Raw genomic sequence first — 230,686 nt, 5'->3', positions numbered from 1 at the left:
GGAGTGTGAACCAAAGCAGCTCATGAGCCTCATCAAAGCCAAATGATTAACGAGCTTGCCAAAATATTGGTACTAAATAGCAGTTATGTGGAGAGAAAAGATAGACAAAACCAGCGAACATTGTAGCCGTAGCTATAAAATAAATAGGCTCAGGAATAATATTGACTCTGTACCTGACGGGTTCGACATAAAAAACCTTACGGTTTTTTTATGTCGTTAATGCCTATACGATAACAACTATTGTCGGTGGGGTAATGAAGATAAGACATTATCGTATAGGACTTATCTTTTACTTATTAAGTTTTGACTCTCTTTCTTTAGCTTCTTTATCCCATTTGGGCAGAATAGTTTTCGAAAAGTTAGCTTTTTCGGCTTCTAGCTTATCCATATTTAAGCCTATCGCTTTCTGTGCTTTTTCCTTAGTTGATATATCAGGGATAGCGACAGGCTGTTTGATGCCCATCTTGCCGAGTAATCGAGCCAGCTTCACCCTCGCATCAGCGGCCAAATCAATTGCTGTTCCTAGTACTCTTAACGCTTCTTCTGGATTGTGCATTGCTATACCATGTGAAGCAGTCGCATAATCCCAGCGCCATTGCGCATGTCTAATATCGTCTTGAATTGGCTTAAGATCTGCTTCAGATGCTCCCTCTTTAATCGCAGCGCCAGCTTCGTAGTGAGCGTGAACCAACTGAATTTCTACTCGATCTTTAAGTCCATTAATCATTGCTTGACGTTTTTGTACAACGTCTACCATCTGTTCTTTGCTCTGTTCGTGACAATTAGCACAGACCTGCTCGAAACGATCAAACGGATTACCGACTTGATGGTCGGTAAACTTACGCCCCTTATCATTGGTAATTTTAGGCATATGGCAATCGATACAAGTGACATTGTTTTGGCCATGAACGCCTGAACTCCATGTCTCATAATCTGGGTGCTGGGCTTTAAGCATGGGAGTTTTTGAGATTTGATGTGTCCAATCAACAAAATCTATAGAGTCGAAAAACTCTTCTACATTGTCGGCTTCAACGCCATTGTCCCATGGGAAAGCTGCTTTTTTACTACCCTTCTCAAAGTAATATTCAACGTGACACTGCCCACATACCATAGACTTTCTGTCAGTTTTCGATGCACTGTCCCACTCTTTACCTATCTTATCCATCGCACGTTGAGCAAAAGGCCTGGATACCCGAAGCTTAGACGAACCTGGCTCATGACAATCCTGACAACCAATAGTATTCACTATTTCTGCACCAGCTGAGCTCCAAGTATTATTAAAAAATCCATCCTCCCCTTGTTCGGTAATTAGTCGGGGAACGTCTGGACCTTTACATGACCAACAAGCCATAGGCTGCAGATCTTTATGCTCTGCATCCGGGCTACCTACCCTTAACGTTCCACGTACATCTGTGATCGCATATTGATGTCCTCTCGGAGTATCATAATCTCTAGAGAATGCGTAACCAGCCCACAATACGGCAAGATTTGGATTTGATTTTACTTCATCAATCTTCTTATCTTGCTCTATAGTCTTTTTCCAAGTTTTATATTGCTTTGGAAATTTCTTAGCGTATTGTTCACTTCGAGGATCTATTTCATCACCAGCCAAAGTTGAGGTAGAGATGCTAGCAATAACCATTGCTATCGCTGTAATTTTCAAATTTTTATTTAACATTTAACCACCTATTTAATTGATGTGGCTAAGTGTAAAACAGCGATAAAGTTAAAAATATTTGAAAGCGTTTACTCTTAAATTAAAAATAATATAATTAAACAGTTACTTTATTAGGTTCGACAACTAAAGCTATTATTAATAACCACTCATAATGCTAAAGAAAATAGAGGTAGAGTCTACCTCAATACATTTGTGTTTATTTTTCAGCCATTTAGAACAGTCAATTAAGCCACCCATTATTAATCAATATAAAGCACTACATGTAAATGATTACTCCCCTTTTGCCATCAAGAGTTCATACGCAGCTACGCCAATCGCAAACACGTCTGTTAACTTCAGTATTTGTGCTTCAACCCAACCACGGCGATGGTCGTAATTTTTGCCTGTGAATTTGTCATCACCACACACTTTTTGTTTCAACAGCATGCACGCCGGACTACTCGGCTACAACAATGATAATAAGGACTGATTGTTAAGTAAAAAGCTCAAGGCTAATCAGCGTACTTCTGGGACGGGGCATAACAACCTTTTACTTAAGCAATACCTAAAGCTTAGTAAGAGGCACAAAAACATGCATTAATGATGGGCGTCTATGATTAGTTATATGTATTATTTGCTTGTACTATTCTGAAGTCATATCACGAATCGTGGAAATGGTGATACTATTTCTTTATCATCCTAATATTTATGGCTTTTAAATGAATTTTTTAACAGAAGAGCTTAATAAAGCCCTCGCTGAATTAGCTTTAAATGGATTGGCTCAACCAGATAACGAGAAATTCATTACTGAATTTGCTAGCCAAAAGGCTGCTTTGCTCCGTGGAAACTTGAATATTAGCGGCGTCGAAATGCTCAAGTCACAAAGAAACGAATTTTCTGAATTTACTCAACTCAATGAATCTAGATGGCAAACTGGCTTCGACTTATTGGAAACTCATATACGAATTTGTATCGAGTCTGGGGTGGACTTGCACCGTAATATGCAAAATGGTAGTGAAAATGAAGACTTGTTCTTATTTACTGTTTTGCTTCGCCATCATGCTAGAGCATGTCACATTTCTAATGAAATATTATGTCTCTTAAAGAACGGATTTTCCGATGCTGCACATGCACGCTGGCGTGCATTACACGAAGTTAATGTGACGGCAATGTTTATTGATAAGCATGGTGAAGAATGTGCCAGGCGATTTGATGCTCATGAAATAATTGATTGCTATGACGGAATGAAAGAGCATAAGAAATTTGAACATCGATTGAATTCAAAAGCACCCGAACAAAGCATAATCGATAACTATAAAATAATGTTCGATGCTGCTAAGAAAGAATTTGGCAAAGGATTTGAAACTCATTACGGTTGGGCGGCGATATATTTTCCAGATAGGACTCCTAAAAGCGTTGGTTTCAGAGCTTTGGAACAAGACGTAGAGTTAGAGCATATGCGACCATATTATAAAATGGCAAGTCAAAACGTTCATGCTGGATCTAAAGGCACGAAGAGTCGACTTGCACTGAGTGAATGTGAAGATGATGTGTTGATTGTGGGACAGAGTAGTTCAGGCATGTGCGACCCTGCACATTCTACAGCCTTGAGCCTAATGCAGATTACTTTAACTTTGCTTAAGTTTAATCCGAATATTGATAACGTCGTGCTGATGAATTTACTTAGAAAGTACGCAGAAGATATTGGTGATGCATTCAAATTCGCTTTGGAAAAATCTAACTCCGATTAGTGATAACTGCATTTAGTTTGTACCATTTCTTACAATTTACAATCAATTACTCACTGACTGTTTTGAATCCCCTTATCTGGCGGCCAACAGACAACGTCACCGCTGTTTCTCACATCGAAATGAAACCATCCGATGTCGATTTCTAAAAACGTAATGTACAAAATACATAATAAGTGGATCAGAGTAAACCTTTACCCAACAAGCACTGGAGCCGAGGTTCAACGCAGCTGTAGCTAGTCACAGCAGCAATTATCAGCTGCTTACAATGACATCCCTAACAGCCCATGCTCTGCCCCAACACTATTAGCCACACTCACCAACCGCTGCTTTATCCCCTGCTCTATTCCTACACCCGCTTCAAGCAAGTCAGCAACCGCAATAAAAGCAGTCGTTTTTAAGCTATCGCAGTCATAAGAGTAAGCATAACCTGACTCGACGTTCCACTCTTTACCACTAGAAGCCGCAGCGCCCTTACCACTAGAAGCCTCAGCGCCCTTTTCACTAGCAGCACTCGCTTTCAGCGCATGCTCTTCAATCGTTCTAATCAAGGTAAACTCAAACGACAAGATACAGGCTTCATCACCAAACCAATCCGCCTTTAAGGCTTGGAAATTGATCCATATTTCCAGCTGAGTCAACAAAGGTTTAAGCGAACTGGAAAAGCGGCTATCAGCCAAAATCGTAATAGGAAGTTGCTCTTGCATATCAGTCTGGATCATCGGTTTTTATCGTCACTTTGCTCTGGTTTAAATCAATTGGTTTAATTCAAGCGCTATAAAGCTGATTCTGCTGGCTAATATCGCATGATGCAACCACTGTCGAATAAACTTTCAACGTAGACTTACAGAACACACCTATTCCCCATCGAAGTTGCCGAAGTACGTTGAAGAAATAGCCGTAATGCCCACACGGACGTGGTCATAGCTTTCGCGAGACAGGATGTCCCATCGGAAGCGTTAGGCGATTTCGAAATAAGTACGAGGGAAACAACTTCGTCTGGGGCGCTGAGGGATATCCAAAAGGGGGCAAGCGCTTTCCCCTTTTTGGTCAGGTGTGGGCGAAGCGCCACGACTTTAGTGGCCTTAGGCCATAAAAAACCCAATAAAAAACGCACCACTAAGGGTGCGTTTCATACAAATGACGTTACTGCCGACGGTAAGACAAGGAAGCCGATGGTTTTCGCCGCGGAGTTGACTCCAGTCAATGAGCAGCGAAAACCTGAGGCTGAAGCCGTATTACCGAGGTTAAGTAGTCATTTATTCGTAGTCAGAAATTGGCACACAAGCACAGAAAAGGTTTCTGTCACCAAACACATCATCAATACGATTAACCGTTGGCCAGAACTTATTCAACTTAACCGCTGCCGTTGGGAACACGGCTTCTTCACGACTGTAAGGACGTGAATCAAACGCTGGGTCCATGATGTCAGCTAGGGTATGCGGTGCATTGTGCAGCGGGTTATTGTCCGCTGGCCATTCACCGGCTTCTACCTTGGCAACTTCGCCGCGAATAGCCACCATCGCCTCGATGAATCTGTCTAGCTCAACTTTAGACTCAGACTCTGTTGGCTCAATCATTAAGGTTCCCGCAACTGGGAAGCTCATGGTTGGCGCATGGAAGCCGTAATCGTTAAGACGCTTAGCGATATCCATCTCAGTCACACCTGATGACTCTTTAAGTGGACGTAAATCGATGATGCACTCATGGGCAACACGGTCATTTCGGCCTGTATAAAGTACCGGGTAATGCTCAGACAGTTTCTTCATCATGTAGTTAGCGTTAAGCAGTGCCACTTGCGTTGACTCACGCAGACCCTTCTTACCGAGTAACTTGATGTACATCCAAGTGATAGGCAGGATACCTGCGCTACCAAATGGCGCAGCAGAAACGGCACCGTTGTTGTCTGACTCTAGACCATGCTTAACCACTGCGTGGCCAGATAGGAATGGCGCAAGGTGCTTTTTAACACCAATTGGGCCCATACCTGGTCCGCCGCCGCCATGTGGAATAGCGAAGGTTTTATGCAAGTTAAGGTGTGATACGTCAGCGCCGATAAAGCCAGGTGATGTTAGGCCTACCTGTGCGTTCATGTTGGCGCCATCAAGGTAAACTTGACCGCCGTGCTCATGAATCACCTCGCAGATCTCGCTAATGGTTTCTTCATACACACCGTGAGTCGATGGGTAGGTCACCATGATGCATGACAGGTTGTCAGCCACTTCTGCCGCTTTAGCACGTAGATCATCCATGTCGATGTTACCGGCTTTATCACAGGCGGTAACTACGATTTTCATGCCAGCAAGTTGTGCTGAAGCTGGGTTTGTACCGTGCGCAGACTGTGGGATCAAACAGATGTTTCTGTGTGCATCGCCACGAGACTCGTGGTATTGCTTAATCGCTAGCAGACCGGCGTATTCACCCTGTGCACCTGAGTTAGGTTGCAGTGATACCGCATCATAACCTGTGATATCCACCAACCAGGTCGATAGTTCTTCAAGCAGCTCGGCGTAACCTTGTGCTTGGTCTTGTGGGCAGAATGGGTGCATGTTACCAAACTCAGGCCAAGTGATAGGCATCATCTCGGTGGCTGCGTTTAGCTTCATGGTGCATGAACCCAGTGAGATCATTGAGTGGTTCAAGGCGAGATCTTTGTTCTCTAAGCGCTTGATGTAACGCATCATCTCTGTTTCGCTTTGGTAGCGATTAAACGTTGGATGAGTCAAGATGGCATCGGTGCGAACAAGCTCAGCCGGCACTGACGTGCTGCCGTTAGCAAGGATAGCTTCATCAAGTGCTGCCACATCTAGACCATGACCAGCACCTAAAATCACATCAAATAGCTCGGCAACATCGGTACGTAGCGTGGTTTCGCTGACGCTAACGCCCACAATGCCATCGCTATCGATACGTAGGTTAAGGCCAGCGGCTTCTGAACGAGCAACAACAGCAGCAACATCTAGCCCTTTGATAGAGAGCGTGTCGAACCAAGTGTTGTTAACCAGTTCCACGCCTTTAGCCGTTAGGCCTGCAGCGAGAATGTCAGCTAAACGGTGGATACGCTCGGCAATAACCTTAAGACCTTGTGGGCCATGGAATACTGCGTAGAACGACGCCATATTGGCCAGTAACACCTGTGCAGTACAGATGTTTGAGTTGGCTTTTTCGCGGCGGATATGTTGCTCACGAGTTTGCATTGCCATACGCAGTGCACGGTTACCGCGAGTATCTTGTGATACTCCGATAATACGGCCCGGTAAGGAGCGCTTGTAGGCATCACGCGATACAAAGAAGGCAGCGTGAGGACCACCAAAGCCCATTGGCACACCAAAACGCTGTGAGTTACCAAATACCACATCGGCGCCCATAGAGCCTGGAGATTTAAGCATCACTAGCGACATGATGTCGGCTGCCACTGATACAATCGCCTTTTTCTCATGCAACTTGGCAAACAACTCGCTGTGATCAACAATTTGACCATAACGGTTGGTGTACTGGAACAAGGCACCAAATAGTTCGTAGTTAGCGGCATCGGCTGCAGGGCCGACGATAACTTCAAAACCAAAACACTCAGCGCGGGTTTTTATTACATCTAGTGTTTGTGGGAATACATCGTCAGCAACAAAGTAGATGTTGGCTTTTTTAGCTTTAGAAACACGCTTAGACAACGCCATGGCTTCAGCCGCAGCAGTCGCTTCATCAAGCAATGATGAAGACGCAAGGTCAAGACCGGTAAGATCCATTGATAGCTGCTGGAAGTTCAAGATTGCTTCTAGGCGACCTTGAGCAATCTCTGGCTGGTATGGCGTGTAAGCAGTGTACCACCCCGGATTTTCAAGCACGTTACGCTGGATAACACTTGGTACTTCAGTACCGTGATAACCCATACCTATGTAGCTTTTGAAGACCTTGTTCTTATCCGCAATTTGACGAATATAAGCCATGCCTTCAGCTTCACCACATGAATCGCCAACGGCGAGGTCACGATTAAGCAGAATAGACTCTGGCACGATTTGTCCGGTCAAGTCTGCTAACGATTCAGCACCCACAAAATTCAGCATCTCTTGCTGCTGTTCGGCACCAGGACCGATATGACGGCTAAGAAATAATTCGTGCTGCTCTAACTGCGTAAGGGTTTCTTTGGTCATGAGTAACCTAGTTCCATATTTGCCAGTATCCTGCCTGTAGGGGGCGGTGCTACCGGTCTCGTTGTTTAGAATTCGATTGTTCTGTGGCATGTCTTATAGGTAAAAGGTGACATGCTTTATAACGAACAAAGCCCCAATCTTTAGCAGAGTGGGGCTTTGTTGATTATCGCGACTTACTCGTCGTCGATAACCGCTTGATAACCTTCGGCATCAAGCAGGTTTTCTAACTCAGCGGTGTCAGAAGGCATCACGCGGAAGAACCAACCATCACCAAATGCATCGCTGTTAACCAGCTCAGGAGAATCTTCTAGTGCTTCGTTAACGGCCAATACTTCACCTGTTAGAGGTGAGTAGATGTCAGATGCTGCTTTTACAGACTCTGCCACTGCGCAGTCTTCACCAGCGTTAACGTCGTCGCCAACTTCTGGAAGTTCAACGAACACCATGTCACCCAATAGCTCTTGAGCGTGCTCACTGATACCTACTGTGTAGCTACCGTCTTCTTCTTTACGAACCCACTCGTGAGAAGAAGCATATTTTAGTTCTGCTGGGATATTGCTCATTGGTCTTAATCCTTATTCGATTGTTCTAATTCTGTAATATTATAAGACGTTACACTGATTTATAAGGCTTTTATCAGTTTTGCGCTTAGGCGCAGCGGTTCATGCTTGCAGTAGATATTAACGCTAACCGTCTAGGGTATAAAGTGACGTATACGTCAACGTTACTACTTATACGCGATGTAACCACAAATTTTACGCTGACTTGCGCTATCCATCAATCAAAGCAAGTCAGCTTTATGCTTTTTCTACGATTAATACGTTAGTTAGTTCATCCTAATTTGCTAGTAGGCCTAAGTAACTCGTATAAATCCTAAAAATATTATGTGTTGTAGATGATAGACACTCATCTCAGCACACTTTTCTGCGATTAATACGCAGGTAGTTCGGTCTAATGTTAAGAGTCAGCGCTGTGACTGATGCTTTGAAAACACATCCGTCAGCACTGACGACAACACTCTTTACTAGAACCTAAACCGAAGTAACCAGTATTAATCCAGAAAGGTTAGAATGCTTGCTTACCGTTACGTACAAACGAAGGTGCAATCACTTTAACCGGTACACGCTTCTTACGCATCTCAACTTCTGCCACATCACCAATAGTGTTTGGTACACGTGCCATTGCGATTGAGTAGCCAAGTGTTGGCGAGAATGTACCACTAGTAATCGTACCTTGCTGCTCAACACCGTCGCTGTCGGTAAAGAATACTGACATACCGTGACGGATAACACCTTTAGCATCCATGATTAGACCGACTAACTTGTCAGCGCCTTCAGCTTTGATCTTCTCAAGTGCTTTACGACCGTTGAAGTCACGATCTTCTGGTGCCCAAGCAACCGTCCAGCCCATGTTTGCAGCAAGTGGGTTTACGCTTTCGTCCATATCTAGGCCGTAAAGGTTCATGCCCGCTTCAAGACGTAGCGTATCACGTGCGCCTAGCCCACATGGCTTAACGCCAGCGTCTAGGAAAGCTTGCCAAAGCGCTTCAGCTTCAGCTTCTGGCACGATAACTTCGTAACCGGTTTCGCCAGTGTAGCCTGTTGTTGCTATAAATAGTGAGTCAGCTTGTACGCCAAAGAATGGCTTCATGCCTTCAACGGCCGCGTTTTGCGTGTCGTTAAATACTGTCGCTGCTTTTGCTTTTGCGTTAGGGCCTTGAACAGCGATCATCGCCAGTTCAGGACGCTCTGTCACTTCAACACTGAAACCTTTAACTTGCTCGTTGATCCAAGCAAGATCTTTTTCGCGTGTCGCTGAGTTAACCACGATGCGGTACTGCGTATCTGAAAGGTAATAGGTAATCAGGTCGTCGATAACACCGCCATTGTGATCAAGCATGCCGCCGTATAGCGCTTTGCCTGGTACTTTTAGCTTGGCTACGTCGTTGGCTAGCAACTTACGTAAAAAGGCACAAGCGTCATCACCAATCACATCAACAACTGTCATGTGAGAAACGTCGAACATACCAGCGTCTTGACGCACAGCGTGGTGCTCTTCGATTTGAGAACCGTAGTTAAGTGGCATATCCCAACCATGGAAATCTACCATCTTGCCATTTGATTCTAGGTGCTTGTTAAAAAGTACAGTTTTGTTAGCCATTTTTATCCCTTCTTTGGGGTATTCAAGTCTGCAACTGGTGTAGGGTGCTAGTCACCAGATCAATTTGGTCGTATTAAAATGCGGCGAAATTATACCTTGAGTATTGCCTTTGTATACAAAAGAATTTTCTAATCCGAACAGTTTCGTCATTAGTTTTTCTCATGTTACACATGTAATTTATTTACACTAAAACGCTGCTTTGCTTGGATAAAATAACAAGCCTATGAAATTAAAGAGTTATTCACCTTTAGCTAAAACAGCTAAATGTTAATCTTATTCACTTTTACACAGTTCAGGTAGACTTTTCTTGTTGCCGAGAGCCTGTTGAATAAACAGTGTTTTCAATGGCGCAAAATTGTCGACCAGATTTAAACCAATATCGCGAATGGCTTTTTTGAGTGGATTACTGCCTTCAAATAGCCTCTTAAAGCCCTCCATTGCACTTATCATCTCTAGTGCTTCGGCTTTACGCCAGCGCTCTAGATTACGTAGATGACGATAATCGCCGATATCTTTGCCCTGCTCTTTAAGCTCACTCACGGTTTGCACTATGCTGGCAGCATCGAGGAAACCTAAGTTAACCCCTTGTCCAGCTAATGGATGAATGGTGTGCGCCGCATCCCCAGCCAGTACCAAACGGTGACGAGCGAAGTGGCGTGCATAGCGCATACGTAGCGGAAACGCTTGGCGGGCGCTTTCTAGCGAGCACATACCTAAACGACCGTCGAAGGCAGCGGTCAATGCCCGCTCAAACTGCACAGCATCTAATGCTTGTAGCTCTTTAGCTTTGTCTGGCGATACTGACCAGACAATAGAGCTGAGATCTTTTTCATATAAAGGTAGGAAAGCCAGCGGCCCTTCACTGTCGAATACTTGCCTTGCGGTGTCACCATGGGGCAGCTCGGTGCGAATGGTTGCGACCACAGCGTGATGGTTATAGTCCCAGAAGGTCATTGGGATCTTACACTGCTCGCGCACCCACGAATTAGCGCCATCGGCAGCAACCACCAATGCGGCGCTAAGGCTGTCGCCATTGTCTAAGGTTAACCAAGCTTCACGCTCGCCAAAGGCAATACGCTCTAGTCGTTGGTTTTCAATATAGGTCAGCTCATCGAACTCTGCCGCGCGTTCGGCGAGTGCAAAGGCGATGGCATCGTTCTCGATAATCGCCCCAAGGTGAGTTTCACCCAGCGATTGGGCATCGAAATCGATTTTACCTAAACTGTCTTTGTCCCAAACTTGCATCTTTTGGTAGGGGCTAATACGACTTGCCGCCAAGTACGGCCATGCGCCTATATTAGTCAGTAAATGTTGGCTGGCTTTGTTAATCGCACTGACTCTGAGTTTAGGTGCACCAGATACGGCGTGAGTTTGACCTGCGTCGATAACAACCACACTCACGCCTTTCATTGCCAAGCCTATGGCCGTCGCTAAACCAACCATACCGCCGCCAACAATGGCGACATCATAAGTTTTTGTGCTTAACATCTTTTACCCTTACTCTTTATAGCAATTTAAAATATCAACAAAGCTGACTCTCTCAGCCAAGTGGTTCAGCTAGTCGTCCAGCCCATGGCTTTACGGGCAACTGGCGCTTTAAGTGGCGGAAACCATGACAGTAAACGCAAACCGATATTACGACCTAACACTAACGGCCAGTGATCATTAGAGAAACCACGAACTAAGAACTCAATACTATTCATAGTGCTGTCTCTGTCGGCGTTACGACGAGCTAAGTAGTCATGGGTAATATGATTGATCCCCACATCAAGCTCGCAGCCATCGACATTAGTAAGCGCTTGCTCTATCACTTGCAACAAACTCACCACATCGCGTAGGCCTAAGTTAAAGCCCTGCCCCGCAATTGGGTGCAGTGTTTGCGCAGCATTGCCTAAAAATACGGTGCGATGGTAGATAGGCCGCTGCATATAAGACAGCATCAAGGGGTAACTAACGCGCTCGCCAATATCGACGAAGCGCCCTGCTCGGTAACCAAAAGTTGCCTGCAACTTTTCGATAAACTCAGCTTTAGGCGCTGCTAGCATCTGCTCGGCTTCATTAGGCGATAGCGCCCACACCATCGACAATCTATGCTCGCCATTTCTGTCTGCCATCGGCAGCAATGCTAATGGCCCACTTTGAGTAAAACGCTCATAAGCCCAGCCTTGGTGTGGCTGCTCAGTATGGATATTAGTAATGATAGCGCTTTGCTGAAAATCGACCTGTTCAAGTGGCTGGTTAAAAGCATGACGTACTTTGGAGTTAAGTCCGTCTGCGGCCACCAGCAGCTTAGCGGCAATTTTCTGGCCGCAACTTAAGGTAAGTAGTTGTTGATCGTCTTGCGCCTCTACTTCACTCAAGCTCGCAGGGCAATGTAATTGAATATCGCTTTGTTCAAGCTGGTTAAACAGCTGTTGACCGACCGCTTCTAGCTCAACCACCTGACCTAAATAAGGCAGCTGGAAGTCGTCACTGCTAAGCTCCGTCATGCCAAAATTGCCACGTTCAGAGATATGGATATGGTTGATTTCGCTGGCAAGCGCGGCAATATGTGGCCATATTTGCAATTTTTTTAACTGAAAAATAGAGCCGTGAGAAATCGCAATTGAGCGGGCGTCGAAACCAGGGTGCTCATCATTAGGGCGATGTGCTTCGATCAAGGCAATTTTCAGTGGCCGCCCCGCTTGCTTGGCAATATGTGTCAAGCCAAGCGCTAGAGTAGCGCCAGCCATTGCACCGCCGACAATAGCGATATCGACCTGTTCGACTGTAGTGGTGTTAGTCATGGAATATTTAACCCGATAACTGATTTAATGCTAGCTAGAAAGCAAAACCGCCATGGCATAAATGCGATGGCGGTTTGAATGACGAACGTTTAGTGCAAAACACCAAGATCAATTGGTTTGTCGTCTTCTATCGCTGGCCCAAATTCGGAGTAGCAGAGCAATGCGGCCATGCGGGTAAACTCCATTAATTCGATAAGTGCGGCTTCTGACTCTTCGTCTTCTGCAACGTCAAATTCAACTTGTGCGATTTCCGATAGGTCTTGAATCACTTCACGAACATCTTTTGAGGCTTTATTCAATTTAGGTTGAATAATGGCGATGCCAGTAAGGAAGCTCTGTACCCATAGCGATAGCGCTTCCACACGCTTTGCCAAAGTTTCTTCCTCTTCAGGAAGCATAGGGCTAAAACCAAAGTCAGTGTCGGATAGACGAGTCACTGCATCTTGATAAAGCTCTTCAACCATAGTTTGCAGTTTTGGCGGCAGTGCTTGACCATCATTCATCAGCTCTAATAGCGGCAGAGTCCAACCTTTAGAGGATTGTTCTACACCACCACAAATTAAGCCCACTAATGCGCCGTGAACTTCAACAGGGTGCTGACCAATTTCAGCTTCATTAAGTGCCGCAAGTAGGTTATCCATACGCAGCGTTGGTAGAGTCGCCATAAAGTCGTTTCCAGTGACAAGATTTACTGGTCTCATGCTAGCAGAAGTGACTGTTACGACCAAGAGTTGCCACCATAAAGTCAGCAAAAGTTTGTCGATTTAGCCACAAAAACAGCAATCAAGATCTGTTGCTGCATATACAATTGCAACTAACTGGTGATAAATGGTGATTTCTAGCGGTAACTTAAGTAACAGCTCAACTAGCACTAGCGCCCAAAGCGCTTCATGTTTGTACGCTAATGGCTATCTAAACAACAATTAATCTAAACTATTCCTGTTTAGTTGGATATCGTGTTGCACTTTGCTTTTTAGACCGATATAGTCCGCTCAAGTACACGGTTTAAGGATTCCTTTAGGAATGGGTAACAAGGCGATTGAAATTACCCTTATGGGGCGCACCTACTCTATCGCTTGTCCGGATGGACAAGAGACAGCACTTAGGCACGTCGCACATAATCTTGAAAAGCAGTTAATGTCGCTTAAAGCGCGCACTAACAATATCAGCCGTGAAGAAATTGCGATTATGGCAGCATTAAATACTGGTTATGAGCTGTTAGAAGAACAGCAGAAGAATCAAGATTATAACAAGCAGATGGATGAAAAAATCGGTTTGCTGCAGTCAACTTTAGAAGATGCGTTAGTTGAACGCTCTACGAAAAGCGATTAAAAAGGTTATAATCAGCTTCACTAAATTTTTGCGACAGCAAATTTAGCGATGAAAGAATTATTGTCGTAAGCCATTTAAAGGTCAATTGACCTGCTTACGAATGCAAGTTTTGCTCCCTGGGATACGCGCTAGCTGGCAATGTCCCTGTGCCGATATTTACAAACCCAGGGTGAACGTTTTACTGACATTGTGCAAGCTCGGCTCGTATCGAGAAGCCTTAGGAGGTATTCGTTTACCCGCCTTGAACCTACGGTTCAAGGGCTACGCCAGCGGTCGGTATTCTGGGGAGCAATTCAAATAAACAAAATAACCATCAACTTATGATGGTTTTTTTGTACCTAAAATTTACTGTATTCCCAATTTCCCCCCCCAGAATACCAACGTAGTCGGACTCTTTATCAATAGAGTGCGGGGAGCAATTCAAACAAACAAAATAACCATCAACTTATGATGGTTTTTTTGTACCTAAAATTTACTGTATTCCCAATTTCCCCCCCCCAGAATACCGACGTAGTCGGACTCTTTTATAAATAAAATGCGGGGAGCAATTCAATCAATAAAAAAGGGCTATCCTACCTGATAGCCCTTTTTTTATGCCTGCAATTTCTGCCCTGCCCCCCAGAATACCGACGTAGTCGGACTCTTTATAAGAAAATGCGGGGAGCAATTCTATTTCACCTGAAAGGCAATACTTTTTTGATGCCTTTTTTCTTCCTATAACTAGCATAAAACCGGATAATGTCTGGTAATTCCACATCAGTGATAGATTGCAACAATATCTAACATAGCCCCCCCAAAAAAAAAGCAATTATGACCTTGATTTCTTAACTTCTGATACAAATACCTACAAGTTACAATTTGCATAATCAGTCACCTATGTTACTTTAATTTTTTTATCCACAGCAAAGACTTATGTTCGACGAATTTAAAGTACAGCTAACTACATTTGACTGGAACGGGGTTTCAGGTTTAACCAATATTCTGATGGTTATTTTAACTGGATTACTTCTATACGGACTGAAGCAAGGCTCGAGTAATATTAAGGAGTCTTCGCTATCTCGAGACGCTGATATTCTAAGGTGGGCTATGACAGAGATGGATCTCTTGAAGCCTGCTATTCGAATTCTAACTGATGCTCACAAAACTCGTTCATTTTGCAACTGTCCTGGTGAACATATTAAACATTACGACTGCAGCTGGAATAAAGAAGAATTAGCCGCAGCACAAGAGGTAAGTGTTAAACTCCAGCGCATAGGTTATATGGCTCTTCATAACTTGATCTCAAGAAATCACTTTATGAATATTTGGGGCCCTATGTATCTATCCACATGGTACTCCCTAGAAGCTTGGGTAAAGCATAAAAGACTTGATTTAGATGAACCTTTAACTATTGAAAACGGTGCATATTCTCGCATTTATTTAGAGCAATTCGCTCATTATTGTGAGAAAAACATGCCTGAAGTGCTAGTCAATAACGAACGTAGAAGGTTTAATTTACCTACACTTTCTAATGAGAAAAGGAAGAAAGCGCGAGTGACTTCCAAAGTATTTAAATCAAAAAAAGAAAAACTCAATATTTAAAAAAGACTAATAGTCTTGCCCACTCCTATTCACACGGAAGCTAAATTCCAATAAAACAATTTAAAAACAAAAAGCTACAAAAGTTCAAAATGGCTTTCTATCGACATTGTACCACTTAGCTTTGGAATTATTGCTCATCATATCCAGAAACTCATTGGCCTCTAGAAAAAGGGGCTGATCTCTAAGCGACTTTTAGTGTAAAATCTCCTCTTTCGTCAGTCCAAAAGCCAAGTACACTTAGGCCCAAAGATAGGCCCAAAGAATAAACGATGTCGCAGACTCTGTTTTACCTGATGCCTAACGGCAAAAGTACCCAGCGCCATGAGCCATTATTGGCGTTGCAGCAGGTATACGATTTTGCCTGTGAATTGGCTCGACAGGCGTTTATTAATCAGCAATGGGTCTATATTCATTGCACTGACAAAGAACAAGCTTATGCCATCGATGAACTGTTATGGCAGTTAGCACCGCAATCTTTCGTGCCCCATAACCTTAAAGGTGAAGGCCCGACAGGCGGCGCCCCAGTTGAAATAGGCTTTGATCGGCTTGGGGCCAACAAAAATCGTCATGTTCTGATTAATCTTGCAGACCAAGTGCCGCAATTTGCGGTAAACTTTGTGCAGATTATCGACTTCGTTGCCAACGACGACAGCCATAAAGCGATCGCACGCGATCGCTACCGGCAATATCGCACTCTTGGGATAGCGTTAACGACCCAAGACTTGAGCAATACAACCAATTAATTTTAGTTTGAGATAAGCACGCTCCCATGGAAAAAACATATAACCCGCAGTCTATCGAACAGTCTCTTTACCAAAACTGGGAAGAGAAAGGTTACTTCAAGCCACACGGCGACGAGTCTCAAGGCAACTATTGCATCATGATCCCACCACCAAACGTGACGGGTAGCTTGCATATGGGCCACGCTTTCCAAGATACCATTATGGATACCTTGACCCGTTACCAGCGCATGAAGGGTAAAAACACCCTTTGGCAGGTCGGTACTGACCACGCAGGTATTGCCACACAGATGTTGGTTGAACGTAAAGTCGCAGCTGAAGAAGGTTTAAACCGTCACGACTTAGGCCGTGAAAACTTCATCGACCGTATCTGGGACTGGAAGAACGAGTCTGGTGGCACCATCACTAAACAACTACGTCGTCTTGGCGCGTCAGTTGATTGGGATCGTGAGCGCTTCACCATGGACGAAGGCATGTCTGAAGCGGTACAAGAAGTATTTGTTCGCCTGTATGAAGACGACCTTATCTACCGTGGTAAGCGCCTAGTTAACTGGGATCCTAAGCTGCACACTGCAATTTCAGATTTAGAAGTTGAAAACAAAGAAAAACAAGGCAGCATGTGGCATTTCCGCTACCCGCTTGCAGAAGGCGCCTTGACCAGCGATGGTAAAGATTACTTAGAGATCGCCACCACCCGTCCTGAAACCATGTTAGGTGATAGTGCGGTTGCCGTGCATCCAGAAGATGAGCGTTACGCTTCACTGATTGGTAAGTTCATCCACCTACCGATTGTAAACCGTCTTATCCCGATTGTTGCTGACGATTACGTCGACATGGAGTTTGGTACTGGTTGTGTGAAAATCACCCCTGCACACGACTTTAACGATTACGAAGTCGGTAAGCGCCACGAACTGCCTATGTACAACATTTTGACTTTTGACGCGGCTATCCGCTCATCTGCTGAAGTCGTTAACACCGATGGCACGGCCAATAATGAATTAGACGCTGCGCTACCTGAGCGTTACGCTGGCCTTGATCGTTTTGAAGCGCGTAAAGCGGTTGTTGCCGAGCTTGAGACTTTAGGTCTGTTAGGCAAAATTGATCCACATGGATTGAAAGTCCCTTACGGCGATCGCTCTGGTGTGGTTATTGAGCCACTACTTACCGACCAATGGTATGTATCGGTTGCTCCTATGGCGAAAACCGCGATGGAAGCGGTTGATAACGGCGACATTAAGTTTGTGCCACAGCAATATGAGAACATGTACAACTCTTGGATGCGTGACATTCAAGACTGGTGTATCTCGCGCCAGCTTTGGTGGGGACACCGCATTCCAGCTTGGTATGACGAAGCCGGTAAAGTTTATGTTGGCCGTGATGAAGCGGAAGTTCGTGCAAAGCACAAACTTGCAGATTCAGTAGTACTACGCCAAGACAACGATGTACTCGATACTTGGTTTAGCTCTGCGTTATGGACCTTCTCTACACTTGGCTGGCCAAAAGACACCGCTGAGCTTAAAGCGTTCCACCCAACTGACGTGCTAGTCACTGGCTTTGACATCATCTTCTTCTGGGTTGCCCGCATGATCATGATGACCATGCATTTCATCAAAGATGAAAACGGTAAGCCGCAGGTGCCATTTAAAACCGTGTACGTGACCGGGCTTATCCGTGATGAAGTCGGCAATAAGATGTCGAAATCTAAAGGTAACGTACTTGACCCATTAGATATGATTGACGGTATCGATCTTGAAGCATTAGTGGAAAAACGTACCGGCAACATGATGCAGCCTAAGATGGCAGCCAAAATTGAAAAGAGTACCCGTAAAGAGTTCTCTGATGGCATTGAAGCACACGGTACTGATGCACTACGCTTTACCCTAGCGTCTATGGCGTCTACTGGCCGCGATATCAACTGGGACATGAAACGTCTTGATGGTTACCGCAGCTTCTGTAATAAAATCTGGAACGCATCTCGCTACGTGTTGATGAACACTGAAGTGCAAACAGAAGACGCTGCTGATGATGCTGTTGGCGAAGCATTAGATTGTGGCCAAATTCTTGTTGATGGCAAGCCGGGAGAAATGGAACTGTCGATTGCTGATCGCTGGATCATAGGTCTGTTTAACGAAACGGTTAAAACCTATGACGAGCATATGGCAAACTACCGTTTCGATCTTGCAGCGAACACTATCTACGAGTTCACTTGGAACCAGTTCTGTGATTGGTACCTAGAACTCACCAAGCCTGTGATGCAAAACGGTACTGACGCCCAGCTACGTGGTACACGCCATACATTGGTGAACGTGCTTGAGCAGATGCAGCGCCTAATGCACCCAATGATGCCTTACCTAACTGAAACTATCTGGCAACGCGTTAAGCCGCTGGCCGGTGTTGAAGGTGACACCTTAATGCTTGCCGCATTCCCTGAGTACCAAGCTGATAAAGTTGACACTCAAGCGATGGAAGATCTTGAGTGGGTTAAGCAGGTGATTACTGCGGTACGTAACATTCGCGCCGAACTTAACATTGCGCCATCTAAACCACTAAATGCACTACTTCGTGGTGTGAGCAAGCAAGACAAAGCCCGTCTTGCAGCGAACCAGACCTTCTTCAAGACACTGGCTAAACTTGAGTCTATGACGATTCTAGCGGACGGTGAAACAGCGCCAATGTCGACCACACAGCTTGTGGGTGACATGGAGCTACTCATACCAATGGCGGGTCTTATCGATGTCGCTAAAGAAGTAGCCCGTATCGACAAGCTACTTGAAAAAGCCGCTGCTGAGTTTAAGCGTATTGAAGGTAAGCTTTCTAACCAAGGTTTTGTGGCCAAAGCGCCAGCAGCCGTGATTGAGAAAGAGCGTGCCAAGCAAGCTGAATATCAACGTGATATTGAAAAGCTTACTGAGCAAAAAGCTGAATTGGCGAAATTGGAAGGTTAAGCATTTCTGCTGGGGAAACTCAGCTAAAGTAACGCAAAAAAGGCAACCTTCGGGTTGCCCTTTTTATTCGCTAATATGAGGTACTAGAAGTAACAAAACCATATACTCACTTCCAGCTAGTTAGATAGGCAATAACACTTGATGTCAGATTAAAAAGAATAAGTCCCTTTATATGATTAGCTCCTTAGGGTCTGTTGATTCCTTTTAAGGCTATTGCCCATACTGCTGAGATATTTACAGAATGCTTCAGTTGCATTAAGTTTAAGTCAAGCTATGTTAATTAGTAATGGCTGAACAAAAACTATCGAACTGAATAATTTTAAGGACGTGACTTTATGGATACCAATAAACTGTTACTGATCATCATCGCAATATTACTGCCGCCAGTGGCAGTATTTCTAAAAAGTGGCGTAGGTAAAGATCTGCTTATCAATATCATTTTGTGTCTACTTTTCTTTATCCCAGGATTACTGCATGCACTGTGGGTTGTCACCAAGTAGCGCTTACCTCATGTAGCGATAATAGATAACCGATTTGAGCCCCATAAACTTGGGGCTTTTTGATGGCCTGTCAGCGATTTATTTAACGCCATTAATTCCATTTAGGAATACATTAAATCAATAACATTCATTTTTTTAATTAACGAGTCAGGAGTAAACTTTAGTCAGTTCTAAACAGCATTCAAAATCAGGTTCGTTATGCCCCTTAGCTTCAGCGCTATCCAATCTAAACTCTGTAAACTGTTTTTGCTGCTAGCCCAAGTTAGCTTTTTTTGCTTATTTGCTTACAGCTGCCAGCAACTTGCTAGCTGGTTGCATTCTCCGTTACCCGGCAGCGTGATAGGACTCGCCATTCTGCTGTTATTACTCTGCGGTAAAGTCATTCCAGAAAAAGCGGTAAACAGTGGCGCGGCTTGGTTGATTGGCGACCTGCTGCTATTTTTCATTCCACCGGTAGTCGCCGTTCTAAAATACGAAGACATATTAGAACAATATGGCGTCACGCTGATCAGCTCGATGTTAGCAGCAAGCTGCTTAGTATTGCTTGGCACTGCGTTTACCGTAGATAGATTATTTAATTTTGAACGTAAACTAAAGTTACAAAAACAGCGTAAGCATGCGCAGTTACTAAGGGCTCCTGTAAAAATAGCGCCAACACATACGGCTTCAGGAGTATCTTTATGAACCTCACGCTATTAGCGCTACTTTGCCTAGCATTAACCTTAGGCTGTTATTATGGCAGTAAAGCGCTTTATCGCCGCAAGCAACGGGTATGGTTTGCCCCCATTTTGCTCGCTCCATTGGCCATTTTAGTCACCGTGGTGATATTAAAAATTCCGCTTGCGAGTTACTTTCAATATACCCACTGGCTCGCCGCACTGTTAGCACCTGCGACTATCGCCTTTGCAGTGCCGATTTACCGCGAGCGCCAGCTGATAAAGCAATACCCTATTACCTTAAGCGTTGGTGTGATTGTTGGGCTTTTACTTGGGTTAGCCACCTCTTGGTTATTGATGCAGTTAACCACCATGCCCACAGAGCTTTCCAATAGCTTAATGGTGCGTTCGGTCTCAACGCCATTTGCAATAGAGGCAACGGGAGCATTTGGCGGTATACCTGAGCTTACCGCTATGCTGGTTTTATTAACCGGTATTATGGGAATGCTGATCTGTGAGCCACTGTTTAAAGTGGCCAAAATTCGCAGTGCTGTTGCAAAAGGAGTAGCCCTTGGCGCTTCAGCTCACGGTGCGGGGGCAGCAAAAGCCAGTGAAATAGGTAGACAAGAGGGAGTTATTGCCAGTTTAACCATGATATTCACGGGCATTGCAATGGTGCTCATGGCGCCGTTATTTGCCTCAGTTATTGGATAATACTTATTAGTCCAAACCATCGGCTTTCATTAAACTCTATTGCATAAAGCTTCAACATTTACTGCTATGCGCTTGTTGTTACAGCAACTCTATGGTGCCTTCCTTTCGCTCAATAGCATGAGTTCCTCTCAAACAGCCATTAACGCATTGGTGTTTGTCACCAAATTAGGTAAAGTGTCGACTGCAATCACAAGCTTGCAGCGTTTTGGCAAAGATTCTTACGTTCAATCTACCCAGAACCAACAAAAAATGCTTCTTCAATACGAAAGCAATAATAAATATAAATAATTAAAACAATGAAAGGAAAGTTATGAGCGAGTCAAAAGATGCTTACGCAGATAACGACCTACGGGAAGTCAAACAGCTGGGAATGTGGGCCTCGATTGCCAGCTTAAGCTACGTATTTTGGATAGTTGGCGGCATGGAGCTGGTTGAGCGAGTCGCTTATTATGGAGTAAAAGCCAGTGCGGGTCTTTATGCAAAAGCACCAGTTTCTGAAGGCGGCCTTGGGATCACCTTAAGTGACTATGGCCTAATCATCGGCATCTGGGCGTTAATGCAAACCTTCGTACCAGTATTTACTGGTGGTATCTCCGATAGGGTCGGCTATAAAGAAACGATTTTTGCCTCTACGTTAGTTAAGATTGCCGGCTACCTGGTGATGGCACTATTCCCAAGTTTCTGGGGTTTCATGTTCGGTGCAATCCTACTTGCCAGTGGTACAGGTATTTTCAAACCAGGGATTCAAGGCACCTTAGTCCTGGCAACGGGGCGGCAAAGCACCTCGATGGCCTGGGGGATTTTCTACCAAGTAGTGAATATTGGTGGCTTCTTAGGTCCGCTAGTAGCAGTGCACATGCGCCAGCTTTCTTGGGATAACGTCTTCTATGCGTGTGCTGCGATTATCTCGCTTAACTTCCTTTTCTTACTGGCTTATAAAGAGCCTGGTAAAGAGGAGCGTTTGGAGCGCAACCGTAAAATAAAATCGGGTGAGATTAAGCAAGATGCACTATGGCGCGACGCACTGCATGAGCTTAAGAAGCCGGTTGTGATCTACTACATGTTAGTATTTGCTGGATTCTGGTTCTTGTTTAATTCACTGTTTGACGTATTACCTATTCATATCGCCGAATGGGTTGATACCAGTGTGATTGTAACCTCACTATTTGGTCCTGAAGGTACCTCTAATGGTTTCTTCCAGTTCTGGCTCGGCCTAGACAACTCAGGGACTAAAGTGATGCCGGAAGGCATGCTTAACCTCAATGCGGGTATGATCATGACCTCGTGTTTCTTGGTAGCAGCGCTCACCGCGAAGTACCGCATCACTTCAGCGATGTTAGCGGGCTGCTTATTAAGTATTTTCGCCTTTATACTCATTGGCGCCACGAATGCGGCGTGGATGATGGTGTTGGCGATTGCCATGTTCTCGTTCGGCGAAATGATGATTAGTCCGAAGAAAAATGAGTTCATGGGTAACATTGCCCCTGAAGGCAAAAAGGCCATGTATCTTGGCTTTGTTATGTTGCCGCAAGGTATTGGCTGGACATTAGAAGGCTTCTTTGCCCCTAAGTTATACGAAATGTTTGCCTCTAAGGAAGTGTTCTCTTTGCAGTTACTTGAAGAGCGTGGCATGAGCGCCAGCGATGTAGCTGCCATCCCCCAAGGCGAGGCTTTCACTACCCTGGTTGCCTATACTGGCGAGTCAGCACAAGCATTAACAACGCTGCTTTATAACACGCATGACATCGGCATGGCGTGGTACATTATTGCAGCAATTGGCACTATCTCAGCGGTAGGGATCTACCTCTACGGTAAATGGTTGTACAGGCTACAGCAGGCCTAATTAATCAGTATCAAGATTAATTTACAAAAAAGCTGACATGAATGTCAGCTTTTTTATTTTCTAGCCCAATAAACTTACGCCGCTTTTAACGATGGCGTCGCCTCGGTTACCACAGGTACACTTGCAGCAAATCGTACTTTACCAACCGGTAAAATCACTCTGCCATACTCAGCATTAAGCACTTGCGCCATAGCGAAGTAAATAGCGCTTAAACCACAGAAAATACCTTCAAAGCCAGCGATGGTGCCGATAAGCTCACTGCCGGTAAAGTCACGTGCAGCCAACAGGAAAAACAGTATGGTTAACGAACCAAATACGATCTGTTTCGCCAGTGGGTAACGCATTGAACCGATAAACATAAAGCCGGTGAACATGCCCCATAACGCTAAGTACCAGCCCATGAAGCTTGCAGGACTTGCTGCTAAGCCCATTTTAGGCATCACAATAAGCGCAACTAAAGTTAACCAGAATAAACCATAGGAAGTAAACGCTGTAGTACCGAAGGTATCACCACGTTTGAAGCACATCATGCCCACTAGTACTTGTCCAATGCCACCATAGAATATGCCCATAGCTAGGATCATTGAGTCAATAGGGAAAAAACCAGCGTTATGGATATTAAGCAAAACGGTAGTCATGCCGAAACCCATTAGGCCAAGTGGCGCAGGATTTGCCAACGAATTTGTATGCTGTGTAGACATTAAGTTCCCCTACAGGAGGTGGTCAATCAAATAGGTAGCGGTTGCGGTTAACCGCACTAGATTAACAATGGTTAATCTTAGCGCCGCGGATTCTAGAGTAAGCGATAACAGCAAGCAATCTTCCAGCCCCCACGCAAATGACGAACAGAAAACCCAAATAATAGAATGTTACCATTTAAAATCAAAGGTTTACACTGAGACGCTGCGCAATTCCTTTACCCAGGCCCACCTGAGTGACCCATCCCTCACTTATTCATAAAAGTGGATCTTCCTCACAACCTCACCGAGTTAGCACTTTAGCAAATGGTGTTATTCGTTGGTTTTCGTGGTTAATTATTGCGCTTGCTCACAAACTCATACATTAATCTCTATTCAGACAGAAAGATGATTTGCATCAAAAAAGGGAGCCCGAAGGCTCCCAAGAGGTTCAATTGCAGCGAGAAGCAGGGGATCTCGCCACGGGTGATACTTTTATAATTTTAAGTTAGTGGGCGCCTCCAGCATGCATCTTATCGATACCGTAAGTCTTACCTTCAGCGTGACAAGTCGCGCAAGATTCTACAGGTAGATTAGCAGTCGATGAAGGTTCGCCATCAACGACAGCACCGTTACTCTTGAAGTGAGCCATTGCGGCCGCATCAGAGTGAGCATGACAAGTACGGCAAGCTTCAGCTGTTGGACTAATGAATGTTGTTGCCGTGCTATCAACTGCAATTGCTCGTTTACCTGAAGCTAGACCACCATCTGCAGCAAACAGCTCAACACCATCTTTGTGACAAGCAGAACATTTAGTTGCTACCGCCGGATACCCTTTAGTTTCCATATTTGCGTCAATATGAATCGCAGGGAAACCACGGTTGTCATCCCAAAGTCCTGAATGGAAACGGTGAGCGACGGCAAACAAGTCACGAGTATTGTAGTTCAGACCTTCAATTGGCTTGAAGATAGGATTGCCATCGGCATCTACTTCATCAGTCTTATACTCAGGTTGTACATGGTAAGACCCACCCCAAGTATCGTTATGACACCCAACACACTGGTCAAAACGTTCATCACCGTAATGTTTCGCAATACCTAAAGAGGTATGACAAGTATTACATTTAGCTTCGTCGGCGGTCACGCGTGCGGGGTCACTGAAGCGAGAAATGTTAGCATCACTGCCATCAGCATTAGCCAAGTTCCAATATGCTGGAGCCATGGTAATAGCAACGTAACCAACGTCATATTGCGCCTCACCATTTGCATCTAAGCATTCAATGAGTGCGCCTTCAGAGTCGGCACACACTGAGAATTGCGGCGTAATAGCAATGCTCTTACCATCGAGATCATAGTTGTCTAATTGGGTAACAACCAGCTTACCAGCACTTGCAGCAACACCACTAAGATTAACAGATGCGCTGCCGAAGTAAGTGCCATTTGCATCCACCCAGCCAGTTTTCATTACGTCATACTTGGTAAAGCCTGTGAACTCAAACCCGTCGGCAACAGGGGCACCATCAATTGAAACATCAAAGGTCACCACGATTTCATCGTGTACTTCGTCATGCTCAGGAATTATCGTGCCATAGCTTTCTTTCTCAGGAATCGTGACTGTTTGCGCATCTTCAGTGTAACTAACATTTGAAACTGAAATTTCGATAGAATCAGTCGCCATCGCACGCACGCCAACTTTATGCGCTAGTACAGGGCTTAAGCTACCTGCACTATGACAACCAGAACAAGCCGCATCGCTTTCAGGTACGATGCCCTTGTGGCCTTCACCAGTTTCGAAGTTAACGTCGGTATGACAAGAGACACAGGCTTCAGCGTAAACGTTGTCGTTCCACTGGCTGCCATTGTCATGACAAGTGGTACATTCATTTAACTCTGATGGGAAACCTATTTCAGCAAACTCTTCTTTAGCTTCGCCTGTAAGATCAAGGTGGTGGCCGGCATGCAGCGTATGGATCATCGCGTTCCAGTTGGCGTTCCAACCTTTTTCTGGATCAGCTTCACCGCCCGCATAAGCTGGGTTATGACAAGCGACGCAGTTCTCAACTTTTTGATAGTTATGGTGAGCACCGATGTTGGCAATACGAATGTCAGTGACTGCATATCCGTCCATCTGGCTATGACACTTAATACATGCCGCATTGGAAACAGAGTCTTTTTCTGAAACAGCAAGCTCACCCGTAGCTGGAATGAAATCAACGGGTGTTGATAGCAGCTTGTCTGAAATACCAACACCATTGGCATCCACTACGTTATAAGTACGTACCATTACGCGGAATAGGTTATTGGCATCACCATCAGCGAGCACGACAGGAGCATTACCTTCATGCTCCCAAGTACCCATATAAGTACCCGGATTGGCTTCATCCTCTACCAAGGTACATGCATCAACTTCTGCACCACCTCGAGCAGTGGCTTTTCCTGTTGGCGTACAGTACATACTAGAACCAAACTCATTGGCTAATGCATTGTTCTGCCAGAGAATTGGGGCACCGGTATTCGTTTCATTGGCCGCTTGATTCATCACATAAAGCGCCACTTTATCTAAACCGGTAAAAGGCATTGCTTCGCCTTTACTATCTTTGCCTGTTACTGTGAACTTAATTGAAAAGTCATCGCTGCCGACCACGACTATGTCAGCTGGAGCGAGTGTCAGTACAAAGTCAGCAGCACTGGCAACGGTATCGACAGTAATTCCAGCTGGCGTTCCTGGAGTACCTGGAGTTCCTGGTTCACCAGGTGCACCATCTTTACCATCATCGCCATCACTACAACCTGTTAAACCCATGGCAGTGACTAGTGCCATCGCCAATAAAGACTTCTTATGTGTTCTCATCATCTTATCCCTTTATAGGTATTATTTTGCTGCATACGCAGTAAATTGAATATAAAAGAATGCGAGATATGTGAAACAATTTTGTTTACAGCTTGTGATTAGAATTTAAAGATTCAATTAATGAAATTCCAATTAGTGAAAATGGCAATTTCATTAATTGAAATTAACATAGACTGCATGTATGAAGTGACTAATAAGTGTGGAGTAGATCTGCAACTATTTGAATCAATATTTCTCTTTGACCTATAGTGTAGCGGCGGTTTTTAGCCTCTTGCTCTACAATAAAATACTGAGGTGATAGCATATCACCGTGCAATAGACTCACTTGCTCTTTAGGCAGTGATTCGGTTCTCAGAGAAGGAATACTATTACAAACACCAGCCTCCACAGCGGGCAAAAATGCGATACTTCCCATGGTCATCAGATGACAAAACCATGCCTCTCGACTGGCAACTTTATCGACACTCTTAAGCTCAACCCTTGCATTGCGACAATACATTTCTAGTGGATCGACCTTATCATTAAACCCTTTACTTTCGAGGTATAAAAATGGTTGTTGAGCGATCTGCTCTAGCGTGATATTAGGCATGTACTGCCATATAGGATGCTGCACCCTAGCGGCAATGTGCACATTATCGACCGAGCCAAGTAACTCACATTCCAACTCAGAGGTCATTGAAGTATCAAACCCGATGCCAAAATCCAATTCACCGTTATGGATTCGTTCCGCCGTATGACTGTCCCAGCAATGTAAGCGAACTTTCCCCATCGCCTCTTGTTCTGCATATTCACTAATCGCCACGGCTAAACTACTCATGATGCTCTGAGTGACTGCAATATTGAGCGAGGGTATTTGCGTTATTTTGTCCTCGTCAAAGGCCACTTGCTCAATATAGTTAACAACTCGGTAGAAGCCGCAAATAGGTTCATATAAAGCCTCGGCTAAGGGAGTGGGCTTTAATCCTTGCAGGCGACGGTAAAAAAGCTCATCGTTAAAAGTAATACGCAATTGAGTTAAGCAGCGACTCACCTTAGGTGCTGATACCTGCAGCTCACTAGCGGTGGTATTTGCATGGCCGTTCTCATACAAAGTCTTAAACACGATAAGGCAAAAAATATCTAATTCAGAGAGCTTTTTTAGAGATTCATTTAACATGATGCATAACGTCTAGTTGAATACTTAATTATAGGTATAGCATAGCGACAGGCAAGAAAGCGTGTTCCACGCCGTTGCGAACAAGTTAAAGTTCAATAACTTGGCTTAGGTCACAGCACGAAAAAGCAGCAGGTATCAATGCTAAATTAAACATTAATAGAGAGTTAAACCAGCTCAATGATAAATTGAAGTGGATAAGCATAAAGCAGTAATCTGCTGACGGCGAGATCAACTTAAGGTTATATTTAGATAGCCAAGCAATCCGTTCGCATCCGTATTCGCAGATGGATAACAAAGACGATTGCTTAACTGCAAATTTCGGCGGTTGAGAGCACTCTGCTTTGACCTGCTAATAGTTGCGAGTCTAGCACTATCTCGCCAACAGAAATTCGATGCAGTCCAATTACTGGGTTACGAAAACGACCAAACATGCGTTTTATTTGGTGGTAACGCCCCTCCATCAGTGTCACTAACGCGGTATGGGGATCCACAATCTCGAGTTTAGCTGGCAAGGTGGTGATATCTTCAAACTCAAAATACATCCCCTCATGGAAAGCTTGAATGTAGCTTGCATCTATTGGGTTTTCCAAACTTACACGGTAAAGCTTGGCTACCTTATGCTCAGGTGACATCAATCGCTTTGACCAACGACCATCATTAGTTAACAGGAGTAAGCCTGACGTATTGAGATCTAACCGGCCGACGATATGTAACTGCTGTTTGTCAGGGTGGCTTAGTAGGTCGATGACCGTTTTATGCTTGTCATCAACAGTGGCACTCACCACCCCCACAGGTTTATGCAACATCAGATAAATCGGTGTATTGGCCTGTAGGACTTCACCTTCTAACGTGATGTGGGAAAACTCATCAACAATCTGATCGATATCTCTGGCTATCTCACCATCGACTTTAACAAGGCCTTTAGCCAGTAGCACTCTAACGTGTTTGCGACTAACCCTTTTGGTTGCGCTGATGAACCTATCTAGCCGGGCTCGTTTAGATTCCATAATATTATCCGTTTAGCGGCACAATTTTATAGGCACAACGCCGAGCACCTTCGATAATATGCTCTTCTCGGCTAATGCTAGCATCTTGTTGCAATAGACTTTGAAACAGTTGTAGCTCAGAGCGACAAAAGTTAAGGCATGACGATGCAGCAGCGCAAATGGGGCAATGATTCTCTAGCAACCAAAAGACACCGTCACCAGTTTCGACGCTAGCCATATAGCCCTCTTCGGTGCGCAGTTTAGCAAGTACAGCTAATTTGGCAGGAAGATCGATAGCATCATCTAAAGCTGATTGATAAAGCTTAAAAGAAGCATCCTCTCTATGGGCGATAAGTTGCTCTAAGCCTTGCTCACCAAAAATCGTTTTTACAGAATCGATCAGCTGCACCGTAAGCTCTTCATGGCGGTCTGAAAAATGGCTATTACTTTTTGGAGTTAATGACCAATAACGTGTCGGCCTGCCTCGAGTGGCCTTTTTATCTTCAAATATCACATCACTATTGTCTTCTAGGCTTTGAAGGTGTTGACGCACTCCCATAGTTGTTAAGCCGAGCTCGGAGGCGATGACTTTCGCGGTCAACTCCCCTTGGGTCTTTAACATCTGCAATATTTTGTCGCTGGTCTTCATAGTTTCCCCTTAACGCTTAGTGCACATTATTACTGAATCAGCTCTTATGTAAACTTTTTTCTTTACTTTATTATGTAAAGATATTACTTTACTTAAAACTTAATAAACAAAAAGGTTTACTTAAATGGAATTAGTTATTGTTAGCGGAAGCCAAAGAAAGGACTCGCAAAGCGCCAAAGTTGCTCAATACTTAATGCAACAGATGCTGCCGAGTCATACAGTGAAACACATTGAACTGTGCCAATATCAACTGCCTTTTTGGGATGGCGATCCCGAGAGTAAAACAACCGACGGCAGTCGCTGGCCGTTTATCTCACATCAAGTAAAACGTGCTGATGCACTAATACTGATCACCCCTGAGTGGGGCGGAATGGCATCGCCACTGATGAAAAACTTTCTATTAATGTGTGATAACCAAGATACGGCGCACAAACCTGCGTTGTTAGTCTCAGTAGTAAGCGGCATTAGTGGTGCCTACCCCATTGCAGAATTGAGAATGAATGCGTTAAAAAACAATAAGCTGGTTGCAACACCTGATCACCTCATTATTCGTAATGTCGAGCAGGTATTAAATACTGAGCAAGCCATTGATGATCGTGATAAGCATTTACGTGAACGCATCGACTACTGTCTGTACATGTTGGCGCAATACAGCGAGGCTTTATCCGTTATTCGCACTAATCATCAAGATAAGCCCTACCCTAAGCAACAAGAGTACAGTTACGGCATGTAATACCTAAGTTAACCCAAAGAGCAACAGCAAGGAGCACATTATGATGCATCTAGAACATTTAAATTTAGTGGTAAAAGATATCCCAACAACGCTAGCCTTTTATCAAGCAATTTTCCCTCACTGGAAAACCCGTGGCGGCGGTGTTAGTCAGTGGTATGGAGTGGATCGGAACTGGGTGCACTTTGGTGATGACTATCAATATCTGACTTTCAATGACGATGGTGTTGGCAACAACCGAGACTTAACAGGCCACCAAGTTGGGCTGGCTCATTTTGCTTTTGTGGTGGACGATCTTGACGGCGTCATTGCGCGACTAGCCGCCATTGGCCATCCCGTCGATAAAGACGGCGCAGAAGACCCTTTTCGCCGCAATGCCTATTACATTGACCCTGATGGTTATGAAGTAGAGTTTGTGCAATACCTTAGCGATGTTCCCCGAGAGCGAAATCGCTACTGATAATCAAAACCAACGATGTCACAACAATGAGCCTAATCAACTCATTTTTCTAACCCATGAACTGGGCGCTATTCGCAATATCCAATGTAGTATTGCCCATGGCCAGCTCGGTACAAAACTATTGGCTTTTTCAGCCTCTATGGCTTTAACCATGGCGCGGCAGCCGACGTTGGTATCGACAATAAAAGGCACCTTCTCTACGTGGTCGTTGATTTCGCTGCGGATAAAACCAGGGTGAATACAGCTGACACTAATCGGCGTGTGCATCACATCAATGCGGATCCCTTCAGTCAACGAAGTCACTGCAGCCTTGGTCGCCGCATAAACTGTCATCGCTCGCCTAAAACCCCGCACTGCACTCACCGAAGAGATAGTCACCAAATGACCTGAGTTTTGCGCTCTAAAAATCTGCATAGCTGCTTCTGCTTGAGCAATTAATGCAACAAAATTGGTCTCAGCGGTTTGTTTATTTGCATCAAAGTGACCAGTACCGATTGAGGCTCCTTTTCCCATACCAGCATTAATGATAATCCTGTCTATGCCTGCAAGCTCCTTATTAAAGGCATCAAACACTTCGAATACTTGCTGATGATTCGTGACATTTAGGGGCTTTATCGAGATTTTAATAGAGGGGTTAATCGTTTCAAGTTCGATTTTTAAGGCTTCCAGCCTGTCCATTCGACGCGCGCATAACGCCAAGTCTCGCCCTTTTTGCGCAAACTCAAGGGCCATACCACGGCCAAGGCCGGAACTGGCACCAGTGATCAAAATTGTTTTTCTAATTGTCATTTGATTCTGCTAGCAACTGTTATTTAACGCTAAGCTACTGTTGAACGGTCAGAATGTAAACAGATGTTTGAACCTTAATTATAGCTAAGCGTATCCTAAAGCCCGCTCTACGCAAACCAAATCGCAGCAGCAAACAACAAAGCATAAAATAGAAAGCCAACAATGAAGGCGCTATTAAAAGGATCCCTTTTCTGTATTTTCCGACGCTGAAAAAAGCTGCTTGGTGCTAAGGGGTAGCAGGTCTTACCAAAAGTGAATATACGGATCACGACTGCCCCAGTAAAATACAAGACAAAAGAGAGTACTAAATCCCACACAACCCAAAACGCAAGTTCCATTGCAAATACAAACATCGCTTCTCCTTAGCCTCTCTTATGTCGATTGGTGCCCGTGATGAACAAACTGCTTTAGCAGTATTTATGAGCTCTAGCTTGGTGCCATATGAAGTAAGAAAAGTCCAAAGGCACTAAAAAAAGCAATGCCAATACACAGCATTGCTGTTAGTGTTTTCGATTGCGACACCGATTCTATTAGCGCAAATTCAGTCTGCATTTCCAGCAGATCATTTAGCTCAAAACTGGCATATTTAGATGTCAGTAGCTCTTTTTTTCCTTTGTCGGTTGTTGGCATATCACTACTCCTTGATGACCCTAAAAACCTTACCGACTCACTAGGTTAATGTCAGGTTAAAGTTAATTAACATTACATTTACTCAATTTTAAGTTTTGAATTTATTTAAATGAGTGAAATGAACTTAGTGTAGTGGTTAGTGAATTCAGCACGTTATCGTTAATTAGATTGAAAAGCACTTACAAGGCAAACTTTAAGCGTAATTCGATATTAGCTAAGCCGTGTGTTTACTGGACTTTCAACTACAGTTGTTCGAAATAGAGTGAAAGATAGATGGGGTATTTCACTATGATCTCGTACCACCATACATTAGCGCTAGTCGACAACAATTCAGTCGCCCAATTTGCCTTGAACAAAGCACTGCAACTTGCCTGTAAAACCAAAGCTAAGGTCACAGCCTTAAAAGTGGAGAAACCTTATAACAACTTCCTCAACCGCTTAGGTCTAATCCCTGATAATGCGCTCGATCCAATGTTATTTGTCAACAAGCTACTCAGTAAGTATCAACGGCTAGGAGTCGAAGTCGAGGTTAAGCAAATTAAGAACACCAAAGACCACATTGCGATTCTTAATGAGACCAATGCTAGCGACTATGATTTAGTGATGATAAATAATCAGCACCATAACACTATAGTCAGTGAATTTTTGCCTAGCTGCGAAGAGCACTTACTGCGAGAAAGCAATCTACCAATTTTAATCGTCGGTAATAAGTCATGGCAAAAGCAGGGACACATTTTAACCGCATTAGAAACGGCCGGCTCTAACATTGCTCATAGAGAATTGAATCAGGATTTGCTAGAAGATAGCCAGCAATTAGCGAGTCTACTAGAAAATGACATACACCTGCTCAATTGTTATCAACTGGAAAACTGGAGCATGTCCATCAAACGTGAGGCAAATTTCATCAGCGATGAAGAACAAAGAAGTCAGCATTGGGGGCATTTGGTTGACTCAGCAAAAGCCTACCAACTTGACAGTGACCATCTACACCTTGAACAGGGACTTCCCGATCACGTCATCCCTGTAATCGCCAGCAGGTGTAACGCCAATTTGCTAGTGATTGGCGCAGGTGAACATCACGGCTTTATCAGCGATTTAAAAGGTCACACCTCATCGGTAATCATCGATCAATTAAAGTGCGACATTCTAGCGATAAAGCCAGTTAGCCACTAATAAGTTAACTTATCATTCACCACAGTCACAACCTACATCCGCGCGACTATCGACTAGTTAGTCGTCTCTTTCACTTTGGTTTTCTGCCACTATGGCTGAGTCGGCTTGTGCCCAAAAATCGACTCGAAACTGGGTATCAGCCGTGAGTAACTCAACTTTATGCCAATACTGCGGTGGCGAGATAGCAGTTTGCCCGACCTCTATCAGTAGTTCGGTTTCTACCTCTGCTCGCCTATCCTTAAAGCCATAAAATTTAACCGTGCCGCTTAACACGTGGATCTGCCCATATACCCGCTCTACTTGAAGATGCTCGGTTCAGAGGCATTGTGCCAGTTCAATTCTAGGCGCATTAGCGTAGAAATGGTTATTCCCTTTTAAGTCAGTGCAACAACGAAGTGGGCTGGCACAAAGCCTTCTACGATGGGTTTTAATCGACTTTACTCTGTGTTATTGATATTACTAAGGGAACGACCATTAATGGCAATCAATGTCTTGATTAAAGTCGATTAAACTCCCACTGAATCCTGCATCTTCAAGTAGAACAGGTATATACTCCTGCCTTAGTGTTATGCAGATGCAGGAACATCTTCGGCACTGTATTCTTATCAAATAGCGGTGTTGATTTATAATTAACAAAATCTTTCGGTATCGTTGCCATAGTCTGTTTTAATCCCTTTATCATTATCGCACTTTGCTTCAATATAGCGTGATTAAGCCTGAGTTAATCAACTATATGCAAACTTAGGCCAATTGCTAGCGAAGCTGGCACCCAAGTATCAAACGAACGAGCCCCAATGAATTCTGAATATAGCTACACCACACAGTACACCTTAGATAAAAGTCACTTCAGTGAGTGCTTTGATGAATCTGTCACTATAGATACATCGATACGTGCATATCGAAAGGCCATCATCTTTTCCCTTGTTGGTGTGCTATTACTACTAACGGGGATCAATGCCTACGCCTCATGGTTTTTGATCGCTTTAGGGGTTTTAGAAGCGCTAAATATCCGCTACAAAAAACCGTGGTGGCTACTGCGCCAGATGATGAGTAAGGCAGCCAACAACGAAGTGACCTTAACCATAGATGAACAAGGTGTCTCCAATGACTCATTTTATGTGAAAGGCACCATTTTTTGGCAAGATATCGTTTCAGTCAAAGAGACTGAGCAAGGCTTTTTAATTAAGCAAGCAAAAAGCGTCAGCTACCTATCAAAACGTAGTCTTGATGAAACAGCAACAGCCTTTGTCAGGCAAAAAGGAGCCGCGCTGAACTGAATACTTTGTGCAGAGAAACAGCCAAATAGCAGTTTCTCATGCTGCAGTTTAATTTGCTACAACAAAGACATTAGCAGCTATTTGTACTGCCGCTGCTTAGGGGCATTTGATCTTTCTCGGTTGTTTTGCCGTAGTTTATTGGCTATTTCAACAAGGCGGCTATGCCGTTTAGTTATTCTCCACAAATAACCTGCAACACAGTAAAAATAGCCAAGAAGCGCGATCCTTCGGGTTCGTTTTAATGCTTTTATTTTTTCCAACATGAATGCGTTACCCACTTTATTTAGTGAGTTTAAACTTAGTAAGATCAACAGCTCCTAATACAATTTTTATAACAAGTGGCCTCTAGTACTCGAAAGTAACGCCTGTAAGCTTGTGTCAATGTGAGGCCAATCACAAATAATGCAACCATTCAAAAATAAATCACCACTAACGCCTTGGTTACATTGACTGTAAAATGGCAAAAACACAGCCTAAATATTTACAAATAGCAAAAAAAACAGCCGTAACGCATATTTACATAAATTGAAAAGTATCCAAGTAAACCTTGTTTATTCAATAACCTAAACTTCCCGATTACTCAGCATTCTTATTCAGTTAATGACTTAAGTATTTTTGACGGAAAGTAACTGACTGCGGGCCTGCTTGTTTTGTGACCTGTATCACTTTGCAACAAATCTCCTCTCATTCATGTTGCCATTAGCAAATAGTGATACTCTATATTCTCATTTGTTAATTTTGTAATCATAAGTCGATATCAATCTATGCATTATTTATTGGCGCTAATCTTAAGCATTAGCTTCTTAACAACCACAGCCCATGCTAGCAACAGCAGTGAGGGTTGCGATAACAACAGCGACTGCATTGAAGTGGGTCGTTGGGATATCGGTATTGCACTTGGTTATGGTGAAAAGTCCAACCCTCTCAAAGACTTTGATGATATTCCTCTTTATGCCATTCCTACTATTGCTTACTATGGCGACCAATGGTTTTTTGATAATGGTAATATCGGTTACACTCTCACCGAAGGCGAGAATTACACCGTTAACCTAGTGGGAACTTTTAGTACAGACCGCGCATTCTTCTATCGCTGGGATCCTTCTAATATTTTTCTACTAAAAGGTAATAGTGTCGAACGTGCAACGACAAATGGCCCTTCAATAATGGCCACTAACAGCGAGCCGGAAATCGATACAAGTGAATTAACAAATAGAAACTTTACTTATCTTGGCGGAGCAGAGGCTTTTCTTTACACAAGATTTGGTATAGTGAAAGCCTCTGTTGCACACGATCTTTTTAATGTGCATAACGGAACAGAAGCTCAGCTAAAATGGCTTTATAATATTCCGCTAGATAGCTGGAATTTTGAATTTTCAGCTGTGTTAGACTGGAAGAGTGAACAAGTCGTTGACTATTACTACGGTATCAGGCCGAGCGAAAGCCCCTATTGGAGCGAGATATACCAAGCCGAGTCTGCTTTGAATCAAAGTATCGAATTTACAGGACAATATGTGTTAACTGAGAATTGGAATTTACTGCTTGTTGCCCGCTATACCGACATTGCCGATGCAATTGTTGATAGTCCATTAGTCGAGAAAGATTACACAACTACCTATTTTGTAGGCGCAGCATACAGGTTTTAATATCAGTGCTATCGCTAACTAAAAAATTATCTATTCCCTTACTTTTCTGCTCCATGTTGAGCGGCTATGCTGTCGCCGATGAAGGTGAAGATGAGCCGTTGGCAGCAACTCTAAGCCTATCTCCTGAGATCTGTATTACTAGCGCAGATGAAGAAACCTGCAATACTGAAGTTGTACTGGGGTGGGAATTGTTACGCGAACGTCCTATTTGCATTCTTTCTGATTACAAAGAACTAAAAAAATGGTGCAACAGTTCACCAGATGTTAACTCTTTAGCGGTGAATATCAGTGCAAACAAAGATATTCAGTTTGTCATGATAGACAAAGATACCCACGAGACACTTGCAGGTGTAAAATTAAAAGTTACCCAAGCTTCGTCACCTCAGGTTAGGCGACGCTACCGCAACCCATGGAGTTTATTCTAATGACCAACTCTCAATCTACGCATAGAGTCCTACTCGTAGAAGATGACATTCGTCTGGCCAACTTGATCGTAGATTACTTAAAGTCGCATGGAATGCACGTCGAAGTCGAACGTCGCGGAGACACAGTCTTAACCCGTCTCATCAACTATAAACCTGACATCATCCTGTTAGACATTATGTTGCCTGGTATGGATGGTTTAACGCTCTGTGAGAAGCTACCCGATTACTTTGCTGGCCCTATCTTATTGATGAGTGCATTAGGTTCAAACGAAGACCAAATTAAAGGCCTAGAGCTAGGGGCTGATGATTATGTGGTTAAACCGGTCGACCCAGCACTGTTAGTTGCCAGAATTAATAATCTGCTGCGTCGCCAGGCTAAGCCGCCGCAGGTTGAATCTCACTGCTTAAGCTTTGGTAAACTAAGTATCGATCCTCACACTCAAGCCATTCGCTTGGGCGAGACCGAAGTTGATCTTACCAGCCATGAATTTGAACTATTGTGGTTACTCGCTTCGCAAGCAGGCCAAGTCATGAGCCGCCAGTATATCTATCAATATTTGCTAAATATCGACTTTGACGGTAAAGATAGAAAGATAGATGTGCGTATTTCGCGTTTAAGAAAGAAACTCGGTGACAACATAGAAACACCTTTTAGGATCAAAACAGTTTGGGGACAGGGATATCTATTCGCACCGGAAGCATGGAATAACTAACTTTCAAGTTAGTCACAAATGAAGCGTCTATTTTTAAGCTTATATTTATTGTTAAGCCTTGGCTTTCTGGGTATAGGTTGGACGCTAGATAGTCTTTGGAAAAAGAATGTCGATCAAGAAGGTGCGCTAGACGCACCTTTAGTTGCTTTAGCGCAAGTGCTGAGCAAACTCCCCCATGCTCAACGACATGAGATGCTAAAAAGCATCAATACTAACCCCAAATTCCCGCTAGCATTACTCGATGCCGATCAAGTTGCATTCTCAGAAGATCAAATGGTGCAAACCAATGCCGTGATCGCCACCCCATATGACATCAACCATGAGCTACAATTTATTGCGGTAGGCGAGCAGATCTTAATGGCAGGGCCGATAGAGCTCGACCCTGACGCAAGTTTACGGGGTCTTTATAATATATTCTTTTATTTGTCCTTAGCTTTTGTAGCCCTTATCTGGGTCTGGCCACTATCTAAAGATTTGAAAACACTGCGCAATGCAACCAAAGAGTTTGGTCAAGCCAAATGGAATACCCGCATTAAGCTGACTAAGCGCTCACAAGTATTACCGCTAGCGACAACGTTTAATGATATGGCAGCACACATAAGTGCATTGATTGAAAACCAAAAACACCTTTCAAATGCAGTGTCTCATGAAATACGAACGCCGCTTGCCCGTCTTAAATTCGCCCTAGCATTGATCCCACAATATTGCCTACCGAAGTCAGATCCTCAACGTCGCCAAGCCTTTCTCGATGAGATGCAACTCGATATCAAGGAGATGGAAAACCTGCTGCAAGAGCTACTTACCTACGCAAGCTTAGAGAGCCAAAGAGAAGGGCTACAGTTTGAACGTTGTGAGTTAAACAGTCTCGCAAAACAAACTATCAGTCGTCTGCAAACACATCATTCAACGCCTATAGAGTTAATTGAAACAGATATAGCCGTACAGGTTATGGCAGAACCATCATTAATTGAGCGTGCTTTACAGAATCTAATTACCAATGCCCAGCGATTTTGCGTCGACAAAATCGCCGTTGAAATAAGTGTGCAAGCTGAACAGGTTCTATTATCGGTAACTGATGATGGTGAAGGGATTTTGCAGCAGGATCAGCTCAAAATTTTTGAACCCTTTTATCGCAGTGAAACCAGCACTAATGGTAATAAGGGCCATGGTTTAGGGTTAGCCATTATCAAGCGAATAATGGAGCGACATCAAGGCAGAGTTACACTAGAGAGTCAGCCAGGTTTTACCCAATTCACGCTAATTTGGCATAAGCCATAGCGCCAGCAATGGACTCAAGTCGTAATCCACTAGTCTAATTTAAAATCTTTTGAATCGAATGTCTCAGCGGTGTGTTCTTGAAAATCTAAACTCGGGTTTACCTTCGCTCTCTCTTCAACCAGCTGTGCCTTTCTAGCTTTTAGCATTGCAAGTTGGCGGCGACGCTTACGCTGCTTACACAGCCTAATGACATCAAATTTTTGCGCATCAGAAAACTCGAGCCACTTGAACCGTTCGTCTCGATTACGTAAACATCCTTTACAATATCCCCTAGCATCACTTTGGCAAACACCAATACAGGGACTGGGGATTTCAAAAAACTCTAACTGTTCCATACCCTAAACATATACTATGTAAGGATTAATACCAATTCCATTAGCTACATTAGCACTGCCTATCTAACTAAAATGACTATACTTAACCTTTAACCAAATACATTCATCGCACTAAGTAATCCAAAGTTGTAGGCTAGTAGGACAAAGGCGTTGCCACCTAAAATGAGAGGTTCGAGAATGAACAGACTAAAACGTATTCTATTCACCTGCGCAATATCAATACCGCTATTAGCTCAGCTTGGCTGCAGCTCTACCCCAAAAAATGATTACGACCTCAACTATAATTTTGCTCCGCTAAAGAGTTTTAGCCAGATTAATCCAACACAAACGGCCGATCCTTTAAGTGCCGCTAGAATACAGCACTTGATTGCAACAGCTCTTACAACTCAGGGCTTTGTTCAACAAGATGATAATGCTGACTTTCTAGTCACTTATGGATTTAGAGTTGATGATAAGCCGAAGGATTCCGGTTTTTCAATTGGCCTAGGCGCGGGCTCATGGGGCAGTTCAAGTGGTGGCAGTATCGGCACCACTGTCGATGTACCTGTAGGCAGTGATACGGCTAATATTCAAACTATTCAGATTGATATTCTCGACCCACAGACAAAGCTACTTATTTGGCGAGGTAGCGATAAATTTAGCTTCGATGATGGCGGGAAAGAGAAAGCGCAAGAAACCAATGCAACAGTCAGCAAGATTTTGGCTCAATTCCCACCACAGAAAAAGCAGTAAGCGTAAACCCGCTGCCATTCAGGCACAAAAAAGGACGCCAAAGCGTCCTTTTTTCTTCACCATAGGTGGAGATTAGTGAGCGTGTGCAGCGCTTGCTTCTGCAGTAGAGTCGGCTTTTTCAATATCTAATAGCTCAACTTCAAATACTAACGTTGAATTAGCAGGGATCGTTGCAGTATCACGATCGCCATATGCTAAGTTAGCAGGAATAACGAACTTGTACTTAGAACCCACAGACATTAGCTGTACGCCTTCAGTCCAACCAGGAATAACACGATTAAGTGGGAATGTTGCAGGCTCGCCGCGCGCCACTGAGCTATCGAACTCAGTTCCGTCAGTTAGTGTACCAACATAATGGACTTTAACAGTGTCAGCAGCTACAGGCTTCTCACCAGTACCTTCAGTGAGTACTTCGTACTGTAAACCAGACTCAGTCGTCGTCACGCCTTCTTTGGCTTTGTTTGTTTCCAAATAAGCAGTGCTTTCAGCTAAGCTCTTTTCTGCAAGAATTGCAGCTTGTGCTTGGCGCTTCTCATTTAGCTTTTCATCAAGGCTCTGCAATACTGTCTGCATCTCTTCTTGAGTAAGCTTAAGCTCGCTATTCAAGCCTTCGCTGAAACCTGTCACGATAAGGTCTCTGTCTACTGCTAAGCCAAGCTCTTCTTGTTCTTTAATGTGACCAGCCATGTATGTGCCAATTGACGCACCAACGCTGTAAGCTTCTTTTTGCGCTTCGGTTTTCAATTCGACTGCGGCCGGAGCAGCAACAGCTTCTTGCTCTTGATTGCACGCAGTAAGGCCAACAACGGCCAAAGCCACTAGTGAATATTTATAAAGAGATTTCATTTAAAGCTTCCTCAGCATCTACACGTGGTTACTATAACCTTTACTTTTATTAGGCGAACCACTTTATACTAGTTAAATAGGTTATTCCAATCTGATTAAACAAAAGCGGCACGGCTGTGATTAAAGCCACTTTTCCAATACAGATTAATATATTACATACTTTAGCTGTCTTTAGCCTGAATGACTGACACACTAGTATGAACAAAGATTCATTAAGAAGACAACAAAGGGCAAAGCAAGTTCATCGTATATTGATTACAATTGTTACTTAAACTGCTTTTGTTTACTTTTAGCTTACTGTTAGCAGACAACCTTCGCTTATTGCGCAATATTGTTCAACAAGTTGCAAGCGCGGCTATCCCCAAACATTGCAAGGCGTTGTATACTCCAGCGCTAATTAAGATCGTCATAAGCAAGTACATTGAGTACTTGCCAATCCATCAGAGGTTAACGTGGATAACATAGAACACCGAGTTGAAGAGCTAGAGATGAAGTTGGCATTCCAAGATGGCACTATCGAAGAGCTCAACCAGCAAGTCATAAAACTAAACGATGTCGTCGCACTACAACAAGAGCAGCTGCGTTTATTATTGAACAAACTTCAGTCTGTTGAGCCAAGTAATATGGCGTCCCAAGCTGACGAAACGCCACCGCCACATTATTAAATACACGAAGTTAACCAGCGAAGTTTTCTGTTCAGCAGTAGCCCTTGCTATATTTAAGTGACAAAGGGGTTATTTGCATTCATCTTCGGTTCAGATTCGATATGGTATATATAGCGGTATATAGATGAAGTTTGTAAGTTTATATTAATTTGCATGTCTGAATTCTTTTATCATTTATAATGCATTTTAGCGCTCACATCTATTTTCCAAACAAGCAAACAAGGAAGCCAATGCTAGTAGCAGACATTACCGAGGCGTTAGCATGAAAAGTATCTTGCTGCTAACGACTATGATGCTAAGCCTCAGTGGGTGTGCATTTAATAGCGTATTCATCAACTATCCGTCCCAAATTGCACCGGTAAAAGCGCAACTTAATTCTGCAACGCCGCAACAAGCTGCAAAAATTGTTGAGTCTGAAATAACCAGCGCCGATGGTTTACTGTATGCGCAAGAGGCAGGACGTTCGGCTCAGATAGCTGGTGACTTTGAGGCCAGTAAATCCTTTTATCAAGATGCCGTTAATGCCTACCGAGTGTTTGATGATAAAGCAAAGCTCAGCCTAACTGATGCTGGAGCCACCGCAACCAGTATATTCATCAATGATAATGTGATCCCATACCGTGGCCCAGGTTATGAGAGGGTAATGCTGCATCAATACCAAGCACTTAACTATCTCTTCAGTGGTGATGCTGAGGGAGCATTAGTCGAGGTGCGTCGCAGTAATGAACTACAGAGCTCTGAACAGGCTCGTTATCAAAAGTCCAATAAATCTGTGCAAGCAATGGCAAATGGCACCATCGATGCTGAAGTCAATAAACTTGGCAAGGCCGCTGGCAGTACCACCAGTTCATTTTTAAATGCCTATAGTTATTACACTACAGGCATGTTGCACGAGGTCTTAGGTGAACCCAATGATGCCTATATTGATTACCGAAAAGCAGCACAGATTTCACCGAATAATCCATACTTGCAAAGAGACTTAGTCAGATTAGCTAAGCAGCTTTCAATGCCACAGTATGACGAATTTAAAAAACGTTGGGGTGACGCCGTACTTCCGAAAAAAGATGAAGGACAAGTTATCATCATGCTCGAGCGAGGATTTGTACCGGAGAAACAAAGTCTCACAGTGCCTTTTACCATTCATGGTAATTGGCAAACCGCTTCGCTGGCGACATACTTCCCAACCAAGCAATCGGTCAAGCCTGGTCGCATACAAGGACTTGGGACAGTGCTTATTGCAGCGCCTATTGCCAATATAGATTCATTGGCCATCACCGCGCTCAAAGAGGATCTTCCTGCTGCATTAGTCAGACAAGCTGCCCGAGTATATGCCAAGTCTGAAATGGCACGCAGTGTTGAAAGTGATAGCAAACGTCGAAATAATCAAACTGATTACGCCTCAATTGCTATGCAGATTTTTAACGTTATATCAGAGCAAGCCGATAGGCGCAGTTGGCTGACCTTGCCTGAGCAAGCACAAATTGCCCGAAGTTATGTTAAGGCTGGCAGCTATTCGGTTAAGCTCGACAATGCTGTAGCAAATACGATTAAAGTTGAAACTGGCCGCACCACACTTATATGGGCCATTGATACTGGCAATTACACCCGTTTTTATTCAATAATCATTTAGCAATCACTTGTATGGAATTTACTATGAAACATTTAAAAGTTATTTTTATTCTCGCGGCAGTTATTGGCTTGTCTGCGTGTCAGTCAAAAGTTGAGTACGGTGATGCCACTGAAGTGGAAACCGTCAATGAGAACTTCGGTTCAACTGACCTACAAGCTATTTCAGCTAAAATGGTCGATAGCATGCTGACCTTTCCACCCGTTGTAGCGATTACCGCTAACGACCGTCCAATCATCTTTGTTGATAAGATTAAAAACAAAACCTCTGAGCATATCGATACAGAATCTGTCACAGATTCAATCAGCAACAAGCTGCTTCGTTCTGGCAAATTCCGCTTCATTGACATGACCAAAGTTGACTCTGTTCGTAAGCAGTTAGATTACCAGAACAATTCAGGCATGGTTGACCCATCAACGGCGATAAGCTTTGGTCGTCAAATAGGTGCACAGTACATGCTATACGGCAACCTATCTAGCATTGTGAAGCAAGATGGCAGCACTAAAGATGTTTACTACAAGATGACTATGCGTTTGATGGATCTAGAAACTGGCCTGATTGAATGGTCTGATGAAAAAGAGATCCGCAAAGTTAAGTCTAAATCGTTCTTAGGAATGTAATATAAGTCAGCACTCGCTAACTAAGTAATTAAAGCCAGCATCTCGCTGGCTTTTTTATTTAAACTTCTGCACATCGAAGAAATAAGGTACCGTATGCAACTTATCCAATTCGCCTATTAGAAGGACGCTGTTTTGAAGCTGTTTTATACTGTACTGGTTGCTCTACTCTCTATCGTGCTAAGTGCATGCAACTCGACACCACGAGAGCCTATATCAGCTCGAGACGGTACAGCATACATTAGCCAACAGTCAGCCATGCAGCGCTCTGCTAGGATCTCGGATGTAAAATATGATTTAGCCTTTAGCTTAACCGGCGAAAGTCGATTTTCAGCATCCACGATTGTTAACTTCAACCTAAGTGACACAAGCAAAGCACTCACACTCGATCTAAACCAAGCTACCATTAGCCATTTTAGTATTAATGGTAAAAAGGTGTACCCAAACTACAACGGCAGTTATATCACTTTAAACCCGGGCTTATTGAGTACAGGTAATAACACCGTTGAAGTGCAATTTAGTCGAGAGCACAGCACCAACGGCGAAGGATTGCATCGCTTTGTCGATCCAATCGATGGCAAGGTTTATCTATATTCTCATTTTGAACCTGCTGCAGCGCAGCAGATGTTTGCCGTGTTTGACCAACCAGATCTAAAAGCAAACTTTACGCTCTCTGTCACAGCACCAAAAGCGTGGACTGTCATTAGTGCTATGCGTGAGTCCTCAATTACTGAGCTTGGGGATACTCGCCAATGGCAATTCCCGCAATCTCCTAAGTTGAGTCCTTACAACTTCTCAATGCATGCAGGCCCTTACCAGCAGTGGGCCGATAATAGTGGCCCCTATCCGCTTCGCTTATTTGCGCGTCAATCTGTCGCAGATCAAGTCACACCTCAAGACTGGTTTACTTATACTCAACAAGGGCTTGAGTTTTTCGACAGTTATTTCGGCATCCCTTATCCATTTAAAAAATACGACCAAGTATTAGTACCAGACTTCCTTTATGGTGCCATGGAAAATGCTGCAGCAATCACCTTTAGCGAAAGTCGTTTTCTGTTCAATAGCGAAATGACTGCCGCGCAGAAACAGCGTTTAGCCGGTGTCATCATGCATGAAATGGCTCACCAATGGTTTGGTAACTTGGTCACAATGAAGTGGTGGAACGGCCTATGGCTCAATGAAAGCTTCGCTTCATTTATGGGGACTTTGGCTACTGCTGAGGCCACAGAGTTTAGCCATGCATGGCGTACTTTTTATGCCAATAACAAGCAAAGTGCTTACCACTTAGATAGCCAAACTAGCACTCACCCTATCGAAGTCCCCGTTGCGAGTAGCCAAAATGCCTTTGATAATATAGATGCGATCACCTACTCAAAAGGTGCCTCAGCACTAAAGCAACTAAACCATTTGTTAGGCGAGAAAGCTTTTCAGAAAGGTGTGCAAGATTACCTACAGCAATACAGCTATCAAAATGCCGAGCTCAATGATTTCATTAAAAGTCTAGGAAATGCAGCGAATAAAAATCTCACCACTTGGAGTCAACAATGGCTTTATGAAGCTGGGGTGAATAGCATTAAAGCCGATTTCAGCTGTGAAAATGGCCGCATTACACAGTTTAACCTGACGCAGTCAGCTCCTAATAGTGCCCTATCGACCTTGCGTGAACAACGGGTTCAAATAGGTTTATTTACTCAAGGGCGTAGCCGTCTGCATCATAATATTAGTATGCCTGTGACCTATAAAGGTGCCACGACTAAGGTCACTCGTTTAATTGGTTTACACTGCCCAGATCTTGTCTACCCTAACTATCAAGATTGGGGGTTCGTTAAGGTCAACCTTGATCCTGTATCTTTCAAGACCGCAAAACAAAATTTGCGCCTTGTGAAAGATCCATTGCTACGTTCCATGCTCTGGCAAAGCTTGTGGGATAGTGTTGAAGATGGCAGCTTATCTCTGAACGATTATATCGGTGCCGTGCTGGTCAATTTACCAGGAGAAGCAGACCAAACCATTGTAGGGCAAGTGCTTAAGAGTTTATCAAAAACTCGGAGTTATCTCGACAAGATGGATCCGAGCAATCAACGTTTTGCCAAGCAAGCCATCAGGGCCATTGAACAGATGAGCCTTCGAAAAGTAATGATAAAAAGTGATAGCAGAGACTTTCAGCGTCGCTGGTTTGAAAACTATGTCAGTTTTGCACGCAGTAAAGATGCACTCAATCATATCGATGCGCTACTCAGCGATAAAGCCAGTATCAAGGGGTTAGTGCTAGATCAAGATCTTCGCTGGTTGATGATCGCTCATTTAAATCGCTACGATCATCCAACGGCTATGTACTGGTTGCGAAAAGAGCGCGGTGTCGACAACAGTGATGCAGGACAAAAATCAGCTCTTGCAGCCGAAGTGTCTCGCCCTGACGCGCTGAAAAAACGTCAGTGGCTAACTCGCATCCAGCAACAAACAAACCTGCCTTTTTCTAAGCAGCGCAGTATCATTGAAAACCTATACCCTAGTGAACAAAAAGCACTGAGCGCAGTTACGGCGGATCAACGCCTAGCAACACTCGCTAAGCTAGACAGTGAGAAAGGGCCAGTATTTATGCGTAGTTATGCCAAATACCTTATCCCAACAAACTGCAGCTACGCCAATGAAAGCGCATTGCAAAACCTGCAAAGCAACAGTCAACTCTCTGATGGCACAGATAGAGCGCTAAAAGAGGCTATTGGACAAGAACAGAAATGTTTACTGATAAAGTCAAAGATGAGCCATTGATAAACTATAGCCTCACTATAAAGTTTCTCTAGATACCAAAAAGCCACCTTAACGGTGGCTTTCTTATTCAGTTAATCAATTAAACGAATAAGTCTTTAATATTTTTCAAATCACCTTTCCCTTCAGCTAGCTCCTCAGCTGAAAGCCCGGCAACTTCATGAGGAAACACCAACCACTCTTCAGACTCGTGAATAAAGTAATCAGGTGTTAGTGGTACAGAAGTATTTTTAGGCTTGTAGTATGGGCAAGCAATACGCACATCTTTTGGCATGTTCAAACGCATCAAGTCACTTAACTTATCTTTAAGCGCGTGAACACTGCGACCTGAATCAAACACGTCATCAACAATCAATAAACCATCGTCTGCGTTAGCATTCTCAACGATATAGTGTAAGCCATGTACTTTGATCTGCTTGCTCTGCTGGTTAATACCATAGTAAGAAGAAGTACGAACGGCAATGTGGTCAGTTTCTACTTTTTTAAAGTCAAAAAACTCTTGCACAGCAATCCCTATCGGCGCGCCACCACGCCATATACCCACAATAAATTGTGGACGAAATCCACTTTCATAAACCTGTGCTGCTAAGCGAAAAGAATCTTCTAGTAATTCTTGCGCCGTTATAAAGCGTTTATCTGACATCTGACCGTCCCCATCTTGGTATAGTTATCTTATTTTGGGTCTCAAAAATGCAGTTGCTAGCCACTATTCCAAACTCTGAAATAGGCTCTCGCTAGCGAAGTCCTAGCGCAACTGTTTAAAGTGTAGGCACCCACCCGATTTTGGAGGCGAATTTTATACTAAAAACTGCACTAATGCTGCAAAAATGGCGCAAAGTTGTGGCTTATGCCAATCAAATTGAATATGTACTCTAAAGATTGCCACCATTAAATAGATCTATATTAGTGATAGCGGTGAGCAATATACTCTTATGCTGATAGGATTCATTGCAGTATAACGAAAGCACTTCACCCGGGCCGGTGCAGTGGACACTTACCATAAAAACGGCCACCTGAAGGCAGCCATTTATTAAATATCTATAGCCGTTCTACTTGAAGCTGCTCGTTTCAGAGGCTGTGTGCCAGTGCAATTCTAACCGCATTAACGTAGAAATGCTTACTCCTTTTTAAGTGACTGTAACAATGAAGTGGGCTGGCACAAAGCCTTCTGCGATGGGCTTTAATGGGCTTTACTCAGTGTTATTGATTTACCAAGGGAGTGACCATTAGTAGCAATCAATGCCGTGATCAATACCAATTGCATTAAGTATTTGACCAGTTCAGAGCCCCTCAGTCTTTTCAATTCAAAGCGCATTGGTAAAGAAATGGTTGTTCCCTTTTAAGCCAATGCAAAGCAGAAGTGGAAAGACTGAGGAACTCACGTAGTGCGGCTGAGGTTAAACAAATTGGCAAACGCTGTATGATTCGCTATGGGATTTGGATATAGAATAACTATTAGCTCAAATCCCACTACTTTCCTACAGCGTTTTGAATTCCCGCTGAATGGTCAAACTTTTAATACAATTGGTATAAAGCCCATAAAATTCCCACTGAATTCTGCATCTCCAGGTAGAACGGGGATATTTTATTTTTTAAGACACTTTGCCTAAGTCAGCTCTTCCAAGCTAGGCGTGCCCGCTTTAGTGACCAGTGAATGATTACGCGCTATATCTTCCACAAACCCGCGGGTCATAATGGTATCGACATAACGCCAATCACTGCGAACTTCGTCGTGTGTGAAGGTTAACGTCAACATTCCGCGATTCATTAAGTTTGCGTATTTAAGGCTATCGACAAGCCCAAGAATTGCCTCTTCTGTCGCGGGTATATCTTTAGCTTCAATTCCTAAGTAATACTCGAGCCCAGGTGATGATACTGAGCTTGTTGCAAACTCAACCCCGACCACATCGCCAGCAGCATCTTTGAGCTCATTGGCCCAAGCGTTATGGGTATCACCCGCTATCACGACAAGGTTTTTCGCCAATGACTTTGCGGTTGCCAAAATAACTTCACGCTCATAGGCATATCCATCCCAAGCATCTAAGTTGTAAGGAATAGAAGGTAGTTGCAACAGCGCCATCGCTTCAGGGGTTAGCTTATCGCCATAAGACTGCAGATACTTGAGCTCATCAGCGGTCAATGTCGGATCGCCTGCCTGTGCTCTTGCTGCAAAGCCTGCTAGTGCGGCTAATTGACCAAATTCAGGAATAGACAATTGCTGCGTTGCTATTGCTGCAGGAAGCATCATCTGTCCCATAAGCACTTGTTGCCCGAGCACTTGCCATTTGGCGGTTGAGGTCAATAGCGTCGACTGTAGCCACGTTTGCTGCTCTTGCCCAAGCATCGTTCTATTGGTGTCGGTAACATCGGCCATAAAGCGTGCGCTATCTAGCCCACCCGTAGCAGGATCCATATAGTCTGGGTATTCAAGGGGTTTATCTCGACCTAGCAGTCTTGTATCTAGCATGTGCAGATCGACAAGATCACCAAATTGAAAGCTGCGATAGATCTCTTCGTGATTCCCTTCTCGCCAAGGACGAATCGGTAACCACTCGAAATAAGCCTGTAATGCCCCCTCTTTGCGCGCATCAAAATCACCTTCATTGTCATTGTGATTCTCAGCCCCTTCACGCCAGCTATCATTAGCCACTTCGTGATCATCCCAAACCGTTATAAAGGCGGTTTGGGCATGCAATTTCTGTAAACTCAAATCACTGCGGTATTGCCCATAGCGAGTACGGTAATCTGCTAAGCTAAATAGTTCGCCTTCAGGTAATACTTCACGTCCAAGCTCTGCGGCTCGTTCGCTGGCATATTCTCCACGAGCATATTCGTAGATATAGTCACCTAGATGGATAACCGCATCCAAATCATCCATTCTTGATGCCATCTCATAGACATTAAAGTAGCCTGCAGGGAAATTAGCACATGATAGAACGGCAAATTTTGCTTGCGCGAGTGCACCTTGAGGTAATGTTTTAGCCATACCTGGAGGAGACATATTGCTACCAGCCTTAAAACGGTAGAAATATTGGGTTCCAGCCTCAAGCCCAGTCGCATCAATTTTTACAGTGTAATCTCGGTCGCTATTAGTGACCATCTCACCATTAGTCACTACCTGACTAAAACTACTATCGGTGGCGACTTCCCAGGATACTTTGATATCACCAGCGGACAATGGCGACACACGACTCCACAAAATAATCGCATCATGGCTCGGGTCACCACTGGCTACACCGTGTAGAAACTCAGCAGCTATAACGTTTTCGTCGTCATCATCGCTGCTGCAGCCCATCAGGCCGTATGATACAACTGCAGCGCCTACGCCTTTGGCTGACATAGCAAGAAAATCTCTTCGTGAGAAAGGTCGTTTCATTATTATTATTCCCTTAATTTTATTTTAGTGGTACGAGGTCTAATGAGTCAGGATGGTAAATAGCCACTATTACACATCTGTGACATTTTGGTAAAGCTTTTGTTAACAGTAAGATTTCAAGTCTATTCATAGCAATCAATATAAGAATTTGATCTACTCAGAGCTGTTTTGGGCAAACTGATTCAAGGCGAACAACTGAAAGAACGGGTACTCCCTTGTGAAGTTGTCCAGCACAGAAATAGGCAGCCCAAAACGCTCCAGATTGGCGAGTTTTTGCGAGAAGATGTTTATACTGATTGGTCTGACTGTAAATTTGAGGCAAAAAAAAGCTCACCGATTAAGGTGAGCTTTATCGATAAGGTTGAGTTTTAGATTAGTTTTCTACTACTAGCGAAAATTCATTATTTGTATCGTTTAGAATCGCAACGCCTAAACATTCTCCAGCAGGATCCGTTAGCATGATACGATCACCGAGCTTCCAAAATGTTTCAGTGTAAACCGCATCTTTGGCAAGCGAAGCATACGCACTGCCGCTTTTTTTACCAGAGTCTCGACTTACCCAGTAAACATCCACGTTATTGTCTGTTGTATTAGTAATTGTCAGTCCTGTCGCGTTACCAGCGCCACTGCTGTAGCTTTGTGCTAAATTACAGCTACCAATAGTGCCTTTTGCTGGCCAATATGGCATGTATGGTTCAATTTCATAAGTCACTGCCATTGGATCTGGTAAAGCGACACTGCAATTACTACCCACACACACTGACAAATAGGCATCGATAATGTCTGAGCCTGCGAAACTGTCGCCAGCGGCAATGTAGTATTTGCCCACTACTGGGTTAGTAATGGTTACGCTCTCCTCGTTACTATCTTTAGTGACCGATTGAGCCGTTGCAGCATTAGCGTCACTAGGGTGAAAAGCTGCGCCTTGATTCACATATAAATCAATGTCAGCAGAACCACTAGAGGTGCTAAAGGTTATTGAATCTGTACCAGCAGCAACATCAACAACATACAAGCGGCCACTACGACCAGTTAGCTCTGTAAATTCACCAACTGTAATAGAAGTTACACTTGCCACATAATCAGAGCGTAGTTGACCTTGATACCAAGCTTCAAAATCAGCCTGACTGTCTGTCGCCACCTGCGCCAATAATGACTTTAACTCATTCCATTCACCCGCACGCATCTGGGTTAGTATCTGGGTGACAATGGCTGGTTTTTGTTCAAGTAAGAACGTTACCACCAATTGCCCCCAGGAGTAGGCATTAGCAGCACCGTTAAAGACTTGTTGTAAGCTGTATTTAGTCGTCTCGCTTGCGGTGGTCATGTTTTGGTAAGGGTTATTGTAATGAATACCAATGTACTCAGCTAAACCTTCGCTCCACCAACTAAAACCTTTAGATTCGTCATATTCACCCTCTTTGTTATAACGGGCATCTAACGCATGGGTATACTCATGATCCAGAGAGCGAATTTTGTACCTACCACCATTCCACTCAAGTGCATTAAAGGTAAACACATCCGAGCGATGTAACCAATCAGTGGCTTCCGATTCAAAGTAAATACCACTGCCATTGTCATTATTAAAAAGATGCTCAACCCATAATTTATGATTGCGCCGACTTGAGAAAATATTAACGTTAGTGATGTCATTTTTATCACCTTCGACAATATCACCGAATGCAGGCGAGATTGCAGCGCTCAAGGTGGTATCAAAACGTGCTTTAGTGTCCCTTAATGAACGACACACCTCATCAGTTTGTGCTGCAGTTAAATCCTGGGCACGTACCTGAACATCCACTTCATCGCAGCGCTTGCTACTGTTAAATAAAGTGGTACTGGTATAAAGCGTGGCATCGACAGCGGCATCACTGGCGCTTGCGTCGACTAGAATATGGTAACGACCAGGCTCTACATTATCGATGACGCAATATTCATACTCACCGCTAGTGTAATTTGATACGCAGTCAAACTCACCACTCTCACCGCTGGACGCTTCATTGGTTGCTCTAACATAAAGCGCTGGATTACCAATATTTTTCCCCGCTTCACCGGCCATTAGCCCAACGATCAAAGTGGGAGCAGCCTCGGTAACATCAACAAAATATGCGCGTGGCTCAGTCAGTGTAATATGCTTGATTGCAGAGTTAAGAGAGATTAAACCTGCAGCTGGAGTTTCAGGAATAACAGGATCCGGCACGACAGGATCTGGCACTACTGGGGTACAGGAACTGGAGTATCATCTCCACCGCCTCCACCACAAGCCGTCAACGTTAAACACAACGCGATACTGAGTCCTGATAATCGAAAAGGCATACTCTAACTCCCTACAAGTAATTATTGTTTTTATTAGTGAGGCTATCTTGGAAGAATCTGCGTTCATCCCAAAACAACACAAGATATACAATATACTAACAAAGTGAATACAATATACCAATAAGATTGAATTGTAATAATACTAATGAAAGGAGCGGTTCAGAAAAGGGAAACAGAGATAGACCCAAAAAAGATGATGCAGTCGATAGCACTATAAGATTATCGCCGCGAGTGGATTGTACACAATACAGGAGCATGATCGGTGCTATGACTGTCCCGCGCATACTGAGGGTTAATCAGATGGCGGTCTTCAGTATGGTAGTCGGTAACTTCTGCGGTGCTGGTATGAAAATGGGGGTTAAAGTCTTGAGACAATAAAATATAATCGAGTACGTTTCCCTGAGCGCCGTAATAATGGGTAGCTTGCCTTTGAGAAGGCATCGAATTCTCATCTGAAATATTTTCAGCATTGACTTCAGCCTCTCGCTGGTAATACAGCTGATAAGAATCAGACAGAGGATAGCTTGCTAGTTCCCCACTCCCCTCTCTTTCGAATCGCAACTCTTGAGCCAATAACAAAGACAGCGGTTGATGACTCAAAGAATCATTAAAGTCCCCCAATAATATCATTGCATTCTGGGTTTCAATTCGTCGCAGCATCATAGTATGAAATAACAACGCCGCTTCAGTGCCCCTCTGAATACCTGATGCCCATTGGCCAAGCACATTACGTCCGAGTAACTCACCAAAGTTAGCTTTTCCGCTATGCTTTACAGTCATACTTTGCGCGGGCGGCAACTCATCTAATGATGCTCTTTTGGATTTTAGGTGTACGACATAGATATCGCAGTGGCCAATGTCTGGCAATACAACGGTGACCCTAAGAGGCTTACGACTGTATTTAAACGACTCTTCTAGCCCCAGTGCTTTGGCATAATCGCTATCAACGTCAACTGCCTGCACATCTTCAAAGGCAAATTTCGAAGCGATAGCAACCACAGGGTCTCGGCAGATAAAATCATCAACGATAGTCGGTTCATCAACAACTGCAAAATGCTCAAGCCCGGCTTCGCGAGCCTGATTCGCTAAAGCGTCTGCAGAGAAAACTTCTTGAAAACCAATAATGTCAGGCTGGTTTTCAGCAAGGAAGTTTGCTAACCAAAGCTGTTTCTTAGCCCACTGTTCCCCACTATAGATATTCTCAAAATCATAGTAAGCAAGCGGCGGTTCGATATAATTGAACAAGTTGAAACTCGCAACTTTAACTTGAAATATTGTTTCATTTTGCTGAGCATTATTGTCCACCGAACGCTCCCTTACTGGGTTTAGTGGCTAGCAGGTTTATCACCTTTTAGCTTGAGAAATAGTTGCATCATTATCACTGCCAATGCCCCTGCAATAACGCCAAAAATAGAGTTTAAAATACTCGGTGTAACAAATGATAATACTGGGCCAACAACTGATAGGCTTTCAATATGCGCAGCAGCTTGGCTTATGCGCTCGCTAACCCAGTGCAGGCCATGAGTTAAGATCCCACCGCCAACCATAAACATGGCGATGGTGCCGACTACAGATAACGTTTTCATTAAATAGGGCGCTGAGTTGAGTAACATGAAGCCAAATCGACGCTTAAAACGGGCAGTTAAACTTTCCCCTTGGCGCTGACTTAAATACAAGCCAGCATCGTCAATTTTCACAATCCCCGCCACCAAGCCATATACACCAATGGTCATGACGATAGCAATCACGCTGAGAGTAAAGAACTGGGTGGTTAAGCTTTTATCAGCCACAATACCGAGCGTGATGGCTATGATTTCAGCAGAGAGTACAAAGTCGGTTCTGATGGCGCCTTTTATTTTTCTCCGCTCATACTCTTTAAGGTCGCCAATCACCTCTTCGGGTAAGGCCTCTGCGGCTGCTTGGCCTTGCTGCTTTACTTGGTAACTATGATAAATTTTCTCGAAGCCTTCATAGCAAAGGAATAAGCCGCCAAACATCAACAAGGGCGTGACAGCCCAAGGAATAAATGCGCTAATCAGCATAGCTGCAGGGACTAATATACACTTATTTTTAAATGAACCCACTGCCACAGCCCAAACAACAGGCAATTCTCTATCAGCTGAAACGCCAGTAACCTGCTGGGCATTCAGCGCTAAATCATCGCCTAGCACACCTGCAGTTTTACGCGCTGCAATTTTACTCATCGCCGCCACATCATCCAAAATGGTGGCTATATCATCTAACAAGAGACTATGGCGTCAATAGCTAGTTTTAAGCTTTTGGCGCTTCCCACAAAACACCATCTCTTAGCATCGAATTTAGGATCACAACCATCTTTCTTACGCATGCAATAATCGCGACTTTCTTAGGTTTTCCTGCGGCAACGAGTCGCTGATAAGTCTCTTTAAAAACGGGGTTGGATTGTATTGCTGACATCATTGCCATGTACAAAACGGTTCTAACTTGATGTCGCCCTCCCTGGATTTTTCTATGGCCTTTAAAGCGTCCACTTTCTTTATTCATCGGTGCTACACCAACCAACGAACTGGCTTCTTTGTTATTAATATAGCCAAGCTCTGGTAGGTTACTGATAATGGATGCTGCGGCAATTTTACCTATTCCTTTCATGCTTTGCAGGATAAGGTTTTTAGCTTGATAGTCAGCGTTCGATTCGATGAGTTTAACGATTTTATCTTCTATCTTCGTTATCTGATTTTTGAAGACCGTTAAGATTGGCTTGATCGTCATTGCAAGCTCTTGAGGGAGAATTTGAAGCCGATTCTTTTCCATCGTTTGCATGACCAAAAGCTGGCTCCGCCTTCCTACGAGATCGCTCATAGCCTGCATGACATCAGGCTTTAGCGTTGATAGCCTAGGTTTAATCGCTTCACTGTAATGAGCTATCAGCTGTGCGTCTAGCTTATCTGTTTTAGCGCGTTGGCCTATTGCTCCAGCAAAGCGTTTAATGTGAACCGGATTGGCTATCACGAAGGGTAAATTGGCGTTAGCACAAGCCATGATAAAGGGCATCTCAAGACGTCCTGTCGCTTCAATGACAATACGCTCAGGATGGTACTTTTTAATGAGGCGCACTGCTTCTTTAATCCCTTTTTCATCGTTAGAAACGGTGAAATAGATATCTAGTGGTCGAATATAAATGTCGAGTTGGTACTTACCAGTATCGACACCAACGTTAATGTTTTGATTAGTTTTTGATTTCATAATAAGCTAACTCTTGCTTGCAAATGCGGGTTCGAGACCCAGTAGACTATTCGAGTATTTTGCTTGGAGTCGTTTGTCGCGTTCTTTCTTGTTATCGGTCTCTCGATAGAGGATCCATCATTCAATCGAACTACGACAAATGAAAGCTTTAGTTGCAGCTAAAGCCTGGGTCTCACATTACCCGAAACTGGGAATTAAGTGTAATTAGGTGGGTTTATTATCCATACAAGGTTAATAGGCTTGCCCCTGCCATAGTGACTCCTTTAATCAACTTGCACTGCCACCACATTTCAAAGGCTCAAACAGTGCAAAAAAATCCATCTACAAAGTTACTTTAGCTCGCTAACACTTAGCTAAAGTAATCAACCCTCATTATCGCTTCGAGCCAAGCTAATCATGATATGCCAAGCTTGTCACTTTAAACACAAATTTCAGGCACGCTTTAGCCGTTTAAAGCGTATACTAACGCCATATTTTTAATATTTGCCTTTAAAAAGGATTTCGTTATGACTCAAGATGAAATGAAAAAAGCCGCAGGATGGGCTGCATTACAATATGTTGAAAAAGATAGCATTGTTGGTGTAGGTACCGGCTCAACCGTTAATCACTTTATTGATGCCCTTGCGACCATGAAAGCGGACATTGACGGCGCCGTATCAAGCTCTGAAGCTTCTACCGAGAAAATGAAATCTCTTGGTATTCCAGTATATGATCTTAACAGTGTTGATGACCTGTCAGTTTATGTTGATGGCGCTGACGAAATTAACGGCCATATGGATATGATAAAAGGTGGCGGTGCTGCACTGACTCGTGAAAAGATCGTTGCTGCAGTGGCTGATAAGTTTATCTGTATTGTTGATAACACCAAGCAGGTCGACATTCTAGGTGAGTTCCCACTACCAGTTGAAGTTATTCCAATGGCACGCTCATATGTGGCACGTCAGCTAGTTAAACTTGGCGGCGATCCGGTATACCGTGAAGGCGTGGTGACAGATAACGGCAATATTATTTTAGATGTCTACAACATGAAAATCATGACCCCAAAAGAGCTTGAAGAACAGATCAACGCTATTGTTGGTGTGGTCACCAATGGTTTATTTGCCATGCGCGGCGCTGATGTGTTGCTAGTGGGTACGCCAGAAGGTGTTAAGACAGTTAAGTAATTGGCGCTAGCTCATTATCAACTTACGTAAAAAGCCACGGACTTTTCAGTCTGTGGCTTTTTATTTCTAACCAACAAGCTAAAGATTATTCGACTTGGGCTGTCTCGCCATTGTTTTCAAGTTCAGCTTCAGCTTTGTCGATATTCAACGCCTCTAAGTTCGCAGCGATATCTTCAGCAGCGGTTTCAGCATTGATATCTTCATCAATCTTTAAAATTTTTCCATCTTCGCCAATGTAAAAAGTAACCCGACTCGCTACCCGAACAAAGTTAAGCACATCATAAGCTTTGGCTGTTTCTTTAGTAGGATCGCTTAACATGGGAAAGTCAGCTTTTTGCTCTTTAGCAAATGCTTGGTTATCTTCTAGCTCGTCAACACTTGCCATCATATAGACCGCATTGTACTCGCGGATAAGATGCCCTTTTTGCACCAGTGATTTACATTCAAGCGTGCATCCATGAGTATTAGCCATTGGGTACCAGGCCAATACCAAAGTTTGCTTGCCTTTGTAATCACTTAGTTGGTAAAAGTGCCCGTCAGTTGCTTGTAGCTTGAAATTTGGTGCGGTATCACCAACCTTTAAATCGGTTGCTGTCGCTGCCAGCGGCAGTACTAACGCTGCGGCTAAAAGTATCTTTGATAATTGTTTAATCATAGTTTCCACCTAATATTCCTTGTGTCGCCTTTCATTGTTATAGCACTTATTACAGCTGACAAATATACGCATAACAATCTAAAAGGATCACCTACAGTCGAGCTCTTTTAAGATAAGCACTCAAATGCTAAATCGTAAGCCTTACCTAAATCTACAGTCTTTGGTCTGCAGGACTTCAATTCAGCGTGCTTCTTGTCGGACGCGCGTAATGTTGCAGGGTGAATAAAATCTATTTCAACATTACACCTTGCAAGCATCGCACCTTCCATTAAAAAGGTACCCGCACCACCAGCACCCTGTCCTGTTGTGGCGCGTCGGTTCAGTACCACTTTATCAATACTATTGCTGCCGATATGCGTATTTACTTGTTCGATAAAGACTGCAACATCAGCTTGGGCTGGGTTTTTAGGTAAACTAAACTTTGTTACTTTAGGGGCGACTAAGCTATGACTGGCACGCTCCCCAGCTAGGGTCACAACTCTAACTTCATTCGCTTTTAAGAAAAGCCCTGCAATAATCACTTTATCTCTCCTAAGCTCGCGCTAAAAATAAAAACGCCAGCTATCAAGAACTGGCGTTTGTCGGAATACTTTCTCGGGATACTAGATTTTACTTAGTTGCTCTTGAGTTCACCGAAGAATCGATAATGACGCCTTTATCATCAACATCAAGCGCAACTTTGACGCGCATATCGTAATCTTTCATCGACTTAAATTCTTCAGGAACGGGCTCGCCAGTTAGCTCTATAAAGGTCAATAATGGCGCAAACATCTTCATATAATCCACAGACATTGCCAATAAGCCATTATTTGCTACAGCTTCAGTCGTCAGCTTATCGGCAACAGCTTCGCCTTTATCGCCAAAGTACAACACCAAATGATTGCCTTTAACAGCCATTTTAGCGGTAATATTCATCTCTGGTGGCATAGGTAACACATCGTTTAATACCACAGCACTGCCGTCTGTTGGCAATTGAATATCAGCCAATTCAGGGGCGAATGGTTTAACCATATTAAAGAGCATCGCTGGATTATCAGCCGACAGTGTCACAACCGCATCTAAGCTTTCAATCTCTGGAGCATCAACATCTTCACTGATTTTATAATCAATAACCGACAGACCAACGCCTTTAACGCCATTCGCCATCCCCGTCATCATGCCAAGCATTGCCGGGCTTTGCTGACTCATCTGTGCTTGCATCTCTTGCAGCGGCGCACATTGGTATTGTGGGGTTAGCATCTCATCCCAAATAGCCTGTAATGAAGGTACCATTTGGTTTACGTCGATCCCCAATCCAAAGCTAAATACACTGTTATTGATATCTTGCACATATGCAGGAATATAACCGCGCATCTTTTGATAGGCATCAAGCATAACTTGGTTGTTACTTTCGAAAACCACTCTGTAGCTTAGCGAGCTTTCGCTATCTGAGATTGCCAGTTCATCATAACCCGCTACAGTGCGAGGCCAATTTGAAGCAATGGATGATAACTCTTGGCTACAGGTTGCAGAGCGAAGTTCTATAAACGGATCTTCATCCGCCATCGCAAATAGCTTTGTCAGTTGGCGAGCCAGTTGATTACCATCGGTGCTGGTAAGCGCTGTGATAATTTCTTGATGATTGATGTAGCTTATACCCTCATCAGTAAAACCATGCTTTGCTATGATATCTTCAATAATCTTAGCATCGACAATAGAGCGTTCAACAGGCGTGACTCCAAGTGCCGTTTCAAGCAGAGCCGCTTCACTAAACGAGGTATCTATGGTCATGGTTAACATAGAGTTGTTAACTGCAACCACCAAATTTATCTGCTCCTCATCTGTCGCTTCTGTCAGCGGATAGCTGCGATAGTTAACCCCTTTCAGTTGACCCGCAACATGGACTAAACCACTTTCACCTTCGGCTTTATCCAGCAGCGCCCATATAGCCTCAGCATTGGCCACTTCTATTTTAAGTACCGGCAATGCGCCCAATGTGTAAAAGTAGCTGCGAATGTTTTCAGCAAGGCCAAAAGTGTTGATAAACGTTTCGCCATCTTGCATTGCAGCTAAATAGGACTTGGTTAAGCTAAGGAAAAACTGCGCTCGCGGATCATCTTCAGCTTCCCACTCGCCCAAGGAGTTAGCACCTGACTGCTTATAAGCATCAGATAAGGAGTTAATATAAGACTTAATCGGGAAAGGCTGTAACTGCGCCGAAAATATCGGTGTATCAGCGGGAATATATGCCATAACCGCGTTATCACTCGCAGAGACATCATCCCCTTGTTGACTGTACCAATATCCACCTGCACCCACAGCGACTAACGCAGCAACTAACATCTTATTCATTTAAAAACTCCATTTAATAATTCCATCAATCCCATCATCAATGCGATTGCTATATCTTGTCACCATCGCGCAAGAATCACCAAGCAACGACAGTCTAATAAAATTCTTGGTTCATAGTACAGCATTACACGGCAAATTCTATCAGCTAGCCATTTGATTCAGCACTAAATTATACCAACTAGCATAAGAAGTTGCTCTACTCAGAGTGCTTTTGCGAACTCATTCAAGGCAGGCTATCTAAAGTGAGTAATGACATAATGGTTATTCCCCTATGAATTTGTTCGTTGCCGAAGTAGGCAGCAAAAACACCCTAACAGGCGAATTTCAGCGCTTTTGCTCCTGCGTTAATCAGCTTGAAGGTAGAACAACGATGCCCTTAACGCATTAACTTACCTCAAAACCACTAATACCAATCAGTATAAGAAGTTGATCTACTCAGAGCGTTTTTGGCACGCTAATTCAAGGCGGATAAATGACATAATGGTTGTTCCCTTATGAGGTTATTCAACGCAGAAGTAGCAAGCCAAAAACACTCCTACAGGCGAGTTTTAGCGGCTTTGATGCTGCGTTAATGAACTTGAACCTAGTTTAACTATGCTCTTCATTCATTGCTAACCACATGGATGTGGTGAATGTCATTAATGCAGGAGCATTTAATGACCTTACCTCAAAGCCGCTAAACTCTCGCTGAGCGATCAAATCTTTATACTGATTAGTATTACAGCTGAATACGGCCAAATTTTTCTTAATCTATTTGTCGCTTGCTGAATTAAGTCGTGTAGTCGCAGCACTCAGTGCTTTCAATGAGATGCATGAGTAAAAGTACTTTAATGATATTTTTGGAAAGCTTGTCAGGAAAAGTGATAAGCCCCCAGATAGCCACATCAGGCTACCTGGGGGATTACTCGCTTTGGATAAGCAGGCGCTAGCAAGCCAATCTAAGCACTCAATTAAAGCGCTGACGTTGCACTAATTGAGCTTGGTTTGTTGGGTTACTGACAGCTCCGCCTGCAACATTTAGATGAATGTTCAAATAGGAGAATATACATTTATCTCAACTATAAAAACCATCCAGTGGAAGCCTAAATGCCACTAAACCTAATCAGGTTTGATACGGAACAGCTCCTAAAACCATCTACGGGAACGATGAACTATAGCCTAAAAAAAACAGCTGTGCATAACCTTGTGAGTAAAAATGTACAAATATTCAAACAAAAGTGTGAAAACCAACTAAAGTCTTTTTATTTTATAGTGTTAAAGTATTAGCCAGTGCCCAACTCACACAGAAGAAAGGCACTAAAATGTACTCATGTACCACTTGAGCTGATCTTAAAGTGCCCCACAGCTAGATTGCTAAATATCGTAGTGCAGCCCACACTCACGTTTCATACCATTAAATCTCGTTTCCTCTTCTGTCATTCCCAGTTCAAGTGGTTTACTTGAGTGAGTATCACCGACAGAAACATAGCCTTGATCCCACAATGGATGGTAAGGCAAATCAAACTCGCTGAGGTATTCATGTACCTGTTTATTGCTCCACTCGATAATAGGTAGCACCTTATATCGCTTACCGTGAATAGCGAGTACTTGTAGTGCTTCGCGAGTGCTCGACTGCGAACGTCTAAGCCCTGCAAACCAAGTGCCGACCTCTAACTCTTTAAGCGCACGTTGCATAGGTTCAACTTTGTTGATCTGGTTATAGCGATCGAGCCCGTCAATACCTTGCAGCCACAAAAAACCAAACTTTGCCTCTTGCCAAGCCGCGCTCAATGGAGAGGCATAAACTTTAAGGTTCAGCTTTAACCGCTCTGTCAGTTCATCAATGAACTTATAAGTCTGGCTAAATAAATACCCAGTATCGGTGAGAATAACAGGGATATCCGGCTTTTCCGTACTTATCATATGCAGCATAACGGCGGCTTGAATGCCAAAGCTCGATGACAACGCAGCCTTACCGGGTAAGTACTCAAGCGCCCAACGAACTCTATGTTGCGGGGTCAATTCATCAAGAAAAGCATTGACCCTTTCCAGTTCCGCACGCTGCTCTATTTCTGGCGCTGAAAGCAAAGCTGCCAACGCCTCTTTAGAGATAACAGAATCTATCGGCAGATCAGCCATGAAAATCCTTAGCAGCATCTATTACTGCGGTCACGACACCGCTGCGAACGGTATAGTTACCAAATGTCTCACCCGTTTCTCGCTCGGCAACATAGCGTGCAAACAGGCTATCTAACTCAGCAAGAATTTCTGCTTCCTGAATATTCTCCCGGTACAGCTTATTTAGACGTGTTCCTTCAAAACTCGCTCCTAAATAAAGGTTATAACGACCAGGCGCCTTACCCACCAAACCTATTTCAGCAGCAAATGGACGTGCACAACCGTTAGGGCAACCCGTCATGCGGATCACAATACCTTGATCTAAGAAACCATGCTTATCTTGCAGCGCTTCCACTTTCGTTAAAAAGTCAGGGAAGTAGCGCTCGGCCTCAGCCATCGCTAGCGCACACGTTGGCAGTGCCACACAAGCAATTGAGTGACCACGAGTTTCGGTTATGAGCTTACCCATCAACCCGTGTTGCCTTGCCAACGCTTCAATTTTATCTTTATCTGCTGCGGGAACACCTGCAATAATAATATTCTGATTAGAGGTCATGCGGAAATCACCTTGGTGAATTTTTGCAATCTCTCTTAGTCCTGTTTGTAGCGGTTGACCCGGCAAGTCTTTAACACGCCCACCTTCAATAAATAGCGTTAAATGCCAGTTGTCATCAACGCCCTGCTTCCAACCATATCTATCGCCGCGATCACCGATTACAACATCACGCTTTGGTTCAAATTTAATTCCAGTACGCTTTTCAACTTCCGCTTTAAAGGCATCATAGCCGTGTTTCACAATCGTGTACTTAAGACGAGACAGCTTACGATTTTCTCGGTTACCCCAGTCACGCTGTACGGTCATCACAGCTTCGGCAAACTTAAGCGTATCTTCTGCTTTGATGTAACCAAAGTCATCAGCTAAGCGTGGGAAAGTGGCAACTTCACCATGAGTCGAGCCCATTCCGCCACCAGCAACCATATTAAAGCCAACTAATTCACCCTCTTCAGCAACAGCCACAAAGCCTAAATCATTGGTGTAAACATCAACATCGTTATCTGGCGGTACTGCGACAGCCATCTTAAATTTTCTTGGCAGGTAAGTCTTACCGTAAACAGGCTCAACCTCTTCCCCCTCAGTGGTGACTAACTTCTCATCGTCTAACCAGATTTCAGCGTAGGCTTTTGTATGTGGCAGCATGTTGTCTGACAATTGCTTCGCATAAGCATAAGCTTGCTGATGTAACTTAGATTCAACCGGGTTTGGGTTGCACATCACATTACGGTTTACGTCACCACAAGCTGCGATCGAATCCAATGCTTCACGGTCAAGGTCTTGAATAATCGTCTTCAAGTTACGCTTTGGAATACCATGATATTGAAATGTCTGACGCGTCGTTAAACGAATGCTGTTTGAGCTGGTTAGGTTTGAAGCAATATCATCAACTGCTAACCATTGTTGTGGCGAACACACGCCACCAGCAACACGAGCACGCAACATAAAGCTATACAATGGCTCTAGCTTTTGCTCTTTACGTTCATTACGCAGATCACGGTCATCTTGTTGATAGAATCCATGGAACTTAATTAACTGTTGATCGCCTTCACTAAACGCACCCGTTACCGCGGTGTCTAAACCTTCTTGAATGGTGCCACGTAGATAATCGCTGTCAGTCTTTAAATATTCGTTTACTGCTAACTTCTTCTCACTCATAGCAAGATACTCTCTATTATTCTTTTCTATTGCTGCTGGTAAATCGGTACCAGCACCTCATCAATGCGTTCTGTTTGCTCAAGTGGAAATTAGTAAACGTCTTTTTGGTAACGCTTTGCTGCGCGCAGAGTCTCTAAGTACTCTTCTGCTTGCTCTGTTGTTTTGCCGCCAAACTTGACCACCACATCGAGTAGCGCTTGATGCACATCTTTTGCCATACGCTCCGCGTCGCCACAGACATAGAAATGCGCACCAGACTCAAGCCACTGCCACAAAGCTTCACCTTGTTCAGCAATCTTATGTTGCACATACACTTTATGTTCTTGATCACGAGAGAAAGCTAAATCGATACGAGAAAGTTCACCGCTTTGCAGATACTGCTGCCACTCAGTTTGATAAAGGAAGTCTTGTTCAAAGTGTGGGTTACCAAATATCAGCCATGCATTACCTTCAATGCCTTCAGCAGAACGCTGCTGCATAAATGCTCTAAACGGTGCAACACCGGTTCCAGGTCCAACCATAATGACTGGTGTTTCTGGATTTTCAGGCAGACGGAAATGGTTATTTGGTTCAAGATAAACTTGCACTTGTTGACCCTCTTCCGCACTGGCTAGGAATTGAGATGCTCCACCAAAACGCGCCACACCATCACGCTCATCTTCAACAAGAGCTACCGTTAGGTGCACTTCAGATTCCACTTCAGCTTGGCTAGAAGCGATAGAGTAGAGTCTCGGAGTGATCCCACGAAGTAAGCCAACTAGCTGTTCAGCCGTCACTTTAGCTGGATGCTGACGCACTAAATCTGCCACTTGATTGTTATTGACGTATTCACGAACCCGTGCTTTGTCGTTACTGATCTCAAGCAAGACTTTACTTTGACTGAGCTCAGCCCAACCAGTCACTAGTCCGGGATAGAGCTGAGTTAGCTCCTTCTTATTAATCAGCGCATCACGCAAACTTAAATTGTCGCTACCTAAGGCCACTTGCTCGTCACCGTTTAAGCTCAAGCTTTCAAGCAGTTCATTAACTAATTGCTCACTGTTGGTGAACCATACGCCTAATGCGTCGCCTGCTTGATAACTAATCCCCGATTCACCCAGCTCTATTTCAACATGGCGTACATCGCGGTCAGAATCTCGACCCGTTAGCTTTTGGCTTACTAATAACTCAGCAGTGTAAGGCTTTTGCTTGGTAAAGCTTGAAGTGGCAGAGCTTGCTGTACTGCCGATTGACACCACACTAGCACCAGCACTCGTAATCAGTGGCTTAACAGCCTCAAGAACACTTTCCTGCCAAGCTGCAGCCAGCTCTTCATAATCAACATCACACTCAATAAGCGGTGAAATAGACGTCGCACCGAGTGCTGCAAGACGAGCATCAAAGTCTTTACCCGTTTGGCAGAAGAACTCATAGCTTGAATCACCTAATGCCAATACGGAGTAATTAAGGTTATCTAATTTAGGGGCACGTTTTGATGACAAAAATTTGTGCAGTTCGATAGCATCATCAGGTGCATCGCCTTCACCATGAGTGCTGACAACCAATAACAGTAAGGTTTCTTGCTTTAGCTGGCGCGCTTTGTAATCGCCCATTGAAACCAAGTTAACAGCGTAACCTTGCGCTTGTGCTTTTTCAGCAAGCTCTGACGCCACACCGCGACCGTTACCAGTCTGGCTACCATATAAAATAGTAATCGTTTGCTCTGCACTTGCTTGCGGTACAGCAGATGTTCCTTGTTCAGAAGTCGCTGCAAGGTAACCGCTTACCCATGCAAGTTGAACGGCACTCAGTTCAGCAGTGAGCTGCTTTAGCTTATCGACCTGCCCAGAAGACAAAGGTGATGCGAGTGATGAAAGCTCTTTTAACAACATTAGGACGGCCCAGTATCAGTATAATGCTGGCAAGCTTAGCGCCTCGCTAAGAAAGTAAAAAAGAATAAAAGATGATTTTTAATTCCATTTTGGAATATACAAAGATTGAAAATTAAGCTACAAAAGTATCTGACATTTGAATGAATTCACTTTTAGTGGGCTTGATGACAGCAAACTTCTATCTAAAAGTGTGGCCTAGCGCAAATTTTTCAGTCTGACCAGTACCATAAACACGATATTGAAAAATATGCACTTGTGTCTAAATTCAGAGTCGCCACAATATGCAGCCTTACATATAAAAAATGACATCTGTCCCTACGAATGTCCTCAACTGAGAGGTTAACCTTTGTGAAGTTAGGTATCCCCAAAGAAAGTCACGCCGGAGAAAGTCGAGTTGCACTTATTCCAGCCAATGTGGCCCGACTCCTAAAAAAGAATGTGCAAGTGCTAGTTGAAAGCAATGCTGGAAGTAAAGCCGGGTTTACCGATGAAGACTATATCGCAGCAGGGGCAACTGTTGCCTCCCGCGAACAAGTCTTAAGTGACGCGGATGTAATTACTGTTGTTAACGCCAAAGGCGAGCAGCTTGCAGAGCTCAAGACAAGCATCAAACCAGAACAGATTATCATCGGCATGATGGATCCTCTGGCGCAACCAAAGAATGCTCAAGCCATTGCAGAGACGGGGGCTACAGCGGTTGCGCTTGAGCTTGTACCGCGTATTACACGTGCGCAAAGCATGGACATCCTCTCGTCTATGGCCACTATTGCAGGTTACAAGGCTGTGCTTTTGGCAGCCCATAAAGCACCACGTTTGTTCCCAATGATGATGACAGCAGCAGGTACCCTCAAACCTGCACGCGCTTTCATTATGGGTGTCGGTGTTGCAGGGCTTCAAGCTTGTGCAACCGCTAAGCGTTTAGGCGCAGTGGTTGAAGCTTATGATATCCGCCCTGCAGCCCGTGAGCAGATCATCTCTGTGGGCGCAAAACCGGTAGAGCTAGATTTAGAAGCAGAGAATACGGAAACCAAAGGTGGTTACGCCGCCGAGCAAAGCGATGACTTCTTAAAACGTCAACAGCAAGCAATGGCCAATGTGTTAGCGCAGCAGGATATTGTTATTACCACCGCCGCGATTCCAGGTCGAAAAGCACCTATCTTGATCACTAAAGAGATGGTTGATGGTATGAAAAGTGGCACCATCATTGTAGATCTAGCCGCTGAAACTGGCGGAAACTGTGAACTAACAGAAGTCGATAAAGAGGTGATTTACAAAGGTGTGACCATTCTAGGTCCATCAAATGTGCCAGGCAGCGCGGCAAATCACGCCAGCCAAATGTACGGCACTAACATTGAAAACCTACTTAAACTGATTGTCGACAACGATGGTGTATTACATCTCGATTTCGACGATGAGATTGTTCATGACACTGTCGTAGCGCACAAAGGCGAAGTGGCAAGTGCCCGTCTACGCGATCTTTTAGGACTACCAGCGCAGGAACCAACACCTGAAGCTGCTACACCGGAGGCTAAATAAATGGAAATTTTACTTTTACTGACCCTATTTATGGTCGCGGTATTCCTCGGCGTCGAGATGATCACCAAAGTACCGCCAACACTGCATACACCATTGATGTCTGGCTCAAACGCGATCTCAGGGATCTCATTAGTTGGTGCACTCTTATCAGCAGGTTCTGGCGCTGGAATTTGGGTCAACGTGTTTGGTTTTATCGCCGTGGTACTTGCCACAATTAATGTTGTTGGTGGCTACATGGTGACTAACCGCATGCTAGCTATGTTCAAAAGGAAATAAGCCACTATGAGTACGACGATTATTTATCTCGCCTATTTGGTGGCTGCGAGCTTATTTATCTTAGGGATAAAAGGCCTGACCAAACCCCGTACGGCAGTGAGAGGTAACCAACTTTCAGCGCTGGGTATGTTCATCGCTGTAGTAGTCACCTTATTAGATCAAAGCATTTTAAGCTATGAGTGGATCATTGCTGGTGTATTACTCGGTGGCACCATTGGCGCTGTCATGGCGACCAAAATCCAAGTGACTTCCATGCCACAAATGGTTGCGATGCTAAATGGTTTTGGTGGCGGTGCATCGCTATTTATTGCATTAGCAAACTTTCTTGACCCTGAGTCAGCCACTCATACCGTTGCACTAATATCTATTAGCGCAACAGTGATTATTGGTGCGGTGACGCTTTCAGGTTCGTTTATCGCATTTGCTAAGCTGCAAGAGCTTATCTCCGGTAACCCGATAAAGGTGCCAGGCAATAAGATCTTCAATGCCTTGCTGCTGATAAGTGCTGTTGGTTTAGCCATTGCTATTGTGATGGACCCAAGCAACATCAACCTGATTTACGCACTGGTTGCTGTATCTCTGGTACTCGGTTTACTGTTAGTTATCCCTATTGGCGGCGCAGACATGCCGGTAGTGATAGCACTGCTTAACTCATATTCGGGTATAGCAGCGGCAACCACTGGTTTTATTACAGGTAATACAGTACTGATTATTTCGGGTTCACTGGTTGGCGCATCAGGAATTATTCTGACGCAGATTATGTGTAAAGCGATGAACCGCTCGCTATTTAACGTGCTATTTGGCGTGATGGCAGAAGGCGGCGAAACAGTTGATGCTGATGAAGTTTACGCAGGTAAAGTGACTTCTTCATCACCAGAAGAGGTCGCGATGCTACTAGAAACAGCTGAGCGTGTCGTCATCGTTCCTGGTTACGGCCTTGCGATGGCACAAGCGCAACATGCAGTGCGTGAATTGGCATCTGTCATGGAAGCCCGTGGCACCAATGTGCTCTATGCTATTCACCCCGTCGCCGGACGCATGCCGGGGCACATGAACGTGCTACTGGCAGAAGCTGAAGTGCCTTATGAGCAGTTAATTGAGATGGATGAGATTAACCCGCAGTTTGAGCAAACTGATGTAGCGATTGTTATTGGTGCCAATGATGTTACCAACCCTATGGCACGCGAAGATAAAGGTAGCCCAATTTACGGCATGCCAATTCTTAACGTCGACAAGGCGAGAACTGTGGTAGTGGTCAAGCGTTCACTTAGCCCAGGCTTTGCTGGCTTGCCTAACCCGCTATTTGCAATGGATAACTCAGTCATGCTGTTTGGCGATGGTAAAAAAGCCATTGTTGAATTAACGCAAAGCTTGAAAGAAGCTGACTAAGGCAATATACAAATCTAAAAAGACCGCATTCGCGGTCTTTTTTTTAATCATAGCTTCATCTTAATTTGTTAAGCTTATGTACAAAATCAGACATAATACCAATCAGTATAAGAAGTTGATCTACTCAGAGCGTTTTTGGCCAGCTCATTCAAGGCTGGCTAATCCAAAGTGAATAATGACACAATGGTTATTCCCTTATGAGTTTATTCGTTGCCGAAGTAGGCAGTCAAAATACTCCTTATCAGAGAGTGGTAGCGGCTTGGATGCTGCGTTAGTGAACTTGAACCTAGCTTAACTATGTTCTTCATTGCGAACAACATGGCCAAGCATGTTCCTGACATGCTTAAGGCATTCCTCCCTCCTTGGAGGCCAGATACCAGCTGGTTCGAGAGTAAGGATGCTCGAAGCTAGAAAAATGCAGGAGCGATTATCGAGAGTCACGCAAGAGCAGTTACCGAGCAACATTTAAAGACCTTGCCTTAAAGCTGCTAAACTTTCGCAGAGTGATCTTTATACTGATTGGTATAAAGTAATGTTTACTTATACTAACTCCTATACTCATGGAACAGATGCTGCGCTTATCTAAGAAGAATAATATGAATCTAAATTTCATTTCCACGCTCTCCGTCAGTTTAATGCTGCTGACCCCGTTAAGTGTTGTTCAGGCCAATGATGAGCCAGCGAAAACGGCTCCTGTTACCAATGAAGCAGCCCAACTGCCAACGACATATCAATGGAGTGATAACTGGGGCATAGGTATTGGTATGCGCCGCGGTGATATTCCTTATGCCACAGAAGAAGATGAGGTGTATGACACACTGCCACTTATCTATTTTCAAAATGACTATTTCTACATAAACGGTATGGAAGCTGCTGGCCACATTTGGAAGAACGATAACCACCAAATCAACCTTTATACCCGTTTTCGTTTTGTTGATATCCCGCAAGAACTGCAAAATGACACCCAGTCTCAAGCATTCGATTTCGGGCTACAGTACCGCTTTGTTAAAGATCAGTGGGATGTCGACTTGGCCTTCCTTTCTGATTCGAATAAACGCAGCTATGGTTATAGCCGAACACAATACCTTTGGGAGTCTGAAGACTGGCGCTTAATACCTTACGCTGAATTTCAATGGAAAAGTGCTGACTTTAATCAGTTCTATTATGGTTTAGACCAATATGACGTTGGCGGTGGAGTGAGTTTTAATGCAGGTATCAAAGCTCGATACCATGTGATTAGCAATCTATATCTACTCGGCCAGTTCGGTGTTGGCCGCCTGGAAGATGATGTTTATCATCTGCCCAGTATTAACAACCGTTTTCAATATGAGTCCTTCTTTGGTTTCGGCTTTTTCCCCGAGTCAAAGAAAAAGAGCTATTCAGCTAAACCCGCCATAACTAAACAGGAAAAGCCGACTGAATACCTACGTATTGCTCACGGTTGGGCAACACCATCAAACCTGAACGCCATACTCAAATGGCAGACAAAAACAGACCCTTATAATAACCAGATGACTTCTGCATTCTATGGTACACAGTTAACCGATACCCTGTTTACTCTACCAATCGATTTGTACTTAACCCCAGGCATAGTTTGGCACCATGACTCTGAAGTACAGGATAATATTGCTGAAGCCATTATCGCCGTAAAAGCTTATTACACTTTCGAGATTGGTCCGCGCTTTAGACTCGGTGTGGCCGAAGGTTTATCCTATGCCAGTACTGTGACCTATATAGAATCGAGTGAGCTTGCAGAGAAAGATTACAAACCATCGAAGCTGCTTAACTACTTAGACTTCTCTTTAGATGTCAATGTGGGTGATATTTTCAATTCAAGGGATATGGAAAACCTCTGGTTTGGTTACAGTATTCATCACCGCTCCGGCATCTTTGAATCAAGTTCAGCCTTTGGCCGCATAAGTGGTGGTAGTAACTATCAATCGCTTTACCTGCAATGGCATTTCTAAACGTTTTGAATAGTTAAATAAGGCCGCATTATGCGGCCTTATTTATCTTTGTACGCATTGCCTTTTATCGAGAAACCTTCACTTCAGGAGAGTTAAGCAGTGCCAAAATGGGGTTCGCTGACATCACTCGAGCCTTAAGCAATAAACCTATGATGAGGCCTGCAATAAAGCCACCAATGTGCGCCCAATAAGCAACCCCGCCTTGTGCCGCCCATGCGCCAAACAGGTTTATCAATAACCAAATAGCAAAGAATACCATTGGAGAGAGTTTCTTTTGGTAGATAACAAACATAAAGGTAAGGCTGGCATGCCTAAACCAAAGCAGATACATACCAAATAATCCCGCTATGGCGCCACTCGCTCCGACCATAAAGATAGCTGAAGTTGGATCGGATGCTATCTGCGCAAAAGCAGCCGCAAAACCACATAAAAGGTACACCGCCAAAAAGCGTGCATGACCGAGTGCATCCTCTAAATTGTCACCCACCACATAGAGAAAATACATATTACCCAGCAGATGGATAATATCGCCATGCAAGAACATATGGCTTAGCAACGGCATCACCTGCTCACCCTGCATCACTAACGATGGCTGCATTGCAAAGTGATCGAACACCCATACTGTTGCTGGTTCGCTATAACCATAAGCAAAGAAGATGATGATATTTAACGCGAGTAAAGCATAAGTAACCCACGGCTTACTCTTGGTTTTAAGGTTATACTCAATCGGCATCTGTAATAGAAATTGAAACAGCCAAGTTTTAACACTGGTTTTCTGATTGAGTTGTTCTAGAGCTGCTCTTACTCTAGGAGATTGCACCACCTTTTCTCGTTCATGCTCATCAATCCACACTCCAGTGCAAGAATGGCAGACATCGACCTCTATCTGAAAGTCATCCATCAAGTAATAGTGCTGCATATTGCATTTACAGTGACTGCACTGTCGAGATGACACACCTAAGTTCTCACCTAACGCGTTTTCGATACCGACATTGCTATTACCATTGTCAGCGACAGACAGCGCGCCATTGAGCTCGCCACTATCAAACCAAATTCCGCCGCATTGAGTACAGCTATCCACTTCTTGACCATGAAAGTCAAACACTCGCATCGCTTGGCTATTACAACCAGGGCAGATGATCGTCATTTTATATCCTTATTCGACAGTAATATCAGCAGCTTTTAGCTCAACAGCTAATGCTTGGTAGTTATCTTTTAACATTGGCAGGGTAGATTCAGATACCCCTTTGGTTAGCTCTTTGAGCTTTTTTGCGCCAAATTTAGCACCGTAAAAGCGTGTTTCCATTTTGGAAATAATATCGGCAGATGCCATATAAAAACGCCGCGTCTCGGTTAAGATCTGCGTTGGCGTTTCAAGCGTATTGGCGGAGTAACGCATATTTTCCCAAACAAAGGTGGCCATATTGGGGTGGATACTCTTTAAATCATAAGGAGAGTTTTTCGCTACTGTATCTGCGTATTCGTTGATAATGGTCACGTTGTCATTCACTTCATCATAAAGCGCATGCCGCAGGTAATAATTATTCTGTTTATTAGATAGAACATCAAAAATAATAGCCTGCGATAAACCTTCTTGAGCCGCGAGGTAGACACCGACGATGGTGGCAATGATCATAAATACTTGGCTAATCCAAAAACTGGTTTTAACTAACTCTTGATTATCAAGTTTGGGGAAACGTTTGATAGGTTCTGCAGCAGCGCTGACCTGAGGTTTGACATCCATTTCGTGCATTACTCCTTGATGCTGAATATTTAATTCACAACTCTTAAAATCTAGAACGCCGCAAGCATATACAAAAACAACTTTGCTCGCTATAACCTGTTAGTGTTTTTTAGAGACAGTGCTAAACAAGATTTATAATTAATATATAAAGAGATAGCGACTGATCCAACCATCAACTAAAACGAAAAATTCACTTGCTTATCGTTCATTTATACATCACCATTGGCCATCGAAATTTTAGTCAATATAAGTGAATTTAAATGCTACACACAGCAGCTATGAAGCTAACGTCGCCTTTTATCGAAAACAGAAAAGAGACGCTAATGGATACTAATAGCCACTGGATAAAACTCACTAATGCTCAGCGATTTGCCTTTTATACATTAGCAAAATTGGGCTACCAGTTATTGTTTGTTCGTAACGCGAATAATTGCAGCACAGCTGTTGCCAGCCAGGACAATAAACTCGCAACAATTGATGATGAAGGTGAGATTAACTTTAATCCAAGTATCATACTAAGAGAGCAAAAATAGCGTTACTTTGCCCCCTACACAAGCTGCTTCTGACTAAACAACAACACAGCACTACGCCCCAGTAGCGTATCAATCATTGATGAACCATGCTCACCGAGCTCAGCAGATGCCTTAGCATTAAGCGAACCTAATGTTTTATATTGCGCTGAATCCAATTGACTAGAACCGCAGATAGAGAAAAACAGCTTCACGATGCCGCTAAATGTTGGCGACTCTAACGCACGAAGCCAAGAGGTTCGTAACGCATCACGGCAACTAAAATCTAAGTGTTCCATAAGTAAACTTGCAAATTTAGGCTCGAGCTGGGTTAAGAAATCTGACTTATGAGGGAAGTGATGACTTATACCGGTGCGGCTGATCCCTGTTGCTTCAGACAAACTTGAGTAAGACATAACGTCATAGCCCATTTCTAAGATCTGCTTCTGCGCTTCAATTAAGATCTGCTCGATAGTGTGCTTAGTTTCAGCTTTTGAACGCTTTGGCATAATACTTCCCGTTACCTTTTACAATTGATCTCACTCTATCAAAAGCATGCTGCTGAAACTCGCATCTTATGTAGCAATCTGACAGGTGTTCAGCTTAGGTTCAGCTAAAAATGGTTGCTAGGCTTGTTCAAGGTTGGGCTTTTACCAGCAGGCTTGCTGCTATGAGAACGGCGGGATCACGTTAGATAAATACTGACTTTCTTTTGCGGCAAAGTGAGTTAGCCCTCTATTAGTTTTATCAAGCTACGCTTTCATTTCTATAAAAATAAAAGTCGTGGCGCTTCGCCCATTCTTGTAACAGAGAGTCGAGCCAAGGGGCAAAGCGCTTGCGCCCAGCTCTTGATTTCATAAGAGTCTATCCCTCAGCGCCCCTAACGAAGTTGTCTTCCTCGTACTTATTCAAAATAGCCTAACGCTTCCGATGGGACATCTGATGTAAATGGATTTACGAATGCCGTGATGGCATGGTCAATGATGTTCCCGACATCATATAGACATTTCCCATATCCATATAGGTCAGATGCCAAAGAACGGCCTGTCCCGCGAAAGCTATGCCCACATCTGATAGGCTGGATGCCTGAATGTCTTGAAGTGCACGGATGCACGAGAAAGACCGTGTGAGCACTGCGGACTTTGGCTTATAAAGAGTCTTCAACATACTTCGGCAACCCCTATGGGGAATAGCTGTTTCCTGCGAGTTTCGTAACTAGGTTTTGCCCCAAAATGAGTTTACGCCAGCAATTAGTCCAATACAGCAATAACCTCTTTGCAATATTTTTTCTCATCAGTCGGAAAGAGCAGTGTTTATGTTTTTATACAGTATTATTGGTTTTGTGCGGATAATCACCAAATTATGCGCAATCAGTTCGCGGTTTGCTATTGAGCTAAAATAAAAAGAATAGTAAATTCAAGTAACTAAAAACGCGCTTGCTCGTTTGCAGGAGATACGAGGCAAACAAAGTGTCCATTCTCGTTTTTCCAGAAGGTGCATTTGAACTAACCGTTGAAAATTATTATAAATCAGACATTTAAGTGCATACACTTTGACTGTTCTAACCTGGTAAACGCGCAAGGCGTGTATACAAATGTTAGGGCTCTATTCTGGTATTGCTCGCTAATTTAGTAAGGAAGTATTTTGAGTTTTAATAGAAAAAAGGCAGAAGAAATCGCTGCCAATATTTGTCGTAATGATGATGAAAGGAGCCTGATTCCTTCATTTGTAGAAGTTTGTTCATTTCTTTCTGATTTTCCAGATGAACTATCTTGGAGAACGAATAAAGATAATCCTGTTAAGCCGAGCGTCGAAACTGATTCTGGGCTTAGTACTCTTGCAAATAGGTATTTCGAAGGGTATCGAAGGTCTGATTTTCCGGTAGAGCCGAGTACTGTTCCGGATGAAATGGTGTCAGTTATTATGGAAAAAGCGTATGGGTATACAACTGCGCAATGTGAACAAATTAAACTTGAGCATCAACATGCAATGTGCTCTGAAAATTGTGTAGGCAATTTACTTGAGCGATATTTGGATTCTAAATTACGTGATAGTCATTGGAGCTGGTGTTGTGGAGAGTTTGTAAAAGCAATTGACTTCTTGGGTAGAAACGAGAAAAACGAATGGATTGCACTCCAAATTAAGAATAGAGACAATTCTGAAAACTCATCAAGTAGTGCAATTCGTGATGGTACCAGGATTCAAAAGTGGTTTAGGTCTTTTTCTAAGGACACTATAAAAGGTAGACCCAGTTTTACAAACTGGGCTAAATTACCAGAATTAATGCAGGGATATGATTTAAGTGAAGCAGAATTTAAAAATTTTGTTTCTCAATATATAACCGCAGAGAAAGCAAAACGTTAAATACTAGGGTTTGGCACTAACCAAACCCTAATTCTTTTTGTTCTGTTGATTCTTTATGCTTTAGAACCTGTTTGGAAAATTGCTCTTTCCATTCTTTATCACTCGTATTCTTGTATCTAGAGTATTTGAAATTATTAAAACTTGGGATTTCATTACCTTTTAATAAATTCATTATAAGTTTCCCTACAGCATTTCCCATACTAATAGGAACTGCGTTACCAACCTGTTTATATTGTTGAATTATAGGCCCAGCCAAGTCCCAGCTGTCTGGAAATTCTTGAATTCTTTTGTACTCTTGAACAGATAAAGGACGATCTTCAACTGGGTGCGCGAGATCTGTTGCAGGCATCGCAGGATGTGTGACCAAAGTTGGGGATGGTTTATCCCAGCCTAGTCGTCTTAAAAAACCTGTTTTACCACCACCTGAATAAAAAGATTTTCCCATTGCCTCTTTTTGAGTTTCAATAGGTAAATTTTTCCAATTTTGCCCTGCCGATAACATTCGATAATACTTAAGCCTTTTTTCTGGAAAAGTTAAATGGTCATGGCTCGTTAGATTAGAAATAGCTTTTTTTACCGTATTCCATTTCTGCAATCCATCACTACCGAATTCAGAATGAGTGGGCACCAAGTACGGAGGTTTTACCCCATCTCTAGAACAAATAATGATCACTCGTTCTCTTATTTGAGGTGTACCAAAATTAGCTGAGTTGTATAAATTAAAAGAGTACGAGTAACCAGAATTCTCTAACCTATTAATAATAAAATTCAGCGCTCCGCCTTTTAACTCATCTAATCCAAGCTCGGGATAATCATCACCTCTTTTTTCATGTGGGCGATGTTCCATAGGGCATGATAAAAGCCCTCGAACATTTTCTATTACAAAGTATTTCGGTCTTAATTCCAATGCGAGGTCGATATACTTCAGGAACACGTTTCCTCTTTCATCATTGAGGCCTTTTCTCTTTCCAGCTGTACTAAATGCTTGGCATGGAGGCCCGCCCATTATTAAATCAATTTCTTCGTCTTTTCCTAAACCCGCAGCTAACCTAACTTCGTTGGCACTATATTTATTAATGTCAGTTAGTAGTGCTGTATCTGGCTTATTCAGTGCGATAGTTTGCCTACAATACTTATCTACTTCACAGGCAAGCCTTACATCAAAGCCTGACTTCTCTATTCCTAAATCTAACCCCATAGCGCCAGAAAAGAAACTTAGTGCAATGGGCTTCTTACACTTCTCATTGACATTATAAGCAGGGTGATCTTCTGCAACCATATGGGCTGTGCGTAATCCATATTTATCAATGCTTTCAGCATTGATAATCCATGAGTTCCCAAACTTTCTCGACTCCAGTTCACCTTGCCTACACAAGGTTCTCACTCTTTGTTCACTAATATTTAGTTGCTTAGCTGCATCTTTGATGCTAATTTCGGTACTCACGCAGAGTTTCCTTATCGAAACCTATAATAAGTACCATTATAGCTGTATATAAAAACAGGTCAAGCCCTAACAAGTTGCTTAAACGGACAAAAAACAATAATAAAGACATAGCGAATAAAGACATAGCCACCCATAGTTAATGGCACAAATACCCCTCTCCTACTATGCTTGATTTGAGCATTTAACAAGGAGGTTGTATGCCGCGTCCAAGACGAACCCTCATTAGCCTTGAAGACACACCTTATTATCACTGCTGCAGCCGTGTTGTTCGGCGCGCCTTTCTCTGTGGTGATGATAAATACACGGGTAAAAATTACGACCATCGCAGAGCTTGGGTTGAAGAGCAGATACTCAAGCTCAGTGAGGTGTTTGCTATTGATGTCGCGGCGTATACGGTGATGAGTAATCATCTGCATGTGGTATTGTATATCGATGTCGAGCAGGTTAATGCTTGGTCAGATAGGGATGTAGTACTGCAATGGCATAAACTGTTTAACGGCACGACGTTAACTCAACAGTTCGCTAAAGGTGAAGTCATCGATGAGCATTTAGTGGTTCAACTCAAGCACCTTATTGCCACTTACCGCTCAAGGCTCATTGATATCAGCTGGTTTATGCGGTGTCTCAATGAGCCGATTGCCAGGCAAGCTAATCATGAAGATAACTGTACTGGGCACTTCTGGGAAGGGCGTTTCAAGTCTCAAGCATTGTTAGATAAAGCGGCAGTTCTGGCTTGTATGGCGTATGTCGAACTCAACCCTATTCGCGCTAAAATAGCTAACACACCAGAGCAATCAGACTTCACTAGTATCCAGTTAAGAGTCAAAGCTGCACTGAAAGGCGAACAGCCCAAGAAACTATTACCGTTCATTGGCAATGAACGGATAAATCAGCCAAAAGGCATTGGTTTCTCATTGCAAGACTATCTCCTATTAGTCGATGAAACAGGCAGAATTATTCGTGATGATAAACGTGGAGCTATTTCGTCGAACGCTGAAAACATCCTCAGTCGCCTGAATATCCCAACAGCAAATTGGCTCAAAATTGTCACAGAGTTTGGTCAACTGTTTCACGGCCCTGTTGGTACATTGGAGGAATTCAACCGTTACTGTGAACACCTCAACAAGCGACGACGGCATTTCTCAAGCAGCTGCGAATATATGCGAAGCCATTAACCCAGTGTTTTTCAAAATTGATATCACCTAAAATCGACTTTCCTCAGACAAAATCACTGAGTTAACCATCAGCACTTTTCAGAAGAGTATTTCAGCCAAATTTTATCATTTCTTGCAAATTATACCGGCAGCCTCGCTTTCGCGAGGAATATTCATGATAAGAATACGGCTAAGTATTGAAGTCGCGCTCTTAGCTCGTTATGTTGTTGATTAATAATGGCTGGCTATTAGTTTCTTTGACTGATCTAACCAGATAAACGCGCAAGGCGTGTATACAAATGTTAAATGGCAATCATGAATAAGCTCATATTGATCACCTTTATACTCGTCGGTGTATTTTTCACAGCGCTTGCTGGCTGTGAAGGGGTGTATATCGGCTTGTTTGCCTCAGCAGAAGAGCTGAGTGAATATCCATGGGGTACTGAGTTAGGCTGGATATACCTCAATAAAACTAACTACATGCTTTCCGGGTTACTTATGGCATTTGCTTCATGGTTGCCGTTATTGGCTTATGTGCTCGCTAAGCATTTAACAAGCAAAGGCAATCCGACGCGAAAAGACGCGCGGTTGCTTTGAGCGTTGCAGCATGTTTGAGTTAAGAGTCAATTTTCAATAAGGAAGTGGATTAATGTCAGAAGTTTCTTGGGATGAATACTGGGAAAAATTGAAGCTAAAATTAGCTCCTTTTAAAAGAGTTTCATGGGAGCCTATAACGGAAGAAGCTCAAACGTCAGTGCATAAATCCAAGTTTTCAGGGATCCCCGTAGTTACTAGAAGTGGCTGGCCATGCTGTAAAAACTGCAATGAACCAATGCAACTATTTGCTCAAATTAACTCACTTGATATTCCAAATGAAGCAAAAACACCTTTTGGTGACGGTATTCTCCAAGTGTTTTATTGCACTAATGAGGAGCCTCATTGTGAAGTTGATTGTGAATCTTGGGCTCCGCATTCTGAAGCTACATTATTGAGAATTCTTCCGGTAGAGGTAGATGATACTTTTCAAGTCACAGAATCACCAGTTAAACGAGCATTTCCCGAAATAAGTGTTGTTGGTTGGAGAGAGCAAGAAGATTATCCTGACACAATGGAACTAGAAGATCTCGGGGTAAATCTATCAGAAGATGAAATTGATTTTTTGTGTGAAGATGAAGTGCCATTTGCAGGAGAAAAACTAGTTGGCTGGCCTTGTTGGGTGCAAGGTATTGAATACCCTAAATGTCGAGTTTGTGAAAAAGAAATGAATTTTATATTTCAAATAGATTCGTCAGGCGAAATACCATATATGTTTGGAGACTCTGGTTGTGCTCACATATCACAATGTGCCGAGCATAGAAATGAGCTAGCAATGGTGTGGGCCTGCTGCTAACAAGTCACTCTAAAGGAGAATGCTCTTTATACAGTTTGCTCAGTTTCGCTTCGCTACACAATTTTAGCAAACTAATAAAAAGCCCTTTAATGTGGGCGTTACTGCATATCCGTTTGCCGTACTTTCCCTAATTAAACTCAATACCCCAAGCGCCTTAACTCTAACAAGCTTTTGTCCAATAATGAGTTAGCTATTAAAATAGACTTTCTAGCTATTCATCTGAGTTGGGCTGCGCAAGCTTCTAAATCATGGATGATCTAGCTGAGCCTATAGGGATATATTCACGGCGACTTGCAAAAGCTCAATGCAGCTGAATGGCGCTTGATTGCCATATTTCCGCTTAACTTCGATACTGTTCGTTAGACTCCTCTGGCTACCTCATATCGGTCCAATAATGAGTTAGCGGCTAAAATGCACTTGCTAGTTATTCATCTGAGTTAGGCTGCGCAAGCTTCTAAATCAGGGATGATTTAGTAGAGCCTATAGGGATATATTCACGGCGACTTGCAAAGGCTCAATACAGCTGAATTACCTTAATCTCGATACTGATCTTAAGGCTCGCTAGGTTAAATCTATCCTATCCAGAAATAAGTCACCAAGCGAGACTTTACAGTTACAGTCGAGGAGCTATGCTCGGTGTCTCTGGCTGCATGCTTTGCTCCGCTAACCAGCGCTTTGCGCTTGATTGCCCCATAATCTTAATCAACGTCGGCTCTAGGTAACGGCCTAAATCGGGTTTGCGCCAATACATGTAACCGGGTAAGGGTTGCACAGTACCTGCGCCAAAGGTGCGCTGTATAAGGCTAGAAAATTCTGCGATACTATCATCATTCGGTACAGTTAACAGCGGCCAAAAATCGGTTAAAAAGGCATTAAAACTATCGAAGGATTGCAGCTGCTTTACACTGTAACGCTGTAATGCTTGCGCCAGAATAGGGACGCTCCAGTGGGACATAAATTCGGTATTGGCTATCACATCGATATTGCGCCTATGGTATTGCTGCCAAGCTAAGTTCACGCTATTAGTTTCATTGGCTACCCGCCAAACTAGGTAAAGATCAGATAGCCACTCATGTTGATAGGTGCTGTTTATCTCTAGATTTAAGCTTTGCATTGCCGCTATCGCTTCAAGGTGACCCAACTCATGCCAGTAAGTCAGTTCATCTTGCCGATTAAGCGCTAACGAGTAATGACCCGCTCCCCAGTTTACGCTGCGCTTATGCGGCAGTTTATCAAAATCAGTCACCAATACTCCGGCAATTTCGCGGTGAAGGAGCGGTAACACCATTGCTGCACGTGCGCCCATTGATAGCTGAAGTAATTGACTATTAGGCAACTGGACTCTAGCAGACTCAGGCAGTACCTCTAAACAAGTCGCTAGTGTGTCACGTTCGCAGATGAGGGCTTTTTGGGTTGCTATATCCTCCCAAAGAAAACCACTTGAAAGCAGTAAACCCGCAGCCAATGCTATAGCCATTGTGCGACTTCGCTATTGGCTTGCCATAGAGATTTTAATCGGGTCAATGGGATGTTCCTCTGCACACTCAACAGCAACATGACTGTTGCACTTTGGTGCACTCAAACTTAGGAAATAGCGCCACTATGGCGGGTTCTTTCACAGATTTAACCTTGATTGTACCTAATTTTTAATGATGTTGAATAAATGTGGTCAAGATTGCGTTAGAATAATGAGTAATTTTCCAATGTATTCGAGTTTTCCGTGGTAGAAAAAGCCCAATTTTCATCTCACCTTTATCATCCTAAGTACTGGCTCCTTTGGCTAGGTGTAGGTCTGATGCGTCTCACACAAGTATTGCCTTTGCGTATTCAAATGAAAATGGGCGCTGCGCTTGGCAGGATGGCAATGGGTATTATTGGCAAACGGGTGAATACTGCTAAACGTAATTTGCAGCTGTGTTTTCCCGAAATGAGCGATGCTGAACAACAAGTTCTGCTACGTGAGAATTTCGAACAAACGGGTAAAGCCATTTTCGATACCATTAATGCTTGGTGGTGGTCCGATGAAAAAATCCAGCAGCATATGACCATAAAAGGCCAACAACATGTTCAGCAGACACTCGATAATGGCCAAGGGGTGATTTTATTTGCTGTTCACTGTTTACCGTTAGAGATGGGCGCACGCATCTTTGGCCAGTTCCAACCGGGTGTCGGCGTATACCGTCCGCACAACAATGCGGTGATGGAATATTTGCAGGTAAAAGGACGACTACGCTCTAATAAGGCCTTAGTACCGAAAAGAGATCTACGCCAGATGGTGCGAAGCCTACGAGCGCCTAATGTTATCTGGTATACCGCCGATCAAGATTTTGGCCGTTCAAGTGCCACTTTCATCCCTTTCTTCGCCGTAGAAGAAGCCGCCACAATTACCGGAGCCACTACGTTGGCAAAGCTTGGGAAAGCTAAAGTGTTGCCTTTTTTTGTAGAGCGCAACAGCAGCGACACTGGCTACAATATCGAGATCCAAGCACCACTGGACAACTTTCCTGGTGAAAATGAAATTGAAGATGCTAAGCGCGGAAATCACATCATTGAGCAGATTATTAACCGCAACAAATCACAATACATGTGGCTACATAGACGCTTTAAAACCCGTCCTAATCCAGAAGATCCATCATTGTATAAGTAATCATTATCGCCCTTTGTAAAATTGACAACGGGCAACGGCTCACTTTGCTGCTAACCAATAGCAGCAAAGTCACTGTTTGTACAACTTTTATCCAGCCTAGTCCTCCAGCTGCAGTGTTAAAGTATCAACTCATTGTCAAAAAGACACTTAGTGTCATATGGACACACTAAGACATTGTCTTTATGACAACCCTCCGTTATCAACAAAAATACCAAAGTATTATAAATCAACAACATAGATAGTTGGCATGTTATCTGCTCTAGCAAGGTTCGCCTGAATAATAACGTTGCGCTAAGAGGACTTATGAGCAAACAAAGACTAACTGCAATGGCACTACTGCTGGTGCTAATTGCTTCATTTACCGTACTACTAAGTATTGGTAGTGAGATCTATCGAGAGAAGCCGCCTATCCCGACGGCTTATGTCGATAGCCAAGGACAAACACTGTTTAGCAAAGATGATATCGAACAAGGTCAGTTAGTTTGGCGCTCTATGGGGGGGCATCAACTAGGGTCTATTTGGGGCCATGGCTCATACGTTGCACCAGACTGGACTGCAGACTGGTTACACAAAGAAGCTCAGGCTTGGTTAGATATTACCGCTAAGCAACGCTTTAATAAAAACTTTGCTCAACTCGATTCACAGCAGCAAGCGGGACTTGAGCAAGCTCTGCGAGAAGATATTCGTCGCAACACTGTCGTCCAGCAAGCCAATGGCGATACAGATATCACCCTTTCAGCGACTCGTATCGCAGCGATTAAACAGGTAGAACAGCACTATCTAGCACTATTTGGTGACGATCCTAAGCTATCATCACTGCGCGAACAGTATGCGATGAAAGAGGGAACCGTTCCAAGCTTAGATCGCCGCGAAAAACTCAATGCCTTTCTATTTTGGGGAGCTTGGGCTGCTGTCACTGAGCGTCCAGATACCGACTATACCTACACCAACAACTGGCCATTTGACCCGCAAATTGGCAACACGCCAACCTCAGACAACGTTGTTTGGTCAATTTTAAGTATTGTCACCCTAATTGCCGGTATTGGCGCACTGGTCTGGCACCATGCCAGCGGTAAACATGAAAGCTTACCCAAGCCTGCCGATCAAGATCCTTTGTTCTTTACTAAACCGACGAAGTCTCAGAAGGCTGTAGGTAAATACTTTGTCACCGCAATCGGTCTGTTTTTACTGCAGATATTGCTCGGTGGGATCACCGCCCACTATGCCGTCGAAGGACAAAACTTTTATGGCATTCCACTTTCAGAGATCTTGCCATACTCAGTCACCCGAACCTGGCACACCCAATTAGCAGTATTCTGGATTGCCACAGCATGGTTAGGCACAGGACTTTACATTGCACCAGCACTGTCAGGTCACGAACCTAAGTTCCAGCGCATTGGTGTTAACATACTCTGGGTTGCCTTAGTGATTGTAGTCCTTGGCTCTATGGCTGGCGAATGGATAGGTGTACAGCAGTACTTTGACCTAGACATGAACTTCCTATTTGGTCATCAAGGTTATGAATACATTGATTTAGGCCGCGTGTGGCAGGTGCTATTACTTGCAGGGCTGCTTATCTGGTTAGCACTCGTTACCGCAGCCATGCGCCCAGCGTTAAAAGTTAAGGGTGAGATGCGTCCAGTCATTTGGGTGCTATACGCTTCATGTGTTGCGATTGGGCTATTTTACGGTGCAGGCCTCTTCATGGGTAAGCACACTAACCTAGCGATTGCCGAATACTGGCGTTGGTGGGTAGTTCACTTGTGGGTAGAGGGCTTCTTTGAAACCTTCGCAACTTCTGTTATAGCCTTGATGTTAGTGCGCCTAGGGCTCATCCGTGCTCGCAGTGCTAATGCCGCAGTGCTATTTGCTACAGTAATCTTCTTAACTGGTGGTTTGATTGGTACTTTGCATCACCTGTACTTTACCGGCACACCAACGTCAGTGATTGCATGGGGCGCGATCTTCTCTGCACTTGAAGTGGTTCCGCTAGCATTGATTGGTTTCGAAGCCGTTGAAAGCTACCGTTTGCGCGCTGCAAGCCCTTGGATGATCCGTTATAAATGGGCAATTATGTTCTTTGTTGCCACCGCCTTTTGGAACCTAGTGGGTGCCGGCGTATTAGGTTTTCTCATTAACCCACCGATTGCGCTGTACTTTATTCAAGGCCTAAACACCACAGCAACTCATGCTCACGCAGCATTCATGGGGGTATATGGCATGTTAGGTATGGGGCTTATGCTGTTCTGCTTACGCGGGCTAACAGGTCAAATGCAGTGGAATGAAAAGCTATTAAAAGGTGCTTTCTGGACCATGAACATTGGCTTGGCGGCAATGGTGTTTATGTCGCTACTTCCTGTGGGGATCGTGCAGTTCTTCGCCGTGATCGACAATGGCTACTGGTTTGCTCGCTCCCCAGAAGTGATCCATAGCCCATTGGTTGAAACCTTAGTCTGGATGCGTATGCCAGGTGACGTATTGTTTGGCTTTGGTGGTCTATTTATGGGCTACTTCCTATTCGACATTATCAAAAAAGCGATAGGCAAAAAGAAAGCCGCTGAATTGGACAATGACCAAGCTTCAGCAAATGCTTAAACCGTAAAGCGACAAAAATTTAAGGGCGCAGTTTATCTAGCGCCCTTTTTTATTACCTATCTCTATTTAACAGTATATTTGACACTGCAAGCATTGAGCTTTAATGTCAAAAAGACAAAACGCGACACTCAACAAATGCTAACCGCGGCTGCGCGACGCAATGGATATCACCTATGTCTTTAAGCCAAACTGACCTTACCCGTATCGCCTTGGATATTACCGCAGGTCTGTCTGATCACGACCGCTTCTCTCGCTTACTCGATACCATAAGGCAAACCTTACACTGTGATGCTGCCGCGCTGCTGCAATTTACAGGGCAGCAATTTAATCCGCTTGCAATTGATGGTCTGAGCCCAGATGTGCTTGGGCGTCGCTTTATTCTGAGCGAACACCCAAGGCTTGAAGCTATCGCTCGCGCTGGTGATATTGTTCGTTTTCCAGCTGACAGTGAGCTGCCAGATCCTTACGACGGCCTAATTCCCCATCAAGGTGATCACTTAGTGGTGCATGCCTGTATTGGCTTACCGCTATTAGCTAATGGCGATCTTATCGGTGCGGTCACCATCGATGGCTTCGATCCGCAGCAATTTAATGCCTTCAGCGACAATGAACTGCGTACCCTAAGTGCAATTGCAGCAGCGTCACTCAGCAATGCCTTAATGATCGATAAACTGGAAAAACAAGCGGTACAATCGCAAGAGGTAACGACTGTTACGCGGATTAACACCGATGCGCCAGTGGAGATGATAGGTCAGTCGACTGCTATGAATGCCCTGAAAAATGAGCTAAATGTGGTTGCTAGCACCGACCTAAATGTGTTGATTTTAGGTGAGACAGGTACCGGTAAAGAGCTGGTTGCTCAATCAATACATCAGCTATCTAACCGTGCCAAGCAAGCGTTGGTTTATTTGAACTGCGCCGCGTTGCCCGAATCCGTTGCTGAAAGCGAGCTTTTTGGTCATGTAAAAGGTGCTTTTACTGGCGCCATTAGCCACCGTAGCGGTAAGTTCGAAAAAGCCGATAACGGCACACTCTTTCTAGATGAAATTGGCGAGTTACCGCTAGGGCTGCAAGCCAAACTATTACGAGTATTACAGTATGGCGATCTACAAAAGGTCGGTTCAGATAAAAGCCTTAAGGTCGATGTTCGAATCATTGCCGCCACCAATAAAGATCTTAAACAGGAAGTGCTTGCTGGACGCTTTAGAGCAGACTTATACCACCGTCTCAGCGTATTTCCGATAATGGTGCCGCCACTAAGAGAGCGAGATGGCGATATCACCTTGTTGAGCGGTTTTTTTGTCGAGCGTTGTCGTCAGAAGTTAACCCTGAAAAGCTTAAGACTCGATAGCCAAAGCTTAGCACTACTCAATGGTTACGATTGGCCTGGTAATATTCGTGAATTGGAACATGTCCTGCACCGTGCGGCGGTGCTTTCAAGAGCGCAATCAACATCAGATAGTTACCTTATCGCGCCGCAGCATTTTGACTTTCAAGCTGAAGCTCCCCAAAGTATTGTTAGCAAACCTAAGTCTGGCGCTAAGGCACTGCCAAGCAATCAAACCTTAAAACAGGCGACAGCAACATTTCAGTCGCAGTACATTCAACAGGTACTCACAGAAAACCAAGGTAACTGGGCTGCCACAGCTAGAGCTTTAGCGCTCGACTCAGGTAATTTGCACCGATTGGCTAAACGTATTGGCATAAAATAGCCAATTTAAACAAACGCTAGGCTAATACCAATCAGTATAAGAGAGCGATCAAATCTTTATACTGATTGGTATAAAAGCAAAACAGAAAGAATTAAGTCGTTCTATTACGTTGCAAAAGGATGAAGCACATTGAGAACATCGGCATACAGCTATTTTTTCACCAAGCTAATTTGTGTTGTAAGCATTGCCTGTAGCAGTGCTTATGCAGCAGAAGTTCAGCAAGTAACAGGCTTTAATGCCAGTTGCGATCTAAGCGCCCAAGCGGCGCCTTTATATCAAGCTGAGCAGCGGATCCAATATCGCCAGTTAAGCAATGGTTTACAAGTGAGAACCTTGGCTATCGACGGTTCATCATCGGTGTCAATTGCTAGCCAGTTTGATGTGGGTTCTAGAGATGAAATAAGCGGCCAGACGGGTTATGCCCACCTGTTTGAACATATGCTGTTTAAAGGCAGTCAAAATGCGCCAGGAGACAGTTATACCCAAACCATGAGCGAGCTAAGTGGTCAGTTCAACGCCAGTACCTTTTTCGACTTCACCAACTATTATCTCACCATTCCAGCCCCAGCATTGGAACTCAGTTTGTGGTTAGAAGCAGATCGCTTCCGCTACCCGGCCCTCACTGCAACCACAGTAAAGAATCAGCAAGCTGCTGTGCTCGAGGAGATGGCCACCAGCATCGATAACCAACCTTATGTGCGCAAAGCAATGGAGTTCTTATTATCTCAAGTTGAAGGTACGCCCTACGGCCATGCGGTGATAGGATCGGTGGCTGATGTAAAAGCCGCAACGCCAGCATCGCTCAATGCATTTCATCAGCGTTTTTATCGGCCTGATGCCATGCAATTGAGTTTGGTTGGCAATATTCCTCAGCAAACTGATACCTGGATAGACAATAGCTTTGCCAGCTGGGAACAGCCGAGTGACAAACGTCAACCGTTGGCAGATCTCAACATTAGCGCCAAACCTGTACATGGCGAAATTATTGATGAGCGCGGCCCCTGGCCAGCGGTGTTACTGGCTTGGCATACCGCAGGTGCAAGCTCAGAAGATGCGCCAGCACTCAAGCTGCTAGAAGCTTACCTGTTTCAAAATAAAAGTAGCCTCATTGAACGCACTAGCCTTAAAGATCCCGACCAGCTACTGACCTACTCCATTCCGTTAAAAATGCAGCATCATGGAGTGACGAATCTAGTGCTGGTGCCTCGGGCGCGCACCTCGCTTGATACATTAACCGACAATGTAGAGCTGCTTATCGCATCGGTAACGACTAAGCCGATTGCCGCGCAGCAGCTTTGCCAACTTAAACAGATCTGGCTCGACAAACGCTTAGCAAGACTGGATAGCCCATCGCAACTTGCTCGCGCTCTGTCAGCAACAGCAGCACAAGATAGCGCAGTACCATTAACCGGTGAATGGCAAAGGATTAATGCGGTTACTGCTGCCGATCTACAACGGGTTAGTGAACGTTACTTTAGTAATAAAAGAGTAAGACTCGATCTGCTGCCACCGTGGCATATACGAGCAGCGAAGACAATTCTTGAGTGGCTGCCAAAGGGCGCTGCCGATGGGCTTGAAGAGAGTGTAATGTGATGAGACATTGGATAAAGCAGCGGATGAAACTGACAAGTATCGCATTGATAAGCTATTTAGGTCTGTACCTATTAGGTTGTCAACAAACTCACATTAAGTTTACCGATAGCGCATCGACCACTTTGCCGCAGTTTAACAACATCCAAGCAGCGCCTGCGGTGAATGCGATGCACTTTGAGCTTAAACATAATGTTGCACAACAAACTTATGTTGATGGCAGCAAGTTATTTGTATTTCCGAACCCGCAATCAGGCCTTGATAAGCTAACTCTTGTGGCATACAGCAAGCTTCCCTTTGAGAATATGGATGTCTTACTCGCAGCATTCGAACAAAAGCGTCGCCTGATTAGTGCGAAACAAAGTTTAAGCTGCGTCGATAGCATACGTTTTCGGCCCTCCTTACACAGTATCGCCATCAGTATTAGCTGCTATCAGCTGCCCACAGAAGCTGCCACGCTCTTAAGCGATTTTTGGCAAGCTGATAGTTTTAATGAGATTGATATCAGCAACGTAAAACGTCAGCTAAAACTTGCTAAACATATCAACGCCTTTAGCGGCGCAGAGATAGATACTGTTTGGGCAAAAACCATTTTGGGCGATGCCCATAGCTACAACCAAGCGCTCAATGACAACGAGCTTGCCGATAACTTAACACTTGCAAGCCTTAACGCAGTTAAAGATAAAATACTCTCTCAATCATCTTGGGCTGTATTGAGCAATGAAGCGCTACTCACCGACGAAAAAAGCTTAGCCAATATACTATTATCTGATACCGCCGCATTATCAGTAACGGTCAAAGCAGTCACGGATAACAGTGATGACGTCCAAAAAAATCAACCCGATATCGCCCCCGGAAATGAACAGAAAAATCTCTACGTAATCGACGCGCCAGGCAGCGTGCAGACACAAATCAGAGTCGGTTATCCACTGGCTAGAAAGTCGAGCACAACATCAAGCAACCAAGCACAAGTCATGTTAGATAACAGTGCTGGCGTGCAAGACTGCCAACTATTAGCCAGCTGGTTAGGTCGCAGCTTTAGCGGCCGTTTGTATTACGATTTGCGAGAGGTGCGCGGCCTAACTTATGGTATCTATGGTCGCTGCTATGACAATCCACTTTCACGTACGATAAAATTCTATGGCAACACTCAGTTACAGCATAGCGGTGCCTTTATTGATGGGGTACTGAAACATCTTACGCTAGCGACCGAAAGCCCTGTCAGCCAAGCTGAACTAAAAGCAATAAAGACCTATAACAGCAGTAAGCTGCTGCTTCGTCAAGACAACCCAATGGCACTAGAGGTCGATACCATTCGCCAGTTAACCTCAGGTTATTCGCCGGCATACCAACAGATATTTGCCGATAAAATTGCTCAGTTGAATGCTGACGAGCTGCAAGCTATCGCCAATAATGTGTTCAGTCGTACACCTTATATCGTGATCCGCGGTGATCTGGATAAAATACGTCAGGATCTACAACAGAAATTACCGAGTTGGCAGATTATTGAAGTGTCAGCCAATGACTAGGGACTGATTCATTCTAATTACTTATTAAATTTGCTTGTTATAATGCGCGCCATTGTGAGTAAGAAAACGAATTATCGATGACATCTTCTAGTGCACCATTGCAACTATCTACTGCAGACATTACGCAGCAAAAATCAGGCCCATTGGCGCGCTATCAGCAGCATCTAAGCCAACCTGACTTTGTTGATGATAAAAGCCAATATCAAACGCTAGAAGCTTTAGATAGTTTGCAGCAAGCACTCACATCCACTCACGCTAATAAGCCGCCTTATAAAGCGATTAACGGCTTATATTTGTGGGGAGATGTTGGCCGTGGCAAGACCTTTCTGATGGATCTATTTTATGACAGCGTTGAGGGGATCCCTCGGTTAAGACTGCACTTTCATCGCTTTATGGCACGTATTCACCAAGCGTTAATTGCGGAGTCAGGCCATAGAGATCCACTGCAGCGAATTGCTAAAAATATCGCAGCTGAGTGCCGCGTACTCTGTTTTGACGAGTTCTTTGTTTCAGATATCGGCGATGCAATGCTGCTTGGTAAGCTTTTTGAAGCACTGTTTAGTGAAGGAATAACCTTGGTCGCTACCTCCAATATTCCCATCGATGAGTTATATAAGAACGGCCTGCAAAGACAACGCTTTCTAGCCACCATTGCGCTGTTAAACCAACATACGCAGCAGCTACACCTTAGCGGTGAAGTTGACCACCGTCTACATGATACAGCTTACAAACAACGTTATTTTGTTAACGACATTGAACAGCAACAAGAGGATTTTGCTGAATGCTTTGACTCAATGTCGAACTCTTCAGCGCCCATTTCAACAGCACTAATTGTACATGGGCGGGTGATTGAGACTGTCAAATACAACGAGCAGATAGCCTGGTTTAACTTTGATGCACTTTGTGATGGCCCACGCTCCCAATTAGATTATATCGACATCGCCAGCCGCTTTAAGGTGGTGTTCTTGTCTGCGGTGCCAGTACTAGGCGGTGAGCCGAGAAGCTGGATCCGTGCCCGTGGCACCGAAGATGGTGCTGTGGCTATAGAAACCAGCGATAGACAGTTGTCCTATGCGGTTAATGATGATCCTGCCAGACGCTTCATCAGCTTGGTCGATGAGCTATATGATCAAGGTGTCACTCTGTATATCCAAGCCGATGTACCTATGGCGGCGCTATATACCGGCGGCGCGTTAAGCTTTGAGTTTAGGCGAACCTTAAGTCGGCTCACCCAGATGCAGTCAAAAGCCTATTCAAGCGATTAAGCGCTACCGCATTAATATACAGTGGTGAATTTACAGTCGTGCTATTTCTGCGGATTAATCTGGTATTCAAAATGGTAGCGATGTACACCGGACTCTATCTTTATCATCATCGAACCAGTGATCCCTACTAGCTCTCCAGTACCCGAGTCTGGTACCACCAGCACAGACAAACTGTCCGCACCTTTATCCATCACTCCAGTATGGTGAAAGGATACTTCGCCTTGTCGCCCATCGATAGCGCCGACAAAGGTTTCAATGGCGACGTATGCGGCCGATCCGACAGTCGCTGTGCGCTTGCTCAACATCTGCCCTTCACTCGTGCCTGCAATATCACCAGAAAACAACTTAGTAAATGACATTCTACCCGCTTCAACAGCATCATCCTCAGCGGGGCTTAGATCAATAGAAAACTCTCCAGTCGCAATCATCGCTATCTCCAATATTCAATTTAGGGGCTGTTCTGCAGTGAAAATGCTTGTACGAATACATTATTTTGAATAAAGCATCTTGCTACTTACTCATGATATTTGCGGATCATTGCCACTTTGCCATCTTCAATTTCTAACACCTCCATCATGGTTGAAGTGTAACTAACTGGCTGATTATTCTGTGGATGGATCCCTTTGGCACTGTGAGTGTAACGAATCGCAACCGCAGTATCGTTAAAGGTAAAAAGATTGAGTAGTTCTGCGCTATATTCGGTATGTGCGCCTAGATAAAAAGTCATCCCTTTACGCATACTTTGCTTGCCATCCGGATGACGACTGTCATCGGTTTCATAGGGAATGTGTTGATGACCGACATCGTCGCTGAGTAACGCTAAGTAATTCTCCAGCTCTTTCTCCGTCGCGCCGGGTGCTTGAGACGCAACCATCACCTCAAAATAGTGCAGGGCAATTTGTTGCATCGTCGCCTTGTTATCTTCTGCTTGAACACAATTAATGCTTAATAAACCTAATACTGCAATCATTAAACGCTTCAAAATAAACTCCCTTTATTGTTCATAACGAGCTCCCCTGCAATCAAGTCAACAAGGTTTCTATATAGAAAGAGCTACCATAACACCAGTTTGATTTACCTTTCAATTATTTAGAAAGTAACGATATTATACCAATTGCATTAAAAGTTTGACCATTCAGCGGGAATTCAAAACGCTGTAGGCAAGTAGTGGAATTTGAGCTAATAGTTATTCTATATCCAAATCCCATAGCGAAGCATACAGCGTTTGCCAATTTGTTTAACCTCAGCCGCACTACGTGAGCCCCTCAGTCTTTCCACTTCTGCTTTGCATTGGCTTAAAAGGGAACAACCATTTCTTTACCAATGCGCTTTGAATTGAAAAGGCTGAGGGGCTCTGAATTGGTCAAATACTTAATGTAATTGGTATTAAAGCTTATGACTTTATTAAATGATGACAATTAACACTCATAGGAGGTTTAGCGTTTAGCGTTTCGCGATTAGAGATTAGAGATTAAGGTTTACTACATTTAGTGAATATAGAGTTGGGTGACTTGCTAAGCTGATCTTAAGTGGTAGCCGACTTGGCTTTAGCCTAAACAGCTACCTTCCCTTCAAATATTTGGCTGATAACTAGGGGTTGTGGTTATCGCATTACCTATTTCAGTGAGCGCGCGGCGGTAAAAACTAACAGCAACAAGTTTACCTACGGTATTCCACTCATACTGCACCAGCTCTCTTTCAAAACAATTACCTGAGTACGAACACTCGAAATCAGCAAAAAAATGGTGGCTCGATGTCATCATATTACCGCCAAGTTTATCCCTTACTAAGCGGGTATTTCAGTTAATAATGAATTCAACTCATGCAGATTATTGAAAGAAGTGTCTTAAGTGAATGACTAAGCCATTAAATAAACATCGCGATCATTCCGCCAATTGTCGCAGCCGCTTTAACATATTGGCCTGCAGTGTAAGAGGAATCTTCTTTCTCTTCGACTTTATCAGGGTGATCTAGCCCTAACGCACCAAAAGTAAAAGACTTTAAATCAGCCCCTTCATCACTTTCTGTGGTTGTGGTTGCTTGTTGCTCTTGTGCAAGTTTGGATTTTGCTGCCTCAGACAGAGTCACCGAAGACTCCGCGGTCTCTGGTTTAGTCGTTAAAGTGGAAGGGAGCTCTTTAGCAATAGTATCAGTATTGACTGCGGATAATCGACTTTTAACGTTTGCTAACGCATCTAAGTTATTGGTCAAATTACTGTTGACCCCGTTAACGTATGTCATCAAATTGTCCTTTACACAACACCAAGTTATATTGATGTGCATAGTAGCAGTAATTTAATAAAATCCTAGTTAATGAAAAGTAAAACATGCTACAAAACGTATCAAGTTAACCCGCTGTTATAACTAGAAAAAACCAACGAAGTTATTAAAGGCTAGATAATGATGCTCAGCACCACCGAATACGCTTACATCCAGCTGAGTTAGCCCTGTAAACAAGGTTAAGAAGCCATCCCCCTTAGGGTTAATTAAGCTATCTGAGGTCAATAGCATTAAGTTACTCCTAGCGGTAAATTTTTCACCAAACTGGGCAATGCCACCTTTATGCTGTACCAGATAGTGTTTATCAACCCAACGTCCTGCTATGTAGATAGCATCACTCGCGGCCGCTGCGACCATCACTACCCCAACGTAGTTTTGCTCATCGCCAATCGCTTGGTTAATTTGTGAGAAGGGCTCTTGGGTTTCGTTAAGTACAAGTAGATCTATGTCGCCATGTAACCTGTGTAGTAACCCCTCCAAATCTTGCACGCTATTATCAACAATGAGCAAAACCTTTGAGCTTTCAACATTGAGCAGAGCCGCTATAGGTTGCTCTGTTGCGGTCACCTCGTTTACCAAGAGCAGGCAACACAACAGAAGTAACCATGAGATAGGGAACTGTCTTGGAAACTTTATCTGCCTCGGTGCCTGCTTTAATTCTGCTTCGCTAAATAACTCCAAATGAGTCAAGTTGTCGTTAAAGGTTGAATAGGTTGAATCTTGGTTAAGGCTGTTCATATCTTGCCCCTTTCGCTAAGAGGTTATCTCATTTAATCGAGATAATGCATAGAACAAACCAACCTTTTAATAAATTGATTTTATTGATTAAAATATATTATCACTTAGTAGCGCTATGTAGTTTTTCTAATGTGCAGTGCAGTTTGCAATTAGCAAGATTCAAAACAAAAAAGCTAAGCGGTTAGGCCTAGCTTCTGTTTTTTACCCCACTTGTGACTCGTGCGCTAGTGAAGGATCTGCTGATAGATCTCTACCACCTTGTCGGCATGATGTTGCACACTGGCATATGGTCGCGTTGGTTCTACCTGCTGCAGTGTTAGTCTATGGCTCTCATCACGCAAGAAGCAATAAGCTTGGGTTAGCACTTGAGCACTGGCGATTGGGATCAGTTCCAGCTCAGCTAATTGCTCAAAAATCCGTACATTGTCAGACCAAAAAGACAGCGCTGGATACTCGCTAGCGTGAGCCAGCACTAAATACTGTGCGATAAATTCAATGTCAGCAATGCCACCGGGGCTCTGTTTAAGATCAAACATTCCTTGTGGCACTTTGAGTAAATGTTGGCGCATTTTGAGGCGCATATCGCGCACCTCTTTTGCGAGTGTTGCATTATCACGGTTAGACTCTAAAACGTCTGAGCGCAGCTCATTAAAGCGACTCGACAAACTATTATCGCCAAACATAAAGCGAGCACGCACTAGGGCTTGATGCTCCCATGTCCAGGCATCAGTGCGTTGATAATCACCAAAGTTTTCAATTTCACTCACCAGCAAGCCAGAGGCACCAGAGGGGCGTAAACGCATATCGACCTCATACAGCTCCCCCGATATAGTACGAGTTGAAAAGAGATGCAATATTCGCTGCGCCAGCTTTAAATAGAAATGCCCGACATCAATCGCTCTATCACCGTCTGTTTGTCCACCTTGCTTAGCATTGTGCAGGAATACCAAATCAAGATCTGAACCATAGCCTAACTCTAAGCCACCAGCCTTTCCGTAGCCAATAACCGCAAAGCCCATCTCATTGGTTTTTAGATTGTTAGGCACACCATGGCGAGCAGAAATCTGCGCCCAAGCTTGTTGTACCACTTGCTCGATGATGGCTTCGGCCAAAAAGGTAAGGTGATCGCTCACCTGCATGACAGGCAATACCCCCGTCACATCCGCAGCAGCTATTTTCAGCTGCTGCGACAGCTTGAACTGTCGCAGTGCTTCCATTTGCTGCTCCATATCATCTTCGGGCACCCGAAGCAGATACTGCCTAAGCTCACTACTGTAATCATCCAAGGATGTCGTGTCATATAACTGGGCAGGATCAATCAACTCATCGAGCAGCATTGGAAATTTTGCTAACTGATGAGCAATCCACGGGCTGGCGCAGCATAAACTGACAAGCTGTTGGCGAGCCCCTGGGTTTTCACAAAGCAGTTCAAGGTAGGTTGTGCGTGTTAGAATTTGATCTAATACCTTTGATACTGGATCAAATGCCTTGGTTGGCTGCGAATGAGCAGACAAGTCACACAATAACCGCGGCATCAATTTATCGAGCGTTTCTCTACCACGAGGGCCAATCGTTCTGCGTACGACAGTATCATGCCAACGATTAAGCATAGGCCAAAGCTGTCGATCCACAGCTTGCTCTTCTAGAATTGCAAAGGCGGTCTCTTCTTCTTGAGCATTCCATAGTTGTTGTGACCAAGTTTCATTACTGTCTTCTTGATCATTGCCACCAACCGTCTCTTTAAAATGACGATGTATGCAGCTCATCGCCGCTTCGATCTGTTGCCTCAAATCCATCTCATTGTCTGCATCAAATGCCCAACATAACCGCTGCCAATCAAGTTCATTGGCAGGCAAGGTTTGAGTTTGTTCGTCGTTAATTGCCTGCAATAAATTTTCTACTCGACGCAGCAACAAGTAACTTTGCTTAAGTTCATCGAGTGCTAAATACTCAATTTGTCCAAGGTTATACAAGGTTTCTATCGCGGCAAACAAACTCTGCTGTCGCAATGCTGGTTCGCGACCACCACGAATAAGCTGAAAACTCTGCACCACGAACTCAACCTCTCGAATGCCCCCCGCTCCCAGCTTTATATTGTCATTGAGCTTTCTGCGGCGTACTTCTTGGGTAATCAAGCCTTTCATTTTTCGCAATGAATCAATGGCAGAGAAATCAAGGTAACGGCGATAAACAAACGGCCGAAGTAGATTGTGCAGCTCGTCAGAATCAGAGGTCCACGGGCCTAACGCCCGCGCTTTGACCATGGCATAACGCTCCCAGTCACGCCCCTGCTCTTGATAGTAGTCTTCAAGACCACTAAAACTGACAACCAGTGGGCCACTCTCGCCATAAGGGCGTAGCCTCATATCGACTCGATAAACAAAACCATCGACAGTGACTTGGTGCAACAAATTAACTAAGCGCTGCCCCATGCGAATGAAAAACTGTTGGTTATCCAGTGAACGGCGCCCACCGACGGTTTCACCATGCTCAGGAAAAGTAAATACTAGATCGATGTCGGATGAAAAATTAAGTTCTCGGCCGCCGAGTTTCCCCATCCCCAAAATCAACAGCTTTTGTGCAACCCCTTCAGGGCTAGTCGGCGTGCCAAGAGACTTGCACATATCTTGATATAGCCAATCACGGCCAACAATAACTAATGCCTCCGCGAGTACAGATAGATCTAATAACGACTCCTCCAGCGGGGTGTAGCCCATAAAGTCTCGCCATGCGATACATACCATTTGGCGGTTACGATACTGGCGCAAAATCTTGTTGACCTGCTCTTCATCGCTTACCACAGCTAACAATTCATGTAGTTCACTATCAAATAGATTTCTTTCAAGCTCATTGAGCTGCTGGGTGAAAAGGCTTTCAATCCAGCTTGGATGTCTACACAGTTGAGTTGCAACAAAGTCACTCAGCGCCATCATGGTTTTAAGTTCTTGTTGCTGCTCTTTAGATAAGGAGGCAAGCGCCTCTGGGGATATATCAACTAATCTTTGCCAGTAGTTTTCAACGTTAGCAGCCATTTGAGTGGAAACTTCTCTTTTACCCAGTAAAGCCGCGCGCATAATAATCCCTAACAATTTTGGCTCTCGACATATTATGTCTCGAGTGCTATAAAAATGTGATTGAGTTTTTTAATTGATGTTGGCTGCATGAGTAAATTAACGCTTATATGCCTTTGAAACATCAATCATTGTATTTTTGTGCTCTAATACAGAATACTATACCCAAAGCATTAGTAATTGCAGTACAGCAAAGCTGTTTCTCTTGAGAATTCAATATTTCAGCACATGAAAGATCCAACTCATGTACTAAAATAGCAAACTAGGCAAAGAAAGTAGCCGCAAGAGACTGACAATCACTAATGCCTTACCTTAACTGAATTTTTGGAGAAAGCATGGCAGGAATGCTAATTCGTGTTCTCACCGTTATTTTGGCGTTTTCGCTCGCAGGATGCGGTGATGATAGACCTGAGCAAATTGCAAAGTACCAACAGCTGACTCAACAGCGATTGGACTCACTTAGCACCATGCTCAATGACGGCCAAGTGCGTAATGCAAATTTATTGCAGCAATATACCAGTGTCCTATCGCAGCAAAAACCCGATTTAGCACCGCTGCTAAACGAATTGGCAACCGATGCGACCAATCGTGGTCCAATGTTTACCTCGCTGGTAAGAAGGTCAACCGAGGCTCAGGATGCGGCTAATTTTGTCGATCTTGATCAGCAATTGGCTGAAGTGGAGAACCTCTATCAAGCGGCGGATCCTAGCCTTTATAACGATATGCTCTCCGATCCTCTCAATGTTGTGGCTGATATGTCTGACGGAGCACTTGCCCGAGTCAACTCTATTAGCCGCGAAGCTGCTGCATTAGCTAATGGTTCTGAAGATTTTGGCGCAGGCAGCCAGCTGGTCGGCAACCCCTCTTACGGCAGTTGGCAAACAGGTTCTAATGGCATGTCATTTTGGGCATGGTATGGCATGTATTCCATGTTCTCCAACCTGACTCGGGGCCCAATTGGCTATGACCGCTGGTCTAGCCGTCGTAACTATAGCTATTACAATGATGTTGGCCGATACCGTTATACATCGCCTAAACAAGCACGCGCACAAACTCAAACCTATGAGCGCACTAAAAAGCAGTACAGTTCTCAGGGCAAAAGATTTGATAGCCCTTATGCCAAGTCGCGTACCGGCTCGACCAGTTTATCTAGGCAAAGTACTAGCACTCCAAAAGCAAGTTCAACAGGACGCACTGCAAGTAGTAAGAGCAAGTTCCGCTCTAACTATTCTAAAGACAGTAGCTTTCGTAATTCCAGCAGTCGTACTACTCGCGGTGTTCGTCGAGGCAAATAATTAAGGGACTCTAATGACATTTTTTATAAACAACGGCATTACGCCAGATCTGCTGATTATTTTAGCGATTGATCTTACTATCGCAGTTTTACTACTGACCTTAATGCGTTATTTGCAAGGCTGGACGGTAAAGGTCAATAGCCGCCATGAACTTGCAGAGAATGATAACTTTGCCTTTGGGATCAGCACTGCAGGCGCTGTAGCTGCGCTAGGTATTGTACTTACTGGTGCGATTACAGGTGAGGCTGCAGAGTCATATTTGGTGGAAGCCATAGGCATGAGCGCTTACGGTTTATTTGGTTTATTCCTCATCAAGCTTGGTCGTTTCTTACATGACAAAGTGGCACTCAATGAGATTGATAAGAATGCGCTCATCGTTAAGGGGAATGTGTCTGTTGCTATTGTGGATGCAGCAGCCGCTATCGCGACCGCAATAATCATTCGCTCGGTATTGATGTGGGCAGAAGATCTCACCGTCTATACCTTTATCGCTATCTTTAGCGCATTTGCTATCTCACAGTTAATGCTTGTTATCCTGACTCGTGTGCGCGCTAGTCGTTATGCTAAGCGTAATCAAGGCGCCTCAATGCAAGACGCATTAGCCCAAGGACACACCGCATTAGCCATCAGACATGCTGGGTATATGCTGGCAATGGCCTTTAGCTTTAATGCTGCAAGTCACTTCATTATTTTCAATCCAGAAGCTTATATCGCTAACTTGATTGGTTGGTTGATATTCTCAGTCATTATGCTGCTTTCACTGTCTATTTTGATAAAAATAGTCAAAAAGTTAGTGCTCGCTAACATCAATCTGTTTGATGAAGTAGAGAAGCAACATAATGTCGGCGTCGCAGCGGTTGAAATGGCGATCAGTATATCCATTGCACTTATTCTCGCCGCATTAATGGCCTAGTGTTCATCTAAAAGTGGGAGCGATTTGCTCCCACTTTCATCATACAGTTAACCCAATAGACTCAGCATGCCAAACAGTCCTCAAATAGATACCTTAGCTCCAAATACTGCAAAACCAGGCAAACTTGGCTGGTTTGATGACGCACTACTGCTTGGAATAATGGCAGTGCTTGCTGGTTGTGGCCTGATCTACGAATACCTGCTATCTCATTATGCAGGCCGTATTCTTGGCGCGCTAGAAGCGGCTATTTACACCATGATCGGGCTGATGATTGTCTCTATGGGTGTGGGTGCTTTCGCTGCGCGTAAAATCCGTTGTGCCTTTACCGGCTTTGCCGTACTTGAGCTCACTGTTGCACTATGTGGCTCATTAGCCATTTTAATCACTGCCGCTGTCATTGGCTTCGGCCAGCAGCTGCCATTAATTGTGGCTCAAACGCTCGGCCTGCCCAGCGATCAGCTGCCTGATGGTGGCTTTATTGGCGCCTTACAAAAGCTCAGTGAGTACTTACCCTACTTTTGGGGCGTACTGTTAGGTTTAATGATTGGGATGGAGATCCCGCTCATTGCACGAGTTCGTCAAGCACTATCTGAAGCGCACCTGATGCATAACGCTGGCACTATCTATGGCGCTGATTATATCGGAGCAGGCATTGGTGCGGCTATCTGGGTGATGTTTATGCTCGCCATTGATATCCAATTAGCCGCAGCGTTAACCGCTAGTTTTAACCTACTCGCGGGTTTACTGTTTATCTGGCGCTTTTGGGCACAGATCCGCCACGTAAAAATTCTGCTAGCTGGACATATAGCGGCCACAGGTATACTCATTTTGTTGGCACTGCATGGCCCTACTTGGGAACAAAGCTTTAATAATCTGCTCTATAAAGACAATGTGGTGTACGCCAAGGCGACACGTTTTCAGCAGCTGACTTTCACAGAGCGACTCCGCGGCAATGGTTTAGGCCCTGTTCATTCGCTCTATATTAATGGTCGCTTGCAGTTTTCTAGCAGTGACGAGCATATCTATCACTCTTTCTTAGTGCATCCAACATTGGCTGCCAGCGCCCGGCATGACAAAGTGTTAATCATTGGTGGTGGAGATGGTTTAGGGCTCACTCAAGTGCTTAAGTGGCAGCCAAAACAAGTCACCTTAATGGACTTAGATGAAGAGCTGGTCAAGCTATTCAAAAAACCAGATACCGATATGCCAGCGCATCTATCCCAAGCCTTGATGTCACTTAATAAAGACTCGCTAAATGATCCGAGAGTAAGATTGATTTTTGATGATGCATTTAATGGCGTCGATAAGCTGCTTAAGAACGAGGAGAAGTTCGACGCGATAATTGTCGACTTACCCGACCCTAGTCACCCTGATCTTAATAAGCTTTATTCTGACGCTTTCTATTTAAAGCTGAAGGAACTTATGAGTCGTGATGCTGCCTTAACGGTACAGTCGACATCGCCGTATCATGCACCAAATGCATTTATCTCTGTCGGCAATACTTTGGAATTAGCCGGTTTTAACGTCGACCAATACCATCATAATGTGCCAAGTTTTGGCGAATGGGGTTGGACTATTGCTACCTTAAGTGGCAAAAGCGCAAAATCTAGGCTAAATGAGATACAGCAACTGCCCATAGCGGATGCTTGGTTTACCCCTGAGCTGATGCATGCTGCTTTTGCATTTCCAGGTAATTTTTATATCGACAAGCAAGCAATTAAACCCAATACCTTAGGCTCAAGCCAGCTGTATCAGTACCATCAGCAGGCTTGGCTAGAAAATCAGTAAGGTTTATTTTTAAACAGTGAAGATAGCGCTTGACATATTATGTCGCAGTGGTATCTTTAATCGCAGACATAATATGTCAATGAGGACAAATATGAATATCCACAACATTGCCAACCATCTAAATGAACTTGGCGACAATAGCCACACTGGCTTTCAATTTGATTGTTATCCAATTGATGGCGACGTGGAAGTCTTACAGGTTAACGTTGTTGACCGAGAAGAGATCCCCGTATTCGTATCGGTTACGGACAACCAAATCCTTTGCATCAGCTATTTATGGGGCGAGGATGAAGTGAATCAAGAGCGTCGTAGTGAGATGTTTGAGACCATGTTAGAACTCAACATCCCAATGCCACTTTCGTCATTTGCAAAGATCGATGACAAGTATGTGGTTTACGGCGCACTATCTGTGCAATCGAGCATGGAAGAGATAGAGCAAGAACTGTCTGTTCTATCTGACAACTGTCTTGAAGTTATCGACGAACTCGTCGACTACCTTAAATAAAGGAGCCTCATTATGGGCATTCTAAACAAAATTCTTACTGCTTTTCGTGGTGGCGCAACTGAAGTTGGCCAAGGTATTGTAGACGCTAACTCAACACGTATTTTTGAACAAGAGATCCGTGATGCAGAGAAGCACCTAACCAAAGCAAAACGCGACCTAACTGAAGTGATGGCTAAAGAGATGCAAGCCAGCCGTGAAGTTGACCGCTTAAAGCGTGCTGTAGCTGAACATGAAGGCTACGTAGCACAAGCACTTGAAAAAGGTAACGAAGCATTGGCCCTGGAAGTGGCTGAGAAGATCGCTGAACTAGATCAAGAGCTAAATGACCAGCAGTCTGCGAATGAAAGCTTCAGCGCACATGCCACTCGCTTAAAAGAGCTAGTGCGTAAAACTGAACGCCAAGTCACTGATTACCAGCGCCAGCTAACTATGGTTAAAACCACTGAAAGCGTGCAAAAAGCCACAGCAACTATTACTGATTCATTTGCAGGCAGTAACTCAAAACTGCTTAATGCTAAAGATTCATTAGAGCGTATCAAGGCTCGTCAGCAATCATTTGACGACCGCCTGAAAGCCTCTGAGACATTAGCGGAAGAAAACAGCGATAAAGCCTTGCATGATAAGCTTGCAGAAGCTGGTATTGGTGAGCAGAAGTCTAACGCTAACGCCGTACTTGATCGCATTAAAGCCCGTAAAGGCTAAAGGAGAGTGACGTGGGATTTCTAAGTAGCCTATTTGGCAAGAAAGAGGAACCTAAACGTCAACTCGATCACCCATCAAAGTTAAATAAGGGAGACATGATCTCCCTTGATGATAGCTTTGCGCTGCCACCGCAACTGCGGGGTCAGCAACTGCGAGTTGAAGCGGTCAATACCTATGAGTATGAACGCAAACAACAAACTGAATGGGTGCTTAAAGGTCATGGTAGCGACACCATCTTCCTAGGACTCGATGAAGATGATGAAACCTACCTAGCCTTGTCGATTAAGGTTAACCGCGGTTTGGTGGATCAGCTTTTCGATTTGGAGCAATTTAGCGCCATTTTTGAAGAGCCAGGTAAAGCAGAGCTAACAACCAAAGAGTTATCAGCTGAACTATCTCCAGAGTTTGAGCAATGGTTATCACCGCAATATCATCAAGTAAGTTTTGCTGGTTTTGGTTATTTTCACCGTCAAGATTATCGCGGTAAAAAGCCATCTCAAGATGCAGATGGTGCCACAGGCGATCCTTTTGAATCATACCAATTATTGGATGATGATGAAGATAAAGCTATTGATATCGAGGTCTATGATGGTGGCGAAACAGATGTCATGTTGACACTTTATCGTCCTTTGTCTGATATTCGAGACTACTGGCCAGGTGAATAAATAAAAGGTTCTAAACTTAAAGGTTTAGAACCTTTTTTATTTCTGGGTCTATGAGTGATAGCATAAACTGATAAAGCAGAACCAATGGAAAGGTAATACCTTACGCATGAGCAAGCAAAAAAACACCTTGCCTGAACAATGGCAACAAAACCAAAAAGCCGCTAAGGCAACCCAAATAGCCTTTGATTTGGATGAGAAATTTCAATATGCCATTCGTAAAGCCGCGCTTGATGCGGGTGTTAGCCCATCCGATCAAATCAGAGATATTCTTGGTTTAACCGTAACAAAGCGCCCAAAACGCCCTCGCCTTACAGTGTCTTTAAGTGCCGAAGACTATGCGTTACTCGCTGAAAAGTACAACTTAACTGCGGAGCAGCAGCTAGAGATTAAGAAGCACGTTTTAGATGATTTAGTTCAATTTAGTACAGACAATTAACTTCGCTTAATCCTTTAAGGGACTGCGTAGCAATAACGACGGATCGAAAAATGACCACAGAGAAGCGCTGGCTAATACAACCAGAAACGCCACCAACACCTTTCCAACTAGCAATGATGCTTTTGTCGTTGCTTTCTGTGGTTGTAGTACTAGTACTTACATTTGGTGGACTTGACGGTGAGACTAGGCGTTTACTTTTCTTTATTGATACCAGTATTTGCCTTATCTTTATGTCGCACTTTTTCTATGGCTTATTCAAAGCAGACGAAAAAATGTTCTACTTTAAGCACCACTGGATAGATTTAATTGCCAGTATTCCTGCAATTGAAGCCCTTAGGATGGCGCGACTATTTCAGATCCTCCGCGTTGTAAGACTACTCCGTATGACTCGCTCTTTGATTGTTCCGATGATCAAGCAGCGTCGCCAAGCCACTCTAGCAAGCTTACTGGTTGCGCTAATTACCATTTTAACTTTCGCATCAGTCCTAGTGCTTATTGTCGAGAGTGGCGTTGAAGGCGCTAATATAGAAACCGCTGAAGATGCTATTTGGTGGGCACTAGTCACCATATCAACGGTGGGTTATGGCGACTATTATCCTGTCACGACTGCAGGACACATTATCGGTGGTGTGGTTATTGTTTGTGGCGTCAGCTTTTTTGGTGTGATTTCTGGTTATATGGCATCAGTCTTTGTCTCACCTGATGAATCAGAAAAGCTAGAAACTCATAGCGAGGAGATCCGCTCCGAGTTGCATAATAGCCTTGCTCGTATGGAAGCGAATCAACAGATGCTGTTAAACGAAATAGCAGAGCTGAAGAAGTCAATCAATAAAAAAGACTAATACCAATTGCATTAAAAGTTTGACCATTCAGCGGGAATTCAAAACGTTGTAGGCAAGTAGTGGAATTTGAGCTAATAGTTATTCTCGGCTCTGGCATCCTGCTTCGCTCTACCTCCTAAATCCATTTAGTCGTATATCCAAATCCCATAGCGAAGCATACAGCGTTTTGCCAATTTTGTTTAACCTCAGCCGCACTACGTGAGCCCTTCAGTCTTTCCACTTCTGCTTTGCATTGGCTTAAAAGGGAATAACCATTTCTTTACCAATGCGCTTTGAATTGAAAAGGCTGAGGGGCTCTGAAATGGTCAAATACTTAATGCAATTGGTATAACTCTTTACATTATATCATTGCGTGCAGGATTGCGGTCTTTGATGGAATCTTCGTCCCAGCTGGCTTTAACCCCTTAAGGGGATACTATGGTCACATGGGCATGCATTCAATCAGTTTTCCAAAACACAATATCAACCCTTTGCTTTCAAACCTGATTGATTTTAGGTATTAAAATGCCCACTTTAAAGTGGGCGTCTGTTTTCAGCTATCTCTAATACCAATCAGTATAAGAAGTTGATCTACTCTCGCTGAGCGATCAAATCTTTATACTGATTGGTATAACGCACGCTTAGCGCCAATAAGGCTCATTTTTCATCGCACTGCGGCGAGATAGTTCCATCGCTTGTACCAAACTTAATTCTTTATTTTCTAGCCAATCACTAATATCAACATAAGCTAATTCACTAATCTGTTTTAATTGGCGGTAAGCAGCTAAGGTTCTTATGCCTAAAGCAAGATCTTGCCAAGGTGTTCTAAATTGATCTCGCGACTTGTTTGAGTAAAGCTCACCATAAGCCACCCCAACAAACATGCTGTTATCTAGCGCTTTTGCCACAGCCAAATAATCGTGACTACTTAAGTCGTGATCTATAGGCATCACTTCCAAAATCTTTTGCCATGACTTTTCTTGCAACTTATCAGCAAACTCTCTTAGTCCTAAATCTTTATCTATTACAACGCTGCCATTGCTAATTTGCATCAATAGCTCAACAAGGTGCACCTGCAGCCTGCCGTAACAAATATCATCCAATAAATTGACAAACTGATCAGATATATCGAGTTGCTGCAATTTTGCATGAGCAATATCCATAAGCGCATCTGACATTGGCAACTTAGTGATTAGGGAGCCGTCTTTCTCCAATATCGAATACAGGCTCAGAGACTCTTCTATAAAGCTTAGCCTTTGCTCAATGCAATCAAAGTCCTGTTCAAAATCATCCGCTAACAAAGCAAATTGCGATAAAGTACTTCGAAGCAAACGAATGCAAGCTCTTAATCGGTAGCACAGCATTGGTAATTCCACAGGATTAAGTGCTACATCCAAAATCATGGCTTCAAGCTGTTGCCACCTATCTAATCCGACTTCAAGTAGGTTGATAGCGACCTGTTTAAGATTTTGTTCAGGCTTAAGCGCAATAAAATCTAACACTTCTAAATTAAATGCACTTGCCTGTGCAGCTAATTGATAACCACGCTGCGCCTTACTCGCTTTACCTAATCTCACCGGGATCTCTCGGCTAACGATGCCAGCAAGCACCAGCAAAGCATCTGTGTCACCGGCAAGTAATTCAAATTCTAATTCACAAATTGGCTCAGAGCGATCAGCCACACAAATATGGCCGATATCTAAAGCGACCTCAACTAAACTATCTTCAACATAAATATGCCACTTTTGCCGGAAAAAATCAGTATGAAACAGACAGTCTAAATTTGACTGCACTCGATCAATATCAGCGCCCTCAGGCCAAATTTTATCCGGAAACAAATTTAATTTAGGAAAGTCGTGATCAATATCAACATTAAATTCAGGTCGGGAATGAATGCCGCCTACAACCTTACCTGCAGTCTTAATGGTTTGCTCTCGGTGATTATTTATACCGCGAACACGTAAACCCATGTCCCACTGCCGTAAAGTCAATTCAGGAGTTTCAAAATAACCATTAGTCAATTTTTCACGACCTTTGGCATCTGAGTTAGGTACCCTATCCAACAGATTTATAAGGTTTTCTTTTTGATTCTCGTTAAAGAAAAGTTTGAGTTCAATCTCAGCTTCCATCTCTCTATTTTTCGCCTTGTCATCAAAATTTAATCAATCTGTCACTAAATCTACACAGTGTAATATTTTTGTAATAAAAACGCCGTAGGATTCGCTTTGCAGTTAAGATATAACTCGTTAGAATAAAAAACTGTTTAGTTAAATACAAAACACAGTTTTCTTACGCGGCCGCTTGGGTTAACATGCGCCCGCTTTTTCCAATATTGGAATAACCTAAATAGGTAAACGGCAATGCCAGTAAACTCTATTTTGGGCGTGTTTGCAAAATCGCCAATTAAGCCTCTTCAAGAGCATATCGACAAAGTGTATGACTGTGCGTCTACTCTTGTCCCATTTTTCGAAGCTACTGCCTCAGGTGACTGGGACAAAGCAGTTCAACTGCGCAAGCAAATAAGCTTTGCAGAGCAAGAAGCTGATTCACTAAAACGTGAAATCCGCTTAACTCTGCCCGGTGGTTTGTTTATGCCAGTCGAACGTACTGACTTACTGGAGCTACTAACCCAGCAAGATAAGATCGCTAACAAAGCGAAAGACATCTCCGGCCGTATCATTGGCCGTCAACTTGTTGTCCCTCATGCAATCCAAGAACCCTTTATTGCTTATTTGCAGCGCTGTCTTGATGCCGTCGCTTTGTCAAAAGAAGCAATTAACGAACTCGATGACCTACTAGAAACAGGTTTTAGAGGCCGTGAAGTGGATCTTGTGGCAAAAATGATCAGTGAACTTGATTCTATTGAAGATGACACTGATGACTTACAAATTAAGATCCGTAGGCAGCTTTTTGCTATCGAATCTGAATTAAACCCTGTAGATGTAATGTTCCTCTACAAGATAATTGAGTGGGTTGGCGACTTGGCAGATCTTGCCGAGCGAGTCGGTTCCCGCCTAGAGCTAATGTTAGCTCGCGTCTAATCAAAAGATTATCAAGGTAATAACATGGTTGATGTATTAGTCACCAACGGCCCATGGCTTATTGGCATAGCGGCTCTGTTTGGTTTTTTAATGGCATGGGGTATTGGCGCCAATGATGTAGCCAATGCAATGGGAACCTCTGTAGGTTCCAATGCGATTACAATTAAACAAGCGATCATTATCGCTATGATTTTTGAGTTTGCAGGTGCGTATTTAGCAGGTGGCGAAGTCACCAGTACGATTCGTAAAGGTATTATTGACTCAACATTCTTTATTGAGCAACCTGAGCTGCTCGTTTACGGCATGATAGCGTCTTTGCTAGCTGCAGGTCTGTGGCTTATCGCAGCTTCTGCACTTGGCTGGCCTGTTTCAACTACTCACTCTATTGTTGGGGCCATTGTTGGTTTCGCTGCGGTCGGTGTGGGTACAGAAGCAGTTGAATGGGGCAAAGTTGGCGGTATCGTAGGTTCTTGGGTCGTTACACCGGCAATATCGGGCTTTATTGCCTTTATGATATTCCAAAGTGTACAGAAGCTCATCTTCAATACTGACAATCCGTTAGAAAATGCTAAGCGTTATGTGCCTTTCTATATGGCACTTGCTGGCTTTGTGATGTCACTTGTGACTATCACTAAAGGTCTTAAGCATGTAGGTCTGCATTTCAGTAGCCTAGAAGCTTACACACTGGCTTTTGTTATTGCCGCACTCGTTGGTGTTGGTGGCATGATAGCTATCAAGCGCTTAAAGATGGATAGCAAAGCAGACCGTCAAACTCAGTTTGGCAACGTTGAGAAAGTGTTCGCTATCTTGATGGTTGTAACAGCATGTTGTATGGCTTTTGCTCACGGTTCAAATGACGTAGCTAATGCTATTGGCCCGCTAGCAGCAGTTGTTTCTGTTGTTAACAGTGGTGGCGAAATTAGCAGTAAAGCACCGCTGGTTTGGTGGATTCTACCTCTTGGTGCAGTCGGTATCGTTCTAGGCTTAGCCATATTTGGTAAGCGTGTAATGCAAACCATCGGTAAGAACATTACCCACTTAACACCAAGTCGCGGTTTTGCTGCAGAGCTTGCTGCTGCATCTACCGTCGTTATCGCATCGGGAACTGGCCTACCAATTTCGACCACACAAACCTTAGTTGGCGCAGTGTTAGGTGTCGGAATGGCACGTGGTATTGCTGCAATTAATATTGGTGTTGTGCGCAACATTGTAGTGTCTTGGGTTGTAACCCTACCTGCAGGTGCTGCACTTTCAATCATGTTCTTCTTCATGATTAAAGGTATTTTTAATTAAATACAAACACTAATTGCATAGAAATACTCTGCGATTTAATGAAGGGAGTTTGATAATATTTGTATCAAGCTTCCTTTTTGCGTTTTATGCCCCTTATTGCCCCTTGCATTAGGACCTTTAAATCCCTAGCATGTTGGCTTAATTTCATTGATGAGAATAGATTGGTGTTAAGAATTCTAACTATTGTGGGAGCGTTACTACTTTCCCCCTCTTTATTTGCTGCGAACCAAACAAGTTACATCTCAGATGATGTTTTTATTTACCTCCATGGTGGACCGGGAACACAGTTCCGCATACTGGGCAGTGTAGAAGCAGGTCAGAAGGTAACATCATTAGGTGGAGCACAAGGCGATTACAGCAAGATTATCGACCACAAGGGGCGCGAGGGCTGGGTTCAAACAAAGATGCTTAGCGCTAAGGTCAGTTTGCGTGAGCAACTACCACGACTAAAAGCAGAGCTTGAGCAAACTAAAGCTGACTTATCGACTGCACTGACAACGACAGATGCTAGCGTACAAGAGCTAAATCAAATAAAGTCTCAGCTATCTAAAGCTCAAAGAGAATTAGCAAGCGCGACGCAGGAGCGAGATAGCGCTCAAGTGAAACTTGCCAGTATGCAAAAAAATGAACGTTTCGAAATGTGGAAGCAAGGTGGCTTTATCGCTGCCGGTGGTCTCATTTTAGGGATTATTTTAGTTTACCTACCTAGGCCGCAACGTAACCTAAAAACCACTGGTAAAAAAACTATTATTTTCAAGTGTTAAAGCCAGCGTTTTTAAACGCTGGCTTTTTATTTTATTCGCTACAACTCCCGCTGCAAGTGGCCTAGCCCACACATACACAACGCCAGATCAAACAAACATCACACAACAACTCACAAAGGTGTCGCTCGTCACATTTTGCAGGTATAATCGGCCGCGCGGAGACCTTAGATTGTATACAAAAATAACAACAAAGCTCTTGTCGCGACAACATCCCAGCAATATGCCTTACGGCCAAGATGGAAGTGATTAATATGTTCAAAGCGAGTGAAGTACTAGCTGGTCATTACGACTCAGCCGATCTCAACGAACTGTTCAAAGCGATCAGCGATAATTACATCGTTGACGAAGAACAATATTTATCAGAATTGATAAAACTGGTTCCGTCCAGCGATGAAGAGATCGACCGTGTGACAAATCGTGCACACGAATTAGTCAATAAAGTTCGTCAATACGATAAAAAAGGCCTTATGGTCGGTATTGACGCATTTTTGCAGCAATATAGCTTAGAAACTCAGGAAGGCATTATTTTAATGTGTCTTGCTGAAGCACTTTTACGTATTCCTGATTCAGCAACTGCTGACGCCTTGATAGAAGATAAATTATCAGGTGCAAAATGGGATGAACACATAAGTAAGAGCGATTCTGTGTTGGTCAACGCCTCTACATGGGGCTTAATGCTTACTGGTAAAATCGTTAAGCTTGACCAAAAAACAGATGGCCGACCGAGTAACCTACTAAACCGTTTAGTTAATAAAATGGGTGAGCCTGTTATCCGCCAAGCGATGCTTGCAGCGATGAAGATTATGGGTAAACAGTTTGTACTAGGGCGTAGCGTGAAAGAAGCGCTAAAAAACAGCGTTGATAAGCGTAAACTTGGATATACCCATAGCTACGACATGTTAGGCGAAGCCGCATTAACTAAGAAAGATGCCGCTAAATACTTCGACGATTACTCAAGTGCCATCGCCGCCCTCGGCGCTCAGGAGTATGACGAGAGTGAAGCGCCTCGCCCTACTATCTCAATAAAACTTTCTGCGTTGCACCCACGTTATGAGGTTGCCAACGAAGACAGAACGTTAACTGAGTTGCACGATACGTTGATCTTGCTAATCAAGCAGGCCCGTTCGCTAAACGTCGGTGTATCTATTGATGCCGAAGAGATGGATCGTCTCGAACTATCACTGCAGCTTTTCCAGCGTCTGTACAATTCAGAAGCAGCTAAAGGCTGGGGACTGCTCGGCATTGTCGTGCAGGCGTACTCAAAACGCGCTCTTCCAGTACTTTGTTGGTTGACGCGCCTAGCAAAAATTCAAGGCGATGAAATTCCTCTGCGTCTTGTTAAAGGTGCATACTGGGACAGCGAACTTAAATGGTCACAAGAAAACGGCGAAGCGGGTTACCCACTTTATACCCGTAAAGCGGGCACCGATGTGTCTTATCTTGCTTGTGCTAGATACTTGCTTTCAGATTCTACTCGTGGTGCTATCTACCCGCAATTTGCTAGCCACAACGCCCAAACTGTTGCGTCAATTACCGCAATGGCTGGCGACAGAAACTACGAATTCCAGCGCCTTCATGGCATGGGTGAAGAGCTTTACGACACACTACTTGCAGAAAGTGGCGTGAAAACAGTACGTATTTATGCGCCAGTAGGAGCCCACAAAGACCTGCTGCCGTACCTAGTTCGACGCTTACTTGAAAATGGTGCCAATACATCATTTGTGCACAAGCTGGTCGATCCAAATACGCCTATTGAGTCACTGGTAGTACACCCACTATCAACACTTAAGGGATACAAAACCCTGGCTAACAACAAAATCGTCTTACCGGAAGATATCTTCGGTGCTGAGCGTAAAAACTCCAAGGGCCTCAACATGAACATCATTTCAGAATCTACACCATTTTTTGCGGCTATAGAAAAGTTTAAAGAAACAACTTGGTCTGCTGGACCGTTGGTTAATGGCGAAACCCTCAGCGGTGAAACTAACGAGATTGTCAGCCCGTTTGATACCACCAAAGTTGTCGGTAAAGTCGCATTCGCCAACAACCAAGCGATTGAACAAGCTCTCGCTGGTGCTGATGCGTCTTTCTCTAGCTGGTGTTCCACACCCGTTGAAGTACGAGCAAACGCGTTACAGAAACTTGCCGACCTGCTTGAAGAGAACCGTGAAGAGCTGATTGCGCTTTGTACCCGTGAAGCGGGCAAAAGTATTCAAGACGGTATCGATGAAGTGCGTGAAGCAGTTGATTTTTGTCGCTACTACGCAGTACAAGCTAAGAAGATGATGGGTCAGCCTGAACTACTTCCAGGCCCGACAGGCGAGCTCAATGAGCTATTCCTACAAGGCCGTGGGATCTTTGTTTGTATTAGCCCATGGAACTTCCCACTGGCAATTTTCTTAGGCCAAGTCGCTGCAGCACTAGCTGCTGGTAACACAGTTGTAGCCAAGCCTGCAGAGCAAACATCTATTGTTGGCTATCGTGCCGTTCAGCTTGCTCATGAAGCGGGGATCCCAAAAGAGGTGCTACAGTTCCTACCTGGTACAGGCGCGACAGTAGGCTCTGCAATCACTAGTGATGAGCGTATTGGGGGTGTTTGCTTTACTGGCTCAACTGGCACAGCAAAGTTGATTAACCGCACGCTAGCAATGCGTGAAGGAGCCATTATTCCGCTGATCGCTGAAACCGGTGGCCAGAATGCAATGGTTGTTGACTCAACCTCACAACCTGAACAAGTTGTGACTGATGTCGTTGCATCATCCTTTACCAGTGCTGGTCAACGCTGTTCTGCGCTTCGAGTTCTGTTCTTGCAAGAAGATGTTGCTGAACGCGTCCTCGATGTCATGAAAGGCGCGATGGAGGAGCTCACCATTGGCGACCCAAGCTCAGTGAAAACTGACGTCGGCCCAGTTATTGATGCCACAGCCGCAGCGAACCTAAACGCACATATCGACCACATTAAGCAAGTTGGCACGCTGCTTAAGCAAATAGAGCTACCAGCTGGCACTGAGAACGGCCACTTCGTTACCCCTACTGCAGTCGAAATTGACTCCATCAAGGTCCTTGAGAAAGAGCACTTTGGGCCAATTCTGCATGTGATTCGCTACAAGGCATCAGAGCTAAATAAGGTTATCGACGAGATAAACTCTACTGGCTTTGGTTTAACACTGGGAATTCACAGCCGTAACGAAGGCCACGCACTTGAAGTGGCTGATAAAGTGAATGTAGGTAACGTCTACATTAACCGAAACCAAATTGGTGCTGTAGTTGGCGTGCAACCATTTGGTGGGCAAGGTTTATCCGGTACAGGCCCTAAAGCAGGTGGTCCACACTACTTAACACGCTTTGTGACTGAAAAAACCAGAACCAATAACATTACAGCTATCGGTGGTAATGCCACACTACTGTCTTTAGGTGACAGCGAAGATTAGCGATACAGGCACTCTTGCCTCCATCGTCAATGTCTAAATAGAAGCCAGGTGCAAACCTGGCTTTTTTTATGCGCTTTTGCCAGCAAGTCGAAACTCTTTTAAAAAGCGGATATTTGCGAGCTAGAGAGGCCAGATTACCCCAAGCGCAGTTACCGAGAAGCCATGAGTGTTCTTATCCCCAAATGGCCACAATTTTTTAGCGATTAACATCAGTGACTAATCAAGTTCTAGACCTTAATTTTTGCTTCAAGGCTGTGAGCTTAAACATGTTTTTTTGCTCAACCTATTGCCTACTCTCGCGTACAATCCACACAAAAAATCACAACAACTGCCTTAAACAGCATATTTAACCGCCAACCAACATGTTAAGCCAAGTTAAATAACGACAAACTCACACCGAGCAATAAGTAACCGAATGACATTAACAATTAAGCGAAAAATTCAAATTGCGATACTACTGACTTGTGCGTTAATTAGTGCCGTACAGTCCTATATCTCTATTTCTCAACTTATTGAAGAAACCACCAACACCATTACCCACAGAGTCAATGAGACAAGTATAGCCACGAGTAACTTTATCGCTACCAATATTCAAATGGGCAGCAACTTACTGTTGGCCAATGAATCACTCATTAGCAAAAGTATTGATGTTGAACGCGAGATGTTACTCACATTACGTGCTGGCGGGTTTATGTCAGTTTATGCAGGCCTTGATAATGGCGATGTGGTTTATGGCAATCAAGACGAAGTGTGGCCGAGTGACTATGACCCAACCACTCGTCCATGGTTTCAACAAGCAAAACGCAGCCAACAATTGATTTTCACTGACCCTTACCTCGATTTTGATGGCAGTATCGTGGTAACAATGGCCAAAGCCTTTTCTGGAGCAAACAGCGGTGTTGTCGCGGCCGATATGACGGTTGGTGAGATAACCAGACAAGTTGAACAGTTGCAAGTGTCTAATAACGGCTTTGCATTTTTAATCGATGGCAGTAATAAAATACTCGCCTTGAGTGATCATCAACGATTGTTTAAACCCGCGACCGAACTTAGCTCCTACTTCAACTCTCACAATGTTGAACAAGCACGTAGTTCAGGTGCGCTTCTCACGCTTAATTGGGCTGATGATCAACAAGATAGATTGGTTCAACTAACCGCAATTCCTGGCACTGACTGGACCTTAGGCATTGTAGAAGATGAACAGTTAGCTTATGCAGGCGTACAAAAGCAGATCACCCGAATATTGGTCATAATGTCGGGGCTATTCATACTCATTCTTGCGCTAGCAACAGTTGCATTGAATCGCATGTTTGCACCGTTACATAAACTGACATTGGCACTAGAAGATTTATCTAAAGGGCAAGGCGACTTAACCCAACGATTTGAAATCAAGCAGGCTGACGAAATTGGCACACTTTCGCTGCACATGAATGCATTCTTGCACTCCTTACAGCAAATGGTTTCAGCGCTAGTCACCAATGCAAACGAACTAACAAAACAAGCTAATGATTCATCAACGCTGGTGAGCATGACCAGTGAGCAAATTGATACCCAGCATCAAGATATCGATCAAATAGCCACTGCAATTCATGAGATGTCTGCAACAGCTGGGGAAGTCGCGAATCATGCTGAGTCCACCGCGAGTGCCGCCAGTGTATCTGCAGAAAATTGCCAACAGGGACAGCGGATCATTCGCGATAGCAATAACTCGATCAATCAACTATCTCAGCAGCTTAGCCAAGCGTCAAATGTCATCACTGAATTGGAGCAAAACACTACAGAAATTAACCTAGTGCTTGCTACAATTCAATCAATTGCAGAACAAACTAACCTACTCGCTCTGAACGCTGCGATCGAAGCCGCTAGAGCGGGCGAACAGGGACGAGGTTTTGCGGTGGTTGCGGATGAGGTTCGTGTGCTGAGTCACCGTACTCAGGATTCTACCGAAGAGATCCGTAATATGATTATAACGCTGCAGAAAAATAGTCAACTAGCAGTTAGTAATATGAATACCAGCACAAACATCGTCGTAGAAAGTGTTGATAATTCAGAAAAAGCACTCAAAAACCTTGAACAACTTACGCGCTCAATCACTGATATATCCGACATGGCGACCCAGATTGCAGGTGCAGCCGAAGAGCAACGTGCAGTATCTGAAGACATTAGCCGTAATACGGAAGCGGTAAGAGAGGTATCAGACTTGCTCACCTCACAAACCAATAGCATAGCAAGTAATGCTGATGATCTGCTGGATATCGCAGCAAAGCTTAACGATAGAGTGGCTAAGTTTAAGATTTAGTACTGGATTGAAGATACTTAAGATTTTGCATTAAACCCATCCGACCTGAAAATGCAGGATTCAGTGGGAGTTTAATGGGCTTTAGTCACTGGTTCATTGCTCCATGCTGAACCTAAGCACCTACATCTGACCTCCAGGGATGGAGGGAATGCCTTGAGCATGTCAGGAACATACTAGGCCATGTCGGCGAGGCATTGATTGCAGCTAATGGTCGCTCCCTTGGTAAAATCAACAACACAGAGTAAAGCCCATGCTTTTTATATAAGAAACGCCCATCGAAGAAGGGGTTGTGCAAGCCCACTTCGTTGTTGCGGCAACTTAAAAGGGAAAAACCATTTCCACGTTAACGCGCCTAGAATTGAACTAGCACAACACCTCTGAAACGAGCATTTTCAAGTGGGATGGGTATAAAAAGGCTGGATATTCATCCTGCCTTTTTACAAGATATGACTACAGTGGCTAAACAGTTACGCCAACTTCTGATGCAAACTGGCGTAGTAAGGATCAGCTTGAAGCAGTTGCTGGTGATCACCAGAACAGCGAATGCTGCCTTGCTCCATCAAATGAATCGTATCCATTCTCGTCATCGCCGTTAAACGATGGCTGATCATTAGCACTGTTTTCTCTGCTGCAAAATCAAACAGTAGATCCAATATTTCACGCTCAGTTTTCTTATCTAAGCCTTCTGTAGGTTCATCAAGCAGTAGCAATGGCGCATCCCTAAGCAGTACTCTTGCAACGCCAATCCTGCGCAGCTCGCCACCCGACAACTGTCGCCCTCCCTCACCAATCCAGTTATCTAAGGGTTTATCACCTTGCAGTAACGCACTCAAGCCGACTTCTTGTAATACCGCAATCAATTTATCATCATCTTTACGGCTGAAATCTTCCAGCGCTATCGCTAGATTTTCTCTTAAAGTGCCGCTAAAAAGGTAGACCCGCTGACTCACGACAGACATAGAATCTCGCAATGCTTGTTCTGAATAAGCTGAAGCATCACGACCATCGAGCTTCACCAGTCCATTTTGTGGTAGCCATTCTCTGGTTATTAGCGACAGCAAGCTCGACTTACCGCAACCGGTTTGCCCAAGGAGTGCTACCTTAGCGCCTGGCAAGATAGTTAAGCTGAGCTTGTGCAATACTGGATGTGCTACATCATAACCGAAATCAATATTTGACAGCTCAATATGCCCTTTGCTGATCTTAAGCTGACTTTCAGCGGCATAAGTGACATCAGGTGTTTGCTCTACAACTTGGTTTAACCGTGCAGCAGCGGAGCTACAAGCAGAAAGGTGCTGAAATGCGCCCGCTAGAGGCATCATCATCTCAATCGTCGCCATCGTCATAAACACGATCATCGCAAGTTTTGGCCCAGGCGGTATAGACTCCCCCACCCCTGCAGCCGCCATATAGAGCATCACGAATACGGCAAAGCCATGGCAAAAAATCAAACATGCTTGGCTAAGCGAGGTCACCAAGTTCATCCGGCTTTGGCTCGCTATCATCAAACTTTCGGCAGCGTTCAAGCGCTGACGGTAAACTCCTTGGGCGCCAAACAGGGTTAATTCTGCTTGCCCTTGCAGGTACTCCAATAATTGCACCCGCAGTTGACGTTTAGTTTCGAGCTGGGCAACTCCAGGTTTTCGGCCGAGAAAGTAAAATACTGTCGGTAATAGCAGCCAAACTGCCAAAAGCATGCTGCAAAGGATAACTGCTAGCTCTGCATCAAACCACGATACAAAAAAGTACAAGCCTATCAACATCAACAGGGAGGCAAGTAGCGGTGTTAGCAAGCGCAAATACAGGTGGTCTAACGTATCGATATCGGCAACGAGTCGATTCAGTAGATCGCCACGGCGGATCCCTTGTAGGTTTTTGGCGCTAAGCGGCATTAACTTATTCCACACCCAGCAGCGCAGGTCGGTTAATAAACTAAATGTCGCCTCGTGAGTCGCTAGTCTCTCGCCGTATCGGCTCGCGGTGCGTACAATAGAGAGAAACCGCACACCGCCCGCTGGGGTAAAGTAGTTAAACATCTGCGCCGTTGCGACAGTTAAGCCTGCTACAGCAGCTGCTGATAAGAACCAGCCAGAAAGTGACAATAGACCGATGCCGGCCATCAAAGTGGTGACACTTAAAAAAAGCCCGATAAACATCATGAACCATTGGCTTCTAAATCGTTTGATATAAGGAAGTAATGCTCTCATCACTTATTCTCCTCAGATTCAGCTTTGATCTGCCCGTACTCTGTAGCACTAGACTCTGCTAACATCCGTCTAAATACCCCGTCGACATCAGCAAGCTGCGCGTAAGTTCCTTGTTGTACGACTAGCCCCTTTTCCATCACTAAGACTCGATCCATAGCATGCAACGACTCGAGTCTATGGGTGACCATCAAACAGCTACTATCTCGCATTGCTACAGTTAAAGCTCCCTGTACAGCTTGTTCACTTAAACTATCAAGGCTGGCTGTGGGTTCATCTAATATAAACAATTTAGGTTGTTGCGCTAACGCCCTAGCGAGCGCAATGCGTTGAGCTTGACCGACTGAAAGCCCAGCAGTTTGCTCCTGTATTGGAAAATCCAGTCCTAATGGTTGAGATTCAATGAAATCGAGGATATGTGCCTTAGCTAATAATGCCTTTATGTCGTCATCGGCTAATACCTGTCCTTGCGCAGCCTTGCCTAAGGCAACATTCTCCCGCACCGTACCACAAAATAATTGAGGTTCTTGCCCAAGCCAAGCCAACTGTTTACGCCACTGCGGCTTAGGTAGCCGATTCAGCTCAATGCCATTAACTTTTAGCTGGCCTTGATAAGGTAGAAAACCCAAAAGAGCGCTAAGCAAACTGGTTTTTCCAGCCCCACTGCTCCCCACAATAGCAAGGTGCTCACCTGCAGCGAGGGAAAAGCTAATAGGGCCAACTAACTGAGTACCGTCCATGCTATACACGGCTAAATCAACAGCCTCGACTTGGATGTCCCCCTCAAAGTTAGTGGTATCAGCTTGCTGGTCTGCTTTATTTTGTTCAGGATGTTCAAGCAGCGCCATCAACTCTTCTGCAGCGCCAATTGCTTGCGCTTTAGCGTGATAGTGTGTGCCCATATCGCGCAGTGGCTGATAGAATTCCGGCGCTAGAATCAGAACAAATAGGCCAGTGAATAAACTAATCGAGCTGCCATAATGACCGAAGTCCAAATGACCTAAATAGCTAAAACCAAAATATACCGCCAATACCGCTATCGATAACGCCGCAAAAAATTCAAGCACGGCAGAACTTAAAAAAGCCATCCGCAACACTGACATGGTACGCTCTCTAAACTCTTCTGATGCCTTCTCAATCGCCTTAGCCTCTTTGGCTCCTTGATTAAACAACTTTAAAGTCGATAACCCTTTTAGCCTATCCATAAAGTGACCACTCAAACGTGCTAAAGCACCAAAGTTCTTGCGGTTAGCATCAGCAGCCCCCATACCCACTAAGATCATAAACATTGGGATAAGTGGCGCTGTAGCCAGTAAAATAGCCCCAGCCGCCCAGTTGATAGGAAATACAACGATTAGAATAATCAGCGGAATAAAGCCTGCCAGTACAATTTGTGGCAGGTAACGAGCATAAAAATCTTGTAAGTCTTCCACCTGCTCGAGCACAATGCTAGCCCAACTTCCCGCTGGTTTTCCTTGAATAAAAGCAGGCCCTAATGCCGCAAGCTTATCCATAACGGCTGCTCGCATATGTACCCGCAGTTGTGCCCCCGCCTTAAAGCTTGAGCGCTCTCTGGCAAAAGCCAGCACGCCTCTAAAAATAGTCAGTATTAGCAGTAGCCAAAAATGATCGGTAAAAGCAGATTTTGGCAATTCATCAATAATGATCCCCTGCAATATGGTGGCAATTAGCCATGCTTGGCACATCAGGCTAATCCCAGTTAAAACCCCAAATAGAATCGACAAATTAAGGTAATAACCACAGGCGGATTTTTGTAGCTTGAGCCAGTGAGTGAGCTTTTTCTCTACGCTTTTATCCATTATTTTCCAGATCTGCTGTATGTGATAGGTAATACCAATCAGTATAAGAAGTTGATCTACTCAGAGCGTTTTTGGCACGCTATTTCAAGGCGGATAAATGACATAATGGTTGTTCCCTTATGAGTTTATTCAACGCAGAAGTAGCAAGCCAAAAACACTCCTACAGGCGAGTTTTAGCGGCTTTGATGCTGCGTTAATGAACTTGAACCTAGTTTAACTATGCTCTTCATTCATTGCCTTACCTCAAAGCCGCTAAACTCTCGCTGAGCGATCAAATCTTTATACTGATTGGTATAAGCTTAATAAATTATCGAAATAAATCGGCTAAGGGTTATCACCTGCGAAGCTGTACTTAAGAGGACTGACTTAAGTATTAGTTCCACACGGCAAAACAAATAGCGGTCTTGAGGTATATAAGGTCGTAGTATCGCAGGCATTAAACGTAGAATAAAACGCCAGTCTTGGATTTGTTACTAGACTCACAAAAATTGAGCTAGATCAAAGAATGAGGTGGATTAAAAATCAATCAGCTTATACTTGTAGTATAAGAAGTTGCTCTACACAGAGTGTTTTCGGCGAACTAATTCAAGGTAAATAAATGACATAATGGTTTGATATTATGTTTCAGCCATAAAAAAACCGTGCAAGCTAAGCTCTACACGGTTCACTTTTAAACCCATCGCTGTTAGCGATTAGTCATCTCAATTAACGCTCGGCGTCAGAGCCGTAATCAAGATTATCTTCATCAAAATCGTTGTTTGAATCCGCTTTTTCATCTCGAGCACTGCGCCATGCATCTGCTGCTAACTCTTTTTCGTCCGCAGCTTTGTTCCGCTCTTCACGTGCTTTTGCTTTACGTTCGTTACGCTTAACAAGGTTCTCTAAGAATGATTTAAGCTCAGTTTCGCCCCATGCAACAGCTTCAGCTTCTGTTGCAAAACCTTTTTGGCTTTTTGAAACAACTATTTTCCTAGCTGATTGGCGGCGAGTGATCTGGCCAGTCCAAGTCTCTTTATCTTGAACAATGCGAAAATCATACTTCTTTGTTTGTGTCATGTTACTTATTTTCCTAACAATAATCGTAATACTTTGAGTCCAACATCTAAATGCTCAGACCCAATCAATGAGTAACAGCTAGCATCTTTGTCTCGCTATTACTTTTAATATTCTGTCAGCGATTTAACGCTAAAACGGTCATGATAAATCATAGTCGTAAATCAGCTTTTCGACGAGCCGTTACATCATGTCGCTACCACCACGACTATTTATCACCTTAAGCTCACACTGCTTACAATACAGCATATACCCAAGCATCGATTTTCTCCCGCGAATGCTTGTTACCCAGTCACGTCGTTCCCAAGGAGGACGGTGGCGCACGTGCTGATGATGACCACAAGCAAGTTCTGCAACCCAATGTTGTTCATCATCTTGATGATAATTAGTAATGGCTTGTTGCAAGACGTACGCCTTAAATAGCAAAAAAATCGGCTACATTTGGGTTGAGGTCGGTAGATAAACTTCAGGGGCGCGAGATTAACACGTGCAGAGCCGAAACAACATCTTTTAAATGACTAAAAATCACACAAATAAAAGATTTTTTTCAAATAAGTGCTATTTCCTTACGATCTTCAGCTTTAGACGATAAACAATCATTCAATACTCTGCCTGCACTGCCATACTTATCAATGATGAATAGTACGCTGCTATCGTTTATTAAATAGCGCTTTTTAAGCAGATCCTGTAAGCTGCACGGCCGCTAGCATATGCTGGCTCCCCTATAACTGCAGTCAGCGCGCTTTACGCCAGCTTGGCTGGCCGAAATGAGACCAATCTATGAGTTTTGCGTCACTGGGCTTATCAGCCCAAATTTTGAAAGCTGTTGCCAATAAAGGCTATGACACTCCCTCTCCAATTCAAGCGCAAGCGATCCCTGCGGTACTTGAAGGCAAAGACGTCATGGCTGCGGCACAAACTGGTACGGGTAAAACTGCAGGTTTCACGCTGCCGCTATTAGAACTGCTTTCAAAAGGCAACAAAGCTCCAGCAAAACAAGTCAGAGCATTAGTGCTCACACCTACACGAGAGCTTGCTGCTCAAGTGGGTGAAAGCGTAGAGATTTATGGTAAAAACTTGCCTTTAAAATCAGCGGTTATATTCGGTGGTGTAGGCATAGGTCCGCAAATTTCGAAGCTCAGCCGCGGCGTTGATATTCTGGTTGCGACCCCAGGTCGACTGCTCGATCTTTATAATCAACGCGCAGTCAACTTTAGTCAGCTTGAAGTACTTGTTCTCGATGAAGCTGACCGTATGCTTGATATGGGTTTTATTCATGACATAAAAAAAATCCTTGCGATTTTGCCGGCTAAACGTCAAAACCTAATGTTCTCAGCAACCTTCTCTGATGATATCCGTAAGCTAGCTAAAGGTTTAGTTAACAACCCAGTAGAGATATCTGTCACGCCGCGCAACGCCACAGCTAACACAGTGAAGCAGTGGATATGCCCAGTCGATAAAGGTCAGAAAGCCTCTGTACTGGTAAAACTTATCAAGCAACATGACTGGCAACAGGTACTCGTCTTTAGCCGCACAAAACATGGTGCGAATCGTCTTGCTAAAAACTTAGATGCAAAAGGCATCACCGCTGCAGCTATCCACGGCAATAAGAGTCAAGGCGCACGCACAAAAGCACTTGCTGAATTTAAGAGCGGCGACGTGCGGGTATTGGTCGCGACAGATATTGCCGCACGTGGTCTTGATATTGACCAACTACCGCAAGTGGTTAACTTTGATCTACCAAATGTACCTGAGGATTACGTGCATCGTATCGGTCGTACCGGCCGTGCAGGTGCAACAGGGCAAGCTGTATCACTGGTCAGTGATGAAGAGATTAAGCTACTTCGCGATATCGAACTGCTTATTAAGCAAAATCTAGAACGCAGAGTGATTGAAGGTTTTGAGCCTAGTCATAAATTGCCTGAAACAGACTTAACTCGGAAGTCTCACGGACAAAACAAAGGCCCGCGTAATAGCAACTCTCGTGGTTCAAACCAAAAGCGTTCAAACTCAGGTGGAAAGCCTGCCAATCGTCAAAGCCAGAGTCGTAATAAACAAGACAATGCAGGCAAGAGCGAACATAAAGATGGGCAACGTAGCGGAGAAGCCGCTCGTGGCCATAAGCCAAATGATAAGAACCCAAGGCATGCTAAATCAAGCAAGCCAGGTTCTGCGCCGTTATCAGGTCAGCGTCGCAGCCGTCGCAGTGACAACAGTACTCAAGGCTAATTTTTTTCCTGTGACACTTTTGACTACAAAGAATTAAAAAAGGCTCCCAAACGGGAGCCTTTTTATTGGTTTACTTAATGTTATTTAAGCTCTTGCTCGAAAAGCTTATGGATACGGCGATATTCATCTAGCCAGCTTGATGGTTGACGGAAACCGTGGGGCTCGACAGGATAGATAGCGGTTTCAAACATTGGCTTTTCAAGTTCAATCAAACGTTGTACTAAACGCACGCTGTCTTGAAAAAATACATTGTCATCTAAAACGCCACTCATGATTAGCAATGGCTTTTGCAATCCTTCAGCATGTTCAATCGGCGAGCTGCGCTCATACGCAATAGGATCGACGTCTGGGGTATTCAAAATATTAGAGGTGTAAGGCGCATTGTAATGTGCCCAATCTGTTACTGGACGCAAAGCTGCCCCCGCTTGGAACAGTTCAGGCTCATTAAATAGCGCCATAAATGTTAGGAAACCACCGTATGAACCACCATATGTACCGACCTTGCCAGCATTCACATTGGCATTTGCTGCCATCCAGCTCACACCGTCTTTAAGATCTTCAACCTCAGGTGTGCCCATTTGACGATAAACAGCGGTACGCCAATCACGGCCATAGCCTTTTGAGCCGCGGTAATCCATGTCCATGACCACGTAGCCCTGCTGTGCAAGCAAGTTGTGGAACATGAACTCTCTAAAGTAGCCTGAGAAGCCGTAGTGAGCATTTTGCAAGTAACCGGCACCATGGTTAAAAATAACCGCTGGGTACTTGTCAGCGTTGTCTTTGCTGTATCCTTGTGGCAAATAAACACGTGCGTACACTTCACCAGCGCCATGAGATGATGGCACGGCGACAACCTCCGGTGCTTGCCAAGCGTAATTTTTAAACGCATCACTGGTATAGTCAGTTAGCTGCTTCATTTCGCCATTAAGTGGCTGCACAAATAGCTCAGCTGGTCTGGTGCGAGTAGAGGCATTTAGCAGTAACTGCTTGCCATCTGGGCTCAGGCTGTAATCTAATTGTCCCTGCCATTGTGTCAGCTGCTCATCTTTACCAGTAGCAATCTCTACTCGGTAAACATTATCGATACCTGGGTGACTCTTGTTAGCTTTATAGTAAATAAACTGCGCTTTAGGGCCTAAGGTGATGTCACTCACCACGTATTGGCCTTGAGTCAAAGCACGCGCTTTCTCACCTTTAGCTTTAAGATAGATATGTGAGTAACCGGTCTCTTCCGAAAGGTAGTAAAGGCTGTCGCTATTGGGTAACCAACCGTACTGGTTAAAGTTGTAGTTAATCCACGCATCATCATGTAAACGGTGCTCTGTCTTTAAGTTGCCTTTAGTAAGATCAACTGTCGCTATCCAACGATCTTTATTGTCGACAGCTTCAAGCATTACCGCGAGTTTGTCACCAGATTCACTCCATTGCATAGCGCTTTGTGACCAGCCCCAATCTTGAATGCGCTGGATCTTACGAGGTGACTTTTCACTGTTATAGCTTTCGCCCTTGGCTTTGGCATTTTCAGCTTTTACACTGGCGAGCACGTCTTCATCAAAACCAGTAAGACCTTCGATAGTGATATCTTTCTTGCTATGAGTTTGTAGGTCGAGCAGCACTAGACGTTCACCAGGAGGGGTGTCTTCAGCGACGCGAGCCCGAGCAGGTACAGCATCAACATATCCATCCTTACCTAAATAATTCGGCATAATGTCATGCTCGGCGCGCCAGCTATAATCTTTATCTCGCAGTGACAATAAGACATAGCGTCCATCAGGCGATAGACTCAGTTCTGTTACGGTTTCGGCATCGCCCAAATACCATGTCTTTGCAGACATAGTCGGATCAGCTTTAGCTAACGCTTCTTTGTATTGCTGTTTGGATTTAGCATTACTTTGCTGTAGTGCAACGTACTCAATAAGGCGGTGCTGCTGCTTAGCGATATAACTTGTAGGCTCTTGCACACCTTTTGGCTCTGCTGCCATTTTGATGTTTGCTAGCTGCTCAGATAGACCTGAGCTGTGGTCTATCTTGAAAATATTATCACCCTGCCAATAAGCGATGTCACCGTTGTTAAGAAAACGCACACCATCAACTTTAGTGTTTTGGCGAGTTAATTGGGTAACCTTGGATGAAGCGAGATCTTTAACGAACAAGTTACCTTGGTAAATGTAAGCCTTTCGGACTTTTTCATTATCCAGTACACCGTATTCTTGATCTGCTGCGTGCAATTGATTTAGGGCAAGTTCACTTGCAACTGTGTCAGTAATACTTTGCTGGTAATAACTGCGGGTCGGCGAACCGTGGGCTTGGCGAGCAAAATAGATAGATTGGCTATCGTCACTCCAATATGCTCCTTTTGCTTGTAGCCCCATCCAATCAGGGTTAGCCATAATTTGATTTAGCGTAAGCGCTTGGTCTACTTGTGGCGGTGCAGATAAAGCCACAACATTTGTTGAGAGATTCTTTTCTATTACTGGTACATCTGTAGTCGTTGTCGAAGAGCAACCCGCTAAAATAGCGACTGTTAGCGCACTCAATCCGATATGACGAATGACGTCTTTCATTATCCATCCCTTTTGTTATATAGCAACCGGTATAAGTAGTTGATCTACTCAGAGCGTTTTTTGGCGAACTAATTCAAGGCGGATAATTGACAGCATAATTGTTCCCTTTTGCATTTATCCAACACTGAAGTAGCAAGCCAAAACACTCCTTACAGGCGAATTTTAGCGACTTTGATACTGCGTAATGAGCTTGAACGTAGAACGACTATGCTCTTCACTCATTGCAAACCACATGGCCTAGCATGTTCCTGACATGCTTAAGGCATTACCTCCATCCCTGGAGGTCAGATGTGGTAAATGTCATTAATGCAGGAGCATTTAATGACCTTGCCTCAAAACCGCTAAACTCTCGCCGAGCGATCAAACCTTTATACTGATTAGTATTTGTATTTTTGCGGACTTTTATACCACACTTTCTTAAAGGGAATTGTCTAAAATTGAGTAAACTTTGTAACAGATAGTAGCAATTTAGGTGATGTCTATAAAATTGGCTAACAAGTTATGGCCTTGCTCTGTCAAGATAGATTCTGGATGGAACTGTACAGAGTAAATTTTCTTGGCCTGACAACTCATGGCCATTATCTCTTGCCCATGGATAGGATCGTCATACCAAGCATCTAAGCCAAAGCCTGCGGGGACTTCATCAACCAGCAAAGAGTGGTAACGGGTAACCGTTAATGGATTATTAAGCCCATCGAAAAGGCCTTCACCGTTATGGACTATTTTACTGGTTTTACCATGCATCACTCTTTTAGCTTTCACCACTTCAGAGCCAAAAACTTGTGCGATGGCTTGATGCCCTAAACAAACACCTAAAATAGGCAACTTTCCTGCGAAGTGTTTGATGATAGCAAGAGAGAGTCCTGCTTCATTAGGCGTGCATGGGCCAGGAGAGATCACTATATGAGTGGGCTTAATAGACTCTATATCCACAAGAGTAAGCTCATCATTTCGCTTAACCACTACACTCTGCTGCAATTGCTGAAAATATTGCACCAAGTTATAAGTAAAAGAGTCATAATTATCGATCATTAAGATCATAGCTGTGCCGTAAGCCTGTTCTTCTTTAGCGCCATTTTATGTCAAAGGCTAAAAAGCGCGCCTTTGATGCCACTGAGTAATAGTTAGTTGGGCGCAGATGCTACCACAGAGTTTATATTTCTTCACTGCTGTTAGCTTTGCAGTGAATTTATTCCAATAAAAAAGCCAGTCAAATGACTGGCTTCTCTGTTTGGTTACAACCTATTTTACTAAGGTCAAATGACCTCGGCGTTTAGGTTCCTTAACCTCTTCTTTGATCTCTTCAGGCTCGCTCACTTCAGCAACGGGCTCTTCTACTACAGAAAGACCCGCTTCTTCAGTGTCTTCTAATTGGTACGCTTCTTCAACATCAAAGACCGTACCTGCGCCATTTTCTCTGGCATAGATAGCGACAATTGCAGCCATTGGCAACAACACCTGCTGAGGTACACCGCCAAAACGTGCACTGAACTCAATAAACTCATTAGTGATCTGTAGTCCGCCTACAGCACTTTCGGTAATATTAAGTACAATCTGACCATCTTTAACATACTGCTGAGGAACTTGCGTGCCAGGCACATAAGCATCAACGACAACATGGGGCGTTAACTGGTTATCCATCAGCCAGTCATAATAAGCCCTTAACAAGTATGGACGATTCGGGGTTAACTCTTTCATTAGATACCCATGCGCATTTCGCGCTCAGTCTCTGTCAAAGAAGCTTTAAATGATTCGCGGTCAAACAAACGAGTCATGTACGCTTTAATATCTTTTGCAGCACGGTTATCTAGTTCGATACCCAATACTGGTAGACGCCATAATAATGGGCCTAAGTAGCAATCAGCTAAACCGAACTCTTCACTCATGAAGTAAGGCACTTCACCGAAGATAGGTGCGATAGCTGTTAAGCTTTCAGTCAACTCTTTACGAGCCGCTTCAGCACGATCGCCTTTTCTAATGCGCTCTACAAGTTCATACCAATCTTCTTCAATGCGGTGCATCCAAAGACGAGTTTGGCCACGTGAAACCGGATAAACAGGCATTAGTGGAGGATGAGGAAAACGCTCATCTAAATATTCCATAATAATGCGAGAGTTATACAGTACTAATTCTCTGTCAACCAATGTAGGTACAGTGTTGTACGGGTTTAGCTCGATCAAGTCTTCAGGGATCTCATCTGGATCAACCTGCAATACGTCAACCGTTACGCCTTTTTCAGCTAAAACGATACGTACCTGATGACTGTAAAGGTCATCTGCGCCTGAATACAGGGTCATGATTGAGCGTTTGTTGGCAGCAACAGCCATTGATACCCTCCGGGATTCACAATTCAAAAAGCAAAAATGCAAAAGCAAACGAGGAGCAAAGCTCCCCGTTTACAATATGCGGATAATACATTCTACCCTTTAATAGGGCTTAGTGTACATCTTTCCAGTATTCTTTCTTTAAGAGGTAGGCCACAATAAAGAAAATAAATAGGAAGCCCATCACCCACCAACCTAAGCTTTCACGCTCAAGTTTTACTGGGTCGCCAGCGTAAACCAAGTAGCCAGTAAGATCACGGACGTATTGGTCATACTCTTCAGCAGATAGTGTACCGCCAGTCGCAACTAAAGTGCCATCTTCCTGCTTAACCGGTAAGCCTTGTAGCTCTTCAAGTACATGAGGCATACCCACAGATGGGAAAACGGTATTATTCACACCAAATGGACGGCTTTCATCTTTATAAAAACCTTTAAGGTATGAGTAAATCCAATCTTCACCGCGGACACGTGCAACCAAAGTTAAATCTGGTGGTGTAGCACCAAACCACTTAGCGGCATCAGCTTCTGGTATCGCATTTTCCATCAATTCACCAATTTTGGCGTCATCATGGATATATTTAGCCCGCATGTCATCTAGTGAAATTCCCAAATCAGTCGCTACACGCTCATAACGCTGATATTGAGTGCTATGACAACCGGCACAGTTATTTTGGAAGTGATCCAAACCACGCTGCAGCGACTCTTGGTCATTAAGATCTATATTGGCTTTCTCTAGGTGAGCAGTGCTCCCAGCAGCGATTGCCAATGTTGGAACCAAGGCGACTAATGCAATTAATAATTTTTTCATTAGTGTGTCAACCTCTCTGGAACAGGCTTAGTCTTCTCATTCTTACTGTAAATCCATAGAAGTAAGAAGAAACCAAAATAAGTCACTGTAAAGATACGTGCCGCAATAGTGAGTGCTGGAGTCGCAGGAACTGCACCTAAGTAACCCAGTACCACGAATGAAACAGCAAACTGACTAATATTCAGCTTGTGAGCCATGCTGCGGTAGCGAATTGATTTAACACTACAGCGATCTAACCAAGGTAAGATAAACAGAACAGCAATGGCTAAGCCCATGCCGATAACACCCATTAACTTATCTGGAATAGCACGCAAAATTGCATAGAAAGGTGTGAAGTACCAAACTGGTGCAATATGCTCTGGCGTCTTCATTGGATTAGCCGCTTCAAAGTTTGGCTTCTCAAGGAAGTAACCACCACCTTCTGGCATAAAGAACAATACATAACAGAAGACAATCAAGAAACCAGCAACGCCCATGATATCTTTTACTGTGTAGTAAGGGTGGAATGGAATTCCATCTTTCGGCCAGCCATTCTCATCTTTGTTCTTTTTAATCTCGATACCGTCTGGGTTATTAGAGCCCACTTCATGAAGTGCAATAAGGTGTAAGAACACCAACACAACAAGTACTAACGGTAGCGCGATAACATGTAATGCGAAGAAACGGTTCAGGGTTGCGCCGGAGACAACAAAGTCACCACGGATCCACAATGTTAGGTCATCACCAATAACTGGAATGGCGCCGAACAATGAGATAATTACTTGTGCACCCCAGTAAGACATCTGTCCCCAAGGTAGCAAGTAACCCATAAACGCTTCAGCCATCAACACGAGGAAGATAAGCATACCGAATAGCCATAATAGCTCTCTAGGCTTCTGGTACGAACCGTAAATAAGACCACGGAACATGTGCAGATAGATCACCACAAAGAAGGCCGAAGCTCCAGTGGAGTGCATATATCGCAGCAACCAACCGTACTCAACATCTCGCATGATGTATTCAATAGAAGCGAACGCCCCTTCAGCCGTTGGTACGTAGTTCATTGTTAACCAAATACCGGTAAGTAATTGGTTTACAAGTACTAGCATGGCTAATGAGCCAAAAAAGTACCAAAAGTTAAAGTTAGTTGGTGTCGCATATTGACCAACGTGACGATTATACGTCGCTGTCATTGGGATACGAGCATCAATCCAATCAATGATATTCTTAACCATTACGCAGCTCCTTTATCAACACCGATAATCACGGTGCCATCATCAATATACTGATGTGGAGGGATAACCAAGTTCAATGGCGCAGGTACACCTTGGAATACGCGACCAGCCATATCAAACTTAGAACCGTGACAAGGACAGAAGAATCCTGAAGCAACACCCTCGACTTGCTCACCAAACGTGTCTGGTAAGTAAGTTGGAGAACAACCTAGGTGAGTACACAAGCCAACGGCTATGAAATATTCTGCCTTAATTGAACGCCCTGGGTTTTGTGCGTATACAGGCTGCTGTGGTTCAACAGAGTCTGGATCGCGAAGCTGAGCGTCAATAGTAGGCAGACCATCTAAGATCTCCTGTGTACGACGAACAACCCATACAGGTTTACCACGCCATTCAACTCGAATAAGTTGACCTGGCTCGACTTTACTTATGTTTACTTCAACCGGCGCACCTGCTGCTTTCGCTTTGGCACTCGGATTCCATGACTTTATAAACGGAACCGCTACAGCAGCGGCACCAGCACCACCTACTACGGCGGTTGCTGCGGTCAGAAATCTGCGACGTCCGGTATCGACTGGCGCATTGCTCATCCACTTGTCTCCAGAGAGTGTTGGAATTTTTGTTTTATTAAGTTTCTTAAATTCTGGCTTAAGCCAGAGATTAAAAATCTAAATTTGAGGCGGGGCTCATTATAGCCAAAAATTAGAACCAGATCATAGTTAAAACACACAACAAAGTTAACTATGTTGCTTTTAGTGGCCATTCTGCACAAAAAGAAAGCATCTCAGCTAACATTTTATGTAAATTAACTTAAAAGAACATGAAAATACATTTTAATTATCTTGTTCTAAATTAGCCACTTATACATTCTAAAGTAAGGTTATTGTCGATACAGCAGAATAGTTGACTGAATAGGTGGGAATTAAGTTCAGGTCAAAAAATTAAATCTCTCGCGCATAAAAAAGGCCTAACTTTTGTTAGGCCTTTTATGCTCAAGCGATAAGGTTATTTACCTGTAGAGCTCTTCATATATCTAAAGAATTCACTATCAGGTTCAAGCACCATGACATCACGGTCACCATCAAAGCTCTCTTTATACGCATCTAAGCTTCGCATAAAGCTAAAGAACTCAGGGTCTTTAGTGTAAGCGTCAGCATATATTTTAGCGGCCTGCGCATCACCTTCACCACGAGTCGTCAGCGCTAAACGCTGAGCTTCTGCCGTTTGAATCGTCACACTAGCATCTGTCTTAGCGCGAATGATCTCAGCTTGCTCTTGCCCTTGAGCGCGATGCTCTTTCGCAACAGCTTGGCGCTCAGCACGCATACGCTGGTAAATACTGGTACTGACGTTTGCCGGCAGATTGATCTGCTTAACACGAACGTCAACAACTTCGATACCTAAGTCAGCAGCACTCTCTGAAGCATTTTCAAGTGCATCAGATTGCAGCTCATCACGACTTCCCGAAACGATCTCTTTAATCGTACGACGACCGAACTCAGTACGAAGGTCATTATTGATCTTGCGTTGTAGCAAGGTTTCAGCATTGGCCTTAATACCGCCATTGGTTGACAAGTAGTAACGTTCAAAATCCAAGATGCGCCACTTCACATAAGAATCGACCATAAGATCTTTCTTCTCTGAAGTTACAAAGCGGTCTGCTGCACCATCTAGCGTCTGTACACGAGAATCCATGAACTTGATTTTATCAAGGCCAGGGATCTTAATGTGTAAGCCAGGCGTATAAACGCGTGTAACACCGTCATCTTTTAGGACTTTACCAAAGCGAGAAACAATAGCTCGTTCGCCTTCATTAACGACTAAAAGTGATGACAAAATAATTGCAACAAGTACAGCTGCTATTACCGCAGTAAATTTACCCATACTTAATTCCTCCCCGTACGTTCACCTCTTGATGGACGACCATCAAGAGGCATACTGCTATTATTTGTCGTGCTGTTGACCGACATTATAGGCTGTGCGGGTTTACTTTTAGAGCTAACAGACTTATTTGACTGGCTATTTTGCATCAACTTATCGAGTGGCAAATACATTAAGTTGCCGCTATTTTTAGCATCAATAAGAACCTTGCTGGTCCCACTCATGACTTCTTGCATCGTATCGAAATACATACGCTCACGAGTAACATCTGGGGCCGCCTGATATTCAGGAAGCAACTGTTCAAAGCGGGCAACTTTACCTTGCGCTTCAAGCGTGACTCTTTGCTTATAAGCTTTAGCTTGTTGATCCATTCTTTGTACAGTACCACGAACCTTAGGCTCTAACTGACGAGAGTATGCTTCAGCTTCACGGATAAAGCGTTGTTCATCTTCTTGAGCTGCGATCGCGTCATCAAAGGCATCTTTAACCTCTTCAGGTGGACGAGCAGGCAAGAAGTTAACGTCAACAATCACGATACCTAGTTGATAAGGTTCGATAATACGCTCGATTTCGTTCCACGTATCACGACGGATCTTATCTCGACCTGTAGTCAAAATATCGTCCATGGTGTTGTGACCGATCACATAACGCAATGCACTGTCAGTGGCTTCACGTAAACTAGCATCTGCGTCAACTACGCTGTAAAGATAGTTTTTGGCATTATTAACGCGAAACTGTACGTCGAGTTGCACTAAAACTACGTTCTCATCGGCTGTTAGCATGCTACCAGAAGCAGGGATCGAGCGAACAGTTTGCACGTTCACTGGAGTAACTTCATCAATGAAGGTTGCTTTCCATTGTAGGCCTGGATCAACTTCTCCAATATAGCCACCAAAACGCAACTCAACACCTTTCTCAGCTTCTTTCACTGTGTAGAAGCCAGATAGCCCCCAAACCACAACAGCAATAGCTAAAACAATCACTAAGCTCATTGAACTTATGCCATTGCCCGAACCATTACCTTTTCCGCCAAAGCGTTTAGAAAGGTTACGAAAAACTTCATCTAGATCTGGTGGTCCCTTATCGTTACCACCTTTCTTTCCCCAAGGGTCTTGACCCTTGTTACCGGGCTCGTTCCAAGCCATTTAGTACTCCATAGTGTATGAAATAAACGAGATTACTAAAAATTACTATTTATACGGCGACATCATCGACGATAAAAGTTTCTATTTCACCAAGGCTCTGCTTAACCAGTCGACGCCAATCGGCTTCTAACAAGCGTACAGAGATCATACAGTTCCCCAGATCGTCATACTCTTTCTGCTGTATTACATCCAGTTTATAAAACTGGCCAAGATAGTGCCCTGCCGAAGCAGGGATTTGCAAGGCTAGTTCTTTGACAGCTTTACCAACTAAATCGTTGATCGCTTCTTGAACTAGTTCCAAGCCTTTTTGCTGCTGGGCAGATACCCAGACTCTAATTGGCTTACCTTCGTCATCATAATCAATGCGAGGTTTCACCTCATCCAGCAGATCGATTTTATTACATATAATCAACTGAGGAATTTCGTCGGCGTCGATCTCTTTGAGCACGCTTTGTACCTGCTCAAAATTATCAGCCATATTTTCATCTGCGCTATCGACAACATGCAATAACAAATCTGCTTGTCGTGTTTCCTGCAATGTCGCTTTAAATGCAGCAACAAGGTCATGAGGCAAATGCCTAATAAACCCTACGGTATCCGCCAAAACAATATGACCGTCAGGCAGTTCCAGCTTTCGCAATGTAGGATCTAACGTAGCGAAGAGTTGATCAGCAGCGTAAACATCTGACGCTGTTAATGCATTAAATAGTGTCGATTTACCAGCATTGGTGTAACCGACTAAAGAAACCGTCGACATATCACTTCGTTGTCTGGCTCTACGACTTTGATCACGCTGTTTATCAACTTTTGCTAAACGCTTATTAATTGTTCGAATTCGCCCTCTCAATAAACGCCTATCAGTTTCAAGCTGGGTTTCACCTGGCCCACGAAGGCCAATTCCACCCTTTTGTCTTTCTAGATGCGTCCAACCTCTGATTAGGCGTGTAGACATGTGGCGCAGTTGCGCTAGCTCCACCTGTAACTTGCCTTCATAGGTTCTCGCTCTCTGAGCAAAAATATCTAAGATCAACGCTGTTCTGTCGAGCACTCGACATTCGCACAAATGCTCAACATTACGCTCTTGAGCTGGGCTAAGTGCGTGGTTAAATATCACCACATTGGCATCTGTTGCCGCAACCATCGCAGCTAATTCTTCAGCTTTACCCGAACCGACAAAAAACTTACGGTCAGGTGCCCGTCGACTTCCTGTAATGACACCGATAGATTGAGCACCAGCAGATTCAACTAAAAGTTTAAGCTCTACTAGGTCTTCTCGGTTGTCTTCATCAGAGAAGTCGATATGGACAAGTACCGCACGTTCTCCTGCCTCATAACGATCAAACAAAAAGCAATCTCCTCAAAAAATTACTTCTCATCAGTTTCGTCATGCTGAGCGTTATAACCAGCTTGTGCATTTGTCGCCTGATGGTTACTCACGTTAAATGGGCGTGATGGCACCACAGTAGAAATGGCATGCTTGTAAACCATCTGGCTTACTGTGTTTTTAAGTAAAATTACAAACTGATCAAAAGACTCAACTTGTCCTTGTAACTTAATGCCGTTAACAAGATAAATAGATACTGGAACGCGTTCACGACGCAATGCGTTCAAAAACGGGTCTTGTAAAGATTGCCCCTTTGCCATTTTCTAATTTCCTTTTTTATGTAATATCAATAGTAATTCTAATACTAGAAAACTTTATTCTTTGGTTTTAGTATTATACAGCTATCGCCAATTAGCTAGCGACTATATCGCAATACTGTATCAAGATTATTTTCAGCACCGCTTTCAAGCCAAATTAAGTCTGGCCAACCACGCAACCATGTTAATTGACGTTTTGCTAATTGCCTAGTAGCCACAATAGCTTTTTCAACCATAGTTTCATAGTCATATTCACCATCTAAATGCTGCCAACATTGTCGATAGCCTACGCAGCGCATAGAGGGCAGTTCTAAATGTAAGTCATCACGGGACTTCAATTTTTTAACTTCTTCAACAAACCCTAGACCTAACATAGCCTTAAAACGAGTTTCTATTGCTTTATGTAACACCTTTCTGTCGTTAGGTGCAATCGCAAATTGTATCGCTTCATAAGGGAATGCCTCTGACTTTACTTTCGTTAACTCAGTTAAGGACTTGCCACTTATCCGGAAAACCTCTAATGCCCTAGCTAATCTTTGCGGATCATTTGGATGGATACGCGCTGCCGCAACGGGATCAACCTCTTTCAATTGATCATGCAGAGCTTGCCAGCCATTGGCTTGTGCTTCTACCGCTATTTGCGCTCGAATCTCATCATTGGCCCCCGGAAGAGGCGATAAGCCTTCTATCAAAGCTTTAAAATACATCATAGTGCCACCCACCAGTAACGGGGTCTTACCTCGGCTGATGATATCTTCTATTTTGAGCAATGCGTCTTTTCTAAAGTCTGCGGCAGAGTAGCTATCTGCAGGGTCGATAATATCAATCAGATGATGAGGAGCAACAGCAAGCTCTGCGGCATCCGGCTTAGCACTGCCAACGTCCATTTGTTGGTAGATCAATGCCGAGTCCACGGAAATAATTTCGCAGTCATAATTTTTTACCAACTCAATAGCCAACGCAGTTTTACCTGAAGCGGTTGGGCCCATTAAGGTGATAACTTTATGTTTTCTCTGTTCAGTCACTCTGAGATTCTTTCATCCATTGCTGCCAAGGAAGTTCTTGGCTTTGGTTATAAAGAGCGCTTTTTGCGCTGCTATCTAATGTACTAAATGCTAACCAGGCCTCGGCGCTGGCAGTAAAACGACTCGAAGCTTGTGTAGTGAGCCAATGAACTAATGCGTCATCGCTCGGCTCTTCAAATCGGATCCACTGTAATAACTCTGGGATCAAAACAGCCAATTGACTGTCTCTCAGATATGGGGGCACTTTTTTAATAATCAACTGCCCGAGCCGGATAGATAGCTCAATTCCCAACTTTCTTAGCAATATTTCACGAGTTTCAATGACTTCATTCCAATTATCATCGACAGGAACAGCGACAGGCATCAGCAAAGGTTGGCCCACTAACCCCTGCGCCAATTTAGCTTGGATCTGTTGCCGTGCGGTCTCTTTAATAACATCAGCAATACTCAGTAAGCGGATACTATCCTCTTCGACTATTACCCAATATTTATCAGCCAACACTGCAGGCATCTTCACGCTAGCGTCCGACACCGCCGAAGCATGCGGATTACTGACCACTTTGCCGCTTGCGGGTTCAGCACTACTGCGACTTAGCAAACTAGCATAAGCTTCTAAGCTACTTTGGCTGGGCAGTTCCACATCAGCCCTATGAGTCGCAGGTCTTAAAGGTGTTCTATAGCTAGACTGCCCTTGATTATAGCTTGTTGCTGTTGTCGTCAAAGGGCGCTCATTGACTGCTACAGGCTTTGTATTTGGCTCACTATAACTGGTAGAGGAAACATTACTATTTGTACTGTTAGATTCAAAAGCTGCTCCACTTTCATCTGTAGGCTCTGGCTGTGCCTCAAGCCCCAGTTCAGATGACTGCGCCATAGCGGATTGCAGAGCTTGCAAGATATAATCATGCACGTAACGGCTCTGATGAAAACGCACTTCATGCTTAGCGGGATGTACGTTGACGTCAACTTGGTGAGGGTCTAACTCGAGCATCAGCACATAGCCAGGCGAAACGCCTGCTGCATATTCAGAGAATGCTTGTCTCACCGCATGGTTCACTAACCTGTCTTTTACCAAGCGACCATTGACATAGAAGTACTGCGTTTCACAATAGCCGCTGGCTGCACCAGGTGCTTGTAAGTAGCCACTTAATGTCAGATCGTTATGAGAACAGCTTATATGCAAACACGTTTCTGCAAATGCTTTACCGCAAACTTGTCCCAAACGCTGCAAATATTGGATTTCGGTCATTGCAGGTCGATAATTGCGTACACTTTTACCGTTGTGTTTTAGCGTAAAATGAATATCTCTTCTAACCAAAGCGATTCGCTTTAGCCACTCATCGATATGGGTAAACTCAGTTTTATCACTTTTTAAAAAACGACGGCGCGCGGGAGTATTAAAAAACAGGTCAACGGCTTCGATAGTGGTTCCAACAGGATGAGCTGCTGGCAGTATTTGCACCGCCATCTCGGTGCCTTCAGCTTTCGCCTGCCATGCTTCAGCTTGGGTTTCGGTTCTGGACGTTAACGTTAGGCGCGAAACTGAGCTGATACTGGCTAACGCTTCACCGCGAAATCCAAAGCTCATAATGGCTTCTAAATCATCAAGAGATTTAAGCTTTGATGTCGCATGACGAGATAAGGCTAAGCTCAAGTCTTGCTTAGGGATCCCAAAACCATTATCTCGAATACGGATCAGTTTGCTGCCACCTTTGTCTATTTCGATATCGACTCGGGTTGCACCTGCATCTAAGCTGTTTTCCACCAACTCCTTGATAACAGAAGCAGGCCGTTCAACAACTTCACCTGCCGCTATTTGGTTAGCAAGTTGAGGGGGTAATTTTTCTATAGCCATTATTTACTCTTTAAACTGCAACATTTTACGCCCGCGGTATTACTAATGTCTGGCCTATTCTTAAAGAATCAGATTTCAGTTTATTAGCTTTTTTTAAGCTACTAATAGAGATCTGGTATCGATGGGCAATAACCGACAATGATTCACCGCTACGGACTTTATGCTTAGTATTACTTTTACTCGCCAGTAAAGAGTTAACCGGAGGGTTGGCCTCAAAATACTTAACCACGCCCTTATGCACCGCTTTGGCGAGATTATTTTGATGCTCTCTTTGGGAAAGGAGGCGTTCCTCTTTATGGTTGGAGATAAAGCCAGTCTCAACCAATATTGAGGGGATATCAGGCGACTTAAGCACAGCAAAGCTAGCGGACTCTGGCTTATGCTTGTGTAGCTTTGTCACTTTACCCAAATTGGATAGCACATCACCTGCGATGTTATGGCTGATCGCCATCGAACGGTCCATCGACATATCGAGTAAGGTCATCGCCAAGTATTGCTCATTGTCGGTATTTTGAATAATCTCACCAGCACCACCCAACAACTCCGAATGCTTCTCTTTTTGCTCTAACCAGCGACCAATTTCACTATTAGCTCGACGCATAGATAAAACCCAAACTGAAGCCCCACGAGGCTGTGGAGAGGTAAAAGCGTCAGCATGAATTGAGATTAACAGATCAGCTTTACTGGTGCGGGCAATCTCTGAACGGCGGTTCAAATTAACGAAATAATCACCAGTCCTCGTCATTACTGCCTTCATTCCAGGTGTGGCATTAATTTTTGCCGCAACCTTTTTTGCTATCTGCAGCACCACTTTCTTTTCGTACATGCCTGAAGGACCAATAGATCCAGGGTCATCTCCGCCATGACCTGCATCGATAGCGACGATAACATCACGTAAAGCGGTAGCGGGCTTACTCGGCTTGCTTTTAACCTTAGTGCTACCGCCGTCCAAATCAACAACCAACCGATTGCCATAAGGTGCCGTTGGTGGCAATGCAAACAAATTTGCTTTAAGCGGCTTTGTTAAATCAATAACAATTCTGAGAGTGCCTTTCTCTGGTGGCGAACTCTTTCTTATTCTTTTAACAAGCTTGCTATTATTGGCGATTTTACCCAAGTCGACTTTATTGGAGGACGATTTTAAATCGACAACTAAGCGATACGGATTGGTTAATGTGAAATGACTGTAATTCGGGGATTTGCTCAAATCAAAAACAATACGTGTCGATTCAGGCGCCGCCCACACTCTTACGCCTTCGAGTTTGTTCGCGCTCTGCGCAAAAAAAGAAGTACATAAGCTAAGTAATAGTAGAGCTAACTTAAATATATTATTGTTTATTATCATTATTATTTAAACACGCCAATATTTCTTCGCCCTTAGTAGAGAACGCCTGTAATTCTATTTGTCGTCCAGTATTAACATATTTAATGTAGATATGTATATCAGCCTGCGGTAATAGACCATGTCCACGATCAGGCCACTCTACAATACACAAACTACGTTCAGTGAAATAATCACGTATGCCCATGAATTCCAACTCTTCTGGATCATAGAGGCGGTATAGATCAAAGTGAAATACGTCAATGCCCGCTATTTCGTAGGGTTCAACCAAAGTATAAGTAGGACTTTTTACTGCACCGTCATGACCTAAGCTTTGGATTAGCCCACGACTAAAAGTCGTCTTACCAGCCCCTAGATCGCCACTCAAATAAAGCGTTAATGGCGGCGTAATCAAGGTTGATAACTTATTGCCTAAGCTAACTGTCGCCTGCTCGTCTTTAAGATCTAAGGTGATTGATTGTATATTCATATTGATTTAAAAAGATGCCCTAAATAACACGTTTCCTAGAATGCGCTACTTTAACCTAATCACCTAAATTTCTAAACTAGATTTGATTAACCAACTGATGAATATAAGGCATAAGATCACTCGCAAGCATCCCTCTCTCCCCTTCTTTAGCAGCAAGATCTGCAGCATCTCCATGTATGACAACAGCTAAACAAGCTGCTTGCATATTGTCATAGCCTTGCGCCATCAGCGCACCGATAATGCCTGATAAAACATCACCGAAGCCACCACTCGCAAGCCCTGGGTTACCAACGGGTGCAACGATACATTTCTCACCATCATAAATTAGCGTACCAGCGCCCTTTAATACAATCACGCCACCGTATTTAGTATGTAGCCGGCGAACTGCATTAAACCTATCTTGCTCGATTTCAGCAATACTGACACCTAATAATCTAGCAGCTTCACCAGGATGAGGAGTCAGTACCCAGCTTTTACCGGTTAAAGGAAACTGACTCAGTAAATTTAACGCATCGGCATCTATCACACAGGGTTTATCAGCTAGGTCGACAGCTTTCAATAAATTGTAACCCCAGTCAGCCATGCCGAGTCCTGGTCCAATAACCAATACATCAGCCCAACCTAGTTTTAGGTACACTTCCATATCCACTAGCTCACATCCCCAGAACATCAATTCTGGTCGGGTAGCGCAAATCACTAACTGGTGCTCAGGTCTAGAAACCACAGTGACCAAACCAGCTCCGCTTCTTAAGCTAGCCTCGGAGGCTAATCTCACTGCCCCAGACATGCCCTTATCGCCGCCGATAACCGTAACTTTTCCGCTCTTTCCCTTATGCGAATCTCTTCTTCTTGGTTTAAACACCTTTGGAAGGTCCTTGCTCACTAACTTTTTGAGATAACTTTTAGGTAAGAAAGGGGTTAAGCCAATATCAGCTAAGATTAACGCCCCACAAAAATGACGCGCCTGGCTGGTCAGTAAGCCCTGCTTAATCGCGCCAAAAGACAGTGTCATATCGGCTGCTATAGCCACCTGTTTCGCCATCCCTGTATTAGGTTCAATCCCCGATGGGACATCGAGTGACAATACCCACGCAGCACTGTTATTTACAGCATTAATAATAGAGACGAGTTCATCATTGAGCTCTCCGTTGACACCCGTGCCGAGTAGGCCATCGACAATCACATTCGCTTGAGTAATCTCGTTAATATTAAATGGAGAACTGCGACCACCACTCTGCTCAAACTTAACAATAGCCTGCAATAGTTCCTCTGAAGGCCTTGGGGCAACTGAGGCCTGTAAACAGACAGACCAACCCGCTTTAATCAACATTGCCGCAGTGGTATAAGCATCCGCTCCGTTATTACCATGTCCAGCGAGGATCAAAACAGACTGAGTAGGAAGCTCGAGTGATTGGAGTTGTTCAAAAGCCGCCGAAGCGGCTCGCTCTACGAGGTTAAAAAGGCTTATATCACTATCTTTGACAGCAGTAATTTCAGCCTGCCTCACTTGTTCGACTGAATATACTGGTAATAATGCAGATAAATACTTTTCGCTCATTAAGCTTTTCCTAGAACTGAACTTCAACTAATTTAGAATATTAGTCAATAAGACTGAAACTCATATGAATTGTTCACTCATAAGACCTTTAAATCTCCATAGTTTGATCTAACACAAGTATGCTGATGCATTAGCCTTCCGGAGGATCAAAAAAGGCACCGTTAAGTGCCTTTAGCTTAGACGAAGCTGAGCCATGGAATTAGATATCGTCCATACGAATACTGCTATGCACTAGACGCTGTTGTTGAATTTTTTCCACTCTAACTAAATCTTCAAGCGCGCCTTTGGTCTCGCTACAGGCTGAAGATAAAGAGGTTTTCTCAATTAAGCCTATGAGCTTATTATCGAGTTCTAGATGCAGCTCTAAAACATCATCTTCGGTCATATTGGCGGGTAAAGTCTGTTTTTGACAACGAGAAACAAAGTCTTCAAAAACAATATCTTTATACCAGGTATCAAGTATTTTCTTAGGTGCTTCATCGATATAGTTTTCAAGTTTTTCAGCTGTTTGGCGTTGATGATGCTGAAAATACTCTAGCATTAACTTAACTCGTGAAGAATCCGCTTGGGTATGCAAACGACTATATAGCTGAGCCATCTCAATGCGACAAGTCGCTACATAATCTATAAGCTCACTAAGTTGTTGAATACGCATATACCGCTCTCCTATCGCTCGCACTTTCGGTGACAAGCTAAAAATTAGTCTGATGCTATTATGGTCTGAACAAAAAACTGAAGATTTGAAGGCTGTCATGTTTTACCTACTCCAAACACGCCTACTTTAGAGATTATTAAAGAAACTAGCGCTCGATCACGCTATCGCAACCACGTCCCAGCTTCTTCCTCTCAAATTATAGTCACTTCAATCTCTCTAAATAGTTTAGTCCATTACATCCCACACAGAGACAAAACGGACAGGAACCTAAAAGAAGCTCATTGAGAGAAGAAAGCTGTGCAGAGCTTTCGATTTCAAAAGCGTGGATTCGAGCCAATGACCTATACCTTGGCAGAAAGAGGCTATCAACTTTATCTACAACCACAACTGAGCTTCGGATATATTTTTGCTGTAGTGCTTTTTGATTTTATGAGATTTTGCTAGAGGAAGCTTGGAGCGAGCTTTTGATTTCATACAAGAGAGTTCTAACCGATAACCTATACCTTGGCAAAAAGAGGGTATCAACTTTATCTACAAGCCCAACTGAGCTACAGATCTGTTTTATTTTAACGGCTTTTGATTATATGAGGTTTTGATAGAGGAAGATTGGAGCTAGCTTTTAGCTTCAAACAACAGTGGGTTCGAACCGATAACCTATACCTTGGCAAAAAGAGGCTATCTACTTTATCTACAAGCCCAACTGAGCTACAGATCTGTTTTATTTTAACGGCTTTTGATTATATGAGGTTTTGATAGAGGAAGATTGGAGCGAGCTTTTAGCTTCAAACAACAGTGGGTTCGAACCGATGAGCTATACCTTGGCAAAAAGAGGGTATCTACTTTATCTACAAGCACAACTGAGCTATGCATTTATTTTGCTGTAGTTTTTTTGAGGTTTTGAGGTTTTGGAAGAGAAAGATTGGAGCGACATATCGGGTTCGAACCGATGACCTATACCTTGGCAAGGTATCGCTCTACCAACTGAGCTAATGTCGCGTAATCTTTGAAATTGGAGCGACATATCGGGTTCGAACCGATGACCTATACCTTGGCAAGGTATCGCTCTACCAACTGAGCTAATGTCGCGTAATCTTTTAAATTGGAGCGACATATCGGGTTCGAACCGATGACCTATACCTTGGCAAGGTATCGCTCTACCAACTGAGCTAATGTCGCTTTAAACTTTTTATAACAGCTTAGCTGTATGCGTTGACTAAAGGTATCGTTCTTTCCCTTAGCAACTGAGCTAATGTTGCTTAAAACTTTTTATAACAGCTTAGCTGTATACGTTAACTAAAGGTATCGTTCTTTCCCTTAGCAACTGAGCTAATGTCGCTTTAAACTTTTTATAACAGCTTAGCTGTATACGTTGACTAAAGGTATCGTTCTTTCCCTTAGCAACTGAGCTAATGTTGCTTAAAACTTTTTACTTACCGAATTTGGTGATCCAGTAAATTAATATTTGGAGCGACATATCGGGTTCGAACCGATGACCTATACCTTGGCAAGGTATCGCTCTACCAACTGAGCTAATGTCGCATTTCAACTTTTATTAATAATCGCTAGGTTTACCGCTTAGCGAAAAGTTGAGGCCGCATTATAGGAGAATTTCACTGCTCTGCAACCCCTTCTTGCAAATAAACTGACTGAATGGTCAAATTTTAAATACTTTTGCACGATAAAACTGCAATTCAGCGATAGACTCTTGGATATCGAGTAACGCTTGGTGAGTATTTTGTTTGGTAAAGCCTTCCATTGCTGAAGGCTCCCAGCGGCGTACAAGTTCTTTAACTGTACTGACATCGATATTTCGGTAGTGAAAAAAGTCTTCAAGTGCTGGCATATACCGATTTAAAAAACGGCGATCTTGGCCAATGCTGTTACCACACATAGGTGAAGCACCCGCTGGAACATATTGCGATAAAAACTCAATCGTCTGTGCAATCGCGTCCTCTTCGCTAAATTGGCTGGCTTTTACTCGCTCAACCAGTCCAGATTCACCATGATGCTTTTGGTTCCAATCGTCCATTAATGCGAGTTGTTCATCTGTTTGATGAATCGCAATAACAGGACCTTGCGCGATAATATTTAACTCTTTATCGGTTACTATAGTCGCAATTTCAATAATCCTATCAACAGCAGGCTCTAGTCCTGTCATCTCAAGATCGACCCAAATAAGGTTGTTTTCATCTATAGCCATAACGCGACCTGTAATCCCTGTTAGCCTAAATTCAGGCTTTTTTGTTTAAGACGGTGTATCATACTGCTTTTTTAAGCGACAAAAAATCACCTTTATCATTGAAGGCAAATTACGTGAGTAATACGTGAGCAAAAAGAAACCATTAAGCCAAGGTCAGTTACGCAGAATGCGTAACAACCAAAAAAAGAAATTGCAAAGCAGCGAACCTAGCGACAATACGCCTGAACTACAGGACAACTCGTTAGGGCCAGAGCAGCTTGGTACCATTATTTCTCGTTTTGGGCAGCATGCAGATGTTGAGACCGAAACAGGACACCTTGCGCGTTGTAATATACGCCGAAACATTAAAAGCTTAGTTACCGGTGACAAAGTCATTGTTCGCTTAGCACTAACCAGTGAGTCAGGTGCCAGCCGAATTGAAGGGATTGTAGAAGCCGTCCATCCAAGGCACTCGCTTCTATCTAGGCCTGATCTGTATGACGGTGTAAAAATCATTGCCGCCAACATAGATCAGATCCTCATTGTCACTTCCGTAAAGCCTGCCTTTACCACACAGATTATCGACCGTTATTTGGTTGCTTCTGAAGATACCGGTATTGCGCCAGTTATTGTACTCAACAAAGTTGACCTGATAACGCCTGAAGAGCTACCTGAAATTGAAGCTGCACTACAGCGTTATCGTGATATTGGCTATGACGTCTATAAAGTCAGCAGTAAAACAGGCGAAGGCGTTGAGCAAATCAACCAATTAATGGATGGTAAGGTCAGTGTTTTTGTTGGTCAATCCGGTGTCGGTAAATCATCAATGATTAATGCCATGATGCCAGATGCTGAACTGCTAACTGGCGATATATCGGAAAACTCAGGTCTTGGTCAACACACAACCACGACAGCTAAACTACTGCACATTTCAACTGGCGGCGATTTAATCGACTCCCCAGGTGTTCGTGAGTTTGCACTTTGGCATTTGCCTGCAGAAAGAGTCGGTCAGTGCTTTATTGAGTTTAGAGACTATTTGGGAACCTGTAAGTTTAGAGACTGCAAGCACCTAAATGATCCTGGCTGTTCAATAGCAGAAGCATTAGAGGCTGGAGAGATCAGCCAAGATAGATACCAAAATTACCACAAAATCATTGCCAGTCTGGACGAGCAAAGACATGCTCGTCACTTTAGAGCCGGTCCAGACGAATAGAACTAGAATAGAAAGGAATTTAAAATTGGATAAAGTTAAAATTGCGCTGCAGTATATTATGCCAAAGCACCTTGTTTCGCGCCTTGTGGGAAAGCTAGCCGCAGCAGAAATGGGCTCAGTCACCACGGCAGCAATTAAATGGTTTATCAAACAATACAAAATAGACATGAGTGAAGCGGCGCAGCCAGCACCAGAGGCTTACCCAACTTTTAATCAGTTTTTCACTCGTGCATTAAAACCAGGTATTCGCCCGCTTTGTGAAGATAAAGATTACATCATCCACCCAGTGGACGGCGCGGTAAGTCAGTTAGGGCCTATTGAAGATGGTCGTATCTTTCAAGCTAAAGGTCATGATTACTCATCACTAGCACTCTTGGGCAACCAAGCTGCGGACGCTAAACGTTTTGAAGAGGGTGATTTCGCAACCATCTATTTAGCCCCTAAAGATTACCATCGCATTCATATGCCAATCAAAGGCACTCTGTCGAAGATGACTTATGTGCCTGGTGAACTATTTTCAGTTAATCCGTTAACCGCGCAAAATGTACCAGGCTTATTTGCTCGTAACGAGCGTGTGGTGGCGATTTTCGAAACCGAAATTGGTCCGATGGCGATGGTGCTTGTAGGAGCGACAATTGTTGCAAGTATCGAGACTATTTGGGCGGGTACCGTCACTCCACCAACCGGTAAAGATGTGTTTACTTGGGACTACCCAACCGAAGGCCCTGATGCACTAACTCTTGAAAAAGGTGCTGAAATGGGTCGCTTCAAGCTAGGCAGTACTGTGGTCATGTTGTTTGCTAAAGATGCTCTCGATGAGTTTGCTGATGGTGTAGAACCACGCAGCGTCACCCGTATGGGTCAAGCTTTTGCAAAAATAGAAGACTAAATTCACATTGAATCCCAATGATAAAAAAACAGGGCTGGTTGAACTGCATTTAGCGGTGCTACTTTTCGGTGGTACCGCTCTGTTTTCTAAGCTCATTCCCTTAAGCGCCTTAGATATCACCGTTTTACGCTGTGTAGTCGCGGCTGCGGTTCTGTCACTGATAGTCAAACTCAGTAAGCAAAAAATAGCTCTTGAAGCAGCTAAAGATTATTGGGTTGCCATTGGGCTGGGGGTGATTGTGAGTTTACATTGGGTGACTTATTTTGCCTCTATGCAACTATCCTCTGTTGCCATTGGCATGATTGCGTTTTTTACCTACCCTGTAATGACCGTATTGGCAGAACCTTTAGTGACAAAATCAAAACTACAACTCGCCGATGTTATAAGTGGCGTTTTAGTTTTGATAGGCGTTAGCCTGCTTATTCCTGAGGCGAGCCTTGGCAATGACGTTACTCTTGGGATAGTCATAGGCATTGTTTCTGCAGCACTTTTCACTGCCAGAAATTTATTGCACAAACGCTATTTTTCTCAATATAGCGGCCAACAAGCGATGCTTTACCAAACCGCTGTAGCAGTGGTTTTTCTTGCACCTTGGTTGTCGGTCGAGGTCAGCACCATTGAATCTAATGTTTGGTGGTTAATCATACTGCTTGGCACTATATTCACTGCCGCCCCCCATGCTCTATTCACTTCTGCACTGCGCTTACTCAGTGCCAAAACAGTTGGTCTAGTCTCTTGTTTACAACCTTTCTATGGCGCCGTTTTGGCATTACTGCTTTTAGGTGAAGATCTCGATATTAAGACTATTATTGGCGGGACTCTAGTCGTTGCTACAGCATTATTTGAAACCCAACAGAGTCACAACGGGTTAAAAAGACTGCATAGTTCGATTTCTTTATTCTGATAACTTGGCTACTATAAGTTAGTCCTTTTTGATTTATGCAAGCTGCTAATCATGCATCGTTTTTTATTGGTCTTCCTGTGTCTATTTTGTTCCACTGCCAATGCAAACCAACCCACTTCTCTTGAAAAAAAGTTGGGGCTAAATCCTACAACTAGTGAAACTAAGACTCCACAACAACAGTTGTTTTTACTACAGTCAAAAATTCAAGAGCTAGCACTTACCGAAAAAAATGCTAAAACACTGCTAAGTAATTTTGAATTACATAAAGCAAACCTATTGCAGCAAATAGCAGAAGCAAAGAAAGCAGTCACGCTTTCAACAGAGCAAGATATTAGCCAACAAGGTTCAATGGCCTACCTGCGACTTTCTGAATTGAAAGAAGTTGAAATCAGTTTGAGTAATAAAATTAATGAGCTAAATAGCGCATTAAATAATTTGCCAAAAACCTTAAATGGTGCGCGAGCAACGCTCAAAAAGCACAAAAAAATCAAGCTATCTAATGAGCAGACCCTAGCGAATAAAATACTACTGGCTCAAAGAGAGCTATATCAGCAGCATGTCGTCACCCTTGAAGCAAGCTTAGCCAGTAGTCAGAAAGAAATTGACCTCAACCAGCTGCAGTTACAGCTAGTTCGTGAGCAGTTGTTACAGCAAGAACTGTTTATTGAGCGCATCAACCAACAGCTAGAATTACAACGCCACAAGCGTACTGAAGCTGCAATAGCCCAAAGTTTAGTTCCTGATTCAACCGCTACAGATCCTATTGCTCAAGCCCTTAATGAAGCAAATCAACAATATGGCGAAACACTAAAAGCACTTAATCTCAAAATTAGCCAAGCACTGACACAGCAAGAGCATGCTGAGGCACAGTACCAAGATCAAGCTAAGCAGCTCACTAATATTCAACAGCAGATAAGTTGGCTCAAGCTCAACTCAGCATTCGGTGAACGTTTTCTGCAGATGCTACAGGCATTACCCAAACCACCAAGCCAAGATAAGGTGCAATCAGAGATTGCCGACGCACGATTAGCCCGATACCAAATAGAGCAATCACAAACCATTAATGAACAGCTGCTTAGTGGTGTACCAAAGCCAACACAACTGCATGCAAAGCTGCTTATTTCTCAAGAGTTACTACTACAGCAACTTCTGCAAAGCTATGACCAATACTTAAGTGAGTTAGCTGATTTAAGAGTGAGCAACGAGCAACTTAACCAGCAATACATCACTTTAAGAGACACGCTAAATGAGCATCTATTTTGGGTGCCTAACGCTAATCGAATTGGGGGGCTTTGGCTAACTGAACTGCACCAAAGCGTGCAGTGGATGATCCAACAAGCCCCTTGGAAGCAACTGCAAAACTCATTCACTGAACAAGGCAGTTTATGGTCTTGGTGGTTAATTTTGTTTATCGTTAGCCTCGTGGCACAAGATATTCTCACACCAAAGTTTAAAGCAGCAATGCGACGTGAACTGCCATTTGTAGGTAACGTTACTCAAGACAAGTTTATTTATACTTGGCACGTACTACTTAACTCTGCGAGCTACAGCCTGCTCAAACCGCTTCCAATCATTCTCGCGGGGACAATTTTTTATTTATCTAGTATTAACTTTGTTTCCGCCATAGGTATGGGCATTTTGGCAGTGGGCATTTTCTATCAACTATATCGCTTGGTGTTTTTACTCGCTTTAGATAAGGGGTTGCTGATTAATCACTTCAAAGCGCAGCGAAGCATAGTACGCGCCGGACAAGCGAAGTTTAAGCAACTTACCTTTATGGTAACCCCATTTTTAGGCATCACAGCATTTGCCGAAATCATTGATACTTCGCTCGTTAGAAATAGCTTAGGACGTGGTGCATTTATCATTTTCTGTTTAATGCTTTTTTGGTTCTATAAGGATATTTTAGAAATATCCAACCGAGAGAATAAGCATCATCACGGCGATAAAAACAGAAAGCTTATCCAAAAATTACTGTGGGCAATGCTAATCATAACGCCAATAGCTTGTGCTGTATTGGCCTTCTTAGGTTACTACTACACAGCTGTGCAAATGTTCCTGCAGTTGCAGCTATCATTGATTTTTGGCCTAGGCTTTTTATTACTTTATCAGTTAATAAAACGCTGGATGTTAATAGAGAGACGACGAATTGCCTTTGAACGCGCTAAGACAAAGCGTGCAGAAGTACTCGCACAACGTGAAAAAGGGGAAGTTAATTCACCAGAGCAACTCGATACCTATGAAGAGCCAGAGGTCGATTTAGAGACGATTTCAGGACAATCTTTAGGTTTGGTTCGCTCACTCTTACTATTAGCCTTTTTGGCCAGCATTGTAGGCCTTTGGACCCAAACTCATACAGCATTATTCTCTTTGCTCGATGGAGTAACATTGTGGTCTAGTAATACCACTATCAACGGCATTGAACAGCAACTACCGATCACCTTAAAATCACTCTTGCTCTCGCTTATCATTGTAGGTTTTTCAATGATGATTGCCACCAATTTACCAGGCTTGATTGAACTAACGATTCTTCAACGATTAGACCTCAGCCAAGGCACTGGTTTTGCACTAACTACAGTTTGTCGCTATTTAGTGATTGTCTTTGGTGTATTAAGCGGATTCTCTACATTAGGGATGGAGTGGTCGAAGCTGCAGTGGTTAGTCGCAGCTCTATCAGTAGGCTTAGGATTTGGCTTGCAAGAGATTTTTGCTAACTTTATCTCGGGCCTCATCATCCTATTCGAAAAACCAGTACGAATTGGTGATACGGTAACGATTAGAGATCTCACTGGTACTGTCAGTAAAATCCAGATCCGTGCCACCACCATAATCGACTGGGATCGAAAAGAGATCATTGTGCCTAATAAGGCCTTTATTACTGAGCAGCTGATTAACTGGTCGCTTTCAGATCCAATAACAAGAGTTATCGTATATGTCTCTGTAGCGCGAGATTCCGATCCCGCACGCGTGGAGGCTGCTCTTTATCAAGCTGTGCAAGAGTGTGATGATGCCCTACTCACACCAGAACCAGAAGTATGGTTTGCAGGGTTTGGTCAGCATACCCAAGACTTTGAGGTCAGAGCTTACGCCAAAGACATGGGTACACGTTGGCCGCTTAGGCATAAGCTTCATAAACAGATCAGTAAGAAATTACGCGATAACAATTTAGAACTTGCCTACCCTCAATTAGAGGTTCACTTGTCTCCTGGACAGGCCAAAGATGTGCAAAATTTAATACGGACTTAATCCCCTATGATTAGAGAAACTCAGTAATGAAGGTATTTGCTCATCGCGGTGCCAGCGGTAGTGCCCCCGAAAATACCTTAAAGGCTTTTGAAAAAGCGATTAAGTTAGGTGCTACGGCTGTTGAACTGGATATTCATTTAGTCGAAGAAGAGCTCTATGTTTTCCACGACCGTAGACTCGAAGCCACGAGTTCTGGTCGCGGGCTAATAGATGTCGTCAGCGCAGAATATTTGCGGAGTATTACTGTATCCGGAGAAGTAATTCCTAGGCTTATAGATGTTTTAGCGCTGCTCAAACCTCACAATATAGAAGTTAATATCGAGCTTAAAGGATTGTCAGTTCTGCCTGCTTTTATAGCGTTATACGCAAAATTTGTCGAACAACAAATATATGATCCAAATCTGCTGCTGATCTCATCTTTTAACCACCGCCAGCTTTATGACTTCAAGCAGCATTACCCGCAGGCAAAAGTCGCGCCTCTCATTGAAGGAATTCCCTTTGATCTTGCAAAAGTTGTTACCGATTTAGATGCTTACTCGATTCACTTAGGCCTCAGTTTTATCACTCAAGAGATGATTGAAGACGCCCATAGACGAGGTGCAAAAGTGTACGTTTATACGGTGGATTTTATTGATGATATAGAGATGTTAGCCAAGCGTGGAGTTGATGGTATCTTCAGTAATTTTCCAGATGAAGCGCTTGCTACAATCACACAAATTAGTGCAGCAAGAGACTGACTATTGACGGTAATTAATCGCTAGTGGTAACCATTCTTTACATATAGATGTCCCAAACCACAGTAATATAATCTACACTGAAATTAACGGCTTAAACTTGTTTATTACGTTGAGCCCAGCTACCAATAGCAAAGAAAATGGCCAAGACTAGTAGAAACAGCCAATGTGATGGAACACGAGCCATATATTGCGCTAGCAACGGGCTTAATTTTACTATAATTAGCCCATAACCAAACGCATTGACGACAACAAAAATCAGCGTTCGAATAATGAAAGAGCGTCCAGCAAGATAACGACGTAAAAAGCGGTTAATGTCGCTGCCAAATACTACCAGCGCGCAAGCAACAATTGCTGTTGAAGCTTCTGTTAGCCAGGGATAGATAAACGAACCTAAGTAGCTCAGAAATTCAATCAACTTGGACATAAACGTACTCTAATTTAATGATATATAGCTAGGATAAAGGGAGTCAGCATGGGACACAAGTTACTATTGCTCACCAGAGAAAATGAAAAATATCGTCAGCTTCTGACTTCTTGCCACCTGCCAAATGTGCATATTTTGGATGATAATCCGCAAAACATATTTAACGCTGACATTTGGCTTGCAGAACCGAGTCTGGCAGCTCCAATACTGCCCCATGCTACAAATTTAAAATGGATGCAGTCAACTTTTGCCGGTGTTGACGCATTAGTTAAACCTAGGCAGCGACGAGACTATGAACTCACAAATGTGCGAGGGATCTTTGGTCCATTAATGAGCGAATATCTGTTTGGCTACCTCCTTGCTTACCAACGTGAACACGGCCGCTATAAGACTCAGCAAGCTCAGAAAGTATGGCTACCAGGTAGCTATAAGACTTTACAAGGGCAGAACCTACTGCTTTTAGGTACCGGCTCTATTGCAAAGCATATAGCCCAAACCGCCAAACACTTTGGCATGCATGTCATTGGTATTAATCGCGGGGCAAAACCCACCAAAGGTTTTGATGAAGTCGACACCTTAGCCAACTTAACTCGTCATCTACCAAGAGCGGATGCGGTTGCGAGTATCTTGCCGAGTACTCCAGAGACGCGCGGTGCTCTGAACCAACATACATTATCCCTGCTAAAAAAAGAGGTAGTGTTGTTTAACTTAGGCCGAGGCGACGTACTTGACCTTGATTCGCTCTATATCCAGCTGATTCAAAACCAGCAACAGCAAGCAATACTCGATGTATTTAATCAAGAGCCATTACCGGAATCACACCCTATTTGGTCGTTAGACAATGTTGTTATCACCCCACATATTGCAGCCCCAAGTTTTCCAGAACAAGTAGTAGAAATCTTCTCTGAAAACTACCACAAGTGGATAAAAGGCGAAGAGCTAGCCCATCGGGTTCATTTTGAGCGCGGTTATTAGACCGGCTTCAAAATCAAGAATTAACTCTTACGGCGCAAAACATGACCAAGTGCCCACAGCAGCACTTGGTTGTGATCAGCTGCAATGTTTTTAATAACTACCAACCTATCGAATGATTGATAACTATTCTCATCAGTTATTAGCATTGAGAATCGTTTTCATTTATACTTCGTGCATATTCGATTGTTGGACCATTATTTATGTACGTTTGTCTTTGTCATGCGATTACAGATACTCAGATTAAAGAAGCTGTTAGCCAAGGCGATGCTTCATTAGCTGATGTAAAGAAGCGTTTAGGCGTGGGCGATCAGTGTGGAAAATGCGTAAAAATGGCCAGTCAAATTATCCAAAGACAAGTCGATATCGAACCTAAATACTATGAAGTTGCTTAACTAATCCAAGCAATGAATAGATAAAAAAATGCAGCCAATTGGCTGCATTTTTTATTTCAAGAAATTAAACGACAGGTTCACCATCTCCGAGTTCTACACTATCAACTCGCTGCAGCCCTCGTGGCAATTTCGCCCCTCTACGACCCCGCTCTCCTCGATAATGCTCTAGATCGCTCGGCTTCAACGTTAGCTTGCGCTTACCCGCCCATAGCGTGACAGGCATATCTTCAGGGATTACATTTAGGTGAATTAGCAACTCTTCTCGATTCTTAGCTCTCTCGGTCGGTATACCGATTATCTTGTTACCCTTACCTTTAGTCAGCTGGGGTAATGCATCTAAGGAGAACAGCAACATTCTGCCTTCGTTGGTAATGGCTAAGATTGACTGAGCTTTCGATTTATCTACTTTTTGAGGCAGTAAAACCTTAGCATTCGCAGGCAGGCTTAACAGTGCTTTACCTGCCTTATTACGCGATATCATGTCTTTGTTAGCTGCAATAAAGCCGTAGCCCGCATCGGATGCCAATATGTAACACTGGCTTTCGTCAGCAAGTAGCACATGCTCCATCGTTGCACCAGGCGCCAAATTGAAACGAGTCGTTATCGGCTCCCCTTGAGAGCGCGCAGATGGTAGTGTATGAGTCTCAGTTGCAAAGGCCCTACCGGAGGTATCAATAAACACACTTGGCTGATTACTGCGCCCTGGAGCGGAACACAAGAACTCATCCCCCGCTTTATAAGATAAGCTCTTACCATCAACTTCGTGCCCTTTAGCACATCGCACCCAGCCCTTTTCTGACAAGACAACAGTGACTGACTCTGCAGGTACTAACTCTTGCTCTGTTAATGCTTTTGACTCACCGCGTACCACAAGCGGTGAACGGCGATCATCACCATAATCTTCACCATCTTTGATCAACTCTTTCTTTATCAACGTCTTCATTCGACGCTCAGAGCTGAGCAACAGTTGCAGCTTGTCTCGCTCGGCTTCTAACTCACTTTGCTCTGACTTAATCTTAAACTCTTCTAACTTGGCTAAATGGCGAAGTTTCAAATCCAAAATTGCATCAGCTTGCTTATCAGACAGCTCAAACCGAGTCATTAACTCTGCTTTGGGATCATCATGAAAACGAATGATCTCAATGACTTCATCGATGTTCAAAAATGCAATCATTAATGCATCGAGAATATGTAATCGAGCTAATATCTTATCTAATCTAAACTCTAAGCGACGCTTAACCGTGGTCATCCGGAAGACAAGCCACTCTGTTAACAACTCACGTAGACCTTTAACCTGCGGACGACCATTCAGCCCCAACACATTCAGGTTAACTCTATAGCTTTTCTCTAAATCGGTCGTAGCAAATAAGTGCGCCATCATCTGATCGCAATCAACACGATTTGAACGAGGTACTATGACCATACGTACAGGGCTTTCGTGATCAGACTCATCACGTAAATCCGTTACCATAGGTAATTTCTTAGCCTGCATTTGCGCCGCAATTTGCTCTAAGATTTTACCGCTACTCGCTTGATGCGGTAGCGCGGATATCACCACCTCGCCATTTTCAATGGTGTAAACAGCTCGTGCCTTAATAGAGCCACGACCCGTTTGATAAATTTTAGCAATATCCGCTGATGGTGTAATGATTTCAGCTTCTGTTGGATAGTCTGGCCCTGGAACAAATTCCATTAATCGTGGCAAGTCTGCTTTAGGGTTATCAAGCAGCTCAACACAGGCACCCACAAGCTCTTTAGCATTATGAGGCGGAACATCAGTTGCCATGCCCACAGCAATACCGGTAATACCATTAAGCAGAATATGAGGCAGTCTTGCAGGTAATACTAATGGCTCTTTCATCGTACCATCAAAGTTAACGCCCCAATCGACGGTACCTTGTCCTAACTCACTGAGCAGTACTTCAGAAAATTTAGATAACCTAGCTTCGGTATATCGCATTGCCGCAAATGACTTTGGATCATCCGGCGCCCCCCAGTTACCTTGGCCATCAACTAATGGATAACGGTAAGAGAATGGTTGCGCCATAAGCACCATAGCTTCATAACAGGCACTGTCACCGTGCGGGTGGTATTTACCAAGCACGTCACCCACTGTACGGGCAGACTTCTTATGCTTTGACTGTGCAGACAACCCAAGCTCACTCATGGCATAAATAATACGCCTTTGAACGGGTTTGAGTCCGTCACCGATATGCGGCAAAGCGCGATCCATGATGACGTACATCGAATAATTAAGGTATGCCTCTTCCGTGAAGCGGCGCATTGGCATTTGCTCTACGCCGTCTAAGCTTAAATCTATCGCATCACTCATTAATCATTATCCTGTGACTGACTCTTTGGTGCATTCTTGTAATATAAACGGTAAACATTGCCTTTTAAATCGTCTGAAATATACATGCCACCATCGGGTGCGGTGAGCAATGAATGAGGTCTAGCAACTGGAAACTCACCATCTAAAAAGCTAACAACCGTACTGCGTTTGACAATTTTTTTGTTTTCAATTTCAAGCATTACCACTTGATATCCAACCTTGCTTGAGCGGTTCCAAGAACCATTTTCAGCGATGAACATTTGGTTATGATAGCGCTCGGGGAATTGCTCGCCACGATAAAAATGTAGCCCTAAAGGTGCAACATGAGCGGGCAACTCAAACTGAGGCGCTACAACCTTTAGGTTTTCAGGCTTATCATAAGCGGGCTCAATAACATCTGTTGCATGAATATAGGGAAATCCGTAGTGACTACCGACCGTTTCAACCTTATTGATCTCATCCGGTGGTAAGTTATCCCCCATCCAATTGCGGCCGAGTTCAGAAAACCACAGCTCGCTGTCAGCTACCGACCAATCAAAAGCACCGACTCGGCGAACACCACTGACAATTTGCTCACTCTCACCACTCTCAACATTAATCGCGATGATGCTGCCAAATGGATCTTCAGGCTCACACACATTACACGGAGCGCCAATGGCAATATAGAGCCTACCATCAGGGCCAAAATGCATTGCTCTGCGACTCTTCTTAGTGTTGCTAGGTAAGCGGTCATACACCTCTTTTGGTCGCCCAGGTCTCCTCAGGCGGGATTCAATCTCAACAAACCTTAATATGCGCTCATCTTCTGCGACATAAAGTGCACCATCATGAAAGGCTATCGCTTCTGGATAGTGGAGTCCTTTAGCAATGATATAACGTTTATCAACTCTGCCATCTTGGTTGGCATCAACCAATGCAGTGATGATCCCCTCTTTATGAGAACCTACAAACAAGGTGCCATTAGTACCAAGTGCTAACTGCTTTGCATCACCTAAATCAGAAGCAAATAGCGTTAAGCCAAATCCTTTTGAAACAGTGATCATTACAGGCTCGGCAGCATACGCTGCGGAACCCAAAATAACTTGAGCAAACATCACCGATAAACCGATAAATATTCGCTTGGGGTAATTTTCAAACGTCATTATTATTCTTTTATTTAGTGCTCTAAAAGTAAAAAAGTCGATCTATATTTGTGCGAGATCGCCTTTGGTTTCTAGCCATACTTTTCTATCGCTAGAACGTTTCTTTGCTAACAGCATATCCATTACTGCTAATGTATCATCGGCATCATCAACGGTAAGTTGAACTAATCGACGTGTGTTAGGGTCCATTGTGGTTTCACGTAGCTGCAGAGGATTCATTTCACCCAATCCCTTAAATCGTGTTACCTGCACTTTGCCTTTGCGTTTTTCAGCTGCAATACGATCAAGAATGCCGTCCCGCTCCGCTTCATCAAGTGCATAGAAAACTTCTTTACCAATATCGATTCTGAACAAAGGAGGCATTGCCACATAAATATGCCCCTCTTCAACCAATACTCGGTAATGCTTCATAAAGAGTGCACAAAGCAAAGTCGCAATATGCAAACCATCGGAGTCAGCATCAGCCAGAATACAGATTTTTCCATATCTTAGCTCTGAAATATCACTACTATCTGGATCGCAACCTATCGCAACTGAAATATCATGCACCTCTTGAGATGCCAATACCTGTGTTGCATCGACCTCCCAAGTATTAAGGATTTTCCCACGCAGTGGCATAATCGCCTGAAACTCTCTGTCACGAGCCTGCTTAGCGCTACCGCCCGCAGAATCACCTTCGACTAAGAACAGCTCGCCACGCATAGGATCTTGACCACTACAATCGGTCAATTTACCCGGTAAAGCAGGCCCTGAGGTTATACGTTTACGCGCTACCTTCTTAGCCGCTTTCAAGCGTTTCTGCGCATTGTTAATACACATATCAGCCAAAGCTTCAGCTTGCTCAGTATTGGTATTTAGCCACAAACTAAAGGCGTCACGCACAATGCCTGATACAAACGCTGCACATTGCCGACTCGATAACTTCTCTTTGGTTTGCCCCGCAAACTGCGGGTCCTGCATCTTTATTGATAGGATAAAGGTACAACGATCCCAAATATCTTCAGGCGTTAGCTTGATGCCGCGTGGTACAAGGTTTCTAAACTCGCAAAACTCACGCATAGACTCCAGTAGACCTTGCCTAAAGCCATTCACGTGAGTTCCGCCAAGCGGCGTTGGAATGAGGTTTACATAACTCTCGTTTAGGTAATCGCCGCCTTCTGGTAACCAAGTTATTGCCCAATCAGCAGCTTCAAGGTTACCTTTAAAATTACCTACAAAAGGCACTTCAGGCAGCATAGGTACGCCGTCAATCGACGACTTTAAATAATCTTCTAAGCCACTTTCATAAAACCATTCTTGGGTTTCATTAGTTTGCTTATTGACAAACTTAATCCGTAAGCCAGGACATAATACCGCCTTGGCCTTCAGTAAGTAACTGAGTTTGGTTATAGAGAAATTGCCAGAATCAAAATAGCTTGCGTCTGGCCAGAAATGAACCCGAGTGCCCGTGTTTCGTCTACCGCAAGTTCCTGTTACACGGAGATCTTCAACCTTTTCACCATGTTCAAAAGCCATGTCATAGACTTCAGCGTTGCGCCTTACCGTAATTTCCACTCGACTAGAAAGGGCGTTTACAACTGAAATTCCCACCCCATGGAGACCACCAGAGAACTGGTAATTCTTATTCGAAAATTTACCACCAGCATGCAGTTTAGTCAGGATAAGCTCGACACCCGGGATCCCCTCTTCAGGGTGAATATCGACAGGCATACCACGGCCATCATCCGTCACTTCAAGAGAGTTATCGGCATGTAAGATCACATCGATTCGACTGGCATGTCCAGCAAGTGCTTCATCCACACTATTGTCTATGACTTCCTGTCCTAAATGGTTTGGACGCGAAGTATCGGTGTACATACCTGGGCGACGTTTTACAGGGTCAAGTCCGTTTAGGACTTCAATAGCATCTGAGGTGTATTGATTTGTCATAGCACACATTTTTTTTTGTTATTCAGGCCATGGTGCGGCCCTACGGGTCTATTTGTCAAGAAAACAGGTATTCACAAATGGCAGACAGCTGACTTTCATAACCGATAAAGCTATGGTCACCGCCAGGTTCAATCAACAACTGACAACAATGATACTTCTGCACAGCCTGTTTATAGTCGAGTACTTCATCGCCTGTTTGTAACAAAACATAGAAGCGATCAGGATTTATAATTGCAGCAGTATCGAACTGGGCAACATCCTGTTTGTGCTTGGCTAAAACCTGATAGGTTTCGTTCGTATAGGGATTGTACTGAGTGCCAATGAATTCATCAAACAGTTCGAAGGGTTTTACCGCAGGATTAATCAAAACTGCGCGTCCGCCGTACTTTTCAGCCAAATAACTGGCGAAGTAGCCACCTAATGAAGACCCTATATAGCTTATCGACTCGCCAGCGGTCTTTGCTTGTTCAACAATATCGATCAGCATCGCCATAGCAGCAAGCGGCTCACTAGGCAGTTGTGGTTGTCTGAAATCTAAATCTGGGTAGTTTTGTTGGATAAAACTTGCGGTAACAAGTCCTTTATCCGAAAGTGGTGAACTGTTAAATCCATGAATATAAAGCAGCATAGTTCCTCACGCTGCGGTTTTAACTTTGCTTAATAACCGCCAGCTTCGTTGTCTGGTGAGAAATTTTCACCTGGTACCCGATATACGTTAGTAAGGATGCTACCATCAGACTTAAGCTCCAGCAAACGGTAACCAGGTTGTAGTGCATCTAATGCAAAATAGGGAGATTTGGGCTTAAATTGAATACAGGTTGAAGGGGTAGCCATTAACTTCACAGGACCATTAGGCCCAAGGTGAACGGTATCAACGCTTTGGTGAATATGGCCCCAAAGCAGCCCTTTAACTTGTCGATAGCGTGAAACTTGTTGAATAAAGTCACTACCATTATCCATACAGTGCTGATCTAACCAAGCGCAGCCAGCCAGTACAGGGTTATGATGCATAACTAATAAGGTATGACGGTTTGGCTCTGCTTCAATAGCTCTATCAATGAGTGTTAACTCGGCCTCAGACATATGGCCACCGGGCCGCCCTCTTACGGTGGAGTCCAACATGATAATTTGCCAATTACCCGCTAACACTCTTTTTTGGCCATGCACATTATCTCCCTGCATATGCAGATTCATTATGCGCGGGTCGTCATGATTACCCGGCAAGTAATGGCAAGGGATCTTCAGTGGCGCTATAGCGTCAACAAAACTGTGATATGACTCATTGGAATAGTCTTGACTAATATCTCCAGTGGCCAACATAAAGTGAGCTGGATAATCAACAGCAGCAATAGTATTTAACACTGCGTTCAAGCTTTGAGCGGTATTCACGCCTAGCAATTGAGCTTCAGGATCAGCAAAAAGGTGAGGATCAGTGACTTGCACCATTCTCACACTTTCAGACTCAGAAATTGAATAAGAGATTGCCTCTTTTAGCAAAGTAATTACCTAAATATCAGATTCACAAATAAATTTGGTCAAGTTATCTATCTTCAACAACTCTTCAAGAAACGCATTCACTTGATACTTTTCATCACGATGATGCATATGCATATTTGGATAATCATACACTGGACGCAATTGGTAAATCTGTTGACTAGTTAACACTTCTGCTAATTTAGCGTCATGGTAAATGCGCACAGAGACTTTTGGTGTTGACACCAGGACATGCTCTCCAACGCACCTAGAAATCTCTACCAATTGGGTATATTTGGTATTTTCCAATAGGCGAACATTCAATCGACCAAACTCGCCATCAACCTGCCAATATGTTCCTTCACTAGGCTCTTGGGTGAGCCAGCGTTGAATATGCATATAGTTTCTCGAACAAACAGCCAAAAACTGGCTAACATTTGGCTGGTACTTCGATTTCCCAGCATAAGTTACTTTTGACACGATATCATTCCAAAGTTCTTCAAAATCAGCCAATCATGATTATTTTTCACAATCTGTTTGAAGCAAATCTCGATAGTTTAGCTGCAGCCATTGTAAACCAATAACGGTTGAAGCATTATCAATGCGGCCATTAGTCATCATTGTGTAAGCTAACTCTCTATCAACGACATGCACCTTGATATCTTCATGTTCCTCAGCTAAGCCGTAATGACCTGTAGCACATGTAGAATCGACAGCGGCCCAATAAAAGTCAAATCGCTCACTGGTCCCGCCAGGGCTTGAGAAATACTGATTTACTTTAGTGATACTTTTCGCCGTTAAACCCGTTTCCTCTTGGAGCTCCTTAACGGCAACGTTCTGGGATGTTTGACCAGGGTCAATCATCCCGGCCACTAGCTCAAGCAACCACGGCGTAGATGCGCTTTCCAGAACGGGAATGCGGATCTGCTCAATCAGCACCACCTTGTCGTTAACGGGATCATAAGGTAACACCACCACGGCGTGCCCCCTTTCAAATACTTCTCTGGTAACGACTTCGCTCCAACCACCGTCGAATAAACGGTGCTTGAACTTATACTCTTCCATCTTGAAAAAGCCTTTATATAGCGTTTTTTTGCCGAGTAACTCGACATCTTCATGGTTAAAAGTGCTGTTCATTTATTCTCCTAAAGCTACTTATTAATCAAAGCGTTTATGCCAAAACGAGGCAAAATAAAATTATTAATACTAAGATAAAGGCAGATCTGATTATTGCGATAAAAAACTGTTACACTTCCTAGTTGACTTAGGAATTGTAGGTTTCTACTATCTAACTCACTAAGTTTAGATGTATTGGGAAGCGTCGGGAAGCGCAAACCGCCTTACTTTCAAGATAAAAGTTAGGCATAACTAAACAAAACAAAGTTAAATTCGCTCCTCAATGGAGAATTTTGTCTAAAAAGGACAGCAAATGAAATTCAAGATCCGTTCTCTATGTGCCGCACTGACGCTAGCAGTCTCAGCGCAAGTTGCTCATGCCGACGACCTTCTACAGATATACCAACAAGCCCTAACCAGTGATCCTGTAGCGCTACAAGCTAAAGCTCAGCGCGATGCGCTTTACGAGCAAATTCAAGAGCAGCGTGCACCGCTGTTACCAACAATCAGTGCTAACATCGGTTACGATAAAGCTTGGAACGATCCAAGTGCTGATAGCAGTGGTATCGTCGGTGGGGTCTCGCTTAAACAAGTCATCTATGACCACAGTGCATGGGTTGGACTTAGCTTGGCAGAAAAAGCGGCATCACAAGCAGACTCGGCATACGCATCGTCGCTACAAAACCTGATTATTCGCGTAACTACGGCTTATTTTGACGTATTAACAGCCAAAGATAATTATGAATTCCAAGGCTCTGAGAAACGCGCTATTGAACGTCAACTTGAGCAAACAAAACAGCGCTTTGCCGTTGGTCTGACCGCGATTACTGACGTGCATGAAGCCCAAGCTCAGTATGACCTTGCAAATGCTACAGAGATCCTTGCAGAAAACACACTAGCTAACAGCTATGAAGCACTACGTGAAATCACTGGTATCGATCACAAGAGCATTAACATCCTCGACACTAACCGTTTTTCAGCATCGCCGGTAGCACCAGCTATGTCGACTGATTGGATTAAAATGGCAGAAACCAATAACGTTGACTTAATGACAACGCGTATTGGTAAAGATATCGCTGAAGAGACCATTACGCTTTATAAAGCGGGTCATATGCCTTCATTGAGCTTAGATGCTGGCTACAGAAAAGGTATTGAGCAAGAAACAGCAGGTACAAGTACTCCTGATTTTGACAATGGCACATTAGGTGTAACTTTGAGCATCCCTATTTTTGAAGGTTTCAAAGTCACTTCTCAAGTTAACCAAGCTCAGTATCAATATGTTGAAGCAAGTGAAAAACTTGAACAGACACACCGTAAAGTCGTTAAAGATGTACGTAATAACTTTAACAACGTAGGTGCCTCAATCAGTTCAATCCGTGCTTATGAGCAGTCTGTAATCTCATCTGAGAGTGCATTAAAGGCAACTCAAGCTGGTTTTGAAGTGGGTACTCGTACTATTGTTGATGTATTAAACCGAACCCGAGACCTTTACGATTCAAAACGTAAATTGTCTGATGCACGTTATGGTTACATCAACTCAATCATTGCACTTAAGCAAGCTGCAGGTACGTTGAACGAAGATGACGTCAGTGCAATCAATAACGGTCTAAAAGCGCCGCAATAATACATTTTATATCGACAAAAAAGCCCAGTGTTCACACTGGGCTTTTTTATTCCTATAGCAGAGCTCAATTAACTTGTTAACTTTTCAGCAAGTCTAGTCGCATTACGTGCCGTTATGCCATATATCGATAACTGAGGATTAGCGCCAAGACTCGTGGGGAATATAGAACCATCCATCACAGACAAGTTTTCAAAATAATGCGACTCACCATAGCTGTTGACCATCGACATCTTAGGGTCTTCCCCTAGTGGGCACCCTCCCATCACATGAGCTGAAGCAACAACCGTTTTTAATGGCGCAAGATCCATGTTCGCAATAGCCTGCTTAGCTTCAGACCAATTACGTAAGTAAGGCATACCTTCGCTAATTGGCAGCACCTTATTTGCACCCGCAGCGAACTGCAGTTCAGCCATACTGGCGTAAGCCCGTCTTGCCGCTCGCCAAAATGCATCAGTTAACGGATAATCCAATGTACTGCCATATTCTGTTAATTTAACTTCACCACCAGGGCTATTCTCATGATAACCATCACGAACAAGGGCGATGGTCACTTGAAGCTGATTAAAGTTTGCCATCAATTCTGCATGGCTCTGACCATAACCGATAGTTTTTGATGCGATCAAAATAGGGTGAATAGGTGGTACTTCAAGCTTGTAACCTAACTCACCATCGGCTCCATTTTTCCAAACAAACTCATCTGAATAAATAGATTGCGGCGCCCCACTATGACCATTAATAGGATCGGTAAACATCGCTCCGCTAAGCAATGTTGGGTGGAGGAAGGTCCGCTTACCAATGAGCTCATAGGGATCAGGCAATTTGGATTGCAGCATGATAGTGGGTGTATGGATAGCGCCAGCAGCCAAAATATAATGTTTGGCTTTAAAAATGACCTCAACAGGTATAGGCCGCATATTACTGTCTAATGCTTGGGCTTTTACTGCATATATTTTGTCGCCATGATGCTCAAGCTTTTTCACTTTAGCTTGACTGACCAAGGTCGCACCGCCCTCTAGTGCTGCAGGTATTGTAGTGACTAACATTGACTGCTTAGCGTTTACAGGACAGCCCATACCGCAATAGCCAGTATTCCAACAGCCTTTGACATTACGCTTTATTACCGTGTAATCCCAACCTAACTGCTCGCAGCCCTCTTTTAACGCAGCATTATTACGGTTTGGATCGAATGACCACTCACTGATATTCAGTCGTTGCTCCATTTGTTCAAACCAAGGAGTTAACTCTTCTTTTGATAACCCCTGTACCGATTTATCCGACGCCCAAAAAGCTAAAGCGGGCTCAGGTGTACGAATAGACGTGGTCCAATTAACTGTTGTCGATCCACCGACTGCGCGCCCCTGAAAAATACCAATCGCCTTATCCGTTGTCTTCATGCCAGCGGCTTGCTGATAAAGATCAGGATAAGCACGGCGCTCCTCCATCACAAAGTCTTTTGATGATTTTAATGGTCCGCCTTCAACGATTATCACTGATAAGCCAGCTTTTGTGAGGATCTCGGCCGCCGTGCCACCTCCAGCACCGCTTCCTACGATAACTACATCAGCTTCAAATGTTTGGTTGGCAGTGAGTGTAGCGGCATTAATATGTGCCCAGCCCGAATTTAGTCCTGAAACAATGGGATCTTCAATGGCCACAGACTACCCCTTAAAACCAATTTTATTTGCCAATAACATTATGTCATCTCCTCAAGAAAGTTGGGCTTAGCGTAATGCATTCGACTCCAATGTTCTGGTGCTGAATAGTAGCTCGCCATCACTAATTCTCTTAAGCCTTGATAGGCTGTCACCATCATCTCCATAAAGCTAGTGCGCCAGCTTTGCAGCATATCGATTAGCTCCGCACTATTACGCATCATTAACGGCGTCATACTGCCTGTCAAAATTAGCAATCCAAGTCTCCCCTCCAGCAAATCTAATAACTGCTCAAGCTCAAGTTGGCTCTCTTTTGGGAGTATAGAGATAGTGTGCTCGATGGCATCTAAGGTGCGATTCTCTGCGTCTCTTTTTAATGCAGGTACATCAGGCAATGCTCCGTCGAGAAAAACAGGCAATAGCACACTAAATAACAACCGATGCTTGTCATCAACTTTAGCGTTGACACTCAAGTGATCACTTGAGCAATAATTAACGCCCAAAGCTAAGCATGCAGTGCCAGCTAAAGCGCTTGTGATAAAAGTACGTCGTTCCATCTTGTCCTCTTATTGTTATTTTATTTCTCAATATCGATTTCAATAAAACGGCTTCTATAGTTGCTAAACAACTAGCACTGTTATGAGTTAAAACCCTATCTTTAAGCGGTTTAAATACCGATTTCTAATCTGTGTTACACTCTCGTCATAACAACAATTAAACACACGTTTTAATTTTCAGCAATAGCCAATTATGATAAGACAGAAATTCTCACCCCCCTGGTGGGCCAGAAACCCCCACATCCAGACGATTTTACCCGTACTGACAAAAGTGGACAGACCACAGTTAGAAAGGGAGAGGTTAGAACTAAACGATGGCGACTTCATCGATCTCGATTGGCAAGGGAAGCCTAAACTCAAGCAGGCGATAATTATTGTTGTGCACGGGTTGGAAGGAAGTTCTAGTTCCCATTACGCCCGTCGGATTTTAGCGGCTTGTAAAGAACAACAATTATGCGCCGTAGTGCATCACCACCGTAGCTGCTCAGGAGAGCTCAATCGACTTGTGAGAGGCTATCATAGCGGCGACACCCAGGACATTCAGCAAACCTTGATTCAGCTAAAGCAAAGATACCCTGAGTCTCCTTTGCTTGCCGTCGGTTATAGTCTTGGTGGCAACGTGTTGGTCAAGTATCAAGGGGAACTGCAAGAAAAAAGCTTACTCGAACGAGCAGTAGCGGTTTCTGCACCGCTGCACCTCGCCGCATGTGCAAAAAGACTAGAGAAGGGGTTTTCAAAGGTATATCAGAGCTATTTGATCAGACAGTTGCAAGAAAAAATGCTTGGAAAAGTATCTACACCAGCTTTGCAGCCACTCATGCCTATTGGCAAGGCCGAAATAGAACAGCTCACCACTTTTTATGCTTTTGATGATAAAATCACAGCTCCTTTGCATGGCTTTAAAGGTGTTGATCACTACTACCATAGAGCCAGTGGCCTTCCCTATTTGAGCCAGATCCAAAAGCCTACTTTAGTTATCCATGCTAAAGATGATCCCTTTATGACCCATGCAGTGATCCCAACCCAAGAGCAATTAGCCGAGCAGGTTGAGTACGAACTGCATGACAATGGTGGTCATGTTGGATTTATCGAAGGTGGTTCACCTTGGCGGCCACGCTATTATATTGAAAATCGAATCTTATCCTTTTTAACGTCTCATATTGATAAATCGGGAAGTCATTGATGCTAGTCCCTTACGAAGCGCTAAACCAATTACCTATAGAGACCCTCGAGAATCTCATCAAGGAGTTTCTCATTGGTCAAGTCGAAGATGGCAGTTTTGCCAGTACAGATGAAGACAGCCTACAATCTGCTATAGCCCAATGCCGCGATGCACTTTGTCGCGGGGAATTAGTGGTTGAGTTTAGCGAAGAGGAAGAATCTATCGCCATTAGGCGTAAAGAAGATATAGTCTCAGTGGACTTAGCTCAAGATTGACCTGAGTGTTACGAGTACGTATAACTATAGCCATACAGTTTTAAAAGAATCTGATCTGTTGCAAAATCAATACCGTTAGCCAAAACTGGCTGTCTACAGGTGATATTTATCTGTCTCTATTTTAGGTAAAAAAATGTCAGCGAAACATCCTATTATTGCTGTAACAGGCTCATCTGGTGCAGGTACGACTACCACAACCACAGCATTCAACCATATCTTTAGGCAGCTGGGGATCAATGCAGCCATTGTTGAAGGCGATAGCTTTCATCATTTCACCCGTCCAGAAATGGCGGTGATGATCCGTAAAGAGAAAACAGAGAACCGCAACATCAGTTACTTTGGCCCAGAAGCCAATGACTTTCAACGTCTTGAACAGTGTTTTAGCGATTATGGCAGCACAGGACAAGGGGAAACACGGGCTTATCTTCATACCTTTGATGAAGCCGTTCCCTTTAATCAAATGCCGGGCACCTTTACTCAATGGCACCCATTGCCTGAAAATACTGAAATGCTTTACTACGAAGGCTTGCATGGTGGTGTTGTCACTGATGACTGTGACGTTGCGCAACATGTTGACTTGCTGATAGGCATGGTACCTATTGTCAATTTAGAGTGGATCCAAAAGATCATTCGTGACACTTCAGATAGAGGTCATAGCCGCGAAAAAGTGATGGACTCAATTGTGCGCAGCATGGACGACTATATCAACCATATGACGCCACAATTTTCTCGCACTCACATTAATTTTCAACGAGTACCAACGGTAGATACTTCAAACCCTTTTAGCGCCAAGAGCATTCCAAGTTTGGATGAAAGCTTTGTTGTGATCCGTTTTCGCGGTATCAAGAATGTCGATTTCCCCTATTACCTGCGCATGATCCAAGGTTCATTTATGTCGCGGGTCAACACGCTAGTGGTACCAGGTGGGAAGATGTCACTCGCCATGGAGCTTATCCTAACGCCACTAGTGAAAGACTTAATGGACAAGCGGTTACAGCTTATTTCACCGGAAAATGAGTAAGAAGTTGCGACAATCCATTATCTTAAGATTTGTTTAAGACAAGTTCTGTAGACTTCATTTCATCGGGATTTCAGGCGAAAGAACGATAAATTAGCGTACTCTTGGAAGTAAATTCCCCCATCTTGATCTGTTTATTTCCTTGGGTATGCTAGCTAACCTCTTAGCTATAATCTCTAACAGTAAATTTTGCTCTCATATTAACCTGTTTACTTCCTTGGATATGCAGCCAACCTCTTAGCTCATCTTGAAAAGTCAATTTCACATCCACATTGATCTGTTTAAATCTTCTGCAAGGCTAAAAAGCGAGTTCTTATAGCCTATTGGTATAATTGGTTCAGTTTCTATGGTTAGGCAAATTTTTGCCCCAAAAAAAAGCGCCCAGTAGTATGAGCGCTTTCCCAGTATTAAGTATTACTTACCTATGAGGGGAACGACTTCTCTATACGGCTCAGAATTCTGGTAAATTTCAAGTCGCTGCATAAACTCACCGGTTTTACTTTTATCTGATGTAACGGTTAATGCCTCAATGGCTTTTTGTTGAGTTGTAATCGCAGCGTCAAAATTCCCAAGCTCGGCATAGGCAGCGGCAAGGTTATCTAAGTTGGTAGGATCTTTTCCGTTGGCTTCAAGTAAAGATAACGAAAGCGCTAGTGCTTGATCACCGTCGCGGTACTTAGCTTCTGGGCAGGTTGCCAAAATCCATGCAACATTCCCCAGCGAAACTTCATCACCAACTAATTTAAACTGCTCTACAGCTTTACCACAGTTGCGCTCAACACCTTCTCCACCCGAAGCATAAATAAAGCCTAACCTAAAATCTGCCCACTTATTCCCCTGCTTACTCAATGCAGTGTACCACTGCTTCGCAGTCGATAGGTCTCGGGAAACAATACTGCCTTCAAACGCTAGGTCAGCGATGGTTTGCTGAGCCTTAGCATGGCCTTGCTGTGCAGCAGCAGTAATCCACCCCATACCAGTGTCTTGATCTTGCTCTACATAACGACCAGAGAGGTACATAAGCCCAAGTAAATATTGAGCATCGAAATCACCTTGAGCAGCTTTTAACTGGATATGCGCTACTCTACTGGCTTCTTCAGCGCCTTTAGGTTGAGGGATCGAAAAGGCTTGAACAGCCGTGCTCGCCGTTATAAAAAAGACCACTACAGTATTTAAAATCCAAGGTCTAAACTTCACGTGAGCTCCTTTAAAATCAAACCACAAACACATGTCTTAGTGGTTATTGCTGAAATATGCTACCTCGCAGTTAGCCAGAATTTGCCACAAATGTCGAGAATTAAGACTCAAGCGTAGTAATGAGAATCATTTTTATTGATAAGGTTCAAAAAATGCTACAATTGACGCCATCCATTATTGTGCTATGCACTGTCTGCCAGAAAGTAACCAAACAGGATGTGATATTGCTTGCAGAGTTAAGCATACTATTGCCTGAAAAGCCGTTATGAGTTGACATATATTACTAATGTATCAGAATAAAAGACTATCTTGATAGCGAGTTACCTTCATGCGTTAAGTCTAAAGTAAGACTTCCATCAAGGTTTCACTTGCTTAATTGACGTAAGATGCTTAATTAGCATATTCTTACTCTTAACGTAAATCAGTCGAGGAACATAGGCATGGCTCTGATTGGAAAGCCAAAACCAGATCCTACTTTGGAATGGTTTTTATCACACTGTCACATTCATAAGTATCCAGCCAAAAGCACTTTGATCCACGCTGGTGAAGATTCAGATACGCTTTATTACATCGTAAAGGGTTCGGTTGCAGTCTTGATTAAAGACGAAGAAGGTAAAGAGATGATTCTTTCTTACCTAAACCAGGGCGACTTTATTGGTGAACTAGGTTTATTCGAAGAGCAAGCAGAGCGTACTGCTTGGGTTCGTGCTAAGCAAGCTTGTGAGATTGCAGAAATTTCATATAAGAAATTTAAGCAACTTATTCAGGTTAATCCTGAAATTTTGATGAAGCTTTCTTCGCAAATGGCTTATCGTCTACACAGCACCAGCCAAAAAGTTGGCGACTTAGCCTTCTTAGATGTAGCTGGTCGCATTGCACAAACATTGCTTCACCTTGCTAAACAGCCAGATGCAATGACGCACCCTGACGGCATGCAGATAAAGATCACTCGTCAAGAGATCGGTCAAATTGTAGGTTGTTCTCGTGAAACTGTTGGTCGCATCTTGAAAATGCTTGAAGAACAAAATCTTATCCAAGCTCACGGTAAGACTATCGTAGTATACGGTACTCGCTAATACAGTATTAAGCTCGGTTTAAGACAGCTTCTATAAAGTGGCCTGAGATATATCTCAGGCCATTTTTTTAGGAGTTTCGCTTGAAAGTTGCCATTTATTTAAGCGTTTTGATTTGCTTTCTAAAGCTCTCTACCTTAGCTTTTGCCAGCCCAAAAATTGAAGTTGAGCACTATCAAGCTCAACAACTTGTCAAAGGTGGCGAGATCTTATCACTTGACGTGACCCTTGCGGGTATACAAACCCTCTGTCACGGAAAGCTTATCGACGCTCATCTATACCAGCAAAATGGCCACTGGCGCTATGAGTTACAGATCCGAACGACCACAAGCCAACTCGTTGAATTAACCCTTGATGCAAAAAGCGGTCAACTCACTCATCCAACAAAATTACCAAGTAGTTGCATTGCAAAGCCATTGTAGTATTGGCTTATAAATCAGATCGCTTTACACTGTTAACATTACTATTGAGTTCATACTCCTGTCGAAGTCAACGTGTTCAATACTCTACAGGTATCACTGAGAGCATACTTTATGAAATTACTCCTTGTTGAAGATAACACGCTACTTGTTGAAGAACTGCTAAAACAGCTTAAACAAGCTGGCTATGTCACTGACACTACTGACAAAATTAGCGAAGCTGACTATCTAATTAAGGAGACCAACTATGATTGTGTCATCCTTGATATTGGATTACCCGATGGTAATGGCCTTGAGTTACTTGAACGCTGGCGTGAACAAGGCATACATACGCCAGTTATCATGCTAACGGCCCGTAGCCAGTGGCATGAAAAAGTAGAAGGTTTTAATTCTGGTGCTGATGACTACTTAGGAAAACCGTTTCATACTCAAGAGCTACTGGTCAGAATTCAAGCGCTAATCCAGCGCGCTCACGGAAAAGCCAATACGCCAAATAAGCAGCTTACTTATGCGGGAGTCGCGTTAGATGAAAGCCAGCAATCCGTCACTGTTGCAGATAACACGTTTGAGCTTACGGCGATGGAGTTTAGGCTATTAAAGATATTCTTAATGTCACCTAAAAAGCTTTTGTCAAAAGCCCAGCTAACAGACAAGTTATACCAATTTGATGATGAGAAAGAGAGTAACGTAGTTGAAGTTTATGTGACTCACCTGCGCAAAAAATTGGGTAAAACTGCGATAGAAACTCGCCGTGGCCAAGGGTATATTTTTCACGGCATCATTCAATGATTTCAATCCGTAGCAAACTAAGCCTGTGGTTAACAGGCTTAGTCGTTATCGCCACAATAGTGGCAATTATTTTTTTCGAGTCCATGCTTCGCCAAGCATTTCATGATTCAATTATTGCCAGATTGCAGGAAGATCTTCAGCAAGTCCTGCTTGCGACCCATATTGAAGACAGCACCTTCAGCATCGACCAAAGCCAACTTTCAAACTTCTATAAACCTGTTTACTCAGGTCGATACTACCAGCTGGATCTTCCTGAGCAGGAACTCAGATCACGTTCACTGTGGGACCAGCGTCTAGAAGTCGTTGATTTAGAAAAGGGCGAAACCCGTGCCTGGCAAACAAAGGGCCCGCAAAACCATGATATCCAGCTGTTATCTATTGGGCTAAAATCTGAAACTTCGGGACTCAATGCAACACTCACCGTTGCGCAAGATTTAAGTATTGGTCGTAAAGTCTTTTCCGAGATCTATGGCACCAAGCTCATCGTTAACCTTGTGATGTTAATGACCATGATAATGGGGATATTTTTAGTTCTGCGCCAATCCTTTAAGCCGGTAAACCAAATGAAAGATACCTTAGCGAAATTACGTGAAGGTGAAATATCCTCTTTCGATCTTGATACGATTCCATTAGAGCTACAACCATTGGCGTCTAATTATAATGAGCTTTTGCAATATTCAAGCAAGCAGATCGAACGCAGTCGTAATAATCTCGGTAACTTAAGCCATGGTCTTAAAACTCCAATAGCCGTAATGCAACAACAGGTAGAAGCTTTAGGGCTAAAAGATCCTCAGTCTGCTCAGGCGTTACAAAAGCAACTCGACCTAGTGCATAAAATGATAGAGAGAAAACTAGCTGCAGCTCGAATTACCGGTGACATGTTGCCAGCGGCCCAAATGCAGTTGCCAAAAGATATTGAAGATCTAACCCAAACCCTGAAAAAGGTTCATCGTACTAAAAACATCAATTGCCGCTTTAACATTCCAGCCGATATAAGCCGCTTACCCATGCACCGCGAAGATGGTATGGAGCTACTCGGTAACTTGCTAGATAATGCCTTTAAATGGGCTGACAGTGAGATCCGAGTCTGTATTAGCAATCATAATCAGCAGTTACTACTGACGATTGAAGATGATGGCCCAGGGGTTAAAACAGAAGAGCTGGCTCAGCTAACTCACCGTGGTAAACGCTTAGATGAAGCAACAATGGGACATGGGCTAGGCTTGTCGATTGTAAAAGACATTGCCGAGCAATATAAAATTGCTTTGCTATTTGAACACAGCCAAACCTTACCAGGCTTGAAAGTTACCCTAGATTTTAGTGATTAGCAAAAAGCTTCGCCCACAAAAAAGCCGGAATAATTCCGGCTTTTTCTTTTATATTAGGCTTACAAACTTAGTTTACGTTAGTGCTTTCAAAAATCTTGTCCGCTGACGCTGCCACAAAGCCTGTGTAAAGCTCTCCGTCTGCTTTAGGGTAACGGATAGCAAATTCATAAAAACAACTAGGGATCTCAACCACAGCGTCTGAGAAGCTAACATTGATCTTGTCTGCCATAGTTGAAGATTGCTCTAGCAATACTTCTGGGCTGCCCTTAACTTCACCGCCGACAGCATTAAGCACGAAACCGGCTTCTTTTAGCGCATCATTAACTTCAAAAATAGTATTAAAGTTAGGTAGGTGATTAATTGAAACAGTGAAGTGGTTCGCTCTATAGCCCAACGCTGCAACCCAAGCTGCATATTCACTTTCAGCTAATAGCAACTCATAGGTCTTAGCATCTAAATCCCAGTGACGACCCGAGTAAAGGAAGTTATCTGCAGTTGTAGCCGCGTCATCAACCTGCTCAATCAGGCCTTTAATGGTTGTCTGCAGTTCTTCGCTAAACTCTTCGACCAACAACTCGGAAATAAAGACTTTTGGTTGAGTGCTATCAGGATGTTCAAAATGTTTAGCATTCAGTTTCTTGGCTTCAAACTTGTAGTCACCGCAAGCAACATAACCGATAGATTCAAAATGTGCAGCTAGTACATCAAGGTTAACCTTGCTGATATTAAACGTTCGCAGTGCAATATGATCGTTAATGATCTTGTCGCCTTTTGAAAGTAACTGATGAACTTTAGCTGCAGAGGGTGTCATCTCAATATAGTCTTGCCAAAGTGCTTCAAATAACGCGTTTACATTAGTGTGCATCGTTAACTCCTTTACGCCTGCGTGCTTATTGTTTGTTTATGTCACGCGGCTGTACACATTTGAGGGATTTAGCAGCCCCACCTAGGTTGGTAGATGAAGCCGCTAGTACTTGCTAGATTTGTATTGCATCAACTGTTATTGATGCTTGCTCAACAGCTTTAATGGTCCATCAAAGCTGATGATATAAACAAAAGGGAAGTGCCCCGAGCACTTCCCTTTTGATTTATCCTTAAAACTAAATGCTCAGACCTGGGCTTAGTTTTGCGGGTAAGCTGACGGCGTCAGCTTCTACCGAAGCAACTGGGTAGGCACAATAGTCAGCAGCATAAAATGCACTAGCTCTGTGGTTACCCGATGCACCAACACCACCAAATGGTGCAGCACCTGAAGCGCCTGTTATCTGTTTGTTCCAGTTAACAATGCCGGCACGAATGCGCGCTAAGAAGTAATCATAATCTTCGCGGCTATCAGCCAGTATGCCAGCAGAAAGGCCATAACGAGTCGCATTAGCCAGTTTAATAGCTTCGTCAAAATCGCTATAACGAACTACTTGTAGCAGCGGGCCAAAGTACTCTTCGTCAGGTAGTTCAATCACGTCAGTGACATCAATCAGACCCGGAGAGACAAGGCCTGTCCCCGCTTCTAGATGCGTGAGTTCAACCATTGGCGTAGCACCCAAGTTAACTAGATTACGCTGCGCTTCAACCATGCCTTTTGCTGCGGTTTCTGAAATCATCGATCCCATAAACGGCTGTGGCTGTGCATTCCACGCGCCCACTTGGATGTTGTTAACTGCTACAGCTAGTTGCTCAAGCAGTGCATCACCGGCTGCACCTTTTTCAACATATAGGCGACGAGCACAAGTACAACGTTGGCCTGATGAGATATAAGCAGACTGGATAATGTCATGTACGGCAGCTTTAGTATCTTCAACACCCTTAATAATCAGTGGGTTATTACCGCCCATCTCTAGCGCCAAAATTTTACCCGGGTCGCCTGCATATTGCTGATGCAGGATATGACCTGTGCGCGAGCTACCAGTGAAAAATAGACCATCAATTTGTGGATGTGATGCTAACGCTTTACCTGTTTCAACTTCGCCCTGTACAAGGTTTATCACGCCCGCTGGCAAACCTGCTTTTTCCCAGAGCTTAAGCATAAGCTCTGCTACTTTTGGGGTTAACTCTGATGGTTTAAATACTACAGTGTTACCCGCCAATAATGCCGGCACGATATGGCCATTTGGTAAGTGACCAGGGAAATTATAAGGGCCAAATACCGCAACCACGCCATGTGGCTTATGACGCAACACTGCGCGGCCAGCTGGAGTGTCATTCTCAGAAGTTCCCGTACGCTTGTGAAAAGCCGCGACGGACAAGCCGATTTTGCCAATCATAGCGCCAGCTTCAGTCGCGGTTTCCCACTGCGGCTTACCGGTTTCTTGTGCAATCACTTCAGCCATTTCAGCTTTGTTTGCTTCAAGTTGGTCACGGTACGCTTCAACAATGGCTAAACGCGCTTCAAAGCCAAGCATAAACCAGTCAAATTGAGCATTACGTGCAGCGTCTACTGCAGTATTGACCTGCTCTGGCGTCGCTGTTTTACTGTTCCAGATAACTTCTTGGTTAGCGGGGTTAATTGATGTCACTTCGTGACCTAAACCTGCTGTCCATTTACCTTCAATAAATTGTGTCATTTTATAATCCTACATTGCCAAGACACGGATCTGCTCACCCTCTGCAACCATCAGGCCTGCAGCGGTTTCAGCATCTAAGATCACGTTGTCGTTGTCGTCTGATACAGCTAACTCTGCAGCTGTAGCGCGGTAATTTTCAAGTTGAGTATTTGAAACGATATAGCTAGTTGCAGCCGCTGGTGTATCACCAATGGTCACAGTAAGCAGTCGGCTTTCGCGTACCGAGCGAATATCATTTAGGTTACACTCTACAGTCGGCCCGCCGTCGAAGATATCGACGTAGCCACGGCATCTAAAACCTTCTGCTTGCAGTAAATTAAGTGCAGGTCGGGTATTAGCATGTACTTCGCCAATCACTTTCTGTGCTTCTTCTGGCAGCAAACATACATAAACCGCATTTTTTGGCATCATTTCAGCCATAAATGCTTTTTGTCCTAAGCCTGATAAGTAATCAGCTTCAATAAAATCGATACCAAGGAAATGTTTCTGCAACCAATCATAAAAAGGCGAGTTGCCCTCGTCGTCGCTTTCACCACGCATTTCAGCAATGACAGTTTCGCCAAAACGCTGTGCATGTTGCGCTAAAAATAGAAAACGACTACGAGATAACATGCGGCCATTGTTATTTTTGCGATAGCTGCCACGCAGGAATAAAGTACACAGCTCAGCAGCGCCGGTATAGTCATGGCATAAAGTCAAAGTCTCAACTTCATTGCGTACATCAATCTGCTCAGAATGGTAAACTTCGGTGCCAAGGCGGTAATGGTAGAAAGCATCTTCCATGCCCACTGCCGCTTCAATACCACAAGTACCGACGACTTCGCCGTTTGCAGTATCTTCAAGCACCATTAAATAGCCTTCATCAAAAGGCTTATCAACCTGTTTTTTAAACGAGGCTTCAACGCGAGCGATCTTGCTTCTAAGAAGATCTTCGTTCACTGGTAAAGATGTGAATCCATGGCCTGACTCTTCTGCTATTTGGTATAGCGCGTCAAAGTCAGTGGATCGAATTGGACGTATAACTAACATCTAGGAGTCTCCTCACTATCACTTGTGATTGCCTCAACAGTGCTTAATAAGCCAATGTTAAGAGCTAACCAACAAGTATCCTAAAGACAAAAAAGAAGCGCTAGAATGATCTAGCGCTTCGTTTGCCAATTAGGCTGCGACTACTTTAGCGACTGCTCGCTCGAAACGCGCTAGGCCTTCCGCGATGTCTGCTTCTGGAATAACCAGAGAAGGAGTGAAACGTACCACGTTTGCACCAGCGACCAAGCTCATAACGCCCTCTTGGATACCGGCTACTAGGAATTCTTTTGCGCGTCCTTGGTACTTTTCGTTAACTACTGCACCAATCAACAGACCTTGACCACGTACTTCAGAGAAAACGTCATACTTGTCATTAATCTTATTTAGACCATCACGTAGCAACTGCTCACGCTTTTTAACGCCGTCTAACACTTCAGGAGTGTTTACGACGTCCAGAACTGCATTACCAATTGCACATGCTAGTGGATTACCACCGTATGTTGAGCCGTGAGTACCAATCTTAAGATGATCTGCGATCTCTTTAGTTGTCAGCATAGCTGCGATTGGGAATCCACCGCCAAGTGCTTTAGCAGTAGTCAGTACGTCTGGTACCACATCGCCACGCATATAAGCATACAGCTCACCAAGACGACCAACACCAGTTTGAACTTCATCAAATACCAACAAAGCATTGTGCTTATCACAAAGTGCACGTACCGCTTTTAGGAATTCAGGATCAGCATCGATAATGCCGCCTTCACCTTGAAGTGGCTCCATCATTACAGCACAAGTCTTGTCAGAAAAGACAGCTTCTAGCGCAGCAATATCATTGAATGGTACATGAGTGATGCTTTGTGGCTTTGGACCGAAACCGTCTGAGTAAGCCGCTTGACCACCGACGCTTACGGTGAAGAAAGTACGACCATGGAATGCTTTATCAAATGCGATAATTTGATCTTTCTCTGCGCCAAACTTATCCATCGCGTAACGACGTACTAGCTTAAGCGCTGCTTCGTTTGCTTCTGCGCCAGAGTTGGCAAAGTAAACACGGTCAGCAAATGTTGCTTCAACAAGCTTAGTCGCTAATTCAAGCGCTGGCTCGTTAGTCATAACGTTAGATAGGTGCCAAAGCTTTTCACCCTGTTCTTTTAGCGCGCCAACCAAAGCTGGATGACAATGGCCTAAACAGTTAACCGCAATACCACCAGCGAAGTCGATAAACTCTTTACCTTCTTGATCCCAAACTCGGCTACCTTCGCCACGAACAGGGATTACAGCTGAAGGCGCATAGTTAGGCACCATAACTTCGTCAAATTGGGCACGTGTAAGATTAGTGTTAACGCTCATTCTTTCTCATCCTTTCTAATTTGCGACTACTTTTATGCAGCCGTTTTCCGCTTGATGCCTTTATCTTATGTAGGTGACATCGCGGTTGTTTGTTTTGCTAGGAGGACATTATTAGCGAAAATGTGATCAAAATACCAGTTTTTCACAACCTTCTAAGAGCTGTTCAGCCTTAATAGTGCATAAAGATTTGAAGAACTGAATTATCAACGCAGATATGGCGTGGGTTTAAGCATATTTAGTCATAAAAAAGTTATCTAGAGCAAGTAAACGCTAAATATTCAAACTTATTGAATAATTAGCAAGCCCTATCAGGCTATTATCGCGCTAGAAAGCATTAATTCGTTACTTTTTTAACCAGTACATGATTAACTAACCAAATTAGTCTTTTCTATTAAGAATTGTATATTATTTTTTGACAATAATTGGCGGATGTATGGACGTCTATATACTGATTCAGCGTTAGAAATGATATGGGATATCGAAATGCTTTTTGATAATACTGTCGCCTTATTTTATGTAACACTAAATTAAGGACTGTTTACGGTAGTTTTGCGCATTCAACCGGATTAACTCTTGCTCAGAAAGCTCATAATAGTCATACATAACCCGTCGTTCTGCAGCAGTAATATTTCCAGATTCTTGTAACAGGTGAACACGAGCGAAACAGTTAGCTCTCTCTAACAACTTTGCGTCATCGTTCAAGTCTGCATATTTCAAACTGGTATTAATCGACTTGAATGCCTGCGTTAGACGGCTTTGTTCAAAATCAAGTAACTCCAGTAACTGCCAGTTCAATAAACCACTATGCTTCAACGCCTGTTGATAAACATCCAACGCTGGAAACTCAGTCACCATCACGGCATCGTAAAGTGCTTTATCACGACTGGCACTTGCCTCTTTGAGCCAAGTTCCCCAAGTGGAATCGAACAACTTGGCGCAATTACTAATAACACAGGAGTTACCTAGTTGATTCATCAAACTGCAGCTATAGAAGAAAGCGCGGTCTTTACCGTGCAACTCAACCAAAGCTTGCGCCGCTATCGCGCTGATAATGCTAAAACGCCATAGTTTGCGTGTGACCCATAGCAACTGAGGCTGACCACTGGGCATCAGGTTACGTAAGCAAAAAAAGGGGATTAACGCCTGTAGGTTTTCAATACCAATATAATTGAGGACCAACTTTATATCGGTGACTTGGACTTCAGAAGACTTTGGACGACGATGTCTAAATGTCGGGCTATTGATCATATTAATAAGATCGCGTTGCAACCAAGGCAATGCCATCACCAACGGCCGTATTTTCACCAGATCCACTTGTTTGGAATAGAGCATTTCCATCAACAAAACCTGTTTATCATCAAGGTTTGAATGTTCAAGCACTAGTTCGATGGATGTTAGTTGATGTTCAATGGTTCGGTTTACGCTAGTGATGAGCTGGGTCGACACCGCTTTATATAACGCTTGGGCGCGCTTTTGCTTGTCGATTCGCGCTCTAATCGCCTCTCGTTCAATTTCAAGTTTATTAGCGTTAACTTCAAGCTGTGCATCAATTTCACCAGCCATCGCTGTAGGCTTGCTTTTGCCTACAATCAGCAAGTGTTGCAACCTATGCTCTAGCTCAACGATTTTTCCGGGCTTTACTCCACCCGCGACTGAAATTGCCACAAAGAACCCTACTTTAAACCTTAAACTCAATAGTTGTGACAAACACTAGCCGTGTATTATCACCTTTTTAAACAGCTATAAAAAATCCAGAGTGACTCTGGATTTTTATCGGCTCAACCACAAAATTATTTAGTCGTTAACGCATTTCCCAGGCGCGATATGAACGCCCTTTCAACTTACCATTAACGATTTTGTGTAGTGCGCGCTTAGCAACTTTACGATTAATAGCTACATATGAGCGGTAATCAGTAATTTTAATTTTGCCCACTTCACTACCTTCGATACCGTCTTCTCCCGTCAGCGCACCAAGAATATCGCCGGGACGCAGCTTCTGCTTTTTACCGCCATCAATTTGCAAAGTAATCATGCTTGGTTGTGTCGGGAAAGTATCGAGTAGATTCTCGGATGGTAGCCCTTCGCTGATGATATCTCGCTCAAGATAATCTTCAAGCAATGCCACCTTGTAACCATCTTCATCGCTATAAAACGTATGTGCAGCACCTTTGCTGCCCGCACGTCCAGTACGGCCAATACGGTGAATATGAACTTCAGTATCAAATGCAATGTGGTAGTTAATAACCGCATCTAACGCATCAATATCAAGTCCTCGCGCTGCAACATCCGTTGCCACCATTATCGACACACTCTTATTGGCGAACTGCAACAAGGTTTGATCTCTGTCTCTTTGCTCAAGATCGCCATGCAATGCCACAACACTAAAACCATCATTTTTAAGTTGCGCGGCCACATCTTTAGTTTCGCGCTTAGTGTTACAAAAAACCACTGCGCTTTCAGGGCGGTGCTGCAATAACAATAACTTCAATGCACGCATGCGATCATTATTATTCCCCACTTCATAAAAGTGTTGGTCAATAGTACTTGTTTCATGCGTAGAAGCGACTTTAACCAACACAGGTTTGAACATTATCGAATCTGCAATAGATTTAATCTGTTCAGGAAATGTCGCGCTGAAAAGTAATGTTTGGCGTTCAACAGGGACCTGTTCGACAATGGCCTCAAGTTCAACTTGAAAACCCATGTCTAGCATGCGATCAGCTTCATCGAGCACTAATGTGTGCACATCATCTAGATGTAAACGGCCACGATCTAAATGATCAATAATTCGTCCTGGTGTGCCTACAATAATATGTGCGCCGTGTTCAAGCGAACCGATTTGTGGACCCATTGGTACTCCACCGCAAAGGGTAAGCACTTTAATGTTATGGATACCACGGGCTAATGTACGGATCTCTTTTGCTACTTGGTCAGCAAGTTCTCGAGTGGGACACATCACCAAAGACTGAATACGAAAACGCTTAACATCTAGCTTATGCAATAGACCCAAACCGAATGCGGCAGTTTTACCCGAACCGGTTTTGGCTTGGCCAATGACATCTTCCCCATTAAGGATCGCTGGTAAGCTCTGTGCCTGAATTGGCGTCATCGACTCAAACCCCATAGTGGTTAAGTTGTCGAGTAACTCAGTTTTGAGCTTTAGGGTTGAAAACGGCACTTGGCCATCGGTATCGAGGACTGATTGAGTCAAAGTTTCTTTCCTAAGTATTCACTGCGAGAATGAAGCTCATTGCTGGTCAATAACGGCTAACCAGTAAATTACAGATGGCGCTCTTGCCGATTCTCTGCAGCGATAAAATATTGTGACAAAGGCCTTTTATACACAAGGCTCAAATTGTCGATGATGAATGCTAACTATTATAGCGCGCTATTGTAGCAGTTATTACAATAGATGCAGCATACGCAGATGTTTTCAGCAATAAAGATTAAAGCCTGTGCTTTACCTGTAGCGCTTTGCCGCTTATGTTAAAACTAACTTCTGCAATTAGCCCATTATCATGTCCGTTAAAACAGCTGTTATGCCTTACCTTGCACAGTGTTTATCCAGCAATGAATTGCTTAATACCAAACGCTATATTTTTGAACTTAAACGCAAGCTGCTACGTCAACCTCACGATCTAAAAGTGTTTATTAAGATTGATGATCCCTACAGTTATATTTTACTGCAAGCTTTGGTGCCATTTATCACCCGCTACGGTGCAGCGATGCCACTGAGTTTATCCTTCCACCCGATAATTTCGCAGGCTAAAAATGCCTTTCCAGAGCCACTGCTTTGGCAAAAAAACGCCTTCAACGACTGCCAGTATTTGGCTAAGCTATATGGATTTAATTTTCCCGACACAAATTTAAGCTGCGACTCACAAAAAATCACAGCAACTAAAGCACTGCTAGCTTGCGACGCCTCAACCACAGAGATTCATCAATTAATAACAATTTTTGAGCAGTTTTGGCTGGGGAAACTTACCGGAAACAACGCCAGCTTGAGTCACGTAGAAGACGAAATTTTGGCTCGTAATAAGGCATTACTAAAAACTCTCGGTCACTACCAATCTGCCACCATTTATTATGGCAACGAGTGGTATTGGGGAGTCGATAGGCTTGCCTATTTAGAGCAGCGTTTGAATACATTAAGCCAACAGAATTTAGCGCCGCAATATACTAAGACCAGGCTTAGATCTGATATACAAGTGCTCGATAGCAAAATCCCCCGGTTAAACCAGCCGCACTTAACACTTTATTTCTCCATTCGTAGCCCCTACTCCCATTTAGGCTTAGAGCAAGCTGCAAAGCTTGTCGACAAATATCAAATTCCACTGCGAGTCAAACCTGTACTGCCGATGATTATGCGTGGTTTAGCGGTTCCAACCGCCAAAAAAATGTATATCTTTCACGACACCACTCGTGAAGCACGCCGCTTAAACATAGATTATGGCAAAGTAGCTGACCCTCTAGGTAAAGGCGTGGAGAGATGTTACGCACTATTTGAATATGCTGAACAACAAGGTAAAGCTGTCGAATACCTGTTAAATTACTCGCGAGCAGTCAATAGCCAAGGCATACATAGCCATACAGATGAGGGTCTTAAACGAATTGTTGAGCGTAGTGGATTAGATTGGCAGCGTGCCCTAAGCCTATTAGAGCAAACAAACTGGCGTCAATGGGCGCAACAAAATCTTGAGGAAATGCTAGCGCTCGGCCTTTGGGGAGTACCGAGCTTCAATTATCAAGATAATCATCAAAAAATTAGCGTTTGGGGACAAGACAGGCTCGCTAGAATAGAGCAGTTAATTGTTGCTCAAAACGATTAACCCTCTTCTATCTTTCAGCTGTGATATGCCTATTGCTTTATTCAGGTTTAAAAACACCGATAACCGCACCAGTCGCTTTTTTAGCAACTTTCTCTTCTGTTTGTTGCTCTCGATAATCGCACTCAACACATTCAACCGTTTCAATGCCATTATCTTTAAACAGTACGATAGATTCCTTTGCTTTACACTTTGGGCATTTAGCGCCGGCAACAAATCGTTTCTTCACTTTCTTGGTGGTGGTTGTCATCAATCAGCTCCCTAAGGGTAAATTCGCCGCTATTTTGCCACAAAAGTATAAATAAGCCGATACATAGCCAGAGTTTTGCTTGTTGGTCATAGCAGTCAGACTAGAAACTAAGCTATTATCCCCTGCATTAATTGCGTTAACTCAGACTCAAGTCGGCATAAATGATCACCATCTCTCAAGCTCAACTCGTTCGCGGGTCTAAAACCCTACTCGATGAAACCTCGTTAACCGTTTACCCAGGCCACAAAGTGGGCTTAGTGGGTGCTAATGGTACGGGTAAATCGTCACTTCTGGCACTTATCTTAGGCAAGATCTCATTGGACAAAGGCGACTTTTCTATGCCGTCTGGCTGGCAGACAGCTACGGTTGCTCAAGAAACACCAGCGCTAGAGGTCGCGGCTATTGAGTATGTGATTGATGGAGATACCGAGTATCGTGAACTTGAAGCAGCTTTGCATCAAGCGCAAGAGCAAGATGATGGTCATAAAATCGCTTTACTACACGGTAAAATAGACGCCATTGGTGGCTATGCAATCCATAGCCGAGCGGCAAGCCTATTAGCAGGCCTTGGATTTAGTGAAGCAGAGCAATCTAATCCAGTGAAGAGCTTTTCGGGTGGTTGGCGCATGCGCTTGAACTTAGCCCAGGCATTATTATGCCGCTCTGACCTATTGTTACTCGATGAACCCACCAACCACTTGGATTTAGACACCATGTACTGGTTAGAGGGTTGGATTAAGGCGTATCAAGGTACATTGATTCTGATCAGTCATGACCGAGACTTTATCGACGGTATTGTTGACGAAATTGTCCACGTAGAAAACTACAAACTCAATTATTACAAAGGCAACTACACGGCCTTTGAACATGTTCGTGCAGAGCGAATGGCGCAGCAACAAGTGGCCTTTGAGCGTCAGCAAAAAGAGCGAGCCCACATGCAGTCATTCGTTGACCGCTTTCGCTATAAAGCCAGTAAAGCTAAGCAAGCTCAAAGCCGCTTAAAAGCACTTGAGCGCATGACCGAACTACTGCCTTCACAGGCTGACAGCCCGTTTCATATGGCTTTTAGAGAACCAGAGGCACTGCCTAATCCGCTAGTCACCATGGAGCAAGTTTCAATCGGCTATGGTGAGACGGAGATCCTAAAGAAAGTTCATTTGAACTTAGTGCCTGGTGCTCGCATTGGTCTACTGGGTCGAAATGGTGCAGGTAAATCAACCTTAGTAAAGCTGCTTTCTGGTGAACTATCGCCCATGAAAGGTAAATACGAAACCAATCCAGGTCTCAATATCGGCTACTTTGCCCAACATCAATTAGAATTTCTAAGCTTAGATGATACGCCGCTGCAACACCTTGCTCGCCTTGCACCTAATGCTAAAGAACAAGAGCTACGCAACTTTTTAGGCGGCTATGGCTTTAATGGCGATATGGCCGTTGCACCTGTACGCCCATTCTCTGGTGGTGAAAAAGCCCGCCTAGTGTTAGCGCTGCTGGTTTGGCAACGCCCTAACCTATTATTACTCGATGAACCGACCAACCATTTAGATTTAGAGATGCGCCACGCACTCACCATGGCGCTGCAGTCATTTGAAGGCGCGATGATTATTGTCTCGCACGATAGGCATTTACTGCGACTCAGTTGTAGCGATTACTACTTAGTCGACCAAGGTGAAGTGAAGAGCTTTGAAGGCGATCTAGATGATTATCATCAATGGTTACTGGATGCAGCGAAGACGGCCAATAAAGACGATGCTGCAGCAACAGCTAAACCAGTTCAAGACAAGAAACAGCAAAAGCGTTTGGAAGCAGAGCTTAGGCAAAAGCTATCACCAATGAAAAAAATCCAAACCAAGCTAGAGAAAGAGCAGCAGAAAGCCAATGACCGTTTAAGTGAGCTGGAACAGATGCTAGCGGATGCCAGTCTCTACGATGCTGATAATAAACCCAAGCTTACTCAAGTGCTAAATGAACGCACCAAGCTCACTCAAGGCTTAGAAGAAAGCGAAATGGAATGGTTGGAAATTCAAGAACAGATAGAAGAGATTGAACAAAGTGTGCGAGCTTCTGTCTGATTAAGATAATGGAATAATTAAAAGGGGCATTAGCCCCTTTTTCAATGGACAATGAAGATGACGTTTCTCAACAAGCTAGATGGGCTACTTTGGCAAGATTGTGATGATATCTATCTAAAGCATCAACAAATATGCCTAGCGCTACAAGATGACTACCAAGTGAACGTGAATCTATTGCTGCTGGCGACTTGGCTCGATAAGCAAAGCCATTTACTTTCGCTGCAGCAGTGGCAAACGCTGCAACAAGATACGTTTAAATGGGAATCACGTGTATTACTTCCCTATCGAAAGCTGCGCCGGTTAAGTAAATCTTGTTTAGCTGCAGACGAGTATCAACAGATGCTGGATGTGGAACTGATGCTGGAGCGTAAATCACAAAAGCTTATCTTACACAGCCTCAATCAATTGGCGTGGCAGGGAGAAAGCAGTAATTTGGCAAGCTATCTTTCGCTATTTAACTTAAGCGATAAAGACTATGCAGCTCTAACTAGATAAGCACTTTAACAAGTTAGAATTGAGCATTAAACACAAAAATGCCAGTCTTAGAGACTGGCATTTAATTAAGTCATGCGCTGTTTAACATATTAAAAATATATTTAGAAAACCAGTTCTACACCCGCAAAGTAACCTTTAAACTGCATGTCTGCGGTCACGCCGTCAAAACCATTAACATCAAATTTGAAGTCACGGTAACCTGCACGGATGCGGTAATCGAGTGCAGTGCCATCAAAGTTCCAACCAAGACCCACTGAATAATCGTAGACGTTTGACTCGTCTACGCCCATCATAATATCAGCAAAACCGTACAGGCCAAGACCAGGTATGCCCACTTGTGCGTCAACATAGCCCATCACAATACCGCTATCGATGTCTTTTCTTTCTGGGTGACCAGCGTCTGCTACACGGAATTCACCATGCATAAGCTTATATGCAGCACCAATATCTAACGCAACAATATCGTTATCTAGAATCTCGTAATAAAGCACAAAATCAGTATTGCTTAGGTCAGTCGTTGCGTTTACATCACCGATGAAGTTATGACCATTAAAGTTAAAATCAGCACCTGACATGCTGCCTTTACCTTCTAAGCTATTCTCACGGATCTTAACATTCGGGATCAATGGAATTGGATGCTCGATAGCAACCCAGATACTGCCTTGCGAAGAATCTTTATAGTTAAACTCTTGCTGCGGCTGGCCTCTTTCTGCAAAAGTTCCACTGGTATCAGCTTGCCAGTAATCACCACCCACTTTAAAACCAACAACAGAAGCAGCATGAGCAGAAGTGCCGACTAGAGAGCCTAATAGTGCACACGCTAATAATGTCTTTTTCATAGTTAACCTTGAGTCAATAAGTTAGTTAAATCGATAACCGCGGCATTTGCACGCGAGATATAGTTTGCCATCACCAAAGAGTGATTAGCGACAACCCCAAAGCCTGAACCATTAAGGATCATAGGGCTCCAAACGGGTTGCTGAGTTTCTTCGAGTTCACGAATAATTTGTCGCAAACTCACTTGAGCATTCTTTTTCTTTAACACGTCAGCAAAATCAACTTCCACCGCTTTCATGAAATTAAGTAGTGCCCATGTTGCACCACGAGTTTCATAAAACACATCATCGATTTTCCACCAGCTGGTTTTAATCTCTTGTGCTACATAGCCAGGGGTTGATTGTCTTGCCGAGCTATCACCAGAAAGATCAGTATTGAGCCTCTCTTGACCAACACTTGCAGAAAGTCGTTGTGACATACTTCCAAGACGTTTCTGCACCTCTTTCAACCATTCGTTTAGGTTATCTGCACGGGCATAAAACTGCGCATCAGGGTTTTCTGTTGCGACCATGCGAGCACGGTACAACTTCAATAACTTAACAGCATCTCTGTACTCACTTTCAGCACTTGGCACCAACCAACTAGTATGCTCAATATTGAGTTTTGAATGGGCCGCCAGTAAGTCCTTATCCGCAGTTGATTGAGACTGAGAACGGCTAAACTCTTTACGCATAATTAGCGCTAAATCACGAGCCTGCTCAATAGCACCAAATTCAAATGCTGGCATGTTGTCCATAAAAATAGACGGCGGTGTGACATCATTCGACAACCAGCCCCCTTGCTTATCTAACAAGGCTTCGACAGTCAAAATTAGCGACGTTGTCGTGGCGTAGCCTGTTACTTGGCGACCATTATCTTGCTTATAAACCTCTTGCTCAATAACATCAGGCTCAACGCTCCACCAAACTGCAACAAAGTAGCCAATCAAAAAAATCACCGCGGCGATACCAACGCCTTTCTTCCATGTCATTTGCATTTGCTGTTACTCCTAATGATGGTGATGATGGTGTTCAGACTCTGCCGAAACGGCCTGTTTTTGTACCGGTAGTGAAATCACTTGCTGCTGGCCATCTGCAAAGTTTAAGGTTAGCTCCACTTTGCTATCTTCAGTTAGAGGGGAATCTAAGCCCAACAACATAATGTGATTACCTGATTCAGACAAAACCAAGCTGCCATGTGAGTCTATGTCAAAGCCATCAACTTGGCGCATTTTTATCATGCCGTTTTCATCAACAAGTGTATGCAGCTGAGCCTCTTTGGCAAATGGAGCTGTAACCGAAACAAGGCGAGTTGCAGGGCCATGATTTTCTAAGGTGATGTAAGCCGCAGTATTGGGCACGCTGGCAGGCATTGCGCGAACATAACCATCGGTGAGCATCACCTGTGCAAAAGCCGAGAATGAAAAGCAGCTTAACAGAGTAATGTTAAACAGTTGTTTGAATATTTGCTTCAATGTCTTAAACTCCATTTTAAAATCTAATTCGCAACATGAGGACATAACGAATGAGTACGATTCAGGTTAAGGACGATAATGGGGTACGAATTATTACGTTTAATCGTCCAGACAAGCGCAATGCACTTAACCTTCAAATGTATACACAGCTAACAGAATACCTTATCCAAGGTGAATCGGACAATGAAATTCGAGCCTTTATGTTCCGTGGTCAAGCACAATGCTTTACATCTGGTAATGATGTAGCTGACTTTTTAAAAAATAGTAACTTAGGTGTAGATCATCCTGCATTTAAATTCCTTTTTTGCCTACTCGATTTGACAAAACCAGTGGTTGCAGCCGTTACAGGAGCAGCGGTCGGTATCGGCACAACCTTACTGCTTCATTGCGATTTAGTTTACGCCGACAACACAGCAAAATTCCAGCTGCCTTTTGTCAAACTTGCGTTAGTACCAGAAGCGGGTGCCAGTCTTTTACTGCCTCAAGTTGTCGGCCACGTAAAAGCCGCAGAGTTACTCATGTTGGGCGAAAGTTTCGATGCTAAATCAGCACATCAATATGGATTAATTAATGATGTGATCACTAATGAAGATATTTTTGAGTTTTCGCTAAGCCAAGCGAAGAAGCTTGCTCAGCAACCACCGATTTCACTGCAAACAACTAAACAGCTTATGCGCTACAACAAAGAAGCGATCAGGGCGCAAATGGAAAAAGAGCTAGTTGAGTTTGGTGCTAGGCTTGCTAGTGATGAAGCAAAATCTCGTTTCGCAGCATTTTTAAAGAAGTAACTTACCCGCTAAAGACAGGCTAATTTGCAAAGTATGCTTGGATCGGTATCGCGATTAACAAGCATACTTTTAATTTAAATGACCAAAAGCGGCACAGTGTAAGTTCGCATAATCACAGCCTTTGAATGCTATCACGGCCTTCTGCGTGGGCTCTTGTCCTTTAGCCGCAGATATCAACATTGCTTTTCCCATTTAGGTAACAACAAGGCGAGAACAAAGTAAATCACTAATCCCATTGCTGGATTACAAAAAACGGCAACGGCACATACTACACGAGTCCATAAACACGACCATTCAAACTTATCCGCCATTGACGCAGCCACACCACAAACCAATGATGATGGGTCTTTTAACCTGCTAATTAAATCAGCCATTTCAATCTCCCTATTATCTCTCTATGAGCATTTCTATATTAGAAGTTCTACTCAATCAAAACTGTGCTAATAAATCAGTTATTGGTTGCAACAGTACTAAACCAATCACTTGAACTTAATCTTTCAACTTGTGCCACTGTAGCGAGCAAACAAGACAAGCAAACATCGCTAAACTAATCACAGGCAGCAGCAGCAAGCCAGCAAACTGTGCAATAAACCACATAATTAATCCTTAACTAGTGCGCTTGTTACCAGCGGAGTTTCAACCTTTTCAGCTGCCAGTGCACTTGCGTCAATTTCTTCACTGCTATCCAATTCGAACATCATTTCTGACATCTGAGATTGAATAGAAAGACTCAACTCTGTTTGCGCTTTAGCAACAATATCTTGCATTTGAGCACTGATATTTTGCTCAATGTTGCTTGCCACTTCAGAGACTAACGATGTCTCGGCTTGAGCAGATAAACTTGCGCCTAATAACGCAACAGTTAATACAGAGGTCTTTACAGTCTTCATAACAATAGAATTAAACATAATGGATTCCTTTTCGAGTTTCGCCTAATTGCATAGAGACTAATACAAGTGCCGTGCCAACTTTTAATAGATAAACTAAACCACTGAATAAAAACAATTTTATTATTTTTAGGCTTGAAGTTAAAACGAAAGGACTAAGGAGGTGTATCGAAGGTTAGTGAAACTCACCATGCTCTGGTGAATTTCACTACATATGATCTTTTAGCGGAATAATATAGTAAGAATTATAGACTAACGACTGCTTTCATCTCTTGTCTAGCCTGGGTTACCACTTCTATCCCAGCCCCCGATTTATGTGCATTTTCACTTATATATCGACGCCAAACACGCGAACCAACCTCTCCTTGGAACAAGCCGATAATATGCCGAGTAACATGATTCAGCTTACCGCCCGCTTGTAAATGTTTCTCTATATAGGGAAGTAGCTTCTCCAAAACAGCATCTCGGCTCATAACCGGTTTATCAATACCACATAACTGTTGGTCGACTTCGGCCAATATATAAGGGTTCTGGTAAGCTTCGCGCCCAACCATAACACCATCAAGCTGTTGAAGATGAGTCTTACATTCTGCCAATGTTTTCACACCACCATTAATACTAATACTCAGATCAGCGTAATCACGTTTCAGCTGATACACACGCTCGTAGTCTAGCTCTGGTATTTCACGGTTCTCTTTCGGACTTAACCCTTGCAGCCAAGCTTTGCGGGCATGAATGATAAAATCATTACAGCCAACAGCTTTCACGGTATCAATAAACTCGGTTAAGAATTCATAACTGTCTTGTTCATCAATACCAATTCGGGTTTTCACAGTCACTGGAATATCAACAACCTGCTTCATTGCATCAACACACTCAGCCACCAATGTTGGCTCAGCCATCAGGCAAGCACCGAAACGACCATTTTGAACTCGGTCTGACGGGCAGCCTACATTGAGGTTAATTTCATCATAACCGCGCTCAGCAGCAAGCTTGGCGCAAGTGGCAAGATCAACGGCGTTTGAGCCACCAAGTTGCAACGCAACAGGATGCTCCTCTTGGTTATAAGCAAGGTAATCACCGCGGCCATGAATAATAGCCCCAGTTGTCACCATTTCGGTGTACAACAACACTTCAGCAGACATCAATCGTGCAAAGTAACGATAATGGCGATCAGTCCAATCTAGCATTGGAGCAATAGAGAAAGTGCGGTTGAGTTGGGTTTGCATATAATTACCAAATAAAACGAGAACAAGAGCCGATCCGGGCGCGCATTTTACACTGCTAACCAGCAAAACGACAGTACTAACCGTATATAGCCCATTAACTGGTATAGGGTAACTTGAATTACCCGTCACTGCTCTTGAGCCATTACATAACTATAGAGTGTAGCAAGTAAGAGGGACTCCTTTGAGTGCGCTAATGAGCCAAGAGTTTTCGGAGTGAATAGAACACGAACTCTACCTTTATTAGCGGCACTGCAAGCAAGTTAAGCAAAGGTTGCCACCTACCTAATCGATAACCAATAAAAAACAACCACCAACAGCGAGATAACAGGTGTACAGACCGATATCACAACTTATCGATCTTAGTTCCAATAACTATTGCAGAGCTTGGGTTTGCTAACTAATTTGTAAGTATCCGATTGTTTCTGAGACAACAAGGCATTGAAAAATGACAATCAAACAACAGATAAAAAAACCAATCGTCTCAGCATGGAAGCCAATAATAACTAAAACAGAATATACTCAAGTTAAAGGAGGTGATCTCATTCAACTTATCTCTTCTGACAGCAAGGTTTATAAGGTTTGCTCAGCATTCGATAGCGCCATTGCAGAAGGAAGTAACCCCATTGCTGTTTTTCAAGATCTGAGCAGCAAGGGACAACCATGTTTTTGGTTAGAGAAACAACCACCGCAAGCAAGACGTAGCAATATCACACTTGCAGATAACGCTATTGTTAAATTTCATGGCCAGTATTTTACTTTAGAGCAGAGTGAAGGCTCATTGCAGCTGTGCCCTATAGCGCCAACTCTTAGCCAACTGAACTCCCTCGACGATATTAAGCTGGCGCTATCGAAAGCTCGAGAAAGAAGCGCAGAGCAAGCAAAGCTACATTACCCTTTAGTTCGCAGTCGAGGTATCAGTATTACGGCTTATGGTAATAACGGCTTGCCGATTACAAGTTTTAAGGTGACTAAATTTACCTGCAAGCATCAACTAGATAAGGCCATAATAATTGCCAAAGCAGACCATCAAATTGAAACGATTAGTCTATCGGGAGGTTATGATGGCCTTAATAGCATTGGCGATCCTCATGCCACACCTTTAGTCAGTCAATTCTCACTGCCAGTTTGGTCGAAAACATTAGGTTATCTCAACATTATCGTCGATTAACACATAGAGCGGTGGTTTCTAACCTCCGCTTTTGCAAGTGTTTGCAACTGGTTGTATAGCTTTATGACCAGTTCAATATTTCCTTGCAGATGCATACTGTTTTCATTACAGGCGAGTTTTTTTGCAAAGCGGTTAGCTAGGGACACAATCTGCTGCTCGCCTTGGCTTAATTCAGTCCCCTGAACTTGCTTTACAAAAAGCACTCTGAGGCAAGTAAATAGCGAGTTAAAAATTAATAAGTCGCTCATTGAGGTTGCTTCTAATAGCTCAGGAGTTTCACAGCCAACAATTGCAGCAATAATATGGCTGGTAGTTTCTATTGAGGTTGCAGCACTAAATAGATCATGTACTTCTGGCTCTAAAGCCAAGTGCTTTACAACCTCTTCGGCAAAAGCACTCTTTTTAAATTGTAACCTTGTGGCCTCAATAACACTCATCAGTGCCGACTCTTTACATGCACAGCAGAAAGAATGTTTAGCTCAGTGGTTAGAGCATTCAGCAGTTCTCTTAGTAACAATGCCATAGCACGATAAAAATCAGTTTTGGCATTATCAATACTGGCTTGTAAAAATGGAGCAGACCAAGTCAGTAGATGATTTGACAATAATAAAGTCAATACTTGCTTTGACTCAATGTGCTGACTTTCTTTTGTTGGATCTGACATTAAGGTTAGCAGCTGTGAAATCACCGACAAAAAGATGCCAATATGATCGGCAGGTTGATTTTTATCTAGTTGTAACTCAATACCATGGTCACCGTAGAATCGAAGCAGCTCGTGAGTACTGGTATCATTAAGTAAGCGCTGCTCAGTTAACCAGCAAGAGCCCCAAGGTAGAGCCAGAGGCATACTCGCGCCAAAATAAAGATCGCCATAATCAAGCATTAGCTCTGTTAATTTTTCGTCGTTCCAGCTATCTAAATAGCGAGAAAGATAACTAACTCCTAAATGATAATCTTCATTGTTGGCAAACATATGCCAAGTTTTGCTGATCTCATTTTGCGCCAGTAAGTTTATGAAATCAGCACTTGGGTAAGCGAAATAGACGTTATGCAACAGCTTGGCGATGCCTGCGGCTTCCTCAATATCAAAAACAGCAGCGGACTTTTCAGTACCTGAGCTTGCCATTGGGCTTAAAGTGGCTTGTTTTAACTCTGTCATTTTTTACCTCACATCAAGTAAACAGGGCGCCATAGGCGCCCCGTGCTATCGATTAAACTTCTCTGCTATTAATAACAGCGCCGCCTTTACCAGCATGGCGGTTATTCTTAACAATGAGGTTAGGCTTGGTCACAGAAAAATCAGGTAATGGTTTAAGGTGAGTATCGCCTTTGCCATATTTAGCTTCTAGATTTTCCATGGTGTCAAAATCAAGCGCATGTAACGGGCAAGACTCAACGCAAATAGGCTTTTTATCTAACTCCAAACGATCAGAACAACCATCACACTTGGTCATCTTTTTACGCTCAGTATCCATTTGCGGCGCATCATAGGGGCAAGCTTGGGCGCACATATTACAGCCGATACATTTGTCATCATTAGTTTTCACCAAACCGGTATCTTGCTCTTTATGCATAGCGCCTACTGGACAAGTACTGACACAAACAGGTTCACTACAGTGGTTACAACCAATAGAGGTGTAGTGAGTGTGAATGTCGTTACTATAGCTACCATCAGCATTTTCACTGAAACTGCCACCAACAAACTCATAAACGCGACGCTGAATAATACCATCTGGAAGATCACCACGTGATTTACACGATACATGACAGGTCTTACAGCCAGTACATTTAGAGCTATCAAAATAGAACCCGTATTGAACTTGTTCCGCTTCGGTTGTTTGAATTAAATTAGTCATTATCTACTCCCCTACTTAGCCTTAACCTGAACACGGTTGGTATGTTGTGGATTACCTTTGGCATAAGGCGACGGTTGGTAACGTGTTACCGTGTTGATACAGCCCCCTTCATCGATAGGATTACCGTTAGCATCTGCACGGCTCTTATTCGGTGCATACCAAGCTCCTTGGCCAAGGGCGGCAACACTAGGCATAACACGTAGCGTGATGCGCACAGGGACTTCTAAGGTGCCGTACTGGTTCGTCACTTGGGTCATATCGCCATCTTTAAGCCCGCGTGCAGCAGCATCAACTGGGTTCATCCACACAGCGTCCTCTACCGCTTCACGTAGCCATGGCACATTATGATAGCTTGAGTGGGTGCGGCCTTTAGTGTGGTATCCCACCAACTGCAGTGGGTAATCCGTATCGACATTTTCAGTAGTATCTTCATACCCTCCCCAAGTACGTTGATACTTAGGTAAGGCTGAAACGTAGTCTCCCTGAACCTCTTTATCAAATGTACGCTCTACACCAAATTTTGCCATTTCAACAGAATACATCTCGATCTTGCCACTTGGCGTCCCCAGCGGCTCACCACCATTAATAAACGAGTCCATTGAGATAACGGGTTCAGGGTTGCTGTAGTGGAAGATACCGATATCTTGGGCTTCTTTGAAAGTTGCAGGCAAAGCAGGAATAGCATTGGCATTATTAGCATTGGCCGCCGCTTTACCATAGGCCTCTTCCATCCACTGCTCTTCAGTTTTACCTTCTGTATATTCTCCTTCTTTACCCATGGCTTTTGCTATCGCTAAGCCCTGCTCAAAATAGTTACGACACTCAAACATCGGCTTAATAGCACGCATCGCGGTTAAGTAACCGGTGTTACCTGCAGCATAAGATGCTGACGCGAAATCATCGGTTTCTAACCAACTGGTGTCAGGTAGGAGAATATCGGCAAACTTCGCACTTGGTGTCATCCAGCAATCACTGACGACGATAAACTCACATAAGCTTTCATCTTCCAGCGTTTTAGCTGTTAGGCTTGTCTCTGAGTGTTGGTTAATGAGTGCATTAGAGTTAAGCGCAAAAATCGACTTTACTGGTGTTCTAAGTGGCGTATCTAAATCTTCAAGCCCTCTAACATCATGACTTCTACCGGTCATGTTTTCATGATTACGGATAGCCTCTTCCCAGTTGTAGAAGCTGATGGTTGTATCGATTGGGTTTGAGAGGCCTGAGATACCAGAAGCGCTTAAGCCTGAACGACCTTGTGACGGCATCGCACCGTTTGACGTTCCTAAGCGGCCTACTTGATTAAATACCCATGGCAACATGTAGCATGAACGCATCGCTTGCTCACCGTTAGCATGGCGGTTAACCCCCGCGCCAGTAACGATAAAGGCATTTTTAGCAGACATGATCTTTTGCGCGACGGACTTAATCGCATCTTCTGAGATGCCACAAATTGCTGCCGCCCATTTTGGTGTTTTAGCACCTTCAGCGACAAACTTACCTGTGCCCATAATGTAGTCATAGAAGTTTTCTTCAACATCTACGTATTGAGCAAGATCTTTCTTGTCATCATCCGCTTCTAGCACCGCTTTCAATGTTTCTAGTGATGCCTTATCGAAGCCTGAAACATGTTTATCCATGAATGCTTGATCGACATGACCTTGAGAAATAGCTTCATACATCAAGGCTTCAGCAAATGCTGAATCGGTACCTGGGCGAATACCATGCCATTCATTTTCTTTACCTAAACAGGAATCGGTATAACGCGGATCAACCATGATGACTTCACAGCCAGGATTCGCTTTTAATGCTTCTGAGAAATCACGGCCTTCACCTGAGCCAGATTGACGCATCTCGTTCGGGTTGTAACCTATGCCTAAAAATAGATCAGAATGCACCAAACCATTTAGCGTTGAACCACTGGTACCGTAGTGCCCAGTCGCTTTCGAGGCAAAGTTAAGCTGCTGCCATGAGTAATTACCTTGAATTCTTAAGTAACCACCGTTGAGATTTAACACTCTGTTAAACCAGTTTGATGACTTAACTGAGTAGTACGCGCCAGTGCCATAAAGCTTTAGAATCGAATCGTTGCCGTATTGACCAGCAATACGTTGTAACTCACTCGCAATTTCAGCAGCAGCTTCGTCCCATGTGATAGGTACAAACTTACCTTCACCACGTTTACCAACACGTTTCATTGGTTGCTTTAAACGATCTGCAGCATAGGTGCGCTGCTTCAGTGAACGACCACGAGCACACGCTCGTACTTGATGTAGTTTGCCCGCTTCATCTTCAATATTGTGGTCAGTCTCGATGTTTGCAATCGAACCATCTTCATTGGTAAATACTTTTACTGGACAATTAGAACCACAGTTCACCAAACAGGCACTATAGCCGTAGGGAGCCGTTTCATCAGGCTCTGGTGGGATGGGCTTACCAGGTTCAATGGGAGTCCAATCGATAGAGTCATCATCACTACCACAGCCAACAAGTACAGCTCCAGCCGTTAGGGCACTGGTTGCTTGCAAAAAAGTACGTCTTTTCATTTTGCGTTACCTCGACATTTAACAACATTGTCACGCCTAAATGGCGCATTTTAAGTGCATGTATACCCACACTTTCAATAAGGTAATTATCTTCTTAATGTTTATAATTTAAAAAAATAGCAAATAGAAATGTGATACTGAAGTGTGTTTATCAACATAATACTCAACATTTCGTGAGCAAGTTCGTTAAATGTTTTTCGCTTGTTTAACCTAAGCTAACTAATTTTGGTAAGCAGATCACATTCGTGAATACGACTGTGAGATACAACTAGAAACAACCTGAAATAAGCTTAAATAACAATAACTTACTAAAAAAAAATAATTTAAAAAATGTTTATTAACGAATAAAAATCAGTTTCATTAAGTTTTATATTCGATAGTTTTACCACTATTTAAATATTAATGGCTCTCTGTTTTTATAAGGTAAAGTTTAATTAACTGCGACTGTACCTGCTATCTAGAAATAGTAATATCGACACTCGCGCTCTCTCTACCATTGCGATGCTTATTAATCGTAAGTATCGAATAACCGTCCATATAACAGCCAAGGAAACTGAATATGAATCACAGCAGTTCAATTGATTTTAATATTATTTATGAGACTTGATGATATAAGCTTCTAGCGTTTTCTGTAACCACATCGGCGAAATAACTTTACCGTCTGGCGCTCTCTTTAGCCACAGATAAACAGTTGGATAACTAAAGCCTTTCAATATTGCTCTATCTTGTGAATAGTCAACTTTTTTAGCCTTTATACCACTAATGCTCGCTAAAAAATCAACTGCTGCCTTCACCCCAACAATCATAACTGCCTCAGAGTTAACCAAACTACTCGCTGCGCTACCAAGATCTGGAGCCGTTGCATATACCTGCATAGGTTTACCTTGTGACGCAGCATAAACGCCTATTGGAGATTTATTTGCAGGAAATGGCATAGTGGCAAGCTTTACTATTGGGTAATTAATCATGTTATCAATTGAAGGGTCATCCCAAATGGGATGATGGGATCGCGCAACTAAATACCCTCCTCTATGCTGGATAATGGATTTGGACAAAAGTTCTTTACGCGTTGACGGCTTGAAGCAAATAGCGGCTTCAATCTCACCATCAATCAATTGCTGCTCACTGAGTTCTGACCAAGCAGTCGTTGATATTGCGATATTGCGATTTAGTTGATGATTGATAGCATCATTCACAATTTCTTGCGCTAAACCAATCTCTAACTGTGGCACTGTTCCAATCACGATTGGTGGTTCAGCGGAAGATACTTTTCTAATGGCATCCTCCTCAATAGAGCGACTACAGGTTAATATTTCCGACAGTGATATATGTAAATGATGAGCCAGCTCTGTTGCGATTAGCTGGTTATTTTTTCTAATAAATAGGGGATCGTCAAACACCTCCCTCAAAGCACTTATTGCACGGCTCACTTTAGGCTGTGATAGACAAAGATCATTTGCAACAACCTTGGTGCTGCCTTTGAGGTATAACTGACAAAATATCTCAATAGTACTGATACTAATATTACTCAGTTTTTTCATTTATACCTCCAGCAGGCAAAACCATATTTCCATTTATATAATCCTGAATTTCATTTATTAACCAAGGGGGAATATCTGCGCCCTTTCTCGATTGGGTAATATAGTGGTGGTATTGACCACTGCGCTGATTAATTAAATTGCAGGTAGAGTCATCTAACTGTTTCATTGCAATATCTCCCCGCTGACAAAGAAACTCAATCGCATCTCGATAACATAAAAGTGCAATGGCATTACTACTTTCAAGTTGGATCATCAGATCGGCTAACAAACATACCTTTGCAATAACGTTTAAACTACGATGGCTATCTAGCGCGTAGCATTCCAGAGGGTCGGTAATATCCTCTAGTTCATTTCCAGCGAAACTGATGTATGGGTAGTCAAAAATATCATCAAGCTGCAGTGGCTCATTTAGCGCCAGAAGTGAATGCTGACTTCTTGCAACCATCACATAAGCATTTGACTTAACGATGAGTCTTGAGGATAACTGCTCAGTGTTATACGCACTATATGTCACAGCTATATCTACCCGTTGTTGCTTTAATAGCTCGCCTACGTTGCTATGACAGGATTTGATGTGGAATATAAAATCTTCGTTTTCTTCAGTCGCTCTTTTTTGTAAATGACGTAAAAGATTCAGTGATAACGTTGGAGGGCAAGCAATGACTAACTCTCGTTTTCGAGGGCTTTCAAGGTGAATGTCAAAGCTTTCGCACTTTTTAGCTAACTGTACAATTTTTTTCATTTTAGGATAAATATCATCAGCAAGACTGCTTCGCTCAAATCCCTGCTGTTTACGAATAAATAATGGTGCCCCCATCGAATGCCTAATTGATTTTAAGCTCCGACTCACTTTTGAGCTTGGTACCCCAAGCGCTTTGCTTACTGCCGTTGCATTTAATAATTCATACAGCAAAACAAATACTTGAATATCAAATAAGCTATTTGTATTTAACTTCTTCATTCAACCTCAGAAAGATTATTCACCCCTTAAGTACACTAATCTAAACCAATAGCTAAATCTTAGGTATGTCTGTTATCTAAATTCAGCCGCTTTACTTTAGTTGCAGCTCAATTATGTGAACTTATCCATGTAAATGAAATGAAAGCTGATTTCAGTTTTAAGATTTGCAATATACGCATTTTGCATTTCCATCTACTGAATATCGAAGCTAACAACTAACCAACTGGCCTAAAAAAGTAAAAGTAACCACACAAGTACCAAACCAGAAGCGATTAACACCAAGCAGCCGCGACTGGATAGTTAAAAAAACCAATCGCAACTCATTCAACATCAGTGATCCACCTCATATTCACAAGCCAGCCAACTATCTAACATTTCAACAACCAAAAGTGGTTACTTTAAGGAACGTATGATGATAACAACAAAAAAAGTATCGTTAGCACTGTTGATTAGCTCCGCATTGCTAATCTCTGGTTGTTCAGATGGTGAAGATGGCAAGAATGGTGAAGACGGACAACCTGGTGGTCCGGGTGGGCCTGGTGATCCCGGCACCTCAGGGCTGCATATCGATATGGCGGCAGAGGCAATAGCTGAAATCAGCAACGCAACCTATGCAGACGGGATCATTACCGTTGATTTTGATCTGGAAAACAAAGAGGGGGTAGGGCTACATGGTCTTAGCGCTGACAACGAATTTCATGATTTCCGCTTCTCATTAGCTCAACTTGAAACCAATCAAGGCTCAGATCTAAAGCAATGGATATCTTTACTCAATGAGACCACCAATGATGCAGGTACAACCTTTGAGCAAGGTTTCGAAAAGCTGAAAGATTGTGCAGAGTGCTTAGTCGACCATAAAGACGGCACTTATACTTATACTTTCAACACCAACCTCCAAACAGCTGAAGATGCTGCGGGGGTTATTTTTGATGCTGCATTAACACAACGCATTGCGATAGAGATGCAGTTTGAATATGCCTCAGGACATGAACTGGCTGAAAATGCTCATTATGACTGGATCCCAGCAAGCAACGCTACAGAGGGAGTTGAGACTCGCGAACTAGTCACGCTTGAAACATGTTACACCTGTCATCAACCTGACAGCCTCAAGGCTCACGGTGGGCGTAGACTCGATTTAGAAAACTGTCAGTCATGTCACAACGGCATTGTTTCCGATCCAAATGATGTTTCAGTTGAGCTAGGTCATATGGTGCATGCGATCCATATGGGCCCTGAGCGCGAAGGAAAGGATGCTGAAGGCAATGTCGTCCCTATGCCTTATACCATTGCTGGCTACGGCGGTGATCACGCATTTGACTACCCCGCTTTTCCGACTAAACCTTTCATGGATTGTGCCGTATGTCATGTTCAAGACGAAGCGCTAGCTGACAAAGATCTGTGGCTTGCAAACGCTAATGCCAATGCCTGTACTGGTTGTCATACTGACTCTCCAGCACAACATAAGTCAGACAAAAACCCTGAGTTAACATGTACAGATTGTCATAGTGCAGCAGTCCATACTGACCATAATAAACCTTATGACACAGCTGAAACCTTTGATGTTGTCTTTAAAGATGTCGATTTATCTGTACCTGGGACTATCTCATTTAAAGTTCAAGCATTAACTGATAATGGCACTGTTATCACACCAGATCAGATCTTTTGGAAGTCTTTTGACTTTGGTAAATATTCTAAGCCATACGTTGTTGTTTCTTGGGATATCGAGAAGGATTATCCGGAGCAAATAGGCGATGCTGTATATAGCAAGCGTCGTATTAATGTTAAAGATCACCCTTTTGTTGATGGTTTCTTTAATGTAACGACTGCTGCGATTGATATTCCTACTAATATTGCAACCCGTTCACTAGAGTTATTGCCGTTATTCAAAGTCTGCTTTGAAGGTAGTACTCCAGCAGATTGTGAGTATGTTTCACAATCAAGTTTGATTGACTCACAGTACCCAGCTTATATCCAATCTGAGCCATACCGCGTGCTGCTAGATGACGCTTATGGTGGTAAGCAGGTTCGTCGTCCTATTGTTGATACAGCAAGCTGTTTTGGTTGTCATAGTAAAGAGTTCTACCATGATTCCAATGGTGTGAACTGTATTGCTTGTCATACCAATGATAAGCAACTAGGCGCTGTTGAAGATAAAGATGGCGATGCAGTTGTATGGGGCGAGATGAAATCTTCAAGCTTTATGTACAAAGCGCACAAAGCGACTGGTCATGACAATGGTCACGGCGGTAGCGGCACTATCTTGAAGACTGATTGTACGACTTGTCACTCTGCGACTGAAGGCTATGGCGGTCTTAAGTATGGCTTTGAGTTAGGTCGCAATGCTGGTCAAGCTCATACAGTGCCAAGCTTTATTGCTGTAGAAGGCAATGATCCTTTAGTGAACCCTGTTGAGACTTGGTATGCATCACCTGATGCAGCGGCTTGTATGAGCTGCCACCAGAAGTACCTATCAGATGCAGCGATGGCACACATTAGAGGTAACGGTGGATATTTCGGTGCCAATAAAGATGCTGAGCATATTGTCGATGTCAATGATGCGGGTAATGCAAAAGACGCAAAAGAAGCTTGTGCCACTTGTCATAGCCCTGCCAAGGTGATGGAACATCATGGGTTTAGTTTGTAAAAATTGCGCTAACAACAGAGTGCCTAACTTGTCCCTAGGTATACTCTAACCTTTTTATCCCCTGCAAAAGTCAAAGGCACCCTAGGGTGCCTTTTTATCTACTATTGGTCTAAAAAGGCTGGTTAACCATGACCCAAAACTGGCTGTCTTCATTGCTATAAGCTAGCTCAGCTCTAACCACAACGCTTTCAACTTCAAATCGAGCGCCAATACCTGCCGACCATTTTAAGTCATCATGCAGTGCTGCCGCGTCAAACTCATTCGCTACCTGCCCGGCTTCAGCAAATACCACCCATTGCCACCATGGAATATCATACAAGTTAAACACTGGCCACTGTTGTAATGGCTGCCATCTTGGCTGCATACGATACTCCGCTGAGTACATAACCGCTGAGCGACCAGTAAAGCGTTTACTGGCGTAACCTCTAAGGTGGTCAAAGCCGCCTAAGCTCACACCAGCGAATGACGGAGGACGATGGTAATTATCACCGCTCTGCGCGTTCCAAGTTGGCGTGTCTGCCAAATAAAAGTTAAATGCCATCACCTGTTGCGCAAACCAATCGTTGCCGCCGATAGCAAAGAAAGCACTCTGCTCAAACTCCCATGTCGTCCAACTATTGCGCTCATCAGAGCCAAAATCTCGGCTCACTTTGAGGCTAGTTTGCCCGCCTTGAGTGCTATTTTTGCCGTTATCACGATTGTCCCAATCCAGTTCAAGGGCTACGCCTTGCGCTTTTTCAGGTAAATGCTCATAGCCTTGTAGCTCACGCGTTTGTACAAACGGGCTGACTTTAACACTGGTCACGCCAGAGTTGAGTGGATTCCAACTGATAGACTCTTTACTGCGAGCAAGGCTACGTGCAGCGCCTGCGCTGCCGCGTCCCCATGGTAGTACATATTTGGCATGCAAACGGGTATAGGATTCATCACCAAGTGTGACTACCTTGCTGACGTTTTGCTCTGGCATTGCAGGGTCTGCGAGATAGTAGATCCCCTCCTTAAACTGCGCTTGATAGGTCTCAACCGAAAACAGCCAGCTATCGACTTTAGGGATCTGATAATTATGTGCACTTAAGTAACCTATCCAGCTGTCATTTGCACTGTATAAACCAATCCCAAGAATGGATGCCTGCACTTGTCCCGCATGCTTAACCACACCTGCAGCACCTAATGCTGTGCTTAGCGACTCAGATGAGAAAGCGAATGGTACCGCGACAAACTCAGCCTCTGCAGTTGTCACCTTAGCGCGATCTTGCTCGGATAATGATGAGTCTTTAATGACCACTGACGAACCTTGCGGCTTAGTGATAATCGTAGGGCTCGCAAGAGCTAAAGGTTGTAGCATCAAGGCCACAGCAGAAATGAGTAATTGTAATTTCAATTTAAAAATCTTCACGCAGATGGCGGGCATCCCGCCTCACCAAAAGCGACTTAACTTTATTTATTGCTCAATCTAGGCAAACAGCAACGCGAGGAGTGAGCTTGGTAACAAGCTCATAAGCGATAGTACCAATATGTTCAGCTACCTCTTCAACAGGCAGTTCTTTACCCCACAAAACTGCGAGATCGCCCACTTTATCATTAGCATCAATACCGAGATCCACGGTCAGCATATCCATCGACACTCTACCTACAATCGGCACAATACGACCATTAACCAGTACAGGAGTACCAAGTGGTGCATTGCGTGGATAGCCATCACCGTACCCGATAGCAACGACGCCAAGATTAGTGTCTTTTTCTGCAGTCCAATAGCTACCATAGCCCGCACTTTCACCCGCTTTGTGCTCACGTATAGCAATCAGCTGAGAGACTAAATCCATCGCAGGCATTAAGCCATGTTTAGCGCCGAGATCGCCAAAAACTGGTGAGACACCATAAAGTGCTATTCCAGGTCTAATCCAGTCTGCTTGGCTTTGCTGCCAAAACAGAGCGCCTGCAGAATTAGCCAGTGTGCGATCACCAGGAAGACCTTTGATCAAGGTATCAAATACTCTCTGCTGCTCAGCGGTACTAGGATTGCTCGGTTCATCGGCGCAAGCAAAGTGAGTCATCAAGTGGATCGGCTTGGCAACATTGTCATTGGCCATTAACCTTTGGTAAGTAGCGTCGAACTGCGCAGGCGAAAAGCCAAGACGATGCATGCCACTATCGACTTTAAGCCAAACAGTGACCGGCTTAGTTAAATTGATACTTTCCAACATTTCCAGCTGAGATTCATGATGCACCACGGTTTCAATGTCATGCTCAACTAAAGTGGTTAGATCTCCAATACGGAAAAAACCTTCAAGCAACAATAATTTAGCGGTAACTCCACCCGTTCGAAGCGCAAGTGCTTCTTCAAGGCGCGCTAAACCAAAGCCATCAGCATTATCTAAGCATTGAGCAACATTGAGTAAACCATGGCCATAGCCATTAGCTTTTACTACCGCCATCACCTTGCTTGACGGAGCTAACTCATGCAGTCGGGCTAAATTATGCTTTAGTGCTTTGCGGCTGATCTCTGCGCGTGGGAATGGTTTCAAAACTAACCTTGCTAGTATGTGTTAAAAAGTAAGAGCCTCATTGAGCCTCATTGAGGCTCTATTGTAGTGAATTATTGTTATTAAAATTGGTTATTAACAACAATTAATCTTCTTCAAACTGTGGACCGGCATAATTGTCAAAACGCGAGAACTGACCTTGGAAGGTTAAACGAACACGTCCAATAGGGCCGTTACGTTGCTTACCAATAATAATCTCAGCGGTGCCTTTATCTTCAGAATCATCGTTATACACTTCATCACGGTAAATAAACATGATCAAGTCGGCATCCTGCTCGATTGCGCCCGATTCACGCAAATCCGAGTTAATCGGACGTTTATCAGCACGTTGCTCCAATGAACGGTTAAGCTGAGATAGTGCGACAACGGGGATCTCTAATTCCTTTGCCAAGGCTTTAAGTGAACGAGAGATCTCTGAAATTTCTAGCGTACGGTTATCTTTTAGCGCAGGAACTTGCATTAACTGAAGGTAATCGATCATGATCATGGATAGGCCGCCATATTCACGAGCAACACGTCTAGCACGGCTGCGCACTTCAGTTGGTGTTAAGCCTGAACCGTCATCGATATACATCTTGCCCTGCTCAAGCATAATTCCCATTGTCGAAGAAACGCGTGCCCAATCATCGTCATCAAGTTGTCCGGTACGAATTTTGGTTTGATCCACTCGTCCAAGTGATGCCAGCATACGCATCATAATCTGTTCTGAGGGCATCTCTAAACTAAAAATAAGCACTGGCTTATCTTCATGCAGTGCAGCTTGTTCACACAAGTTCATCGCAAAAGTAGTTTTACCCATAGATGGACGCGCAGCAACAATAATAAGGTCGCCAGACTGGAAGCCGGCAGTCATATTATCGAGATCGCCAAAGCCACTCGACACGCCGGTCACACCACTAGTTGGATTATTATAAAGCTCTTCAATCTTATCGACCGTTTTTTCAAGAATGGTTTTAATGCCTTCAGGGCCTTCGTTTGCATTAGCGCGTTGCTCAGCAATCTTAAAGACTTTGGTCTCGGCCAAATCAAGCAGTTCACTTGAATTACGCCCTTCAGGGTTAAAACCAGCATCGGCAATTTCGTTGGCGACTTTAATCATGTCACGAACAACAGCACGCTCACGCACAATGTCAGCATAAGAGTGTATGTTACCCGCACTTGGAGTATTCTTGGCTATTTCGCCAATGTAAGCAAAACCACCGACATCTTCTAATTGGTCTTCGAGCTCTAGCTGCTCAGAAACGGTAATCAAATCGATTGGATTACCCGCACTCACCAGTACCTCCATGGCACTGAAAATCATTGAGTGAGCCCGCGAGTAGAAATCTTCTTTTACAACAGCCTCCGCCACTCTGTCCCATGCGTCAGAATCTAACATCAAGCCACCGAGAACAGATTGTTCAGCTTCAATGGAATGCGGCGGCATTTTCAGCGCATCCATCTGAATATCTCTTGGCTTTTCTTTGGCCTTAAAGGCGCGTTGCTGTGACATTAAATCTCCAAAATTCCAACGATTAAGCAAAATGTGGTATAAAACGGGCTCAAGCAGAGCAGGCAATTAACATCATACGACCTGCAGATAAATAAAACACACAAAAACAATATAAGGAAAGAACATGCGCAATGTATTGATTGCCGCAATCGCTCTCTCTACTGGGGTATTGTCATCCTCAGCAGTTATGGCTGATGAAGGACAGTGGCAGCCGTATCAGATGCCCTCTATCGCTGATAAGCTCAGTGAACGCGGTATTGATATCCCAGCAGAACAACTTGCCGATCTCACTCGCTACCCTATGAATGCCGTTGTCGGTTTGGGCTATTGTACCGCCAGTTTTGTTTCGCCCCAAGGCTTAGTTGTCACAAACCATCATTGTGCCTACCGTGCTATTCAATATAACAGTAAAAAAGAACATAATTATCTTGCCGATGGCTTTTTAGCGACCAGTAAAGACAAAGAGCCTACTGCTGGCCCCAATGAACGTCTGTATATTACAGAAGCGGTCACCAATGTATCGACACAAGTAAAACAAGATATTGGTAACGATCCGTTACTGCGCTATGAAAATATCCAAGCCAATCGTAAAGCACTCATTAAAGAGTGTGAGTCAGATGATAACTACCGTTGTTCAGTACGTAGTTTCCACAATGGTCTTGAGTACTACCTGATTAAACAACTTATTATTCGTGATGTTCGCTTAGTGTACGCGCCACCAGAAAGCGCAGGAGCTTTTGGCGGTGATATCGATAACTACGAGTACCCTCGTCATTCAGCTGACTTTACTTTCCTACGCGCTTACGTTGGTAAAGATGGAAAGCCGGCGGTATTTAATAAAGACAACGTGCCTTATCAGCCTAAAAGTTATCTAAAGATTAATGCCGATGGTGTCAAAGCTGGTGACGGTGTATTTGTAGCGGGTTACCCAGGCTCAACCAGCCGGTACCGCTTAACCAGTGAACTCAAATTTGCCAGTGATTGGTTATATCCTACACTCGCGACTCGTTTCCAATTGCGTATCGACACCATTGAAGCCATGAGCGCTGCCAATAATGAAGTAAAGATCAAATACGCAGGCAAGCTTGCCGGAATGGCCAACCGCATGAAAAAGTATAATGGTCTACTCGACGGCTTTAAAGCCACAGATATTGCGGGTATTAAGCAAGGCCGCGAAAATGATTTTAAAGCATGGCTAGCAAAAGACAAAACCTACCAATCTTTCCAGACTCAATTTGATGAATTGGAAACCCTACTGGTTGAGCAGCGTAAACAACGTCAAACCCGCTACTACTTTGAAAATGCACAAAGCAGCGCACTGCTTGCAACAGCTAATAAGCTCTACCGACTGGCGAAAGAGAAAGCTAAACCTGATGCAGAGCGAGAAGAGGGCTACCAAGAGCGTGATATGAAGATGTTTAAAGCACGTCTCAAGCGTCTTGATTCAAGTTTTGCAGTGAGCGTTGATAAAACACTTTGGTTGCAAGATTTAGAAGCATATCTGAACCAAGATATCCGCGTTAGCGAACTTGATACCGCGCTCAATGAAGGCGATGTCGAAGCCAGCCTTTCTGAGAAGCTAGATGGCTTGTATGCACTCACCTCACTAACCGACAAGGAAAAACGACTCGCTTGGATGGATGCAGATGCAAAAGCATTTGAAACCAGTGCCGACCCTTTCATTCGTCTTGCCGTATCTTTGTATGACAAGAACATGAGTGGCGAAAAGGCAGCTAAGACTTTAGCAGGTAAGTTGTCGATGGCGCGTCCGGACTACATGAAGGCCGTTATTGCTTACTACAAGTCTAACAACTGGCCAGTATACCCAGATGCCAACGGAACATTGCGGATCACCTATGGCATGGTCGATGGCTATCAGTCTAAAGATGCACTTTATAAGCAACCATTTACGCGCTTAGAAGGCATTCCAGCAAAACACACTGGAGTAGAGCCGTTTAATGCCCCCGCCAAGTTATTAAAAGCGATTGAAGAGCAGCGTTACGGCAGCCATAAAGTGGCTACGGTATATCAAGACCCAGCGTCTTGGTTATGCCGTCTATTCTCTTGCTTAGATAAACCTGAGCAATTTAATTCTGTACCAGTTAATTTCCTATCTAGCGTTGACACCACAGGCGGCAACTCAGGCTCTCCAGTATTCAACGGTAAAGGTGAGCTTGTGGGTCTGAACTTCGACTCGACTTATGAAGCGATTACCAAGGACTGGTTCTTTAACCCAACAATCACCCGTGCAGTACATGTCGATATCCGCTACATATTGTGGATGATGGATGAAGTCGATCATGCACAGAACCTGATTGAAGAGCTCGATTTAGTCAGAAACTAAAAACTCTACTTATCATACAAAATGGCAGTTAACTAAGCTCCTCGCCTAGTTAACTGCCATTTTTTTATCCCAATCAGTCTCCTGCAAAAAAATATTACTGCTGTAACTCAATACGTTTCAAAACATTTCAAAGTGTGTACATACATTTCAGACGAAACAACCAAAAAAGCCAGGGCCAACCAGTTTTATTAGCTATCGCAATGCATTTAATCAAGATCAAACCCCAGTCAACCTTAAGTATTAAGATTATACCCCCTATAGAACAGTTTGATCTATTTTATACAACGATATAGCATCAGCTTCGCTACATAAAAACAACAAAATAACAACAAAATAACAACGCTATATTTCTACAAGGATTGAACATGAAGACAGTGAATTTAAAACGCTCATTGTTGGCAGCGTCTATTTCGACGCTCCTTGCAATAAGTTCACCAGTGATGGCCGCAAATAATACTGCGGGCTCAATGAAAGGAACCATCACAGATGCATCAAGTCAAAGCGCGCTAGCTGGTGCAACAGTAACCATTACCAACAAAGCTAACGGCTCTTCAACTTCTGTTACCGTTAATGACAAAGGTACCTTTAAGGTTCCGTCACTAAGTATTGGTGACTATAAGATAACTATTTCAAAGCCAGGCTATGAAACACAAGTTATTGAAAGTGCAAGGGTATCAATCGGTAGTGAAGTATCAATTGAAGTACCAATGACTACAGGTGATGTAGAACGCATTTCAGTAACGGGTTCTAGAGTCGCTCTAGTTGATACTTCTTCACCAGAAATATCTCTAACAATTAGTGCTGATGAAATTGCTCGCTTACCTATCTCTCAAGATGTTGTATCTGTTGCACTTCTTGCTCCGGGTACCACAAAAGGTGATTCAGCTTTCGGTAACCTTGCATCATTTGGTGGTTCATCTGTTGCAGAGAATAGCTTTATCATCAACGGTGTAAACGTAACTAGTTTCCGTCGTGGTACTTCTATTGCAGATATCCCTTTCAGTGCATATGACCAGTTCCAAGTTAAAACTGGCGGCTACTCTGCACAGTTTGGACGCTCAACTGGTGGTGTTGTAAATGCTGTAACCAAACGTGGTAACAATGGTTGGGATTTTGGAATCGCAGCAAGATGGGAGCCTGATGCTCTTCGCGAGCAACGCCCTAGTGTTCGTTACCCTGTAGGAAATGCATCAGGTTCAATCCAACCTTTTGATACATTTTGGGATAACAGTAAAGATGAAAAAGATGATCTAGAAGCAGAGTTTTCACTTTCTGGTGACCTTATCGAAGATACGTTATTTGTCTACGGTTTAATTCAACCACAGAAATACAAATCAGTTAACGCTTCTGCTAACGGCGAAACATATACTACGACAGAGTATGACGACCCACTATGGTTAGCACGAGTGGATTGGCAAATTGCCGATGACCACTCATTAATGGTTTGGGGTTTCTCTGATTCTGAAGAAGTTACTGATACAACTAAAGCATACGATCCAGATTCAGGTATTTCTGATCAAGTATCAGTGCTTAGCAGTGGTGGTACAACTTGGTCTGCTCAATATGTAGGTCGATTTACAGATTGGCTTTCAATGGATGCTTTGTACGCCGAAGTTGAATTCGATTCAACCCGCCAAGCACCAGAGGACGAAACTTGTCCTGCTATTTACGATGACCGTGATGCAGGTCTAGTACCATTAGGTTGCTGGCAGAACTTCACTTCATCTGCTGAGAGCGATGTTCGTAAACAAACAAATATTAACTTTAATTTTGATTACTTCGAAGATCATGCAATTAAAGTAGGTTATGACTTTGAAGATAACACTTCACTTGAGAACAGCTTTTACTCAGGACATGTTTACTACCGCTATTACAAAGGTGCTGCAGGTCAGTCAGTAAACGGCGTCGAGCTTCCTACTGACATGGAATATGCTAGAACACGTGTTTATGAAAATGGTGGTGAATTTACAAGCAAGTCAACAGCTTGGTATATTGAAGATACTTGGAGCATTTTACCAAACTTAACCGCACGTATAGGACTTCGCTCAGAGTCGTTTGAGAACTTGAACGCTGACGACAAAGCCTTTATCGAAATTGAAAATCAACTTGCTCCTCGCTTAGGTATCTCTTGGGATCCTATGGATGACGGCGAATCTAAGATTTTTGCTAACTGGGGTCGCTACCATATCCCTGTTGCATCAAACACCAACGTACGTATGGCTGGTGCAGAAAACTTTACCGCTGAATGGAATGAGCTAACAAGTGTAGGTGCTGATGGACTACCGACTCTTGGCGCTTCAATTGGTGACAAGCAAATTTACTCAGATGGTACAGTAGCTGATCCAGCGGAGATCTTAGATACTTCTATCGATCCAATGTTCCAAGATGAGTTCATTTTAGGTTATCAACGTAACCTTGATGAAGATTGGTCTGCAGGTATTAAATTTACTCACCGTGATCTTAAGAGCATCATTGATGACATCACGATTGACAAAGGTATTGCGGCAAACGGTTGGGCAGAAAGCGGTGCTCACGTATATGTACTAACTAACCCTAATACTGACGTGCACGTATCTTATGATACCGATGGAGATGGTACTCTAGAAAAAGTAGTTATTGCTGCTGAAGATTTAGGCTACCCAGATCCTGAGCGTATTTATAACTCAGTAGAACTTACTTTGAATCGTACTTGGAATGATGATTGGGCATTTAACGCATCATACACTTGGGCTCAAAGTTACGGTAACGCAGAAGGTTACGTTAAATCAGATAACGGTCAAGATGATGCTGGTCTAACAACTGACTGGGATTTCCCTTACCTTATGGATGGTGCTAACGGAGATCTACCAAACGATCGCCGCCATACAATTAAGGCATACGGTGCTTACCAGATCATTGAAAACCTATCAATTGGTGCTAATGTTCTAGCTCAATCAGGTCGTCCAAAGAATGCATTTGCTGCAGATACATTACCACCAGGATACCCTGATCCATATGAGTACGGTTCAACTTACTACCCATATGATCAGAAATGTGCTCGTGGCTGTATGGGCAATGAAGATTGGCGTTTTAAAGTTGATATGAACCTTGTTTATAACATTGATTTCGTAGATAGCGTTCAAGCTGACCTTCGTTTAGATGTATTTAACATATTCAATTCATCTAACGTACTAAAAACTTCTGAAAATATGACTATTGGTGGTCAATATGATCCATCTTATGGTCTACCAACAGAGTTTGAAGAACCACGCTATGTTCGTATTAGCGCAAATATCAAGTTCTAAAAAAGTGCTCTCTATAGAGCTATAAAAATGTAACATTCCCTTATAGGGCACAAATTAATTTTGTGCCCTTTTTTTTGCCCTATTAATCAGCTAATCACATCTGTCATCAAAGCTTATACTTATCAGCATAAGAAGTTGATCGTCTCAGAGTGTTTACTCGCGAACTCATTCAAGTTGGATAAATAATATAATGGTTATACCTTTGTGCGTTTTTCAATGCAGAAGTAGCAAGCCAAAAACACTGCCTACAGGCGAGTTTAACGGTTCTTGTGCTGCGTTAATGAGCGCGAACCTAGAAGCACTTTGCTTTTAACTTGTTACAAACCACATGGATTTGGTGAAGAATGTCTTTCATGCACGACTACATGGATATAGGAGCTAGAGTAACGCAGGAACAGGTATCGAGGAGTATTTATTGACCTTAGCTCAAAACGGCTAAACTATCGCTGAACGACCGAATTTTTATACTGATGGTATTACCTCACTATTGTTACCGTAATACGTTTAAATACATGGTCTATTCAGAATAAATTTCAGACATAAAAAAACACCGCGCTAATTAAATTAGTGCGGTGTTTTAAATTAAAGCTTTGCCAATACCCGAAGGTATTAATGCAAAATATTAGTCTTCTGCAACAACAGAAAGCTTAACAATAGCTTTAACTTCAGTGTGAAGTTGAACTTCAACTTCGAAATCACCAGTGTTGCGCAATGCACCTAGTGGTAGACGTACTTCGCTTTTAGCAAGCTCAACGCCAGCAGCAGTAACTGCATCAGCTACGTCACGGTTACCAATAGATCCAAATAGCTTGCCTTCGTCACCAGCTTTAGAAGCGATAACAACAGCTTCTAGTGCAGTGATTTTTTCTGCACGAGCAGAAGCAGCAGCTAATTCTTCAGCTAACTTAGCTTCTAGTTCAGCACGACGTGCTTCAAAAACTTCAGTGTTAGCAGCGTTAGCAACAACAGCTTTACCTTGTGGTAAAAGGAAGTTACGAGCGTAACCAGCTTTTACAGAAACTTGGTCACCCAAGTTGCCTAGGTTAGCGATTTTATCAAGTAAAATAACGTTCATTTTATATTCCTCTAAATTATTGCAGTATTACTGATGTAAATCAGTGTACGGCAGTAGAGAAAGATAACGAGCACGCTTGATAGCGCGAGCTAGTTGACGTTGATATTTAGCATTTGTACCAGTGATACGACTAGGAACAATTTTACCACTTTCAGTGATGTAGTTCTTCAAAGTAACGATATCTTTGTAATCGATCTCGGTAACGCCTTCTGCAGTAAAACGGCAGAACTTGCGACGACGGAAATAACGTGCCATGTGACAGTCTCCTAAGTTTTCAATTCGACATTTTCAGCGTGTAAAACCAAACGATTTTGACCGTTTCTGCTCTGTTGCAGATTAAGGAAACCTTCGACTTGGATTTCTACGCCGGCTTTCAGATTTTCTGTAACGCTGTTAAAGCGTTCACCACTTAATACAACTTGAATTTGACAATAAACGTTGCGTAGCATTTCTGCTTCATAACGTTGAGATTTGTGCTCCAACATCAGTACCGTATGGGCAATGCCTGCTGGGCTATCAAATCGTCTAGAACGCGTAATGGTTCCTGCTAGTACCAAATTGTTTGTGGTCACAAAAAAACTTACTCAGCTGTGTTTTCAGCGCTTTCTTTAACTTCTTCAGTAGCTTCTGCACGAGGTGCACGCTCTTCAGATGAACGACGTGTATCGCGTTCGTCTTTAGCTTTAGCCATTGGAGATGCTTCAGTGATGGCAGCTTTAGTACGCATAACCATGCTACGCAAAACAGCGTCGTTGAAACGGAAAGCTGTTTCAAGTTCTTCAACCGATTCTGCAGTAGTCTCTACGTTCATAAGAACATAGTGAGCTTTATGCAACTCGATGATTGGGTAAGCCAGTTGACGACGGCCCCAGTCTTCTAAACGGTGAATTTGACCGCCAGCTTGGGTAAGAATACCCGTGTAACGCTCGATCATACCTGGCACTTGCTCACTCTGATCAGGGTGAACTAAAAATACGATTTCATAGTGACGCATTTTTTTGCTCCTTACGGTTATCTAGCCTCGTTGTTGGCTCAGTCAAACCTAATAGAGGCAAGGAACTAATTAAAGTGACTGATTTAAGCCGCGGAATAATACATAAATTAGCGACGAGACTCAAGCGATAACTCACCTATAACGCAATTAACTGCGTTATAGGTGTAGTTTTAAGTGAGTCATCAATTTAGCTGTTGTCACACTTTTCGATGCTAGCGACATTAGTCGACCTTGATTACGTCCCCTTTGGCACAAATTGAAGGATGAGTTCGCTTGTATAGACATGACTATCAATATCACTTTAGAACAAATCGCTCCCCAATTGTCTGCAAGATATAGTTGGGAAACATAACAAGCAGGAATCTAGTTTGCGCTACAGCTGATTCTAGGTATGATGTCGCATTGCTTAATTTTACTTTCAACCTAGAACAGCATACCAAGAATAATAATGTCTAGAATCCTTACCGCAGTCTTAACACTATTTTGCTCGCCTGTAGCCCATGCACTTGTACCGCCTGATTATCAAGAACCGCCAAGTGATTTTACTGCCGAAATAGAAGCTGGTTTCCAGCTTAATACCGGTAATACTGAATCGAGCAGCTTTAATGGTCGTACAAAATTGGTTTACGATACTGATGCGACTAGACAAGAAGGGACTATTAAAGCCTATTTTGCCGCCGATGATGAAAAGACCACTTCAGAAAAGTACGATCTGCAGCTGCAGTCTAGCTATAAATTCTACAGTGGCTATGTATTTGGCCGTGGTGACTTCACCTGGGATAAGTTTGGTAGTTACACTCAAGTATCGACTATTTCAGGCGGTTATGGTTTCGACGCAATTTCCAACTCGAGCACCAAACTTAGTTTAGAAGTCGGTCCGGGTTATCGCTATAACTTACCGATTGCGACAGACACTATCCCTAATCCTGAAGCCAATAAAGATGTTATTTTGCGTACTGCGGCAAAGTTTGAACAGAAACTACAAGAGTATACTAGCCTTAATGCTGATTTAACCTCTGAGGTTGGTGAAGACAACAACACGTTGACTTTAGATATGAGCTATAAAAATACCCTTTTTCAAGACTGGGCATTCAAGATAGGTGTCAATATTAAGTACACCCAAGTAGTACCTGAGGGCTCAAAGCAAACTGACACCATCACAACCTTTAATCTACTTTATACCTTTCAATAGGCAGATTCGATAATTTGCCCTTGAGTTTGCTTAGAGTGAACTCAAGGGCAATTCGATTAGCAGCGCCTCTCTATGACTTTAATTGCTGCATTAAATAAGCGTAAACCATAGAGCTGAGTTCTGCGGCTTGGTTATTATCAGCAGCACCAGCATGCCCACCTTCTATGTTTTCGTAATACAGCACATCTATCCCCATATCTTCCATTTTCGCAACCATTTTACGAGCATGGCCAGGGTGGACACGATCATCGCGGGTTGAGGTAGTAAAGAACACTTTAGGGTAAGCAGTATCTTTGTTTAGATTATGATAAGGCGAGAATGTTTTTATATAGTCCCATTGGGCTGGAATATCAGGGTCGCCATATTCTCCCATCCAACTAGCCCCAGCCAGTAGCTTATTATAACGCTTCATATCAAGTAACGGCACTTGACACACGACGGCGTTATACAGATCAGGGTTGCGAGTAAAGGCAGCCCCCATCAATAGACCACCATTACTGCCACCTTGGATCCCTAAATGTTTACTCGAAGTAATTTTTCGGCTAACCAAATCCTCAGCTATAGCTTCAAAGTCTTCATAAGCCTTGTGGCGATTTTCTTTTAATGCAGCTTGATGCCATGCAGGTCCATATTCCCCACCGCCACGGATATTAGATAGCACATATACACCACCCTGCTCTAACCAGTTTTTGCCGATTGTCGCAGAGTATGAAGGACGCAGTGATACTTCAAAACCGCCATAACCATAGAGCAGAGTTGGGTTTTTACCATCTAGCTTTATGTTCTTTGCCATAACCACGAAATACGGCACTTTTGTGCCGTCTTTTGATTTAGCAAAATACTGCTTCGTTTCAAAATTTTCTGCTGCAAACTGCTGCTTCATCGCCTTTAACTTACTTGCCTTCATGCTCTTAGCATCAAATAGATAAAGGCTAGACGGTTCTAAAAAGCTGGTGTAGTTAACGAAGACCTCACTGCTGTCATCTTCAGCACCAAATACGCTTAATGTACCGTTGACATCAAATGGAGCTTGCTGTGTTTGCCACTTGCCGCCCTTTTGTTGATAACGTATCAATTTACTTTTTACGTTATCAAGCCAAGTAATTAATATTGCGCCTTTAGTAAACCTAACTTGGGAAATTGAGGCTGTCGCGGTTGGTTCAACCAGCACACTAAATTCAGGTTTCTGCCCAATCAGTTTATCAAGATCAGTATAAACAATAGCTCCCTGCTTAAAGGTTTTTCCGCCGGCTTTTAGCTCACTCTTCAACTCTATATAGAGCTGATCATTAAAATAGCCTTTGATGTCTGCATCTTTCGGCAACGGTAACTCAACCAATTGGTTATCACGATATGCATAATGTTGAGCAGTATAAAAAGTAAGGCTTTCAGTAACCAGCTGTAGTGGCTTTTCATCGTCATATATGACATAACCAGATACCGCAACGGAGGCCTTATCACCACTAAAAATTGTTTTAGCCGCAGACAATGGCGTACCACGTTGCCACTGCTTAACCACCTTTGGATAACCAGAGTCAGTTAAACTGTTACCGTCTCCGAAATCGGTACCAACAAAAACAGTATCTTTGTCTATCCAACTAACGCTTGATTTGGCCTCATTCAATGTAAAAGGGTTACTCTTTTTATCTAGAAATGCTTTTTGCTTTAAATCAAACTCACGCACTTCTACAGCATCTGCTCCGCCGCGTGACAGTGATACCATACAGCGATCATAATTGGGATAACGACAGTCCATTCCCTTGTATACCCAGTTCACCCCTTCAGCTTTTCCTAGCGCATCAACATCTAATACCGTTTCCCATTTAGGTTCGGCTTTGACGTACTCCTCCATGGTGGTACGACGGTAAATACCACGGACATGCTTTTCATCTTTCCAAAAATTATACAGGTAGCCATCCATGCGACTTGCATAAGGGATCCGTTCTTTGTTATTCAAAATAGCAAGGCTATTGCTGACTAACTCATCAAACCCTTTATATGCTTTTATCTCTTTTTCTGAGAGGGAATTTTGCTGCTTAACCCACTCCATCGGTTTCTTGCCCTCTACATCTTCGAGCCAGAGAAACTTGTCCTCTTCAGCAAAAGTGGGAGCTGCGGCAATTGAACTGAGCACGCATAAAGATAAGACTTTGTTTCGCATGTAAACATCCTGTTATAAGAATTAGTTCAATTAAGCTACTGCATGCGCAATGAAAGTGGAATAGTCGATACAGAAAAAGTAACAGTCGACTCAAACTATTCTGTAAAAATTAGTGTCAAATCGATACAAAAACGCCGATGAAGTCAAAGCTTCATCGGCGTTTTATAATAATGACCTGAAAGGTGTAGTTAATTAGTTCTTTGTAGACCTATTTTGCTAGGCGTTGGCGCACAGCTTCAAACAGACAAATCCCCGTCGCAACAGACACATTTAGGCTAGATACACTGCCCGCCATTGGGATAGAAATTAGGCTATCGCAGCTTTCGCGAGTTAAGCGGCGAAGCCCTTTACCTTCTGCCCCCATAGCAATCGCTAGAGGCCCTGTTAGGCTAGCTTGGTAAACATCGCTATCAGCCTCACCTGCAGCGCCGGCAATCCAGATCCCTTTATCTTGTAAGCTACGCATAGTGCGTGCGAGATTGGTCACTTGGTATAGCGGAACTATTTCTGCTGCGCCGCAAGCCACTTTGCTAACAACCGGCGTTAACCCAACAGAGTTATCTTTGGGTACGATAATCCCTTGTACACCAGCAGCATCAGCATTACGTAAACATGCCCCCAGATTATGCGGATCGGTAACGCCGTCCAGAATCAACAAAAATGGCGTTTCAGTGCCATCTAACATTGCGTGCAGATCGTTATCATTGAGGATCTTGGCAGCTTTCACCTTTGCCACAACGCCCTGATGCTGACCACCAGCTGACTTATCGTCTAACGCTTTACGAGAAGCGTACTGAACAGACACACCCCACTGCGATGCGATTTCCAAAATTGGTATTAATCGCTTGTCATCACGGCCTTGTAACACCCAGATTTCGATAACGCGTTCAGGGCTATTTTGCAGTACAGCTTCAACAGCATGCAAACCGAAAGTAATATCTTGCTTCTTCATCTATTTCTTACTCGTTCTACGCTTCGCAGACTTGGCTTTTTTAGCCGAAGACTTTTTTGCAGAAGCTTTTGTCTTAGTCGTGTCAGCTTTGCTGCCACTGTTTGATTTGTTTTTACTTGTCGAGCGAGAGCCTGACTTAGCACCACTCTTAGTGCTACTTGTACGTTTGCCTTTGCCTGCACTGCGCTCTTTATCAGCAAGTTTAGCGCCTTCACGATTAACACGCTCTCTCGCAGTCATGGGCTTACTCGGCTTACGGCGCTTACCGCCAGCAGAATCCCCTTCCATCATCAGGTCGATTTGACGGTCATCAAGATTCACAGCTGCAACCTTTACCGTAACCGTATCGCCAATCTGATATACCTGACCAGACGCTTCACCAACCAAACGTTGGCGCATGTTGTCGTATTGGTAATAGTCACTACCCAAACTTGAGATATGCACTAATCCATCAATGAACAGGTCGTTGAGTCGAACAAACATGCCAAAGTGCGTTACCGATGCAATAACCGCTTCAAAGGTATCACCAACATGATCTTGCATAAACTCACATTTAAGCCAGTCGTTCACATCTCGAGTGGCTTCGTCAGCACGGCGCTCAGTGGTTGAACACTCCTCACCTAAAAGATCCAACTCTTCAATTTTGTAGTTGTAACCGCCATCAGCAGTCCACTGCTCAGATTGCTCTCCCTCTTGTTTTGACAACAAGTAACGGATAACGCGGTGCAAGATAAGATCTGGGTAACGTCGAATTGGCGAGGTAAAGTGTGAATATGCCTCTAATGCCAAGCCAAAATGACCTTCGTTATCTGGGGTATACGTTGCCTGACGCATGGACCTTAATAACATCACCTGAATCAGCTCAGCATCAGGCCTATCAGCAATCTGCTCCATCACAGCTTGATAGTCTTTTGGTGTAGGCTCTAGGCCGCCTTCCATTGTTAAGCCACGCTCTTTAAGGAAGTCTTTGAAATTGGTAAGCTTTTGCTCAGACGGTGCCTCATGCACTCGGTATAACACTTCACCCTTGTGCTTTTTAACGAACTTTGCTGAAGCAACGTTGGCTAAAATCATGCACTCTTCAATGATCTTATGCGCTTGATTACGGCTGCGTGGCACAATTTTATCAATCTTACGCTGTTCATTGAAAATGAACTGAGTCTCAGTGGTTTCGAATGCAATAGCGCCACGTTCAGCTCGGGTTTCATCCAATGTCAGATACAAAGACTGCAACGTTTGCAGATGTGGGAAAATAGGTTTGAGCTTATCACTCACCTCTCCGCCCTCTAGCATATCGGCAACCTGGGTATAGGTTAGGCGAGCATGAGAGTGCATCACTGCCGGGTAAAACTTATATCCCGATAATTTACCCGCTGCAGAAATAGTCATTTCGGCAACCATACATAGACGGTCAACCTCAGGCATCAACGAACACAGGCCATTTGAGATTTTCTCTGGCAGCATCGGAATGACTTGAGATGGGAAGTAAACAGAGTTACCACGCGAGCGCGCTTCTCTGTCTAATGCCGATTCAGTACGCACATAATGGCTCACATCAGCAATTGCGACCCATAAACGCCAGCCACCTGACTTTTTCTTCTCTGCATATACCGCATCGTCAAAATCACGGGCGTCTTCACCATCAATAGTCACTAACGGTAAATGACGTAGGTCAACACGGCCTTCTTTGTCCGCCTCTGTAACTTCGTCAGGGATTTTTCTGAGCTTCTTCTCAATTAGCCCTGACCACTTATGTGGCAGGTCGTAATTGCGCAGCGCAATCTCAATCTCCATCCCTGGAGCCATTTGCTGACCCAGTACTTCGATTACTCTTGCTGCTGCTTTGACATAACGACCGGGTCTGCGAGTTAGCTCTAATACCACTATGTCGCCCTGACGAGCACCTTTACGGTCCTCCTCTGGCACTAAGATCTCTTGGGTGATGCGACGGTCATCAGCAATAACAAAGCCCATGCCAGCATCGAGATGAAAGCGGCCAACTAGTGCAGCGCTTCTTTGCTCAACTAAACGCACAATTCTGGCTTCACGGCGGCCTTTACGGTCAACACCTGCTTTTTGTGCGAGCACTTTATCACCGTGGAAATACATCATCATGTCACGGTTATTAATATAGAGGTCGTCACCGCCCTCTTCTAGCTTAAGGAAACCGAAGCCGTCGCGATGTCCGATCACGGTTCCTGTGAGTAAATCCATTCTTTCTGGTAAGCCATAAGCTTTACCACGGGTAAACACTAGCTCACCGTCGCGCTCCATCGCTCGTAATCTACGACGGATAGCTTCTAATTGCTCTTCGCCCTCAATCTTGAGTGCATTTGCAATATGTTCACGGGTTAACGGGGACTTTTGAGAGCGTAAGTATTCCAAAATATACTCACGACTTGGGATAGGGTTGTCGTACTTTTCTTGCTCTCGCTTAATATGTGGATCTTGTATCATTCATTTTCCAAAATATTGGCATGACTGCTTTCAGCCATGCTTATTGTTGCGTTCTCAGGTGTTCCTGTTTTGCCCTAGCCACTGAGCTGGGCGGCATTTTCGCCTCTAACACCATTAACAAATTGCTTGCTTCGGCTTGCACCGTTTCATCGCTAAATACTTCGTTATATAGCCAATGAAATCCAGTTTCGTAATCGCGTGGGCTACCATAGCCTTCACCAAATAACCGAACCAACATGATTCGCGCAGGCAGGTCACCTGTCGCAGCTGCAGGCAATACATATTGCACAGCACGCTCTTTATCTTCCATAACGAATTTACCGTCATGGTAATACTCCGCCATTCTAACCATGGCTTCAGCACTGCCTTGTCGTGCTGAGGTTTTTAACATCGAGATCCCACGCGGTGGGTTGGCCTTAACGCAGATCCCGTAATTGAGCATTTCAGCCCAAAGATACTGATAGAGTGGCTGCTTTAACACTTCAGCTCTAGCTTCAATATCTTCTACAATTTGGCAATCATCGCCCTTAACTTGCGTCAAATAGCGTTTACTACGGATTAGATCAACCAGTTGCTCTTGAGTATAGACGTCTACTGCTTTGGGAGCAGCCATACTCGGCAAAGAAATTATCGACAATACAATAATTAATACATAACGCAGCATAAGTTCTCTCAATGACAGTAAGTAAATTCAAGCACAAATATATTATCAGCTATAGATATATTTGCAGCCTGCTCTGTCTTTTTCATCGGCAGTATAACGTATTTCTTGAGGACTACATGCGCCTCAACCCTTCCTAGTTGTAGCGACTTTTTTTACCTTCAGTAAGCACCCAATAAAAAGGCCGCTAATCGCGGCCTCTTTTTATTAACTAAACGGATTCACCAGAATCATGGTCTCGTTTCTATCCGGACCCGTTGAGATAATATCAATTGGCGTTTCTAGCAACTCTTCTAAACGCTTAATGTAGTTCATTGCTGCTTGTGGCAGCTGCTCTACAGATGTTGCGCCGAATGTTGTTTCGCTCCAACCAGGCATAGTCTCTAAAACAGGGGTTACCTGCTCATAGCCTTCTGCTGCAAGCGGAGTTGTTGTTGCTACAGTTCCATCTGGATACTGGTAGCCGACACAAATCTTCACCTCTTCAAGACCATCTAGAACATCTAGCTTAGTCAAGCAGAAGCCGCTTACACTGTTGATTTGAACTGCACGCTTCATCGCGACAATATCTAACCAACCTGGACGACGCTTACGACCCGTAGTCGCACCAAACTCATGACCCTTAGTACCTAAGTAGTCACCAATTTCGTTTTCCAATTCCGTAGGGAAAGGACCTGCACCAACACGCGTGGTGTATGCCTTCATAATACCCAAAACGTAATCTAGATGACGCGGACCAAATCCAGAACCTGTTGCAACACCACCTGCGGTAGTATTAGAAGAGGTTACAAATGGATAAGTACCATGGTCAATATCTAGTAACGTGCCTTGAGCACCTTCAAATAGAATTGGTTCACCTGCTTTGCGTGCCTGATCAAGAAGCTCAGAAACGTCAGTGCACATGCTCTTTAAGTAATCAGCAATCGCAAGAGCATCTTTCAATGTCTCTTCATAATCAACTGCTTCGCACTTGTAGTATTCAGTCAACATAAAGTTGTGATAAGCCATCACTTCCTTCAGTTTTTCGGCAAACAATTCTGCATTAAACAGATCGCCTACACGTAAACCGCGGCGTGAAACTTTATCTTCATATGCTGGACCAATTCCACGACCCGTTGTGCCAATAGCTTTATTGCCACGCGCTTTTTCGCGAGCCATATCTAATGCACAATGGAATGGAAGAATAAGAGGACATGCTTCAGAAATTAATAAACGTTCCTCTACAGGTACGCCACGCTCTTTAAGCATGTTAATTTCAGTCATCAGTGCGTCAGGTGCAAGCACCACGCCGTTACCAATAATGCATTTCACATTATCGCGTAAGATCCCTGATGGAATAAGATGAAGAACGGTCTTGTCGCCATCGATAACAAGAGTATGACCAGCATTGTGGCCACCTTGGTAACGAACGACATATTTAGCCTGTTCGGTAAGAAGATCGACTATCTTACCCTTTCCTTCGTCACCCCATTGGGTGCCGAGAACTACAACGTTTTTGCCCATTATTTGCTGCACGGTAGTGGTTAAAACGGGATTTTAGCAGATCTATAGGGGCTGTAGGCAAGTAATTTATGAAAAAATAATCAATATTACTATCCCAACAGTGACTAAAGAACCACCTAACCGTTGCAGAAGCTGCTGATTTTGATTGGAAATTTCTTTCAAATAGGCGCGCCAACGGTTTGGAAACAAAAGTGGACCAATTCCTTCAATTATCAGCACTAAACCTAACGCAAGCATGATTAACTCAAAAGACATAACAAAGTATTTCCTATACCGAACAGTTTATAATATGAACACACTTTCATTCACTCAAATTCTGCATTTACACCCAACACATTTCTTATACCACTTTTAGTGACGCTAGTAATAAAGGTAATTGACAGAAATAATAGGAGAAACACTTAAATACAAATAAACCTATCAATAGCCCACTAGACCGACAGGTTTTATACCGTTCAGGATAAGAAGTTGATCTACTCAGAGAGTTTTAACGGCTTGATGCTTTGTTAATGAACTTGAATCTGGTTTAACGATGTCCTTCATTGCAAACCACATAGCCAAACATGTTCCTGACATGCTTAAGGCATTCCTCCATCCCTAGAGGTCAGATGTGGTAAATGTCACTAATGCACGACTGTATGGTCTATTTGTTCCATACAAAATTAGACATTCCCTCCATGGAGGTCTGATATAGGAGATACGGGAGTAAGGTTGCTCGGAGCTAGCATCATGCTGGAGCGATTATCGGGAGTAACGCGGGGGCTGTTACCGAGGAGCATTTAATGGCCTTATCTCAAAGCCGCTAAACTCTCGCTGAGGGATCAAACCTTTTATGATGATTAGATACTGCAGGTAGCAATGACCGAGGATGTCAGAGCCGAGAATAACGATTAGCACTGCACCTATAAATCCTTCCCGCCTAAATGAACAAGGATTGGATAGCATAAGCTTAAGCTGAGACTACTGAATTCCAGGCAATAAAAAACCCAGCATAAAGCTGGGTTTTTTGAACTCTGAAAGCGAAAATTAACGCTTTGAGAATTGTGGCTTACGACGTGCTTTACGTAGACCAACTTTCTTACGCTCAACTTTACGAGCATCACGGGTAACGAAACCAGCAGCACGTAGAGAAGGACGTAGAGACTCGTCAAGTTCCATCAACGCACGAGTAATACCGTGGCGAATTGCACCAGCTTGGCCAGTGTTACCACCGCCCTTAACTGTTACATTGATGTCTAACTTTTCAGTCATTTCAACTAGCTCAAGTGGCTGACGAACAACCATGCGAGAAGTTTCACGACCAAAATATTCGTCTAGAGGTAGTTTGTTAACAGTGATGTTACCAGTACCTACTTTAGCGAATACGCGAGCTGTAGATGTTTTGCGACGGCCAGTGCCGTAGTATTGAGTTGCAGCCATTGCTATAATCCCGTTTAGATATCAAGAACTTGAGGTTGTTGTGCAGCGTGGTTATGCTCTGTACCAGCGTAAACTTTAAGCTTACGGAACATGGCACGGCCCAAAGGACCTTTAGGTAGCATACCCTTAACTGCTTTCTCAATAATCATTTCAGGCTTATGATCTTGCAGCTTCTCAAAAGTAATCTGCTTAATGCCACCGATGAAACCAGAGTGTGAATAGTAAACTTTGCCTTTAGCTTTGTTACCAGTCACTGTAACTTTATCAGCGTTAATAACGATGATGTAGTCACCAGTATCTACATGAGGCGTATACTCTGGCTTATGCTTACCGCGTAGGCGAGTAGCAATTTCAGTAGCGATACGACCCAAAGTTTTACCTTCGGCGTCAACGACGAACCAATCACGAGTGACTGTTTCTGGTGTAGCAGTAAAAGTAGTCTTCATTTACAAAAACCCAATGTTAAAATTCTGTCTCACATGCTAATGCCACTATTGGCAAAAACACAAAAAATGCCTTTCCCCGCCCCTTCGAGCAAAGAATTAGGCTTTACAACTTCCACCTAAAGTGGTGGATAACGAGGGCAGGTGGCGGATTATAGACAAAGATGAGTTAAAAATCACCTAATTTTTAGATAAATTCTAATCTCTTTTCAAAAAATTCTTCTCTAGAACTCTCCCCTTTAGCTTCAAACGGTTTAGCGACAGTTGCCAAGGGGGATTTTATCTACTTGCAGTGGATTACCCAGATGGCTTTATATCACTAGCCATCGAATGCGATTACACCTTACGGCAGATGCTCCAGTGCTAAATAATCATGGGATTGCATTTCCGTTAACCTTGAGCGGCAGCGTCTAAATTCGAAACTCAGTAAACCGTCAGTATAGATATCTTCCAGTGACACCGCCGAGGAGATAATGAGTTTAACATTCCGCTCATAAAACTCATCAACCATCGCCAAAAATCGACGTGCAATATCATCACCGGTTAAATGTTCTCCCATCTGCTCAACATTACTCAGCAGCACAGTATGATATAGCCTCGCGACCTCCATATAATCTCTTTGGCTACGAGGCCCATCACATAACGCTCTAAAATCTATCAGTAATACCCCTTGAGCTTGCTGGCGAATATCGATGTTGCGCCCATCAATCTCCAACGCCAGCGTTGATACTTCAGACTCTGGAGCAAGCTTAATAAAGTACTCTTGTAGATTTTGCTCAGCCTTTTCATCAAGAGGTGAATGGTAGATCTCAGCCTGCTCAAGGGTTCTAAGTCGATAATCCACGCCAGAATCAACATTCAAGATTTCACAATGCTTATTAATCGCGGCAATAGCAGGAAGGAAGCGCGCACGCTGTAGGCCGTTACGGTATAACTCATCGGGAATGATATTAGAGGTTGCGACCAAAGCCACACCTTCAGCAAACAGAGATTCAAACAAGGTACCTAATAGCATGGCATCTGTAATGTCTGATACGAAAAACTCATCAAAACAGATCACCTGATACTTAGTAGCCATCTCTTTTGCTATCATTACCAATGGATCTCGCTGCCCTTGTAACTGAGCTAAATCAATATGAAGTTGGTGCATGAAGCGGTGGAAGTGTGCTCGAAGCTTCTTATCACCGGGCAGTGCATCAAAGAAGGTATCCATAAGGTACGTCTTACCGCGTCCAACCCCGCCCCACAAATACAAGCCTTGCACACTTGGCTTCGCTTTTCTCCCGAAAAAGGATAAGAGTTTATTGCTACTACGCCCTTGAGAATTTATCGCAATAAGATCGTCATACACTCGTTGCAGCTGTTTAACGGCTTGCTCTTGTGCTACGTCGTGGGAAAAGTCATCTCGAGTTAAATCTTGCTGATAATGCTGCCAAGGTGTTAAATGCGACACGTAAATCATTCTCTATAAGTAGGGGACAAACACAAATCAGCCATTTTTAGCTGTTTGACGATTAATTTTAATTAAACTCTGCAGTAAATAGTACCACGCTGGAATGCTGCAATGTATATTTGGCAACATCTCTCTTATTAAAAGTCGTTATTGGAGTCACTATGGAATGGGCATTAACTTTTGCAGCCTTTGTTATTGGTAGCGTGTTTGGCTATGTCGGGCATAGCGTTTTATCTAGAAACAGCAAAGACAAGAGTCAAAATAAGCAATTAGAGCAAACACAATTAGAGTTAAGCCAATACAAACAAGAGGTGTCAGATCACTGTGATGAGCATGACAAACAGTTGGCAGAATTGACTAGCCTTATCAATAAAGTAAACCAAAAATGGCATACATCAGCCAACATATTAACCTCTGCGGCCTCTGATACAGCAAGCTCTGAAGCAGAGCCTATCGATAACAACTGCGCATCATTAGATAGTGCCTATACTAAGAAAGCCCCATCAGTTTAAATATATAAGAAACATGTACCGCTGAATTAACCTTTGTTATTGATTGATGAACTTTTTGATACTCGCTTGAGTCCGACTCAATAACAATGATGTAATTTTATGACATGCATGGCAGCTGCCTTCATATTGAAAACATATTTACAGAATCATGCAGACATTAGTTTTGATGAAATTGGAGCAACGTATAAATGAAGACTAAATTATCCTTACTTTCAGCAGCCCTTTTGGGCGCAACATTAACGCTAGCCCCTATTGTATCTCAAGCGGCAATTCCTTTAGCTGTTGGTGGTGAAACAGTGCCAAGCTTAGCGCCTATGCTGCAAAAAACCACGCCTGCAGTCGTTGCAGTTGCAGTTTCGGGAACACATGTTTCTAAGCAAAAAGTGCCTGATGCTTTTCGCTACTTCTTTGGCCCTAATGCACCAAGGGAGCAAGTGCAGGAACGTCCGTTTAAAGGGCTAGGTTCAGGAGTAATCATTGATGCTAAAGAGGGTTATATCGTTACCAATAACCACGTAATCGAAGGTGCCGATGAGATTCTTATTGGTTTACATGACGGCCGTGAAGTCGAAGCTAAGCTAATTGGCAGCGATGCCGAATCTGATATTGCTTTATTACAAATTGAAGCAAAGAACCTCACAGCCCTAAAACGTGCTGATTCAGATGAGTTGCAAGTCGGTGACTTTGCGGTCGCCATTGGTAATCCTTTTGGCCTTGGACAAACAGTGACCTCAGGTATTGTAAGTGCCATGGGGCGCAGTGGCCTAGGCATTGAGATGCTAGAGAACTTTATTCAAACCGATGCCGCCATTAACAGTGGTAATTCAGGTGGAGCACTCGTTAACCTCAACGGAGAACTCATCGGGATTAATACTGCCATTGTTGCACCAGGCGGTGGTAACGTCGGTATTGGCTTTGCCATTCCCGCTAACATGGTCAACAACCTAGTCGATCAGATTATTGAGCATGGTGAAGTTCGCCGTGGTGTACTCGGTGTATTGGGGCAAGACCTCACTAGCGAGCTCGCTAAAGGTTTTGGTATCGAAACCCAGCATGGTGGCTTTATTAATGAAGTGATGCCAGATAGCGCGGCTGACAAGGCTGGGATTAAAGTTGGCGACATTATTGTTAGCGTAAATGGTCGTAAGATTAAGAGTTTTCAAGAGCTGCGAGCAAAAGTTGCCACTATGGGAGCTGGTAGCAAAGTTGAGTTTGGCCTAATTCGTGATGGTGATGAAGAAACAGTAACGGCAACTTTAGGTGAATCAACCCAAACAGCAGAAGCTGCTGCTGGCGCGGTGCATCCAATGCTTCAGGGCGCTAAGCTAGAGAACTCAAACAACTCTGGGGTTGTTATCACCGACGTCGCTCAAGGGTCACCAGCTGCAGCAAGTGGCCTAATAAAAGGGGATGTCATTGTTGGCGTAAACCGCAGTAAAGTAAAAAACCTTAAGTCATTAAAATCGGTACTTGAAGATCAAAAGGGTTCTGTGGCGCTAAAAATACAGCGTGACAATACCAGCATATATTTGATCCTTCGATAAGCGAGTCTCCGTGGTAGAAATAGCCGAGTGAATTACTCGGCTATTTTCTGTTTAGCTAAGGCTTTCGTACTGCGTGTTGGCTTCAAACATGTTAATCTAACTCACCTTTTCAGTTTTACTCCCAGACATGATGATTAAAGACACTCTTATATATGTCAGTAAAGCCATAGCGTTTGGCCTTATCATGGCTGCAGTTATCATTATTGTGATGCCTTTTATTACCGGGCAAAGCCTCACCAATGGTTTATTTAATCGTGCGGTGACCAGTAGCAACGAACTCTCTTTTGCCACTGCAGTGCGCAGAGCTGCTCCAGCAGTAGTCAATATTTATAGCCTCAGCATAGACCAAAGAAAACCCCTTAAACCGAGTTCACTGCAAGGACTGGGCTCAGGCGTGATAATGAGTAAAGAGGGTTACATACTGACTAACTATCATGTCATCAAGCAAGCAGATGAGATCGTGGTAGCCCTACAAGATGGCAGAAAGTTTACCTCTGAAGTGGTGGGTAGCGATCCTGAAACCGACTTAGCCGTTTTAAAAATTGAAGGTGACAATTTACCTTTGGTGCCACTTGAACTCGATGTCCCCGCTAGAGTTGGCGATGTAGTGCTTGCAATTGGTAACCCATACAACCTAGGCCAGACTATTACCCAAGGTATTATCAGCGCGACGGGTCGAAACGGACTGAGCTCTGGCTATCTTGATTTTCTGCAAACTGATGCGGCGATTAATGCAGGCAACTCCGGCGGAGCGCTGATAGATACCACAGGGCAGCTAGTTGGGATCAATACAGCTGCTTTCCAGATAGGTAATGAAAGTGGTACCCATGGTATTAGTTTTGCTATCCCGATTAAACTGGCCCACAGCATTATGGGTAAGCTAATTCAAGATGGTCGCGTTATTCGTGGTGCCTTAGGAATTGGTGGAGAAGCCGTTGGCCCTGTTATGGCGCAAATCCTAAATATACCCGACCTGACTGGTGTACTCATTACCAGTATTGATCCCGTCGGGCCAGCTGCAAGAGCAAAGCTCAAAAAGCGTGATGTTATTACTCATTATGAAGGTGAAGCAATACCTGGTGTAGCGATGCTGATGGATAGAATAGCCGAAACAACGCCAGGTAAAGAAGTTAAGCTTACAATCATCCGTGAAGGAAAATCTTATGATGTACCAGTAGTCATCGCAGAGAAGCCTGTTCACTATAATTAGCGATCCCAATACTGTAAAAGAGCCTGCTATTAGCAGGCTCTTTTAGTTCCCACTTCTGAGTCTTTGTTTACTGCTCTGCAACAGACCACACCAAAAACAAATTTCCAGTACAGCCCCCAAAACAAGTAGGCTAATAGCACCAGATGTTACGCCTAAGGTGTAACAACCAAGTGCGGCCGTAAACAGCACTAATACTATAGTTATTCTCTTCCATGTCGTCATAAAATGCCTCTCCTCCATATAGACAGTACCGTTACAGGCAGTGAATTTAATGCATCTCAGCCTAGCAGATTGCCAATACAAAAGAACCTGAAAATATTTGATGGCCATCAAATAGGATTAGAGCATTAATTTAAATTCAGTCGACGAACGAATAGATTTTACTTCACAGATTTGCTGGTGCGCATAGTTGGTATGCGCACACATATTGGAGCACGGGCAAAGCCTTTATCTTTGCCATCTTGCGAGAATAAGAAGTGGCCTTTGAACGTGATTTTTAACAGCACCACTCGAGGGGCTTGTTCTTAATATGTATTGCAACATTAAGAGGAGAGCAAAAACAGCTGTGACTCAAATAGAAAAAGCCGCCCTCGTGATGAAAGGGCGGCTTGCTTGCAGGGCCTAAATGATGAGTTTAGGTTTTACTTATGGATTTTAGGTAATGCTGCTGCTCTATCAGCATAATCAGCATGACATTCACCACATGAGAACTGCGCTGTGGACCAAGGCATTTGGAACTTACCATCCTCGGTAAACTGCTTAGCATTTGGATCCAAGTCAATGTTGAACAAGTGAGATTTCACATCGCCAAACTTAGTAGTACCATCTCTACCTAGGTGCGTGACAGCACTCTTAGCCAGTTTAGGCATATGACAAGTGGTACATTCAGCTGCAGCATGGGGAGCAGCGGCATGCGTATTCTCAGCAAATTCCTTGGCGTATTCACCAGTATGACATGACGTACACTCTTTCACTGCACCAGTGTGTAGGCCGTCATCACTGTCTTGGTTCAAGGTCGATTTGTGTGAATCGTGACAGGTGGTACACGCCATACCACTCTTAGGACCAATTTCATCACCCGCTTTATAGTCGCCATGATCTTCTGGTACTACACCCAATATTTCATCGCCAGTCTGATGATGCTTAGATAAGCCACCGCTAGAGATAATACGACCACCGACTTTGCTACCATCAGGGTAGGCAACATTGTAAGCACTAACAAAAGTTGGGTAGTCCTTCTCACCGTCACGAGTATGACACTCAGCACAAGTTACCGCTTTACCATAACCCATGTCTTCCGCTAAGAAGTCTTCAGTAGTACGTGCAATTGCTATCTTAGTGATATTCTCTTTTGATGGTGCAGCGATATGCTCACTTCCAGCACCATGACATGCTTCACACTGCACGCCTTGCTCAGCAAAGGTGCCACCCATTCCAGGCAAGTCGTCTTGACGGTCAGGGTTTCTAGTGTCGCCATCTTCAGTTGTGGTGCGCTTCCAACCTGTAGTGTGACAGTTACCACACTTATATTGGTAGTTCATCTCACTGGCTTTATAATCGCCCATCACGTCAGGATCATCAAAGTGATTGTCTGGTACGTTAAGAGTGCCATCGCTATTGCGAATATTGTATTGCACATTATTACCGGTAACAATATAACCTTCGGCATCCAACCAACGCATTTTCCAATGGTAGCCACCGACAACGTAAGTCACATCATCATAACTGGTTGGTGCGCCTAGGGCGTTATTAGTGGTACCGTCACCGTCTGGACCGGCAAACTGCAGCAGATCAATTGAGCCTGTAATGGTCTCTTTTGGCGTATAAGGGAAAGTCGGCTCTTCACCGTTGCTCACTTTTTGGATCTTAAAGTTGTGACCCGTCTTAGCGAACGATTCGTGCTTGCCACTATGACAGCCAGCACAAGCCGCTGAACCAACATAGCTTAGTGGCTCAGGCTCAGGTTGTGCTTCAACGGTAACCGTTACTTCAGCCGAGGCTTCATCAGTGCCGTCAGTAATAGTGTAATTAAACTTCACTTCACCGGCATCACTACCGGCGGTAAAGTCAACTTTGCCATCTTTTATAACGGCACTATCAGAATCAACCGAAACAATTGATAAAGTATCGCCGTCAGCATCTGTATCGTTTGCTAAAACATCGATAGTAACCACTTCAGAAGCAAGAACATTTGCAGCATCAGCAACGGCGACTGGCGGGGTATTCTCTACCGGGGGAGTGGTATCATCATTATCGCTACCACAGGCGACCAGCATGGTGATCATACTGGCTAATAGTAATTTTTTACATGGAATTTGTGCGTTCATAAGTTCATCCTCAACATTGCTATTTCATATCGCCAACGTTGCAGGGAATGGCGACTGATATGCCTCTCTGGACATGCATCAAGTATTGAAGAGTTACTACTAAAGAGATAGATAACTAGAGTTCACTAATAAAGAGTACTTGTGAACTATAGTTATCAGTTTTTAGACAACTATATGTTTTTAATGTTTTTTTAATCTTCCGATAAGTTGTAATGCTGTAAAACAAATTGACCAGTATTTGTCAAAATGTAGATCTTCTTCTCATTTTGCATCACTAAGCCCGCTTTTTTTAACTGACGTAAGTGGAAGTTAAACTTGGTGTGATCGTCTATTTCAACTAAACGACATAGATCCATAAACTTAAGCTCTTTATGTATTGCTAGTACTCTCAGCGCTTTTCTTCTATTTGGATTTGCCAACGCACTGTAGACAAGGTCAGGATCCAGATCAGCACGGCTCTTAAGTAGCTGTTTCTCAGTTAAACTGCGCCGAATAGTAACGATAAGCTCCTGACTTTTAAAAGGCTTAGTGATTACACTGTCAGCGCCTTTCTTCATCGCGTCCACCGCAGTATCAACAGTGGCATATGCCGTAATGATGATCACTGCAATAAAGGGCTGGTTTTGCCGCAGATTCGATATCGCTTCTACACCTGTCATTCCCGACATGAGTAAGTCCAAAAGCGCAATGTCAAAATGGCGCTGGCCACTCACTTCAATCGCCTCTTCAGCACTTGTTACCGCGGTAACAGCAAAACCTTCTAACTCGAGGATCTCCACCATATTGCGGCTCAATTCAACATCATCTTCAGCCAATAAAATAGAGATCATGAGTAGTGCTCCCGATAAAAAGTCAATTCGACACACGTACCGAAATTCTCACGGCTCACAATGTGCATTTTTCCATTATGTAACGACGTTATATGCTCACAAATAGCCAAGCCTAATCCAGTTCCTTTACCGACGGGTTTAGTAGAATAAAACAATTCAGTGGCCTTATTTAGCTCAGCTTCAGACATGCCGCAGCCAAAATCTTCAATCTGGACAATCACTTTGGTTTGTTCCTGCATAGCTGTAATGATGACAGAGCTGTTTTCATCGGAAGCATCGATTGCATTGCAAATCAAATTAATGAACAACTCTTCCAATTTAATTTTTTCAGCATACATAACAATATGATTGCCGCAGTCAATCTCAATTTTATGATGTTTCGTACGGTGGGACAGCAGTTGCACAGCCGAGTTAAGTACATCACTAATGGCCACAAAACTTTTCTTTCCTGATGCCGGCCTTGCATAGCTCAATAGCTCTTTACTAATTGCTGAGGCGCGCTCGATCCCTAACCGAGCTCGATGTAGATAGTTATTATCTGTCTCACAGCAATCTGCATTTTTTCGCTCCCATAGATCAAGAGCCAATGTAGAAGAAGCCAGTGGGTTATTGATCTCGTGCGCAACCCCCATGGCTAACTGCCCTATCGCTTTATATTTGTCAGCTTCAATAGCTCGGGTCAGCTTCGCCTCCGTTGCTTGCTCTTTTTCTAAATCAAACACTTTAAGCGCCTTAAACAGTGCCACAAGAATCAATGCTCCGGCCAAGGTTCGTAATACTGGAACACTATGATGAAAATCTGTCGGAACGAGACCTGATAACACACCATAAATAAGTAGCCCAGCTCCACTAATCACGAAATAAAGGCCATAGTTATGCTTCTCTTGCCGTAAGCTATTGCCATAAATCGCCATACCAATCCCCGCTAAAGAAGCACTACCAAAGCCTATGAGCACACGGGTATATTGGCTCGCTTCAATAAAACCCGTTTGGTTAACCGCTAAATCATGCAGATCGGGAATGAGTAACCATAGATAACTGGCTATAATCGCAAGTAGTAGACTATGGCCCACCAGTGCAACCCGCCGCGTCGTAATACTGAGTATTTGCCAAGCAAACACCAGTAAAGCCAAATAGGAGAACAGTAACTTAGCTAAGCAAAGCCACAGAGTTAATAGCTGGTAATGCTCGGCTATATGATCTGAAAAAATGATCAAATAGAGTTCTGACCATTCATGGAAAGCATGGGTAAAACCAAACGCAGCTAATGCCCACAGAGTCGGCGCTACTTTCAGTTGACTAGATCTGAAGTTTCGAAACACTACGGCACAGCCAATCGAGAAGAACACGAGACCGTAGAAGAGGTAGATATTGAAAATGATAAATACTGGCATCGCTATAAAATAGCATTAAGCCTAGATGGCCATTATGATCTCCTTCTAACTTTATCAAATCACCATTTGCGCTAGCTCATAAAACAAAAAACCATTTAAGCAATAAAGCCTAAATGGTTTTTATACCAATCAGTACAAAGATTTGATCGCTTAGCGAGAGCTTAGTGCCTTGGAGGTAAGATCATTAAATGCTCCTCGGTAACTGCTCCTGTGTGACTCTGCCTCCTATATCTGAGCTCTAAGGAGGGAATGCCTTAAAATGAAGAGCATAGTTATTCTACGCTCAAGTTCATTAACGCAGCATCAGAGTCGCTAAACTATCATTTTACTCGCTTTACGTCGCCGCCGAGCCCTTTAAACTTATCTTCGATATGTTCATAACCACGGTCTAAATGGTATATGCGGTCAACAGTTGTTGTACCATCTGCGACCAAACCTGCTATCACCAAGCTGGCAGAAGCACGCAGATCCGTCGCCATCACTTGTGCACCATTAAGCTTTTCAATGCCGTGAATAATACAAGTATTCCCCTCTAGCTCCATCGTCGCCCCCATACGGCTCAACTCAGGAACGTGCATGAAGCGGTTCTCGAAAATCGTTTCGGTAATCGTCGCAGTGCCTTCTGCCAATGCATTTAGCACACAAAATTGTGCCTGCATGTCAGTTGGAAAACCAGGATAAGCTACAGTCTTGATATTGACCGCTTTTGGACGCTGGCCTTGCATGTCCAGTTCAATCCAATCATCCCCAGTGGTAATGCTCGCCCCCGCGTCTTCAAGCTTAGCCAACACCGCTTCCAGAGACTTGGGATCAGCTTTAATACAACGAATTTTGCCACGAGTCA

General features: G+C 43.7%; 194 protein-coding genes, 4 tRNA genes, 1 other RNA gene and 2 pseudogenes (1 of these 201 only partly in view). 80 read left to right on the top strand and 121 right to left on the bottom strand.

The features are described from left to right. Window positions 1-289: 289 nt before the first annotated feature. Window positions 290-1,678, bottom strand: a complete 1,389-nt coding sequence (nrfA, locus tag SWP_RS04065; RefSeq protein WP_020911103.1) for an ammonia-forming cytochrome c nitrite reductase — start codon at window positions 1,676-1,678, stop codon at window positions 290-292. Between the two features lie 242 nt (window positions 1,679-1,920). Next, window positions 1,921-2,198, bottom strand: a pseudogene (locus SWP_RS23340) (hypothetical protein); the annotation flags it as partial. A gap of 178 nt (window positions 2,199-2,376) precedes the next feature. Here SWP_RS23340 and SWP_RS04060 point away from each other — a divergent pair. Beyond that, window positions 2,377-3,408, top strand: a complete 1,032-nt coding sequence (locus SWP_RS04060) for a DUF5677 domain-containing protein (protein ID WP_044555649.1) — start codon at window positions 2,377-2,379, stop codon at window positions 3,406-3,408. Window positions 3,409-3,668: 260 nt separating this feature from the next. Here the strand turns inward: SWP_RS04060 and SWP_RS04055 are convergent, their stop codons facing one another. From SWP_RS04055 to SWP_RS04025, 7 genes are all read right to left on the bottom strand, one after another. Beyond that, complete coding sequence (locus tag SWP_RS04055) at window positions 3,669-4,127, bottom strand: hypothetical protein (RefSeq protein ID WP_020911100.1); 459 nt, start codon at window positions 4,125-4,127, stop codon at window positions 3,669-3,671. A 537-nt stretch (window positions 4,128-4,664) separates the two neighbouring features. Beyond that, window positions 4,665-7,553 carry an aminomethyl-transferring glycine dehydrogenase gene (gene gcvP, locus SWP_RS04050; protein WP_044555648.1) on the bottom strand — a complete coding sequence of 963 codons (2,889 nt, stop codon included), beginning with the start codon at window positions 7,551-7,553 and terminating at the stop codon, window positions 4,665-4,667. A gap of 173 nt (window positions 7,554-7,726) precedes the next feature. After that, complete coding sequence (gcvH, locus tag SWP_RS04045) at window positions 7,727-8,116, bottom strand: glycine cleavage system protein GcvH (protein WP_020911098.1); 390 nt, start codon at window positions 8,114-8,116, stop codon at window positions 7,727-7,729. Window positions 8,117-8,618: 502 nt separating this feature from the next. Next, a complete protein-coding gene (gcvT, locus tag SWP_RS04040; RefSeq protein ID WP_020911097.1) occupies window positions 8,619-9,713 on the bottom strand; it encodes a glycine cleavage system aminomethyltransferase GcvT in 1,095 nt (364 codons plus the stop codon). Between the two features lie 273 nt (window positions 9,714-9,986). Further along, window positions 9,987-11,201, bottom strand: a complete 1,215-nt coding sequence (locus SWP_RS04035; protein ID WP_020911096.1) for an FAD-dependent oxidoreductase — start codon at window positions 11,199-11,201, stop codon at window positions 9,987-9,989. Between the two features lie 65 nt (window positions 11,202-11,266). After that, window positions 11,267-12,499 (bottom strand): 2-octaprenyl-6-methoxyphenyl hydroxylase, encoded by a 1,233-nt coding sequence (gene ubiH / locus SWP_RS04030; protein ID WP_020911095.1) that lies wholly within the window; start codon window positions 12,497-12,499, stop codon window positions 11,267-11,269. A gap of 89 nt (window positions 12,500-12,588) precedes the next feature. After that, window positions 12,589-13,164, bottom strand: coding sequence for a UPF0149 family protein (locus SWP_RS04025; protein WP_044555647.1), 576 nt, complete (start codon window positions 13,162-13,164; stop codon window positions 12,589-12,591). Window positions 13,165-13,522: 358 nt separating this feature from the next. On the opposite strand from SWP_RS04025, the gene SWP_RS04020 reads away from it, so the two are divergent. The 9 genes from SWP_RS04020 (at window position 13,523) to SWP_RS03975 (ending at window position 22,810) form a co-directional block, all read left to right on the top strand. Next, window positions 13,523-13,831, top strand: coding sequence for a cell division protein ZapA (locus tag SWP_RS04020; protein WP_020911092.1), 309 nt, complete (start codon window positions 13,523-13,525; stop codon window positions 13,829-13,831). Window positions 13,832-13,941: 110 nt separating this feature from the next. Beyond that, a non-coding RNA gene (gene ssrS, locus SWP_RS23250) (6S RNA) lies at window positions 13,942-14,123 on the top strand. A gap of 620 nt (window positions 14,124-14,743) precedes the next feature. Continuing rightward, a complete protein-coding gene (locus SWP_RS04010) occupies window positions 14,744-15,412 on the top strand; it encodes a hypothetical protein (protein ID WP_020911091.1) in 669 nt (222 codons plus the stop codon). A gap of 269 nt (window positions 15,413-15,681) precedes the next feature. Next, window positions 15,682-16,155 carry a DNA polymerase III subunit chi gene (locus tag SWP_RS04005; RefSeq protein ID WP_020911090.1) on the top strand — a complete coding sequence of 158 codons (474 nt, stop codon included), beginning with the start codon at window positions 15,682-15,684 and terminating at the stop codon, window positions 16,153-16,155. 26 nt (window positions 16,156-16,181) lie between these two features. Next, entirely contained in the window at window positions 16,182-19,097 is a 2,916-nt protein-coding gene (locus SWP_RS04000) for a valine--tRNA ligase (RefSeq protein ID WP_020911089.1), read from the top strand. Window positions 19,098-19,432: 335 nt separating this feature from the next. Next, a complete protein-coding gene (locus tag SWP_RS23335) occupies window positions 19,433-19,597 on the top strand; it encodes a YqaE/Pmp3 family membrane protein (protein WP_012144718.1) in 165 nt (54 codons plus the stop codon). Window positions 19,598-19,795: 198 nt separating this feature from the next. Further along, on the top strand, window positions 19,796-20,281 hold the full coding sequence (locus SWP_RS03990; protein WP_020911087.1) for a CidA/LrgA family protein: 486 nt from the start codon (window positions 19,796-19,798) through the stop codon (window positions 20,279-20,281). After that, window positions 20,278-20,967, top strand: coding sequence for an LrgB family protein (locus SWP_RS03985; RefSeq protein ID WP_020911086.1), 690 nt, complete (start codon window positions 20,278-20,280; stop codon window positions 20,965-20,967). Before SWP_RS03990 ends, SWP_RS03985 begins: the two co-directional genes overlap by 4 nt. Before the next feature lie 310 nt (window positions 20,968-21,277). Then, on the top strand, window positions 21,278-22,810 hold the full coding sequence (locus SWP_RS03975; protein WP_020911084.1) for an MFS transporter: 1,533 nt from the start codon (window positions 21,278-21,280) through the stop codon (window positions 22,808-22,810). A 74-nt stretch (window positions 22,811-22,884) separates the two neighbouring features. Here SWP_RS03975 and SWP_RS03970 read toward each other — a convergent pair whose 3' ends face one another. The 5 genes from SWP_RS03970 to SWP_RS03950 all read right to left on the bottom strand — a co-directional run bounded on the left by SWP_RS03970 (window position 22,885) and on the right by SWP_RS03950 (window position 29,129). Then, window positions 22,885-23,511, bottom strand: a complete 627-nt coding sequence (locus tag SWP_RS03970) for an acetate uptake transporter (RefSeq protein ID WP_020911083.1) — start codon at window positions 23,509-23,511, stop codon at window positions 22,885-22,887. 484 nt (window positions 23,512-23,995) lie between these two features. Next, the gene (locus SWP_RS03965; protein ID WP_020911082.1) at window positions 23,996-26,341 is read right to left on the bottom strand and encodes an OmcA/MtrC family decaheme c-type cytochrome; all 2,346 of its coding nucleotides are present in this window, start codon (window positions 26,339-26,341) and stop codon (window positions 23,996-23,998) included. 187 nt (window positions 26,342-26,528) lie between these two features. Continuing rightward, the gene (locus SWP_RS03960) at window positions 26,529-27,494 is read right to left on the bottom strand and encodes a LysR family transcriptional regulator (protein WP_020911081.1); all 966 of its coding nucleotides are present in this window, start codon (window positions 27,492-27,494) and stop codon (window positions 26,529-26,531) included. Between the two features lie 305 nt (window positions 27,495-27,799). Next, window positions 27,800-28,501 (bottom strand): pseudouridine synthase, encoded by a 702-nt coding sequence (locus SWP_RS03955; protein ID WP_020911080.1) that lies wholly within the window; start codon window positions 28,499-28,501, stop codon window positions 27,800-27,802. 4 nt (window positions 28,502-28,505) lie between these two features. Next, window positions 28,506-29,129, bottom strand: a complete 624-nt coding sequence (locus tag SWP_RS03950) for a helix-turn-helix transcriptional regulator (RefSeq protein WP_020911079.1) — start codon at window positions 29,127-29,129, stop codon at window positions 28,506-28,508. Window positions 29,130-29,253: 124 nt separating this feature from the next. Between SWP_RS03950 and SWP_RS03945 the strand changes: the two genes are divergently transcribed. Next, entirely contained in the window at window positions 29,254-29,862 is a 609-nt protein-coding gene (locus SWP_RS03945) for an NAD(P)H-dependent oxidoreductase (RefSeq protein WP_020911078.1), read from the top strand. Between the two features lie 40 nt (window positions 29,863-29,902). Further along, the gene (locus tag SWP_RS03940) at window positions 29,903-30,319 is read left to right on the top strand and encodes a VOC family protein (protein ID WP_020911077.1); all 417 of its coding nucleotides are present in this window, start codon (window positions 29,903-29,905) and stop codon (window positions 30,317-30,319) included. Window positions 30,320-30,355: 36 nt separating this feature from the next. Here SWP_RS03940 and SWP_RS03935 read toward each other — a convergent pair whose 3' ends face one another. The 3 genes from SWP_RS03935 to SWP_RS03925 form a co-directional block, all read right to left on the bottom strand. Further along, window positions 30,356-31,108: an SDR family oxidoreductase gene (locus SWP_RS03935; RefSeq protein ID WP_020911076.1), complete on the bottom strand. Its 753-nt coding sequence runs from the start codon at window positions 31,106-31,108 to the stop codon at window positions 30,356-30,358. A 107-nt stretch (window positions 31,109-31,215) separates the two neighbouring features. Beyond that, window positions 31,216-31,461, bottom strand: coding sequence for a hypothetical protein (locus SWP_RS03930; RefSeq protein WP_020911075.1), 246 nt, complete (start codon window positions 31,459-31,461; stop codon window positions 31,216-31,218). Between the two features lie 73 nt (window positions 31,462-31,534). After that, complete coding sequence (locus tag SWP_RS03925) at window positions 31,535-31,738, bottom strand: hypothetical protein (protein WP_020911074.1); 204 nt, start codon at window positions 31,736-31,738, stop codon at window positions 31,535-31,537. 288 nt (window positions 31,739-32,026) lie between these two features. On the opposite strand from SWP_RS03925, the gene SWP_RS03920 reads away from it, so the two are divergent. Then, a complete protein-coding gene (locus SWP_RS03920; RefSeq protein ID WP_020911073.1) occupies window positions 32,027-32,911 on the top strand; it encodes a universal stress protein in 885 nt (294 codons plus the stop codon). Window positions 32,912-32,968: 57 nt separating this feature from the next. On the opposite strand, the pseudogene SWP_RS03915 reads toward SWP_RS03920, so the two are convergent. After that, window positions 32,969-33,202 (bottom strand): annotated as a pseudogene (locus tag SWP_RS03915) (TehB-like domain-containing protein); the annotation flags it as partial. A 241-nt stretch (window positions 33,203-33,443) separates the two neighbouring features. Further along, window positions 33,444-33,569 (bottom strand): TehB-like domain-containing protein, encoded by a 126-nt coding sequence (locus SWP_RS23330; protein ID WP_079891983.1) that lies wholly within the window; start codon window positions 33,567-33,569, stop codon window positions 33,444-33,446. Window positions 33,570-33,705: 136 nt separating this feature from the next. On the opposite strand from SWP_RS23330, the gene SWP_RS03910 reads away from it, so the two are divergent. From SWP_RS03910 to SWP_RS03890, 5 genes are all read left to right on the top strand, one after another. Continuing rightward, window positions 33,706-34,188: a YcxB family protein gene (locus tag SWP_RS03910; protein WP_020911071.1), complete on the top strand. Its 483-nt coding sequence runs from the start codon at window positions 33,706-33,708 to the stop codon at window positions 34,186-34,188. A gap of 764 nt (window positions 34,189-34,952) precedes the next feature. After that, window positions 34,953-35,831 carry a MipA/OmpV family protein gene (locus SWP_RS03905; RefSeq protein ID WP_020911070.1) on the top strand — a complete coding sequence of 293 codons (879 nt, stop codon included), beginning with the start codon at window positions 34,953-34,955 and terminating at the stop codon, window positions 35,829-35,831. Between the two features lie 5 nt (window positions 35,832-35,836). Next, entirely contained in the window at window positions 35,837-36,256 is a 420-nt protein-coding gene (locus SWP_RS03900; RefSeq protein ID WP_020911069.1) for a DUF3019 domain-containing protein, read from the top strand. Beyond that, a complete protein-coding gene (locus tag SWP_RS03895) occupies window positions 36,256-36,969 on the top strand; it encodes a response regulator (protein ID WP_020911068.1) in 714 nt (237 codons plus the stop codon). Before SWP_RS03900 ends, SWP_RS03895 begins: the two co-directional genes overlap by 1 nt. Window positions 36,970-36,987: 18 nt before the next feature. Beyond that, entirely contained in the window at window positions 36,988-38,247 is a 1,260-nt protein-coding gene (locus SWP_RS03890) for an ATP-binding protein (protein WP_020911067.1), read from the top strand. A 29-nt stretch (window positions 38,248-38,276) separates the two neighbouring features. Here SWP_RS03890 and SWP_RS03885 read toward each other — a convergent pair whose 3' ends face one another. Next, window positions 38,277-38,582, bottom strand: coding sequence for a DUF1289 domain-containing protein (locus tag SWP_RS03885; RefSeq protein ID WP_020911066.1), 306 nt, complete (start codon window positions 38,580-38,582; stop codon window positions 38,277-38,279). 177 nt (window positions 38,583-38,759) lie between these two features. Between SWP_RS03885 and SWP_RS03880 the strand changes: the two genes are divergently transcribed. Beyond that, a complete protein-coding gene (locus SWP_RS03880) occupies window positions 38,760-39,314 on the top strand; it encodes a DUF4136 domain-containing protein (protein ID WP_020911065.1) in 555 nt (184 codons plus the stop codon). Between the two features lie 72 nt (window positions 39,315-39,386). Here SWP_RS03880 and fkpA read toward each other — a convergent pair whose 3' ends face one another. Then, window positions 39,387-40,160 carry an FKBP-type peptidyl-prolyl cis-trans isomerase gene (fkpA, locus tag SWP_RS03875; protein WP_020911064.1) on the bottom strand — a complete coding sequence of 258 codons (774 nt, stop codon included), beginning with the start codon at window positions 40,158-40,160 and terminating at the stop codon, window positions 39,387-39,389. 452 nt (window positions 40,161-40,612) lie between these two features. Here fkpA and SWP_RS03870 point away from each other — a divergent pair, with 452 nt between their 5' ends. The 4 genes from SWP_RS03870 to pepN all read left to right on the top strand — a co-directional run bounded on the left by SWP_RS03870 (window position 40,613) and on the right by pepN (window position 45,841). After that, window positions 40,613-40,825 carry a SlyX family protein gene (locus SWP_RS03870; RefSeq protein ID WP_020911063.1) on the top strand — a complete coding sequence of 71 codons (213 nt, stop codon included), beginning with the start codon at window positions 40,613-40,615 and terminating at the stop codon, window positions 40,823-40,825. Between the two features lie 262 nt (window positions 40,826-41,087). Then, a complete protein-coding gene (locus SWP_RS03865; protein ID WP_020911062.1) occupies window positions 41,088-42,455 on the top strand; it encodes a COG3014 family protein in 1,368 nt (455 codons plus the stop codon). Between the two features lie 23 nt (window positions 42,456-42,478). Next, window positions 42,479-43,072, top strand: coding sequence for a penicillin-binding protein activator LpoB (lpoB, locus tag SWP_RS03860; protein ID WP_020911061.1), 594 nt, complete (start codon window positions 42,479-42,481; stop codon window positions 43,070-43,072). Between the two features lie 132 nt (window positions 43,073-43,204). Continuing rightward, on the top strand, window positions 43,205-45,841 hold the full coding sequence (gene pepN, locus SWP_RS03855) for an aminopeptidase N (protein WP_020911060.1): 2,637 nt from the start codon (window positions 43,205-43,207) through the stop codon (window positions 45,839-45,841). Window positions 45,842-45,920: 79 nt separating this feature from the next. Here the strand turns inward: pepN and SWP_RS03850 are convergent, their stop codons facing one another. The 6 genes from SWP_RS03850 to SWP_RS03820 form a co-directional block, all read right to left on the bottom strand. Continuing rightward, on the bottom strand, window positions 45,921-46,481 hold the full coding sequence (locus tag SWP_RS03850; protein ID WP_020911059.1) for a phosphoribosyltransferase: 561 nt from the start codon (window positions 46,479-46,481) through the stop codon (window positions 45,921-45,923). A gap of 963 nt (window positions 46,482-47,444) precedes the next feature. Further along, on the bottom strand, window positions 47,445-49,214 hold the full coding sequence (locus SWP_RS03845) for an alkaline phosphatase D family protein (RefSeq protein WP_044555643.1): 1,770 nt from the start codon (window positions 49,212-49,214) through the stop codon (window positions 47,445-47,447). Between the two features lie 373 nt (window positions 49,215-49,587). After that, complete coding sequence (locus SWP_RS03835) at window positions 49,588-51,429, bottom strand: collagenase (protein ID WP_020911053.1); 1,842 nt, start codon at window positions 51,427-51,429, stop codon at window positions 49,588-49,590. A 320-nt stretch (window positions 51,430-51,749) separates the two neighbouring features. After that, window positions 51,750-52,835 (bottom strand): endonuclease/exonuclease/phosphatase family protein, encoded by a 1,086-nt coding sequence (locus tag SWP_RS03830; protein ID WP_020911052.1) that lies wholly within the window; start codon window positions 52,833-52,835, stop codon window positions 51,750-51,752. Between the two features lie 20 nt (window positions 52,836-52,855). Then, window positions 52,856-53,776, bottom strand: coding sequence for a DUF808 domain-containing protein (locus SWP_RS03825; RefSeq protein WP_020911051.1), 921 nt, complete (start codon window positions 53,774-53,776; stop codon window positions 52,856-52,858). Window positions 53,777-53,801: 25 nt separating this feature from the next. Then, window positions 53,802-54,752, bottom strand: coding sequence for an IS110-like element ISSpi5 family transposase (locus tag SWP_RS03820; RefSeq protein ID WP_020911050.1), 951 nt, complete (start codon window positions 54,750-54,752; stop codon window positions 53,802-53,804). Between the two features lie 506 nt (window positions 54,753-55,258). Here SWP_RS03820 and rpiA point away from each other — a divergent pair. Continuing rightward, window positions 55,259-55,915: a ribose-5-phosphate isomerase RpiA gene (rpiA, locus tag SWP_RS03815; protein ID WP_020911049.1), complete on the top strand. Its 657-nt coding sequence runs from the start codon at window positions 55,259-55,261 to the stop codon at window positions 55,913-55,915. Between the two features lie 85 nt (window positions 55,916-56,000). Here rpiA and SWP_RS03810 read toward each other — a convergent pair whose 3' ends face one another. From SWP_RS03810 to SWP_RS03780, 6 genes are all read right to left on the bottom strand, one after another. After that, entirely contained in the window at window positions 56,001-56,570 is a 570-nt protein-coding gene (locus tag SWP_RS03810; protein ID WP_020911048.1) for a peroxiredoxin family protein, read from the bottom strand. 107 nt (window positions 56,571-56,677) lie between these two features. Beyond that, window positions 56,678-57,091 carry a DUF3010 family protein gene (locus SWP_RS03805; RefSeq protein ID WP_020911047.1) on the bottom strand — a complete coding sequence of 138 codons (414 nt, stop codon included), beginning with the start codon at window positions 57,089-57,091 and terminating at the stop codon, window positions 56,678-56,680. Window positions 57,092-57,179: 88 nt separating this feature from the next. Then, entirely contained in the window at window positions 57,180-58,901 is a 1,722-nt protein-coding gene (locus SWP_RS03800; RefSeq protein WP_020911046.1) for a hypothetical protein, read from the bottom strand. 1,353 nt (window positions 58,902-60,254) lie between these two features. Then, window positions 60,255-61,019, bottom strand: a complete 765-nt coding sequence (locus SWP_RS03790) for a phosphoadenylyl-sulfate reductase (RefSeq protein ID WP_020911042.1) — start codon at window positions 61,017-61,019, stop codon at window positions 60,255-60,257. Continuing rightward, complete coding sequence (cysI, locus tag SWP_RS03785; RefSeq protein WP_020911041.1) at window positions 61,012-62,709, bottom strand: assimilatory sulfite reductase (NADPH) hemoprotein subunit; 1,698 nt, start codon at window positions 62,707-62,709, stop codon at window positions 61,012-61,014. The genes SWP_RS03790 and cysI overlap by 8 nt, the downstream gene beginning before the upstream one ends. A gap of 89 nt (window positions 62,710-62,798) precedes the next feature. Continuing rightward, the gene (locus SWP_RS03780) at window positions 62,799-64,580 is read right to left on the bottom strand and encodes an assimilatory sulfite reductase (NADPH) flavoprotein subunit (protein ID WP_020911040.1); all 1,782 of its coding nucleotides are present in this window, start codon (window positions 64,578-64,580) and stop codon (window positions 62,799-62,801) included. A 348-nt stretch (window positions 64,581-64,928) separates the two neighbouring features. On the opposite strand from SWP_RS03780, the gene SWP_RS03775 reads away from it, so the two are divergent. The 4 genes from SWP_RS03775 (at window position 64,929) to SWP_RS03760 (ending at window position 69,748) form a co-directional block, all read left to right on the top strand. Beyond that, the gene (locus tag SWP_RS03775; RefSeq protein ID WP_020911039.1) at window positions 64,929-66,116 is read left to right on the top strand and encodes a Re/Si-specific NAD(P)(+) transhydrogenase subunit alpha; all 1,188 of its coding nucleotides are present in this window, start codon (window positions 64,929-64,931) and stop codon (window positions 66,114-66,116) included. After that, a complete protein-coding gene (locus tag SWP_RS03770) occupies window positions 66,117-66,392 on the top strand; it encodes an NAD(P) transhydrogenase subunit alpha part 2 (RefSeq protein WP_020911038.1) in 276 nt (91 codons plus the stop codon). Window positions 66,393-66,398: 6 nt separating this feature from the next. Next, entirely contained in the window at window positions 66,399-67,781 is a 1,383-nt protein-coding gene (locus SWP_RS03765) for an NAD(P)(+) transhydrogenase (Re/Si-specific) subunit beta (protein ID WP_020911037.1), read from the top strand. Between the two features lie 596 nt (window positions 67,782-68,377). Then, a complete protein-coding gene (locus SWP_RS03760) occupies window positions 68,378-69,748 on the top strand; it encodes a MipA/OmpV family protein (RefSeq protein ID WP_020911036.1) in 1,371 nt (456 codons plus the stop codon). Window positions 69,749-69,812: 64 nt separating this feature from the next. Here SWP_RS03760 and SWP_RS03755 read toward each other — a convergent pair whose 3' ends face one another. Both SWP_RS03755 and SWP_RS03750 read right to left on the bottom strand, forming a co-directional pair. Beyond that, window positions 69,813-70,895, bottom strand: a complete 1,083-nt coding sequence (locus tag SWP_RS03755; protein WP_020911035.1) for a rhomboid family intramembrane serine protease — start codon at window positions 70,893-70,895, stop codon at window positions 69,813-69,815. A 9-nt stretch (window positions 70,896-70,904) separates the two neighbouring features. Beyond that, window positions 70,905-71,492, bottom strand: coding sequence for a hypothetical protein (locus tag SWP_RS03750; protein WP_020911034.1), 588 nt, complete (start codon window positions 71,490-71,492; stop codon window positions 70,905-70,907). A gap of 323 nt (window positions 71,493-71,815) precedes the next feature. Here SWP_RS03750 and SWP_RS03745 point away from each other — a divergent pair, with 323 nt between their 5' ends. Continuing rightward, complete coding sequence (locus SWP_RS03745; protein WP_228371109.1) at window positions 71,816-72,025, top strand: hypothetical protein; 210 nt, start codon at window positions 71,816-71,818, stop codon at window positions 72,023-72,025. Window positions 72,026-72,039: 14 nt separating this feature from the next. Here SWP_RS03745 and SWP_RS03740 read toward each other — a convergent pair whose 3' ends face one another. After that, window positions 72,040-72,510, bottom strand: a complete 471-nt coding sequence (locus SWP_RS03740; RefSeq protein WP_020911032.1) for a TetR family transcriptional regulator — start codon at window positions 72,508-72,510, stop codon at window positions 72,040-72,042. A gap of 1,135 nt (window positions 72,511-73,645) precedes the next feature. Between SWP_RS03740 and SWP_RS03735 the strand changes: the two genes are divergently transcribed. After that, on the top strand, window positions 73,646-74,365 hold the full coding sequence (locus tag SWP_RS03735) for a SinI family restriction endonuclease (protein ID WP_020911030.1): 720 nt from the start codon (window positions 73,646-73,648) through the stop codon (window positions 74,363-74,365). Window positions 74,366-74,381: 16 nt separating this feature from the next. Here the strand turns inward: SWP_RS03735 and SWP_RS03730 are convergent, their stop codons facing one another. Next, window positions 74,382-75,809: a DNA cytosine methyltransferase gene (locus SWP_RS03730; RefSeq protein ID WP_020911029.1), complete on the bottom strand. Its 1,428-nt coding sequence runs from the start codon at window positions 75,807-75,809 to the stop codon at window positions 74,382-74,384. A gap of 197 nt (window positions 75,810-76,006) precedes the next feature. Between SWP_RS03730 and SWP_RS03725 the strand changes: the two genes are divergently transcribed. The 3 genes from SWP_RS03725 (at window position 76,007) to SWP_RS03715 (ending at window position 78,353) form a co-directional block, all read left to right on the top strand. Beyond that, a complete protein-coding gene (locus SWP_RS03725) occupies window positions 76,007-76,984 on the top strand; it encodes a hypothetical protein (RefSeq protein ID WP_020911028.1) in 978 nt (325 codons plus the stop codon). 294 nt (window positions 76,985-77,278) lie between these two features. Then, the gene (locus SWP_RS03720; RefSeq protein WP_143711163.1) at window positions 77,279-77,560 is read left to right on the top strand and encodes a hypothetical protein; all 282 of its coding nucleotides are present in this window, start codon (window positions 77,279-77,281) and stop codon (window positions 77,558-77,560) included. A 52-nt stretch (window positions 77,561-77,612) separates the two neighbouring features. Further along, a complete protein-coding gene (locus SWP_RS03715) occupies window positions 77,613-78,353 on the top strand; it encodes a DUF1963 domain-containing protein (protein ID WP_020911026.1) in 741 nt (246 codons plus the stop codon). 613 nt (window positions 78,354-78,966) lie between these two features. Here SWP_RS03715 and SWP_RS03710 read toward each other — a convergent pair. After that, window positions 78,967-79,830 carry a hypothetical protein gene (locus SWP_RS03710; RefSeq protein ID WP_020911025.1) on the bottom strand — a complete coding sequence of 288 codons (864 nt, stop codon included), beginning with the start codon at window positions 79,828-79,830 and terminating at the stop codon, window positions 78,967-78,969. 243 nt (window positions 79,831-80,073) lie between these two features. Here SWP_RS03710 and SWP_RS03705 point away from each other — a divergent pair, with 243 nt between their 5' ends. From SWP_RS03705 to zapE (SWP_RS03680), 6 genes are all read left to right on the top strand, one after another. Next, window positions 80,074-81,000, top strand: coding sequence for an LpxL/LpxP family Kdo(2)-lipid IV(A) lauroyl/palmitoleoyl acyltransferase (locus SWP_RS03705; RefSeq protein ID WP_020911024.1), 927 nt, complete (start codon window positions 80,074-80,076; stop codon window positions 80,998-81,000). Between the two features lie 303 nt (window positions 81,001-81,303). Further along, a complete protein-coding gene (locus SWP_RS03700; RefSeq protein ID WP_020911023.1) occupies window positions 81,304-83,595 on the top strand; it encodes a nitric-oxide reductase large subunit in 2,292 nt (763 codons plus the stop codon). A 173-nt stretch (window positions 83,596-83,768) separates the two neighbouring features. Further along, window positions 83,769-85,307 (top strand): nitric oxide reductase transcriptional regulator NorR, encoded by a 1,539-nt coding sequence (gene norR / locus SWP_RS03695; protein WP_020911022.1) that lies wholly within the window; start codon window positions 83,769-83,771, stop codon window positions 85,305-85,307. Window positions 85,308-85,436: 129 nt separating this feature from the next. Continuing rightward, window positions 85,437-86,900, top strand: coding sequence for a M16 family metallopeptidase (locus tag SWP_RS03690; RefSeq protein ID WP_020911021.1), 1,464 nt, complete (start codon window positions 85,437-85,439; stop codon window positions 86,898-86,900). Further along, the gene (locus SWP_RS03685; protein WP_020911020.1) at window positions 86,900-88,426 is read left to right on the top strand and encodes a M16 family metallopeptidase; all 1,527 of its coding nucleotides are present in this window, start codon (window positions 86,900-86,902) and stop codon (window positions 88,424-88,426) included. Before SWP_RS03690 ends, SWP_RS03685 begins: the two co-directional genes overlap by 1 nt. 77 nt (window positions 88,427-88,503) lie before the next feature. Next, entirely contained in the window at window positions 88,504-89,691 is a 1,188-nt protein-coding gene (gene zapE, locus SWP_RS03680) for a cell division protein ZapE (protein WP_020911019.1), read from the top strand. Window positions 89,692-89,732: 41 nt separating this feature from the next. On the opposite strand, the gene SWP_RS03675 is transcribed toward zapE (SWP_RS03680), so the two are convergent. From SWP_RS03675 to glnE, 6 genes are all read right to left on the bottom strand, one after another. Beyond that, a complete protein-coding gene (locus tag SWP_RS03675; RefSeq protein WP_020911018.1) occupies window positions 89,733-90,119 on the bottom strand; it encodes a DUF3224 domain-containing protein in 387 nt (128 codons plus the stop codon). A gap of 86 nt (window positions 90,120-90,205) precedes the next feature. After that, window positions 90,206-90,673 carry a nuclear transport factor 2 family protein gene (locus tag SWP_RS03670; protein ID WP_044555640.1) on the bottom strand — a complete coding sequence of 156 codons (468 nt, stop codon included), beginning with the start codon at window positions 90,671-90,673 and terminating at the stop codon, window positions 90,206-90,208. 589 nt (window positions 90,674-91,262) lie between these two features. Then, window positions 91,263-91,454 (bottom strand): hypothetical protein, encoded by a 192-nt coding sequence (locus SWP_RS03665; protein WP_020911016.1) that lies wholly within the window; start codon window positions 91,452-91,454, stop codon window positions 91,263-91,265. Between the two features lie 103 nt (window positions 91,455-91,557). Next, complete coding sequence (locus SWP_RS03660) at window positions 91,558-91,932, bottom strand: hypothetical protein (protein WP_020911015.1); 375 nt, start codon at window positions 91,930-91,932, stop codon at window positions 91,558-91,560. Between the two features lie 123 nt (window positions 91,933-92,055). Continuing rightward, on the bottom strand, window positions 92,056-92,709 hold the full coding sequence (locus SWP_RS03655) for a DUF4347 domain-containing protein (protein ID WP_020911014.1): 654 nt from the start codon (window positions 92,707-92,709) through the stop codon (window positions 92,056-92,058). Between the two features lie 224 nt (window positions 92,710-92,933). Continuing rightward, on the bottom strand, window positions 92,934-95,783 hold the full coding sequence (glnE, locus tag SWP_RS03650; RefSeq protein WP_020911013.1) for a bifunctional [glutamate--ammonia ligase]-adenylyl-L-tyrosine phosphorylase/[glutamate--ammonia-ligase] adenylyltransferase: 2,850 nt from the start codon (window positions 95,781-95,783) through the stop codon (window positions 92,934-92,936). A gap of 332 nt (window positions 95,784-96,115) precedes the next feature. On the opposite strand from glnE, the gene SWP_RS03645 reads away from it, so the two are divergent. From SWP_RS03645 to SWP_RS03610, 8 genes are all read left to right on the top strand, one after another. Beyond that, window positions 96,116-97,075, top strand: a complete 960-nt coding sequence (locus tag SWP_RS03645) for a hypothetical protein (protein ID WP_020911012.1) — start codon at window positions 96,116-96,118, stop codon at window positions 97,073-97,075. Between the two features lie 13 nt (window positions 97,076-97,088). Next, entirely contained in the window at window positions 97,089-97,988 is a 900-nt protein-coding gene (locus SWP_RS03640; RefSeq protein ID WP_020911011.1) for a DUF350 domain-containing protein, read from the top strand. A gap of 66 nt (window positions 97,989-98,054) precedes the next feature. Next, complete coding sequence (locus tag SWP_RS03635) at window positions 98,055-99,776, top strand: polyamine aminopropyltransferase (protein WP_020911010.1); 1,722 nt, start codon at window positions 98,055-98,057, stop codon at window positions 99,774-99,776. Between the two features lie 91 nt (window positions 99,777-99,867). Then, the gene (locus SWP_RS03630) at window positions 99,868-100,281 is read left to right on the top strand and encodes a YjfI family protein (protein WP_020911009.1); all 414 of its coding nucleotides are present in this window, start codon (window positions 99,868-99,870) and stop codon (window positions 100,279-100,281) included. 12 nt (window positions 100,282-100,293) lie between these two features. Then, the gene (locus SWP_RS03625; RefSeq protein WP_020911008.1) at window positions 100,294-100,983 is read left to right on the top strand and encodes a PspA/IM30 family protein; all 690 of its coding nucleotides are present in this window, start codon (window positions 100,294-100,296) and stop codon (window positions 100,981-100,983) included. A gap of 11 nt (window positions 100,984-100,994) precedes the next feature. Beyond that, window positions 100,995-101,648, top strand: coding sequence for a hypothetical protein (locus tag SWP_RS03620; protein ID WP_020911007.1), 654 nt, complete (start codon window positions 100,995-100,997; stop codon window positions 101,646-101,648). Window positions 101,649-101,754: 106 nt separating this feature from the next. Continuing rightward, window positions 101,755-102,084 carry a hypothetical protein gene (locus SWP_RS03615; RefSeq protein ID WP_020911006.1) on the top strand — a complete coding sequence of 110 codons (330 nt, stop codon included), beginning with the start codon at window positions 101,755-101,757 and terminating at the stop codon, window positions 102,082-102,084. Window positions 102,085-102,134: 50 nt separating this feature from the next. Next, window positions 102,135-102,926 (top strand): potassium channel family protein, encoded by a 792-nt coding sequence (locus tag SWP_RS03610; RefSeq protein WP_020911005.1) that lies wholly within the window; start codon window positions 102,135-102,137, stop codon window positions 102,924-102,926. A gap of 620 nt (window positions 102,927-103,546) precedes the next feature. On the opposite strand, the gene SWP_RS03605 is transcribed toward SWP_RS03610, so the two are convergent. After that, window positions 103,547-105,034: a CYTH domain-containing protein gene (locus SWP_RS03605; protein ID WP_020911004.1), complete on the bottom strand. Its 1,488-nt coding sequence runs from the start codon at window positions 105,032-105,034 to the stop codon at window positions 103,547-103,549. A 231-nt stretch (window positions 105,035-105,265) separates the two neighbouring features. On the opposite strand from SWP_RS03605, the gene SWP_RS03600 reads away from it, so the two are divergent. From SWP_RS03600 to SWP_RS03580, 5 genes are all read left to right on the top strand, one after another. Continuing rightward, on the top strand, window positions 105,266-105,946 hold the full coding sequence (locus tag SWP_RS03600; RefSeq protein WP_020911003.1) for a TIGR00153 family protein: 681 nt from the start codon (window positions 105,266-105,268) through the stop codon (window positions 105,944-105,946). Window positions 105,947-105,970: 24 nt separating this feature from the next. Beyond that, window positions 105,971-107,239 (top strand): inorganic phosphate transporter, encoded by a 1,269-nt coding sequence (locus tag SWP_RS03595; protein ID WP_020911002.1) that lies wholly within the window; start codon window positions 105,971-105,973, stop codon window positions 107,237-107,239. Window positions 107,240-107,403: 164 nt separating this feature from the next. Then, window positions 107,404-108,003 carry a TIGR04211 family SH3 domain-containing protein gene (locus SWP_RS03590; protein WP_044556254.1) on the top strand — a complete coding sequence of 200 codons (600 nt, stop codon included), beginning with the start codon at window positions 107,404-107,406 and terminating at the stop codon, window positions 108,001-108,003. Between the two features lie 236 nt (window positions 108,004-108,239). Next, a complete protein-coding gene (gene putA, locus SWP_RS03585; RefSeq protein ID WP_187148534.1) occupies window positions 108,240-111,434 on the top strand; it encodes a bifunctional proline dehydrogenase/L-glutamate gamma-semialdehyde dehydrogenase PutA in 3,195 nt (1,064 codons plus the stop codon). A gap of 415 nt (window positions 111,435-111,849) precedes the next feature. Then, a complete protein-coding gene (locus tag SWP_RS03580; RefSeq protein WP_020910998.1) occupies window positions 111,850-113,733 on the top strand; it encodes a methyl-accepting chemotaxis protein in 1,884 nt (627 codons plus the stop codon). Window positions 113,734-114,200: 467 nt separating this feature from the next. Here the strand turns inward: SWP_RS03580 and cydC are convergent, their stop codons facing one another. The 4 genes from cydC to SWP_RS03560 form a co-directional block, all read right to left on the bottom strand. After that, window positions 114,201-115,940 (bottom strand): heme ABC transporter ATP-binding protein/permease CydC, encoded by a 1,740-nt coding sequence (cydC, locus tag SWP_RS03575; RefSeq protein ID WP_020910997.1) that lies wholly within the window; start codon window positions 115,938-115,940, stop codon window positions 114,201-114,203. Next, window positions 115,940-117,757, bottom strand: coding sequence for a heme ABC transporter permease/ATP-binding protein CydD (cydD, locus tag SWP_RS03570; protein ID WP_020910996.1), 1,818 nt, complete (start codon window positions 117,755-117,757; stop codon window positions 115,940-115,942). Before cydD ends, cydC begins: the two co-directional genes overlap by 1 nt. Before the next feature lie 705 nt (window positions 117,758-118,462). Continuing rightward, window positions 118,463-118,813: a DUF3622 domain-containing protein gene (locus tag SWP_RS03565; protein ID WP_020910994.1), complete on the bottom strand. Its 351-nt coding sequence runs from the start codon at window positions 118,811-118,813 to the stop codon at window positions 118,463-118,465. A gap of 180 nt (window positions 118,814-118,993) precedes the next feature. After that, window positions 118,994-119,215: a DUF3565 domain-containing protein gene (locus tag SWP_RS03560; RefSeq protein WP_020910993.1), complete on the bottom strand. Its 222-nt coding sequence runs from the start codon at window positions 119,213-119,215 to the stop codon at window positions 118,994-118,996. Between the two features lie 375 nt (window positions 119,216-119,590). Here SWP_RS03560 and SWP_RS03555 point away from each other — a divergent pair, with 375 nt between their 5' ends. Then, complete coding sequence (locus tag SWP_RS03555) at window positions 119,591-121,039, top strand: DEAD/DEAH box helicase (protein ID WP_020910992.1); 1,449 nt, start codon at window positions 119,591-119,593, stop codon at window positions 121,037-121,039. A gap of 80 nt (window positions 121,040-121,119) precedes the next feature. Here the strand turns inward: SWP_RS03555 and SWP_RS03550 are convergent, their stop codons facing one another. The 22 genes from SWP_RS03550 to orn form a co-directional block, all read right to left on the bottom strand. Continuing rightward, a complete protein-coding gene (locus SWP_RS03550) occupies window positions 121,120-123,603 on the bottom strand; it encodes a S9 family peptidase (protein ID WP_020910991.1) in 2,484 nt (827 codons plus the stop codon). A gap of 468 nt (window positions 123,604-124,071) precedes the next feature. Beyond that, on the bottom strand, window positions 124,072-124,644 hold the full coding sequence (locus SWP_RS03545; RefSeq protein ID WP_044555639.1) for an anthranilate synthase component II: 573 nt from the start codon (window positions 124,642-124,644) through the stop codon (window positions 124,072-124,074). Window positions 124,645-124,845: 201 nt separating this feature from the next. Continuing rightward, complete coding sequence (locus tag SWP_RS03540) at window positions 124,846-125,301, bottom strand: ClpXP protease specificity-enhancing factor (protein ID WP_020910989.1); 456 nt, start codon at window positions 125,299-125,301, stop codon at window positions 124,846-124,848. After that, window positions 125,301-125,930 carry a stringent starvation protein SspA gene (gene sspA, locus SWP_RS03535; RefSeq protein ID WP_020910988.1) on the bottom strand — a complete coding sequence of 210 codons (630 nt, stop codon included), beginning with the start codon at window positions 125,928-125,930 and terminating at the stop codon, window positions 125,301-125,303. Before sspA ends, SWP_RS03540 begins: the two co-directional genes overlap by 1 nt. A 109-nt stretch (window positions 125,931-126,039) precedes the next feature. Then, window positions 126,040-126,735 (bottom strand): cytochrome c1, encoded by a 696-nt coding sequence (locus SWP_RS03530; RefSeq protein WP_020910987.1) that lies wholly within the window; start codon window positions 126,733-126,735, stop codon window positions 126,040-126,042. Beyond that, the gene (locus SWP_RS03525; protein ID WP_020910986.1) at window positions 126,735-127,949 is read right to left on the bottom strand and encodes a cytochrome b; all 1,215 of its coding nucleotides are present in this window, start codon (window positions 127,947-127,949) and stop codon (window positions 126,735-126,737) included. The genes SWP_RS03530 and SWP_RS03525 overlap by 1 nt, the downstream gene beginning before the upstream one ends. Beyond that, window positions 127,949-128,539, bottom strand: a complete 591-nt coding sequence (gene petA / locus SWP_RS03520; protein ID WP_020910985.1) for a ubiquinol-cytochrome c reductase iron-sulfur subunit — start codon at window positions 128,537-128,539, stop codon at window positions 127,949-127,951. The genes SWP_RS03525 and petA overlap by 1 nt, the downstream gene beginning before the upstream one ends. Before the next feature lie 415 nt (window positions 128,540-128,954). Then, window positions 128,955-129,833 (bottom strand): protease modulator HflC, encoded by an 879-nt coding sequence (gene hflC, locus SWP_RS03515; RefSeq protein WP_020910984.1) that lies wholly within the window; start codon window positions 129,831-129,833, stop codon window positions 128,955-128,957. Window positions 129,834-129,835: 2 nt separating this feature from the next. Beyond that, entirely contained in the window at window positions 129,836-130,975 is a 1,140-nt protein-coding gene (gene hflK, locus SWP_RS03510; RefSeq protein WP_020910983.1) for an FtsH protease activity modulator HflK, read from the bottom strand. 49 nt (window positions 130,976-131,024) lie between these two features. Then, window positions 131,025-132,320 carry a ribosome rescue GTPase HflX gene (gene hflX, locus SWP_RS03505; protein ID WP_020910982.1) on the bottom strand — a complete coding sequence of 432 codons (1,296 nt, stop codon included), beginning with the start codon at window positions 132,318-132,320 and terminating at the stop codon, window positions 131,025-131,027. 20 nt (window positions 132,321-132,340) lie between these two features. Then, window positions 132,341-132,619, bottom strand: a complete 279-nt coding sequence (gene hfq, locus SWP_RS03500) for an RNA chaperone Hfq (protein ID WP_020910981.1) — start codon at window positions 132,617-132,619, stop codon at window positions 132,341-132,343. Between the two features lie 95 nt (window positions 132,620-132,714). Continuing rightward, a complete protein-coding gene (miaA, locus tag SWP_RS03495) occupies window positions 132,715-133,641 on the bottom strand; it encodes a tRNA (adenosine(37)-N6)-dimethylallyltransferase MiaA (RefSeq protein ID WP_020910979.1) in 927 nt (308 codons plus the stop codon). After that, window positions 133,634-135,496: a DNA mismatch repair endonuclease MutL gene (gene mutL / locus SWP_RS03490; protein ID WP_020910978.1), complete on the bottom strand. Its 1,863-nt coding sequence runs from the start codon at window positions 135,494-135,496 to the stop codon at window positions 133,634-133,636. The genes miaA and mutL overlap by 8 nt, the downstream gene beginning before the upstream one ends. Window positions 135,497-135,521: 25 nt before the next feature. Next, a complete protein-coding gene (locus SWP_RS03485) occupies window positions 135,522-136,841 on the bottom strand; it encodes an N-acetylmuramoyl-L-alanine amidase (RefSeq protein ID WP_020910977.1) in 1,320 nt (439 codons plus the stop codon). Further along, complete coding sequence (gene tsaE, locus SWP_RS03480) at window positions 136,825-137,301, bottom strand: tRNA (adenosine(37)-N6)-threonylcarbamoyltransferase complex ATPase subunit type 1 TsaE (protein WP_187148555.1); 477 nt, start codon at window positions 137,299-137,301, stop codon at window positions 136,825-136,827. Before tsaE ends, SWP_RS03485 begins: the two co-directional genes overlap by 17 nt. A gap of 82 nt (window positions 137,302-137,383) precedes the next feature. Continuing rightward, window positions 137,384-138,865: a bifunctional ADP-dependent NAD(P)H-hydrate dehydratase/NAD(P)H-hydrate epimerase gene (locus tag SWP_RS03475; RefSeq protein ID WP_020910975.1), complete on the bottom strand. Its 1,482-nt coding sequence runs from the start codon at window positions 138,863-138,865 to the stop codon at window positions 137,384-137,386. Window positions 138,866-139,064: 199 nt separating this feature from the next. Further along, on the bottom strand, window positions 139,065-139,520 hold the full coding sequence (locus SWP_RS03470; RefSeq protein WP_020910974.1) for a hypothetical protein: 456 nt from the start codon (window positions 139,518-139,520) through the stop codon (window positions 139,065-139,067). Window positions 139,521-140,440: 920 nt separating this feature from the next. Further along, window positions 140,441-140,516, bottom strand: a tRNA-Gly gene (locus SWP_RS03465). Between the two features lie 14 nt (window positions 140,517-140,530). Then, window positions 140,531-140,606, bottom strand: a tRNA-Gly gene (locus tag SWP_RS03460). Between the two features lie 14 nt (window positions 140,607-140,620). Beyond that, window positions 140,621-140,696, bottom strand: a tRNA-Gly gene (locus tag SWP_RS03455). Between the two features lie 287 nt (window positions 140,697-140,983). Next, window positions 140,984-141,059: transfer RNA gene (locus SWP_RS03450), tRNA-Gly, on the bottom strand. Between the two features lie 115 nt (window positions 141,060-141,174). Beyond that, window positions 141,175-141,720, bottom strand: coding sequence for an oligoribonuclease (gene orn / locus SWP_RS03445; protein WP_020910972.1), 546 nt, complete (start codon window positions 141,718-141,720; stop codon window positions 141,175-141,177). Window positions 141,721-141,844: 124 nt separating this feature from the next. Here orn and rsgA point away from each other — a divergent pair, with 124 nt between their 5' ends. The 5 genes from rsgA to SWP_RS03420 are packed head-to-tail and all read left to right on the top strand — an operon-like array spanning window position 141,845 to window position 148,688. After that, a complete protein-coding gene (gene rsgA, locus SWP_RS03440) occupies window positions 141,845-142,912 on the top strand; it encodes a small ribosomal subunit biogenesis GTPase RsgA (RefSeq protein WP_020910971.1) in 1,068 nt (355 codons plus the stop codon). A 25-nt stretch (window positions 142,913-142,937) separates the two neighbouring features. After that, on the top strand, window positions 142,938-143,801 hold the full coding sequence (gene asd, locus SWP_RS03435; protein WP_044555638.1) for an archaetidylserine decarboxylase: 864 nt from the start codon (window positions 142,938-142,940) through the stop codon (window positions 143,799-143,801). Between the two features lie 7 nt (window positions 143,802-143,808). Beyond that, window positions 143,809-144,705, top strand: coding sequence for a DMT family transporter (locus SWP_RS03430; RefSeq protein WP_020910969.1), 897 nt, complete (start codon window positions 143,809-143,811; stop codon window positions 144,703-144,705). Window positions 144,706-144,756: 51 nt separating this feature from the next. Beyond that, window positions 144,757-147,951 carry a mechanosensitive ion channel domain-containing protein gene (locus SWP_RS03425; protein WP_020910968.1) on the top strand — a complete coding sequence of 1,065 codons (3,195 nt, stop codon included), beginning with the start codon at window positions 144,757-144,759 and terminating at the stop codon, window positions 147,949-147,951. 26 nt (window positions 147,952-147,977) lie between these two features. Next, window positions 147,978-148,688: a glycerophosphodiester phosphodiesterase gene (locus SWP_RS03420; protein ID WP_020910967.1), complete on the top strand. Its 711-nt coding sequence runs from the start codon at window positions 147,978-147,980 to the stop codon at window positions 148,686-148,688. A 91-nt stretch (window positions 148,689-148,779) separates the two neighbouring features. Here the strand turns inward: SWP_RS03420 and SWP_RS03415 are convergent, their stop codons facing one another. Then, window positions 148,780-149,112 (bottom strand): DUF3392 domain-containing protein, encoded by a 333-nt coding sequence (locus tag SWP_RS03415; protein ID WP_020910966.1) that lies wholly within the window; start codon window positions 149,110-149,112, stop codon window positions 148,780-148,782. 48 nt (window positions 149,113-149,160) lie between these two features. On the opposite strand from SWP_RS03415, the gene SWP_RS03410 reads away from it, so the two are divergent. Then, window positions 149,161-150,087 carry a D-2-hydroxyacid dehydrogenase gene (locus SWP_RS03410; RefSeq protein WP_020910965.1) on the top strand — a complete coding sequence of 309 codons (927 nt, stop codon included), beginning with the start codon at window positions 149,161-149,163 and terminating at the stop codon, window positions 150,085-150,087. Window positions 150,088-150,287: 200 nt separating this feature from the next. Beyond that, window positions 150,288-150,479: a bacterioferritin-associated ferredoxin gene (locus SWP_RS03405; RefSeq protein WP_020910963.1), complete on the top strand. Its 192-nt coding sequence runs from the start codon at window positions 150,288-150,290 to the stop codon at window positions 150,477-150,479. Window positions 150,480-150,543: 64 nt separating this feature from the next. On the opposite strand, the gene parC is transcribed toward SWP_RS03405, so the two are convergent. The 7 genes from parC to nudF all read right to left on the bottom strand — a co-directional run bounded on the left by parC (window position 150,544) and on the right by nudF (window position 158,492). Continuing rightward, window positions 150,544-152,811, bottom strand: coding sequence for a DNA topoisomerase IV subunit A (parC, locus tag SWP_RS03400; protein ID WP_020910962.1), 2,268 nt, complete (start codon window positions 152,809-152,811; stop codon window positions 150,544-150,546). Beyond that, window positions 152,811-153,905 carry a PQQ-dependent sugar dehydrogenase gene (locus tag SWP_RS03395; protein ID WP_228371138.1) on the bottom strand — a complete coding sequence of 365 codons (1,095 nt, stop codon included), beginning with the start codon at window positions 153,903-153,905 and terminating at the stop codon, window positions 152,811-152,813. The genes parC and SWP_RS03395 overlap by 1 nt, the downstream gene beginning before the upstream one ends. A gap of 90 nt (window positions 153,906-153,995) precedes the next feature. Further along, window positions 153,996-155,882 (bottom strand): DNA topoisomerase IV subunit B, encoded by a 1,887-nt coding sequence (parE, locus tag SWP_RS03390; protein ID WP_044555637.1) that lies wholly within the window; start codon window positions 155,880-155,882, stop codon window positions 153,996-153,998. A 55-nt stretch (window positions 155,883-155,937) separates the two neighbouring features. Further along, a complete protein-coding gene (locus SWP_RS03385) occupies window positions 155,938-156,510 on the bottom strand; it encodes a YqiA/YcfP family alpha/beta fold hydrolase (RefSeq protein WP_020910959.1) in 573 nt (190 codons plus the stop codon). A 29-nt stretch (window positions 156,511-156,539) separates the two neighbouring features. Further along, window positions 156,540-157,379: a 3',5'-cyclic-AMP phosphodiesterase gene (gene cpdA / locus SWP_RS03380; protein ID WP_044555636.1), complete on the bottom strand. Its 840-nt coding sequence runs from the start codon at window positions 157,377-157,379 to the stop codon at window positions 156,540-156,542. Window positions 157,380-157,388: 9 nt separating this feature from the next. After that, entirely contained in the window at window positions 157,389-157,835 is a 447-nt protein-coding gene (locus tag SWP_RS03375) for a DUF1249 domain-containing protein (protein WP_044555635.1), read from the bottom strand. A gap of 39 nt (window positions 157,836-157,874) precedes the next feature. Continuing rightward, window positions 157,875-158,492 carry an ADP-ribose diphosphatase gene (gene nudF / locus SWP_RS03370; protein ID WP_020910956.1) on the bottom strand — a complete coding sequence of 206 codons (618 nt, stop codon included), beginning with the start codon at window positions 158,490-158,492 and terminating at the stop codon, window positions 157,875-157,877. 292 nt (window positions 158,493-158,784) lie between these two features. On the opposite strand from nudF, the gene tolC reads away from it, so the two are divergent. Next, a complete protein-coding gene (tolC, locus tag SWP_RS03365) occupies window positions 158,785-160,095 on the top strand; it encodes an outer membrane channel protein TolC (protein WP_020910955.1) in 1,311 nt (436 codons plus the stop codon). Between the two features lie 68 nt (window positions 160,096-160,163). On the opposite strand, the gene SWP_RS03360 is transcribed toward tolC, so the two are convergent. Together SWP_RS03360 and SWP_RS03355 are read right to left on the bottom strand one after the other, a co-directional pair. Further along, the gene (locus SWP_RS03360; protein ID WP_020910954.1) at window positions 160,164-161,750 is read right to left on the bottom strand and encodes a GMC family oxidoreductase; all 1,587 of its coding nucleotides are present in this window, start codon (window positions 161,748-161,750) and stop codon (window positions 160,164-160,166) included. Between the two features lie 38 nt (window positions 161,751-161,788). Next, a complete protein-coding gene (locus tag SWP_RS03355; protein WP_020910953.1) occupies window positions 161,789-162,304 on the bottom strand; it encodes a hypothetical protein in 516 nt (171 codons plus the stop codon). A gap of 193 nt (window positions 162,305-162,497) precedes the next feature. Here SWP_RS03355 and SWP_RS03350 point away from each other — a divergent pair, with 193 nt between their 5' ends. From SWP_RS03350 to SWP_RS03340, 3 genes are all read left to right on the top strand, one after another. Further along, complete coding sequence (locus SWP_RS03350; protein WP_020910952.1) at window positions 162,498-163,487, top strand: hydrolase; 990 nt, start codon at window positions 162,498-162,500, stop codon at window positions 163,485-163,487. After that, the gene (locus SWP_RS03345) at window positions 163,487-163,741 is read left to right on the top strand and encodes a YheU family protein (protein ID WP_020910951.1); all 255 of its coding nucleotides are present in this window, start codon (window positions 163,487-163,489) and stop codon (window positions 163,739-163,741) included. Before SWP_RS03350 ends, SWP_RS03345 begins: the two co-directional genes overlap by 1 nt. A 133-nt stretch (window positions 163,742-163,874) precedes the next feature. Then, on the top strand, window positions 163,875-164,762 hold the full coding sequence (locus SWP_RS03340) for a phosphoribulokinase (RefSeq protein WP_020910950.1): 888 nt from the start codon (window positions 163,875-163,877) through the stop codon (window positions 164,760-164,762). Window positions 164,763-165,173: 411 nt separating this feature from the next. Here the strand turns inward: SWP_RS03340 and SWP_RS03335 are convergent, their stop codons facing one another. Beyond that, window positions 165,174-165,956: a tetratricopeptide repeat protein gene (locus SWP_RS03335; RefSeq protein WP_020910948.1), complete on the bottom strand. Its 783-nt coding sequence runs from the start codon at window positions 165,954-165,956 to the stop codon at window positions 165,174-165,176. Window positions 165,957-166,396: 440 nt separating this feature from the next. On the opposite strand from SWP_RS03335, the gene crp reads away from it, so the two are divergent. From crp to SWP_RS03315, 4 genes are all read left to right on the top strand, one after another. Next, complete coding sequence (gene crp, locus SWP_RS03330) at window positions 166,397-167,032, top strand: cAMP-activated global transcriptional regulator CRP (protein ID WP_012156707.1); 636 nt, start codon at window positions 166,397-166,399, stop codon at window positions 167,030-167,032. An 80-nt stretch (window positions 167,033-167,112) separates the two neighbouring features. After that, a complete protein-coding gene (locus tag SWP_RS03325; protein WP_020910947.1) occupies window positions 167,113-167,451 on the top strand; it encodes a PepSY domain-containing protein in 339 nt (112 codons plus the stop codon). A 111-nt stretch (window positions 167,452-167,562) separates the two neighbouring features. After that, a complete protein-coding gene (locus SWP_RS03320; protein ID WP_020910946.1) occupies window positions 167,563-168,237 on the top strand; it encodes a response regulator transcription factor in 675 nt (224 codons plus the stop codon). Further along, the gene (locus SWP_RS03315; protein WP_044555634.1) at window positions 168,234-169,565 is read left to right on the top strand and encodes an ATP-binding protein; all 1,332 of its coding nucleotides are present in this window, start codon (window positions 168,234-168,236) and stop codon (window positions 169,563-169,565) included. The genes SWP_RS03320 and SWP_RS03315 overlap by 4 nt, the downstream gene beginning before the upstream one ends. A 67-nt stretch (window positions 169,566-169,632) precedes the next feature. Here SWP_RS03315 and SWP_RS03310 read toward each other — a convergent pair whose 3' ends face one another. From SWP_RS03310 to dbpA, 6 genes are all read right to left on the bottom strand, one after another. Next, window positions 169,633-170,430 carry a DUF1338 domain-containing protein gene (locus SWP_RS03310; protein ID WP_020910943.1) on the bottom strand — a complete coding sequence of 266 codons (798 nt, stop codon included), beginning with the start codon at window positions 170,428-170,430 and terminating at the stop codon, window positions 169,633-169,635. A 235-nt stretch (window positions 170,431-170,665) separates the two neighbouring features. Further along, the gene (gene astD, locus SWP_RS03305) at window positions 170,666-172,126 is read right to left on the bottom strand and encodes a succinylglutamate-semialdehyde dehydrogenase (RefSeq protein WP_020910942.1); all 1,461 of its coding nucleotides are present in this window, start codon (window positions 172,124-172,126) and stop codon (window positions 170,666-170,668) included. A gap of 9 nt (window positions 172,127-172,135) precedes the next feature. Further along, window positions 172,136-173,155, bottom strand: coding sequence for an arginine N-succinyltransferase (gene astA / locus SWP_RS03300; RefSeq protein ID WP_020910941.1), 1,020 nt, complete (start codon window positions 173,153-173,155; stop codon window positions 172,136-172,138). 129 nt (window positions 173,156-173,284) lie between these two features. Next, window positions 173,285-174,502 (bottom strand): aspartate aminotransferase family protein, encoded by a 1,218-nt coding sequence (locus SWP_RS03295; protein ID WP_020910940.1) that lies wholly within the window; start codon window positions 174,500-174,502, stop codon window positions 173,285-173,287. A gap of 522 nt (window positions 174,503-175,024) precedes the next feature. Further along, the gene (locus SWP_RS03290; RefSeq protein ID WP_020910939.1) at window positions 175,025-176,167 is read right to left on the bottom strand and encodes an HDOD domain-containing protein; all 1,143 of its coding nucleotides are present in this window, start codon (window positions 176,165-176,167) and stop codon (window positions 175,025-175,027) included. A gap of 136 nt (window positions 176,168-176,303) precedes the next feature. Then, the gene (gene dbpA, locus SWP_RS03285; protein WP_020910938.1) at window positions 176,304-177,680 is read right to left on the bottom strand and encodes an ATP-dependent RNA helicase DbpA; all 1,377 of its coding nucleotides are present in this window, start codon (window positions 177,678-177,680) and stop codon (window positions 176,304-176,306) included. Window positions 177,681-178,020: 340 nt separating this feature from the next. On the opposite strand from dbpA, the gene SWP_RS03280 reads away from it, so the two are divergent. Further along, window positions 178,021-179,331: a DsbA family protein gene (locus SWP_RS03280; RefSeq protein ID WP_044555633.1), complete on the top strand. Its 1,311-nt coding sequence runs from the start codon at window positions 178,021-178,023 to the stop codon at window positions 179,329-179,331. Window positions 179,332-179,368: 37 nt separating this feature from the next. Here SWP_RS03280 and SWP_RS03275 read toward each other — a convergent pair whose 3' ends face one another. Then, a complete protein-coding gene (locus SWP_RS03275) occupies window positions 179,369-179,578 on the bottom strand; it encodes a YheV family putative zinc ribbon protein (RefSeq protein WP_020910936.1) in 210 nt (69 codons plus the stop codon). Window positions 179,579-179,739: 161 nt separating this feature from the next. Between SWP_RS03275 and SWP_RS03270 the strand changes: the two genes are divergently transcribed. Both SWP_RS03270 and SWP_RS03265 read left to right on the top strand, forming a co-directional pair. Next, on the top strand, window positions 179,740-181,650 hold the full coding sequence (locus tag SWP_RS03270; RefSeq protein ID WP_020910935.1) for an ABC transporter ATP-binding protein: 1,911 nt from the start codon (window positions 179,740-179,742) through the stop codon (window positions 181,648-181,650). A 57-nt stretch (window positions 181,651-181,707) separates the two neighbouring features. After that, on the top strand, window positions 181,708-182,145 hold the full coding sequence (locus tag SWP_RS03265; protein WP_044555632.1) for a TIGR02444 family protein: 438 nt from the start codon (window positions 181,708-181,710) through the stop codon (window positions 182,143-182,145). Window positions 182,146-182,246: 101 nt separating this feature from the next. On the opposite strand, the gene SWP_RS03260 is transcribed toward SWP_RS03265, so the two are convergent. The 3 genes from SWP_RS03260 to SWP_RS03250 are packed head-to-tail and all read right to left on the bottom strand — an operon-like array spanning window position 182,247 to window position 184,450. Next, window positions 182,247-182,984, bottom strand: a complete 738-nt coding sequence (locus tag SWP_RS03260) for a TIGR04219 family outer membrane beta-barrel protein (protein WP_020910933.1) — start codon at window positions 182,982-182,984, stop codon at window positions 182,247-182,249. 2 nt (window positions 182,985-182,986) lie between these two features. Next, window positions 182,987-183,958 (bottom strand): DUF2333 family protein, encoded by a 972-nt coding sequence (locus SWP_RS03255; protein ID WP_020910932.1) that lies wholly within the window; start codon window positions 183,956-183,958, stop codon window positions 182,987-182,989. A 12-nt stretch (window positions 183,959-183,970) separates the two neighbouring features. Next, entirely contained in the window at window positions 183,971-184,450 is a 480-nt protein-coding gene (locus SWP_RS03250) for a copper chaperone PCu(A)C (protein ID WP_044555631.1), read from the bottom strand. Between the two features lie 35 nt (window positions 184,451-184,485). Here SWP_RS03250 and SWP_RS03245 point away from each other — a divergent pair, with 35 nt between their 5' ends. Continuing rightward, window positions 184,486-185,223, top strand: coding sequence for an enoyl-CoA hydratase-related protein (locus SWP_RS03245; protein ID WP_020910930.1), 738 nt, complete (start codon window positions 184,486-184,488; stop codon window positions 185,221-185,223). Between the two features lie 173 nt (window positions 185,224-185,396). Here SWP_RS03245 and SWP_RS03240 read toward each other — a convergent pair whose 3' ends face one another. The 3 genes from SWP_RS03240 to dusA all read right to left on the bottom strand — a co-directional run bounded on the left by SWP_RS03240 (window position 185,397) and on the right by dusA (window position 187,339). Next, the gene (locus SWP_RS03240) at window positions 185,397-185,597 is read right to left on the bottom strand and encodes a PspC domain-containing protein (RefSeq protein WP_020910929.1); all 201 of its coding nucleotides are present in this window, start codon (window positions 185,595-185,597) and stop codon (window positions 185,397-185,399) included. Between the two features lie 225 nt (window positions 185,598-185,822). Then, window positions 185,823-186,131, bottom strand: a complete 309-nt coding sequence (locus SWP_RS03235) for a hypothetical protein (protein WP_020910926.1) — start codon at window positions 186,129-186,131, stop codon at window positions 185,823-185,825. A gap of 224 nt (window positions 186,132-186,355) precedes the next feature. After that, the gene (dusA, locus tag SWP_RS03230) at window positions 186,356-187,339 is read right to left on the bottom strand and encodes a tRNA dihydrouridine(20/20a) synthase DusA (protein WP_044555630.1); all 984 of its coding nucleotides are present in this window, start codon (window positions 187,337-187,339) and stop codon (window positions 186,356-186,358) included. A gap of 445 nt (window positions 187,340-187,784) precedes the next feature. On the opposite strand from dusA, the gene SWP_RS03225 reads away from it, so the two are divergent. Continuing rightward, window positions 187,785-188,507, top strand: a complete 723-nt coding sequence (locus SWP_RS03225; protein WP_020910924.1) for a hypothetical protein — start codon at window positions 187,785-187,787, stop codon at window positions 188,505-188,507. On the opposite strand, the gene SWP_RS03220 is transcribed toward SWP_RS03225, so the two are convergent. The 6 genes from SWP_RS03220 to SWP_RS03195 all read right to left on the bottom strand — a co-directional run bounded on the left by SWP_RS03220 (window position 188,504) and on the right by SWP_RS03195 (window position 195,408). Beyond that, window positions 188,504-188,944 (bottom strand): hypothetical protein, encoded by a 441-nt coding sequence (locus tag SWP_RS03220; RefSeq protein WP_020910923.1) that lies wholly within the window; start codon window positions 188,942-188,944, stop codon window positions 188,504-188,506. The two genes, SWP_RS03225 and SWP_RS03220, sit on opposite strands and share 4 nt — an antisense overlap. Further along, a complete protein-coding gene (locus tag SWP_RS03215) occupies window positions 188,944-189,666 on the bottom strand; it encodes a TorD/DmsD family molecular chaperone (RefSeq protein ID WP_020910922.1) in 723 nt (240 codons plus the stop codon). Before SWP_RS03215 ends, SWP_RS03220 begins: the two co-directional genes overlap by 1 nt. A 52-nt stretch (window positions 189,667-189,718) precedes the next feature. Then, window positions 189,719-190,363: a DMSO/selenate family reductase complex B subunit gene (locus SWP_RS03210; protein WP_020910921.1), complete on the bottom strand. Its 645-nt coding sequence runs from the start codon at window positions 190,361-190,363 to the stop codon at window positions 189,719-189,721. Window positions 190,364-190,374: 11 nt separating this feature from the next. Further along, window positions 190,375-192,906 carry a DMSO/selenate family reductase complex A subunit gene (locus tag SWP_RS03205; RefSeq protein WP_020910920.1) on the bottom strand — a complete coding sequence of 844 codons (2,532 nt, stop codon included), beginning with the start codon at window positions 192,904-192,906 and terminating at the stop codon, window positions 190,375-190,377. Window positions 192,907-193,496: 590 nt separating this feature from the next. Continuing rightward, window positions 193,497-194,447 (bottom strand): LysR family transcriptional regulator, encoded by a 951-nt coding sequence (locus tag SWP_RS03200; RefSeq protein ID WP_020910919.1) that lies wholly within the window; start codon window positions 194,445-194,447, stop codon window positions 193,497-193,499. Next, on the bottom strand, window positions 194,431-195,408 hold the full coding sequence (locus SWP_RS03195; RefSeq protein WP_020910918.1) for a LysR family transcriptional regulator: 978 nt from the start codon (window positions 195,406-195,408) through the stop codon (window positions 194,431-194,433). Before SWP_RS03195 ends, SWP_RS03200 begins: the two co-directional genes overlap by 17 nt. Before the next feature lie 409 nt (window positions 195,409-195,817). On the opposite strand from SWP_RS03195, the gene SWP_RS03190 reads away from it, so the two are divergent. Then, window positions 195,818-198,052: an OmcA/MtrC family decaheme c-type cytochrome gene (locus SWP_RS03190; RefSeq protein WP_044555629.1), complete on the top strand. Its 2,235-nt coding sequence runs from the start codon at window positions 195,818-195,820 to the stop codon at window positions 198,050-198,052. Between the two features lie 109 nt (window positions 198,053-198,161). Here the strand turns inward: SWP_RS03190 and SWP_RS03185 are convergent, their stop codons facing one another. The 3 genes from SWP_RS03185 to dnaB all read right to left on the bottom strand — a co-directional run bounded on the left by SWP_RS03185 (window position 198,162) and on the right by dnaB (window position 202,087). Continuing rightward, window positions 198,162-199,433 carry a BamA/TamA family outer membrane protein gene (locus SWP_RS03185; protein ID WP_228371108.1) on the bottom strand — a complete coding sequence of 424 codons (1,272 nt, stop codon included), beginning with the start codon at window positions 199,431-199,433 and terminating at the stop codon, window positions 198,162-198,164. Between the two features lie 67 nt (window positions 199,434-199,500). After that, entirely contained in the window at window positions 199,501-200,577 is a 1,077-nt protein-coding gene (gene alr / locus SWP_RS03180; RefSeq protein WP_020910915.1) for an alanine racemase, read from the bottom strand. A 103-nt stretch (window positions 200,578-200,680) separates the two neighbouring features. After that, window positions 200,681-202,087, bottom strand: a complete 1,407-nt coding sequence (gene dnaB, locus SWP_RS03175; protein ID WP_044555628.1) for a replicative DNA helicase — start codon at window positions 202,085-202,087, stop codon at window positions 200,681-200,683. Window positions 202,088-202,274: 187 nt separating this feature from the next. On the opposite strand from dnaB, the gene SWP_RS03170 reads away from it, so the two are divergent. Together SWP_RS03170 and SWP_RS03165 are read left to right on the top strand one after the other, a co-directional pair. Beyond that, the gene (locus SWP_RS03170; protein WP_420804964.1) at window positions 202,275-204,431 is read left to right on the top strand and encodes a S46 family peptidase; all 2,157 of its coding nucleotides are present in this window, start codon (window positions 202,275-202,277) and stop codon (window positions 204,429-204,431) included. A gap of 365 nt (window positions 204,432-204,796) precedes the next feature. Beyond that, window positions 204,797-207,715 (top strand): TonB-dependent receptor, encoded by a 2,919-nt coding sequence (locus tag SWP_RS03165; RefSeq protein WP_020910912.1) that lies wholly within the window; start codon window positions 204,797-204,799, stop codon window positions 207,713-207,715. A gap of 622 nt (window positions 207,716-208,337) precedes the next feature. Here SWP_RS03165 and rplI read toward each other — a convergent pair. The 4 genes from rplI to rpsF are packed head-to-tail and all read right to left on the bottom strand — an operon-like array spanning window position 208,338 to window position 209,784. Continuing rightward, the gene (gene rplI, locus SWP_RS03160) at window positions 208,338-208,790 is read right to left on the bottom strand and encodes a 50S ribosomal protein L9 (RefSeq protein WP_020910910.1); all 453 of its coding nucleotides are present in this window, start codon (window positions 208,788-208,790) and stop codon (window positions 208,338-208,340) included. Window positions 208,791-208,817: 27 nt separating this feature from the next. Then, window positions 208,818-209,045, bottom strand: coding sequence for a 30S ribosomal protein S18 (rpsR, locus tag SWP_RS03155; protein WP_005497284.1), 228 nt, complete (start codon window positions 209,043-209,045; stop codon window positions 208,818-208,820). An 11-nt stretch (window positions 209,046-209,056) separates the two neighbouring features. Next, window positions 209,057-209,362 carry a primosomal replication protein N gene (gene priB, locus SWP_RS03150; protein ID WP_020910909.1) on the bottom strand — a complete coding sequence of 102 codons (306 nt, stop codon included), beginning with the start codon at window positions 209,360-209,362 and terminating at the stop codon, window positions 209,057-209,059. 8 nt (window positions 209,363-209,370) lie between these two features. Further along, window positions 209,371-209,784 carry a 30S ribosomal protein S6 gene (rpsF, locus tag SWP_RS03145; protein ID WP_020910908.1) on the bottom strand — a complete coding sequence of 138 codons (414 nt, stop codon included), beginning with the start codon at window positions 209,782-209,784 and terminating at the stop codon, window positions 209,371-209,373. A 448-nt stretch (window positions 209,785-210,232) separates the two neighbouring features. Between rpsF and SWP_RS03140 the strand changes: the two genes are divergently transcribed. Further along, entirely contained in the window at window positions 210,233-210,976 is a 744-nt protein-coding gene (locus SWP_RS03140; RefSeq protein ID WP_020910907.1) for a DUF481 domain-containing protein, read from the top strand. Window positions 210,977-211,046: 70 nt separating this feature from the next. Here the strand turns inward: SWP_RS03140 and SWP_RS03135 are convergent, their stop codons facing one another. The 9 genes from SWP_RS03135 to zapE (SWP_RS03095) all read right to left on the bottom strand — a co-directional run bounded on the left by SWP_RS03135 (window position 211,047) and on the right by zapE (SWP_RS03095) (window position 222,025). Further along, window positions 211,047-213,137 carry a prolyl oligopeptidase family serine peptidase gene (locus tag SWP_RS03135; RefSeq protein WP_020910906.1) on the bottom strand — a complete coding sequence of 697 codons (2,091 nt, stop codon included), beginning with the start codon at window positions 213,135-213,137 and terminating at the stop codon, window positions 211,047-211,049. Window positions 213,138-213,345: 208 nt separating this feature from the next. Continuing rightward, a complete protein-coding gene (gene rlmB, locus SWP_RS03130) occupies window positions 213,346-214,089 on the bottom strand; it encodes a 23S rRNA (guanosine(2251)-2'-O)-methyltransferase RlmB (protein WP_020910905.1) in 744 nt (247 codons plus the stop codon). Further along, window positions 214,090-216,546 carry a ribonuclease R gene (gene rnr, locus SWP_RS03125; RefSeq protein ID WP_020910904.1) on the bottom strand — a complete coding sequence of 819 codons (2,457 nt, stop codon included), beginning with the start codon at window positions 216,544-216,546 and terminating at the stop codon, window positions 214,090-214,092. Between the two features lie 40 nt (window positions 216,547-216,586). After that, on the bottom strand, window positions 216,587-217,210 hold the full coding sequence (locus tag SWP_RS03120; RefSeq protein ID WP_020910903.1) for a tetratricopeptide repeat protein: 624 nt from the start codon (window positions 217,208-217,210) through the stop codon (window positions 216,587-216,589). A 204-nt stretch (window positions 217,211-217,414) separates the two neighbouring features. Beyond that, window positions 217,415-218,710 (bottom strand): adenylosuccinate synthase, encoded by a 1,296-nt coding sequence (locus tag SWP_RS03115; RefSeq protein ID WP_020910902.1) that lies wholly within the window; start codon window positions 218,708-218,710, stop codon window positions 217,415-217,417. A gap of 66 nt (window positions 218,711-218,776) precedes the next feature. Continuing rightward, window positions 218,777-218,965 carry a DUF2065 domain-containing protein gene (locus SWP_RS03110; RefSeq protein WP_020910901.1) on the bottom strand — a complete coding sequence of 63 codons (189 nt, stop codon included), beginning with the start codon at window positions 218,963-218,965 and terminating at the stop codon, window positions 218,777-218,779. A 771-nt stretch (window positions 218,966-219,736) separates the two neighbouring features. Further along, entirely contained in the window at window positions 219,737-220,129 is a 393-nt protein-coding gene (gene rpsI, locus SWP_RS03105; protein WP_020910900.1) for a 30S ribosomal protein S9, read from the bottom strand. A gap of 14 nt (window positions 220,130-220,143) precedes the next feature. Next, window positions 220,144-220,575, bottom strand: coding sequence for a 50S ribosomal protein L13 (gene rplM / locus SWP_RS03100; protein WP_020910899.1), 432 nt, complete (start codon window positions 220,573-220,575; stop codon window positions 220,144-220,146). 340 nt (window positions 220,576-220,915) lie between these two features. Continuing rightward, window positions 220,916-222,025 (bottom strand): cell division protein ZapE, encoded by a 1,110-nt coding sequence (gene zapE, locus SWP_RS03095; protein ID WP_044556249.1) that lies wholly within the window; start codon window positions 222,023-222,025, stop codon window positions 220,916-220,918. Window positions 222,026-222,186: 161 nt separating this feature from the next. On the opposite strand from zapE (SWP_RS03095), the gene SWP_RS03090 reads away from it, so the two are divergent. The 3 genes from SWP_RS03090 (at window position 222,187) to degS (ending at window position 225,291) form a co-directional block, all read left to right on the top strand. Continuing rightward, entirely contained in the window at window positions 222,187-222,537 is a 351-nt protein-coding gene (locus SWP_RS03090) for a ZapG family protein (protein ID WP_020910895.1), read from the top strand. 188 nt (window positions 222,538-222,725) lie between these two features. Then, a complete protein-coding gene (locus SWP_RS03085; protein WP_020910894.1) occupies window positions 222,726-224,081 on the top strand; it encodes a DegQ family serine endoprotease in 1,356 nt (451 codons plus the stop codon). 127 nt (window positions 224,082-224,208) lie between these two features. Continuing rightward, window positions 224,209-225,291 (top strand): outer membrane-stress sensor serine endopeptidase DegS, encoded by a 1,083-nt coding sequence (gene degS, locus SWP_RS03080; protein WP_020910893.1) that lies wholly within the window; start codon window positions 224,209-224,211, stop codon window positions 225,289-225,291. Between the two features lie 641 nt (window positions 225,292-225,932). Here the strand turns inward: degS and SWP_RS03075 are convergent. From SWP_RS03075 to murA, 4 genes are all read right to left on the bottom strand, one after another. Next, a complete protein-coding gene (locus tag SWP_RS03075; RefSeq protein WP_020910892.1) occupies window positions 225,933-227,618 on the bottom strand; it encodes an Ig-like domain-containing protein in 1,686 nt (561 codons plus the stop codon). 191 nt (window positions 227,619-227,809) lie between these two features. Then, window positions 227,810-228,448, bottom strand: a complete 639-nt coding sequence (locus SWP_RS03070; RefSeq protein ID WP_020910891.1) for a response regulator — start codon at window positions 228,446-228,448, stop codon at window positions 227,810-227,812. Then, on the bottom strand, window positions 228,445-229,842 hold the full coding sequence (locus SWP_RS03065) for a sensor histidine kinase (protein WP_020910890.1): 1,398 nt from the start codon (window positions 229,840-229,842) through the stop codon (window positions 228,445-228,447). The genes SWP_RS03070 and SWP_RS03065 overlap by 4 nt, the downstream gene beginning before the upstream one ends. Window positions 229,843-230,162: 320 nt before the next feature. Next, on the bottom strand, window positions 230,163-230,686 hold the final stretch of the coding sequence (murA, locus tag SWP_RS03060) for a UDP-N-acetylglucosamine 1-carboxyvinyltransferase (protein WP_020910889.1). 736 nt of this gene lie beyond the right edge of the window; 524 of the gene's 1,260 nt are visible here — the last part of the coding sequence; the start codon falls outside the window, past its right edge — the gene reads right to left on this strand; it ends in the stop codon at window positions 230,163-230,165.

Origin of the sequence: Shewanella piezotolerans WP3, from assembly GCF_000014885.1 — a bacterium.
GTDB classification, from domain to species: domain Bacteria; phylum Pseudomonadota; class Gammaproteobacteria; order Enterobacterales; family Shewanellaceae; genus Shewanella; species Shewanella piezotolerans.
This window is presented reverse-complemented; position numbering and strand designations above follow the sequence as displayed.

Excerpts from the sequence above, each read along its gene's own strand:
- nrfA (WP_020911103.1), bottom strand. The coding sequence starts at position 1,678 with ATGTTAAATAAAAATTTGAAAATTACAGCGATAGCAATGGTTATTGCT.
- SWP_RS04060 (WP_044555649.1), top strand. The coding sequence starts at position 2,377 with ATGAATTTTTTAACAGAAGAGCTTAATAAAGCCCTCGCTGAATTAGCT.
- SWP_RS04055 (WP_020911100.1), bottom strand. The coding sequence starts at position 4,127 with ATGATCCAGACTGATATGCAAGAGCAACTTCCTATTACGATTTTGGCT.
- gcvP (WP_044555648.1), bottom strand. The coding sequence starts at position 7,553 with ATGACCAAAGAAACCCTTACGCAGTTAGAGCAGCACGAATTATTTCTT.
- gcvH (WP_020911098.1), bottom strand. The coding sequence starts at position 8,116 with ATGAGCAATATCCCAGCAGAACTAAAATATGCTTCTTCTCACGAGTGG.
- gcvT (WP_020911097.1), bottom strand. The coding sequence starts at position 9,713 with ATGGCTAACAAAACTGTACTTTTTAACAAGCACCTAGAATCAAATGGC.
- SWP_RS04035 (WP_020911096.1), bottom strand. The coding sequence starts at position 11,201 with ATGTTAAGCACAAAAACTTATGATGTCGCCATTGTTGGCGGCGGTATG.
- ubiH (WP_020911095.1), bottom strand. The coding sequence starts at position 12,499 with ATGACTAACACCACTACAGTCGAACAGGTCGATATCGCTATTGTCGGC.
- SWP_RS04025 (WP_044555647.1), bottom strand. The coding sequence starts at position 13,164 with ATGGCGACTCTACCAACGCTGCGTATGGATAACCTACTTGCGGCACTT.
- SWP_RS04020 (WP_020911092.1), top strand. The coding sequence starts at position 13,523 with ATGGGTAACAAGGCGATTGAAATTACCCTTATGGGGCGCACCTACTCT.
- SWP_RS04010 (WP_020911091.1), top strand. The coding sequence starts at position 14,744 with ATGTTCGACGAATTTAAAGTACAGCTAACTACATTTGACTGGAACGGG.
- SWP_RS04005 (WP_020911090.1), top strand. The coding sequence starts at position 15,682 with ATGTCGCAGACTCTGTTTTACCTGATGCCTAACGGCAAAAGTACCCAG.
- SWP_RS04000 (WP_020911089.1), top strand. The coding sequence starts at position 16,182 with ATGGAAAAAACATATAACCCGCAGTCTATCGAACAGTCTCTTTACCAA.
- SWP_RS23335 (WP_012144718.1), top strand. The coding sequence starts at position 19,433 with ATGGATACCAATAAACTGTTACTGATCATCATCGCAATATTACTGCCG.
- SWP_RS03990 (WP_020911087.1), top strand. The coding sequence starts at position 19,796 with ATGCCCCTTAGCTTCAGCGCTATCCAATCTAAACTCTGTAAACTGTTT.
- SWP_RS03985 (WP_020911086.1), top strand. The coding sequence starts at position 20,278 with ATGAACCTCACGCTATTAGCGCTACTTTGCCTAGCATTAACCTTAGGC.
- SWP_RS03975 (WP_020911084.1), top strand. The coding sequence starts at position 21,278 with ATGAGCGAGTCAAAAGATGCTTACGCAGATAACGACCTACGGGAAGTC.
- SWP_RS03970 (WP_020911083.1), bottom strand. The coding sequence starts at position 23,511 with ATGTCTACACAGCATACAAATTCGTTGGCAAATCCTGCGCCACTTGGC.
- SWP_RS03965 (WP_020911082.1), bottom strand. The coding sequence starts at position 26,341 with ATGATGAGAACACATAAGAAGTCTTTATTGGCGATGGCACTAGTCACT.
- SWP_RS03960 (WP_020911081.1), bottom strand. The coding sequence starts at position 27,494 with ATGTTAAATGAATCTCTAAAAAAGCTCTCTGAATTAGATATTTTTTGC.
- SWP_RS03955 (WP_020911080.1), bottom strand. The coding sequence starts at position 28,501 with ATGGAATCTAAACGAGCCCGGCTAGATAGGTTCATCAGCGCAACCAAA.
- SWP_RS03950 (WP_020911079.1), bottom strand. The coding sequence starts at position 29,129 with ATGAAGACCAGCGACAAAATATTGCAGATGTTAAAGACCCAAGGGGAG.
- SWP_RS03945 (WP_020911078.1), top strand. The coding sequence starts at position 29,254 with ATGGAATTAGTTATTGTTAGCGGAAGCCAAAGAAAGGACTCGCAAAGC.
- SWP_RS03940 (WP_020911077.1), top strand. The coding sequence starts at position 29,903 with ATGATGCATCTAGAACATTTAAATTTAGTGGTAAAAGATATCCCAACA.
- SWP_RS03935 (WP_020911076.1), bottom strand. The coding sequence starts at position 31,108 with ATGACAATTAGAAAAACAATTTTGATCACTGGTGCCAGTTCCGGCCTT.
- SWP_RS03930 (WP_020911075.1), bottom strand. The coding sequence starts at position 31,461 with ATGTTTGTATTTGCAATGGAACTTGCGTTTTGGGTTGTGTGGGATTTA.
- SWP_RS03925 (WP_020911074.1), bottom strand. The coding sequence starts at position 31,738 with ATGCCAACAACCGACAAAGGAAAAAAAGAGCTACTGACATCTAAATAT.
- SWP_RS03920 (WP_020911073.1), top strand. The coding sequence starts at position 32,027 with ATGATCTCGTACCACCATACATTAGCGCTAGTCGACAACAATTCAGTC.
- SWP_RS23330 (WP_079891983.1), bottom strand. The coding sequence starts at position 33,569 with ATGGCAACGATACCGAAAGATTTTGTTAATTATAAATCAACACCGCTA.
- SWP_RS03910 (WP_020911071.1), top strand. The coding sequence starts at position 33,706 with ATGAATTCTGAATATAGCTACACCACACAGTACACCTTAGATAAAAGT.
- SWP_RS03905 (WP_020911070.1), top strand. The coding sequence starts at position 34,953 with ATGCATTATTTATTGGCGCTAATCTTAAGCATTAGCTTCTTAACAACC.
- SWP_RS03895 (WP_020911068.1), top strand. The coding sequence starts at position 36,256 with ATGACCAACTCTCAATCTACGCATAGAGTCCTACTCGTAGAAGATGAC.
- SWP_RS03890 (WP_020911067.1), top strand. The coding sequence starts at position 36,988 with ATGAAGCGTCTATTTTTAAGCTTATATTTATTGTTAAGCCTTGGCTTT.
- SWP_RS03885 (WP_020911066.1), bottom strand. The coding sequence starts at position 38,582 with ATGGAACAGTTAGAGTTTTTTGAAATCCCCAGTCCCTGTATTGGTGTT.
- SWP_RS03880 (WP_020911065.1), top strand. The coding sequence starts at position 38,760 with ATGAACAGACTAAAACGTATTCTATTCACCTGCGCAATATCAATACCG.
- fkpA (WP_020911064.1), bottom strand. The coding sequence starts at position 40,160 with ATGAAATCTCTTTATAAATATTCACTAGTGGCTTTGGCCGTTGTTGGC.
- SWP_RS03865 (WP_020911062.1), top strand. The coding sequence starts at position 41,088 with ATGAAAAGTATCTTGCTGCTAACGACTATGATGCTAAGCCTCAGTGGG.
- lpoB (WP_020911061.1), top strand. The coding sequence starts at position 42,479 with ATGAAACATTTAAAAGTTATTTTTATTCTCGCGGCAGTTATTGGCTTG.
- SWP_RS03850 (WP_020911059.1), bottom strand. The coding sequence starts at position 46,481 with ATGTCAGATAAACGCTTTATAACGGCGCAAGAATTACTAGAAGATTCT.
- SWP_RS03845 (WP_044555643.1), bottom strand. The coding sequence starts at position 49,214 with ATGAAACGACCTTTCTCACGAAGAGATTTTCTTGCTATGTCAGCCAAA.
- SWP_RS03820 (WP_020911050.1), bottom strand. The coding sequence starts at position 54,752 with ATGAAATCAAAAACTAATCAAAACATTAACGTTGGTGTCGATACTGGT.
- rpiA (WP_020911049.1), top strand. The coding sequence starts at position 55,259 with ATGACTCAAGATGAAATGAAAAAAGCCGCAGGATGGGCTGCATTACAA.
- SWP_RS03810 (WP_020911048.1), bottom strand. The coding sequence starts at position 56,570 with ATGATTAAACAATTATCAAAGATACTTTTAGCCGCAGCGTTAGTACTG.
- SWP_RS03800 (WP_020911046.1), bottom strand. The coding sequence starts at position 58,901 with ATGAATAAGATGTTAGTTGCTGCGTTAGTCGCTGTGGGTGCAGGTGGA.
- SWP_RS03790 (WP_020911042.1), bottom strand. The coding sequence starts at position 61,019 with ATGGCTGATCTGCCGATAGATTCTGTTATCTCTAAAGAGGCGTTGGCA.
- cysI (WP_020911041.1), bottom strand. The coding sequence starts at position 62,709 with ATGAGTGAGAAGAAGTTAGCAGTAAACGAATATTTAAAGACTGACAGC.
- SWP_RS03780 (WP_020911040.1), bottom strand. The coding sequence starts at position 64,580 with ATGTTGTTAAAAGAGCTTTCATCACTCGCATCACCTTTGTCTTCTGGG.
- SWP_RS03770 (WP_020911038.1), top strand. The coding sequence starts at position 66,117 with ATGGAAATTTTACTTTTACTGACCCTATTTATGGTCGCGGTATTCCTC.
- SWP_RS03765 (WP_020911037.1), top strand. The coding sequence starts at position 66,399 with ATGAGTACGACGATTATTTATCTCGCCTATTTGGTGGCTGCGAGCTTA.
- SWP_RS03760 (WP_020911036.1), top strand. The coding sequence starts at position 68,378 with ATGAATCTAAATTTCATTTCCACGCTCTCCGTCAGTTTAATGCTGCTG.
- SWP_RS03755 (WP_020911035.1), bottom strand. The coding sequence starts at position 70,895 with ATGACGATCATCTGCCCTGGTTGTAATAGCCAAGCGATGCGAGTGTTT.
- SWP_RS03750 (WP_020911034.1), bottom strand. The coding sequence starts at position 71,492 with ATGGATGTCAAACCTCAGGTCAGCGCTGCTGCAGAACCTATCAAACGT.
- SWP_RS03745 (WP_228371109.1), top strand. The coding sequence starts at position 71,816 with ATGGATACTAATAGCCACTGGATAAAACTCACTAATGCTCAGCGATTT.
- SWP_RS03740 (WP_020911032.1), bottom strand. The coding sequence starts at position 72,510 with ATGCCAAAGCGTTCAAAAGCTGAAACTAAGCACACTATCGAGCAGATC.
- SWP_RS03725 (WP_020911028.1), top strand. The coding sequence starts at position 76,007 with ATGCCGCGTCCAAGACGAACCCTCATTAGCCTTGAAGACACACCTTAT.
- SWP_RS03720 (WP_143711163.1), top strand. The coding sequence starts at position 77,279 with ATGAATAAGCTCATATTGATCACCTTTATACTCGTCGGTGTATTTTTC.
- SWP_RS03715 (WP_020911026.1), top strand. The coding sequence starts at position 77,613 with ATGTCAGAAGTTTCTTGGGATGAATACTGGGAAAAATTGAAGCTAAAA.
- SWP_RS03710 (WP_020911025.1), bottom strand. The coding sequence starts at position 79,830 with ATGGCTATAGCATTGGCTGCGGGTTTACTGCTTTCAAGTGGTTTTCTT.
- SWP_RS03700 (WP_020911023.1), top strand. The coding sequence starts at position 81,304 with ATGAGCAAACAAAGACTAACTGCAATGGCACTACTGCTGGTGCTAATT.
- norR (WP_020911022.1), top strand. The coding sequence starts at position 83,769 with ATGTCTTTAAGCCAAACTGACCTTACCCGTATCGCCTTGGATATTACC.
- SWP_RS03685 (WP_020911020.1), top strand. The coding sequence starts at position 86,900 with ATGAGACATTGGATAAAGCAGCGGATGAAACTGACAAGTATCGCATTG.
- zapE (WP_020911019.1), top strand. The coding sequence starts at position 88,504 with ATGACATCTTCTAGTGCACCATTGCAACTATCTACTGCAGACATTACG.
- SWP_RS03675 (WP_020911018.1), bottom strand. The coding sequence starts at position 90,119 with ATGATTGCGACTGGAGAGTTTTCTATTGATCTAAGCCCCGCTGAGGAT.
- SWP_RS03665 (WP_020911016.1), bottom strand. The coding sequence starts at position 91,454 with ATGATGACATCGAGCCACCATTTTTTTGCTGATTTCGAGTGTTCGTAC.
- SWP_RS03660 (WP_020911015.1), bottom strand. The coding sequence starts at position 91,932 with ATGACATACGTTAACGGGGTCAACAGTAATTTGACCAATAACTTAGAT.
- SWP_RS03655 (WP_020911014.1), bottom strand. The coding sequence starts at position 92,709 with ATGAACAGCCTTAACCAAGATTCAACCTATTCAACCTTTAACGACAAC.
- glnE (WP_020911013.1), bottom strand. The coding sequence starts at position 95,783 with ATGCGCGCGGCTTTACTGGGTAAAAGAGAAGTTTCCACTCAAATGGCT.
- SWP_RS03645 (WP_020911012.1), top strand. The coding sequence starts at position 96,116 with ATGGCAGGAATGCTAATTCGTGTTCTCACCGTTATTTTGGCGTTTTCG.
- SWP_RS03640 (WP_020911011.1), top strand. The coding sequence starts at position 97,089 with ATGACATTTTTTATAAACAACGGCATTACGCCAGATCTGCTGATTATT.
- SWP_RS03635 (WP_020911010.1), top strand. The coding sequence starts at position 98,055 with ATGCCAAACAGTCCTCAAATAGATACCTTAGCTCCAAATACTGCAAAA.
- SWP_RS03630 (WP_020911009.1), top strand. The coding sequence starts at position 99,868 with ATGAATATCCACAACATTGCCAACCATCTAAATGAACTTGGCGACAAT.
- SWP_RS03625 (WP_020911008.1), top strand. The coding sequence starts at position 100,294 with ATGGGCATTCTAAACAAAATTCTTACTGCTTTTCGTGGTGGCGCAACT.
- SWP_RS03615 (WP_020911006.1), top strand. The coding sequence starts at position 101,755 with ATGAGCAAGCAAAAAAACACCTTGCCTGAACAATGGCAACAAAACCAA.
- SWP_RS03610 (WP_020911005.1), top strand. The coding sequence starts at position 102,135 with ATGACCACAGAGAAGCGCTGGCTAATACAACCAGAAACGCCACCAACA.
- SWP_RS03605 (WP_020911004.1), bottom strand. The coding sequence starts at position 105,034 with ATGGAAGCTGAGATTGAACTCAAACTTTTCTTTAACGAGAATCAAAAA.
- SWP_RS03600 (WP_020911003.1), top strand. The coding sequence starts at position 105,266 with ATGCCAGTAAACTCTATTTTGGGCGTGTTTGCAAAATCGCCAATTAAG.
- SWP_RS03595 (WP_020911002.1), top strand. The coding sequence starts at position 105,971 with ATGGTTGATGTATTAGTCACCAACGGCCCATGGCTTATTGGCATAGCG.
- putA (WP_187148534.1), top strand. The coding sequence starts at position 108,240 with ATGGAAGTGATTAATATGTTCAAAGCGAGTGAAGTACTAGCTGGTCAT.
- SWP_RS03580 (WP_020910998.1), top strand. The coding sequence starts at position 111,850 with ATGACATTAACAATTAAGCGAAAAATTCAAATTGCGATACTACTGACT.
- cydC (WP_020910997.1), bottom strand. The coding sequence starts at position 115,940 with ATGAGAGCATTACTTCCTTATATCAAACGATTTAGAAGCCAATGGTTC.
- cydD (WP_020910996.1), bottom strand. The coding sequence starts at position 117,757 with ATGGATAAAAGCGTAGAGAAAAAGCTCACTCACTGGCTCAAGCTACAA.
- SWP_RS03565 (WP_020910994.1), bottom strand. The coding sequence starts at position 118,813 with ATGACACAAACAAAGAAGTATGATTTTCGCATTGTTCAAGATAAAGAG.
- SWP_RS03555 (WP_020910992.1), top strand. The coding sequence starts at position 119,591 with ATGAGTTTTGCGTCACTGGGCTTATCAGCCCAAATTTTGAAAGCTGTT.
- SWP_RS03550 (WP_020910991.1), bottom strand. The coding sequence starts at position 123,603 with ATGAAAGACGTCATTCGTCATATCGGATTGAGTGCGCTAACAGTCGCT.
- SWP_RS03545 (WP_044555639.1), bottom strand. The coding sequence starts at position 124,644 with ATGATCTTAATGATCGATAATTATGACTCTTTTACTTATAACTTGGTG.
- SWP_RS03540 (WP_020910989.1), bottom strand. The coding sequence starts at position 125,301 with ATGAAAGAGTTAACCCCGAATCGTCCATACTTGTTAAGGGCTTATTAT.
- sspA (WP_020910988.1), bottom strand. The coding sequence starts at position 125,930 with ATGGCTGTTGCTGCCAACAAACGCTCAATCATGACCCTGTATTCAGGC.
- SWP_RS03530 (WP_020910987.1), bottom strand. The coding sequence starts at position 126,735 with ATGAAAAAATTATTAATTGCATTAGTCGCCTTGGTTCCAACATTGGCA.
- SWP_RS03525 (WP_020910986.1), bottom strand. The coding sequence starts at position 127,949 with ATGGTTAAGAATATCATTGATTGGATTGATGCTCGTATCCCAATGACA.
- petA (WP_020910985.1), bottom strand. The coding sequence starts at position 128,539 with ATGAGCAATGCGCCAGTCGATACCGGACGTCGCAGATTTCTGACCGCA.
- hflC (WP_020910984.1), bottom strand. The coding sequence starts at position 129,833 with ATGGGTAAATTTACTGCGGTAATAGCAGCTGTACTTGTTGCAATTATT.
- hflK (WP_020910983.1), bottom strand. The coding sequence starts at position 130,975 with ATGGCTTGGAACGAGCCCGGTAACAAGGGTCAAGACCCTTGGGGAAAG.
- hfq (WP_020910981.1), bottom strand. The coding sequence starts at position 132,619 with ATGGCAAAGGGGCAATCTTTACAAGACCCGTTTTTGAACGCATTGCGT.
- mutL (WP_020910978.1), bottom strand. The coding sequence starts at position 135,496 with ATGGCTATAGAAAAATTACCCCCTCAACTTGCTAACCAAATAGCGGCA.
- SWP_RS03485 (WP_020910977.1), bottom strand. The coding sequence starts at position 136,841 with ATGATAATAAACAATAATATATTTAAGTTAGCTCTACTATTACTTAGC.
- SWP_RS03475 (WP_020910975.1), bottom strand. The coding sequence starts at position 138,865 with ATGAGCGAAAAGTATTTATCTGCATTATTACCAGTATATTCAGTCGAA.
- SWP_RS03470 (WP_020910974.1), bottom strand. The coding sequence starts at position 139,520 with ATGCGTATTCAACAACTTAGTGAGCTTATAGATTATGTAGCGACTTGT.
- orn (WP_020910972.1), bottom strand. The coding sequence starts at position 141,720 with ATGGCTATAGATGAAAACAACCTTATTTGGGTCGATCTTGAGATGACA.
- SWP_RS03425 (WP_020910968.1), top strand. The coding sequence starts at position 144,757 with ATGCATCGTTTTTTATTGGTCTTCCTGTGTCTATTTTGTTCCACTGCC.
- SWP_RS03420 (WP_020910967.1), top strand. The coding sequence starts at position 147,978 with ATGAAGGTATTTGCTCATCGCGGTGCCAGCGGTAGTGCCCCCGAAAAT.
- SWP_RS03415 (WP_020910966.1), bottom strand. The coding sequence starts at position 149,112 with ATGTCCAAGTTGATTGAATTTCTGAGCTACTTAGGTTCGTTTATCTAT.
- SWP_RS03410 (WP_020910965.1), top strand. The coding sequence starts at position 149,161 with ATGGGACACAAGTTACTATTGCTCACCAGAGAAAATGAAAAATATCGT.
- SWP_RS03405 (WP_020910963.1), top strand. The coding sequence starts at position 150,288 with ATGTACGTTTGTCTTTGTCATGCGATTACAGATACTCAGATTAAAGAA.
- parC (WP_020910962.1), bottom strand. The coding sequence starts at position 152,811 with ATGAGTGATGCGATAGATTTAAGCTTAGACGGCGTAGAGCAAATGCCA.
- SWP_RS03395 (WP_228371138.1), bottom strand. The coding sequence starts at position 153,905 with ATGTTTGCTCAAGTTATTTTGGGTTCCGCAGCGTATGCTGCCGAGCCT.
- parE (WP_044555637.1), bottom strand. The coding sequence starts at position 155,882 with ATGACAAATCAATACACCTCAGATGCTATTGAAGTCCTAAACGGACTT.
- SWP_RS03385 (WP_020910959.1), bottom strand. The coding sequence starts at position 156,510 with ATGCTGCTTTATATTCATGGATTTAACAGTTCACCACTTTCGGATAAA.
- nudF (WP_020910956.1), bottom strand. The coding sequence starts at position 158,492 with ATGAACAGCACTTTTAACCATGAAGATGTCGAGTTACTCGGCAAAAAA.
- tolC (WP_020910955.1), top strand. The coding sequence starts at position 158,785 with ATGAAATTCAAGATCCGTTCTCTATGTGCCGCACTGACGCTAGCAGTC.
- SWP_RS03355 (WP_020910953.1), bottom strand. The coding sequence starts at position 162,304 with ATGGAACGACGTACTTTTATCACAAGCGCTTTAGCTGGCACTGCATGC.
- SWP_RS03350 (WP_020910952.1), top strand. The coding sequence starts at position 162,498 with ATGATAAGACAGAAATTCTCACCCCCCTGGTGGGCCAGAAACCCCCAC.
- SWP_RS03345 (WP_020910951.1), top strand. The coding sequence starts at position 163,487 with ATGCTAGTCCCTTACGAAGCGCTAAACCAATTACCTATAGAGACCCTC.
- SWP_RS03340 (WP_020910950.1), top strand. The coding sequence starts at position 163,875 with ATGTCAGCGAAACATCCTATTATTGCTGTAACAGGCTCATCTGGTGCA.
- crp (WP_012156707.1), top strand. The coding sequence starts at position 166,397 with ATGGCTCTGATTGGAAAGCCAAAACCAGATCCTACTTTGGAATGGTTT.
- SWP_RS03320 (WP_020910946.1), top strand. The coding sequence starts at position 167,563 with ATGAAATTACTCCTTGTTGAAGATAACACGCTACTTGTTGAAGAACTG.
- SWP_RS03315 (WP_044555634.1), top strand. The coding sequence starts at position 168,234 with ATGATTTCAATCCGTAGCAAACTAAGCCTGTGGTTAACAGGCTTAGTC.
- SWP_RS03310 (WP_020910943.1), bottom strand. The coding sequence starts at position 170,430 with ATGCACACTAATGTAAACGCGTTATTTGAAGCACTTTGGCAAGACTAT.
- astD (WP_020910942.1), bottom strand. The coding sequence starts at position 172,126 with ATGACACAATTTATTGAAGGTAAATGGACAGCAGGTTTAGGTCACGAA.
- astA (WP_020910941.1), bottom strand. The coding sequence starts at position 173,155 with ATGTTAGTTATACGTCCAATTCGATCCACTGACTTTGACGCGCTATAC.
- SWP_RS03295 (WP_020910940.1), bottom strand. The coding sequence starts at position 174,502 with ATGAGCGTTAACACTAATCTTACACGTGCCCAATTTGACGAAGTTATG.
- SWP_RS03280 (WP_044555633.1), top strand. The coding sequence starts at position 178,021 with ATGTCCGTTAAAACAGCTGTTATGCCTTACCTTGCACAGTGTTTATCC.
- SWP_RS03275 (WP_020910936.1), bottom strand. The coding sequence starts at position 179,578 with ATGACAACCACCACCAAGAAAGTGAAGAAACGATTTGTTGCCGGCGCT.
- SWP_RS03270 (WP_020910935.1), top strand. The coding sequence starts at position 179,740 with ATGATCACCATCTCTCAAGCTCAACTCGTTCGCGGGTCTAAAACCCTA.
- SWP_RS03265 (WP_044555632.1), top strand. The coding sequence starts at position 181,708 with ATGACGTTTCTCAACAAGCTAGATGGGCTACTTTGGCAAGATTGTGAT.
- SWP_RS03260 (WP_020910933.1), bottom strand. The coding sequence starts at position 182,984 with ATGAAAAAGACATTATTAGCGTGTGCACTATTAGGCTCTCTAGTCGGC.
- SWP_RS03255 (WP_020910932.1), bottom strand. The coding sequence starts at position 183,958 with ATGCAAATGACATGGAAGAAAGGCGTTGGTATCGCCGCGGTGATTTTT.
- SWP_RS03250 (WP_044555631.1), bottom strand. The coding sequence starts at position 184,450 with ATGGAGTTTAAGACATTGAAGCAAATATTCAAACAACTGTTTAACATT.
- SWP_RS03245 (WP_020910930.1), top strand. The coding sequence starts at position 184,486 with ATGAGTACGATTCAGGTTAAGGACGATAATGGGGTACGAATTATTACG.
- SWP_RS03240 (WP_020910929.1), bottom strand. The coding sequence starts at position 185,597 with ATGGCTGATTTAATTAGCAGGTTAAAAGACCCATCATCATTGGTTTGT.
- SWP_RS03235 (WP_020910926.1), bottom strand. The coding sequence starts at position 186,131 with ATGTTTAATTCTATTGTTATGAAGACTGTAAAGACCTCTGTATTAACT.
- dusA (WP_044555630.1), bottom strand. The coding sequence starts at position 187,339 with ATGCAAACCCAACTCAACCGCACTTTCTCTATTGCTCCAATGCTAGAT.
- SWP_RS03225 (WP_020910924.1), top strand. The coding sequence starts at position 187,785 with ATGACAATCAAACAACAGATAAAAAAACCAATCGTCTCAGCATGGAAG.
- SWP_RS03220 (WP_020910923.1), bottom strand. The coding sequence starts at position 188,944 with ATGAGTGTTATTGAGGCCACAAGGTTACAATTTAAAAAGAGTGCTTTT.
- SWP_RS03215 (WP_020910922.1), bottom strand. The coding sequence starts at position 189,666 with ATGACAGAGTTAAAACAAGCCACTTTAAGCCCAATGGCAAGCTCAGGT.
- SWP_RS03210 (WP_020910921.1), bottom strand. The coding sequence starts at position 190,363 with ATGACTAATTTAATTCAAACAACCGAAGCGGAACAAGTTCAATACGGG.
- SWP_RS03205 (WP_020910920.1), bottom strand. The coding sequence starts at position 192,906 with ATGAAAAGACGTACTTTTTTGCAAGCAACCAGTGCCCTAACGGCTGGA.
- SWP_RS03200 (WP_020910919.1), bottom strand. The coding sequence starts at position 194,447 with ATGAAAAAACTGAGTAATATTAGTATCAGTACTATTGAGATATTTTGT.
- SWP_RS03195 (WP_020910918.1), bottom strand. The coding sequence starts at position 195,408 with ATGAAGAAGTTAAATACAAATAGCTTATTTGATATTCAAGTATTTGTT.
- SWP_RS03190 (WP_044555629.1), top strand. The coding sequence starts at position 195,818 with ATGATGATAACAACAAAAAAAGTATCGTTAGCACTGTTGATTAGCTCC.
- dnaB (WP_044555628.1), bottom strand. The coding sequence starts at position 202,087 with ATGTCACAGCAACGCGCCTTTAAGGCCAAAGAAAAGCCAAGAGATATT.
- SWP_RS03170 (WP_420804964.1), top strand. The coding sequence starts at position 202,275 with ATGGCTGATGAAGGACAGTGGCAGCCGTATCAGATGCCCTCTATCGCT.
- SWP_RS03165 (WP_020910912.1), top strand. The coding sequence starts at position 204,797 with ATGAAGACAGTGAATTTAAAACGCTCATTGTTGGCAGCGTCTATTTCG.
- rplI (WP_020910910.1), bottom strand. The coding sequence starts at position 208,790 with ATGAACGTTATTTTACTTGATAAAATCGCTAACCTAGGCAACTTGGGT.
- rpsR (WP_005497284.1), bottom strand. The coding sequence starts at position 209,045 with ATGGCACGTTATTTCCGTCGTCGCAAGTTCTGCCGTTTTACTGCAGAA.
- rpsF (WP_020910908.1), bottom strand. The coding sequence starts at position 209,784 with ATGCGTCACTATGAAATCGTATTTTTAGTTCACCCTGATCAGAGTGAG.
- SWP_RS03140 (WP_020910907.1), top strand. The coding sequence starts at position 210,233 with ATGTCTAGAATCCTTACCGCAGTCTTAACACTATTTTGCTCGCCTGTA.
- SWP_RS03135 (WP_020910906.1), bottom strand. The coding sequence starts at position 213,137 with ATGCGAAACAAAGTCTTATCTTTATGCGTGCTCAGTTCAATTGCCGCA.
- rlmB (WP_020910905.1), bottom strand. The coding sequence starts at position 214,089 with ATGAAGAAGCAAGATATTACTTTCGGTTTGCATGCTGTTGAAGCTGTA.
- rnr (WP_020910904.1), bottom strand. The coding sequence starts at position 216,546 with ATGATACAAGATCCACATATTAAGCGAGAGCAAGAAAAGTACGACAAC.
- SWP_RS03120 (WP_020910903.1), bottom strand. The coding sequence starts at position 217,210 with ATGCTGCGTTATGTATTAATTATTGTATTGTCGATAATTTCTTTGCCG.
- SWP_RS03115 (WP_020910902.1), bottom strand. The coding sequence starts at position 218,710 with ATGGGCAAAAACGTTGTAGTTCTCGGCACCCAATGGGGTGACGAAGGA.
- SWP_RS03110 (WP_020910901.1), bottom strand. The coding sequence starts at position 218,965 with ATGTCTTTTGAGTTAATCATGCTTGCGTTAGGTTTAGTGCTGATAATT.
- rpsI (WP_020910900.1), bottom strand. The coding sequence starts at position 220,129 with ATGGCTGCAACTCAATACTACGGCACTGGCCGTCGCAAAACATCTACA.
- rplM (WP_020910899.1), bottom strand. The coding sequence starts at position 220,575 with ATGAAGACTACTTTTACTGCTACACCAGAAACAGTCACTCGTGATTGG.
- SWP_RS03090 (WP_020910895.1), top strand. The coding sequence starts at position 222,187 with ATGGAATGGGCATTAACTTTTGCAGCCTTTGTTATTGGTAGCGTGTTT.
- SWP_RS03085 (WP_020910894.1), top strand. The coding sequence starts at position 222,726 with ATGAAGACTAAATTATCCTTACTTTCAGCAGCCCTTTTGGGCGCAACA.
- degS (WP_020910893.1), top strand. The coding sequence starts at position 224,209 with ATGATGATTAAAGACACTCTTATATATGTCAGTAAAGCCATAGCGTTT.
- SWP_RS03075 (WP_020910892.1), bottom strand. The coding sequence starts at position 227,618 with ATGAACGCACAAATTCCATGTAAAAAATTACTATTAGCCAGTATGATC.
- SWP_RS03070 (WP_020910891.1), bottom strand. The coding sequence starts at position 228,448 with ATGATCTCTATTTTATTGGCTGAAGATGATGTTGAATTGAGCCGCAAT.
- SWP_RS03065 (WP_020910890.1), bottom strand. The coding sequence starts at position 229,842 with ATGCCAGTATTTATCATTTTCAATATCTACCTCTTCTACGGTCTCGTG.